Here is a 226408-nt window from a genome sequence, read left to right on the forward strand (position 1 = left end):
ATAAGAATTGACCTCCTCTTTTTACTAGTCTGACCTTACAGCTTAAAATCATGACAACGAATTCACAGGCGTAAGTCTTCCAGTTTAACCGTTTACATTTGCCCTTTTACACAACAAAAAAGGCATGAGCAAAATTGGGTGCGCAAAAGAACGAGAATGACCTTCCCGTTTTTTCCCCTCAATCACTCATGCCTGATCGGATCAGTAACACGTTTTTAAAGGATAAACTGAATTTATGAAATTTTATTGGTTAATCGGTACAGATGAAGCGTGAGATAAACCGCTTCCGCCTCATGAACTGGTTTCTTCAATGTTTGCTGCAAGATTTTAATCAATTTCCAAGCTGTATTGTAGCATAGCGGATATTCATTTTTCAATAACAACATTAATTTTTCTGGTTCTTTAGTCGGTTCTTCTTTTTTAATTCTTTCTATCGTAAATCTGATGTGCCGGATAAGCCGTAAATAGTTGACGCTTTCCTTATTTACTTTCATTTGAAACGAGTCTTCAATCACCTCTACAAGCTGCGCCATCAGCTGAGAGTGCTTATTGACTTCGGACAGCGGGCGATTCGTCAGGGCTGAATGAATATGCAGGGCGATAAAACCGATCTCCCCTTCCGGAAGGCAGATGCCCGCTTTTTCATTAATCATATCAATAACTTCTTTGGCAATCTGATATTCATCCGGATAAAGTGACTGCGTCTCCATTAAAAAAGGATTTTTCATATCAAAGCCCTGCTGCTGCCTTTTGATGGCAAATGCAATATGGTCAGTCAGTGCAATATGAATATGTTCATTTAGTGAACGGTTTGTCCGATTGCTGATGTGGTATATGACATCGTTTGAAATATCAACATGCTTTTCATCAACATAGTCGAGGAGCTTTTTATACTGCTTCTGTTCCTTTTCGTCCTTTAAAATGAACATTTTATCGTACCCTTTATCTTCAATCACATCATCTTGTTTTTTTCCGAAACCAATTCCTTTTCCGATCAAAACTACTTCACTGTATTTATGATGAGAAGCAATTAATACGTTATTATTCAGTACCTTTTTCACTGTAAAGGACCCATTCACGATCCTCAGCTCCTTTGTCATTCAATACCTCATATCGTACATAACGAACAGAATGCGCGTCAAACCTTTTTTCACGCTTTCACTAAACAGTCGATCTTTCAATGAGACGGTAATCAAGAACCCTGCTTTCAATCGGCTGACCTTGAATTCTTTTTTCCAGCATGGCAAACGCCTGCTTGCCCATTTCCTTCGCTGGGACATCGATGGTTGATATCCCAAGCAATTGGCTGATTTCATGGTTATCAAAGCTTAAGATCGCAAGTTCATCCGGAACAGAGACTTGCTGAGCTTTCGCTTCGAGTAAAAGCCCTGCCGATACCTGGTCATTGGCGACAAAAATAGCTGTCGGCCTTTCTCTCCAGTTGTTCCATTTATGAAAAAGCGCTTTTCCATCGTTCATTGTAATCGCTTTCTCAATCACCCATTCTTCATTGAATGTTTCTCCGATCTCTTCCAATGCTTCTTTATATGCTTTGATGCGAAAATGACTGTTCATGCCTTTTTTTCTCGCTAAGCAAATCGCTATTTTTTGGTGCCCTTTGGCGATTAAATAGTCGAGTCCGTCCCGGAATGCGGCTTGATGAGGAATGCTGATTGTGGGAAACCCGCCCTTATTTGAATTCTGACAAAGCAATATCGGCCCTTCCCACTCCTTGAGCTTGTCATCAGATAGCGCCTTCGAGCAAAAAATCAAACCGTCAACCTGGCGCTGTTTTAATTGGGACAGCGCAAAGATTTCTTTCTTCACGTCATAATTTGTCTGGAATAAAGAGAGGTGAATGCCTGACTCTGCGGCAGCGTCTGAAATTCCCGCCATCAGTTCCGCAAAATAAGGAAGGCCGATCGTCGGCATCACAACACCGATCATGTTTGAAAACCCCTTCGACAAATGTACAGCGTGGACATTTCTTGTGTACTCCAACACTTCCATTGCTTCAAGCACTCTTTTTCTTTTCTCTTCACTGACATAAGGATGATTGTTTATGACTCTGGAAACCGTCGTAACGGAGACACCGGCTTTGTCTGCAATATCTTTAATATTAGCCATAAATTCCCTTCTTTCTGATTTCCCTTGATCTGGAATGCGTTTCATACAATACGATAAGAACGTACCGACAGATTAGATGGTTTTTTGCTGAAAGGAGAAGATATAAATGGGTTTCTTCATTTTAATTGGATTATGTCTGGCCGTTCTGGGCGGAAGCTGCCTGGCTGTAAGACCGCTCAATCAAAAACATGAAGTGAAACCATTTCGGACGTTTGATGATTTTTTTATTTAAAACAGATAAAAAGGACGATGTCGTGAACAAAGTCCTTTTTTATCTCTGCCTGTTACGGCAATATCGTTAATTCCTTCGGATATTGAGTAAGCGCAACCGCCCCGTCTTTTGTTACGTGAACGTCATCTTCGATGCGTACGCCGCCAACATCCGGCACATAAATGCCCGGTTCGATTGTATAAACCATTCCTTCCTGCAGCAGCGTGTCATTGGCTTTGCTCATCGACGGGTACTCATGCACTGAAATGCCGAGACCATGCCCCAGCCGGTGAGGGAAATATTCTCCGTATCCGGCTTTTTCAATGATTCCGCGGGCAGTTAAGTCCAGATCTCCGATTCTCACGCCTGGTTTGCTTGCTTCTATCGCGGCTTTTTCCGCTTGGAGCACCGTCTCGTAAATTTCTTCCTGCTTCGGATTGATTGTTTTGTAAGCAAAGGTTCGCGTGATATCAGAGCAATAACCGTCCATAATAACACCCAGGTCAAACAAGACAAAATCGCCTTTCTTTAATGTGGCTGTCCCCGGATTTCCGTGAGGCTGACCTGACTTTTTCCCGAATAACACCATTGTCGAGAAAGACATGCCCTGAATTCCTTTTTTCTTCAACTCATACTCAATCTGAGCGAGAACTTCTACCTCACTGATGCCTTCACGCAAAGCAGCTGTCCCGACTTCAACACCAAAATCGGCAAGCTTCGCCGCCTCTTTCAGCAATTTAATTTCATGCTCGTCTTTCATCAGACGAAACTGGTTAAGTGTTTCTTCTGCTGATACAAATTGAGCACCTCCAGCTGAATGCTTCAGTTGTTCGGCACGCGAAAGCGAGATTGAATCCTTTTCTACGGCAAGCGTATGTATGCTGACATTTCGTTTTTTGAGTGCTTTTTCAATGAGCTCCCATGGATTTTCGTGATCGGCATAGCCAATAATTTCGTGATTCCATCCGGCATTTCTGGCCTGGTCTGCCTCCATTCCCGGACAAACGAAAAATGGCTCCTCCTCTTGAAAGATGAACAAACCCATTACACGTTCATGCGGCTCTGTATAAAAACCGGTTAAGTAAAATACATTTTCTTTCGTATGAATAAATGCGGCAGTATGCCCCGCTTCCTTCAGCCATGAAGAGACGCGTTGTATTCTATTCATTTCTTGTTCCTCCCTGCCTTTTGCCATGCATTGTTCTTTATATATTGTAACAGGTTTTACGGGTGTTTGCCTTTCGCGGCGACTTTCCGTTTTCCATCATTTTATTTCCTGCCGGTCATCTTGTATACTGAGAGGAGAGTTAAATCGCAGGGAGTTGTTCCGTTTGCTGATGAATTTTTTCAGACGTAAGGCAGTTGTTCTATTAACAGTTTCGGGAATTTCCTCTCCTTTTGTCGGTATGAAGCTGGTGGATTTTTATTATTACAGCTCTATCATAGGCTGTGCAGCCGGCTTCCTTTGCTGCATCCTGGCTCTCATCATTGTGATGAAAAGGCCGGATCAAGAGAAAAAGCAAAGGAAGATAAAACTTGATCCATAAAAAAACAGCAGCCCATTTGGACCGCTGTTTTTTATTTTAAAAGCCTTAAACCGTTTAGAATCACCAAGATCGTACTTCCTTCATGGCCTATAACGCCAAACGGCAATTCCATCACCTGTAAAAAGTTTGCGCAAATAAGCAGGCAAATGACCGCAAGAGAAAATACGATATTCTGCTTTACAATCCTGTTCATTTTCCGTGATAAACGGCACATTTTTACGAGTTTTTTCAAATCGTTTTGCATGAGCACCATATCAGCAGTTTCAAGGGCCACGTCTGTTCCGCCGCCCATTGCAATGCCGACATCCGCCGCTTTTAGTGCCGGCGCATCGTTGATTCCGTCTCCGACCATTGCAATCGTCCCGAATTCTTCTTTTAATCGTTTCACTTCATTTACTTTTTGGTCAGGCAGACATTCTGCTGCAACTGTTGTCATTCCCGCTTCCTTCGCTATCGCTTGAGCCGTGTCCTCGTGATCTCCCGTCAGCATGGCCGTTTTAATCCCCAGACGGCTCAGTTCTTCCATGACTTCTTTTGCTTCAGGTCTGATTTGATCTTTCAAAGCGATACAGCCGGCAATTTGATCGTCCTTTTTCACAAACACTACGGTTTGGCCGTTTAGAGTAATATCTGATGCAGATTGTTTCAAAAATTGCGCTGACAATTCTTCCCCAATAAATCCTGCCTTTCCGACTTTCCATTTGGCACCCGCCACTTCAGCCATTACACCAAAGCCTGACGTTTCTTCGATTGATATGTAGCCGGACTTGTTGATGCCGCGGCTTTCAGCGTAGCCGGCAATGGCTTGCGCGAGCGGATGGCTGGACTGCTTCTCAATCGCATAGACAGCCTCAAGCACTTCCGTTTCTTCGTACCCTTCCGCCAGTCTAACCGTCTCAACCGCGGGCTGGCCTTTTGTTACAGTCCCCGTTTTGTCAAAAGCGATCATTTGCACAGATCCCAGCTGTTCAAGAAACACACTTCCTTTCACTAGCATGCCGTTGCGGGCGCCATTTGAAATCAAGGACAGCGCTGCCGGCATGATGGACGCTACAAGTGCGCAAGGTGACGCCACCACCATAAATACCATCGCGCGATAAAAGGTTTCACTCCAGCTCCAGCCAAGTGCAAAGTGCGGAACAAACAACAGCAGCCCCACCACGATCAGAACGCCTTTTACATATCCATTTTCAAATCGTTCGATAAAAGCTTGCGCAGGTGACACACTGTTTTGCGCAGATTCCACCAATTTGATAATCTTTCGGAACAAAGAATCTTCACTTGCTTTTGTAACACGGACGGTCAAGGAGCCGTTTCGATTAACAGTTCCCGTATACACAGCGTCGCCGGCGTTTTTTTCTACGGGCATCGATTCGCCCGTTAACGCTGACTCGTCAAGACTTGTAGAACCAGATTCAATGATTCCGTCAGCTGCCACCCGTTCTCCAGGTTTGATAACAATCGTATCCCCGGCCTTAATATCTGCAACGGATACTCTTTTGGTTTCACCGTTTACAATCAGCGTTGCTTCTTCAGGCTCAAGTTTCATTAAAGAAGTTAAATCCCTGCTGCTTTTATTCATCGTGTATGTTTCTAAAGCTCCGCTTAAGGAAAAAATAAAGATTAAAACGGCACCCTCTGCCCAGTACCCAATCAATGCGGAACCTACGGCAGCGAAAATCATTAAAAGCTCAACATTCAGTGTTTTAGATTCGAGCGTTTCTTCGATTCCTTCTTTCGCTTTAGCAAATCCGCCGATGACAAAGGCCAGCAAATATAGCGTTACCGATAACAACTGATGTGAGGAAAGGAGCCAGCCTGCTAAAATAAGAGCACCTGACACAAGGGCTGCGATAAGTTCCGCATGCTGGGTCCAGCTTTTTTCTGGCTGTTCTGTCTTTAATGGCTGATGCTGATCTTGTTGAAGCATCACTTGTTCATTCATATCGAATTCTCCTCCCTAATTGAGAACGCAAATCATCTTCATTTCTCTTATAAAAAACAAAATCGCCGCCCAGAAGGCAGCTTCATCGTTGATTATTCCATGATGTCTTTCTTAATTATAGCATGCAGAAAAAGAATTTCAATTATAATTATTTTAATTTCTTTTTGATAATAATTATCATTAACATCTGTTCACCTTTCATTATATGACAAAAAAGCTGAAAGGCTACGCTCTCAGCTTATTCTTTCGTCCATTCTTTCAATTGTTCAGCCGTTATCGGCCCCACTTTTGTTTCTTCAATTTCACCCTTTTCATTCAGCAAAAACGAGGTGGGAATCGTTATAATATGATATTCCTTCATTAAATCCCCTTTTGTGTCGAGAACAATCGGAAAGGTCAGATGGTTTGCTTTGATAAAGTCTTCAACGACTTGCTGATTTTGTTCTGAGTTCACTAAATTGACCGTTACCAGCTTCACACTGTCAGATCGATGAGCCTCGTAAAATGATTGGAACTGAGGAAGTTCCTTTTTGCAGGGCGGACACCATGAAGTCCAAAAATGCAGGATCGTTTTCTGTCCTTTATTTGGGATGGAGATATCCTCCCCTTCTATCGTTTTCATGAGAAAAACCGCAGGAACAGCAGGCTGTTTAGTGGCAGCCTGTGCCGATAGAGGCAGCCATGAAATCATAGCAAATAAGATCAGGCAAATAGTGAGGGGCAAGCGTTTTGTCAACATGGAATCTTCCTTTCATGCTTTTCAAATAGCTTGCCCCGCTAGAGATTTATCATCCTTCAATCCGCGGCGTTCGGTTTCCTCCGGTCAGAAAAACAGATACACGCAACGCTTTGCAAATCGTTGTATAGTGTAGGCTCGTCAGTAAAATCATGCCTGTATTCATCCCAAGGATAATCCCGAGCATTTGCAGGTTTTCCATTGAACCCAGCACATACATCATACTCAGCGCAACGAGATGGCTCCACACGTTGTGATAAAAAGCTTCTTTGACAAAGCCCATCCCGATTAAACATGCCTGAAGGGGCATCACAAATAAATGAAAGAGAAAGTACGGCCACAAAAGCTGCAAATAATACTGTGCTTCAGGAGAGTGAAAAAACAGATGGGTCAGGGGCTCCGCAAACTGAAACATGATCCAGACAGCCGGTATACCGTATCCCAACGTGATAAAGATCGACTGCTTCAGCCTTTTTAATACGATGTCATATTGTGAGAGAGAATAAGCTTCAGAAATACTGGGAATCATGACGACCATTAACGAATGGGCGATAAAAGCAGGAAACGACCCTATCGTCACAGCCACTCCGGCAAGCATGCCGTATTGATCGATGGCAGTTGTCCCGGCAACGCCCGCTGCCAAAAGCGCTCCTTTTACTAAAAAGGGCTCAATGGCGTTGACTACGGCGTGGAAAATGCGCAGTCCGGTTGTCGGAATCGATACGGCAAGCAGTCTTTTTCTAACATCTTTCCCGCGCAAATGGATATGCTGCTGAACCGATACCGCGCGTCTTGCCAGGATAAACTGTGAATACAAGTAAACAAGCACGATCACATCGCTCACGACAAGGACAAACAGCGAAATCAGCACAGCCATGTCCAGCTCGAAGGAGTACCATTGAAAGAAGATGAACAAGCACAACAGCTGAATGATTTTTTTCAGTACATTAGCGATTGCGATCTTCCCCATTTTTTGCACACCCATAAAGTAGCCTCTGGCAATTGACGTAAAGGCGACAATAGGAATCAAGCCGATGACAATTCCTTTGATAAACGGGTGATATGTATCAAACACCGGAATAAAAGGAAGCGCAATACTGGCGGCGGCGGTGGAACAGGCTGTGAAAACAGCTGTCATTCGAAAGGCGTGCCTCAGCATGCTTTCATGGAGCTTTGGATTGGATTCAGCGATAAATTTAGAAATTGATATTGGCAGCTCCAAGCTTGCGATGACAATAATTAAAAAGATGGTAGGCAAAATACTCATGTAAAGCCCCATCCCGTGCTCGCCAAGCTCGCGCGCCAAAATCATATTCACGACAAATTCAAGGCATTCGGCGAAAAAGGCGGCAATGGATAAAAGAATAATCCCTTTTACAAATCGATTCATGATGTCTCTCCTTGTCTCTTGTACTACCAACATCATATGAGACAAGTTCAAAAATTATTTTATTTTTACTCTTTCTATAAAAAAAAGCACAGCTGAGACGAATGGTCTCTTCTATGCTTATATGGCAAAGACATGCCTGCCGATTTTTTCAATGATTTTCCTTGAGCGAATCCAGTCATCTGACGCCGTTTTCGGGTTATAAAAGAAAAGGGCTTCTGTTTCTCTGTCCTTAGATGACATCGCTTCTTCAACAGCCTCAATTGATTCTTTGTCAGGCTCTTGATTAATGCTTCCGTTTGCGACAGGTTCAAAGGCATTTTTCTGATAAATAACCCCTCTGATTGTATCGGGAAAGCCCTTCTTATCCGTCCTGTTCAGCACAACGCTTGCAACAGCGACCTTGCCTTCATAGGATTCGCCCTTCGCCTCTGCGTGAACGAGTCGGGAAAGCAATTCTTTTTCAGACTCAGAATAAGTTTCTTTCTTCTCATTCGTTTTCTCTGATTGTTCTTTTTCTTTTTTTTCAGTGTTCGCTGATAGCTTAATCGGCTTTATTTTTTTCTTGTCCTCATCAGCAGACAGTGAAGAGAAAGATGTGTCTGTGTCATGATTTATATAGGTAAGCAGCTTAGCTTCTTCATGTTTTGTCTTCTTTGTGTTCAGTAGTGAAGCTTGTGTATGTTCAATTTTCGAAGCAGGCATGAAACAAAGAAGAAAAACAGCTAGCGCAGTAAATTTTGTCGTCATACAGTTTCCTCCTTAAAGTGCTCAAAAAACACTTCATAACCTTAACAAGAGATCAAATCAATTTCACGGAAAAAGATTTTCCAACTCTCCCAAACAGGTATCAGGATGGAATATACCGGGTGACGCACTGATTAATGGCAAAAAAACAGCCTGATTTTCTATAAATCTTGTCATTTCAAAGCATATTTATCCATTTTTGTAATTTTACATTTCATTTACGTCTGTTACATCATTTGTAATAAAATGCTGGCGTTCTGTCATATATGATAAAAAGGCTTCTCACTTATGAGAAACCTTTTAGCTTCTTGGCTGTTCTAAATATTGAAACACTACATCTCCGCCTTGCTGGGCAATGCCTCGGAAATGCTTAAAATCGTCCTGTTTCGATAAAACGGCCCTGAAATCAAGAAAGTGTTCTTTTTGGACTCTCAATTCTTTTATTTCACCAGTACGAAGCTGTTCAATCTGTTCTGTTATGTCTTCGGGACGCAATCAAAACTCCCCCTTTTCAATCTTTGAACGAAAATCAATATATCATTTTTCCTGCGCCAGGACAATTCCTTAGGACGATAAAACTCCTTATCGCTTTACTTCTCAATAAAAATACTGTTTAATACTTTCAAAAGGAATTATTATGTTTAAAGGAGAGGAAGCTTGTGAAAATCGCTAAGGTCGGAAATGTCATTGAATTTAAAAACGGATTAACCGGTGTTGTTGAAAAAGTTAATGAGAATTCTGTTATCGTAGATGTTACCATTATGGATAACTATCGGGATCTTGAGCTAGATTCACTGACTGTTGTTAATCATAAAAATTACAAGATCATCAAAGACTCCTATTAAATCCTCCTTCATCCACACGCATTCGCAAAAACTGCAAGACGAACAATTAAACACCTTACATATCAAATTAGCTTTCTCAAAAGCTGCCGGCCGGCAGCTTTTTTACATAAAAAATACCGATTATGAATCGGCGTTCGCGTCTGTTTCCGTTATTTCGATATAAAATTCACTCACGGCTCCCGCTTCGTATAGGTTGGTCAATGACGTTGAATAATTTGTGATTTCACCGCGGAAGACAAGATTTCGTTCCGGAACTTCGACGTTAAATGTCTTTTCATATAACAGCACAGCGATATCATGATAAGTCTCACTGGTAACGTGTAAGGTAAAGGCAATTTTCCGCTTCGGCTCACTCTCTTCTTGATATGTTGACATTTCTAACGTGACATCGTTTAAACGCAATGTTTTCACTTTGTATCACTCCTTATCAGTTCATGCATCTTACCATAACGCCGTTAACGTTTACAATGAATCTGTTCTGAGCATTATTTTACCATTTCTTTAAAAAAGACGCCTTTACAAACGTACGTTCGATATTTTATAATAAAACAGACGAGCTGCCATCCAGCATCCCGTCTTTTCATTAGAAGGTGACGAGTGGCATCCCCCCCCCCGGATTCACTCGTCTTTTTTTGTATTAATAAATTCTAGAACAAGGCAGATTTGCAATGTTGATTGGTGGAAGCTGTGATTCATTTGCCGCTAATGCCCCCCCTCTGACGGTCATTTCTTTTCGCGTAAAAACTATAAGTTCAACTTTATAGTGTACACCTACAAATATTTGTACGAACTTAATATACATTTGTGAATTTCTATACGGGTCGGGCTCTTTTATTAATTTCTAAATTGCATTTTGTGTAATGAATAAGTCAATTTAATATGTTTAATCGAAGGATAAGGAGAAAAGCAGGATTGGGGCTGCTCTTTAGAGAAAGGGATTTATCTGTTAGAGTATTCCTAACCAATAACACATACGAAGCATACGAAATAATAACAGCTAAAGTTACGCATGTTGCTCGCAGACTAGCATTTCCTTTGATATCCGAGGAAATATACGGAGTCATACAAAATTAGACGCCATCTAGGCGTCTTAAGATTTTTCTTCCGCATCCACAGAGGAGCTTCCTATTTTGTCACTAACAGGATCATATAGGCCATCAAACTCTTTTGTTTTATCGCCATTAAGATATCCCTCAACGGTAATTCCACCAGTTGGATCAATAAAATATTCCTCGGAATAAGAAATTTTCTCTATCCCCTTATATTCACTATGAAGGTATTCAGTCATTTTACTTTTAGCTTTTTCAAAAAGAGCACTTTCTTCCTTTTTCACATCATATTGATGCTTCATAATCAGTCCCCCAACAGTTATAATTAACAATAGTGGAATAATAAGGTATTTTTTCAAAAAAGATCATCCCTTTCCCTTCATTATTTTACATGACATGAAAGGTGTTGTATATCTTGAGCAAGAAAATTAGGACTTCAAGCCTTACGGATGAAACATATTATAGGATGAGTCAGCGTGCTTATAACTATGATTATCTCAAAAAGAAATTAAAGAGCAACGATTATATACGTATTAATTCTTCCATTTCAAATCCCACTTATTGGTACGTCGACAAAATAAAATCAGACGATGACACAGGGCTTGACGCGGTAGTATTAGTGCAAGCGGAACAGAAAAACGGCAAATGGGTGAAATCAAAAAATCCAGAAAATGTTGTTGTATCTTTTGCAGGAACGGATCTCGGAAAAGACCCGATCAGTGATGGTGTAAAAGCTGACGGCGGCAACATTGTTTTTGGAAGCGACCCCAAAAAAGAAGCTCATTATATCGTTGAAAAGGACGCGAAGGATACGTCTAAAACACTCGGAAAATATAACGGCACACCTTCTCAAGACTCGATGCTTACAACCGGAAACTATAAACTCATTACGAAAACATCGCAAATTGACCAAGCAGACCAGATCGTTAAAGAAGTTAAAAGAAAGTATAACGGAACATCGACGATTGTTTCAACAACAGGTCATTCACTCGGAGGTGCAGAGGCCGAATACAGTGCGGTAAACAATGATATTTATGGGGTCGCGTTTAACAGTCCTTCTGTCGTGAAACTACATACTGATCATAAGCAAGAAGAAATAAACGATGGCTTGTACGATCCTTACGTGAGGTCTATTATTAACCCGGATGATATGGTCGGAGCTGGTTATTGGAACGAATATGACCGCCACAACGGGACCACAATTTACACAAAAAACCCTGCACTTTCCCAGATCAATCGCAAACAAAGACTGAGTGGAAGATGGGGTGACCAAATCGAAAAGAACCTCGTCTACTTTATAGATACTGTTATTCTTCGAAATCCTGATACGCACGGTCTAAATGAAGCCAACTTTACGTTTGATGAAAACGGAAATATCACGAACGTAAACGGCGATGAGCTTGTGTACGATAAAAACCTAAACGCAATGCTGCCGGCCGGCGCGATCGGCGGCGGGGATGCCATTAAAGTAACTCCCAAAAGTGCGAAAAAACTTGCCGAAAAAGTTGACGCGATGGTCGAGGATCTGAGAACGATGAAAAAAGAAGCGCAAAATGCTTATCAAGAGCACGATGAAAAAATTGCTGAACTAAAAACTGAATTTTACGGTCAAGTTGGGCATGGGTTCTACGATCAACTAAACGCGCAGGATGTAAAAAATACGTTAGAGGATATAGCCCAATCTTACGATAAAGGACCGTTATTTTACGACACACAGGCTGAACAATCATTCATAGATTCACTACAGGCAGCCATTACAGACCTGGAGGAAATAGGCGGCTTCTTGAATAAAATCGCCGACGACTTTGAGGAAAAAGATCAAATGCTTGCCAATTGGCTAAGATTATAGGAGTGACAAAGCAATGCCAACGTTAGATAACCTTTTAGAACATAAAGATGATCCAATGCGCAAACAGATGCAGCGTCAAATGTTAAAAGCAGGTATGATGCAAGTAGCAAATACTAAGCTTGAAACGGTTCGAAAAAACCTTAAACCAAAGTTTGAAATGAATTCGTTGCAGGAAGAATTAAACGATGTTTATTCAGCCCTTTTATACAGTTTCGAGGGAAAAGCGCAAAAAGCAATTGCTCAGCGTATCAGTGAAAGTGCCAAGCTTATTGTTAATGCGGAGAACGACGGAGAAACTTTTGTTACTAGCTTTAAAACGAGATAAAAAGCCATTTTAATCATCAATTCTGTTACTCTAAAACCATCCTTTCATGAGAAAGGATGAGCAGTCAAACATCACTTTTACAAAGTCACGAAAATTTCATTGATATAACTAAAGAAAAATTTCTTTTTATATCTAAAACACAAACATAAAACAGCAGAATAATACTAATTTTAACGAGACTATCGCTAACAACACGACGAACTAACGCCCGAAGACGCTACCGAGGCGTTAACGAATCAAATTGTTCAGTAAGTATCGATTCTGACCTACACAATAATTAAACATCTCCTCATATAATTTTATTGAAAACTAAATCGAAACCGATAAAAAATCCCCGCCAAAAAGGCGAGGATCGTGGCACACATTTATATATTTTCGGTCACGGTGTGGTCACAAGAGGGCCGCCAAATTGTGAGCGGGTCACATTTCCGCTTAAAACTGACGCTGAATGTTCGGAGTTTGCTGTGACTCCACTTCATTATCAATCGTCGCAATTGGCTGTATAAAAGGTGTTTTGATCCCTGTCTCAAAAACGGGGGTCAGTCCCCAATTTGTGAAGGGGTTATTTTAACTATTTAGTTTTAATACTTCTCAGAAAAGCACTTCTGTTCTCAGTGGCATTTGTCAGCATAGTCGCATTTTCATTAAGCCTTTGCACTAATGCTTCTTTAGCTTTCCCTTCAAATGAAGAGAGTAAAGCAACATACACTTCAGCTATAACCTGTTGTGCTGAAGAAAAATCTGATGCGTTTTTTGTGTCTTCTTTTAGGTTCTGACAATGAGTTTTTAAACTTGTACCCACCAGTTTTTTCAATTCTTCATTTTGTTGCAACCGTCTGTAAAACTCATCTGCATCCATATTAACTCCATATGGCAATTTAAATCCCCCCTTACAACCGTAACCAGCTTGCTAATTCATTATCCTTATCTTTTAAATCCTCCGCCAATTTAACAATAAACTCACTAATATCCTCTAAATCTCTAATCAAATAATGAAGAGAAGCCTCAGTTTGATACTGTTCTTCTGAGTCATAAAATGCTGCCCCATCTTTCACATAAGGTGCGTGAAACAATACAGCTTTATCAACATCGCTTGGATCTAGATCCTTGAATTCTCCTAATCTCTTCCCACAAATAGATTTTACGTCATAAACCATTTTGCTGTGATCATGAGGGAATCATTCAATTGCTTGTTTCTTTGTTTTTAAATCTTCAATAGCTGCCTGTAATCGTTTAGCCAGTTCTTTTGCATACTTAGCATCTACTTTAATTGTCTGGCCATTCATACCTGAATAAGCTGAGAACGATTCGATATTCTGGTTATAAACACCGTTGCTGCCATCAACACTCTTGATGTTACCATTCTTATCAAACGTAAAGTTCGAATCATTTAAACTATGAGTATCAGGATTTTTTGCAAATGCTTGGCCATAAAAGGAAGTAATAAGACTCCCTAAAACACCAGGAATGCCCAAAGATGTATTAAGTCGGTTTGCACGATCTTGACGTGCGATGCTTGGGTCTTTCGTGTATATCGTTGTTCCGTTGTGTCTGTCGTATTCTAAAAACCAACCTGAACCCACCATATCATCAGGATTAATGATTGCTTTATGATACAAATCAAATTCGCCATTTCTGATTTTCTTCTGTGTTTCTTCATCATGCAGTTTAACAATGGAAGGGTTGTTAAAAACGACACTATAAATGTTATTGTTTACTCCAGCGTATTCCGCATCTGCTCCCCCAAGTGAGTGACCAGTAGTAGAAATCACTGTGTTAGTGCCAGCATACTTTTTCACTTCATTGGCAACGATCTTATCACCTTGATCAAATTGAGATGTCTTAGTGACAATTTTGTATTCTCCACTCTTAATCATGATTGCTTGTTCCATACTGCCGTTATACTTGGCAATAGCTTTAGAGTTTTCAGAGGCATCTTTTTTCATTATGTATTGGACTTTCTTTTTCGGGTCTTTACCCATGACTACGTTGCCGCCATCTGCACTTATAACATCAGCTTTAATTTGTTCCTGATTTGTTCCTTGAAAACCTACAACGACATTTTCTGGTTCTTTTGGTTTTACCCATTTACCTTCTTTTTTCTTGGCTTGGACAAATACGTAAACATCTAGCCCTGTGTCTGGATCTTTTTTTATTTTCTCCACGTAAAAAGCTTTATTAGATGTGGTTTCAATAGGATCTTTATTTATATAACTCTCTTTTAGACTTTTATCATCATACGTATATTGACTCAGGAAATAGTATTCCTTATCTGTTAAATTAGGTATGTCAGTCTTTATATTCATGTACAATAACCCCTTCCCTCATGTAAAATGCAAGAAAGAAAGGATGGTTTTATGAAAAAATACATAATTATCCTTATATCTCTGGTTATTATAACACTTGGAGGGGTCTTTATGAAGGAACAACACGAGAAAAAAATGGAAGCCGAAGAAACTCAGCAAAAGGAAGAGTTGTACTCTTTGGCTAAAAAAAGAATGAATGATTTTATTGAAACAAACTATAAAGATATCCAGTCAATTGACTACACCAATGATTATGAAATAAATCCAATGGGTGGTATTTCAATAAATGGCTATTTAAACGGAAACAAAGACAAAAAAATTTGGGGGATATACGATAAGGCAAATGATGAAGTTGGAGTATTCAAAGTAAATGCTACCCGAAAACCGGAATGCGAAGATAAATTATGTGAGTACTAAATAAAAAAATGCTCTATCCAGTTAAGGATAGAGCTTATTTAATCCTGAATTGCTGTTAGTTCACCATCATTCAAAGGACTTCTATTAGAATCCTTTTCAATATAAAAATAAAATTTTATTGTTTGAATTCTATATCTCCAACTAATCCCATCTGACAGATTAGGAATGTCATATGTTCCACTCATATACATATATTCCATCCTATTGTAAAATAAAAGGCAGAAAGGATGGTTTTATGAAGAAACCCATTGTTATTTTAACACTTGGGGGGCTATTTATGAAACATAAATATGATGAAAATCAGGAAGCAGAAGCAAAAGCCCAAGAAGTTAAGTTATTTGAGAAAGCTAAAAAAAAAATGACTGATTATCTTGAAGCTAACTATAGTAATGTTAATCCAATTAACTTCTCAAAGGATTACGAAATAGATCCAATGGGTGGAATTTCAGTGGAAGGTACATACGGAGAAAAGAAAGAACATTTCTGGGGGCTATATGATAACAGCAATAACAAAATAGGCTTGACTAGAATCGTTGCTGAACCAAAACCTGGATGCGAAAATAAAGCATGCGAGTATTAAATATACAACTCTCCCCTTAATGTCGAGGGGTCTTTTTTACGCCTTCCCCTTACCTCATCCAGAATAAGTGCAACAAGAATCAAAACAATTGAAAGAAAAATTCTCTCCACAGTTAATTTAATGTTAAACAAAATATATGAATCCACTCTTATTTCACGGCCAAAAGGATGATTTAATGAAGAAAGCCATAATTATACTTACTACTCTGGCTCTTATAACACTTGCAGGACTTTTCATGAAGGAACAACACGACAAAAAAATCGAAGCTCAAGAAGCAAAAAAAGAAGAATTGTATACCTTGGCTAAAAAAAGAATGACTGACTTTATTAAAACAAACTATAAAGATATTGAACGAATTGATTACACTGATGATTATGAGGTAAACCCAATGGGCGGTATTGAAATCAATGGTTATCTCAATGGAAATAAGAAAAAAGAAATCTGGGGAACCTATGATAAAACTAATGACGAAATAGGATCATTTACTGTAGATGCAACCGAGAAGCCTGAGTGCGAAGATAAAGTATGTGAGTATTAAATAGAGGATAAATCAACAAAATACTCAAAAGTGTCCCCTCGAAGAATTTCAAGGGGACTATTTATTTACTTAAACCATTTTGCCATACTGACCAGACACATATCGGCGTTTACCGTTATGAATGATCTCCCAGTATTCTTTAGAATTGTTTGAACCTCTAACAGACGCAGCGATATCTATTGTCTTACCAAGTCCAATTGTACCTACGTTCTTAGCTTTAAGACGGTCAGGTTTGTCCATGATAATCAAATTGTACGCCTTAAACTGCTTCTGTACTATCCATTTTTAGCTGCATCAAAGTCACACTTTTTGATGCAATTCCCATGAGTAGAGCCATTTTTGCAGGTGTGACTTTTCCCACTTTTACTGTGACTCCACTTCGTTTCACACTTCGGAAAAATCAACGATTATCAATCGTCTCCGGATACAAGTCATGATTCATCATGCGGTACTCGGCCATTTTCTCATACTTCGTGCCAGGTTTTCCGTAGTTTGTGTACGGATCAATGGAAATTCCGCCTCTTGGCGTGAATTTGCCCCATACTTCAATGTAGCGCGGGTCCATTAATTCAATCAAGTCATTCATGATGATGTTCATGCAGTCTTCGTGGAAGTCTCCATGGTTTCTGAAGCTGAACAAGTACAGTTTGAGTGATTTGCTCTCCACCATTTTTTCATCAGGAATATAGCTGATGTAAATTGTTGCAAAGTCAGGCTGTCCTGTTTTCGGACATAAAGATGTAAATTCAGGGCAGTTGAATTTTACAAAGTAATCACGGTTTACATGTTTATTCGGGAAGGATTCGAGCACGTCCGGCGCATATTCGAATAAATAGTTTGTTCCTTGGTTGCCAAGCAGTGTTACACCTTCTAATTCTGATTCTTTTCTTGTCGTCATGTTTATCTTCCTTTCTATTAAACTCCTCGTTTGTTGCCCCATAACAGGGTATGCAGCTGCGGAAGCACTCTGACGAGATTCAGATCCGCATCGGCAGCTACCTGATCAACAAGCGCTTCATACTTTCCAAGCAAATGTGCAATCAGTGACTGGTCGTCTGTCGTATGCACGTCATCATTACCGACTTGTAAATAAAACGGAATTCCCGGGTAACGCTTGTGCACCGCTTTGGCAAACTCCAAATCCTCATCATTAAAAATGACTACCTTCAAGCTGACAGCATGCTGTCTGTTATTCTCTTTAAGTGAAGTCAAAATGTGATCAAGCTTTTGAAAGTTCGTCACCATTTTTGAGCTTGGCGGTTTTGGAGAAATTGTCAAATCATCGATCAGCGTAAACCAATCCTGATAAACGGTCCCTTGAGTTTCAAGCGCTGCACGGATGTTATTTTCCTTCAGCAGTTCAATAAAAGCATCAAGCTGTTTTAACAGAGCCGGGTTACCGCCTGAGATTGTTACGTGGGAAAACGCGTCTCCCCCAATCTCCTTAAGCTCTGCAAAAATCTCTTCTGCCGTCATCCAGCGAATATCTTTTTTAGCAGATCCGTCCCAAGTGAAGGCGGAGTCACACCAGCTGCAGGAGTAATCACAGCCGGCTGTGCGGACAAACATTGTCTTCTGTCCGATCACCATGCCTTCTCCTTGAATCGTCGGGCCGAAAATTTCTAATACAGGAATTCCTTTAGCCATTCAAACCACCCTTTTTCGGACGGTATACACAATAACTGGTCGGTGTTTCACGGACAAACACCTGCACACAGCTTGGTTTATTCTCCAGTGTGTTTAAATAAGCCTGCACTTTGTCATAGATCGTTTTCGCCACGACTTCAGTTGTCGGCAGTGAATACCGGTCTTCCTTAGAAAATTCTTCATGATCATTTAAAAGCGTATGGTCATAGGAGCCGTGAACCAGCTTTTTGAGCACACTGAAATTCACGAGAAAGCCGGAATTGTCAAGCTCATCACCGGCAACGGTAATATTTACGGTATACGTATGCCCGTGAACCCTGCTGCACGCTCCCGCACTTTCCCTCGGAATAAAATGAGCAGCAGAAATTTGCATGTCCTTATTCAATTCAAATGAATAAGGATGCTGGACCTGTGGATATATTTGAGATAACAATTTATGCCCGCTCTCCTTTCATCGCCATATATTCTTCATAGCCTCTGGAGCGAAGATGACATGCCGGACATTCGCCGCATCCGTCTGCGATGATGCCGTTATAGCATGTAAGCGTGTTGTTTTTCACAAAATCAAGCGCGCCAAGCTCATCTGCAAGCTTCCACGTTTCCGCCTTATTCAGCCACATGAGCGGTGTATGAATCACAAATGGCTTCTCCATGGCCAGGTTAACCGTCACATTGCAAGATTTAACGAATTCATCACGGCAGTCAGGATAGCCGCTGAAATCCGTTTCGCAAACGCCCGTGATAATATGGCGGGCGCCAATTTGGTACGCCAGGATAGACGCAAAAGATAAGAACACTAAGTTACGGCCTGGAACAAATGTTGATGGCAGCTCGCCGTCTTTTGCTTCAATTTCTATATCATTTCTCGTCAGGGCATTAGGCGCAAGCTGGTTCAAAAGTGACATATCAAGCAAATGATTTTTCACACCAAGCTTATCCGCAATCCCCTTCGCCACTTCAACTTCCTGCGAATGACGCTGATTATAATGAAATGTTACAGTTTCCACTTCCTCAAATTCCTTTAACGCCCACAGTAAACATGTAGTACTGTCTTGGCCGCCGCTGAATACGACAATTGCTTTTTCCTTTTTCATGATTCCTCTCCTTCTCCGCTATAAAAATCTCGGCGAGAGACATCGCTACAACTGTTACATATAAAAAAACACCTTTTTGGAAAGGTGCTCTAGAAAAACATAAAAAAGGCCGTATCCAAGGATACAGCACGTCCTTAGTTTTTTATAGAGGGTGTAGCTAGAACCTCTCCCGCATATCGAACGGATTTTCTTCAATTTTTCACTTCTGCTATCTTACCATAATGTTGTTTTTCTTGACAATAAAAAAGATAGCCGAAAAGCCTGTCTCATTTTTTCCGCCTTGATCCTTTTACACAGCGAAAATACCTAATTAAGACCCGTTTCGGACTGGCGCAGGGTCTAACATAAACATTTGCTTCATTATTATATATGTATCAATATTGTGATTACAAACTGCGCCGGGGGAGCTTTTTACAGACCAAAGCGCCGATGAAAGCCAAACTCACATATCCAAACAGTGGGTAAATGGTTGAAATGAGCTTGCCGTAGCCGATTTGACTCGTGATATAAGCTGTAATCATGATTGCCGCAAAAATATATTTACTTTTTATAGGAAGAAAGCTCTTCACTTGTTTTTCCAGCCCATAAAGGTTTCCGATCACCGATGTGAACACTTCGCCGAATATAATCAACAAATAAATCAAATGTACAGATCGCGCGAAGAGGTAAACCACTTGAGCCATCGGAATATCGTACAAAAATACATCCGGGAGCATCGACAAAGACAAAAAACTTGCGGAAAGCACAATTGTCAGCATTGTACCGCCGATGAAAGCGCCTTTTTTTATCACCTGTTCTGAAGACATTTCATTCGCCAGCGGCACCAAAACAGCCTGGGCAAGCGATAAATTCAAGGCTCCGTACGACACTGCTGATAATAGCCAGTCCCATCGATGCGGCCACACCCACTGAGCTGTATTCCGCGTCTCACTGAAAATAAATGAATCGGCCAACACAATCATAGAAAAGATAATCAAAAGCGGTACAACAAACACATTTACACCGAAAATGCCTTTTACTCCTCTTGTCATGACAATCAAACTTAATCCAATTGTGATCAGCATTCCAACCTGAGCGGACATCCCAAGCTGTTCCTCAAAAAGCGCCCCTGCCCCCGACAGCATGACAGATGTGACACCGAGGAGAACGAACAGCATAAAGACATTGATAATCCGTCCGGCAGCCGCCCCGAACAAGTATATATTCATTTCCTGATAAGACTTGGCATTGATTCGCTTTGAAATGATCATCAGCTTTGCGCCTAAAAACGTGAACATCCCGCCGCTTATAATAATACCAAGCAATCCGAACCAGCCGAACTTCAGAAAAAACTCAACAATTTCTCTGCCAGTTGCAAATCCCGCTCCGACGACTGTGCCTATATACACAAAAGCGAGCTGATGTGCAGACCCTTTTGATTGTTCCATTTCTCCCCTCCGAACCAACCGCAGTATTGTCCTTTTAGCCTTTTTATAGCCTATGAGACAAGTTCCTTGAAAAGACGAACAAAACATGTTTTACTGTGTAAACAATTCAAAAATATTTTTGAGCAAAAGCCTTGAAAGTCAAAAAAGGTCAGAGTATACTATTAATCAAAGAAGGTCAAACCAGCCGTCTTTTTATATTATTTCATTGGTCAAAGTTAGTCAAAAACAAGACTGCTTTGAGCAAATGGTTTTGAAAGCCAGTGAATCTGGCGTATACTAATAGTCAAAGAAGGTCAAAGAAGTCGGCCTTTTTTTCTAAACCAATTGGTCAAAGATAATCAAATTTTATAAGGAGGTTTTGGCAAATGCGTTGTCAACACTGTCATCAAAACGAGGCGACGATTCGCCTTAACATGCAAATAAATTCCGTTCATAAACAAATGGTTTTATGTGAAACTTGCTATCACGAACTGACCCGTAAACCTTCAATGAGCATGGGTCCTCAATCTTTCGGTTTTCCGTTTGAACAAGCATTCCAGCCGAAAGAACAAAGCGCAGCTAAGCAAAGCGAGAAAAAAGGATTGCTTGATGAACTGGCGCAAAATATTACAAACGGCGCAAAAGCCGGTCTGATTGATCCCGTCATCGGCCGTGATGAAGAAGTTGCGCGTGTGATTGAGATTCTTAACCGCCGCAACAAAAACAATCCGGTTCTGATTGGAGAGCCTGGTGTAGGGAAAACAGCAATTGCAGAGGGGCTCGCTTTAAAAATCGCTGAAGGCGATGTTCCAAATAAATTGAAAAACAAAGAGCTTTACTTGCTTGATGTCGCATCCCTTGTTGCAAACACTGGCATCAGAGGTCAATTTGAAGAAAGAATGAAACAGCTGATCACTGAGCTGAAAGAGCGCAAAAATGTCATTCTTTTCATTGATGAAATTCACCTTCTCGTTGGGGCAGGCTCTGCTGAAGGCTCAATGGATGCAGGTAACATTCTCAAACCCGCTCTTGCCAGAGGCGAGCTGCAGGTTATCGGAGCGACAACACTGAAAGAATACCGCCAAATTGAAAAAGATGCAGCGCTGGAAAGACGTTTTCAGCCTGTCATGGTGCAGGAGCCTACAATTGAACAAGCGATCAGCATTCTGCAAGGAATTAAAGACAAATACGAAGCATACCATGGCGTGACATTCAGCGATGAAGCGCTGAAAGCATGTGTCACTTTATCATCACGCTACATTCAGGACAGACATCTGCCGGACAAAGCGATTGATTTATTAGACGAAGCTGGATCTAAAGCCAACCTGTTAATCGATGATTTGAATGATGAAGATGCAGCTGAACGGCTGACTGCAATTGAAGCAGAAAAAACAAAAGCGCTGGAAGAAGAGAATTACGAATTGGCAGCAAAACTCCGTGATGAAGAAATCGCATGGGAGAAAAAACTGAACAGCTCTTCTTCACATTCCGCCGTCACAGTTGAAGCTGAGCACATTCAGGGTATCGTCGAACAAAAAACAGGCATTCCTGTAGGGAAACTGCAGGCAGATGAGCAAACAAAAATGAAAGAGCTTGAAGCAAAGCTTCATGAACGCGTCATCGGACAAGAAGCGGCTGTTCAAAAAGTGGCAAAAGCGGTCAGACGCAGCCGCGCCGGCTTAAAATCAAAAAACAGACCAGTCGGCTCCTTCCTCTTTGTCGGACCAACCGGCGTAGGGAAAACAGAGCTTTCTAAAACCCTGGCGAATGAATTATTCGGCACGAAAGATGCCATTATCCGCCTCGATATGAGTGAATACATGGAGAAACATGCCGTATCGAAAATCATTGGTTCGCCGCCTGGGTACGTCGGCCATGAGGAAGCCGGTCAATTAACGGAAAAAGTGCGCCGCAATCCATACAGCATCGTGCTGCTTGATGAGATTGAAAAAGCACACCCAGATGTTCAGCATATGTTCCTGCAAATTATGGAGGACGGCCGCTTAACGGACAGCCAAGGCAGAACCGTAAGCTTTAAAGACACAGTCATCATAATGACAAGCAATGCAGGCACTGGTGAAAAACAAACGAAAGTCGGTTTTCAATCAGAAGACAGTGTGATTGAAGAACAAACATTAATTGATTCACTCAGCATGTTCTTTAAACCTGAGTTTCTCAACCGATTTGACAGCATCATCGAATTCCGTTCCCTTGAAAAAGAGCATCTGGTCAAAATCGTCAGCCTTCTTCTTGGAGAATTGGAAGAAACATTGGCAGAACGCGGCATCAGCTTGAGTGTTTCAGATGAAGCGAAAGAAAAAATCGCTGAGCTGGGTTACCATCCTTCATTCGGTGCGCGCCCGCTCAGAAGAACGATCCAGGAATGGGTTGAGGACGAAATGACTGATCTGCTGCTCGACAATAAAGAGATTGCAAGTTTTCACGTCACAGTAGAAAATGATAACATCAAAGTTCATGCAAAATAAAAATCAGCGGCTTCCTTTTCAGGGAAGCCGCTTTTTATGTGAAATCCTTCTCTCGTCCGAGAACATGTCATTCCATCCCCTGAAGCGCTCATCTCCTTCTTTCTTTACACTTTTCTTAAAGAGGGATGGAGCATGACGAATATTTATTTCTATTGTTATACGAAAGCACTTTAGAGAATCAGATACGCACGTTAAAACCCGCGGCCTTTTCCATGCTGAAAAGCCCGTGTTTGTTTATTTCTCCCTTCTATGTATCTTCCTTGAATATTTCATGAACAATTTCACAATGTCCCTAAAGTTCCAGACACTGATACCGATATTAACCATAGACAAGCTAGTAAAAAAGGATTTGGTGAAAATTATGGATAAAACTTCGATTATCGGTATTATTCTTGCTTTTGTTGCATTGAGTGTGGGAATGGTTCTGAAAGGCGTCAGTTTCGCTGCTCTTGCAAATCCCGCTGCCATTTTAATTATCATCGCCGGAACGATATCAGCGGTAGTCATTGCGTTCCCAACGAAAGAAATCAAAAAAGTGCCTGTGCTGTTCCGTGTGCTATTTAAAGAAAACAAACAGCTGACAATAGAAGAACTCATTCCTATGTTCTCTGAATGGGCTCAGCTTGCACGCCGTGAAGGTCTTCTGGCTTTGGAGGCAAGTATTGAAAATGTAGATGACGCGTTTCTGAAAAACGGTCTCAGCATGGCTGTTGACGGGCAAAGCGCAGAATTTATCAGAGATATCATGACTGAAGAAGTTGAAGCAATGGAGGAAAGACACCAGGCCGGAGCCGCTATTTTTACACAGGCGGGAACTTACGCGCCGACACTTGGGGTGCTCGGTGCTGTTATCGGACTGATCGCCGCGCTTTCTCATATGGACAATACAGATGAGCTTGGTCACGCCATCAGTGCAGCCTTTGTAGCCACCCTTCTCGGTATCTTTACGGGATATGTTTTATGGCATCCTTTTGCAAACAAATTAAAACGCAAGTCAAAACAGGAAGTCAAGCTCCGTGAAATTATGATTGAAGGCGTCTTGTCCGTTTTAGAAGGACAGGCACCGAAAGTGATCGAGCAGAAACTTTTAATGTACCTTCCTGCGAAGGACCGTTTGAAATTTGCAGAACGAGAAGGAGAGGCGCAAAATGGCGAGAAAAAAGAAGAAGAAGCATGAGGACGAGCACGTTGATGAATCATGGCTGGTTCCTTACGCCGATATCCTTACCCTTCTCCTAGCATTGTTTATTGTGCTGTACGCGAGCAGCTCGATTGACGCAGCTAAATTTCAAATGCTTTCAAAATCATTTAATGAAGTCTTTACAGGCGGGACCGGCGTATTGGATTATTCCAGCGTCACCCCTCCTAAAAATGAGTCAGACGGAATCGACGAAGCGAAAAAGGAAAAAGAAGAGAAAAAGGAAAACAAGAAAGAAAAGGAAAAAGCAGCTGATCAAGAAGAACTTAAAAATGTGCAGAGCCAGGTGGAAAAGTTCATTAAAAATAAAAAGCTGGAGCATCAGCTGGAAACAAAGATGACTAAGGAAGGCCTGCTGATCACGATCAAAGACAGCATCTTCTTTGATTCAGGAAAAGCGACCATCCGCCAGGAAGACATTCCGCTTGCAAAAGAGATTTCAAACCTTCTTGTGATTAATCCGCCGAGAAACATCATTATCAGCGGACATACAGACAATATGCCGATTAGAAATTCAGAATTTCAGTCTAACTGGCATTTAAGTGTGATGAGAGCCGTAAACTTCATGGGGCTTCTGATTGAGAACCCTAGGCTTGATGCCAAAGTGTTCAGTGCCAAAGGCTATGGTGAGTATAAACCTGTAGCTTCAAACAAAACTGCGGAAGGCCGAAGCAAAAACAGGCGGGTTGAAGTTCTCATTTTGCCAAGAGGCGCAGCGGAAACAAATGAAAAATAGTAAAAAAGGAAGCCTGATCTATCACAAGGCTTCCTTTTTTTACTTATTATGAAACTGTTTTGCGTTTAACCCTACTCTTTTTAACATTTCAGTGCACATCTCAACTTCTTCTTCGCTTAATACGCTGATCATTTCATCAATTTCAGCTGCATGATCAGGGAAAATATCATCCAAAAGACTGATGCCTTTTTCGGTAATTTGTGCAAATGTTACTCGTCTGTCTGTAGGCGACGCTTTCCGAATAAGGAGCTCTTTTTGCTCAAGCTTATCTACGACGTAGGTGATGCTACCGCTGGCCAAGAGTATTTTATCCCCTATCTGCTGCAGCGGCTGATCACCTTTATGATATAACAGCTCCAGCACAGCAAATTCAGTAGGATTCAGTCCATGCTTATGAATATGCTTATTCATATGATCATTAATAGACCGATACGCGCGTGACAGCACGATAAATAACTTCAGTGATTTTTCTGTCATGTCTCAATCATCCTTTTAGAAACCGTTACAGAGAAACATTAATAAACAAATACCGAAATGTCAATAAAAATCTTTCCAATATTTCTCTTCTTTTTTATTATTCATGTGAACAACATATTTTTCTTAATTATTTTGGTTATTTTTTCTTATTAAACAAGAAGAAACAATGATATAATACCTCTAATCAGGTGTATGTTGGAGCGATGCAAATTGAAAATACTAAAAGGCGCCTGCGGGAGAATTAAACTTTATATTGCACTAGTAGTGATTCCGGCACTCGTCATAAGCTTTTTCGTCTATGAAAAGGAAAAAGAAACAATAGCTGCAGAACATAAGCAAGAAGCCAGTGTTATGCTGAACCTTCACCGCAACAAAATAAATTACTTAATCGGGGAAACAAAAGCGAGAATGACGTCCTTGTCTATCGCTATCGACAGACCGATAGATATGAATAAAATGAAAACTGTTTTGGAAAAAACGTTTGATTCCGAACCAAGGTTTTCCGGGCTTTATTTTCTCAATGCCAAAGGGGATGTCACTGCCAGCGCAACAGAATTAAAAACTAAAGTCAATCTGGCCGACAGATCCTTTTTTACAAAAGTGAAAAAAACAAAAAAGACTGTCATTACAGACAGCTATTCAAGCAGGATCACAGGCCAGCCGATTTTTACAATTTGTGTTCCCGTGCTGGATGAAAAGAAAAATGTCACAGATTATCTTGTGGCAGCTATACAAATTGACTATCTGCAAAACCTGATTAACTTGCTGAGCCCTGATGTCTATATTGAGGTTGTGAACGAAAATAACAAAATGATTTTCTCAAGCGGACAGGCTTCTCACGCAAGAGATCAAAAACCTGTCAGCGGTTATCTTGATGATATCAGCTGGAATATGAAAGTATATCCGAATCCTGTGACAATAGAGGAGCTGAGTAAAAGCCTTGTGCTTCCTCTTTCCTGTATTATAGTCTTGCTGAATATTCTTTTTATTCTTGTACTTTATTATTTGCTGAAGCGGCGGACCCAGCTGGAGCGCACGGAAAATGAGCAGCAAAAATTAGAGCTGATCGGAACACTTGCTGCCAGCACGGCTCACGAAATCCGCAATCCGCTCACCGGCATAAGCGGTTTTATTCAGCTGCTGCAAAAGAAATATAAAGGTGAAGAAGACCAGCTTTATTTTTCAATTATCGATCAGGAGATTAAACGTATCAACCAAATTGTAAGTGAGTTTTTAGTTCTCGGAAAACCGACAGCTGAAAAATGGGAGCTTAACTCGCTTCAGGATATTATCGGAGAAATTATGCCGATCATCTATTCTGAAGGAAATTTATACAATGTGGAGGTAGAGTTAAAATTTTTAACTGATAAACCTCTAAAAGTAAAATGTACAAAAGATCATATTAAACAAGTCATTTTGAATGTTGCGAAAAATGGCCTTGAGTCTATGCCGGAAGGCGGCAAACTCACAATTTCCTTAGGAGCAGTTGATAAAAAGGCCATTATTAAAGTGACGGATAACGGTGAAGGGATATCACAGGAAATGCTGGATCATATCTTTCTTCCATTTGTCACTTCTAAAGAAAAAGGAACCGGCCTCGGGCTTGTCGTATGTAAACGGATCGTGCTGATGTACGGAGGTTCCATTCATATAGAAAGTGAAGTACGAAGAGGAACCGAGGTTACCATTACCCTCCCCGTCTCCTCTTTTTAGCCCCCTGACAGTCTCAGGAGGGCTTATTTATTTTCGTGAACGGGAATTTTTATTCTCCTTGCTTACAGCTCCTCCTGAAAAGAAGAATCGGATCAAACGCAAAAGCATTTTCAAAAGCAAAAAGATGAAAAAGAACACCAAAAAGCCTTTTAACCCTTCCGTTGCATCTAAAAATTCCATATTTCCCCGTCCGGTCACTTTTTGCTGAATCTCAATTGCAAATACGATAACAATGATGATCGTTACGGTATAGATAAAGGACAAAGCCGTCAAGCTCCATTTAGAAAGCCATGTAAATACAGCGTGAGTGACAGCGAAAAAGAAGATGCCAAATATTCCAATTACCCAAAAATGCATTTCTTTGTCGGTTAATTGAATGCCAAGCATCCCGCATATTGAAATAAAAGCATCGTGAAATTGGTTTATCATTTCAGTAATGACTACCGCTAGTTCTTTCATCAGTTCCCTCTTTCTTATGAAATTTCCCCAGAAAAAAAGAGCGCTTCTGAAAAGCTCTCTCTTTATATATGCATCAGATAGCGCCGCTATTTATGTGCATCATATGCAGGCATAACGTCTCTTCGGGGCCACAAGCCTAATTTCTTCACAAGGCCTTGAATTCCTTTGGAATGTTCGTTTTCTTGCATAAGCTGGTGGTATTCGTTCATTAAAGAATCCAGCTCCTGACTGTGCCTGATTGTGTCATGCCCTGTAAATCCCTGCTTACTAGCGGCGTCTATCATTAACTTTCTTTTTTCATCAATAGACACCAGCAATCTTTCTTGTTCAGAAGAACAGCCCATTCAATTCACCCCTCGCCGCTAAGAAATAGGAAACAAGTTTGATTGGGTTATTGTGCATTATTACAGATTATACTTTATTTGTAAACATATTTTTATTAAATAACTTAATTTTTCATTTATAATAGATATATTGATAGGATTAGAAGAACAATACCCAGACGAAGACCACCTTAAACACACCGGCAGGCAGGAGGAATGCGAAATGAAGAAAAAAAAAGCGATAATGCTCGGTGCGGCAGGCGGAAAAGCTATTCTGAAAAGGAAAACCCGCAAAAAATTAATCAATCATATCACGATCTTTTGTCAAATGCTTCGCGATTGGCGAAACGGTGACTATCCCCGTTCACAGATTAAAACACTGTTGCTTCTGACAGCTGCTGTCTTTTATCTCATCATGCCGATTGATATGATTCCGGACTTCGTGCTCGGTTTAGGAATTCTTGACGATGCTGCCGTTCTCGGTATGATTTGGACGCTGATCAAAAAAGAAATGTCCCAATACGAAGAATGGCGTTTACGATAAGCAAAGAAAGCCCCGCCTTTATGGGACTGACCCCATAAGATGAGACAAATAAAAAACACCTTCAAGTTTGAAAACGGATGATTGTTAGCCGAAATTAGACTTGGAGGTGTTTTTTCTATGGGGAGAAGAGTGAGTTATCCGGTTGAAGTGAAACAGAAGGCTGTAGAAATGAGATTGGCAGGCGTGCCTATGAAAGAGATCATGGAGAAATTAAAAATTAAGAATAAGACACAGATTAAGACGTGGGTTAGATGGCATAAGGCTGGGGATACACATAGATTCGAACAGCCTGTTGGAAAGCAATACACTTACGGAAAAGGGCCGGAGTATGCTTCCGATTTAGAGAAACTGCAGGCAGAGAATCGTTATCTGAGACAACAAAATGAAGTTCTAAAAAAGTACAACGAATTGGAAAGGAAGTTGATAGCGAAACGTCAGTCGAACTTGTAGAAGGATTGCGCAGCACAATGACCGTGCAGGATATCTGTATTCATTTAGGTATCTCTCGAGCGTCTTATTATCGTTGGAAGAAGAATCAGACGAAAGATCATCCCAAGCGCTATTTTGAAAAACAAATCGGCACGTTGTGCCGAGAGCACAAGTATCGATATGGATATCGGAAAATCACAGCCATACTAAAAAAGACAATGCGTATCAACCATAAAACGCTTCAGCGTATTATGCAGAAAAATCAATGGCAGTGCCGGGTTAAGGTGAAAAAGCGCAAGAAGAATGGGCAGCCATATGCCGTGGTCGATAATATGTTGGATCGGAATTTTCAGTCTGATCGCCCTCTTGAAAAACTAGTAACGGACATCACATATTTGCCTTATGGACAGAAACAATTGTATCTTTCCAGTATATTAGATTTATACAATGGAGAAGTGATTGCTTTTACGATTGGCGATAAGCAGGACACAGACTTTGTCTTAAACACACTTGATCAGCTGCCAACGCTGCCTGAGAACTGCGTGTTACATAGTGACCAAGGATCTGTGTATACATCTTACGAGTATCAAAAAGCTGTTAACACAAAAGGCATTACCATGAGCATGTCCCGCAAAGGGACGCCCGCTGATAATGCCTCCATCGAATCGTTTCATTCCTCACTAAAGTCTGAAACGTTCTATCTTAACAGCATTGATCGAACCACGACCGCCATCGTAGAACGCACTGTCAAAGAATACATTTATTATTATAACAACATTCGTATTCAAACGAAACTAAACAGCCAATCACCGATAAGCTATCGGCAATTGGCTGTATAAAAGGTGTTTTGATCCCTGTCTCAAAAACGGGGGTCAGTCCCTTATGGACGGGGCTTTTTCTTCTTATTGGTTCACGCTATCTTTTTCATAAATCGGAACCCAGCCCTCAGATGTAACAAAGATCCGCACCGCCACAACTTTTCGATCCTCTTGAAGCGTGAAATAATGGCGGATATTTTCAGGTACCGAGATTAAATCTCCAGGGTTTAAACGGACATCAAAAAATGTGCCGTCCTTGCCTTGAATGACGAAAATTCCGTGTCCGCTTACAATAAAACGGACTTCATCGTCTGTATGGTGATGTTCTCTTTTAAAGTTTTCTAGCAGTTCATCCAGTTTCGGATTAGCGTCAGACAGAGAAATAACATCTTGGGCTTTGTAGCCGCGGCGGGCTGAGATATCTTTAATTTCAGCATCGAAGGTGTCAAGAATTTGCTGTTTTTCTTCTTCAGACAGGTCATATTTTTCTGAAAGCCGTTCAGGGAGCTTGGCGATATCCCATTGCTCATAGATCACCTCTTGGCTGTCCAGAAAGCTTGCCACTTCCTCTTGATTTTCAATCGTTGTATTTGCTTCATCATGAATTCGAATTGTTGCCATTTGCGGTTCCCCCTTTTATTTAACCAGCTGATGCCGGAGTGTTTTCAGCTTCAAATGATAGCTGAATAAAAATTCATATGCTTCAAGCACTCTTTTCGCTTCAAGTGCTGTTCTTCCCCAAGCAGTAATGCCATGGTTCCTGATCAGGACAGCTCCTGAATCTCCAGTAACTTGATCCGCGAAAAGCGTTGCGAGAGTCGGAATATGAGCCGGATTTTCTATAATTGGGATGGACACTTCTGCATTCTCTTCCCACAGGCCGAGCGCTTTTATAATTTCTTGGCCTTTAAAAGTAATTTGGTTTTGATCGCCATACAGCTCTGAGATGACGTTATTGTTGACCGTATGAACATGAAGACAGCATCCGGCATTTGTTTTATTGTACAGATGCGTATGCAAAAGCGTTTCCGCTGACGGTTTCAGATGATGCCCCTTTTCGGCAGGCTCTCCGTTCTGATCCACCAACAGGAAGTCTTCATCCGTTTCTTTTCGTTTATCTTTTCCGCTCGCCGTTACGAGAAATTGCAATGGCTCATCAGAAACCTTGATGGACAGGTTGCCGCTTGTCGCTGGAAACCAATCTCTTTCTGCCAATTCCCGTTTTACTTCGGCAAGCTCGAGCCACCGCTCTTGTTTTGCAGCCATTTCTTTACCTCCGTTACGTCTTCAATCGCTTTCTTTATTTCGTGAAAATCACGGTATGGGATATGATTCAGATGATGCTCCTTGCATTCATTTAATAAATAATCCCTTGCAAAGCAAAGATCAGACAGCTTTGCCGCCTCTACATCGGTAACGGAGTCACCGATCATGATGATATATTGATCAGGCTCAGAAAGCTCGTTCATAACAGTCGGCTTGCAGCACCCGCATTGATTTGTGCATGTGCCTTTGCAAGAATGAGGCCAATCAATATGAATGAATTCGTTCTCGAATGACGCACGGTTGCAATAAATATGATCTTTCTCAACAATTCCTTCAAGCAGCGGATAGACAAAAAAGTCCATTCCCCCGCTTACGACATAAAACGGGAGTTCATGCTTGTTAACAAATGCGACAAATTCCCGAAAGCCGTCCCGGATTTTTGCGTCTTCCAATACGAATCTCGTAATCTCCTCTTTTAAGCTGCTCGGCAGAAGGCCGAACATTCGTCCGACGCCTTCTTGGATCGACATCGTTTTGGAGAGCACGCCGTCTTTTAACGCCGTCCACTCCGGCGGAGCGAATGTTTTCATAATGTTTATAATGTTGTCGTTCATCGTGATGGTTCCATCAAAATCACATATAATGAACGGTTTTTGAGTCGTCATACGGCTTCAGCCTTTCCCCATTTATCAAGCGCAAGCTTCAAATCTTCGCATTGACCGGCTTTTTCTTCAATCGGCTGCGCTTCCAAAACCGCATCAATAATAGCTCTGAACGCTTTGCCCCCGCCTTGGGCGCCGTTTGGATGTCCGTGTATGCCTCCTCCGGCGTTAATAATATGATCAATGCCAAAATCACGCATGAGAAGCGGAACCATACCAGGGTGAATACCGGCGGACGGAACGGCAAATGTCTGGTTAAATACATCTTCTCTTACGCATTCTTCATGAATCGCCAGCGCGTCTTCTTTCGGAAGCGCAACTGAGCCATATGGAGAAGGAAACAGACTGAAGTCAGCGCCGCAATATCGGTTTAATTTTCCGAGCAAAAGGGCATGGGAAAACCCGTACAATGGTGAGGATGTAAATGCCCCGCTGACTGCCGGATGCGCCATAATGGGGATTGATACGTCCGGATCTTCCGCAAGGCTTTGCATGACGTCCAAACCGTAAGCGAAGACATTCAATAAAAGCGCATCCGCTCCCAACTCAGCGGCGCGTCTTGCTTTATCTTTAAGCTCAGCCGTTCTTCCAGTCAAATTCACTGCATACAGCGTTTTATGGCCGGTCTGCTCGTATGTTTCTTTCAAAATTTGTTTTCCCTCTGTAATTCTTGTTTCAAAAGGTGCTAAACCCGTCTCAAAGAAAATTTCATCGTCTTTGATTACGTCAACCCCGCCGAGCGCCTGCTGCCTGAGCTGTTCTTTAATATCACTCAGGTCCCTTCCGATGACCCCTTTAAAAATGCTCATTAACAGCGGTCTTTCAAACTCTCCAAGCATCTTCCGGATGCCGTATACGCCAAACTTCGGACCCGGAAGTGTTCGCTTAAACGCTTCAGAAAATTCGAGATCTATCAACTTGATTTTTCCGTCCAACGACAGCTTGCCAAACACAGTTGTCAGCAATGCCGGAATATCCTGTGAGAAATTTACCTCGGGATAGGCAATTGTGATAACCGCTTGTTTCCCTGATGCAAGATGTCCCTCTCTCTCCTCGACCTTTACAACCCGTCCCTTATGCTTTTGCATCTGCTCCTGCTTCACCAGAGGCAGATCAGTCCAAGAGCCCACCGTCAATCCTGTTGCGATTTGTTCTGCTTTTTTCTCCGTGTCGGCTCCCGGCTCGGTCAGGAGATATGTTGCTAATAATTCACTCATGCCAGAGCTCCTTTCATTTTTTAACCATATAAAAAACCTCTTCAAACAGCTATGCGTCTAAAGAGGTTTCGTTTCTCGTCCGAATCTTATCTCTCAGCCGCCAGCTGCAAGAATTAGCACCGTGCTTTACAAGTCGGTTGCCGGGCTTCATCGGGCTCGTCCCTCTGCCTGCTCTTGATAAGAAAATATAGATTTTATAAATTATTTTGAATTATCCCACCGTTAAAGAATCTTGTCAATGCTTTTTTGGGTAAACAGGTTTAGTTTGCCAATTCGATGAGCTGCTTCTTTAAGCCTAGCTTCACTCGTTAAGAGCCCCACTCTGACATACCCCTCGCCATATTCACCAAACCCGTTTCCTGCTGCAACCGCGACATTCGCTTTTTCAAGCAAGAGATCTGAGAATTGCTCAGAGCTATAGCCTTCAGGCACCGGCAGCCACGCAAAAAATGAACCCGCAGGCGCTGTTACATCCCAGCCGATTTCCCGGCATGCTGCTATCCAAGCGTTGCGCCTGCTTTCATATCGGGCATTTTGCTCCGCTACGCATGTCTGCTCAGATAAAAGTGCCGCCTCGGCAGCCTGCTGGGTTGCTTTGAAAAGACTGACAAACATATGGTCTTGATAAAGATTGATCGCTTCTATGACCGAGGCGTTACCAACTGCAAAACCGACCCGCCAGCCCGCCATATTATATGTTTTGGACAGCGTGTAAATTTCTATTCCGATATCCTTAGCGCCTTCAGTCTGCAAAAAGCTCAAAGGCTTGTGTCCGTCAAAGCCGACTGCACCGTAAGCAAAATCATGGACCACACAGATTTCGTTTTCTTTCGCAAAACTCACCGTTTCTCCAAAAAATTCTGCGGTAGCGACGGCTCCAGTCGGATTATTCGGATAATTCAAGTACATCAATTTCGCTTGTTCTCTTACGTCAGGCGAAATGCTTGCGTATTCAGGAAGAAACGCCTTTTCCTTAGTGAGCGGCATCATTTCCATTTTCGCTTTCGCAAGCGTGACACCGGACCAATAATCTGGATAGCCGGGGTCAGGAACCAAAATCGCATCCCCCGGATTTAACAGGCATTGCGGTAGCTCGACAAGACCGGCTTTCCCGCCGAATAATACGGCTACTTCAGTTTCCGGATCAAGCTGAACGCCGTATTCTCTTTTATAAAATGCCGCCGCTGCTGATTTCAGACTGTGCGAACCTCGAAATGAGGAGTATTTATGATTTTCAGGCTGAGCAACGGCTCGCTTCATTTCCTCCACAATATGCTCGGGCGTCGGCTGATCCGGATTCCCCTGCCCCAAATTGATGACATCATGTCCTTCCTTCAGCTTTCGGTTCACTTTCTGCACAAGAGAAGCAAAGAATTGTTTAGGCAGTTCCTGCAGCACTTGAGAATGTTCAAATTTCATCTGTTTTCACCTTCTAAAAAATCTTGAAATGATAGTCCAGTATCATATATGGTTAAAGGAAAAAAGTAAAGAAAAATATGGGGTGTTAAAAAATGAAATGGACCATATCTTGTCTTCAATTTGATATTTCATACGGAAAACCTTCTGAAAATATAAAAAAGGCTGAATCTTTAATCGAAAAAGAGAGTAAAAATGCTGACGTTCTTGTTCTCCCTGAATTATGGACGACTGGTTACGACCTTGCCAATCTTGATCAGCTTGCTGATGAAGACGGGCACACTGCTCAAAGCTGGCTGCAAAAAACCGCAAAAAAACACGGAGTTCATATTGTCGCAGGATCTGTTGCTGTCAGAAAGGGTTCTGATGTTTATAATACAATGTTCATCGCGGATAAGGAAGGACGAATCATTAAAGAGTACAGCAAAGCCCATCTATTTCAGCTGATGGATGAGCATGAGTATTTATCAGCCGGTTCCGAGGACGGGTACTTCGAGCTTGAAGGCGTCAAAAGCTCAGGACTGATCTGTTATGATATCCGTTTTCCGGAATGGATCAGAAAACATACGACAAAAGGCGCTAACGTGCTGTTCATTTCTGCGGAATGGCCTCTTCCCCGTCTTGATCATTGGAAAAGCCTGCTTATTGCGAGGGCCATTGAGAACCAATGCTTTGTCGCCGCCTGCAATTGCACAGGATCTAATCCCGATAATGAATTCGCCGGGCACAGCATGATTATTGACCCTTGGGGACGCATATTGGCCGAGGGCGGCCGTGAAGAAGGCAGTGTCAGAGCGGAAATTGACCTTCAAGAAAGCGTTGAGGTGCGGGGAAAAATTCCTGTTTTCGATGATATCAGAAAAGATTTATATTAAAAAATATATTGACAATTCAATCACACACCTGTTACTATGTTCATCAACTGATAAATTAGAATTGTTTAACAAGTGAATATATTCTCTTATCGAGAGTTGGGCGAGGGATTGGCCTTTTGACCCCAACAGCAACCGACCGTAATTCCATTGTGAAATGGGGCGCATCTTCTTGGCGCCGAGACTGAAGTCTCGTAAGGCACGGTGCTAATTCCATCAGATTTGATCTGAGAGATAAGAGAGGCGGGACATGATTGTTAAGCCTCCTTCTCTCTGAGAAGGAGGCTTTTTTACGGCCATTCGCGGCACACATAACAAGATAGTACATAATTGGAGGTAATGACGATGGCAGTCACAAAAACACCTTTATACGAAACGTTAAATGAAAGCTCCGCTGTCGCACTCGCGGTGAAACTCGGCTTATTTCAAAGCAAAAGCACACTGACATGCCAGGAGATCGGCGACGGAAATTTAAACTACGTCTTTCATATTTATGACCAAGAAAATGACAGGGCTTTGATCATTAAACAGGCGGTTCCTTATGCAAAAGTTGTCGGGGAAAGCTGGCCGCTGACAATCGATCGGGCAAGAATCGAAAGCAGTGCACTGATCCGCCAGGGTGAACACGTCCCTCACCTCGTACCGAGAGTTTACTATTCAGATACTGAATTGGCGGTTACGGTCATGGAGGATCTTTCACATCTGAAGATCGCTAGAAAAGGACTTCTTGAAGGTGAAAATTATCCAAATCTGTCACGAGACATTGGCGAATTTTTAGGGAAAACGCTATTTTACTCTTCTGATTACGCACTTGAACCTAAGGTGAAAAAACAGCTTGTTAAACAATTTACAAATCCTGAGCTCTGCGATATTACCGAAAGACTCGTATTTACAGATCCTTTCTTTGATCATGATACAAATGAATTTGAGGAAGAGCTTCGTCCATATGTTGAAAAGCTTTGGAAAAATGACAAGGTCAAAGTTGAAGCGGCTAAGCTGAAAAAGTCATTTTTAACATCTGCCGAAACGCTGATTCATGGCGATCTGCATACAGGAAGCATTTTTGCCAGCGAGCTTGAGACAAAGGTGATCGATCCTGAATTCGCTTTTTACGGGCCAATCGGTTTTGATGTTGGCCAATTTATCGCCAACTTATTGTTAAATGCACTCAGCCGTGACGGTGCTGATCGAGAGCCATTATATGAACATGTAAAACAAGTTTGGGACACGTTTCAAACAACATTCAGTGAAGCCTGGGAGAAAAACAGTCTCGATGTGTATGCCAAAATCGACGGTTATCTCGCTGATACGCTCAGCCATATTTTTGAAGAGACAATTGGGTTTGCCGGCTGCGAACTGATACGCCGCACCGTTGGTCTTGCTCATGTGGCAGATCTGGATACAATCGTACCGTTTGATAAACGAATCGAAAGAAAACGGCTGGCGCTGGAAACCGGTACTGCATTCATCGAAAAACGTTCACAATTAAAAACCATAACGGATGTTATTGAATGTTTTAAGTTACTTGTAAAGGAATGATTCACCCATGACCAATTCATTTGCTGTTCCGCGTTCTGTTGAATGGAAAGAAACAGCCATTAAGATTTTAAATCAGCAAAAGCTTCCTGATGTTACGGAATATTTGGAGCTGACAACGAAAGAAGAAGTATTTGACGCAATTGTCTCACTTAAAGTTAGAGGAGCCCCGGCGATCGGGATTACGGCAGCATTTGGGCTCGCGCTGGCGGCAAAAAACATCGAAACTGATAAGGTAGCGGAATTCCGCTGCGAATTGGATAACATCAAAAATTATTTGAACAGCTCAAGGCCGACAGCAATCAATTTATCATGGGCGCTCGAAAGACTGAGCCATTCAATTCAAAACGCCATTTCTGTAAATGAAGCAAAAACCAATCTTGTCCATGAAGCGATTCAGATTCAAGTCGAGGATGAAGAAACGTGCCGTATGATCGGCCAAAACGCGCTTCAACTTTTCAAAAAAGGCGACCGGATTATGACAATCTGCAATGCCGGTTCTATCGCGACAAGCCGCTATGGAACCGCGCTTGCCCCGTTTTATTTGGCGAAACAAAAGGATTTGGGGCTTCATATTTATGCTTGTGAAACCAGACCGGTTCTTCAAGGTTCACGGCTTACTGCTTGGGAACTGATGCAGGGCGGTATTGACGTCACGCTGATTACGGACAGCATGGCAGCCCATACGATGAAAGAAAAACAAATTTCTGCCGTCATCGTCGGCGCGGACCGAATTGCAAAGAACGGAGATACCGCGAATAAAATTGGCACTTACGGACTTGCTATTTTAGCAAACGCCTTCGATATTCCGTTTTTTGTAGCAGCACCTTTATCTACTTTTGACACAAAAGTAGAAAGCGGGGCTGATATCCCGATAGAGGAACGGGACCCCGAAGAAGTCAGGAACATTTCCGGCGTCCGAACCGCTCCGGCTGAAGTGCCTGTCTTTAATCCTGCTTTTGATATTACACCACACCATCTGATTTCTGGGATCATCACTGAAAAAGGGATTATGACCGGTTCCTATGAAGAAGAAATTGAACAGCTGTTTACAGGCGAAAAGGTTCATTAAAAAACCGCTGAAGACTTTGCTCATATCGGGCCGAGTCAGCGGTTTTTTTGTTTGCTCATATTCATATCGATTATTTCATCTTTTTGAGCGCTGGATAAGATATGCAGTTTTACAAGCAGCTCGGCAAAAACGGCAATTTTCTCAGAGCGGCTCGGCTTCAATTGCTTTGTCCTCCTCTTTCATCAGACCAACTTTTTTAACTTAGTAAAATCATATGTCGGCGGCGAAAAAAGGGAACGTGCCATATGTTTTATTTTCTTTATAGGAGATTTGCTCGATGCCAAGCAAATAAGCTTTGATGTCAGTTTTGCTTCCGGCATACCCTGTTAACGTGCTGTTTTTGCCGATCACTCTGTGGCACGGGACAAATATCGGCAGGTCATTTCGTTTATTTGCCTGTCCGACAGCGCGCACCGCTTTCGGACTTCCGACCGCTACGGCAATGTCAGCATAGCTTCGTGATTCGCCATACGGAATCATGGCAAGCGCCTCCCATACTTTTTGCTGAAAAGGCGTGCCCTTTTGGCTCAATGGCAGTGAGAATATCTTTCTTTCTCCCGCAAAATATTCGTGAAGCTGCTTTTTCGCTTCTGCCAAAAAAGCCGTCTCCAACTGCTCCGTATTCTCAACGGATTCTTTCCACTGCATCAAATCTTCCTTACTGAGGAAGAGACGGGTGATGCTGCCTTCTTCCTCGGCAATCGCGAGCTCCCCGAGCGGCGTTTCCGCTGTCGTATAGTAATTCATTCGTCTAACCTTCTTTCTTCAAAATTCTGCCTGACGGGAAGCGTAAGATGGAAAACAGTCCCCTTTCCTTCTTCACTTTCCACTATTATTTTGCCTTGATGTTCTTCAATAATTTTATAGCTTACCATAAGCCCGAGTCCAGTTCCCCGTTCCTTTGTTGTATAAAATGGTTCTCCGAGACGCTTTAATTTATCCTCTGTGATTCCGACTCCTTCGTCTTTCAAAGATATAAGAATATGATCTTGATCAGCTTTTTTGATCGTCACATAAATATTGCCGCCATCAGGCATGACTTCGATGGCGTTCTTTAATATATTGATAAAAACCTGTTTCAGCTGATTCGGTTCACAGTATATCGGCGGAATGTCGCCGACTAAATCCAGATGCATTTGTACGTTGCTGAGATTGGCTTGCGCGTTAAGAAGGTCTAATGTGTCTTTCATAATTTGTGTCACATGTTTTTCCTCATACATGATAGCCTGGGGCTTGGCTAAAATTAAAAACTCTGTGATGATGGATTCGATGCGCTTTAATTCTGAGGTGATGACGTTGAAGTAAAGAGAATAGTCTCCCTCCACACTCCCTTTCAGGAGCTGAATGAAGCCTTTAAGAGCTGTCATTGGATTTCTGATTTCGTGAGCGATGCCGGCAGCGAGTTCTCCAACGACATGGAGAGTATCAGATTTGCGAAGACGCTCTTCCAGTTCTTTTCGCTCTGTGACATCTTTAAAGATAGCCAGGTTCATATTTTGAATAATATTTCGTTTAAACGAAAATTCTAGTTTTCGATTATCATTGCTGCTCAGCAAAAATGGAATCTCATTGTCCATTTCATCGAAATTAATCTGCCTTGCCGGCGATGCCAGATTTTCTATTTCATAGGAAGAAATGATATCAAGCAGGCTGTGTTTTTTCAGTTCTTCATGCGGCAGGCCCAAAATATTGCTCGCTAGCGGGTTGGCGTCGATGATTCGGTACTGATTGTCGAATAATACGTTGCCGTCCATTGAGCCGTTGAACACTTTTCTGAATTTGAGCTCGCTTTCCCGAAGCTCCTTTTCCATCCGCTTTCGGTCACTGACATTTCTTAAAATTGTTAAGTGCTGGTTTTCAAGTATTGTCCGCTTTGACGTAAATTCAAGCTCTTTGAACTGCCCGTTGCCCATTTGAAACAGCATCTCTTCTCTGATCTCACCGTATTTTGCATATTTTCTCTTCGTCAAGCTGTATTTCTCCTGAGAGTCTACGAGAAAATCACACAGCTTTCTTTTTAACAGCAGATTCATCGGCAGCTCAAAAATTTTACAGGCTGACTGATTGGCTTTAACGATTCTTCCGTCATTCGACCAGATGATAATGGCGTCCATGGCGTTTTCAAAAATTTCTCTGAAGCGCTCCTCACTTTTAAATAGCTGGAGCTCCATGGACCTCTTCTCTGTGATATCCCGCATAATCGACATATAAAAACCGCTGATGATGTTAGACGTAATCGTAAATTCAAACAGCTTCTGATCTCCTGAACGAAGCCTGACAGGCAGCTCGCCTTTTGCTTTTCCCTTTCGATAAAGCGTGTGCCAAATGTTATCGAAATCTTTTCGCGATCCGCTGTCTATGAATTGATACAGCGACAAATGTGACAGCTCATTCTGGTCGATTTCAAAGCTTTTGCAAAAGGACAGATTGGCATCAATAAAGCCGCCGTCTTTATCAAATAAAACAATTCCGTCGACAGCTCTGTCAAACAAGTCCTTAAAAAGCTGTTCATTCATGGAAAATTCCCGCTCCAAAATTTTCTTTGAAGAAATGTCTCTCATAACGACAAAAAAGAAATCCTCACCAATCCCTCTTTTTGCAAGAAACTCAATATATTTTGTCGCTCCGCTGTCCAGCCTGATCGGAACCTCCTTCCACAGAAAACCTTTCTTAAAAAACTTCTTTACGGAAAGGTCCAGCTCATCCTTTGGAATAGAAAACAAAAAGTCAAAAACGGAACGCTTTTTCAAACCTTCCGCATCTACTTGAAGCATCCTCGCTGTTGCTTCATTTGCCTGCACGATTTTCATTTCATTATCGCATATAAAAATAGCATCGAGCGTATTGTTCACAATCACTTGATGCTGATGTAATTCCTTTTTCAGCCGATCATTTTCTTGTTTGAGGCGCTTCAGTTCCTCTTTCAGATCTGAATTTGTCTCGACATCGAGAGTTTCCATGCGTAAACACTCCTTCTTCAAAACCTATCCCTCAATATTTCTACATATTGCATGAACTTCCTTCATTCGCCCTATACATTTCAGAAAATTTCAGCGTTATTACATAGAGAAGACATTTTCAACGATCCTTACCGTCACTTTACATCGTCCTAACAATCAGACGTTTTTTCAAATCCTTTTTGATCTTTTATTTTAAAATAAATACCAACAGGGAATAATCTTTTAGTGACTGATTTAAAGAGAAGGTGATGCTATGAGTAAATCGCGAGACAGTTATTTTGACAATGCAAAATTCTTATTGATATTCCTTGTTGTATTCGGTCATATTCTTCGATCTTTTATTCATGATAACAATTTTATGCTCTACCTCTACAAGTTCATTTACACGTTTCACATGCCTGCCTTTATTCTTGTATCCGGTTATTTCGCCAAAGGTTTTAAACGCGCCGGATATGTGAAAAAGCTGGCGGTCAAGCTGATTATTCCATATTTGATTTTCCAAAGCATCTATTCCGTCTTTTATTACATTATTCAAGACGAAAGCATGACAAATGTGAATCCGATTGATCCGCAATGGTCGTTATGGTTTCTGGTAAGCTTATTTTTCTGGAATATCCTGCTCTATCCATTTTCAAAGCTTTCTAAGCATTGGGCGCTGTTTGTCAGCTGCGGCATCGCCGTGCTGATCGGCTATCTCGACTTTGTCAGCAGCACACTGAGCCTGTCCCGGACATTTGTATTCTTGCCGATGTTCCTTGTCGGATTTTACTCGAATAAACATCACTTTGATTTACTGAAATCAAAACGAGGCAAACAGATTGCGCTCGGTGTGCTCGCCGCCGTATTTGTCATCTGCTGGGGCATCGATTTTGACTATTCATGGCTGTTCGGCTCTAAGCCGTACTCATCATTTGGCGATGTCACCTTGGCAAGCGGCCTCTCCCGAATCGGCTGGTATGTACTTGCCTTTGCGGCAACCTTTAGCTTTTTAGCGCTTGTTCCGCAAAAACGCTATTTCTTTACGAAGTGGGGAACAAGGACATTTTACGTTTACCTGCTTCACGGATTTATCATTAAAACACTCAGGCAGGTCGGGCTTGAGGATGGACTCACTGACTATCAAAACTTAGTCATCCTGCTGCTCTTAACTGCAGCCCTTACCTCCATTCTCTCAAGCAATTTCGTCAAAACAGTTGCACAGCCGTTCATTGAACTGAGAATGACAGGCTTGCTGCAGCTAGTCAGAGGAAGCAGCAAAAATGCCTATTTAAAATAGCAAAACACCTCTTAAGCGCCATGCCGCCTAAGAGGTGTTTTTTATTTTTGTTTTTTATTTTTGTTTTTTCTCTTTTTTCTTTTTCGGCTTTGTTACTTCAAGGGTTTCAATGATTTTCCCGGCGTTGTAATCCCCAAGCTCACTTGAGAATTCTTCCTCAAGCACCTTCTTATTCATCGGCTTTTTATGATTTTGCATGTCTTTGCTGTGCTGGTTCTTTTTCATGATCACGCGCCTCCTTGCTGACCTTGTTTGGAATTGCGATTGGCCCCTCGGAAATTCGGGTCGTCGTGATATTGAGTCTTATATGCATTTCTGTCCATACTCTCAGTCGGTGTATTGTTATTTTTTATGGCTTCATTTACCTCAGCCTTACGTTTCATACAAATCCTCCTCGCCAGTATTTCTAATTTTTATTTGCAGGCCAGCTGATTAACTGCAGCTGATTATGTTAGGTTCTCCAACTGGTGCCGGGTCACACATCTTTTTTTTGACAATAAAAAAACACCGCAGATGCGGTGTTTCATTATCCGATAATCACTCTTTCCTTCGGATAATGGTAATTTGCTTCAATTTCTTTTCTGCCGATCAGATAAAGGAAGGTCAATATTCCGATCCGCCCGATAAACATGACGATCATAATGACACATTTTCCTACGTTGCTCAAATCAGCGGTAATGCCAAGGGACAGACCAGTCGTTCCAAAGGCCGAACATACCTCAAACAAAAGCTGCAGCAGAGAATGCTTTTCTGTCACTGTAAGGATCAGTGTCGCTCCAAAAACGAGCAAAATCGCCATCATTGTGACCACAAGAGACTTCATCAGATCTGCTGGGTGCAGCTCCCGTTTGAATACTTTTACCGCTTTATTGCCGCGGGCAAAATGAAACAGCGCAAGCAAATTCAAGGCAAAAGTTGTTGTCCTTATGCCTCCTCCGACTGAGCTTGGTGACGCACCGATAAACATCAGCGCGCACATAAAAAACAACGTGGGCTCCGACAGCTGGCTGATATCAATTGTTGCAAGCCCGCCGCTTCGGGTAGCTGTTGATTGAAACAAGGATAGAAACAAAATATCATGCCATGCCTTTCCTGCAAACGAGTGGCTTGCTTCCAGCGCATAGATGCCGATGGCGCCAAACACTACGAGTGAGCCAAACATAATGGTCGTGATTTTTGTAAAAAGCGTAAACGGATATCTCCGATGCTTTGAAAACAAGAAGTCCTTTACTTCGACAAGCACCGGAAAGCCGATCGCTCCGAAAATGATCAAAAGCATCGTAATAAACTGCACAAAATAATCATGGCGGAATGGAACCATGGAATTTCCTGTTATATCAAACCCGCCATTTGTGGTTGCGCTGACACTTGCAAAAAACCCGTGTAAATAAGCTTCCTGAAAGGAATCATAGTAGGTTAAAAAATAAGTGCCAAGTATGATTCCTCCAAAAAATTCAATCCATAATATAAGAAAAAGAACCTGCTTCATTAAATTGACAATACCCGAAAACTGGGATTGGTTTTGGTCTACCATAATCAATTTCCGTTCTTTAAGGCCGATTCTTTTTCCCATGATCAGCCAAATAAACGTTCCGAGCGTCATAATCCCGATTCCGCCAAATTGCAGAACAAATGCCAAAATAAAAATGCCTGTAGTGCTGAATGTATCAGCTGTATCCACAACCGTAAGCCCCGTGACGCTGACTGAACTGACAGCCGTAAAAAGCGCGTCAATAAAAGTCCAATCCGCTCCCTGCTTATGGGCAGCCGGCAGGCTCAGCAATATCAGGGCCACAGTTACTGCGAGAAAGTAATATAATGCAATCAGCTGGGCCGGAGATAATGCCTGTATCAATTTTCCAAGCTTTAATCTCATGTGAAATCCTTCTGCCTCTCTTTTAAAGTACGGTAATTATTCTAAAGATATTAGATCCATTTTTAAAGGCTTTTGCGAAACATTTTCTTAACTTGTATATTTTTTTATTATTTTAGTCAAAGTGAAACAGAAAAAAAACCTCTGAGGGTTCTCAGAGGAAGGATGTTTTTATTTTATTTAGCTTCTAATCGTCTGATTCTTTCATCTAAATCAGGGTGAGTAGAGAAAAGCGATGACCGCTTCTTGCCATTAATCTTTAGTGTTTGGACAGCTGTCTGATCTTCTTCCATGATGCGGGAAGAATAGCTCTTAAGCGTTCGAAGAGCATGAATCATCTTATCCTTGCCGGCAAGATCCGCACCTCCCCGGTCAGCATGGAATTCACGGTGGCGTGAATACGCAAAAACAACGAGGCTTCCGAGAATTGAAAAGACAATCTGAAACACAATCATTGCGATAAAATGAACAATCGGAGCAAGATCTTCTTTAACAAAGCGGCTCGCAATCCATGCAGCGATCCGTGATAAAAAGACGACAAAGGTATTCACAATACCTTGTAAAAGCGTCATTGTCACCATATCACCATTTGCAATATGAGCGACCTCATGGGCAAGCACGCCTTCAACCGCAGCATCATCCATTTGATCAAGCAGGCCTGACGACACAGCGACAAGAGAGCGCCGTTTGGAAGGGCCGGTCGCAAACGCGTTTACTTCGGATGAGCGGTAAATCCCGACCTCCGGCATCTTCGTTAAGCCGGCAGAGCGGCTTAATCTATAAACACGATCAACCAATTGCTGCTCTTCATAGCTAAGTGTATGTTTCTCCGGATTCAGCACTCTGACGCCCATCATTGTCTTTGCCATCCATCTGGACATCGCAAGAGACGTAAAGGAACCGACAAAACCGACGACTAAACTGAATACAAGAAGCGCAATAAGATTTATATCGCCATCAGCTGTAAAGTACGTCCCAACTCCAGTGACAGAGCTTATGACAGATAAAACAATTCCGATCGTTGTAAGCACCAAAATATTCGTTAAGATAAATAGAAAAATTCTTTTCGCCATAATAACCTCCGTTATTTTTAAGATCAAATGAACCTGTATATTTAAATTATAAAACATCTGTTTGAAAATGCAAGGATTTAGACGTATGATGTTAATGTATTGCGGACGCTTTAATAATGCATTTATACATAGAGATTATATCCGCGTCAAATTGTCTTGAAGAGGTGAACAATGAATATTTTTAAACTCACTCGAATGGAGATGGTACGGCTGCTCTATTCCCTTAAAGGCCTGGGAGACATGAGCCCGCTCAACATCCTCGTTAAATCGGCGAATATGTCAGCGGAAGAAGCTGCAAGCCATCTTCAAATTCCAGAATTTCTTACAAGATATGAACGAAAAAAACAGAAAAAAGAATACGGCCTGTCAACCAACGAAATCGTTGAGCTTGGCAATTTATGCGAGCTGACTTCGTTAAAGTCAACCGCGATTCAAAATTGGGTGAAACGCGATATCAAAGATCTCATTGGCCATCCTGAGCTGGGTAAAAAGTATTCAGTTGAACAGGCAGTGATTCTTTTAATTGTACGTGACCTAAAATCCATTTATGACTTTGAACACATACGAGCTATCTTAAAAGTTGCTTTTAACACCATCTCAGACAGATCTGATGATGTCATCAGCCCGTTAGCGTACTATGAAAGCTGCGCGCATGTGCTGCATGCCATTTATCACCAAGATACTCCTTCCATGAAGGAATCAAATCTCCAGCAGATTGCCGAACAGGAAACAGACCTTCTTCGTCACCATTTTGAAGAGCTGAGTGACGCCCAATGGGTCAAAATCAGGCAGATTATTGCCATTACAGTTCTCTCCATTTTGACGTTCCATATTCAGGCGACCGCGAACAAAATGATCGCTGACATACTGTGATCAGGATGTACTCCGGCAAATTGCCGGGGTTTTCTTATTCTCCCACAACAATTGCCAGCATAAATAACCCCCGTACATTTCAAACTAAATACGCGTTAAGAATTTCTTAATAGAAAAAGGAGATGAAAAAAGATGGCGAGCAGAAATAAACTCGTTGTTCCTGGGGTGGAGCAGGCACTAGACCAATTTAAACTTGAAGTGGCTCAAGAATTCGGTGTGAGCCTTGGTTCTGATACAGTTTCACGCGCTAACGGCTCTGTAGGCGGGGAAATGACAAAGCGTCTGGTTCAGCAGGCACAATCACAGCTAAATGGCACAAATAAATAAACTCAGGACTCTATTCGCCGGGGGCACTCGGCGAATCTTCTGATTGAGCTGATTCATTATTGCTGCTGTAGCCATTTGGGTTACGGTGGTAAGAAGCATTATCCCGATTAGATGAGGAATGATCCTTTCCTTTTTCACCGTTATTCCAATTTTTACGATTTTTGCTATTCTTGCTATTCTGTTCACCATTGTCTTCTTCTTCATTTCCGTTATCTTGAGGAACTTGTGTAGGGGTTTGCTCAGTATCCCCATCTTTTTCAACTTTCGTGTTTTCATCCGATTCCTTTACATCTTTATTCTGTTCACTATCATCATTCTGAGTGTCAGTTGTATCTTCTTTCTGTGAATCCGTATCATCCAGCTGTTCATTTTCTCCTTGTTTGCTGTCCTGATCGTCTGTCTGATCCGTGTTTTCTTCCTCGCTGCCGGTATTTTTTTGATCCTCTTCCCCGGATTTTTGAGAATCTTCGTTTGGATCTTTCATGTTATTCTTTTCATTCGATTTTATGTAGCTGCCTGTTGATACGCCTTCCTTTTTTGCTTTTTCTCTCGTTTTCATATCTGTTTCGAGAGATTCCATGCGGTATGTCGTTTTATATTTTTCCGTTACATCATTCAGCTGTTTTTTTACTCCTGATTTATATGTATCGTCATCTGTATTTTCATAAACAGTGGAAATCAATATTTCTTTCGATTCCTTTACATATCCTTGCTCGCTGCAATCCGTAATAATATCGTCTATCACCTTTTTAAAATCAGTCTCCTCCCAATCATCGATGTCACTGATAACCTTCTTGCCGTCATCATTTAAGGGCGTCAGTTCGATCACTTCGTAATCACTGTTTAACGCCATTTCGAAGCTTGGATTGATATCTATTGTCATATACGCATAGGCCTTGTTATTAGAGAAAACGGGGAGGATAATAAAAATAAAAAGCATAATAGCAGTCATCGAAAAAATCCCCATTTTGAAAGGGCGCAGTCTTAAAACATCAAAAAAGCTGGCCCTTCTGCCCATGCGTGTCTCACTCGGAAGCATGATTTCTTCTCCGATTTCATATGTTTGGCGATCATTTTTTGCTTTTAAAAATTGTCCGTCAGGGGTCAGCAACGTGACGAATTTTTTATTTTTCTCTACTATGATCCCTCTTCTCATGAGTGCAGCACCCCTTTTAGATAATCTTTTAAATAAATATAATCACCGGTAATGATAATGCACATTGCAATGATATATTTTCTGTTTCGCTCAATCGTTTTTCTGCTTACTGAAACGAGCTGTTCGAGCTGTTTAACAGGAAGCTGTTTCTTCGTATAAAGAATCGCAGCTAATTCTTCATGCTCGACAAGGGTGAGCGCCACCTTTATGGCGTTTTGCCTTGCGTCCGCATGCTTTGGAGAATGTTCAAGCAGCTCTTGAAATGAAAGACCGTAGTCTCTGAGCTGCTTTTGAAAATACAGAATTTCCTCCCGCCTCTGTTCCTGTTCTATCTGGCGACGGTATTCATCAATAGAAAGCTCGGCTTCAATCAGGCTTTGTGAGGATTCCTGATCGTCACCCTCCTGTAAATCCATATTAATATTTTGAGCGGTTCTTGCTTCTTTTCTAATGTAATCAATGACTTTTCTTTTTATAATAAGCTCTGCGAATGCGAGCAGCGAATTTCCTTTTTCAGGTGAATACTTTTCAATAGCTTCGTTAAATGCAATCAGTCCGATGCTGAATTCATCGTCTTTTTCATCTATATATCGTTTACAAACGGATGAAACCGTCTTTGCGATAAATGGCTTATATTGCTGTATCAACTCGTTTTGCAGATCTTTATTGCCTTTTTGTATGCTTTCAACAGATTTTTCAAGCGTTTGCTTCTTTTTTCCCAATTTAAACAAAAGGCTAAGCACTGGTTTCACCTCAGTTCCTCCCTATAACTACTCATTAATGATAGCTAATTTGATAGGGAATCGCAAAGGAGAAAAAGAAATATTGATTTCCAATGTCTCAATTATGACAATCCATTCTCATGTACTATACAGGATTTCGTGCCTTTAAAGAGAATTTTGGGGGTTTTAAAAGAGGTTTTTGTAACAAAGCTGTTATAAAAATGTTATTTTATTTCGTCTGTGAAAACGCTTCAAATATGAAAAGACTCTGCTTTTCAGCAGAGTCTTTATGATTAAGCCCTTTCTTGGCTTCTGTTATTTTGTTCGTTTTGTGCGTCTTCCGCCTGTTTTTTTGAGCCTGACATAAACCAGCCGCAAACTGCGATCGCCGCTAAGACACCCCAGAATATCAGCTTCCATGTCCCTGAGTGGATAAAGTGCGAGGACACTATGGCGATGTCATCGTGTGCGAGTGTATATAAAGCAAGCTTTACCCCGACCCAACCGACAATAACAAAAGCTGCTGTTTCTAGGCTTGGACGTTCCTTTAAAAGCTTAACAAACATCGATGCCGCAAACCGCATAATCACCAATCCGATAATGCCTCCGGCCAAAATAACGAAGAATTGTCCTCCATCAAGCCCGCCGATCTTTGGAAGTGAAGTTCCCGGCAGCGTAACGGCCAGAGCGACTGCCGCTAAGATGGAGTCAACAGCAAAAGCGATATCTGCCAGCTCAACCTTTAATACAGTCGGCCAAAATCCGCTTTGCTTCGTCACCTTATGATTGTCTTCTTTCTTAAATACATATCTTTTGAGCAAGTGGCTTGCTGCAATATACAGCAAGTAGATCGCGCCAATGGCTTGAACCTGCCATACGTTCACCAAAAAGGAAATAGCGAATAAAGAGCCAAATCGCAGAACAAAGGCGCCTGCCAGCCCGTAAAACAATGCCTTCTTTCTTTGCTCCTCCGGCAAATGTTTTACCATAACCGCCATCACTAAAGCGTTATCGGCGGCTAAAATACCTTCCAGCCCGATCAAGACGAGAAGAACCCAACCATACTCCAATAATAATGCTGCATCCATAAATGATACCCTCCCAAAAAAGTTGTTTTCTTTCTCTTCATCCGATCTTATGCCGGCCGGACATGCAAAAAAGACCTTTGCCGACATAAGGCAAAGGTCTTGCTAGACATGAATTCAGGCATGCCAACAAAGCCGATGGATATCACTATCCATGAAATGACGACTTTGTTTCCGGAACATTCCGGACGCTACTCCCCTTTGGGATTTCAAGAAATATCATATTATATGTCAATGATATGCGGAGGGAGCTTATTTGTCAACGTTTATTTTTTAAAAAAACTGAAAAATGTTCAGACTGAATTCGTTTTTTCCTCTTCTTTATCAGTAAATAAAGAACAAACAAGATCAAAATGGCGATCCCGATCGGAAGCATATATTGGTCTAGAATAGAGCCAACGTCTTTCCAATTTTCTCCGAGCTTCACACCGAGATATACATAAACAAATGTGATCGGAAGCATGGCGATAAACGTGTAAAGAGAAAACACCCAGACATTCATTTTTGCGATGCCGCATGGTATGGAAATCAGTGTGCGGATCCCCGGCAGGAAGCGGCCGCTGAAAGCGACAAAACCGCCATGTTTTTTAAAAAATTCATCCGATTTGTCAAGAGCCTCAGGCTTTATAAAGAGGTACTTTCCGAAACGTTCAAGAAACGGCCTGCCTCCATAACGCCCGATCCAATACAGGGTGAGCGGACCGGCGACTCCTCCTAATGATCCTGCCAGAACAGCGCCGGCAAGCGTCATGTCACCTTTCGATACCCAATACCCAGCAAGCGGAAGGACAATTTCGGCTGGAATAAATTCAATACAGAGCGCCAGAAAAATTCCGAAATAAGATAAGCTTTTAAATGCTTCTATCCAGGACATAACCAATTCTTCGATCATCTTCACTTCCCTTTTCCCTGATCTATGTATACACATTTTTGTTTTTCACTCAAAACATCAAAATGATTTTAACATATTTTTGACGGTCAGCAGAACTAAAAACAGAGAATCTTCATTTCAAGCGTTTTTCTGACAATTTCTCCAGGCATATAGACTGAAATTCTTTAGCTGACAGCCGATATTAAGGAGAGTCAACAAGACTGGAACACACGGGGGAATCTCCATATGGAATTACACGCAACGTATAATACAACACTCATATGTTTATCTATTCTTATTGCTTGCGCAGCATCGTTCACCACCCTTGAACTTTCAAGAAAAGTCACCATTCATACAGGATTAAAAAGCAAGGTGTGGCTGATTGCAGGCTCTATCATTATGGGCTTTGGGATTTGGTCCATGCATTTTATCGGCATGATGGCTGTTCATACGGAGATGCCGATGCATTATGAACTGGCGCCTTTAGTTTCCTCGATTGCAGCTGCTGTTTCTGGATCATTTGTTTCTTTATATATCGTCAGCCGTTATATCCTAACCTTTTACAGACTGCTTACAGGATCGGTGGTGCTGGGTGGATCGATTTCATCTATGCATTATATCGGAATGTCTTCCATTTCCCGGGTAATGATGATGTATGAACCGCTGCTTTTTACATTATCCATTGTCATTGCCATTGGAGCGTCTTTCGTCTCACTAAAGATTTTCTTTGACTTGTCCATGAAAAAACCTGCAGACCATTTGCTGATTTATAAAATAATCAGTGCCTTAATAATGGGAATTGGCATAGCGGGAATGCATTATACAGGAATGATGGCCGCTACATTTTATGAGGATGTTGCACCTCCCGACCATCATATGGAAGTCCATACATTCGATTGGTCTATTCTGATTGCCTTAATCGTCTTCTGTATTCAAACGTTATTATTATTCAGTTCTCATGCTGATCGAAAATTCATGAAACAAAATGAACGCATGAAGGATAACGAACAGCGGTTTCAATCTTTAATCATTCATAATATTGATGCAATCTTTATCCTGTCATTAAAAGGAGATATTATTTCTTCTAATCATGCCGGTGAGGATATGATGAATAACTTCGGCCTACACCATCAAAATTGGAATCATTATATGCCGCCAAAAATCAATGCGCTTTTTAAGCAGGTCAAAAGCGAAAAACAAGCCATTAATAGCGACACAAATTTTATGACGGACAAAGGCCAGTTTCATTTGAATATTACGTTTATTCCTGTTGAGGTGAACCAAGAACTGGACAGCATATATGTCATCTGTAAAGATGTGACAAAACAGTACAGGACCGAAAAAAAAATCCATAGAATGGCTCATTACGACTCACTTACAGATTTGCCCAACAGAAGACATGCGATCTCCCACCTAACAAAGGTCTTAAATCGCGAGCATGCCTTGGATTATAACACCGTGGTATTTTTCTTAGATTTGAACCGGTTTAAAGTGATAAATGACGCATTAGGCCATAATGTCGGCGATCAGCTGCTCCAGCTCGCGGCTAAACGGCTTTCATCCGTTATACCAGATAATGGATTTATCGCACGGCTTGGGGGTGACGAATTCATTATTATTTTGACTGACGCCAATACCGGAACGGGAGAAGCCGATGTTTTGGCTAAAAAAATCATTCAGCAATTCAAAAAGCCATTTAAAATTCAGGAACACACCCTTATTACATCCGTCAGCATCGGAATTGCGATTTCTCCTAAAGACGGAACTGACGGCCCTGAATTGATGAAAAAAGCAGATATGGCCATGTATGCGGCCAAAGAACGAAACAAAAGCAAATACAGATACTACTCTTTTTCAATCGGCAATAATGAAACCGTCAAGCTTAATCAAGAAATGGAGCTGAGGGAAGCGATTGATAACAAAAGATTTGTCTTGCACTATCAGCCGCAATTCAGTACAAGAGATCAAAAAATGACAGGTGCTGAAGCGCTCATACGCCTTGTCACTCCCGACGGCAATCTGCGTCCGCCTGGAGAATTCATCGGTGTTGCCGAAGAAACCGGCCTTATTATTGATATTGGAAAGTGGATTATTGATGAGGCGTGCAGGCAGGCAAAAGTGTGGCACGACAAAGGATTTGATCTTTCTGTCGCCATTAATATTTCCGCCAGACAGTTTCAATCGGAGGAACTGATTCCGCTCATCAAGAATACACTTTCTAAATACATGCTTCCCCCTCACCTTCTTGAAGTTGAAGTAACAGAAAGCATGACCATGGATAATCTTGACCACTCCAAAAAGGTTCTATCTTCTTTAACCAAATTAGGCATCCGGATCAGCATTGACGATTTTGGCACGGGGCATAGTTCTCTAAGCTATTTAAAGGACTTTCCGATCCACAGGCTGAAAATCGATAAATCATTCATCGATGATATTCAGACACACCCGAAATCAGAACAAATTACCGGCGCCATTATTGCCATGGGCCATCAGCTGTCTTTACAAGTCATTGCCGAAGGCGTGGAAAACTCCGGCCAAAAACAGCTGCTTGACGAAAAAGGCTGTGACCATTTACAGGGCTTCTTTTTCAGCAGGCCGATACCGCCCGAACAGCTTGAACACTTGATATTGAACCAGCCGCCGCGTTAACAGCGCAGGCTGTTTTTTTATACCCATAAGTTACTACACATGAATCACCCCTCTCATCTCCACAATAATGAAAAAAAGGGGTTCATCGATATGCATACAATGTGGAAGGGATCCATCAGCTTCGGTTTGGTGAATATCCCCATCAAGCTTTATGCCGCCACAGAAGACAAAGACATCAAACTGCGAAGCCTTCATAAAGAAGATCATGCGCCAATTAAATATGAAAAAATGTGCACCAACTGCGAAAAAACGCTCAGCCCTGATGAAATTGTGAAGGGATATGAATACGTAAAAGGAAAATATGTCGTGCTGACTGATGAAGATTTAAAAAGCTTAAAGCAGGAGCATGAAGAGAAAGCGGTTGAAATTGTCGATTTTGTTCAGCTGCAGGAAATTGACCCGATATATTTTAACCGCTCCTACTTTGTCGGACCCGGAGATAACGGCACGAAAGCCTATACTCTTCTTCGCGAGGCGCTTCGATCCACCGGAAAGATCGGGATCGCCAATATGACGATCAGGTCGAAACAGCAGCTTGCCATTCTCCGCGTATATGAAAATTGCATCGTAATGGAATCCATCCATTATCCCGATGAGGTCCGTAGTGCTGCCCATGTACCCGGAGTGCCTGATCAATCAAGTGTAAATGATAAAGAATTGCAGACCGCCATTACACTGATAGATGAGCTGACAACTGAATTTCAGCCGGAACAATATGAGGACACGTATCGAAAAGCCTTGCTGCAAAGAGTCAATGATAAGCTGGAAAATAAAGAAACAGCCGTCACTCCTGACAAAGCGCCTCCTCGTGAGGATGTGATCGACCTGGTCAGCGCACTTCAAGCCAGCATCGATCGAACCAAAAGGCCGAACCGGGAAAAACCAGCGGCAGCACCAGCCGAAGGCGGAGAACCGAAAGGAGCCGGAGAAAAAAAGCAGAAAACCACTAGAAAAAAAGTCTCCGGCACATCATAACCAATGGCGTTTACCATGCAGCCCGTGCTTACTGCGTCACCTCCAAAAGGAGCGGAATGGCGTTACGAAGTAAAATATGACGGGTTTCGCTGTATTCTCCGCATTCATCCGTCAGGCGTGACATTAACGAGCAGAAATGGCTTAGAGCTAAACAGCACCTTCCCTGAAATTGCCAACTTTGCCGAAACTGCTTTTCAGCATATAGAAAAGGAACTTCCGTTAACACTCGACGGAGAAATCGTGTTTTTGGCGAATTCATTCCGTTCAGATTTTGAACATATTCAAGTGCGGGGACGTTTGAAAAGGCCGGAGAAGATACAGGAATCCGCAAACTCTCGGCCTTGCTGCTTTCTCGCATTTGACCTTTTGGAACGAAGCGGACAAGATGTATCGACTTATTCCTATATTGACCGAAAAACATCGCTGCATGAGCTGATGTCTGCTGCAAAGCTCCCGGCTGAGCCAAATCCTTATGCAAAGGAAACCATTCAGTATATCCCCTCCTACCAGCACTTCGATCCGATTTGGGAGAAGATAATAAAGTATGACGGAGAAGGAATTGTAGCGAAAAAAATCAACAGCAAATGGCTCGAAAAAAAACGGTCATCTGATTGGCTGAAATATAAAAACTTTAAACATGCCGATGTTTGTATCACTGGATTTAATCCTCACAATGGATTTCTGACGGTTTCTGCGTTAAAAAACGGTGTAATGACGCCTGTCGCCTCTGTATCACATGGGATGAGCGAGGAAGAAAAAAATGCAATACGCGCGATTATGGAACAGCACGGACATAAAACAGCATCAGGTGAATATACGCTTGAACCATCGATCTGCGCTACTGTCCAGTACTTAACGATTTTACAAGGCACGCTACGAGAGGTTTCGTTTGTCACATTTCAATTTCAAATGGATTGGACCGACTGCACCTTTGCACAGCTTGTGCGCCGCTCAAAGCCGGTTCATCCAAAACTGCAGTTTACAAGCCTGGATAAAATCATATTTGAAAAGCATAAAAAAACAAAAGAAGATTTCATCCAGTATATGATTGAAATCAGCGACTACCTGTTCCCGTTTCTCAAAGACCGTGCTGTCACGGTTATTCGCTATCCGCACGGATCAAGGGGCGAATCCTTTTTCCAAAAAAATAAGCCGGATTATACACCGGACTTTGTCCAATCCTTTTTTGACGGTAGCCATGAACATGTTGTCTGTAAGGACCTGTCCACCTTATTGTGGCTTGCCAATCAGCTCGCTTTGGAGTTTCATGTTCCTTTTCAAACGATTACAAGCAGAAGGCCCGCAGAGATTGTCATTGATTTAGATCCCCCGTCCCGAGATGACTTTCTGATGGCTGTTCAGGCAGCAAATGAACTCAAACGGCTCTTTGAATCCTTCGGCATCACATCGTATCCGAAGCTTTCCGGCAACAAGGGGATTCAGCTTTACATTCCCTTGTCACCAGAAGCATTTACGTACGAGGACACACGCCAATTTACACAGCTGATTGCCGAATATTGTACCAATGCATTTCCGGATCTATTTACAACCGAACGCCTGATCAAAAACAGGCATGGAAAATTGTATCTCGATTATTTGCAGCATGCTGAAGGAAAAACGATTATCTGCCCCTATTCCACCAGGGGAAACGAGCTTGGCACCATAGCGGCGCCGCTGTATTGGCACGAGGTGCAGCCATCTTTGACACCGGCGATGTATACAATCGATACCGTCGTTGACCGGATTAAGAAACACGGATGCCCGTTTTATGAATTTTACCGCAATCCGCAGGATGAACCTCTTGCCGCTATTTTGAATCAGCTGCAGAAAAAGAGCTGACTTATATCCGGTCAGCTCTTTGTGTTGTTTCAACTGTATTTTTTCCCCAAACGCTCACTTTCCTGGCGCTGCAGCGGGCTCAAGGGTTCATTATACAAATCGATATCAACCGCATACTTTGGCCGTCTTTTCACTTCAGAGAAAATCGTTCCGATATATTCGCCGATAATCCCGATTCCCATGAGCTGCAATCCGCCCAGAAACCAAATGGAGATGATGAGAGACGCCCAGCCCGCATTTGTGTGGCCGAGCATTTTTTGAATGACTGCGCCAATCCCCGCCATGGCGCTTACCAAAAATAATAGAAAACCCAAAAGTGTAAAAAAGCGAATCGGGGCCACACTGAAGGATGTAATTCCGTTAAATGCGAATGAAAGCATTTTTTTCAGCGGATATTTCGTTTTTCCGGCAAAACGTTCTTTACGGTCATACAAGACTTCGGCTGACCTGAAGCCGATCATAGGAACGATGCCCCTTAAAAACAAATTGGCTTCCGGATAGCGCGCGAGTTCTTCAAGCGCCCTTTTATTCATTAAGCGAAAATCGGCATGATTGTAAATTAACTTAATCCCAAGCTTATTCATGAGCCGGTAAAACGCTATAGCGGTCGTGCGTTTAAAAAAGGTATCGGTTTTCCGGCTGCGGCGCACGCCGTACACGATTTCAAAACCATCGTGATATTTCAGCATAAATTCTCTGATAACAGAGATATCATCCTGCAGATCGGCATCAATCGAAATCACGCAGTCTGATTTTTGCTTTGCTTTATGCAGACCTGCTAAAAGCGCTTTTTGATGTCCGACATTGCAGGCTAATTTTAAACCTGTTACCTTCTTGTTTTTCACACTTTCCATGGCAATCAAAGACCAGGTGCGGTCTTTGCTGCCGTCATCAACAAATAAAATTTTACTGTCTTCGGATATCATTTTTTCTTCCATTAAGCTGTTTACAACCTCCGTCAGCTGACGGCTTGTCTCTTTAAATACTTCCTCTTCATTGAAACACGGAACGACGATGGTTAACACTGGCTGTGGCTGTTTCAATCGATATCCTCCTTATTTTGTTTCGTATAAATAAATGCGCCAGGCGGAATCTTTATGGTCAAATGTTTTCACGAGCGCCAGGTGGTTTTGGTCAGCGTTCATGATGGGAACCGAAGAAAAAATATATTGTCCGCCCATTTGTTGAAACACATCTGTATTTAATTCAAGATGATTGATTGTTTTCTTCGAATTCTTTTTAAAGTCATATCGTTTGCCAAGCTCATCGACGAACAGATAGCAGCGGCTCCCCCATTCATCAAAGTACCGTTTCAATTGGGCGTTTTTTTCCAGCTCTTTTTCAATGATTTTTCTAAATTCATATTTATATGAGAGCGGGTACAGGTTGTTATATGTATCTAAGGTGTAAAAACCGTTGTATTGGGCGATAGACGGATGCAGACCGATACTCGCCACCCTGTACGAATCTTGCGGGCGCCCGATATACTCCTTAATCTCTTTAAATTGGTCAGACGCGTAAAATTCACGAAACGTCGGCGCGTTGTAGTGAACGCCATACGTATACTCCTCATTAAAAGGCGCCAGGACCATCAGCTGCGCAGTAACTGCCGCATACACAAGCCATCGCCACTTTTTCCCCATCCGCCAGATGAGATACAAAGCGAGCGCAAAACTCATGTAGATCACCAGCGGGCGCAAAAAATGAAAACGGGCAAAATTAAATTCGGCTAAAAATGCAAATTTCTGCTTTGGAACAGCCCATATTTTGTTGAACCAAAACGCATACCACAGTGACAGCGCATAATTTAGCACGCAGAGAAAAAGATAAACGTTTTCTTCCCTTGTCCGATTTCGTTTGAACAGCACAGCAAAAAAGACGAGTAATAAAATTGGAAGAATCACAACGGTATGAACTGTCATGACATGGTTATGTCCGTAGACAAAGTTTTTGACGGACAAACGCAGAGAGTGCCAAACATCATGCCTTGATGAAATAAATTCAATCCGGTGCATCGGCGCGTGTGAAATCAACATCGAATAGACAAGCCGGTACTCGACAAATAGATAAATACTTGTCATAAAAGCGATGCTGCCTAAGAAAATGAAATTCCATTTTCTTTTTGTGATGACATCATACAGCCAGAAGCATGCCATCCCAGCCAAGAAAAAGAAGAAGCCTAATACAAAGCTTGAATACAACGGCAGCAAACCGAGCGTCAGCCATTCTCTCCATGAGATATCCCCTTTTCGGATATTCAAAAAAGCCCACAGCGCCAAGGGGTATCCAAGCGTGCTCAGCATTCCAGAAGGCCAAAAAGGCGTTAAGGCAAATGCGAGCGATACGCCAATTCGGATCAATGCCGCTTTCTGATCCGGAATCACATGTTTCTTCAGCAGCACATACATTCCGAAGAAAGCGACAACTCTCGTAATGGTCTGGCTTACCGCATAGGCGGTCATAGAAGAAAACAACGCGTGCAGCCAAACAATTCCGCTCCACTCAGTGCCAAACGCATCCCGTGGCAGTCCGTTAATGATTTGCGGAATGGCCGCATCAACTTTGCCGATGATTTCTCCGCTGTCGGCCAGCACCTTGTACCAAGCGATATTAGAATCCAAATTATCGTGTACGCGAATATGGGCGTCTTCCTTCAAAATAAAAAGCGGGGATACATACAGCAAAAGGAGAAATAAAGCCATCAAAAGATAATATGTTTCTTTTTTGTGTTGTCTTAATCGTAACATCCCTAACACATCCATCTGTTATTCTGACTTCTATTGGGCACGATCTGCCTCACCTGTCAAAATTTATTATCCCTTTTCCCTTCTAAAACATTCATCAAATGACAATCCTTTCTGCATTTTTCAAACTGGTCTTCTACCCATTAATTCCCGCTATCCATAAGGCTGCATCACTTACTATACTGGTAGAAGGGAGGGGATACATGTGTTCATCTTACTTTCATTGGTCATACTGGCTGTTATGCCATTTATATATAAAGCAAACCGCAACACAAAAGATGTGAAGGTCAACACGATTTCAATTGATCAGCAAGACGGCCTTCCAGCAAGAAAAAAACTGAATATCCTTCATTTATCGGATCTTCATTTAGAAAACATATCTGTTTCGCCTGATGAGCTCTATCGTTTAACAAATAATCAACCTGTAGACCTCATTGCGCTGACCGGAGATTTTCTTGACCGGAAACGAAATATTCCAAAGCTTGCCGGCTACTTGCAGGCACTGCAACAACTGAAGCCTGCTTATGGCATGTACGCGGTGTTTGGCAATCATGATTATGTATTAAAAGAAAAGGACTTTCAAAGATTAAAGCGAGTGCTGGAGGAAAACGGCTGCATTACGCTGCAAAATGAACATGTTCACATCAATACTGACGCAGGGCCTGTTAATATTATCGGAATTGACGATTACAGTACGAATCGCAGTAAAATCACAAACTCTTATAAAGGTCTTCAGAATGGCTATCACCTTGTACTGACACATGATCCGAATATTATTTTAGAGATGCAGGATATTCATTTTGACTACCTGTTATCAGGCCATTTTCACGGAGGGCAAATCCACTGGCCAAAGCCGTATCATTTGGTGAAAATGGGCAAGCTTGTACGTATGAATATGATTAAAGGCCTTCATTATCACCACGATAAACCGTTTTATATCAGTGAAGGTTTAGGACAAACTGGCGTTAATATCCGTGTAGGAAGCCGTCCCGAAGTGACTTTCCATCAAATTTAAAAAGACTGTGCTGACCATGGCATCAGTCTTTTTTTTGATAGGTGTGCTGAAGCTTTTCTTTCGAGATAAACAAATAGGATGAATTCGGCAGATTTCGCAAGCTCACTGGCTTTGACGTTAAATATAAAATCGGCATATGGGTGATTTTTTTAAAGGATCTGTAAATAGGATTGACCGGGGTTACGACGTCAAAGCCGAGCCTTTCTACCCCTTTATCAAGCATTGTAATGCCAATGATCCCTTTGATTTTTTCGCTTTTTTTATGATTGTTGATATACTCCAGCAGCATCGGCATGGATTGATATACTTTTTGGTAAATAATGATTCCTTTTCTGACCGCGCTTTCAATGCTTTGCAGCTCCCTGATCAGCTTGATGTTGTGCAGATGGATTTTAACGAGCACATCGTTTTTTCTTATATGCGTTCCGTCACTCAGCACGACATGATGCCCTTTGTATTTCGTCAGTCTGACTCGAAAGACGCATTTTCGCTCATCTTCAATCAAAGTCAGCCTCGAAAAAAAGAAATAAATCGGGTCAATCACTCTCCAAATGGAAAGGAAACAGGTTTTCATCTCTTCACCTTCCTTATCATCAAAAAAACACCCTTATATTTTGTGATGATTCTCCCCAAAATATAGTTGCCATATTTTTAAGGAGGACAGACATGACAAACATTCTTATTTTTCCTTTTTTAAGCATTTCCACCGGGCATCATCATGTCGCTGATGCCCTAAAGGCTGATCTGGAATCTAAAGGGCTGCATTCAGAAAAAATTGATATCTTTTCACATACGTATAAACGCTTAGAACAACTGTCCTCCTCAGCTTATTTAAAATGGATTCAATATTTCCCGAAAACGTACAGCGGAATATACAAGCTTCTCGCTTGCGGAGAGTGTAAAAATGTCAAACGCTATGCCATGTATGAATGGCTGTTTATGCAAAGCATGAGACAGATTCTCAAAGAAAAACAGCCTGATATCGCCTTCTGCACACACGCCCTGCCTTCTTATCTGCTAAACCGGCTGAAACCGGAATATCCAAACATGGCCATTGTAAATGTCTACACGGATTTTTTTGTAAATCAGGTATGGGGGCGGAAGAACATTGACTACCACTTTGTCCCGATCATGGATATCAAGAAGCAGCTCATGACCGAAGGAATCAGCCAGGAAAAAATATTTTTGACCGGCATTCCCGTTCACCGGGCCTATGAAGCAGGAACCGCAGACCCCTGCCAGCATCGTCCGCCTTATACCGTCATGATCACAGGCGGCAGTATGGGAGTCGGCGGTATTTTTAAGCTGGTCCAGGAGCTGTCGCCAAGCGGAAACATCTTATACAAAATATTATGCGGCAGAAACGAAAAGCTCTACCGCTATGTCAAAAGTTTACAACATCCTTTTATCGAAGCGATCCCATACCTTCACAGCAAAGCAGAAATGAACCGTCTGTACGCACAAGCCTCAGGCGTCATGACAAAGCCAGGAGGCGTAACCATCAGTGAATGCTTAAAGAAAAGGCTTCCGGTATTTATCTATCATGCGCTGCCGGGACAGGAGGAAATGAATGTGAGCCTGTTAAAAGAACGGCAGCTTGTCACAGATATAAGAAACTGGGATATGAAGCGGGCAGAAGAGCGCATTTCCGCATTTTTTCAATCGAATGAACGGGCAGCAGCAGAGAAGCAAGTCAGGGAGTATCTTGGCCAAATGTGCGACCGGGAGATTGGGGAGGTTTTAAAAAGGATATTAGATGAATGTGAACATAAAAAAACACCCTCCTGAAAAGAGAGGGTGGCATGACTAACGAAACAGTAAATGCTGGCTGTGAATACCTGCTTTCTTCAGCAGGAGGATCAGCTGGTCCTGCTCATCAGACGAAAGGCCTGAAAACGCTCTCGCTATACGGAGCGCATGGATTGGATAAATTTTATCCAAATACTCATTCCCTTTATCCGTGAGATGCGCGTAAACGGAGCGTTTATCTTTCGGGTCCTGCTCCCTGACTAAAAACCCGTTTCTTTCTAACTTGTCAATGACATATGTGACGTTTCCGCTTACAAGCAGAAGCCGCGACCCAATTTGCTGTAATTTTTGCGGGCCTCTCGTATACAAAAGTTCCAGTACGGCAAATTCTGTGGGATTAAAGCCGTGCTCTTTGCTGTCACGGATGCTGTGTTCAGACACACTTTTGAAAGCCCTTGCAAAAACTCTGTACAAATTCATCGCACGCTCAACTTCTTCTTCGTTAAACGATAATCTCATCATATCTACCCCGTATATAGAATTTTTATAAAAAAATAATGAAAACCCTTACATATAATAAGAGTTTAATGCCCTTATTATTTTTATTCGCTACAATTCGAGAAATTCCTTTTCAGGAAACAAAAAAATCCTTATCCACATTATTTTGTATAAGGATTTTTTTGGTGATATGGGATGCTGCGAAAGAAATATGCGTATTCCTTCCGCAGTTCAGAAAGTGTCATTTTGTTCATTACTTCTTTATTATAAACTCCGATTTGAAAGAGTTTTTCTGAATAATGGCTTCGTTCTTTTTCTAATGCTGTTTTCAATAAATTACTCATAGCGTCCTCCTTCATTTTAAGGTATCCTCTAAATAAGATACTCTCTTTAAATGAATGTGGTGTGAATCTAATGTAAAGAATTTATGTTTACGAAGATTTTCGGTAAAGTCCGTTTTGAACTGATCTTAAAAGCTGAAAAGCATGTTCTCCGGCAAGCTGCATAAACGTTTCAAGCATTTCATCCCGTTTCATATCCAACTCGATTATTTCCTTTGCCAGCGAGACCGCTTTTTCTTCCTCCATGATTATCCTTCCTCCTCATTTAATCGTTACATAAAGGATAAAACGCGCTTATAGGTTACGCATCATTCTTGTTAATTTTTCTGCCGTATTTTTTCAAAAATCTGCTATTTCATGTTAGAAAATATAACAAGCGTCAGGTTTTTTCTCTATGTTTTTTATATACTATTATCAAAAGACATCCAGGGGTGGAAAAATGACCACAGAAGATCATTCTTATAAAGACAAAAAAGTGATTTCAATCGGGATTGTCAGTGAATTGACAGGATTGTCCGTAAGACAGATCAGGTATTATGAAGAGCGTAAGCTGATTTATCCGCAGCGTTCTTCAAGGGGAACGAGAAAATATTCTTTTGCCGACGTCGAGCGGCTGATGGATATCGCCAACAAACGCGAAGACGGCGTGCAGACAGCTGAAATTTTAAAAGATATGCGCAAAAAAGAACAAATGGTAAAAAACGATCCGCAAGTCCGAAAAAAAATGCTGGAGGGGCAGCTTAATGCTCACTTTAGGTACAAAAACCGTTAAACGATAAAAGTCCGCCTCGCAATCTGAGACGGACTTTTATCGTTTATAATGAGTGAATGAATGCAGTGGCAATACCAAAGTAAATTAATAATGACAAAATATCATTTAACGTCGTAATGAGCGGGCCTGACGCAATGGCCGGGTCTACATTCAGTCTATGCAGAATAATGGGGATGATTGTTCCGGACATCGTACCGATAATTAAGGTCAGCAGCAGTGAAGAACCCACAACAAATCCTAAAAGCACATTCCCCTGCCATATGATGGCGATCACCGTAATTAAGACAGAACAGACGGCACCGATATAAATACTTGTTCTGAGCTCCCGAAAAATCAGTTTCACAATCGTTGTTTTATTCATTTCTTCTTTAGATAAACCTCTGATGACAACCGCGAGAGACTGTGTTCCTGTATTCCCTGTCATCCCTGACACCATCGGCATAAAGAATGCCAGCGCAACGACCTGCTTCAGCGTATCTTCAAAATAGCTCATGATGCTGCCTGAAATCAGCCCGATGAACAAAAGCAGGATCAGCCATGGAAGGCGGCGGTATGCTGCAACATATGCTTTTGTATCGAAGGTAATGGCTTTACCTGATGCGGCGAATTTTTCGTAGTCCTCATCGGCTTCCCGAATAACGACGTCAATGATATCATCGACCGTCACGATCCCGACAAGCACATTGTTTTCTTCCACAATCGGAATCGCTAAGAAATCGTAACGTTCAATCAGCCGCGCCACTTCTTCCTGATCTTGAAGCGCGTCTGCTGCAATGACACGGGTAAACATCAAGTCTTGTACCTTTTCTTCCGGTTCCCCGAGAATCAAATCGCGATATGACAGAACGCCGACTAGCTGCTTACTGTCATTTATAACATATAAGTAGTTGATAGACTCTGCGATTTCCGCGAAACTTTTCAGTTTGACGACCGCGTCTTTTACCGTATAATGCTGAGGAATCCACACATAACGGTTGGTCATCATGCGCCCCGCTGAATCAGCCGGGTAATTCATAAGGAGCTGAACTGCTTTTGACTCTGAGGCTTCCATGCTGGATAAAAGCTGTTCCTTCAGTTCTTCATCCATTTCCTCCAGCAATTGAGCGAGGTCATCGTTGTCCATTTTGTTCATGGCGAGTGTTGCTTTTGTTTTTCCGACTTTATTTAAGACGGCTAGCTGAAATTCCCGTTCCAGTTCGCCGATCATATCAGTAATATCATCAACAGTTAAATAAGATAAATAGCGGGCGCGGTGTTTTTCCGGCATTTCTTTAAAAATAAACGCCATATCATAGGGCTGAAGCTCATCAATAACACTTCTGAAATCCCTGATTTTTCCGTCTCGCAATAAGATAATGATGCGTAAAATGAGTTCGTCATAGGTCATGTTTTGAACCATCGGGACTCGTACCTCCTCTACGGAGACGTGCCGGCCTCGCCAGAAGGTGCGGCAGATCGTCTCCTCATCGTGTAATCAATTGTCTTGCTGTCATAGTATATGGGTACTTCTTCAGATTGACTCGAATGGGGAGAATCCATACTCCGCACCTCCTTTTTGTTCAACATTTCGTTTTCAAGGCATAAAAAAAGCCTTCTGGATTGAAGGTGAAAGAAGCACGGCAAAAAAAGCGTGCGGGCGCCTTCAATCGTAGAGCTTTAGCACTGTATGGCATAGGAGCAATCATCCAGCTGCATTAAAAATCACCTTATGTCGATGATTTCTGTTGACCCATTGGCGTCTTTGGACATTTTTGGGCAGCAGCGTATCTCCATACAGGAGCCTCACCTAACGAAGTTCGTAATTGAATTGACACACTGAGATTACAGAAAAAAACAAGCTATGTCAACTTAAAAAAGTTATTTATGCGTTTACATCTTATCAGATGAAATAAAATAAGGGCCTTAGCCCTTATTCTGTTGTTTGCGTCTCATCATCTTCTGAAAGCAAATGATAGGTTTCATGAAGAAATAAGGCGTATTCCCCTTCCTTCGTCGGATGTGGAACATACTCAGCCTGATTGATGTATTGTTCTTCTTTCTTTTCCAAGCGCTTCGCCTCCTTTTCTTATTAGATTGTCCAAAAAGCGGCTCTTTATCATGAAAAAAACCCCGCGGGTGCGGGGTTAGTCATCTAATTCCTGCTTCATAATACGTCCGTCCTTTGCAGAGATGTCAAATTCCGCTTCAGTCCCTTGTTTCGTTTGGACCTCAATTTCGTAGATATAAGCACCGTCGTCTTCATCCAGCTTGCTTTCTGTGACGGTTCCAGCTGTTTGCTTTAGAGCAATCTGTTCTGCTTCTTCTTTTGTCAAAACAACTTGCTCTTTTTTCTCTTTTAACGGGTCATTGAGCGCTTGTTTGGTCTTGATATCCACATAAACATCATAGTCTTCACCGTCTTTTTCGATTTCAACTTCATAAACTTCTTTGCCGTTATAGATGTCTCTGTCGATGTCATCCACTGTTCCGTCAACAACTGTTTTGGCAATGGACTCCGCTTCTTGTTCAGTAAGTCCGCCAGTCTCAGAAACAGACTGTGTTTGTTCATTATTTTCTTTCGCAAACGCGTTGTAGCTGAATCCTCCGGCCGCTAAACACCCTGCTAATAAGCCAATCATCCATCTTTTCTTCAGCATATGTGATTCCTCCCTTGTTCGTTATGAGTTCAGTTTACACACTCAACATGAAAGGAAAACGAGAAAAAGATGAGAATTTGATGAGAAACCATTAGTCTTCATAGATAATATTAGAAACTTTGCCGGTATAGGCGTTTATTTTCACCGTAGCTTCCTTGTCATTCGGGAGATCAACATCTACTTCAAACAGGAGAGTGCCTTCGCTTTCTTCCAAATCGGCGTCATCCGCTTTTCCTCCAGCCTCACGCTCCGCAATGGCTTTTGCCTCTTTTTCCGAAATTGTGGTCTTTTGTTTGTCTTTGCTGCTGATTTTATCAGCGGACACAACCGTTTTTGTCTTCATATCTACCTTCACTTCGTATGTTTCCCCATTATTTTTTTGAATGGTATACGACGCAACTCCGTGTTTTCGCGTGTGTTTTTTGACGGTGCCCGGCACCCGCACCAGAGCAAGCTGCTTAGCTTCTTTTTCTGTCATCTCAGATGTGTTCGTCTTTTTCACTCTGTTCATTGACAATATGTCGCCCGATTTAGCATCAGCTTTTAGAAAATAAATTCCTTTTGGATTTTCCAGAGTCATATCATACGTTTTTTTATCATTGGATTGCGTCACTTTTGTGATGTCGCCTTCATAGGAGGTTTCTACTTTTTTTATGACTGCATCCTTTGACAGCACGTCCTCATGGGTTTGCTGAATGATAAGAACCGCGCAGATGACAATGGCTAAAACGGCTGCCGCCGCAGCAGCTCCTGTTTTCATTCGTTTTGTCATAGCGCTCCCCCATCCTGTTCTCTAAATTGCACCGTGACATTTGTTCCCTGTCCCGGTTGGCTTTTTACAGACAGGTCAATACCATGCTCATCGGCAATATGTTTGGCAATGGATAGGCCTAAACCCGTTCCGCCTGTTTTGCGGTTACGCGCCTCATCCGCCCGGTAAAAACGTTCAAACAGGCGCGGGATATGCTCTTCAGGTATGCCGATTCCTTCATCCCTTACGGACAAAAACGGACGTCTGTTATTGGTTCCTGCGGAAATCACAATGGCCTTGTCACTATATTTTATGGCATTATCAAGCAAAATCGTCAGCAGCTGCTTTATGCGTTCTTCATCTGCGGTTACAAGCAAATTCTCCTTGTCCGTCTCGAGAAAGATGTCGCGTTTATAAACCGGCTGGAGTGTTTGTATGACGGCGCGCGACACTTCGATCAGGTCAACCGTTTTCAGATCAAGCTCCAATTCTTTATGGGTCTTGGCCAGCGTAAGCAGCTGATTGGTCAGTTTTTTCATATGGACCGCTTCTGAATGAATAGCTTCAATGGATTCCTCAAGCACTTCAGGCTTTTTTGCCCCCCAGCGTTTCATCAGATTGCTGTAGCTTTCAATAATGGTGAGCGGGGTTTTCAGCTCGTGTGAAGCGTCTTGGACGAATTGCTGCTGTTTGTCGTAGTGCTCTTTCAGCATGCTCGCCATCTCATTAAAGGTCAGCCCCATTTGATACAGTTCGTCATGCGACTGTCCTTCCAAAGAAATTGTTTTGAATGCTTTTTCTCTCTGTATGTCTTTCATCGTTGTCACCAATTGTCTGATTGGATTGGTGATATGGCGGGCGAGTAAGCTGCCGGCAAAGAAGGAAGCGATACAGACAGCCACGCTGGCCGCAATTAAGATGATTCTTAGCAGAAGAAGACTCTCTCCTGTATGCTCCAGCCTTTCCACGAGCTGAAGAGATACGACTTGTCCGTCTGTCCAAATGACCGGGACAGATGCTGCTGCAAACAGTTTGCCTTCATGCTTTGTCACGTCTGTCGTTTCCCCGCTGTGAAAAGAAAGAGGGAAGTCTTTATATACTTTTTCCTTTGTGATGGTCATGACGGCTTTCCGATCCGCATTCACTACCCGCACCATTCCGTTTGCCGGAAGATAGGCCTGCAGCATATCCTGCAAAGCCACTCCTTGTGTTTCGGCGGTATGCAGAGCTTCGGCGATATTGTCCGTTTCATCGGCAAGACGGGCCGCATCCTTTGAGGTGAGTGCCGATGAAAAAATGAGATAGACCGCAGTATGGACCAACACTAATAAAATCAACAGCCAAATGGATGTATAAAGATGAATCTTTGTCTTCAGCTTCATCATTTACCCCTTAATGGTATAGCCGACCCCGCGTACGGTGTGAATCAGCTGTTTTTCGTAAGGATAGTCCAATTTTTTTCTGATATATCTTATGTACACGTCGACGACATTTGTATCTCCGAGGTAATCAAACCCCCATACAGAGCTGAGAATTTGCTCTCTCGTCAGCACTTGCTGCGGATGCTTCAGCATATAGACGAGCAAATCAAATTCCCGGGGCGTTAATTCAACCTCTTTGTCTCCCCGTCTGACTTCACGTGTTTTCTCGTTCACCTGCAAATCGTCATATGTCAAAAATGTGCCGATATCCTCTGTTTTGCTTCCGGTTTGGCGTAGTGCCGCTCTGATTCTGGCAAGCAATTCTTCTATTTCAAACGGCTTGGTAACATAGTCATTCGCACCGATGTCAAGCCCCGTTACCTTATCTGGAACGCTGTCGCGGGCTGTTAATAAAATAACCGGTGTCTCTTGATCCGTTTTCCTCAACCGGCGCAGCACTTCAAGCCCGCTCAACCCTGGCAGCATGACATCGAGCAGCAATAGGGAATACGAACCTTCCGTGGCCGCGTTAAGTCCTTCAGAGCCATTATGTTTGATGGTGACGCTGTATCCTTCATATTCCAATTCAAGCTGAAGGACCCTCGCGATTTTTTCTTCATCTTCTACAATTAAGATGTGCCCTTTTTCCAATTCCGATCATCCTCTCATGTTCCTATATGAAAAAAATGATTTCATTGTTTACAAAATGATTCTTATCATCTATTATGATGTCAAAATAAAAAATTGTATACGGAAAGCACTAGGGGTGCTGTTATGGCTGAGATAAAGCGCGCAAAATCGCGCTTTGATCCCTTATGACCCGATCTGGATAATACCAGCGTGGGGAAGTGCAGGTTGACCGAAAGGTGTATTTTTTTGTGCGCTTACTCGATCTATGACTGCATATTCCCTAAGGATATGCAGTTTTTTATTTCACCAAAAAAACAGGAGGTCAGAGAAATGGACAACTTATGCGGCACAAGCAGAATCGCCGGATTTCGGTTCTCTTTATACCCGATGACAGATGATTTTATCAGTGTGATCAAGTCCGCGCTAAAAAAAACGGATACGTCAAAGGTTTGGACAAAGACCGATCATATCAGCACAGTTTTGCGCGGATCGATCGCTCATGTATTCGACGCCGCTAAAGCCATCTACCTGTATGCAGCAAATAGCGAAAAGCACATTGTCATGAACGGGACGTTTTCCATCGGCTGCCCGGGCGATACCCAAGGAGATACATATCTGAAAGCAGATGAAAAGCGAGTCAATGAAGAATCTGTTCACGACCTGAAAGCAGAGGCTCCATGCCAATTTGCACTGTATCCGATGAATGAGCCGAATTATATGGACATCATCATAAAAGCTGTTGAAATCGCTAAGGCTGACGGCACCTTTGTACAGGGTGTTCATTACGCAAGTGAGCTAGACGGAGATGCACACGACGTGTTCCAGACACTGGAAGACGCTTTCCGCATGGCAAATCAGCAAACAGCCCATGTCACCATGACCGTGAACTTCTCGGCAAACAGTCCATCAAGAAAACAGAAAGCAGGGATAAAATGAAAAGCTGGAAAGTAAAAGAAATTGTTATCATGTCTGTTATCAGTATTGTTTTTGGCATTGTTTATTTAGTATTCACCCATTTCGGAAACGTACTTGCAGGGATGTTCGGGCCCATCGCTTATGAACCGATTTACGGCATTTGGTTTATCGTGTCGGTGATTGCCGCGTACATCATTCGTAAACCGGGCGCGGCCCTTGTTTCAGAAATCATCGCAGCTCTCGTTGAATGTTTGCTGGGAAATCCTTCAGGCCCGATGGTTATCGTGATCGGCATTGTTCAAGGTCTCGGAGCAGAAGCTGTATTTCTTGTGACACGCTGGAAAGCATATTCCCTTCCTGTGCTGCTTCTGGCGGGTATGGGGTCTTCGGTGTCCAGCTTTATTTATGATTTCTTTGTTTCCGGTTATGCGGCGTACTCACCAGGCTATCTGCTCATTATGCTTGTGATCCGTCTCGTTTCAGGTGCGGTCCTGGCCGGCCTTCTCGGAAAAGCTGTCAGCGATTCTCTCGCATATACGGGTGTCTTAAACGGAATGGCACTCGGAAAGGAACTGAAAAAGAAACGGAAACGGGTATCAAATCATGCAAGCCTATAACAAGTTGCTTTCGGTTGACCGGCTTAGCTTTTCATATGAAGAAAACGAGAAACCGATTTTTCAGGATATAACGTTTGAGCTCCAAAAAGGAGAATGCGCTTTATTGTTAGGGCCGAGCGGGTGCGGAAAAAGCTCGCTTGCCCTCTGTTTAAACGGGCTTTACCCTGAAGCTTGCGACGGGATGCTGTCTGGGCATGTATTCTTATTTCAAAAACCGATCACTGACGCTGAAACCTCTGAAACAATCGCTCAGCATGTCGGAGTCGTCTTTCAGGACCCTGATCAGCAGTTTTGTATGCTGACAGTAGAGGATGAAATCGCCTTTGGATTGGAAAATCTGCAAGTCCCCCAAGAAGAAATGGTGAAGAAAATTGATGACGTTCTGGAAAAATTACATATCACTCATGTAAAGGAAAAAACGATTTCCACTCTGTCAGGGGGACTGAAGCAAAAAGTCGCGCTCGCCTGTATTTTGGCGATGCAGCCTGAGACGATTATTCTGGATGAACCGACTTCCCTTTTAGACCCTTATTCAGCACGGGAGTTCGTTCAAATGATCAAAGAGCTTCAGCAGGAAAAAGGCTTCGGCCTTCTCGTGATCGAACATCAGCTTGATGAGTGGGCGCCTTGGGTTGAAAGAACAATCGTACTGGATGGAGCAGGCAAGAAAGCCTTAGACGGGCCGACTAAGGAAATGTTTCAGCATCACTCAAACATGTTAAGAACAATGGGAATCGCTGTGCCAAAAATTTGTGGCTTACAAGAAAATGTGAGCATACCGTTCACATTGTCAAAAGAAACGCTGTTCAAGGAACCCTTCCCTGCTGGGCCTGCTGAAGAAGCGGCGGTTCTTTCTGCTGAACACGCGGTGCAGGTCCAGAACTTATCGTTTTCAAGAGGACAGCAGACCATTTTCAAAGACATCAGTTTTTCATTGCGTGCAGGCTCTTTGACGGCTCTTGTCGGGCCAAACGGCACAGGAAAATCTACGCTGTTGTCTGTTCTCGCCCGTTTGCTCAAACCGAAAAGCGGCAAGATTCTTCTGCATGATAAGCCGCTGGAGTCTTACAAAGAAAAAGAGCTTCGCAAACAAATGGGATTGGTTTTCCAAAATCCAGAGCACCAGTTTGTGACTGACACAGTATATGATGAGCTGCTGTTCGGCCATGCGGCAAATGCCGAAACCGAGAAAAAAGCGCAGAATCTGCTGCAGCGTTTGGGCCTTGCACATTTGGCGGACCACCATCCGTTTGCGATCAGCCAAGGGCAAAAACGGCGGCTGAGTGTCGCCACCATGCTGATGCACGATGTAGAGGTTTTGCTTTTAGACGAACCGACCTTTGGCCAAGACGCCAAAACAGCCGCTGAATGCATGGAGATGATTCAGCATATCCAGACAGAAGGCACCGCTGTCCTCATGATCACACACGATATGGAGCTTGTATCTTCATATGCTGACAGCGTGCTTGTGCTTCACGGCACACATTTGGCCTTTGACGGAATACCGGAACAGTTATTTTCCAGGGAAGCCGAGCTCGTCCAAAAAGCAAAGCTCACCCTCCCCCTTCGATATGAATGGATGACATACCAGCAGGAGGTGCGTGATGAAGCAGCCGTTACATCTCATTAACCCGGCAGTAAAAGCAGCGGCGGTTTTTTGCTGTGTCGTCATGCTGTCGTTTATTTACAATCCTTACACACCGGCGTGTTTTTATATCATGATTGTTGCGGGTGTCCTGTTGGCGGCCAGAATACCGCTGAAAAAATGGCTTTTGTTCACGATTCCGTTTTTGATTTTAGCATTTGGCTGCGTATGGACAGCCGCTGTTTTCGGCAAGATTCCGACGACCGCAGATAATTTTCTGTTCCAAGCCGGCCCTTTTTCGATCAACAGTGAAAATGTGGCTGTCGGCATCTCACTCGGGTTTCGGATTTTGTGCTTTTCTGCCTTATCGATGATGTTTGTTTTTACAACCGATCCGATTTTATTTATGCTGAGTCTTGTGCAGCAGTGCAAACTGTCCCCGAAGCTTGCATACGGCGTCATTGCCGGATTTCGTTTTCTCCCTCTGTTAAAAGAGGAGGTCCAGCTGATCCAGCAGGCACATAAAATCCGAGGCGGAGCGGCGGAAAATGGATTAAAAGAAAAAATAAGCGGGTTAAAGCGCTATACCATCCCGCTATTAGCAAGCGCGATCAGAAAAGCGGAACGAACAGCTCTTGCGATGGAATCAAAAGGATTTACAGGCAGCCGAAACCGGACGTATTACCGATCGCTTACCGTCAGCCCGCGCGACTGGCTGTTCTTTTTCCTCATTCTCTTGTTATTCGCAGGATCTTTTCTTTTGTCTTTATGTTTTACCTCATAAAAAAAGCCGCTATGTTTGGGTCTCACCCCTGTTTTTGAGACAGGGGCCAGTCCCGTTGAATAGCGGCTTTTTTATTATTGATGATAGTTCAATGCTTGGGCAAGATTGGTTTTAATATTAATGTTCGTAAAATCAATTCCAAGCTGTACAGCGGTTTGCGCAATTTCTGGTCTGATTCCAGACAATGTGGATCTGACACCGATTAAAGTAAGCGCCTCTATCAATTTAAAGATTTGATGCGCCACCATTGTATCAACAACTACGACACCTGAAAGATCGATCAACAGATGCTCAACGCGTCTTTTCGCACATGCATTAAGCGTGTTCTCAAGAATAAACTTTGCCCGTTCAGTATCAATATCACCGACAAGCGGCAGCAGAGCTGTCGTTTTGCTCAGAGTAATGACAGGCGAGCTTAATTCCAATATCATTTCTCTCTGGGCATTTAATTGCTGTTTTGCATTCGATTCAGCGTGATCGACGAATGTATAAATGGTAAAATCAAAAACTTTCACAATCAAATCGGCCCATTTTTGTTTTTCTCCCGGTCCAAATGCCGACTCGTTTTCTTCTGCGAACTTCTCATAATACTTCGTATATAATCTTCGGTTTCTCATAAACTCACGGATGACGTATTGCACCGGGGTATCGAGATGTTTTTGATCATTCGTCAGCTCAATGACCCATTGTTGAAATTCATCGAGAAATTGTTTTTCCGGTAAAACATACATGTAATTCAGATGCCGGTAGAACTCTCTGTCCTGCTCTTTCAGCTCCTCGGTTACAGCTGCATTATGTAAGGCATAAATCGAATTCGGATCGCTTTCCTCCATTGTGTCAATCCATTCCTCGGCCATTTGTTCTACATGCTCAGAAAAAAACGCAAATATTTTTTCATTCAGTTTCATCACACTGCTCCTTTCCCAACTTCTATTATAACTTGACTGACAGCTGAATCCCAGCCATACACGCTAGAGACATCCATTATTTTGAAAATTACTAATCCATTGGATTGTATCCTATTTTTTCAAAATGCTTCAAACGACTCTGTCCGAGCGGCTGCTTTTTTCATATAATGTGAGATAACACCCTTGTATCCACTTGCAAGCATAAAAAAGGAGGGCTTTTTTATGAATGGTGAAATCCGCTTGATCCCGTATGTGACGAATGAGCAGATCATGGATGTGAACGAGCTTCCTGAGGGTATTAAAGTGATTAAGGCGCCAGAAATGTGGGCAAAAGGGGTTAAAGGCAAAGACGTAAAAATTGCTGTATTGGACACCGGCTGCGATACGAGCCATCCCGATTTGAAAAACCAAATCATCGGCGGAAAGAATTTCACAGATGATGACGGCGGCAAGGAAGATGCCATTTCCGACTACAACGGACACGGCACACATGTTGCCGGAACGATTGCGGCTAACGATTCAAACGGCGGCATCGCCGGGGTTGCGCCTGAGGCAAGCCTCTTAATTGTAAAGGTGCTTGGCGGTGAAAACGGCAGCGGAAAGTACGAATGGATTATTAACGGCATTAACTATGCCGTTGAGCAAAAGGCTGATATCATCTCAATGTCCCTTGGCGGACCGAGCGATGTGCCTGAACTGGAGGAAGCGGTCAAAAACGCCGTCAAAAACGGAGTGCTAGTCGTTTGTGCCGCGGGAAATGAAGGTGACGGCGACGAACGCACAGAGGAGCTTTCCTATCCTGCTGCTTATAATGATGTAATTGCGGTTGGATCTGTTTCAGTAGCGCGTGAATCGTCAGAATTTTCAAACGCAAACAAAGAGATTGATCTTGTTGCACCTGGTGAAAACATTTTATCCACTCTTCCCAACAAGAAATACGGGAAGCTTACCGGCACTTCCATGGCTGCCCCTCATGTCAGCGGAGCGCTTGCTTTAATTAAAAGCTTTGAAGAAGAATCTTTTCAAAGAGAGCTTTCTGAATCTGAGCTTTATGCGCAGCTGATCCGCAGGACACTTCCGCTCGATATCGCAAAAACATTGGCGGGGAATGGATTCCTGTATTTAACCGCTCCTGATGAGCTGTCAGAGAAAGCAGAGCAATCACATTTGATGACCCTATAAAATTATTTTTCTCATATAATATATACCGTCATTTGTAAATAAAATTTCAAATTCTATGTTGACAACGAATTTGAATTACTGTTAAGATTACCAACAAATGATTCAATTTTTCAAAAAATTAATAACATTTTCTCTTATCGAGAGTTGGGCGAGGGATTGGCCTTTTGACCCCAACAGCAACCGACCGTAATTCCATTGTGAAATGGGGCGCACTGCTTTTCGCGCCGAGACTGATGTCTCATAAGGCACGGTGCTAATTCCATCAGATTGTGTCTGAGAGATGAGAGAGGCAGTGTTTTACGCAGAAAAGCCTCTTTCTCTCATGGGAAAGAGGCTTTTTATTGTGAGAAAACCTCTTAGCAGCCTGTATCCGCGGGTTAACGAGAGTGTTTTACATATAAAGGAGGAGAAACAATGACAACCATCAAAACATCAAATTTAGGATTTCCAAGAATCGGACTGAACAGAGAATGGAAAAAAGCACTTGAAGCGTATTGGAAAGGCAGCACTGATAAAGATACGTTTTTAAAGCAAATCGACGAACTATTTTTATCCGCAGTAAAAACACAAATTGACCAGCAGATTGATGTTGTGCCTGTTTCTGATTTCACACAGTATGACCATGTACTCGACACAGCAGTCAGCTTCAACTGGATTCCGAAACGCTTCAGACATTTGACTGACGCTACCGATACATACTTCGCGATCGCCCGCGGAATTAAAGATGCTGTATCTAGTGAAATGACAAAATGGTTTAATACAAATTACCATTATATCGTTCCGGAATATGACGAGAGCATTGAGTTCCGCCTGACAAGAAACAAACAGCTTGAAGATTACCGCCGAATCAAACAGGAGTACGGCGTTGAAACAAAACCTGTGATTGTCGGCCCTTATACGTTCGTCACGCTTGCAAAAGGCTACGAGCCATCTGAAGCAAAAGCAATTCAAAAGCGCCTCGTGCCGTTATATGTACAGCTTTTAAAAGAGCTTGAAGAAGAAGGCGTAAAATGGGTTCAAATTGATGAACCTGCGCTTGTCACCGCTTCAGCTGAGGATGTACGCGGCGTAAAAGAATTATTCGAGAGCATCACAAATGAGCTTTCTTCCTTGAATGTGCTTTTGCAAACGTATTTCGATTCTGTTGATGCTTATGAGGAGCTCATTTCTTATCCTGTACAGGGCATCGGGCTTGATTTCGTTCATGATAAAGGCAGAAACCTGGAGCAGCTTAAGACACACGGCTTTCCGAAAGATAAAGTGCTGGCAGCCGGTGTCATAGACGGACGCAACATTTGGAAAGCGGATCTTGAAGAACGCCTGGATGCCGTGCTTCATATCCTCAGCATTGCACAGGTTGATGAATTGTGGATTCAGCCTTCCAGCAGCCTGCTTCATGTTCCGGTAGCGAAACACCCAGACGAGCATTTGGAACAGGATCTGCTGAACGGATTGTCCTACGCGAAAGAAAAACTGGCAGAGCTGACAGCTTTAAAAGAAGGCTTAGTATCAGGCAAAGCCGCTATCAGTGAACAAATCCAGCAAGCGAAAGCGGACATCAAAGCGCTCAAACAATTTGCAACAGGAGCCAATTCTGAACAAAAGAAAGAGCTTGAACAATTAAGCGATAAAGATTTCAAGCGCCCGATTCCATTTGAAGAACGCTTAGCCCTGCAAAATGAATCTCTCGGGCTCCCGCTTTTGCCGACAACAACAATCGGAAGCTTCCCGCAGTCTGCTGAAGTGCGCAGCGCACGCCAAAAATGGCGGAAAAACGAGTGGTCTGATGAACAATACCAAAACTTTATCAATGCGGAGACGAAAAGATGGATTGATATTCAGGAGGAATTGGATCTTGATGTTCTTGTTCACGGTGAATTCGAACGGACAGACATGGTTGAATACTTTGGTGAAAAGCTGGCCGGCTTCGCCTTTACGAAGTACGCCTGGGTTCAATCATACGGTTCACGCTGTGTACGCCCGCCGGTCATTTATGGAGATGTAGAGTTTATTGAACCGATGACAGTGAAAGATACTTTATACGCTCAATCGTTAACATCCAAGCACGTAAAAGGAATGCTGACAGGTCCTGTTACGATTTTAAATTGGTCTTTCCCTCGGAACGATATCTCGAGAAAAGAAATCGCGTTCCAAATCGGACTCGCCCTCCGCAAAGAAGTAAAAGCGCTTGAAGACGCGGGCATTCAAATCATTCAAGTCGATGAGCCAGCCCTGCGTGAAGGCCTTCCGTTAAAAAACCGTGATTGGGATGAGTATTTGACTTGGGCTGCCGAGGCATTCAGATTAACAACATCTTCCGTGAAAAATGAAACACAAATTCATACACATATGTGCTACAGCAACTTCGAAGACATCGTCGATACGATCAATGACCTTGACGCTGATGTCATTACGATCGAACACAGCAGAAGCCACGGAGGATTTTTGGATTACTTAAAAGAGCATCCGTATTTGAAAGGGCTTGGGCTTGGTGTTTATGACATTCACAGTCCACGTGTCCCGTCAACTGAAGAAATGTACAACATTATCGTTGATGCGCTTGCTGTATGTCCGACTGACCGTTTCTGGGTAAACCCTGACTGCGGTTTAAAAACAAGACAGCAGGAAGAAACAGTCGCAGCCTTAAAAAATATGGTTGAAGCGGCGAAACAGGCAAGAGCTAAGCAGACACAGCTTGTATAATACGAAAACCATCTGCAAATGCAGATGGTTTTTCTTTTAGGAAATCGGTTTTCGATGCTCCCCATCCCCTTCTTTTCGTATTTTGGCTGTACCGTTTTTATCAAATGCCACAAGGCTCAAAGACGTATCATGTATGTAAGCAGAATTCCATATGTCATGAATGCCTCTTCCCTTTATGATATTTAACAGCATTAATATAAAGACAGAATGGGTAACCAGAAGAATATTCCCGGAAGAATGTCTGTCTAAAATCGATTGGAGAGCCAGCCTTGCCCGGCTTTCAAGGTCAAAAAATGTTTCACATCCCGGCTGGTGATATGCTTCAGGATGATGAAAATAAGCATGAAAAAGATCAGGTTCGTCTCTTTCAATATCCTCTTGTTTTTTCCCTTCCCATGGCCCCAGCGACATTTCTCTGAAAATACGATCTTTCACCAGCGGCAGGCGGCGCGATCCCAATATAGCTTTTGCCGTCACTTCTGTCCGCTTGCTCGGGCTGATGTAAACCTGATTGAATTCAATGTCCTTCAGCCGTTCTCCAAGAGCGCGGGCATTGTACAGTCCAAGTTCTGTTACACCAGAATCCAGCCAGCCCTGCATCCTTTTTTCTACGTTCCAATGTGTCTGTCCATGCCTGGCAATATACAAATGCAGCATATGCTCCCCTCCCTTTTTTTCATCTTAGCAAATCCCCCAAATATTTTGTTTATTTTTCATTTTTTTGAGAATGTTTTTTGCACTTCTTTTCGGCTATACTTATATCATTCGATCGACTGGGAGGGTATGGGATGAATCATGAAGCGTTTTTAAAGCGGGCTGTCGAGCTTGCTCGTGAAGGAGTGAATGCTGGAATCGGCGGGCCTTTCGGAGCTGTTATCGTGAAGGACGGAGCCATTATAGCCGAAGGACAGAACAACGTTACTACAAGCAATGATCCGACTGCCCACGCGGAAGTAACTGCTATTCGAAACGCCTGTAAAGCGCTTGGGACATACCAGCTGGATGACTGCATGTTGTATACGAGCTGCGAGCCATGCCCAATGTGCTTAGGCGCCATCTACTGGGCCCGGCCGAAAGCCGTTTACTATGCTGCTGAGCATACAGATGCTGCTGAAGCCGGTTTTGATGATTCATTCATTTATGAAGAAATTGATAAACCTGCTGAAGAAAGAACGATCCCCTTTTATCACGTAACTCTCGCGGAGCATTTATCTCCGTTTCAAGCTTGGCGGGATGTTGACTATAAACAAGAATATTAAAGGATCAGGCATGTGCGGCCTGATCCTTTGTTCATTCACTGAGCAGTTGCTGCGCCTGAGTACACCTCGGGTTTGCTTTAAGCGCTTTTTGCAAATATAAAACTGCTGTCATATGTTGAGGCAATTCAGCGTGACAGACGCCCAGCCAGCAAAGGGATCGAAAATCAGCGGCTCCTTTAACCTGTATGTACTGATGGTTTTCACCTTGCGTTTGCAGACAGGATTCAAATGCTGTAATCGCTTCTCTGACTTTTTTAAGCTGATACATCATTATCCCTTTGTAGTAGTAAAGGGTGCTGTAATCCGGATAATGCCGCAGTGCTTCATCAATATCCCGCTCAGCTTCTTCATACCGTTCAGAATCAATGAAGAGTTTAAACTTGATATAATATAAAACAGCTGGAGGAATTTGCTTTTTGCTGTTGCATTCATTTATGCCCTTCATTGCCAGGCGGATGGCTTTGCTCTGTTCGCCGCCTCTGTATTCAATATGCTTAAATTACGTTTATGCTTACACTTTGCCACCTGCTCCAGATAGCCGTAATGGTGAATAACACAAGGGAGAGAGAAAGCGCCGCTTGCCTCCTCACCCACGGGCTTTTCGCAAATTCTTCCCTTAAACGTTATCTTCCGCTGATTCCGTATCAGCCTGATCTGCATTTGTTCAAATGCTTCGTTTTCATCCCATTGCTTTCCCGTATAGTTTATAACCTTTACGTAACCAAGGGACTGCCTGCAGTCATTCAGCAGTGAATGCAGCAAGCTTCCCGTATCCACGTCTAACTCTTCATCTGCATCCAAAATCAAAATCCACTCACCCTTGGCATGCTGTAAACTGATGTTTCTTGCCTGCGAATAATCCTGTGTCCATTGATGATGATAGACCTGAGCATGAAAACTTCTGCAAATTTCTACTGTTTGATCGTTTGATCCGGTATCAACGACAATGATTTCATCAGCAATATGCTGCACGCTTTCTAAACAGCGGACAATATGACGTTCTTCATTTTTGACAATCATACAAACTGACAGCTTCGGTCTTTTCATTCGCTCACCTTTTTTCTAGTCTAAATCCACCTATACTACATGTATTCACACTTCGAAAAGATCATAACCAATCCGTTCATATCAAAAAAACATCCTGAGAACTCTCAGGATGCTGCAAATTATTTCAATTCCAATTTTACATCAACATTTCCTCTTGTCGCTTTAGAATAAGGACAAAATTCATGAGCAGCCTCGACAAGCTCTTGGGCTTTATCCCGATCCAATCCCTTTGTATTGACGACAAGTGTGACTCCGATTTTAAAGCCGCCGTCACTTTCATCCTTCATGAGGCTGACCTGTCCTTCAATTTCTGAATCAATGTCAATATTTTGTTCTTTGGCCACGTGTTCAAGCGCGCCGCCAAAGCATGCTGCATAGCCTGCGGCAAAGAGCTGTTCCGGGTTTGTTCCGGTTTGTCCTTCTTTTTTTGCATTAGGCATGACAATGTCAAAATCGAGTACCCCGTCATCTGATTGAATATGTCCTGCACGTCCGCCGCGAGCGGTGGCTTTTGCTGTAAATAGTGCCATTTGTTTTCAGCCTCCTTATTTGTCTTTAGTTGTTATATTTCCCATACAAATCTTTTTAAACATGTTTTGTTTGCCGAGAATAGGAAAAGTGATGTTTTTCAGCTACAATAGTATGTAATGTCAGAAAGAGTTGGTGAACACAGATGGAAAATGAATTTGACCATATGAAATTGGAGAATCAGCTTTGTTTTTTGCTTTATGCGAGTTCGCGGGAGATGACAAAGCAGTACAAGCCGCTGCTTGAAAAGCTGAATGTGACATACCCTCAATATTTGGCTTTGCTTTTATTGTGGGAACACGAAACACTTTCCGTCAAAACAATGGGTGAGCTTCTGTATTTGGATTCCGGAACGCTGACACCAATGCTGAAACGGATGGAGCAGCAGGAATTGATTATAAGAAAAAGATCTGAAGAGGATGAGCGGTTGGTGATGATCAGCCTGACAGAGAGCGGAAAGCTCTTAAAAGAAAAAGCGGCTGATATTCCGGGAACAATTCTGGCACTCTCAGGCCAGTCCGGCGAAGAATTGAAACACTTAAAATCGGCTCTATATACATTGCTTGAAACGCTGCACCAAAAAAAATGAGGATGCCCTATGTGAGGCATCCTCATTTTTTATTCAACGATTTCCAATGTGACATCGATATTTCCGGAGGTTGCTTTTGAATAAGGGCAGACACCGTGCGCTTTTTGCACAAGTGCCTGTAATTCTGATGCACTGACCCCTTTTCCTTTCACCTGCAGCGTCACACCCAGTTTGTAGCCTTGATCTGCTTCATCCTTTAGCAGGCTGACATGCGCTGTAACCTCGGTCTCCACTTTCACTCGTTCTGTTCTTGCTACAAGCTGAAGTGCGCTGTCAAAGCAAGCTGCGTAACCTGCGGCAAACAGCTGCTCCGGATTTGTCGCTTTTTCTAATTTCTTAGCTCTCGGTGTTCCCGGCATTGCGACATCGAGCTCGAGAACGCGGTCTGAGGAAATAATTTTACCTTCTCTTCCTCCTATCGCTGAAACGGATGCTGTAAATAATGGCTGACTCATATTGTATTCCCCCTATTTTGTTTTACACAATTAAATTGTACACAATTAAATTTACCGTGTCAATTTTTTATTCATAAAAAAGCTTACCTCCTTTTAGAGATAAGCTTTTTAGAGAATACATCGTGCTATTCGCGAATTTGTCCTGTTCCTTTAATGATATATTTTGTAGAAGTTAATGCAGGAAGCCCCATCGGTCCTCTTGCATGAAGCTTTTGTGTACTGATGCCGATTTCTGCTCCGTAGCCAAATTCAAAGCCATCGGTAAAACGGGTCGACGCGTTATGATAGACCGCGGCGGCGTCTACAGCCGTTTGAAAGTAAGCCGCATGCTGATCGTTTTCAGTTAAAATGGCTTCAGAATGATTAGTGCCGTATTTCTGGATATGCCGCACAGCTTCCTGTACACTTTCAACCGTCTTTACACTGATGACAGGCCCTAAGTATTCCGTTCCCCAATCTTCCTCTGACGCCTGTTTGCTTGAAGAATGAAGCCCGCATACGAATTCATCGCCGCGGATTTCGACTCCCGCTTTTTCCAGCTGCGTCAGCAATTCTTTTCCGTGCCGCTCTGCCCACGCTTTGTGGATCAGCAGTGATTCAATCGCGTTGCACACGGAAGGGCGCTGCGTTTTGGCGTTTATGACAACCTTTTCAGCCATTTGCTGATTTGCCGTTTCATCTATGAAAATGTGACAGTTGCCGGCTCCGGTTTCTAATACCGGGACTGTTGATTCTCTTACAACGAGATCGATCAGTTTTTTTCCTCCGCGCGGAATCAATACATCCAATCCGTCATTTAACGTAAAGAGTTCTTTTGCTGTCTCTCTGCTCGTATCCTCAATCAGCTGCACAGCGTTGATTGGAAGCGCTGATTGCTCAAGCGCTCTGTGAATAACACTGACGAGTGCTTTGTTGCTGTGAATGGCTGAGGAGCTCCCCCGCAAGACAACCGCATTTCCTGTTTTCAGGCAAAGGGTAGCCGCATCAACTGTGACGTTTGGCCTCGCCTCGTAAATCATTCCGGCAACACCGAGCGGCACACGGATTTTTTCAATAAACAGGCCGTTCTCTTTTTCAATTGTTTCAAGAGATTCGCCGACTGGGTCAGCCAGATCAATCAATAGCTCTACCGCGTCCGCGATGTCGCGTATGCGTTTCTCATCCAGCGTGAGACGGTCAATGACATCGGGTGTTAACCCATTTGCTTTTCCGTTCTCAATGTCTTTTGCATTTTCTGATAAGAGAAAATCCAATTCTTTACGGAGTCCATTTGCAATGAGACTGAGCGCCTCATTCTTTTCAGCGGTTGTTTTCATCATCATTTCAGCTGCTGCTTCTTTCGCCAGCTTCGCTTTTACAGAAACTTCACTCATTTTTCCGCCCCCTAGTCTTTTAAGTTGACCCAGTCATTCCTGTGAATGACCTCAAACGTTTTGTCAAAATCAAGCTCATTGCTTCGTTTGCCTTTTGCCTCCATAATTTCCTCAGATGAATAATGGGTCTGGCCTTTGCCAATCACACCGCCCGGTCCCCGGACTTCCACGACAGCCCCTTTTGGAAAGCTCCCGTTCACGCCCACTACGCCAGCCGGTAAAAGACTGCTTCCGTTATGAACCATCGCCTCTTCGGCACCCGCGTCAATGACAATTTCCCCTGATATCGGCGAGTGGAATTGAATCCATTGTCTCGTATTGTTAACTGAGGATAGCTCCTTGTCGCCGATATAAGTCCCATCTCCCCTGCCGTCTAAAATATCCGCCAGCTTTTGTTCGCCGCTGCCTGTTCCGATGAACACTTTGACCCCAAGAGACAGTGCGGTTTGTGCAGCTAACAGCTTTGATTTCATACCGCCCGTGCCGACCTTTGATCCGGCTGAACCCGCGTATCCCAGCAATTCAGGGGTGATCTCCGGCAAATAATCAAATCGTTTCGCATCAGGATTTTCATTTGGATTGGCATCATACAGCCCGTTAATGTCAGTCAGGATCATGAGCTGGTCCGCATGAATTAATCCGCTGACCAAAGCAGAGAGCATATCATTGTCGCCAAAAGTCAATTCTTCAACAGACGTAGAATCATTTTCATTAATAACGGGGATAACACCGCGCTCCAGCAATTCCATAATCGTTGCATACGCATTTCGATACCGCTCTCTCTTCGAAAAATCATTTCTCGTCAAAAGGATTTGCCCCGGGGTAAGTGAGTATTGTTTAAATTGATTCATGTATTGCTGCATTAACAGTGTTTGTCCGACCGCGGCTGCCGCCTGCTTTCCCTTAAGGGTAACAGGACGGGACGGATAACCGAGACTGGAAAACCCCGCCGCTACCGCTCCCGAGGTAATCAAAATCATTTCATGCCCCGCTTTTTTCAAAAGAGAAATTGCCTGAACGTGTTCTCTGATTTTTACCTCATCAATGCTTCCTTTGCTATTTGTAAGCGAACTGCTTCCTATCTTCACTACTATTCTTTGTTTTTTCATTTATTCTCCTCCGCGGCTCTTCGCCAGCCAACTTACAATAAAAAAACCCATTTCATCCTCATAGATAAGGACGAAATGGGTTTCCGTGGTACCACCTTGTTTGAACGCACTTCAGCACGTTCCGCTTCCCTGTAACGCCAGGTTATGCGCCTAGGTTTTCCCCCTAAGACTCCAAGGCAGGTTCGGCAGGTTTCATGCGGCAAAATGTTTCAGCCACTCATTTTGCTCTCTGTCACAGAAAGGTCTGCTTACTAATCCTCTTCAACGCTCAATGATTTTTTTATATTATGCAAAGAAAAAAGCCTCTTGTCAAGGTTTTTTCCACATCAAAAAAGCCCGCATTGCGCGGGCGTCTGGCAGTCTAGTTAAAGACAATGGTTTTATTTTCGTGAACGATGACGCGGTCTTCCAGGTGCCATTTCACAGCGCGGGCAAGAACGCTGCGTTCAATCGTTCTGCCGATATTTTTCAGCGCGTCGGCATTGTCGCGGTGGTCAACACGCTCAATGTCCTGTTCAATGATCGGCCCTTCATCAAGGTCATTTGTGACATAGTGAGAAGTTGCGCCAATCAATTTGACCCCCCGCTCATAAGCCCGTTTATACGGATTGGCACCGATAAAAGCAGGCAGGAAGGAATGGTGGATATTGATGATTCGATTCGGATGAGCCGACACAAAATCAGGCGTTAAGATCTGCATGTAGCGAGCAAGAACGATCACATCAATATCATATTGCTCCAGCAGTTCAAGCTGCTGTTTCTCAACTTCCGCTCTGATATCTTTGTTCGCTTTTAAATAGTGGAATGGAATGTTCAGCGGTTCAACAAGGTCTCTCGCATCTTCATGGTTGCTGATGACAACCGCGATTTCCGCCATGAGATTGCCTGTTTGCCATTCCCAAATGAGCTCATGCAGACAGTGAAGCTCCTTTGATACAAAAATAGCGACACGCTTCAGCTCGCTGGCCATCGTTAAGCTCCACGTCATGTCGAATGTATCCGCAATAGACGAAAACGCGTCCTGAAGTTTTTCTTTTTTCTCCTGAATGCCCTCACAGTCGAAGTCAATTCTCAGGAAAAAACGCCCGCCTTCAGGATCTGTCGTATATTGATTGGATTCAATAATATTGGCGCCATGTTCTAATAAAAACGCAGAAACCGCAGCAACAATTCCCGGCTGATCGGGACAGCTGACCAAGAGGCGCCCTTTATCTTCATTTCCGTCACGGTATTCATTTAACCGCTGGGTCATATATGATTTCATGAATAATCCCTCTTATCTTTGTAAGTCTAAACTAATTATCCATTATACTGAAGATTTGATAAAAATCAATTTATGACAGAATTTTTAAACCGACGGCTGAGCACAAGATTAATGCGATAAAGAAGATCCGTTTGGCGTCTTTCGGCTCATTGTAAAAGAGAATGCCGATAAGCGCCCCGCCCGCGGTGCCGATTCCTGTCCAAACGGCGTAAGCGGTGCCCATCGGAATGGTTTCCATAGCAAAAGATAATAAGGAAAATGAGGCGGCAAAACCGATAATGATCAGCACCACCCATTTGGGGCTTTTTTCTTTCGCAAATTGATTCATAAGTGCGACGCCTGCCATTTCCAAAAATCCCGCGCCTAATAAACTGATCCAATGAAGCATTATGCCTCGCCTCCTTTTTCATCAGCCTCATCCTGTGTCACAAGCTTCAATCCGATCACACCGATTAAGAGCACGCCGATTAACAAAAGCTTCGGCAATCCGACCGGTTCGTGAAACAGAAACATTTCACTCATCACCGTTCCTGCTGTGCCAAGACCTGTAAAGACGGCGTATACGGTACCGACCGGCAGGCTGGCTGTCGCCTTCATTAACAAATAAAAGCTAACTATGATACCGACGGCAGTGCCGCTCCATGTTAAGGCTGAGTCAGCATGTTTTAAGCCCACAACCCAAACAACCTCAAACACGGCGGCTAACACAACCAATCCCCATTTCATATCACATCATTCCTTTCTACCTAGCAATAAAATTCTCCGAAAACAAAAAAACCCCGGACAGTCGACTCATAATGAGCTTGACTCTCCCGGGCTTTTTTCCCTCCGTGTGCATATGCGCTGATATGATGCGCATATGTGTTTTCTCTCGGACCAGTCCATGTCAATGAACATGCGGAACCCTAGAAAACTTTATCTGGTCTTATGATACTACACCTCGACGCTGTCTTCAATTGTAAGATTTTCTTTCATACACAGCGATCGGTTTATTCCATTTTCTGATCGTTCGGCTGTAAAGCATGCCGATTTTCTCTGCCACCCGTAAAGACGCTTTGTTATCCGGGTCAATCAAAGCCGCAATTTTGCCGTACTGCCGCTCCTTGAAACCATAATCCAGGCAGGCTTTGGCCGCTTCTTGCGCATAGCCGTTTCCCCAGTGCCGGCGGGCAAACATATAGCCGATTTCCATTGCCGTTTCATTTTCGGTTTGCTGAGGCACGATTCCGCATTGGCCTAAAAAATCCCCCGTCTGTATGTCTTCGGCGATCCAGAGACTGACCCGGTACCCTTTTTCTTTTCTTTTGTTCCAAGCGATCCACTCGCGGGTTTGCCGTTTATCTTTTAAACCGGAATAATATTTCATCACTTCAGGGTCGCTGAAAAGCTCAAGTAAAGATTCTTGATCCCGGTCCTCCATACAGCGCAAACGAATCCGTTCGGTCACAAGCTTCGTTTCAGCGCCCATTTTTGATCATATCCTGCTTCCATTCTTTTTTAAGGGCTTCAATATGGGCTTGATGATAGCGATTATGATCCGCCATATGCCATATCCCCCATCTTACTGTTGCCTTGTCACCCTCGTAAGAAAGCGTCTGATGCAAATCATTCTCGGTCAAGGTCTTACATACCGATTTCAGCTCGTTTACGACATGTTGATGCCTTGTCAAAAGTTCTTCTAAACCCGGCTGATTCTTTGGTTCAGGCAATCGTCCGCTTTCATCTGTCATCGGGCCGTAAATGTCTTCAATATGTTCAGGGACCCGATTCTCCTTTATGCGCCACACCCATCTGATATCAACATTTGCGATATGCTGCAGCAGCTGTGCCGTGCTGTTTTTTGTTTGGCAGCACCCCTTATAATATAGCTCTCTGTGAGTCATGCGACTAACAATGGATGCCAGACGGAGGCTGTTTTCTTCCACTGCGGAATACAGCAGACTGACTGTCGGCGCCATGTCTTTTCTAATGAATAAGTCCCTCATGTTCCATTCCCTCCTTACCTATGTGTATATTTTGACGTAAGGGGGAACATTTCCTTTGCAGATGGTACAATCTAATCTATAAAAAAAGCGCCAAAGAATGTCGGCAGCACATTTAATTGTTATTTCCAGGCTTGTACAAATATGGATCATTGTGCGTGTCGTTGGATGTATTCAAATCGAGCGAGATGTCACCGCGGTCATTTAACGTGCCGAGCGTGACCAAAGACAGCTGTTTTGGGCTGTGTCCTTTTTCCTTAAGTTTTTCAAACAGCCAGCTTCGGTTTTTTTGCAGGTACTTCAAATTGTGATCAAGGATCTCACCGTCCAATATGAGGGGAATCGGGATAAAGTTCCGTTCAGCCTCTATATTCAAATCCCGCACCTGCACTGCTCTCGCTTCTTCTGTCGGGATCACGCTTACTTCTCCCGTTTCTTCAATGATGGCAAGGTCAATATCAGCCGGATCTGCATAGCCCTTTTCTCTCAGTTTTCCGAGCAGCTCATTGACGGTCAGCCTCTCTTTTTTGAGTCCACGCTCATCGATATCCCCGTTCCGGATTAACACTGTCGGACTGACCACCAGCAGCCATCTCCACTTATTAGAAAGAGCAAGCTTGCTCATCAGAAGATAAAGCAATAAAAAGGCGCCTGCGTAATAAATAGACATCGGCAGCTTGGATGTGAGGATTGGCTCACTGATGATGGTTCCGATTGCGAAGGTCAAAAGCAAATCAAAATTGTTCATTTGTGACACGGCTTTTTTTCCGGCAAGCCGAAACAAAATATAAGCAATCGAAAACACGATAACAGGCTTGAATAAAAATGCCCATACCATCCATAACACTGATCATTGCCCTCCATCCGCTAGTCATAATGAATATATTGTTCCCTGTAACTGAAACGCTATGCATATCTTACCTCTTCATCCACATCCAAATAGGCGAACGTGCAGAATGCAGGCACATAACATAGTAGAAAGTCATGTTATTGGAGGGACAGCATGAAACATCAGCATAAGAGTGCCAATTGGCAATATGAAAGTATACAGTCAAAATCCGCAGCCTATCAGCCATACCATACAGCTGACAGGCTGGCCGGTTTAGAGCTTAAAATGGAGCATTTGATCAGAGCCATCGAGGTGAACAATGAATTGCTAAGAACGATTCAAGAGCAGCAAAATCGCGTATGCACAAATGGAGGCGGATCAGTCATTGTGCGGATGTAGAAGAAGGCGCGTCCGCCTTCTTCTATTTACCTAAAAAAACCCTTCTCATATAAGAGAAGAGCTGTGTGTATTAAGAAATGGACTGTGCAATGCTTAATTGAGGACCGAACAGTTCGTAATGAATAGACTCTGGCGCTGATCCGAGTTCCGATACAAGCTTATGCATTTGAGTGATAAATGACGGTGAACCGCAAATATAATAATCCGCATCTGTATTGGCGATCAGGCTTTTGAGGAACTGCTGGTCAATTTGGCCTTCATGAAATTGAATGTCACCCGCGCGGTCCTCTTCTGTCGGCTCGCGATACACAAATGCCGTTTTAACAGAAGAATGCTCTGCCGCCTCTTCTGCTTCATCGCGCAGCGCGTGGTATTCACTATTTTTCGCGGCATGGATAAAGAGAATCTGCCGCTCAGGCTGTTTGGAAACAGACGTTTTCAGCATGCTGATCATCGGTGTGATGCCAACTCCGGCACTAAGCAGAACGAGATCTTTGCGGGATGAAGAATCTAAAACAAAATCTCCTGCCGGCGCGCTGATTTCTAATGAACCCCCCTCGTGCAGACCTTCGTGTAAATAAGAAGACACAGCACCGTCTTTCTTAACTGAAATTCGATAATAGTCTTTTCCCGGCATATCAGACAAGCTGTATTGACGGATATGCGTATATTCAGAATCAGGAATCCGGACTTTGATGCTGATATATTGCCCTGCTTGAAATTCAGGTAACGGCTTGCCGTCTTCCGGTTTCAAATAGAAGGATGTTATTTCTTTGCTTTCACGCACTTTTTTCGCAACGATGAAAGGCTTATACTCCTTCCATCCGCCAGTTTGGTGTTCCGCCTGTTCATACATTTCTTCTTCAATTCCGATAAAAGCGTCAGCTATAACTCCATACGCTTTCTCCCACGCCTGCATAATGTCAGGGGTCGCTGCATCTCCCAAAACATCTTTAATCGCAATCAGCAAATATTTGCCGACAATCGGATAATGTTCAGGCTTAATACCGATACTGCGGTGTTTATGGCCGATTTGTTTGACGACCGGAATGATATTGCCAAGCTGGTCAATATTAGCTGCAGCTGCAATAACGGCATTCGCCAGGGCGGTACGCTGTGTTTTTTTCTTTTGGTTTGTTTGATTAAAAATGTTTAAAAGCTCAGGATGATCTTGGAACATGAGGTCGTAAAAACGTCCTGTAATGGATTCTCCGTGCTGCTGTAATACTGGTACAGTGCTTTTTATGATTTCGATTGTTTTGTTATCTAACATCGTTTAACAACCCTTCCGAAAAGATGTATTTAAAATATACCTTTAAAATACATGATCCCGCCTTTAAAAGATATATTTAAAATGAATCTTTAATAAAATTGTCACAAAATTATCAATTTAACGTGACAATTGTTGCTTTTTTATAGAATCCCCTAGCAAAAATGGACTAACCTCTGTAATGATCACCATTAACAGCGAAATAAAGGAAGGCACAAAAAAACCCAAAACAACGTATGTTTTGGGTTTCATGTTTTACCAAGGCTTGTCTGTTCCAAGCGCATTTGCCAGCGCCTGACTGTGTTTTTTTCGGTTTTTCCGTTCACTGGCGCGCTGAACCGCTGTGTTATGCAGCATGATTTCCTCTTCTGTTTCCGGTACAACTCTCGGCACAGGCACCGGCTTGCCGTTTGAGTCTAATGCGACAAAGGTCAAAAAGGATGTCGCGGCGAGCTCCCGTTCACCAGTCATCAGATGCTCTTTGATGACTTTCACAAACACCTCCATGGAAGATGTGCCGACCCAAGTCACATATGATTCCAAGCAGACAGACTCCCTTTGCCCGATCGGTTTCAGAAAATCGACAGAGTCCATCGAAGCCGTTACCGTATCACGTCTACAATGGCGCGCTGCGGAAATAGAGGCAATATCATCGATATAACTCATCAGTTTTCCGCCAAACAGCGTATTATGATTGTTCGTATCGAGAGGGAATACCCTGCTGGTTTTCACAACTTTTGACTCTTTACAAAATTTTGTTTCCTGTGCTTCCATACCTTTCTCCCCTTTGATGTCTGATCGATTAGTAAATGCACTCATATTCTCCTATTAAACAATATTCTCATCCATTTGTCTAAAATGTAAAATGATTTGTCTGTCAGGTTTTCTTTCTTAAATGTTTAATGATTTGGCTGACGAGGGAATAATATACGTATTCTTCACACGGTCAGGAGGAGAAACAAATGGATGTATCCGTTCCAAAACATCAACACAAAACGGTATGCCAAACAGAGTATGACACCATGAAGAAAGTTATTTTATGCAAACCCGAGCATATGACAATTAAGGACGTTATTAATGAAACCCAAAAACATTTTGAGGATGACAATATTCGGGTCAAAACCGCCAAAGAGCAGCACGAACGCTTAGTAGAAGAGCTCAGGTCACACAGCATTGAGGTCATCCTTTTGCCTGTTCAGCACGGACTGCCTGAGCAGGTATTTACCCGGGATATCGGTTTTGTCATCGGGGAAAAAGCCTTTCTTTCCAGCATGACTGAGCCCATTCGCCAAGGGGAAGAAGCTGTGATAAAAGAATTTTTCCACAATCAAGGGATTCCATATACCCGGATGCTGGATACTAGCATTGAAGGCGGGGACGTCGTCATAGATGGCGATACCGTTTATGTCGGAATCAGCCAGCGCACGGACATCTCAGCGGTCGGCCAGCTGCAAGAAGAGCTTCCTGAATATACCACCATCCCAGTTCCGCTCCATGAAAAATTTCTGCATCTGGACTGCGTATTTAATATCATTTCTGAAAGCGAAGCATTAATCTACCCTGAAGCCCTTCCGCAGCAGGAAGTCGATATGCTGGCAGAGCGTTACAATCTCATTGAGGTACCCAAAAACGAACAATTTACACTTGGCACAAACGTCCTGTCTATCGGCAGAAAGACCATCATCAGCCTGCCGGGCAATCGTCATGTGAATCGTGAATTATCCAAAAGAGGCTATCGCATCATCGAAATTGACTTGTCAGAAATTATCAAATCAGGCGGTTCCTTCAGATGCTGTACGATGCCGCTCATTCGAGGCGAATGAAGAATATTCCCCTTTTTCATGTTTTGAACAGCGTATTTCTTTAAGATACGTTAATATAGAGATGACATCATTTTTAAGGGGGAAATCGCATGACAAAGTACATAGGATATGTCGGAACATATACAAAAGGCGGAAGTGAAGGCATTTATTCATTCGAGCTGGATACTGAGAAAAAAACACTCAGCGAGCCAAAGCTTGCCGCAAAGCTGGGAAACCCCACATATGTGACGCCGAATAAAGACAACACGATTCTTTATTCAATTGAAAAAGCAGACGGTAAAGGCGGTATTGCTGCCTATAAAATCGATAAAAACAGCGGCGAATTAACATTTCTGAATCATCAGTTAATCGATGGCCCATCGCCATGCCACGTGAGTGTCGATGATCATCAGCAATTCGTATTGACAGCCAACTATCACAGCGGGAAGGTGCACGCTTTTCCGGTTCAACAAGACGGAAGTTTGCAATCTCCCGCTTCAGAAGCCGCCCATACAGGAAAGGGTCCGCACGAAAGACAGGAAAAGCCGCATACACACTATGCGGGCTTTACACCTGAACATAATTATGTCGTAGCGGTTGACTTAGGGACAGACAAGATGTACACCTATAAGCTGAAAGACGGTGAATTAACTGAATCCGGAAGCCATTCCTTCGCTCCCGGTGCAGGCCCTCGTCATATCGCTTTTCACCCGAAAGAAAAATACGCATATGTCATGACAGAATTAAGCAATGAAGTGATTGCGCTTGAATACAATCCGACAGCCGGCGAATTCAGAGAACTTCAAGTCGTCTCTGCCATCCCTGATGATTTTACAGATAACAGCCAGGGAAGCGCCATTCACGTCACTCAGGATGGGCGTTTTGTTTACGTTGCAAACCGCGGCCATGACAGCATCGCTGTGTTTGAAGTGAATCAATATTCAGGCGAGCTGGCATTTGTGGAAAGAGTATCGACTGAAGGAAACTGGCCTCGTGACTTTGTGCTGGATCCAACGGAGACCTTCCTCGTTGCTTCAAATGAAGAAACAGGCAATCTCATATTGTTTGAAAGAGACACAGAGACAGGCCGGCTGACGCTGCTTCCTTCAAGCGTTTCTGTCCCTTATCCGGTGTGCGTGAAATTTTTACAGCAATCATAAAAGAAAGCTGGCTCCCAACAACGGAGCCAGCTTTTTGTTTATCTCACCTTTTCTTTCGTTTCAGTATTTCGATATAAATGGCAGGCAACGAAACGGCCGGCTTCGATTTCTTGAAGCAAAGGGCGTGATTCTCCGCATTCAGGCATTGCCTCCGGGCAGCGCGTCCGAAACACACAGCCGCTCGGCGGATGGACCGGACTCGGCAGCTCCCCTTTTAAAATGATGCGCTCACGCTTGTCCTCTAATTCAGGGTCCGGAATCGGAATCGAGGACAGCAGCGCCTTCGTATACGGGTGCAGCGGTTCACGATACAATGTGCCGCTATCTGTAATTTCCATCATGTGGCCTAAGTACATAACGCCGATCCTGTCGCTGATATGCTTTACCATCGATAAATCATGGGCAATAAACAGAAATGTGAGCCCTTTTTCTTTTTGAAGCCGCTTCAGCAGGTTAACCACTTGCGCCTGAACCGACACATCAAGCGCAGAAATCGGCTCGTCCGCTATGATAAACTCCGGATTCAATGAAAGCGCTCTGGCAATCCCAATTCTCTGCCTTTGACCGCCGCTGAATTCATGCGGGTAACGGCTGCCGAAATCCGGGTGAAGCCCCACTGCCTCAAGCAGCTCGTCCACAACGAGAAGCCTTGCTTTATGAGTATTGTAAAGATTGTGAATTTCCATCGGCTCTAGAATGATTTCTCGAACGGTCATCCGCGGATTGAGCGATGCATAAGGGTCCTGAAAAATCATCTGCAGTTTGCGGTTATAGGCAAACTGCTCTTTCTCACTGAGGGCGTGAAGATTTGTTCCGCGGTATTTGACGCTTCCTTCTGTGGGATGGTAAAGACGCATCAGCACTCTTCCCAAGGTTGATTTCCCGCAGCCGGATTCTCCGACAAGTCCGAACGTCTCCCCCTCATGAATCTGGAAGGTTACCCCGTCGACCGCTTTGACTGTTCGCTTTTTCCCTGCGTCAAAATGCATTTTCAGCTGACTGACCTCTAGCAGTGGTGTCATGTGTCTCCCTCCTCATTCTGAAAAACAGCGGCGTGCCGCACAAAGCTCTTTTTCATATCCTGTATCTTTCAGCGTGATGATTTCGATCGATTTCCCAGTCTTAGGAGAATGGAGCATTTTTCCGTCTCCTATGGACAGACCAACGTGATGAATTGCTCCTTTTCCTTCCTCATATGCAAAAAACAGCAGATCACCGGCACCAATGTCGTGAAGCGGCACTTCCTTCCCTGTTTTCGCCTGGTCTCCCGCATCACGGGGAATCCTGTATCCATTTGCTTTAAATACGCTGTACATAAAACCAGAGCAGTCAAATCCAAACCCGCTTATACCTCCCCATAAATAAGGAAGCCCGAGAAAACTTGCCCCTGTCTGAATGATGTCTTCCGCCGTTCCTTTCTTATTCTGAACAAGCACCGCATCAGTTTGTCGCAGGAGCCTTTCTCCAAAAGGAGTCGCTACCTTGAAAAATCCATTCTCTTCTTCAATCAGCGGCAGAGCAGTTAAGAAGCTCAGTTCAATTTCCTTATCTCCGGTATCCCCATACAAAAAAGCTGTTGGTTTGCTGATCGCCACGGTGTGATTCGATTGTGTGAGATTTGTGTTTTTCAGCTGGCTCTTTTTCATCCAGCCCGGATAACCGCGTTTATCCTTGCGGGATGACTGGCCGGGCACAACGACAGACACCCATTCATCCTGTTCTGCCGTGACCAGCACCTCCTCGCCAAAGAGAACCTGCGTCTGGATCACATTATCTGTACATAACCCAAGCCGCTGATCATAGGTCATGCTCTTCAGCCATTCTCTGATCGACACGGTCGGATCAAGCACGGTGTGATCAAATGGACGAGGTGTATCAGGTGATGTCCATACGTTGGCAACTGCTGATATAACAGTATGGTTCATGTCTCCATCCCTCCTTTCTGATGCACGACTCCGGTAATGCCAAGACCAGGTTTGTCAGGCATCGTAATCGTGCTGCCGCTGTAAATAATCCCGCCCTTGATCAAATCCGTTTTCAGCATGAGCGGGGCGTCGAAATCAAAGCGGGTAATGTTTTTTTTGCTTGCCGCGAAATGCGCCGCAGCTGTTATGCCGAGCTTGGTTTCGATCATGCTGCCGACCATGCACTCCACCCCGCAAATCTCAGCCATGGCATTGATTTTCTCTGCACCGCTGATTCCTCCTGCCTTCATCAATTTAATATTGATCAGATCGGCGCTGCGGGTTTGAAGGACTTCGAACGCCTGTCGCGGAGTAAATACACTTTCATCAGCCATAATTGGGGTGTCCGTTGCATCCGTAACTTTCTTGAGCCCGGCAAGATCATCCTTATGGACAGGCTGCTCGACAAGCTCAATGTCCAGGCCGGCATCCTCCATTTTCCGAATGGCCGTTACCGCTTCTTTCGGCACCCATCCCTGATTGGCATCCAAACGCAGCTTTACCCCGGACCCGACACGCTTTCTGATTTCTTGAATACGGGCGATATCTGTCTCAATGTCATCTCTGCCAACCTTTATTTTTAGCGTTTGAAAGCCTTGTTTAAGAAAGCTCTCTGCATCGGCCGCCATCTCTTCAGGCGAGTTCACACTGACGGTGTAATCCGTTTCAAGTGTGCTTCGATATCCGCCGAGCATTTGGTAAAGCGGCTGTCCGCTCATCTGCGCCCAGCCGTCGTATACAGCCATTTCTACAGCTGCTTTTGCGCTTTGATTCCCTTGCAGAAGATGCTGGATGTCATGCAGAATGGCCTCGCAGCCGGACAGTCTTCTTCCAAGCAGTGCCGGCGTTAAGACGTTGTGAATCGCACTTTCAATACTGTCCATGCTGTCTCCGGTAATCACAATCGTCGGAGGCGCTTCTCCCCATCCGATTGCGCCATTATCATAAGTGATCGTTACGATAACAGATTCGGCCGTATACACTGTGCGAAGCGCCGTTTTAAACGGCTTTGTCAGCGGCACGACGACCCGTTTCGTGTCTATTTTTGTGATCTTCATACTGAAAGCGCCCCTTCAGAAACGCCCGCCTCAATGACGACCGTTTTTTCGGCTGTATCCATGGCAGCGTGCGCACCGATCGGAACGGCAATACTCGGCGAACAGTGGCCGATCTTAAACCCTCTAAGAGCAGGCCTTCCGGCGGACACAATATAGTCTTCGAGCACCTGCTCAAGTGTCAAAGATTTCTCCCGCTTCACCGGGATGCAGTTATGAAAATCACAAACAAGAATACCGGCTGCGTCCGCCAGCTTCCCTGCCATTTTCAGCTGATTCAGCATCCGGTCAATTTGATACGGCTCTTCATCAATATCTTCAATAAACAGGAGCTTTCCCCTCGTATCAATTTCAAACGGCGTGCCGAGTGTCGATGACAGCAAGGAAAGATTGCCGCCGACAAGCTCTCCCTCCGCTTTTCCCGGAACAAGCACCGTCAGCGGAGAAAGCTTTTCTGTATAGGTGAATACTGTCTCTTGAAAGAGCTGCTCATACGACGCTTTTGTCAGCGGATGAACGTCTTCCAGGCCAATATCTGAGCTGAGCATCGGCCCGTGAAAAGTGACAAGGCCAGTGTTTTGATGGATGGCGGTATGTAAAAACGTAATATCACTGTACCCCCAAAAGATTTTAGGATGTTTGCGGAGCAAGCTGTAATCAATGCCTGAAGCGATCCGTCCCGTGCCAAAGCCTCCGCATGCGCACAGCACCGCTTTCACCTCCTGGTCTTTGAACATCTCGTGCAGATCAGCCAGCCGCTCATCATCCTGTCCCGCTAAATAGCCGTGCTGGTTTTTCAGCGCCTTGCCCAGCTTTACCTGAAGACCGAGTTCCTCTAAAAACAAAAGCGCCGTTTCAAGCTTTTTCGGATCAGGCGGGCTTGCAGGTGCGATGACACCGACTGTATCGCCTTTTTTCAGCGCGTTCGGCTTGTGATTCAACTCCGATCAGCTCCCTTCATTTGCTCTGCACCCTACGTATACGTGAAAATAAGAGAAAAAATACCGCTCCTTTACATAAAAGAGAGCAGTATTTTCTCAATCCAGCGTTAGTTTTTATCGGCCCATTTTAAATCGATGTAGCCGACAGGGTGCCGGACGATGTCCTTTACATGTTCGTTTTGCAGATTGACCTGATTATAGAAATAAACCGGAATGATCGGCGCTTCATTGATGAGAAGCTTTTCCGCCTTATGCATGAGTGAAAAACGCGTTTTTTCATCCGCTTCATTTTTCGCCTGCTTCATCAGCTGATCATATTCTTTGTTGGTCCAGCCTGTACGGTTCATCGAATTTCCTGTTTGGAAGGCTTCCAGAAAACTGATAGGGTCCGCATAGTCAGGCAGAAATGAGCTTTGTGAGAATTGGAACTTAAGCGCTTTTTGCTCTTCTAAAAACACGTTCCACTCCATATTGGCCAGCTTCACATCGACGCCAAGGGTGTTTTTCAATTTTTGCTGGATGGCTTCAGCAATCTTTTTATGCTCCGGTTTCGTACTGTAAGTAAGCGTGACCGCAGGCAGCTTGTCATACTTCTCTTCCTTCATTCCTTTTTCCAGCAGCTGCTTCGCTTTGTTTTCATTTGGTGTGATCAGGTCTCCGCCCGCTTCCCGGAAGTCCTTGCCGTTAGGCTGTGTAAACCCGGGCGAAACAAAAGCGTGTGCCGGTTTTTCATTGTTTTTCGTGACGTATTTTACGATTTCCTTCTGATCAACAGCCATTGCGAAAGCTTTTCTGATGTTTTCATTTTGGAACGGCTCCATATTGACATTAAAGCGGTAAAAGTATAAACCCGCCTGATCAACGATGTGCACGTTGTCTTGATCCAGCAGCTGGTCACTGAGCTCAGCCGGTACGTATGCGGTGTCCAATTCACCGGACTGGAACATTTGGTAATCTGTATTTCTGTCACTCACCATTGCCCATTTCACTTTGTCAAGCTTCACGGTTTCTTTATCCCAGTACGTATCGCTTTTTTCCATTGTGATGCTGTCATCATGCTTCCATTCCGTCAGTTTAAACGGGCCGTTGCCGACAAATGTATGGGCTTCAGCAAACCACTTTGGATTTTCTTTGTCGACTTTTTCGTTAACCGGAAAATACGCCGGGTTTGACACCACGCTAAGGAAATATTTTTGCGGTGCGGCAAGCGTCACTTCAAGGGTGTGATCATCCTTTGCCGCCACCTTCACATCTTCTCTTTTCCCTTTTCCGCTGTTATAGGCTTCGCCGCCTTCAATAAAATAGCCGAGAAACGCGGAAGAAGCTCCTGTTTTCGGGTCAAGCATCCGTTTCCAAGCGTATTCAAAATCTCCGGCTGTCACAGGATCTCCGTTCGTCCATTTCGCATTTTCCCGAATCGTAAATGTGTACGTTTTCTTGTCTTTCGACACAGACCACTTCTCTGCCATCGCCGGCTCCGGTTCATTGTCTTTGCCGAGGCGCGTTAACCCTTCCATGATGTTATTTAACGGCTGCCAAGACACGTTATTAAAACCGATCGGCGGATCAAACGAGGTCGGTTCATTTTCATTATTTAAGTACAGTACCTTTTCTCCGCTTGTCTTTGCCTTATCTTCTCCGCTTTCTTTTCCAGCCTGCTCATTTGCTGTACATCCCATCAGCGCAAATGAAAGCCCCAGTGCAAGGCCCATTCCCCATAGCTTCTTCACTCTCTTCATCCTCTTCCCCCTTTTTTGTTATTCATCCTTCGCTCCCGGCAGCACAGCATGCTCAGCCCGTTTATCCTGAAGCCAGCAGTGTACAGTGTGCGTGCCGGATCGAACAGTTTGATCAGGGTATACCCTGTCACACACGATCATTCTGCTCGGACAGCGGGCGGCAAATGGGCAGCCCGGCGGCGGTGAAAATAAATCCGGCGGCGTGCCGTCAATCGGAATCAGCTCAGCGCCATCAAGATCCAGCCGCGGGACAGAATTCAGCAGCCCTTTTGTATAAGGGTGCTGCGGCTTGTAAAATATATCTTTTCTTGTGCCAATTTCCGCTATTTTTCCGGCATACATAACAGCAACCCTGTCAGCAACCTGGGCAACCACGCCTAAATCGTGTGTGATCAAAATGACAGAAACCTTTGTTTTCCGCTGAATCTCTTTAAACAGTTCCAGTATTTGCGCCTGTATGGTGACGTCAAGGGCAGTTGTCGGTTCATCCGCTATTAAAATATCAGGCTCGCAGATCAGCGCCATCGCAATGACAATCCGCTGTCTCATGCCGCCGCTGAATTGATGGGGGTACTGCTTCAGGCGTGCTTCAGGATCCGGAATGCCAACCAGTGCAAGCATGGAAAGAACCTCTTTCTCAGCCGCCTTTTTCGTCATCCTTTTGTGACGAAGAAGCGCTTCCGCCAACTGGTCGCCGACAGTCAGCGTCGGGTTTAGCGCCGTCATCGGGTCTTGAAAAATCATTGAAATGTCCGCGCCCCTTATGCTCCTCATTTCTCTGTCAGAGAGACGGCAAAGGTCTTTGTTTTTAAATAAAATGCTGCCGTCTGTCACCTTCGCTGAATAGGGCGGGAGCAGTCCCATAATACTTTGAGAGGTGACGCTCTTGCCGCAGCCCGATTCACCGACAATGGCAAATGTTTCGCCTTTGTACAAATCGAAGCTTACGCCTCTGACAGCCTGAACCGTCCCGCCGTAAGTCGTAAAAGAAACGTGCAGATCATTGACTGACAGAACTTTCTCCATACAGCTACCTCCTTAGCTTAGGGTCCAGTGCATCCTGCAATCCGTCCCCCAGCACATTAAACGCGTACATCGTTAACGAGATGAAAAAGGCAGGAAAGAACAGGCGCCACCAATGCCCGGACAAAATGGTCGGCAGGCCGTCATTCGCCATCACACCCCAGCTGGCAAACGGCGCTTGAATGCCGAGACCGAGAAAGCTCAAAAATGATTCTGCGAATATGGCGGTAGGTACAGTTAAAGTCATTTGTACGATGATCGCGCCCATTGTATTCGGCAGCAAATTTTTGCGGATGATGCGAAAGGTTTTCGCACCAAAGGTTTTCGAGGCGAGCACATACTCGTAATTTTTTATTTGCAGCACTTGGCCTCTTACAATTCTCGCCATGCCGACCCATCCCGTAACAGTCAGCGCTACGATAATGGTGCCGAGCCCCGGACCCATCAAGACCATCAGCAAAATGACAACAAGAAGATACGGCAGCCCGTACAGCACTTCAATAATCCGCATCATGACACTGTCTGTTCTGCCGCCTTTATAGCCTGCAATGCCTCCGTAAATGACACCGATCAAAAAATCAATCAGTGCGGCCATCACTCCGACAAATAACGAAATCCTCGCTCCGTACCATGTTCGTGTGAACACGTCCCGGCCAAGCTCATCGGTACCGAACCAATGATCGGCAGAAGGCGGGAGATTTTGTTCTGTCAGCGATTGGCGCTCGACACTATGAGGAGATAAAAAAGGGCCGATTGCTGCCATCACAAATAGAAATAAAAGAATAAAAAGCCCGGCCATCGCTAGTTTATTTTTCTTCAGCCTCCTCCAGGCATCCTGCGCATAGGACAAACTCGGCCGTTTGACTGAATCGGTCTCTTGGGTCTTTTTCTGATTCGAAACAAACCATTCGTCCGGCACCTGAGCGTGCTGCTGCGGCTGGCGTTCATCTGTTTGTACAGGGAGATTCATACGCTTCACCCTTTCTTATGCAGTTTAATGCGCGGGTCCAGCAGACCGTAGGCCAAGTCGACCAAAAACAGCATTACGATCAAAATGACGCTGTAAAAAACGGTCGTTCCCATAATCACGGGATAGTCCCGCTGATTAATGCTTTCAACAAAATATTTACCCATTCCGGGAATGGCAAAGATTTTTTCAATCACAAAACTTCCTGTTAAAATGCTGGCAACGAGAGTTCCCAGTACGGTAATGACGGGCATGAGCGCGTTTCTGAGTGCGTGTTTTACGATAATTTTGAGCGGAGACAGCCCTTTTGCTTTCGCTGTGCGGATATAATCCTGTGTCAGGACTTCGACCATGCTTGATCTTGTCAGCCTGGCGATAATCGCCATCGGTCCAACTGCAAGCGCTGCGGTCGGAAGCACCATATGGATCGGGCTCGTCCACGTAGCGGCGGGAAATAGTTTAAAATTGACGGCAAACTGCTGAATAAGCAACGTCGCCATAATGAAATTCGGGATGGAAATGCCGAGTACCGCGAGGCTCATCGCAGCGTAGTCCAAAAAGCCATTGCGGCGCAGCGCGGCAGTTACGCCAAGTATCAGCCCTGAGATCACAGCAATGACAATCGCTGCCATCCCAAGTTCGAAGGAAACGGGAAATCCGCGTTCCAGCATATCATTTACGCTGTCTGACGGTTTTTTAATAGAAGGGCCAAAATCGAATGTAATGATGGATTTTAGATAGATGATGTATTGGATAATGAGAGGATCGTCTAAGTGATAGTAGGCTTCGAGATTTCTTTGAACCGCTTCATTTGTGCCCCTCTCCTCATTAAAAGGAGATCCGGGAATGACCTTCATCAGAACGAAAGTCAGGGTGGTAATGACCAAAATCGTAGCTGCCATTGCCCAAAAACGCTTCATTATATATCTTGCCAAAGCCTTAACACCCCTTTAGCAGAATGATGTTCGCATTGCCAGTTCAGTCATGACAAGCATAGCCTGATAGGCTTCAAGCATATCCTTCGCCTGAAATTGAACGGTTGTGGTTCCCGGTTTGATTTCTGTACCCGGCATTAGATGAGCCCACTCAGCTTGGCCGTAATTGGCAAATTCAATGCTTAATACAGGCCTGTCAGGCGGTGTAAGCGGTTTAACTTTATCTTTGTTCTGCAGGGCATATGCGGTTTTTTCTGTCAGCAGCCGGCCGGCTTTAGCAGGCGACAGACATTTGACTGCAGACCTTGAAATCGTTTGTTTAACAGCAGCTGTCGTGACATTCGGGATGAGCTCTTCAGCTTCTTTGGCCGCCCGGTCATCACCGGCTACCATTAATACCGGGACATCGTAATAACCGGCCACGTAAGCATTTAATCCAAGCTCACCGACAGGATGATCATTTATGTAAAAATGACGGACACCGAAAATCATGCTATGGGACATGACACCGGGAGTTGAGGCTCTTGCGTGATAACCGAGAAACAACGCACCCGTGAAAGTATCATCCAGCCCCTGCACCATCGAAAATGGTTTAACATCGCCGGAGATCAAATCCGCCTCCGGATGAAGCTTTTCAACCAGCAGATTATTCATTTTCGAATGGCTGTCATTTACCAGCACCTCCGTACACCCGCTGTTAAACGCTTCGGTAATACAGTAGTTTGCTTCTTCGGTCATGATCAGCCGTCCGCGTTCATAATTACGCTTGCCGGAATCAACAAAGGTATCATCCGGAAGACCTGAAATACCCTCCATATCTACTGACATGTACAGTTTCATAACGCTCCTCCTTTTTTACTAAATTATGAATATTCTAACAGATTATATTAAAAAAAGAGGAAAAATGCAATATAGCTGGGAAAAATCACTAATGTTCAGAGATAAAAAAGAACCCTCTTTCAAGGATTCATGTTTCTTTTGCTGCCTGTTCTGTCAGCTGCTCATATTTTTCGAGCGTTTTTTCAAATACTTGATCAAAAACATGCGGCACAGAGGCACGTATCACCGCCGCTCCCTCTCCTGTAATTCCGCCTTTCGTTGCAACACGGTTCAGCGTCTCCTCAAAGGACATCTTCTTTTCAATCAGCAGCTTGCCTGTCCCATACAGTGAGTGTATCAGGAAATCAAAGGATTCTTCTTTTGTCAGGCCGCTGTTTCTCACAGCCGACAGCGCTAATTCTTCAAACACTGCGGCGATGAAGCCCGGAGCAGAGCTCGTCAGATTACTGGCGGCATCTAAATTGGATTCTTTTATTTCTCGCACACTGCTGAAAGCCGATAACAGTGCATCCAAACGTTCTTTCTTCTGTGCCGCCAGTGCTTCACTGTGAACAACCAGTGAGATACCGGCTTCCGCTTCAGATGTAATGGCCGGAATCACCCGTGATATTCCAGCTGCCGTTTCAGCCTCTAAAAGCCGCAGAGCCACACCTGCCGCAATGGACACAATATGAGTGTTCCGGTTCACATACGGGTGAAGCCGGCGCACTGTCTCAATGACATGGAGCGGCGGGACGCATATAAAGATCAAGGCGCACTTTTCCGCCCATATCTCAAGCGGTTTTGCCGAAACGTCTGGATAATCAGCGAGCAAAGCCTGAAGCCGCCCCCCCTTAGTTCTTGTCTCAACAAACAGCTCATTTTCCTCTATTTGTTTATGCTTCAGCAGCTGCCTGGCGATCATATCCGCCATGCTGCCATATCCGATCAATCCGATTGACTCCATCGTTTCAGCCCTTTCATGTACAATATTCCTTATAAAGTGTACCGTTTTTCGCACTTTTTCACAATTTCCCATAATGTTTTCATTTTTATCCCACAGTTTTTGTTTATGATAAACTCAAGTCATAAAACGACCATAAGTAAAATGTAATTTGTTGAAAATAGAGAGAAACGGAGTGAACATGATGGATAACTATCGTGACGAAAATAGAACAGAAGGACAAGAGAATGAGGTTTTTTTAACGAAAGAGAATGATCAAAACCCGTCTTACTCAGCCCGCAATGTGATTCATGATCAAGAGAAGAAAAAACGCGGATTCGGATGGTTCAGGCCGCTGCTCGGCGGAGTCATCGGCGGAAGTCTCGCCCTTGGCATTTATACGTTCACACCGCTTGGCGACCACGATTCTCAGGACGCAGCGAAACAGACGTCCAGCCAGCAGCAAACTCAATCTGTTACAGCTAAAAGCACATCCTCTGAATCAAGCAAAAGCTCGACAAGCTCATCTGCATTTAAGAGTGAGGATTCTTCTAAAATCTCAGATATGGTGGAAGACCTTTCACCGGCGATTGTCGGCATCACAAACCTTCAGGCTCAGTCAAACAACTCTTTGTTTGGCTCTGGCTCTTCCGGTTCCAGCTCTGATTCAAGCGAAGATACAGAAAGCGGCTCAGGATCGGGTGTCATTTTCAAAAAAGAGAACGGCAAGGCTTATATCATTACGAATAACCACGTTGTAGAAGGCGCAACTTCACTTAAGGTGTCTTTATACGACGGCACTGATGTGACAGCTAAGCTCGTAGGCAGTGACTCTTTAACAGATTTAGCCGTTCTTCAAATCAGTGATGACCACGTAACAAAGGTAGCAAACTTCGGTGATTCATCAGATCTCAGAACAGGCGAAACCGTCATTGCGATTGGAGACCCGCTCGGAAAAGACCTGTCTCGCACAGTAACACAAGGAATTGTAAGCGGCGTGGATAGAACAGTTTCAATGTCAACCTCAGCCGGTCAAACAAGCATTAACGTGATTCAAACTGATGCCGCGATTAACCCGGGTAACAGCGGCGGTCCATTGTTAAATACAGACGGCAAAATTGTCGGCATTAACAGTATGAAAATCAGTGAAGACGATGTTGAGGGCATCGGTTTTGCCATTCCAAGCAATGACGTAAAACCGATAGCTGAAGAATTGTTGTCTAAAGGGCAAATTGAACGTCCGTATATCGGTGTCAGCATGCTCGATTTGGAACAGGTGCCGCAAAACTATCAAGAAGGCACACTTGGCTTATTCGGCAGCCAGCTGAATAAAGGCGTATACATCCGTGAAGTCGCTTCAGGCTCCCCTGCTGCAAAGGGCGGGCTAAAAGCTGAAGATATTATCATCAGCTTAAAAGGAAAAGAAATCAATACAGGCAGCGAATTGCGAAATATCCTATATAAAGACGCAAATATCGGCGACACCGTCGAAGTGAAAATTCTCAGAAACGGAAAAGAAATGACGAAAAAAATCAAACTCGATCAAAAAGAAGAAACACCTTCTTAAGAAAAGCCCCTCAGGCCGCAAAAGCGGTCTGAGGCTTTTTAATAGACAAAAGACCTGTATACTCTATGAAACTTTCTGCCGAGCACCCTATATGATACAGGCTGACATCATTCTAATCAGATGCTTGAAGCATTGTTTAAAAAGGACGAATGACATGAAAACCGTGGGATTGAGCATAATTTGCGCAGGATTGGCTTTTCTGATGCTGAGCTTTCTCCTTCCTGCATCAACATTGGCATGGGGAGTTACACTGGGGGCCAGTATTCTATTAAACATAACAGGCACTGCTGTGATTATGCGTTTCTTAAAAACCCCTCAATCTAACAGCTGATTTCAGCTCGCCTGAACCGCACTGAAAAGTTCACAGTTCCTTCTTCTCTCCTTCTTTCTTCTATATCAGCATCTTTTACTTTGATCATCATGCAGAACATATAAAAACCCCTGTCCGTAGGGACTGACCCCCGTTTTTGAGACAGGGATCAAAACACCTTTTATACAGCCAATTGCCGATAGCTTATCGGTGATTGGCTGTTTAGTTTCGTTTGAATACGAATGTTGTTATAATAATAAATGTATTCTTTGACAGTGCGTTCTACGATGGCGGTCGTGGTTCGATCAATGCTGTTAAGATAGAACGTTTCAGACTTTAGTGAGGAATGAAACGATTCGATGGAGGCATTATCAGCGGGCGTCCCTTTGCGGGACATGCTCATGGTAATGCCTTTTGTGTTAACAGCTTTTTGATACTCGTAAGATGTATACACAGATCCTTGGTCACTATGTAACACGCAGTTCTCAGGCAGCGTTGGCAGCTGATCAAGTGTGTTTAAGACAAAGTCTGTGTCCTGCTTATCGCCAATCGTAAAAGCAATCACTTCTCCATTGTATAAATCTAATATACTGGAAAGATACAATTGTTTCTGTCCATAAGGCAAATATGTGATGTCCGTTACTAGTTTTTCAAGAGGGCGATCAGACTGAAAATTCCGATCCAACATATTATCGACCACGGCATATGGCTGCCCATTCTTCTTGCGCTTTTTCACCTTAACCCGGCACTGCCATTGATTTTTCTGCATAATACGCTGAACCGTTTTATGGTTGATACGCATTGTCTTTTTTAGTATGGCTGTGATTTTCCGATATCCATATCGATACTTGTGCTCTCGGCACAACGTGCCGATTTGTTTTTCAAAATAGCGCTTGGGATGATCTTTCGTCTGATTCTTCTTCCAACGATAATAAGACGCTCGAGAGATACCTAAATGAATACAGATATCCTGCACGGTCATTGTGCTGCGCAATCCTTCTACAAGTTCGACTGACGTTTCGCTATCAACTTCCTTTCCAATTCGTTGTACTTTTTTAGAACTTCATTTTGTTGTCTCAGATAACGATTCTCTGCCTGCAGTTTCTCTAAATCGGAAGCATACTCCGGCCCTTTTCCGTAAGTGTATTGCTTTCCAACAGGCTGTTCGAATCTATGTGTATCCCCAGCCTTATGCCATCTAACCCACGTCTTAATCTGTGTCTTATTCTTAATTTTTAATTTCTCCATGATCTCTTTCATAGGCACGCCTGCCAATCTCATTTCTACAGCCTTCTGTTTCACTTCAACCGGATAACTCACTCTTCTCCCCATAGAAAAAACACCTCCAAGTCTAATTTCGGCTAACAATCATCCGTTTTCAAACTTGAAGGTGTTTTTTATTTGTCTCATCTTATGGGGTCAGTCCCGTAATGGACAGGGGTTTCAGGTTAGGACATATGCTGGTCTCTATAGAGTCTTTTATTTTCAATCCCGTACGATTTCTGTACGATGTAAAGCGGCCGGTCTTTGGCTTCATCATAGATTCTGCCGATATATTCACCAATCATGCCCAGTATCAGAAGCACAATGCCGCTGAACAGGAGCTGGATGACGATAAGAGATGACCAGCCGGTAATGGTGCTGTCGGTGAACAGCTTCAAATACAGTACGATAATCATGTACAGAAATCCTGCGCCTGACATTAAGACCCCGACATAGCTTGCCAGCTTCAGCGGTTTATGTGAAAATGTCGTAATGCCGTCCATTGAAAGCTTCAGCATTTTCTTAAGCGGGTATTTCGTTTCTCCGGCAAGCCTTTCATCACGTACATACTCAACTGCCGTTTGTTTGAAGCCTACCCAGCTGACGAGTCCTCGGACAAAAGGGTTTTTTTCCTTTAATTTTTTCATTTCATCACAGACTTTTCTGTCCATGAGACGGAAATCCCCGGTATCAATCGGGATATCAATATCTGTCATGCTGCTGAGAAGCCGGTAAAACATGGCCGCTGTCTGTTTTTTGAAAAAGGTTTCCCCTTTTCGTTTTGTCCGTACGGCGTATACGACCTCATAGCCTTCCTTCCACTTTTCAATCATATCTAAAATCAGTTCAGGAGGGTCCTGCAGATCGGCGTCAATGACGGCGATTGCATTCCCCTGTGCATAATCCATTCCCGCTGTAATCGCGATCTGGTGCCCAAAATTCCTTGAAAAGTCTATAATCTTCACTCTCGGATCGATCAGGCTGTGTTCTCTTAAAATCTCAACACTGCGATCTTTGCTGCCATCATTGACGAAAAGCAGCTCGTAGTTTTCCTTCGTTTGATCCATGACCTCTTTTAAGCGCTGATAGGTTTCATGAATGACAAGCTCTTCGTTATACACAGGTACAACAATTGAATATTGAATATGTCTGCTCATGTTTTTTCCTCCTATTCATCAGCATTTAGTTCGTATAATGTTGCTGACTGGTTCATTCCGCCAGGTCCGCCGCCCATTTTGCCGGTTTGGCCTGAAGCCTTGCTGTTGCTTGATGTATCAGCTGAATCAGTATCTTCTGTTTTTTGATCAGAACTTGATTGCCATTTGTCTGATGCCACTTCTTTTCCATTTTTCTCAACCCATTCAACAATGTCATTGTTTCCGCCTCCTCTTCCAGAAGCCAAGAAGTATTTCACTTTTCCTTCTTTTACAAGTTTTTTGAATTGAGTCAGTGTGATCGCCGGGTCAGAACCGCTGTATCCGCCAATAGCCATGACAGCTTTTTTCGTTTTAATGATATATGGCGCCGCTGTGTTCGAATCGGTTGTGGCGAATAGGTATTCAGCCCCAGAGTTATTCTCCTCTAGATATTTGATCAGTTTTTCATTTACAGTCGCATCAGACATTCCCATGCCTTTTCCGCTCATTGATGCGAGCTGAGGGCCTGTTTCAGGCAGTGAACTGTTGCCACCGTACAATAGCGGTGTGCTTGCCCAATACATCGGCATCACCAGCAATGCGAGAAGAGCTGCAAGCGAAGTATAATAACTGATCGGTTTTTGGCGCTGTTTGAACAGCAGCAAAGCAATCGCTGACAACACGCCGATAACCCCTACGCCGATACTCCATCCAACACCGATTTGATCGTTGTAGTTTCTGAGAATAAACAATTCAAATCCAGTTGTCGCAATGATTGCTCCCGGCAGAAGCCATGATTTCCAGCCTGTCTGATTGCGGTACAGATGAACAAGGGCAACCCACCCCGCACCGACAAGAGCCGCAATCGGCGGTGCCAGCATGATGAGATAATAATGATGGAAAAATTCTGCGACACTGAAGAATCCGGCAATCGGTACAAGCCACGCAACCCAGAATACCGTTTCCTTCTGCTCTATAGATAATCTTCTTCTTTCTCTCGCGCCAGCGATCAGTAAGCCTGCGATTCCAAAAATCGCAAATGGCAGAAGCCAGCTGATTTGATCAGATAACTCTGTTTGGAAAAGCCGCAGTGGACCAGGTGTTCCCGTTCCAAACATTCCTGAACCTGATTGCATTTTTGAGCCGGTTCCTGTTCCGCCTTTCCCTCCGTCTCCGCCAGGTCCCCCTTGGCCGCCATCTCCGCCGCTTGGAGGGCCTCCTTGACCGCCGCTTGGCATTTCTCCATTGGATGGCGGTGCCGTCATAGTGCCATTTGCAGATTTGCCATCGTTTGATGAGCTGCTGCTTGATGACTGATTAGGCGGTGCCTGAGCGTCAGATGAACTGTTCTCCGCAGAAGGCATTTCTTTTGGTGCGTCTCCGCTTGACCCGCCCTGACCGCCGCCGGAATTTTGGCCTGTCAGCCGCTGAATCCCGTTATATCCGAAAGCCAATTCCAAAACAGAGTTGGTCTGGCTGCTTCCGATATAAGGCCGCTTGCTTGCAGGGATATTGTCAACAATGAGCGGCCACGATAACGAAACGGCTGCTAATACGGCTAACGCACTTACCAATGAAACGATTTTTTTCTTGATTGTGGCGTTTGCCGCAATCAGGTAGAACAATAAGAAAGCCGGCAAAATCATATAAGCTTGAAGCATTTTTGTGTTGAAACCTGCACCAACAACGAAAAATGCTGCTAACAGCCAGATCAGCTTTCCTTTTCTGATGGCTTTAAAGAGAAGCCATGTAGCCAGCAATAAGAAAAATACCAGTAATGCATCAACGTTGTTTGTCCGGGCCACAGCCACCGCAATAGGTGTACATGCCATGATGAAGGAGGCAATTCTTGCTGCCGTCTTACCGAATGTCGGTTTTATTAACAGATACATTAAAAGGACAGAACCTACACCAGCAAGTGCCTGAGGCAGGATGACGCTCCAGCCGTGCATACCGAATATAAGTGCGCTGATGGTTTGTATCTGGAACGTAATAGGCGGTTTATCAACCGTTATAAACCCCGCGGCGTCGAATGAGGCATAGAAAAAATTATGAAAGCTTTGCATCATACTTGTGACTGCAGCGGTGTAATAAGGATTCACCGTATCATCATTCCAGATGTTATAGATATTTAAAAATGCAGATGCGAGCAAAATGAGAATCAGGAAGATGTCCAGCTCGCGTTTTTTCTTTTCCACGTGTGTCTTCACTCCTTTTCGTCTAACTTTGAAATAGTGTAACAAGCAAATGTGAAAAAACTATTAATAAACAAAGGCAATATTTTTGCCATAATCAATTCATACGATCAGTCCATAAAAGGAAAAGTTTTTGGGTCTTTATACTGATCTAATTCTGATATTTTTTACCTAATCAACCACGCTATTTATGTAAGCCGTTTTTGAACAAAAAAGCCTTCCGGTGACGCCGGAAGGCAAAGAATCACAATATATCGTTATTGAATCGGCTTCAGCTTTGCTTCAATTTCCTCTCTTCTATGCTCAAGATATGGCGGAAGAGCGATGGTTTGGCCAAGCTCATCAATTTCTTCATCAACCATAAAGCCCGGACCGTCTGTAGATAATTCAAACAGAATGCCGTTCGGTTCTCTGAAATACAGCGCCTTGAAATAGTAGCGCTCAACGATGCCTGAGTTGCTAAAGCCTTCCCGGCTGATGATGCGGTGCCATCCGGCAAGCTCTTCTTCGTCTCTCACGCGAAATGCGACATGATGGACACTTCCTTTTCCTTGACGTTCGCGCGGAAGATCATTTCTTTCAATTAAATGGATTTCTGTGGCCGCACCGCCTTCTCCAGATTCTAAAATGACCGCTGTCCCCTGTCCTTCAACCGGCTCTCGGCTGATCTCTGTAAACCCAAGAATATTGGTTAATACATGTAATGTTGGTTCAGCGTACGGCACTGTCAGTTCAACAGGCCCTAACCCGCGAAATGAAAATTCTTCCGGAATGCCGCTTTGTTTAACAGGCAGACCATAGCCTTTGCCTTTCTCATCAGCAGTCAGCACAAGGCGCTGTCCTTCATGGTCTTCGAACGCCAATATGTCACGTCCGGCTCTTTGGGCGATGCCGCTATGCGCCACCTGATGCTCTTCAAAACGTTCTTTCCAGTAATGCAGCGCTTCTGTGCTTGGAACACGCAATCCAATAGAAGAAATACTGTTTGTTCCCGCATGAAACGGCGCAATGCGGGGAATCTCAAAAAACGTCAGTTCCGTTCCCGGATTTGCCACTTCATCTCCGTAGAATAGATGGTACATCGTCGGTTCATCTTGGTTTACGGATTTTTTGACGAGTTTTAATCCTAAAACTTTACTATAGAAATCTAAGTTTTTTTGCGCGTCAGCTGTTAATGCGGACACGTGGTGAATGCCGTTGACTTTCATATGCTGTCCCTCCAGGGTAATTTATCTCGATTTCAAGATATTATATTAAAGATGTATATTTATTTTCCTAATTACAAGGTATTTTATTCACATACGAAAGTCAACATATCAGCTTCATCTAGATCCGGCACCTTGCTAAGTCCCGCTGTCAGCCGTTTAATGTGTTCATTCAGCTTGAACACCTTTCACAAAACACGAACTTTATATAAGATTACACACAATTTTATTCGTTTCAAGAGATAGAAAATAGACGATTTCATAGATTTTACGAATGTAAATAAAGCAAATATCGAAAATCAGAAAATTTATTTTATTTCACTTTTCTAAAATAGGGTTTACAATATGAAAAATAGATTCTTCATCACGAAGCTTCATCATAGGAGGTTAAGGACATGCATACTGAAGAAAACGGTTTAAAAAAAGAGATAGGCCTCTTGTTTGCCCTTACTCTTGTTATTGGAACCATTATCGGTTCCGGCGTTTTTATGAAGCCCGGTGCTGTGCTCGCTTATTCAGGAGACTCAAAAACTGCGCTATTTGCGTGGCTGTTAGGCGGTATATTAACGCTGGCAGGCGGACTGACGATTGCAGAAATCGGTACGCAGATTCCGAAAACAGGCGGACTTTATACGTACCTTGAAGAAGTATACGGCGAGTTTTGGGGATTTTTATGCGGCTGGGTGCAGATCATTATTTACGGCCCGGCGATTATCGGGGCACTCGGTTTATATTTTGGATCTTTAATGGCGAATCTTTTCGGCTGGGGTTCAGGACTATCAAAGGTAATCGGTATTATCGCAGTTATCTTTTTATGTGTCATTAATATTATCGGTACAAAATACGGCGGTTTTGTTCAAACGCTGACTACGGTCGGAAAGCTGATTCCGATTGCTTGTATCATTATTTTCGGCCTTTGGAAAGGCGATCAGCATATCTTTACAGCAGTAAACGAAAGCATTTCTGATATGAATTTCGGAGCAGCCATTTTGGCCACATTGTTTGCTTATGACGGATGGATCCTGCTTGCGGCTCTCGGCGGAGAAATGAAAAATCCTGAAAAGCTTCTGCCTCGCGCAATGACTGGCGGACTGTTAATCGTAACAGCCATTTATATCTTCATTAATTTTGCGCTGCTTCACATCCTGTCCGCAAACGAAATTGTGACACTTGGAGAAAATGCGACAAGCACTGCTGCCAGTATGCTGTTCGGTTCAATCGGCGGAAAGCTGGTCAGTATCGGAATTATTGTCAGCATCTTCGGCTGTTTAAACGGAAAGGTTCTTTCTTTCCCGCGTGTGACCTTTGCGATGGCAGAACGAAAACAACTGCCTTTTGCTGAGAAATTGTCCCGCGTGCACCCGACATTCCGCACACCGTGGATTGCGATTTCTTTCCAAATCGCTGTGGCGATCATCCTGATGCTCATCAGTAATCCTGATAAGCTCTCTGAAATCTCTATTTTTATGATCTATATCTTTTATGTAATGGCCTTTTTTGCAGTATTTATTCTTCGCAAACAAACAAAGGGAAAAACGCGCGCTTACAGTGTTCCGCTTTACCCGTTCATGCCGATATTGGCGATCGCAGGTTCATTCTTTGTATTGGGAAGCACACTCATTACAGACACATTAAGCTGCGGATTATCAATTCTTATCGGTCTGGCCGGACTCCCTGTGTATTATTGGATGCAAAAACGAAAAGCCAGCTAAAAAACGGTTCCCTTGTTTAGGGAACCGTTTTTTGGTGAATCAGAAGATAAATGTTGACAAAAAAAACACAACTTTTGATATACTTTTTACGTTAACCAGAAAGATTTTGCAAACTTGGTTCGTTTTTTTGAGGTGAAGTAGGCCAAAATAAGGAGACACGTTTTATCGAAAAAGTCAAGCCGCGTTTTTTTCGACTTTTCCTGTTTTTTTTCGACAAAAGGCTATATAATAATTTGATGTGTGCATTGTCTCATTCAAACAATGGAGGGTTTTTTAATGATAAGAAGAAAAAAAGATAAGTTTTCACTCCTTTTAACAGAAATTGCAAAAAATATAGACGAAACTGCAGAATATTTTGTAAACTTTAAAGTCACAAACCAAACGACGCTTAAGGAGTTTGCAGATACGTTAAAGGAATTTGAAACAAAAGGTGACAATCATGTTCATGTCATGATCAAAGAGCTTAACAAAGCTTTTATCACTCCTATTGAGCGCGAAGATATTCTTCAGCTGACAAACAGCCTGGATGATGTGCTGGACGGAATCGAACATTTTTCTGCCATGATGGAGATTTTCTCAATCACTTCTTCAGACGAACATATCGATAAATTCAGCGGGTATATCCGAGAATGCGCGAAAGAAATTTTGATTACAATTGAGCTGCTGGCAGAAAACCGCTTAAAGGATATTCAGCCTCACGCGATCAAAATTAAAGAGTATGAGCACAGCTGTGACAACCTGCACAGAAAATCATTAAAAAATCTTTTCGGAACAGAAAAAGATCCGATTAAAGTGATTCAATATCGTGAAATTTACGAAACGCTTGAGGAAATTGCTGACTCTTGCCAAAGTGTTGCCAATAATCTTGAAACCATCATTATGAAAAACGCGTAACGAGGGGTTATAATGGATATTCTCTTAATATTAACGATACTAATTGTGATTTTTGCTTTGGCGTTTGATTTCATCAACGGGTTTCATGATACAGCGAACGCAATTGCGACCTCAGTATCGACAAAAGCGCTGAAACCGCGCCATGCTATTATAATGGCGGCTGTGATGAACTTTATCGGAGCGATGACCTTTACAGGCGTTGCCAAAACCATTACAAAAGATATTGTTGACCCTTATACTTTGGAAAATGGCTCTGTTGTTATTTTAGCTGCTTTAGTCGCAGCAATAATCTGGAACCTGCTCACTTGGTATTACGGCATTCCAAGCAGCTCATCCCATGCGATCATCGGGGCGATTGCCGGTGCTGCAATTGCGGCAGCTGGATTTGGAGCTTTAAATTATAAGGGATTCATTAAAATCATTGAAGCGCTGATCTTATCACCGATCATTGCCTTTGTTCTTGGTTTTATCCTTTACAGCATCGTCAAGCTGATTTTCAAAGACAGCAATTTGGCGAAAACGAACAAACAATTCCGCAGAGTGCAGATTATAACAGCTGCCCTGCAATCCTATACACACGGAACAAATGATGCGCAAAAAGCAATGGGAATTATCACAATGGCGCTGATCACGGCGAATTTACATACTTCTGCTAATGACATTCCGACCTGGGTGCAATTCGCCTGTGCGACAGCCATGGGTCTCGGTACATCAATAGGCGGCTGGAAAATCATCAAAACCGTCGGCGGAAAGATCATGAAAATCCGTCCGGTAAACGGGGTATCCGCTGACTTAACCGGAGCAGCCATTATTTTCGGTGCCACATTTATTCATTTGCCGGTCAGTACAACGCACGTCATTTCTTCATCAATCCTTGGCGTCGGTGCATCACACCGGGTAAAAGGCGTAAACTGGGGCACGGCAAAACGCATGCTGATTACATGGGTCATCACGCTTCCGATTTCAGGAACACTTGGTGCTATCGCCTACTTTATTTTAAATATGATTTTTTAATGTGGAACCGCTTCTGAACAGAAGCGGTTTTTTTGATGGAACAGGAAAACCAGCCGCATCTCTAGAATACAATAATCAGAACCTATTTCAGATGCGAGGGATTGATGTATGCTTTTATTCTTTCAAATCATGGTCTGGTGCACTATGGCCGCTTTAGGCTTATACGTATACGCCACATGGCGGTTCGAAGCGAAGGTCAAAGAAAAAATGTCCGCCATCCGAAAAACATGGTATTTGCTGTTTGTTTTGGGCGCCATGATATACTGGACATATGATCCCTCTTCTCTGTTCACAAACTGGGAACGGTATGTCATTGTCGCTGTCAGCTTTGCTTTAATTGACGCTTTTATCTTTTTGAGCGCTTATGTGAAAAAACTGGCCGGCAGTGAACTGGAAACAGACACAAGAGAAATTCTCGAAGAAAACAACGAAATGCTCCACATGTATCTCGATCGGCTGAAAACATATCAATATCTATTGAAAAACGAACCGATTCATGTTTATTATGGAAGTATAGAAGCATATGCTGAAGGAATTGATAAACTGCTGAAAACCTATGCTGATAAAATGAATCTGTCGGCCAGCCTTTGTCACTATTCGACACAGCCTGATAAAGACCGGTTAACCGAGCACATGGAGGATCCCGCTGACGTGCAAACGAGGCTGGATCGAAAGGATGTCTATTACGACCAGTATGGAAAAGTAGTGCTCATTCCCTTTACAATCGAGACACAGAGCTATGTCATCAAACTGACGTCTGACAGTATTGTAACAGAATTTGATTATTTGCTTTTCACATCATTAACGAGCATATATGATTTGGTGCTGCCAATTGAGGAGGAAGGTGAAGGATAATGGAAAACGCGTTTCAAAACGGATGCCATCCGCGGGCAAAGAAACCGTTCAAAATCCTGAAAAAACGTTCAACCACCAGTGTCGCAAGCTATCAAGTCAGTCCGCACACAGCAAGAATCTTCAAAGAAAACGAACGGCTGATTGATGAGTATAAACGAAAAAAAGCATGATCACACTAAAAGGACAAGAGAAACAGCTCTTGTCCTTATTCCTTTTCTTAAGGGGCTACATATAATAAAACAAACAGAGGATAATGTCAGGTGATACAGTGAAAAAATTGGTGCGGCGTGTGAAGGTTATTGATTACGGGAGGTTTGGCTTTTCCGGGTATTCCCTTCGGGTGAGGGAGCGGAGTGCAGGAATTTTAAAAAAATTGAAGAAGAAAAAATAAATCCCGGAGCAACTCCGGGATTTTTTGTTCTATCATCAGCTAACTTGAGCTGAGATCTTCGCTTTTGTCGCAGGTCCGTAGATACCGTCGGCGGGTAGACCGTTAACAGACTGAAAACGCGCAACCGCGTCCGCTGTTTTCGGCCCGTAAACGCCGTCGATTCCGTTGTTCACAGCTCCTTTATCAGGATAAAAGTAGAGAGCCGCCAGCGCTCGTTGCACCTGAAAGACGTGTTCGCCTGAGGTATATGGTGTTGTCAGCTGAATGATACCGTCAGGGAGCGGATAGAGTTCTGGCTCTGCAGCGGACGATGGAGCACTTACAATTAACACTTGACCAACCTGAATAAGATTCGGATCTTCGATATTGTTCCACTCTTGCAGCTGAGCAACAGTAACACCGAACGCTCTCGCTATGGATGTAAGTGTGTCACCTTTTTTCACGACGTAAGTTTGGCTCCCGCCGCCGCCAATTCCCGCTTTAAACGAGTCCCACGTATCCAACAGTTTGCGAGGGCATTCCTTCCCTGACCAATATTTGTGAGGCACGACGTTAGCGAGGCTGATACCGTGTTCAGCCATCAATGTTTTGATCAGCCACTGGGCATTAGCTGTTGCTTGTGCAAAGTCGCCATCCGCATTTTCACAAATTTCAATCCCAATAGAAGCCCGGTTGCCGCTTCCGTTCCCGTCTCCTGCATGCCAGCCGTTTTCATTTAACGGCAGATGCTGATAAATCTCTGTATCATCAACTGTAAAATGCCAGCTTGTCGTCGTATCAGGGTTTTTCAAATATCGGGCATGCGCTTGGGCATCGGCGCCTGCTGCCGTGTTCGCTGTATTGTGTACGGTAATATAAAGAGGTGTCATCGCGTAGCCTGGGCGGTTATTTGCACCGACCGGAATAAAATCTTGAATAATGTTAACCATTTTCATCTCTCCTTATTTCGTCAGATTATTTTCCTTTAACAAGTCGCGTTGCTTTTTCCCTTTTTCTGTTACATAGTTGTTTTTAAACCAAGCTGCTAGTGTTGTCCCAATTGTGAAGATCATTGATCCTGCTGAATACAGAGCATCTGCAAGCTGATTCACCTGCTCTTCCTGTATGTCCAATGGTGATTTGCCAAACATCAGCATGCTCTGGTTGATGAGCGCAAGCAAAAGAAGCACCGTCCTAGTGACCGTGCCTTTATCATACGTTTTCATGAAAATCCCCCTTAATGCTGCAGCAGGTTGTACATAATAGCGATCGCTCCGCCGATGATCCCTGTGCACACTGCTGTAATGATGGCACCAGTGATGGTGCGCTTAATCCATGTTGTATTTTCTTCAATTTTGTTTAATTTTTCGTTCAGCGTCATGATTTGCTGGTCTTGCCGGTCAGACACGCGTTCTAATGCGGAAACTCTCTGTTCGAGCGCTTTTTGCTCACCTTTTATGTCTGCTAAATCCTGCTGAAAGACATTAACATCAGGTACCTCCGTCGGTTGTGACACCGGTACGCCCTCCTTTTATTTCATCTTGTTCACCTCCTTTGAGGCAAAATAAAAAAACGCCTATTAAGCGTTTATCCTTCCTTATTAAGTCCCTTTAAGTTCGCTAGTCTCCTCGGGATTACTGGGAATTAGTAATCCTTTCCGGTAATTTCTTTATATTGATCTTTTGTGATCCATTCAATCCTAACGTATTCTTGAACTTTTTCATCCGTATAGCATTTCCACATATAAAATTGCTTTATGTCAGCTACTTCTGGATACCGAGCCATTTAATTTGCTCCCTTCAATTCTTGTATTTGTTTTTGCATCTGGGCAATGACAAAAGCCTGCTCTGCTTCCCTCATACGTCTTTCTTCATTTTCCTTCTCTGTCTTAGCAATCTGCAAAGAAAGCGCCGCATTTTGCTGCTTCAAAAGGTCAACTACAGAGACTTCTTCTCCCGCTGAACTTAAAACCGCTTCAATCTCTTCCTGTGTGGCTGCCTCAGTCCATTCCTGTTTATCTGCATCAAACTTTGGTTTGAACAGAGAAGGAGAATCCGGCAACGCAACGGTAGTGCAATCAGCAGGAATGATATAATTGCCTTTCTCGTCAACTTCGATCACCAAGACAGGCTCAACGAACATAAAATCTTCATCATATCTAAAGACTTGTATCAAGTTTTTAACCTCCTTAATTTAATGCAATTACATTATCCATGTAGTAACCAGTTACATTACTGTTATTATTCGAGTGAATACCTGACAATTTCATATCTCCACTTGCATGGATAAATAACTTAGAATAACCAGTCGTACCGGAAACAGGAACCATTACAACTGCACCTTTTTCTGGCAATCTGTCAGACGGAATTGTTCCACATACAACTTCACGAGTCGCTGTGATATGGCCACGTAATAGAAGCAAATTCCCCCACTTTGCGTATTGAAACGGTCTGTCTCCAGTAGCAGCGCCATTTTTTAGTGTGACGTTTTGCCATGTTACCGATTCAAAATCTTCGTTAGTAATAAGACGCTTCCATCCTAAAAAATTACCTTCTTTATGAAAAATTCCAATCCATGTTTGATTATCATAGGATCTTGTAGCGACAATTTTCCTTAACCCTTGAGGAGGAGCTAGATCCGCTGGAACATCTGTAATATCATAATAGTACCAAGCTGCTTCATCATCACCTGGACGATTCACAACCCCTGCACCGAAATATAAGCCAGTTGGGTAATCAAAAAGATTCTTTCCATTATCAATCCTAATTCGTTGACCATTCTCTGTTGTTAATGGATATAGTTGTGCATTATTCCATTTATCTTTATCGGATTTTATTACGTGGATATCTGTTTGATTTGCATGTGCATCTATCCTAGATTGCACCCCTGCCGTAGATTCGATAGGATACCAATTGATTGCAGTGTGGTTAGCATTATAGTAAAACCACCATGCATTACCTTCTACGTCTACAGCGTACCCAATGCCTATTCCCGGCTGTCCTACTAACTGCATACCGCGCAAGCTTGTCTTTGAAGGGTTATCAGTTACAGCATTTGTTCCATAGAAAGAAACGGAACCAACGTCTTTTAGAGACTCATAAAATGAGCCAGAAGTTAAATTAATTTTCTGCGTGCCATTATCGGCGGTTATTTTGAAAAGTTGACTGGCATTCCATTTTTCTTTTTCAGTCTTAGTTACATGTATATCAGTAAGCTTGGCGTGAGCATCGACTTTCCTTTGAGCTCCCTCTGTAGTTTCTATATCAATCCAAGATGTCCATGTGATAGAATCATTTTTTCGGATTCGATAGAAAGTTTTCAAACCATTTGAAGCGTCGTACGCAGTTTGAACGAGCGTATTCCCATAGCTCATTACTAGAAGAAAGCATTGCATCAAGCCTGGTCCATTCAATCCAGCATTGTATATCAGATACATTCCAGTAGCAGTTAGTTCATTATAATCCGTTGTCTCACTGCTGCTTTTATAAAATACCTTGCCGTTGTCTTGCGTTATTTTATAGAGCTGTCCTGCATCCCATTTGTCTTTATCGCCTTTTGTTACATGTATATCTTTATTATCAGAATGAGCATCCACTCTTTTTATTGAGTCTTCTTCTGTTTCATATTTTATCCATTCAGACCAGATTCCGTTAACTAAAGACTTTCTCCAAAAGCCACCATCTTCGGCCATGGCCATTGCTTCTCCATTCGTCGAAGAGGAATGCAAGTAAATACCGTGAACCGATTGAGAAGGCGCATTTTTAGCATCACTCGAAATATAAAAAGTAAAAGTTTTGTTTTGCCCTAAGACAACACTATGAAAGTCGTAACTTTTATTGATATTAATAAGGATTGATCCTTCGTCTGTCGTAATTTTCGAAAGCTGCGCACCATTCCATTTAACCCGTTCTTCATTCATAACATGCCGTACCTGATCTTGCTCATGCTTGTCAAAATCCTTCTTAGCCGCCTGCTGCACATTATCAACATTCCCCAGTCCAATTTGCGCCTTTGTTGTGTTGTGGGGGTTGTTCATGTCATTTTTGTGGGCTACCAGGTCGGTGTGAGCGTCTTTTATGCCTTTTTCCCAGCGGTTGACGTCATCTTCGTTGATGGGGTCGTCCGGAAGCCAGTCTGTTTTTTCTTCGTATGCCATGTTTACACCACCTCAAAAGTAAATCTGAAATCGAGTGTTCTGTTTTCACTGACGTCCAGGTCTGTTTTTCTTTCTGTAATGACATTGCCCAGTTCGTCAAAAATTTGTACCGTTTCGATATGTTTAATATCTTCTTCACGTTTTGTCAGAACGGTCACTGTTGCTCCTTCAATGGCGAGCTCCACTATTTCTGTTTTTTGTCCGTTAAGCAGCACGTGATGAATCCTGCTTTTCAGATCGGCAGCTGTACGTTCTCTGTATATGGTTGAAATCAAGTTAAGACCACCTCATTATTGTTAAGGGTGACAGAATAACCGACCTTCAGCTCACTGGCTGTTCGGTATCTTCGGTGATTCAGGATGACTGTGTCCTTTATTTGGAGCGTCTCATTTAATCCGCCTCTGAGCGTATACGCCAAATGAGCGGGCTTCATGTTTTCTATGGCTTCAATCAGCTCATTCATGTGTTGAAGGTCATCAACAATGATATCCACGTTAAAGCGGTATTCGCCGGTAAGCAGGCGGACTTGTGCAGACGGGTTTTTCAAGAAACGGTTCACCGCCTGCTCAATGGCCCTGTAGGTAATTGGCGGGATGTTCGACATTTTGGAAATGAGCCGCAATCGTCTGATTTCATCGGTGTCTCCCGATTCCCGCGGCACGTTTAAAATCTTTTCCCAGCGGCTGAGCCCCCATGTTGCTGTTGGTACAAATAACTGGTCTGTCAGATCAAATATGCTGTTATTTTGCTGATCAAACTCAGGTGCTTCCGCTTTCAGCAGCTCCGACATTTCTTTTAAGCTGGTGAGAAACGGCGGCAGATATGAAATCATGTCATCTTGTTTGCTCAATGATCTTCACCTGCCCAAGCTTAGGGATTTCTACGTCGCTCAGCACTAAATTTTCGGAAGTGCCGTTGATTTTAATATTTGAATAATCACTGACAGACGGCGAATTATAAACGATGTTATTAATTTGAGAAAGGCGGATAGTGTTATCTTCGAATGCCATTTTCTTAAAGAGATTTAAAACGCCTTCTTGAATTTCTGTCTTTACTTCATCAATCGAGTGATTGACTTCTGGAAGCACCTCGGCAGAAATCTCAACTTCCTTCCAGACCGCGCTTTCTACTGTGACAACGGCTCCGATTGGCGCCTGCCCCTCGCCCTGACCGGGCTCAGGGTCAATATAGTCTTTCACTTTTTGAATTAAGATTTCAGAAGCCGGTTCAAGGTTGGCATTCGTGACGACAATTTTAACCGTCCCTTCTCCGTTCCAAAGCGGAAAGATCTTTGCTTTTCCAACCCCGTCCACTTCTTCAGCCCACTCTTTATAATGCATTTTATTGGCGCTGACAGCCTCACGCCGAACCCTCGTAAAATACCGTTCTCTTAAGCTATCGTCTCCTTCTTCTTCACGCCCCGGAATCAGGATTTCTTTGACAATGGCTTTTTCCAATCCCGGGATGGTATCCAGTGACAACAGATTACGTCCGGTCAGATTGGCGTTTCCTGCTTCTCCCGGCGTTTCACAGACAAGCGTCCCGTCTCTTGTATATTGAAAATAAAGATTGTCCACATAGAAGCGGGAGCCTTCAGGAATTCTGACGCCAGCTGTGAACTCCCCTGCTCTCACGGCCTTTGTGGCAGCTGTCCGTTCAATCCCCGCTTCCGCAGCGCGCCGGTCCAAAAATTCTCCTTGCGCAGTATCAGAAAACACAAGCTCAAGCACGGTATCAAGCCATATATACGACTTCGCAAGCTCAGCTGCCGCCGGGGCTAATGCGTTATAAATAACACTGCCTTCTCTCGTGTCAATATCTGCGGAGAGGCTGTTCAGCATACGCTCCATAATCTCTTCAAAGGTCTGATCCTCAAACATCTTCGCCAACCACCTCCTCAATCTCAAGCGATCCTTCATCTGTCTCGACTACAAAGGAAACATGAAACGCATCGCCTTGTTTTTCTATCTCAAAGTCTGTTACAGCGGAAATCCGGTCATCATAAACAAGTGCCTCTTCTATGAGCCTTGGAATCTCCATTTTTTTGTAGGCATCAGTCGTCTCATGATCTGTAAGCACGTCCTGAAGCTCATTTCCGACATTATGGCTGTAAACTGAATACGCATATCGTTCAGTTTGTAAGGCGATATACACAAACTGTCTGATTGCTTCAAGCCCGGTAATCAGCTCATTTGTAATTCTTCCGTTTTCAAAATCTATTTTGTAGGTTTGCGAGGTTTCAATGACTTCGCCGTCATCTTCAATATCCTCAAACTCCACTTCTGGTGTCAGGGCCATGATGCCCACTCCTTTATACATGCTAAATAAAAAACCACTTCGTCCGAAGCGGTTTTGTTTACAGTTTATCTAAAATATAAAACAATTGCCCGCCTGTCAGAGCCGCGGTCATGACGCGATCCCCCAGCTCGAGTGCATCATCTCCTCCGAACTGCATCCGTTTTGGGATGATGAGGGCGTCAGCCGGTATCATCAGTTTGCTGTTTTCTTTTAATTTGATTTCAACAGGAGAAACCGAAACCACCTCAGCTGGGAGCAGCTCCACCGGAGATTCAGCATCAACCGCACCGACGGCCAAATGTTTGATGGCTTCACTCAGTCTCATCAGGAAACCCCTTCCGGCATCGTATTCTTTTCGACAACATCAATGGTCATCGTATGTTTCGTTCCTTTAAACTCATGCCGGTCTGTATCTACCCAGTAGATTTTCTTAATCCCGGCCTCAGGAATGGATATATAGACAGGCAAGCCGCTCTGCACTTCTGGAATGCCGATGGCCTGAATATTTTTCAGTTCTTTTTTTACGCCCTTTTTTTCAGCAAGGCGTACGTCAGCCCTCTGCTGAAGCTGCGCCTGGTTAATTTCGTCTGTTACGGTCTCCGTATATTGAAGCACGCCGTATTTGTTTAAGCCTGAACTGTCCTTCGCAGACGCTTTATACGTCTTATTATCCTTCTGGCGGCGCAGCACGACTCGTGTAGCGGTATCATTTATAGACGTGCTGTATTGGTAGCCCGTAATATTGACTCCGGTTTCCAGCACCCATACCTCTGATGGATCTGGCCAAGCGCGCAGACCGAGCTTTCCTTTTTCTGAATACAGCTGATAATTCCGTCCCGTCTGGCTCTTTGTCTGTTTTAAAGCCTTCAATATGATGTCGTACAGGCTCGTATCATTTTTAATCACAAGGCTTTTGATCGTATGACTTGTGTTCGCAATAGAGGTTGTCGGAATTTGAAAATCATTGGCGATCCTCCTGATCATCTGGTCAGCACGCTGATTGGAAAACACGTACACATCCTGATTTTTGACCAGATATTGCAGCATATCGTACGCACTAAAGGCAAGCGTATGTTCATCAGGCGTTCGGGCGAAGACGATCCCGCGGAAAAGCTCTTTTCCCTTCCACTTAAACAAGACGGTGTCTCCTTCTGTGACGCTGTAATATTTCTGGTCGCCCTGTTTAATGACGATGGTCGCTTCTATGGAGCGCGGCGCTTGATATCGGTGCCCCTCCAGCGACACGCTTTCCGCTACCAGCTCAAGCCATTCTGTATCTTTAATGACGAACAATTCTATCATCATACATCACCTGTTTCATTGCGGTATCTTTAATTTTTGACCGGGAAAAATCCAGTGGCCCGGCTGCCTGATATTTCGTTTACTTCGTTTAATCATTGCTGTTTTATTGGCGTTCCAAATTTTGCGCCATTGCGTACTGTTCCCGTAAAATCTGCCGGCAATGTCCCAAAGCGTGTCTCCCTTTTTCACTGTATAGGTTTTCGGAGAGGCCTTTGACGGACGTTTTGCCTTTGTTTTTTTCTTTTGCTTGATTTTTCGGGGGGAAGCGGTTTTGTATTCTTTTAGTACAATATCAAAATCCCTATCTCCTATCTCTTTGTCTCCCTCACTATATTTAAGGCTTTCAATGCTGCATGTCATATTGATTTTTGTTCCCGTAATTAAAAATTGAACAGGCTTTTTAGCCTTCATCCATTTTTCAATTTTCGCAATGGCATTTTCCGGAGACGGGAGATTTTGATATTCAGCTATCGGCGTATATCTTTTTGGAAAAAAAGAAGAAAATGAAATTTCTTTCGCTCCGGGTTCTTCAATAAACGTTAGTTCACCCAGTCCTGTTATCTTTACTGAGTCATTTTGTACACTATTCGCAATGTCAATCGCTTCAGGAAGAACAGGGAATCGCAGCTTTTCCTTCCCTTGTGATATCCAAAATTCATAGACAGACTTAGTCAAAAGCCACGACCCCCTTTGTTCCAGTGTTAATGTCTTTTTGTAATTCATCAAGTAATGCCTGCTTGATTTTTGCTACCAAGCTATCAGCGTCCTGACCATTATGAAAATGCTGATCGCCGTTAAACTCAATCTTAATTTCTTTCGTTCCGGCTGTTTGTATCGTTTGCCGTGTACCGGATGTAACAGCTGAAACTTGTCCTGATGAAAGCTCAGACTGCTGGGATTGAGACGGATCTGTCACTTCCATACCAAGAGCCTGTGCCGCTCTCTGAAGGAGGTAGCGGCCGCGTATGCCCCGCTCCTCCGGAATGATCCATTCCCGCTTGTTTCCTTCACCGACACGGGCGATTTGTTCTTTTGTAATCAGTCCGCCGTTGGCATAACCGACATAGGGACCGCCATGATTCATGCTTTTTATGCCTGGCACGTTATTGATTGAACCATATCTGCTTTTAATGTAGCCGATCGCCGCAGCTGCGTTGTGAATCGGGTTTTTAATGTTACCCATGCCCGGTGCTTTATGATCATTAAAGGTGCTTGGAATTGTCTGCATGAGCCCTTGTGATGGATGCCCTGCTTTTGCGTTGCTGTCCCACAGGTTGATTGCGTTCGGATTGCCTCCGGATTCATGCTGCGCAATTGTCATCAGTCCCGGAAGCCAGCTCATCGGTGTCTTTGTGGCCATGAGAGCGGCCATAATCCACTGTTTCACATTTCCGCTCATACCGCCCATTCCTGAATAAGCAGCAGCTAATGATCCAGCTTGTTTTTCAGCATATTTCTTTACATCTACTGATCCAAGACCTTTGACAACACCGATTGAAGCAAAACGCCCCAAACTCATCATGACACGGGAAGGTGAATGGATATCTAATTCCTCACGGAAAGCCTGCTCTACCCTCTTCGCCATATCCTTTGCAGCTTGTTTCACTTCACTGGATTTAGAATTCATGCCTGTTACAAAGTTACCGATCATGCCTGAACCCCAGCTGTTGGATGTGTCTTTTGAACGCAGGAACGGTTTGTCAACATGTGAGCTTACATACTGCGCTGTCCCTGTTTGGGTTGAGTTCTGTCCTTGCGCAAAGCCTTTGACCGTACCTGTGCCCCATGATGACGATTTGTTTACAGTGGCTTGGAACGGCGTTTTAACTTTTGATTGCAAAAAGCCGTCTGTTCCGGTTGCGGTGCCGTTTTGCCCCTTGGCATAGCCGCTCACCATTTGTTTTCCATAATTTGGTGAGACCGATATTATTTGCGTAAATGGCGTATTGATGTTTTTCTTCTTCCAGTCTTCCATTTTAACCGGCTGATTGCTGATGCCTTTACCAAAGCCTTCTGAAAATTGCTGTCCGAGTGTGGACGCTTGGCCTGTAAGATTTGCAGTGTCCATTGCCGGGGAGGCTGATCCTGATAACGGACTGGCAGCCGCTCCTCCTGAAACAGATACCGGACTTCCAGCTGTAGATGAAGCGGCACCCATGTCGTCTACGACTTGCATGCCTAGCTTAGACGCCGCTTGTGAAAGAAGCATCTTCCCCCGGCCTCGGTTGTTATCGACTGGGATAACGAATTCCTTGCCGGCTTCACCGATCCACGAGATGGTTGGCTTGGTGATATAGCCGCCTGTGGCCTTTTTATCCGGATCCTTACCTTTATTCGGATCTCCGCCGCCGGTTACAAAATTAATCACTTTACTAGCTACGCCGCCAGCTTTATCCCAGATTTTTTTCACCCAGCCGAACGCTTTAGAAAAAGCATCTGAAATGGCTTCTCCAACCTTTGTAAGAGGTTCTTGAATATTCTTTTTAAACCAGCCGCTCAGACCCTTCCAAATGTTCTTGACGGTGTCTATAGCTTTTTTGAAAGCATCAGAAATTCCCTTGCCTACATCTGAGACTGTATTTTTGACCGGGTTCCAAACTGTATCCATGAACCATCCCGATACCGTACTGAAAACACTCTTAATCTTATTCCAAGCACCGGTCATTTTATCCCAGATCGTGGTTGCCGCTCCGATAACAGCGGATTTGACTGGTCCCCACACATTGCTCATAAACCATGAAGCAACTGCACTGAACACATTTTTAATCGTCGTCCATGCGTTTACAATTTTAGACCATATAGCTGTAGCCACACCCACAACCGCTGATGATACCGGTGTCCAAACATTGTCCATAAACCAGGTTGATACGGTACTGAAAATGGTTTGTATCGTTGTCCATGCATTTACGATGTTTGACCATATACTTGTAGCCACACCCACAACCGCTGATGATACCGGTGTCCAAACATTGTCCATAAACCACGTCGATACAGTTCCCCAAGTTTCCTGAATGGCTGACCAAGCATTTTGCGCACCCTCTGTAATGCTGTTCCATGTATCATTTAGAGCACCGGCATCAAATGCCTTACCTAAACTTTCACCACCGAAAGTGCCGGCAATTCCTCCTACAACTCCGCCAATAGCGGTTCCGACTCCAGGCACAACGCTTCCAATAGCCGCTCCTGCAGCGGCTCCGGCTAAACCTCCGCCGGCTGAGCCTACCTTTTCACCGGCATTATCCTTATTGATTCCGGCTAAGTCAGTAAGAGACAATATTTCGCCTAATCCTGGTATTCCTTTTGCGGCTCCTTTTAAGCCTTTCAGTCCGCCCTTCAAACCTTTTGATTCTCCCAAGGTTTTCAAAAGGCCTGAAAAACCTTTGCCTGATCCGCCTTTAGCTGCTTTTGCAGATTTAGGCGTACTCACAGGATTTGATTTATTGCCTTTGTTTGATGAACCGTTTCTGTTTTTAACTTTTTTGCTTTTGCCTGTACTGATTCCGGCACAGCAGCATCCGCAAGCCCCGCCCCATTTGCCGCCTGACTTCTTCGATTTAGAACCTGACGCTTTTTGGTTCATAGAAGGTTTTTTAGTGCGGTTTGAGTTGCTTGAAGTTGAGTTATTTGTATTGGCTTTTGAGGCTTTTTGTTTGCCTTTGCTTCCGCTGGATTTGCCGCCAAGCAGTCCCCCAAAATCCAGATTCCCCAGTTTTTCAGCAATGCCTTTTATAATCTTTTCAAAAAACTCTCCCACTTTTTCAATAATTTTATCAGGGCTGAATTTCTCAAACTTTTTTGCGATTTTCGAGACAATATTATCAAAAAACTTCTCTGCTTTATTGGCGATTTTATCCGGATTCAGAAAATTAAATTTTTCTGAGATTTTGTCAACAATATTTGTTACAAAGTCTTCTGCTTTAGTGATAATCGCGTCTGGACTAAATTTGCTCACGATATCATCCACTTTTTTCATAAAGGAGTCTGTAAACTTGTCCAGTTCGTTAAAAATGGTTTCCGGGCTGAATTTACTTACGACATCGTCCACTTTTTTCATAAAGGAATCTGTAAACTTATCGAGTTCGTTAAAAATAGTTTCCGGGCTGAATTTGCTTACAATATCATCTACTTTTTTCATGAAGGACTCTGTAAATTTGTCCAGCTGCTTAAATATGGCTTCAGGACTAAATTTACTTGCGATTTCGTCTACTTTTTTCATAAATGAGTCTGTAAACTTATCCAACTGTTTAAAAATGGCTTCAGGACTGAATTTACTTGCGATTTCGTCTGCTTTTTTCATAAATGAGCCTGTAAACTTATCCAACTGTTTAAAAATGGCTTCAGGACTGAATTTACTTGCGATTTCATCTACTTTCTTCATAAAAGAGCCTGTAAACTTATCCAGCTGTTTTAGAAGCGTATCCGGACTGAACTTTGTCGCAATCGCATCCACCTTACTTACAAATGATGTTGTGAACTTATCCAGCTGAGCCAGAAGCGTTTCCGGGCTGAACTTTGTCGCGATTGCATCCACCTTACTCATGAACGATGTTGTGAACTTATCCAGTTGTGCCAAAATTGTCTCCGGACTGAACTTCGTTGCAATCGCATCCACCTTACTCATGAACGATGTTGTGAACTTATCCAGCTGAGCCAGAATTGTTTCCGGGCTGAACTTTGTCGCAATCGCATCCACCTTACTCATAAATGATGTTGTGAACTTATCCAGCTGTGACAAAATTGTCTCCGGACTGAACTTTGTCGCGATCGCATCCACCTTACTCATAAATGATGTTGTGAACTTATCCAGCTCTGTTAGGATTGTTTCTGGGCTGAATTTTGTGGCGATTTCATCCACCTTATTCATGAACGATGTTGTAAATTTATCCAGCTCTGTTAGGATTGTTTCCGGGCTGAATTTTGTGGCGATTTCATCCACTTTTTCCATGAATGATGCAGCAAATTTGTCCAGTGCTGTCAAAATCGTTTCTGGATCAAACATGCTTGCAATACCACCGGCATTTCCTCCGGCTGAAGGAGCTGCTTTATCCGGTGAACCTGAGCTTCCCATGCTGTCAATTCTTTTCTGCAAGGAATCCAGCTTATCTGTCACCTTGTCATTAATAGACAGCTCCAATTTGTTGTCTTTTCCTGTTAAGGCATCAATACCGGCTGAAATGCGACCGACTGTTTTCATGACGTGATCAATCACGCGTATCGTAACAGAGTAGCCATTTTGAAGCGCGCTTTCCATATAACGCTGTATTTTTTGAACAGCCGGCGAAATTTGGTCTTCTGCACTCAGCATTATTGTAAATCCTTTAAATCCCGCAATGAGCTCTCTTAATCGTTCAAATTTTTCTGTTGCTTGGTCGCTGGCGCCAATTTTAATAGATACCGATGCCGGCAATCCCTGCAATTGAGTTTGAACCTTCTGAATGACAGTGCTGGCGTTATCCTCAGCTGAAATGGAAATCATTTGGGCGCCAAGCTTTTTCTTTAATGATTTTTGTATGCGGTCAATTGTCCTTAACACAGTTTTGCTTTCTTTTCGTATATCGATAGCCCTATTTCGCTGCGTCATTTTTCTATACTTTTCAAGCGCTCTAAATCCATTTTGTATCTTTCTTAACTTTTTGCTTACACGGTCTTCCATTTCAAATCTTGCTGTCAGCTTTGCCAATTACGATGCCCCTCCTTTCTTTGCTTGTTTTTCAAGGATATCCAGCTTATACCCAATCAACCCATACAACAGCGCCTTAAAATGTCTGGGCGCTTCATACAGTTCTAATAAATCTGATGGAGAATAATGAAGCTCGTGCATCGCATAATAGAGGTACACGGCTTCTTTATGCCCATCTTTTATTAGTTTTTTGCTTCTTCTTCCAGGTCTTCTAATTCATCTTCAAATCCATTAATCTCAATCGCTTTGTTTAACCAGTTTGCGTATTCGCCTCCTACAGACAGGACACGTTTCGCTACTTCTACCGGATCGGCCGTTTTGTATGCTTCTCGAAGCTCTTTTGAACGGAAGTCCGGATAAACGGTTGATTCAACTGCGATTCGGGCATAAAAGCGCTGGCTGTCTAAATCTTTTACACGGCCTCTGCCTTTAACGTTTTTATACGTTGTTGTTTCTTTCTCTAATTCATCAATACGCTCCGTCGTGATCGCTTTAAAAATAAATGGCACGATGTTTCCTTTTTTATCAACAAAACGTTTAGAGATCGGCACTTTGATTTCTTCGGCTTCGATTGTTTTTCCCGGCATAAAAAAGGAAAGATCATATACGTTTTCGTTCTTCTCGCTCATGTAAAAAACTCCCTTGTCTTTTGATTGATTTCATCGTGTAAAAAACAGACCTTTCTGAGAAAGGTCTGGGTATGGCTTGTTCAGCTTTGATTAAAACGTGTCAGAAAGCTTTTCGGGCACGTCGAAGTCTTCGAATGTAAATGGAACTTCTTCCTCTAACGCTTCTGAATCGACATCCAGGCTTGCGATTTTGGCAGAGTCAAAGTTGACGTCGTACAGCGTGACTCGCTCTGTGCCTCGGCCGGAGGATTGATCATCCAGAACAGCTTGGAGTGTGAAGTATGGGTCGCTGCCTTTTTTGACATAGTCCATCATCAGGATCACGAATTTTGATGTGACTTTATAAAACGTTGCTGTTCCAGTTCCGTTTGCGCCTGTTGTTTTATGGCCTGTCATGCGGCGGCCCATAATATTTACTTCAGACTTGTTTTTCTCCACATTTGCTTCAAATGTTTTGATATGCGCCATTTCTTCTCCATCGAGAAATAAGCGTCCTTCTTTACCTGAAATCGTGTTTTGTGCTTTTAATGCCATATTAGTTTACCTCCACATTAAAGTAGAATTTTTCAGCTGCGTCGACAGGCTGTACAGCGAGGTCAATCAAGAAGCCGTCACGGTCTTCATTCATTGAAATGGTGATATCTTGATCAGAATCAAAACCGGTAATGCCGCCCGCATCCTGAAGCGTTGTCATGTATTGCGTAATCATCGTTTTCACATACTGAAGCCCGTCTTCAGAGGCCGGGATGTCGCTTCCACTGCCTTTTCTTGATTTAATTAAGGCTTTCAGCTCGCGTGTTAAATCATTATTCACAGCGTCCAAGACACGGACGATTTTGTTTTTCGCAAACTTCTTGTTTTTCTCAGCCGTAAACGTGACAAGTGAGTTAATGTCTTTTTCTACGCTTACCGATTTATCGCGGGCGTCAAATGTGAATAAAAATTCGCCTTTGCCCAGACGTTCAACAATCGTATCGTGGTCAAGGCGGTTTAAGACATCAACGGCGCCTTCATACTCCACAAATGTGAGAGATTGGTTAAAGGTTGCTCCCGCACTTGCGCCGGCAACCCACGCCGTCGCTTTGTCCGGTGTCACTTCTGTTCCGTCTTCCAGCAGCACGCCTTCTGTCACGTTGATGATGCCTTCATAGTCACCGCTGTAATTGGCTGTTACCCCTTGGACTTTTTGCCCTTGCCCGTCACGCAGACGCTTAATGAATGCGGCAAAGGTCGCCTTCAGCTGATCTCCTTCTGCAACCGGCAAAGCGATGACATCAAAGCTCTCCGTTTCAGCCGCAGCCAAGAAATCGGTATAGTCTGAGTTGACCGGCGCTTTATCCGTACCGCCGGATAAACGGATTCCCGCAGATGCGTTCAGCGTCTCGGCAGCCGCGTCTCCCTCTGATCCAGTCAGCGGAATTGAAGAGGAAAGATCTCCTGTTCCGGTAAATGTCACATAGCCGTTTGCTGTTAATTCTTCAGCTTTTTTGACAGTCTGTTTATCCACTTCTGATTCATCCATATACGTTGTGACATCAAATGACGTTGCATCCAGTACATTTTCATTAATGCGGATGATGATGTCATTCCCTTTTGATCCGCCGTATAAAGCAGTCGCTTTAACGCCTTCGGCAATATCGGCAGATGCTCTGACACCTTCAGTGAGGCGGTACATCAATACCGTTTTCGCGTTTTTCTTCGCTTCACGCAACAGTAACAAAGATGGATCATCGATGCTGAGACCCACTTTTTTGTTTAAATCCTCCACGCTTGAAATGGAGACAAATGTTTTCGCTTCGCCCCAGCTTGATGCGACCGGAAGTGCGACCGTCCCCCGTTCACCAAGTGACACCCGTTCCTGTGCCGTCGTTTTAAAATTGAAATAAATGCCTGCACGGTCCTTTTCTTTTCCTGCTGTAAATGTTCCGCCATTCATTATTGCATGACCTCCTTAGTTAAAAATGTTTGGATTAATTGACTTGCCTCTGATTTCGTCAGGCGTGTGTTGTCCACGCCAAATAAAGCCCCCTGAAGGATCTCCGGCTTAACGCCGAACAGTTCCTTTGCGTGCTTGATCAAATCCGCTGTATCAAAAAGAGCTTCCCGGCTCTCTGTATGTACAGCCTTCGCTTGTTTCTGCTTTGCCACCGCTATTTCACCCCGCTGTTCATATCGATATCCTGTAAGACAGGCTGTTCTGTTTTGTGATAATAATATCGGCTGCTCCACCTGATCACCATGACCGCCTCGCCCCTGTCTCCCACCCTTGTCTCAATTCGGGTGATGCGAAGCATATCCCCTGTCTTCTCACCGGATTCACTGAGCAGCGGTATCATATTTCTCGCTTCTCTGATGGCATCCGCGAGCCTGTCCGCTTCATCCAGCGCCTGCACGGAGTCAAGATGAAACAGCTTCACATTGAGACTGTAGGTTTTTTTAAACGTGGAGACTGTATCTGTTTCTTCAAAAACAGATGGCGCAGGGACATATAAAGACGGCACTTGAAAATGATCAGGCAGCTCGCTTTCATAAATGGGAACAGACCACTGGCTGTACAAAAAAGCCATGATCGATCCTGTTTCGCTGTTCATCCCGCTCCTCCTTTACATCTTTTTCAGCCACTGGCGCAATTTATGTTCCATTGATTTTGCAAACAGCTGTTCATATAGAAGCAGTGCATGCTCCCAATAGCTCGTACCGGGTATCCATTTTTTCTTAAGTGCCATGCCTGTGGAAGAAACCGGATCATAGATAAACCGTGAGCCTTGAAAATGCCCCGGCACCCATCTCACATCGTCCGCTTTCGACGTCCAGTGGCCGTCATTGAGAAAAGAAGCATATTCAAGCTGGGTCCCGACCTCAAGTGAGAGTCCGCCGCTTTGTACCTTCCAGAGGTTGTCCTCTGAGCCTTTCTGAAAGGAGCTGAGCAGTTTTTCTGTATCTATCGTTTGCGTGCTGATGAGTTCAGATTGTACGATCTCCAGAAAATCTTGCCCGCACTCTTCAATCCACCGGGACGCCTCATGGGAAAAACCGCCGGATGCCGCTTCTTTTAACGATGCGTTCAGCTGTTTAAGTCCCGCTATCTTCATAGACTTTCATCTCTGACAGCGATGACTTCCCAATGATGGTGTCTGATCTTTTTTGGCAGCTTCAGAATATAGCTGTTGTGTTGCCAAATAATTTTGTCGTTCATCCGGATATCCGCAGAGAATGGAAAATGGACAAGAAAACTGTGATACACGGTTTGATCAGGCTCCTCCTGAATCAGCTGCTGCGTTTTTTCTGTAAAGTAGCAAGGGACATTTTCTTCATCAGGTGTATTCGGATATGAAAATACCGGCTGAAGCTTGTCCGCCGGAATTCCGAATCGTCCCGCCGGCGGTGGCTGCGCTGTTTCATGATAAATATCACAGCGATGGATCAGCATCTGCTGATAACTCATAACGACCGCACCTTCAATCTGGCAGACTCCGGAACATAGTCCGGTGCGATAAACTCTTCCAGCAAATGATATACATCGGGCTTTTGAATGCCGGCTTCACCGGAAACCGTGTAGGAGTAATCCCCCATTTTCTCAGACTGATAGCTTGATGCGGCTGATTCGTCGCTGTTTACTAGCGCAAAGTATTGGGCGAGCTTCAGCAAAGCTAATCTCGCCTTTTCAGGGAGCGGGTCGTAGATGCTGTCTGTAAAGCTGTGCCCTGTAATGAGGGCCGCTTCCGATTCCGCCTCGATGATATCCTGCGCCAGCAGTTCTTCCGGCCTGTTTTTCACCTGGTCATAGACCGAATAGGCGGCAACGTCCGTCGGTTCGATGAGCATATAAGCTGGCCACCCCATTTCGATTATTCTTTTACGTTAATTAATTTAGCGCAGGCATCCTCTTCCTCGAACTTGCTGTCCAGCTTGGCCGTTAAGACAATGATGAACTTACGGGAGCGGATATCCTTGTCGACTTCAATTCGAATATTACGTGAGAAGCCAAGAATGATATTTTTCGGATGTGTGAGAATGATATCGGAAGCGTCATATTGCGCGTCTCCCTCTCCGACTGCGTACGGCTGGATATTGGATACCCCTTTTACCGGTACGCCGAACGCTGTGGACAAGCCGCCCTGAACAGCCTGGTCCCCAAGGTTTGTCTGACGGTCTGCCACGCGGTCCTTCCATTCAACTTCTAAGCCGTGCGACGTATAGAATCTGAATTCCTGAGGAATGCGCAAATATTTCGGCGGAACAGCCTTTAAGCCTTTTTTAAATGTCGCTCTGGACAGTTCTTCACCGTTCATGTCAACGATGTGGGACACCGCTTGTTTGCGGATGCCGTCCAGCTGCGCCAGGTATGGATCTGCTGATGCAGTATCTCCGTTTACGATCAGCTCTTCAATATCAACTGCCGCCCGCTCTGCTAAAATTTGCATGATCGTTTGCTGCAGTCCGCCTTTTTCAATATTGTTTTCGAGCGTGTCGTACGTAATGTTAATTTCCGCAATGACTTCCTTTGTGTTCAGCTGGACAGTACTTGTCGTCGGAACCGTCAGTTCGTCTGTTGTCAGCGCCTTTCCTTCTTGAGCCGCGCGTAAAATACGCTGGCCGAAGCCGATTTTCTCAAATTTTTGCGAATCGTTTTCCATTTGAATCACGCGGGATTCACTGAAAATCGTCGGCGTGTTTTGCACCATGCGGATAAAAGCTGATGCTTGTGCAGGGTTCATGAGCCCGCCGCTTTTTAAAGCAGAAAGCGACATTTCCGCTTTCCGAATGATCTCTTGATTTCTCAATTGATTTCCTCCTCTTTGACTGGTTTACAGCAGTCCGCTCCAGATTGATTTTTTGACTTGCTCTGTATTGCCGGCCGCATCGTCCGCCGTCTGTTTAGAGGCTCCCCGAGCTTTTTCCAGGGCTTCAATGCGTTCGATCAGCGGGGCAATCATGTCCTCAACGAGCTTCTTCAGGTGCTCGTCATCTCCCGTCTGCTCCGGTTTTTCCTCTGTTTCTGTGTTTTTTTCAATTGTCTCCAGCCGTTTGAGCAACGGATACAGCGCATGCTCGATTGATTCCCTCATGTCTTCTTTCCTCATTTCTTCAGTCTCCTTTCCTGTTTTGTCGGCCAGCAGCTGCTTAAACACGCTTAGAAATCCGGCTTTTTCAACCGGTTCTTCTTCATATACATCAGCAGTGCCCGCCATGCTGTAGCCGGTGATGATGCCGGCTTTGATTTGTTCCCACACCTCATCTGACGCTCTTGTCACAAGCACCCACGAGCCCTTTGTAATCCGTTTTGCCCCGATGATAAAATCATCGGGCGCCACATAGGATTCAACGACTACGCCTGTGCCGCCTTCAAAGCTGTGATTGATATCGATCTCCCGCGCGTCTGCAAGAAAGCCATGCGCCGCTTTTTCAATTTCTTCTGCGGTCATATAGTCGCCGTGGGCATCTGGAACATCAGGCTCATACACAATTCCGTATACGAGCTTTTGTTCATCCTGCTCGCTTTTCGTAAACAGCCGAACCTTTTTTTCAAATGACGGAGGTTCGGCTGACTTCGTAAAGAAAAATTCTGTCTGGTTTGCCGCCTTGTCCACATAGCTGACAAAGCTGATTTTGGCATTTTTCAATTCCCGCGCCACCTGCTTGATTCACCTCCCTTCAGGACGTTTTGATATCTTCGATGCTGTCCTTCAGCTCCTGCAGAAGCGCTGTCAGATTCGTCTTTTCAGCATCCTGTCCGGCAGGGCGTTTGTAAATGTCCTCCGGCCACTCCTCAAGCGTTTTGCCGAGCACCCGTCCGGCAAGGTCTCGTAAATCATTTGGAGAAACGGCTCCAGCTGTAATAAAAGGACCGAGCACTTTCGCAATCTCAAGCGGATCACGAAAGTCCGGTCCTTTTAATGTCAGCCTCACATCATGAAGATTCAGCTCCGGCAAAAGCAGTGTGTTCAATTTGTTGACAAGCGTTTTCCGCTCTGGCTGAAACACCTGCTCCTCCGTAATTTTTCTCGCTGTATCAGCCGTAGCCCGGTTGTATTCCTGAGCTTCTCCCGTATAAAGCGGCGGCAGACGGAAAGCAGAGCGCAGCTTATTTCTGCTTTTTTCATCATATTCAAGAAACAAGGCGTCGTTTTGCAGGATTTCCGCAAGGGATTTGATTTCCACAGAAACCGGCGTGATATCTTCACCGCCGTGAAGATCCTTCTCCTTCGCGATGCCTTCCGCCTCAATCAGAAGAAATTTATGGGCGTTTTCCACACCTTCAAGGTCATTCATATACTCCTGCAGTTCCCGATAAGAAGCTTCAGACAGCATCCCGTTTTCCACTGTAATCGCAGCGGGTACGTGACGCCCCTGCTTAAAATACATAAAATTGAGCTCTTCCGCTTTCCGGGCGCCGTATAAATTGACGATATTGCCTACCCAGCGGGGCACGCCGTATACGCCGCTTCCGATTTTAAGATGGATCACTTCGTTTGCTTGGTGCTTTTCAGCCAGTGTGCTGACATATTCGCCCGTGCGCATGTCCAGTTTTCGAGGATCGCCGTATTCTTTGAAAAATACTTTTTTTCCATTGATCATCTGCACAAATTTCCGAAACCGTTTTTGCCTTTTGATTCTCTTCACTTTTCCGTTTTCTTCATACATAAAAGATACTTCGACAGGCTCACCGGCTCCGCATACGCGCATATATTTCACATCCAAATATTCAATGCCGGCCGGTTTTCCCATCCCGTCGCGAAGCACTTCCATAAAGCCGTTTCCGGTTTTTTCCCTGTCTTCAATGGCATAGCCTAAAATCATTTCAGCAGATTCATCAAAGTGAAGGCATTTGTAAAAGGCTTCAAGTCTGGCCCAGTCTTTTTCCGCTTTTTTCTTTTTCGCCTGGTCGACATCAGTGGCGTTGACATCAAACGTGTACTCCACATCAAAACCAAAACCAGTAATATTCACTCTGTACGCATCAATGCATTGCTGAAGAATGGTTGAGTATTCAGCAATTGTTTTGAGCTCGGTGATATTGTAGGGCGGAGCGATGATATCCTCTCCGTACAAATCAGAAAAGTCGTCTTCATAAATTTGCTTTGTCTGAGGAGCAGATGCATTGGCTTTTAAAACCGTTGCTCTGACTGTTTGATTGTGCGGCATTCATGACCTCCTCCTTTCTCGGTTCGGACGGATTCGTTTTTGCGCTGTTTCCTTCACATCTGCGACCTCATAATCATCAAGCGCATACCAAATAGCAGAAAGCGTATGCGGATCGATCATGAATTCATCCTCTATCAGCGCACCGTTTTTATCTTTGGCATACGTCAGTGTCTTGAGCTCATAGATGACATTTTCACAGCGGTCCGAACAGAAAATTTTTTTGAAGCGTTTGACCTTTTTGGTGTATTGAAGCCTGGAGCCGGGAAACTTCCTGGCGCCGACCATCCGAAAACCCTGCTGGCGGAAATATTGAATGCTTTTCGGCTCAGCGGAGTCGGCTTTGATCATTTCCTGTGTTTTAGCCAATTCCTGCAGCTCCTCAGCCGTCTTGTCATCTGTCATTTTGTTTTTATAATACTCCCAATAAATGTAGAGATATTTCTTATCAGGATCGACGGCGAGACGGACGACAGCATTGTAGGATTCTTCAAAACCAAAATCCATGCCTGTGCGAAGGATCGGCTGGCTGATGGCGGCAATACGTTCTTCGATACGGTCGTGCGGGAGCACCTCAAACTGCGGCAGCACCCTGATTCCATTGACGCCGAATCTGCCTTTACGGGCAATTCGGTATAAGTCAGGATCATATTCCTTCAGTCCGTCAAGCTGCTTGATATAGCTTTCGGGGAGGAAGAGGTTGTCGTTTGCCGTGGAATGATGGTAATACGTATCTCTCCTGACAAGTGTCCGCTTTTCGTAAAGCTCGCTGTCATCCAGCACAAACCGCTGATTGCGTTCATCCTGAAAAAAATGCCGGTACGTCCAATTGGAGGTGCCGACGGGATTGGTGGTGCAAATCATGTGCAGCTTCAGCTCAGGGTGGCGAAGACGGCCGATTAATTCCTTAAAGCCTTCATACTTCACCTCAGAGCACTCTTCAATCCATATTAAAGAAATGTTGTGAACAGATTTCAGCTTCGCCGGGTTGTCCATTCCTTTGAACATGATCCGGCTGCCGTTTTGAAACCGCAGCTGAAGCGGGGAAGAAAGTGCTGCGGCTGCCTTCGTGAGACCAAGCTCTTCAATCACCTCTTCGAATAAAGCGAAGGTCGAATCCCGGTGGGTATCGAACACCTCTCGTATGACGAGCGCCGTCCGCTTTTCCTTCAACAGCTTTAATACGATTTTCAGCGCCGTATGATAGCTTTTTGATGAGCCGTAGCCGCCGACGAGGAACTGGTACGTCTGCTCCCAATTGAACACGTAATCTTCAAAATGAGGATTGATTTCTTTTACGATCATTCCTTGTCCTCTTTTCGTTTGATCATGATTTCAATTGGCTCGCGGCCGTCATCAGTTTTTTCCGCTTTTTGTTTCGCGAGCTTTAACTTCTCATTTTCTATTTTTTGTTTAAATTGATCCGGAAACAAATCAAAGTATAATGACAGCTTTTCAAGTGCTTTCATCTTATCGGCAAGCTTAATGGCGATGCCTTCCTTGCCGAGCTTTGCCTCCGTGACAATGGTGCCGTCAACGAGACCGGAGTCTTTGACGTCGACAAAGCTGATTTCCTTCATGATCGGGTTATCATCTTCATCAAACAGCGGTCCCGACTTTCCGACGGCCTGCACCTCTTTTTTGCCAAAGGTCACATAATCCGTGATATCGGCGAACGCGATTTTGACATATACCTGCAAAACGTCCATCGCTTCAATAAACACTTCATTCACCATTTCTTTTTTTATCCGCCTGATTTCAGCGGCAACCTTTTCATGCTTTAACAGCCTGCAGCCCGTCACATGGGCGCTGTCCGGAGAATAGCCCGCCTTGATCGCTGACTGTGTCGCATTGAAGCTTTTTACGTAGTACAGGCAGAACAGCCGCTGCCGTTCATTTAATTCATCGTTTTCTATGCGGCGCTGCTTATGTCCGTTTTCAGAAAACAAGGCTTCTTTCCATCCGTCCTGTTTTTTCCAGATGCCGATTGTTTTCGCAGAAACGCCGATTGTGTCTGCAATGGCCCGGTTTGTGATATTTCCCTGATGGTGCTGATAGATTGCTAATGCTTGTTCTCTCTGTTGTGTTTTCATGCTACGGCATCACCGCCACCTCCAGCATGGATTTCTATTCATAAAAGCGGCCGGTTATGCCGGCCGCTTATGTGTCATGCTCTTTTCACTTATAGGTGGCAAACGTATGACAAGCATTCAGGCAAGCGATCGGTTCATTTCCTCCTGCTGTCTTTGCATCTTTAATAAAGCCCGTTTGATTGTTGTCTGCACAGTTGATTTTTTGACGCCAAGAAGATCGGCAATGCGTTCATAAGAAAAGCATTCCACCTTGTGCAGCAAAAACATTTCTTTCTCCCTGTCCGTTAAAAGGGATAAAGCTTCTCGGATTCTCTCCCTGTCTTCCTCAGATACCTGTCCGTCCGGCTCAAACATCATATCGCAAGAAAATGATTCTATGATTCTTGGATCTTTGATCATCAGCCGCTGATACGCATCACGCCGGTCAATCGCCCGTCTGATGCCGGGCTGTCTTCCTTTTTCAAGCCATTCTGTTACATATTCAAGGTCTGTGATGATGTTTCTGATAATCTTTTTATCCTTCATGTCCTCAGCTGAGAGCACTGATTCATCTGCTTCAGCTAGCGGTTTATATTGTGTTCTTGTTTGTTTTAATGTGCGTTTATATTCAAATAATAAGTCTTGCATTCTATGATTCCTCCTCATTTGTGCAATAAAAAAGCGGACACCAATCAACGCACAAATGCTGTGCATGTTGATCAGTGTCCGCAGGCTTTCCGTCTTGGACGTATTCTTTTTTCGCTTTAGTTTAATTTGTAGCCGATTTCAAATTCTACTCGGGCAAGGTCTCCCTTTCTCGTTTCAACAAGCGTTTTTCCGTGCTCCGGAGCTTCTGTGATCCAGGCTTCATGCTTTATGCCGTCGACTATAATAACGCGGATTTTCCCATCCTCAAGCTGGCTGTCGAGCGTGATGGAATCAATATTTACGAGCTTTTTGGGATTGATCATATGTCATTTCCTTCCTTTCGGGTTCAGCGCTTTTGTTGGCTTCTTCTAATACCTTTATGATGTGCTCCTTTGAATGAGCGGAATTCCCGTTCAGGAAATCCAGCGCCGCTTTAGCCGCTTCCTTCAGCTCAGGTGCGGCTGCCATCAAGTTGGCATTGCTTATTTGCGAAAAAGCGCTGAGGTTAAATACAGCGGCGATCAGCCGGCCGTTTGAATAAGGGAATCTCTCTTTTTCTTCTTCACTGTAAGCAGAATAGATATAAATTGGCTTCTCATCCCCGCATGCGACAGCACGCCACGGCGCAGGACTCATTTCAAATTGTTTTGTTTCCGGCATCTGCTTCACTTCCCGTCATCCTTGTACCATTGTTCGATGTTTTTTTCTGTCCGCTTCGCCCGAAACAGCAACGCGAACAGAGCAGTCAGCTGTTTAATCACGGGCATTCAGCCCCGCTTTTCCGGCTGTCAGCATTTCTTCCAGCTTTTGAATAACCGGCGCTAAATCATTGCCGGACCGGCAGTTTGGACATGGATGAAAAACCGCTCCGATCCCGGTATGTTCAACAATTACTTTCTTTGTCTTACAGAGCTTGCACATTATCTGATGCCCTCCAATCTATGATTCAGGTCATACGCTGTTCCTTTGATAATCACTAAATAATCACTGCACATTTCATAGATTCTCGTGCCGATCGCTTCATCAACCCGGACGAGCGTTTCAATCGTAAGCTCGCTTGAAAGCAGAATCGGTTTATGATTTAAGTAGCGGTAGTTCAAAACGGAATACATTTGTTCCAGCTGCCAATCAGTGGCGCGCGGTTTGCCGTTTACCGGTTTAAAGAGATCATCAATGAACAGCACGTCTGCCTGCTTTATTCGGTTCAGCTTGGCTTCCAAAAGATCAAAATCATTTTTTAAATCAGTAAAGCCTTCAACGAACGGAAAATAAATGACCGGCACATGGCGCTTTCTCATCAGGTCATTGGCCGCAGCGGTAAGAAGATGTGTTTTCCCGGAACCGGGCTGACCCAAAAGGGCGATGCTGTTTTTCCGGCTGTCCTTGATTTGTTCATAATCCGCCACAAACTCTTTGGCGCATTCAAACGCGTCCTTGACAGCCTGTGGCTTCCCTTGGGTGCGGAATTCATGAAAGCCAAGCTGTCTGAAAGCAGGTGTAATTTCACTTGCGCCAAGCAGCCGTTTCACTTTTCGTTCTGCCATACAGCTGCACATTGTCCACACTTCCAGACCGTCTTGCCGGCTGAGATATCCTCCCTGATCCTTGCATCGCTGGCAATCATACCGGCTTGCGTCTGATTCGGCCGGTTTGTCCGCCAGTAATGGACGTCTCCCTTTTCTCAACTCGTCTAAAATCTGCTCGATTGTATGTTTTGTCATTACTTTCATTCCTCTCATGTTGTATTGCGGCTGTCTTTTTGACTTGCTGCGCGAAAAATCGGTCTTCGATGAATTTCGAACAGTAGCGAAAGGCCTTTATCGTTTCTGAAGCAGCGGTTCGCCGGTTTTCAAAAGCTTGAAAACATTCCTCAAGCCATTTGATTGTTTGCGTTACAGGAACGCCGATGGCGACAATACGGGCGATGGCTTGATAATCTCTGGAGGAAGGATACACGGTGCGTCCTTCTTGAGCCGACCGTAATTGTGTAAACCGCTTCGCAATTTGATCCACTGCATCATCTGCAGCAGTATATGTTTTTGTTTTATCTATATTAGAGCGGTCTTCTTTGTCCTGTGCCAGCGGCGAAAATGACCGCTCATTATCGCTGCGGTTTGCAGTTTTGTCCGATCTGAAGCTGAATTTTTTAGAGTGCTTCACAGAAATCATGAGTCCGTATGGCGCGCGGGCAGCCTTTATGTATCCATGGCTTTCAAGAAGCTCCAGCCATCTTCTGACTGTTTTTTCACTTACACCGAATACGGCCGCCATCTCTCTTGCTTTTAATGGCTTATGGCCGAGCACAATTCCCCAGCTCACGCCGTCCTTTTCAATTTCTTTTGTCGTTGAGCTGATAAACCAGAGAAACAGCCACAGGGCCGAGCCTATTTTGTCATAATGTTCTGAATTCAACAGCCCTGAATACATGGGAAAAGGATAGCTTTTATCCATTCTCATTATGTTTCACCTCTTCTTTTAACAGCAAGTACGCTTGAAATTGTTCTCGATTTTTAAAATGGAATACCGGAAGGCCGCATGCCGTAAAAGAAATGGAGCCGCCGGATTGCCCGAGATGGCGCTGATCTATCGGATTTTGACTAAAAACGATTTGAATCGGATGCATGTGATCACTCCCCCGATTTGTTTTTGATACGATTCGTATCAACTGTTTCCAAGTATAAACGATACATTCTGTATCATCAAGTTATTTTTGATACTTTTTTTATCATAACTTTATTTTGATACAGATTGTATCTATAATCATAAGTAACTTAGGGAGTTTAAAAAAGAGAGGTCATAGTATGATAGGCGGCAGATTGAAGAGTCTCAGAGGGAAAAGGACACAGGAAGAAATCGCATCTCACATCGGTGTATCGCGCGCACGATATTCTCATTATGAAAACGGGCGAAGCGAACCTGATTACGACACGCTGCAAAAGCTGGCTGATTACTTCCAAGTGACAACGGATTACTTATTAACAGGAAAAGAAAAAAAATCTGATGATGATATGTTTTCTGATCCGGACTTGCAGCTCGCATACCGGGATATGCAGGATTTTTCCCCGGAAAGCAAGCAGCAGGCCATCGAATTTATCAACTATTTAAAAGAAAAAGAGAAAAACCGGAAACCGAAAAACAAATAAATCTTTCTCTGTTCTCTAAAACATATAAAAAATAGACCGATATAAAGAAAAAAGTGTTTATTTTTTAAAGAAAAGGGAAAGATTTCAACACACTTTTTAGTCCTTAACGGGCTTTTCTTTCTCGCTATAAACAGAACATATGTTCGAAAGGGAGTATTCAATTGGGCGATTACTTATCACATCTGGAGGAATACGTAAAAAATTTATACAGCCGGCTGGGCATCACCTCTCCTCATCACATTGACATGCTGAAAATCGCAAACGATCTTGATATATGGGTTCATTTCGAGGATATGGGAAGCATGATGGTGAAATACGACGGCATGTACAGTATCATATTGAACCAAAAAAAGTCCCAGGAAGAACAATGGGAGGATTTTGGCCATGAATTGTGCCACGTGTTAAAGCATGCAGGCAATCATTTTCAGATGAACAAGCTCTTCAGGGAGCTGCAGGAATTTCAGGCGAACCAATTTATGTACCACTTCTGTGTGCCAACCTTTATGCTGTTGCAGATGGAACTGCCGCAATGGAGAAGTCAGGCTCTTGCAACCATTGCGGCGGTATTCCGGGTGACAAAGGACTTTGCTGAGAAAAGACTTGAAATGTTTGAACGGCGTAAAGCAGGTATTCAATTTCAGAAGCGGCTTGCTTATTTATTATCTGATAAGCGGCCAAAAGCGGAATATGAGGAAGATCAGCTCCCATTACAGGTAGCGGAAACAAAAGCATTGTACAATATCAGAAGGCGCGGCTGACATGAAAACGGGCTGAGGCGATTTGCCCTCAGCCCGGCATAGGTATTAATATTTCGACATCGGAGGCATGGTATTCTGCAGCCACATTGGCGCCGGTTTAAGATGAGGCGCAGTTGCGAACGCAATCGGAGCCGGGATATACCTGAACTCGCCCCGGCCGTCAAAGGCTTCGCCATGAGCCCACCTTCCCTCTGAGCTTTCATCTCCTCTGGAAAAGTTAAACAGGTCATAGGATACTTCCTGCTTTTCTAGCTCACGCGGAAATGTCGTGGGAACGACAATATCCCGTTCTCTTTCTTCCAGCTCTTTAATCGCTGCATACCACATATTTTGATGATAAGTATCCCTTGCAATCAAAAATGACAGCATATCTTTTACACCGGGATCATCAGTCATGGCGTAAAGCCGTGTCACCTGAAGGCGCCCCTGGGCTTCCGCATTTAAGTTGGCACGGAAATCCGCCAGCAGATTTCCGCTTGAGATAATGTATTTTGCATTCCACGGATAACCCTCACTATCTGATGCCATCGCACCCAATCCGGACACAATAGCGTGCTGAGGATTCATCCCTGACATCACTGCTGCAATAGCGGGGTTGCTTTTATAAGCATTTTCCTGTACATCGGCGGGAGCATCATCCAGAAGCCTGGAAATCATCGTAGCCAACATTTCCACATGTCCGATCTCTTCCGTCCCCACATCACATAGCAAATCCTTATACTTGGCATCAGCCCTGCAGTTAAACCCCTGAAACAAATATTGCATCATCACACTAATTTCACCAAATTGGCCGCCCAGCACCTCTTGGAGCTTTTTCGCATAAACAGGATCCGGACGGGAAGGCTTTGCCTGATATTGAAGCTCTTTAATATGATAAAACATCGTTCATTCCTCCCTGCGCATTCAAACAATCACAGCATATGAAGGAATAGGCAGTTATTGCAGGTCCTACTTGCTTCTTCCATAAAAACCAAGCTTAACGGCATTCACATATCGAAAAAAAAGATTGTTTTCTATGTATTGTCCCTTACGGCAGCCAAAATTGTGAAACAGCGCGCTCCGCTGCGCCGTGCTCAGTTCCAGCTGCAGCCCCATCTCCCTTTTCGTCCGATTGACGATATTTTGCGGATGAACACCTGCCAGCCGGTCTTTTTCACTGACCAGTTCCGCACTGAATCCTGCCTCATTCAGCAACTCGCAAATGGCTGCTGCTTTTATCCGATCCGCGCCCCCGACCAATGTATGCGGCTTTTTCAGATCATGATAGCCGTGAAATGCCAGCGCGAATCGGTGGGCGTTTACTTTTTCTATGGCAAGCGGTTCATCAAAACGAGTGCTTGTCAGGTGGAGCGAACGGTTGTTGCGCTGCTTCAATCCTTCAAAGATATAAATGGAACTTTGATCAGCAAATGCCCGCACCAGTTCGCTGACGCCGGGCTCAATTCTTCCGCCGTGAGGGCCGAGAACAATATGCTCGCTCCCGCTGTTCTCTTCATAAATAATCCGGTACTCCGATTCAGACGCAGAAAGAGATAAAAAACTGTCATACATATCTTTCATGTTAAGCGCTCTCCTTTATCAGTCAGCACCAGTTTACTCTACTCATCTATGAATGAAAACCTTTTTATCGTATTTCCATATCAGGAGATACATGAAGGGTTTTATCGATAGATTGCTGGAATGTGTCAACTCTTTCAACAGCTGAGGCGATAGATAAGTAAGCACTTATTTTACTAGAAAGAAAAACTGCGGCGTTTATATGGGAGCCCGGTCGATTTACAGGTGGATGAAGTATAAATGTTATAAATCATTCTTTTAAAGTAAGCTGGCACGCTATCCATTTTTATCAGTTTGTTTTTGAAAACAGCCTTTTTTTTGATGACGAATACATTTGACCATACCATCTCTTTTTTAATCCATATGATAAAACTGATCAAACATTAAAGGAGGAGTTAGTATGGGTTATTATAAAAAATATAAAGAAGAGTATTACACTTACAAAAAGAAGTACTACAAGAAGTATTACGACCACGATAAAAAGTATTATGATGATCATGAGAAAGATTATGATTGCGACAAAAAGTATTATGACCATGACAAAAAATATTATGACCACGGCAAAAAGTGTTATGATCATGACAAGCATGACTATGATTACAAAGTAGAATATAAAAAGTATTACTAAACCTGTAACTTTCTATTTCTTTTCCCCGGTGATCACCGGGTCTTTTTATTTTCTATTTTATTGCTCGAAGGTTTTTGCTTTTCTAGATTTCTTGTCAACGTGGTGCCTAGCAAATTGTTCATAACTCTTAACATCCTATTGTGGCACGGCGCTCTCCTGCTGTGCCACATCAGTCAAAAGGTTCTCGTTGCCGTTTGTTTGTAAGGTAAAAAAGGAAGCTCCATTCAAGTGAAGCTTCCTTTTTTTCATTATAATTTTTGTTCCATTTTAGCTTTCGTTTTCGGCCCGTAAATGCCGTCTGCAATTAATCCGCTGACAGATTGAAAGCGTTTGACAGCATTTGCTGTTTTTGGCCCATATACACCGTCCACCCCATGATTCTTCGCCCCTTTATCAGGATAAAAATAAAGAGCTGCCAGCGCAGTCTGAACCTGCTTTACTTTTGTGCCTTTTGTCAGCGGGCTCGTTACTTTGATTACCCCCGATGGCAGCGGATAAGAGGATGCGGCATGGCTTTTAGAGGAAGAGACAGTCCCGGAAAGCTTGATCTCCTGTCCGACTTTAATGTAATTTGGATCAGTGATGTGATTTAAGCTTTGCAGCGTTTTCACACTGACACCGTGTGATGCTGCGATGCCGGACAGCGTGTCTCCTTTTTTCACATGATACACTTGCGCAGAAGGAGAAGCCTTTTTCGCTGAAACGCTGCCGTTTAATTCCGCTTCAATTGCCGCCTTGACTTGCTCCCAGCGCCCCTCTGATAATATGCGGTGCGGGCAGTATTTTCCGTTCCAGTCTTGGTGCTTTCTGACTCGATCAATTCCCCAGCCCCGCTCCTTCAAAAGCTGTGCCACAAAAGAGACAGCCAATGCCTCGGCTGCCTCGTACTTTGGGCCTCCCGATTTGCTGTAGCAAATTTCAACGCCAATCGACTTGCGGTTGCCTGTACCGTTTGTGCCGTCACCAGTATGCCAGGCGTTACGGTTTAGCGGCAATCCTTGAACCACCTCTTTATCGTCAACCGCGAAATGAAAGCTTGTCGAGCTGGTGTTCCCGATCATGTAGCTGATTTCGTTGGCAGCGGACGCGTCGTTTGCCGTGTTGTGAATGGTAATATATTCAGCGGACATCGCATTCGGGCATTTCAGCGCGTACTTTGCCTCAGAAACCAAATTTTTCTTCACTTGAATGCTCACCTATCATCTCTCCTTTTTCTTTTTTCATCAATAGGTGGCATTCGTAGGACGAAAAGCACCGCTATATGGATAATTGTGCTAAGCTAAAGTTCAAAAGGAGGAGACATTCTTGAATACGTACTTAATGCTGACTACGAGAACAGATCAATTCAATCAGAAGCACGCAGCCGGTCACTATGAATTTTTGGATCGTCTGCAGGCAGAAAAACGCTTAAAAATGTTCGGGCCTTTCAGCGACGCCACAGGCGGAGCATACGTCATCAAAGCGGGTTCACTGGAAGAGGCGCGCGAAATCGGACAAGCTGATCCATTGGTGTTCAGCGGGTCCTCTGAGCTGACCATTAAGGAATGGAAGCTGAAATAAAAAAGACCCCTGAGGGTCTTTTTTCGTTATCATCATGTTTGATTGCGTGCCGCAATATGAAATGTTTTTCCCTCTGCATCTGCTGTTTCTCCTGCATGGACCATCACCTGAGTAAAGCTGAACCCGACCGCAACGAGCAACAAACCTGTCATCCATTTAGATTTCATATAAACAATCTCCTCTCTGGATTTGTTTTTGTGCGTGCACCATTTTCTCATAAAAAGAAAGTGCTTTTTCAGGCTGTCCGTTTTCTATATAGAATTGGGCAGCATCATGCGCCAGCTCTTCAATGTAAGGATACAGCATATGTTCTTCAAGAAATTGAAAGGTGTGTGAGACTGATTCTGTGTCAATGTTTTTTCCGTATAACGCATGTAAAAATTGAAAAAGCTCCACGAATAATTCATCACTATACTGACGGGCGATTTCCAATCCTTGACGATATTGCTTTTGCGCTTCGGCATCATTTTTTTGTTTATACAGAACTTGTGTTAATGAGTAGATAGAATGCGGAAGATTATCGAACTTTTCCGACTTGCAAATAGAAACAGATTTCTCAAAGTATTCGGCTGCCTTTTGCAGTTCACCCATTTTCTCGTAACAGTTCCCGAGATTGTAAAGGGCCGAACTGATCAGGCGGGGATTGCCTTCTTTCTTTGCAAGATCTAAAGCCAGTTCTAAATGGGGCAATGCTCTTTCTGGATACTGCATATCATCATAATTACCTGCAATAACGAATTCACATTGGATTCTGCGGACAGTGTACGTTTCATACATCTGATACGTTTCTAACGCCTGAACGGCATAGCTCATAGAGACATAAGTCTGCTTTAAATTGTAAAAGATCTCAGCCATTTTAAAAGCAAATTCAGCTTTTTCAATGTCGTCTGACACAAGGGCAAGGTTCTTTTCTGCCCTCTTATAGTACATCATGGCACTGACAAACATTTTCTGCTTAAATTCATACATCCCGCGAAAAAAGTTAAAGTAGTATTCGAGCAGTCCTGTCAGCTTGTACTGATTTCCTTCAATGTCTTCTAATAATTCTGAAAACTCCAGCTGCGAGGTGTCCTCTCCCAAAGGCTTAATGTAATCCAGCATAACACGGTGCCTAAATTCCATTAAAGAATAATACAGCAGCAAATCTTGATCTTCTTCCATATCCTCGATTTCTCTTTCTACTTCGAGCTTGACCCGTTCGGCTTCAGCTATGTGAAACTGCCGGATATGGGTATACCATTCATTAATTTTAAGCCCGACATAAGAGGACGGAATAGTCTGCTTCATCCTCAATTAATCCCCCCTTTTATATACCCGAGATATGTCATATTTTATCATATTTACAAGAAAAAGAAGAACGCAAAAAGACCGCAATTGTCGAATTTCGGCTAACCGCAAAAAATACAATCACTTCTCAGCATATTGCTTGTTAATTTATGCCCATTGATATAGGATTTCATTACACCATTTATTTTTACATATGGAGGAGATTCTATTGAGCCAACCCACTCAAATTGTGAGTCACTTTTTGTCACATCGTAATGTGACGATTGAGCTGACAGAAAAAATCAGCAAAAATCATTACAGCTACAAACCGACGGAAACATCTATGTCAGCAGAGGAGCTTGTCAAGCACATCCTGACGTCTTTCCACCTGTTCGCAAATGTCATTAAAGAAGGCAATGCCTCACCTTTTCAAAACCAGCAGGAAGAAACAGAAACAGATCTCAATGTTTTGGCTAAAACGTATACAGAAAAAACGGCTGCCATCCTTGAGCAGCTGACTGAGGAACACCTTGACAGAGAAATTGACCTGACAGCCTCTTTCGGAAGAAAAGTCACTGGCAGCGCATTGCTTCAGCTTGCGATGGAGCATGAAATTCACCATAAAGGCAACCTGTTTGTTTATGTAAGAGAAATGGGCCACACGGAGCTGCCGTTTTATCAGCAGCGTATGTAACCTAAAAAAAGATACCTAATCTAAAGGTATCTTTTTTTATTGCCTTCAGTTCACTACCATATCCAATACACTGCGATTCCCAGTGACAGCCGGTATTTGCATATAGCTGACTGGTTGACCTCATTCAGCCAAATACCGCCCCGAATGACCTGTTTTTTACCGGTCAAACTCAATCCCATCTCGTCCTGACACTCATTATAGGGCAAATGAATAAAGATATTGAGCATACAAAAATCAAAGAAACATCCGTACAAATATTCAAAACATTTAATTGATTAAAGCGACCTAATCATATATAATCTGATAAAAATAGTCGGGTTTTCAGGAGGCCTTTATCATGAGTGTTAGCATCATTTTGATGGGTTTGTTAGTCGGTGTCTTAGTCGGATTGACAGGTGTAGGCGGAGCTGCGCTTTTAACTCCTCTTTTAATAGTGCTTGGAATCAATCCTTCCATTGCGGTCGGTACGGACCTTGTCTATAACTCGATCACCAAGCTGTTTGGTGTTGCGTCCCATTGGCGGCAGAAAACAATCAATTTTAAATTGGTAAAATACTTAGCCATCGGCAGTATTCCGAGTGCTTCTATAGCCATTGGCATACTTCATTTGTTCCCCGCCTTCCACCAGCATCAGGAAGAGATTATTAAACACGCTCTTGGTTATGTGTTGACCCTAGTTGCCATTTCGATTATCGTCCGCCTGTTTCTGGACAAAAAACTTCGCCCGAACCGCTGGCAGCTGATGCCGCTAGAAGATAAGCGGATGCTTACGATTCTTATCGGTGTCGTGTTTGGATTTATCGTCGGCTTAACGTCGATCGGTTCCGGCTCGTTGTTTGCGATTGCTATGCTGTACTTATTTAAAATGAAAACATCCGACATTGTCGGAACAGATATTGCGCATGCTTTTCTGCTCGTTACTGCGGCAGGTATTTTAAATGCAAGCTTCGGGAGCGTTGATTATTTGTTAGCGGCCAATTTGCTTATCGGGTCCATACCGGGGGTGCTGGTTGGCAGTCATCTCTCACCTAGATTTTCACCCCGTCCGCTGCAATTTATTATGGCATCCATTATCTTAATCAGCGGCTTGAAGCTGATTTAATCAAGAAGGCTATCCTGTACAGGATAGCCTTTCTTGGTTTATAGCGTCACACCCGATTTAAAAATGGCAAGCTCTCTGAAGTCATTTTTTTCGTGATTCACAAGCTCTCCGCTTGCAACCTTCGTGATATAATCGATAAACTCACGAAGCACAAATTCCTCATGAACATCATCCTCTGCTAAGAGACCTGCGTTAAAATCAATCCAGTGCGGCTTCGTCTCGTACAGCTGTGTATTCGTCGCCACCTTTACAGTTGGAACAAAGGTGCCGAACGGCGTGCCTCGCCCCGTTGTAAACAAAACAATGTGGCAGCCGGCCGCAGCCAATGCGGAGGAGGCGATTAAATCATTGCCGGGCGCGCTCAATAGTGTCAGTCCGTTTGTCTGAAGCACTTCTCCGTATTTTAATACATCCGAGACAGGAGAAATCCCCGCCTTTTGCGTGCAGCCCAGCGATTTATCCTCAAGGGTAGAAATGCCGCCTGCTTTGTTGCCTGGCGAAGGGTTTTCGTACACCGGCTGATCATGCTGTATAAAATATTGTTTAAAATCATTGATTAAATCGACAATCTTATGGAATACCTCTTCATTGGCAGCCCGCTGCATCAGCAGCGTTTCCGCACCGAACATCTCCGGCACCTCCGTCAGCACCGTGCTGCCTCCCTGCGCAATGATATAATCAGAAAATCGTCCGAGCAATGGGTTCGCTGTGATGCCGGAAAAACCGTCAGACCCCCCGCATTTCAACCCTATTTTCAGTTCAGAAAGCGGGATGTCTTCCCGTTTATCCCCTTTGGCCGCTTCATGGATGTCCTTCAGCAATGCGACACCTGCCTCCATTTCGTCTGTCACCGACTGGGATTCGAGAAACTTCACCCGATCCTTGTTGACATCCTGAAGCGCTTTTTTCATTGCTGCCAGCTCGTTATTTTCACAGCCGAGCCCCAGCACCAAGACACCGCCGGCATTTGGATGGCGAATGGCGTTCAGCAGGATTTGCCTAGTATTTTCGTGATCATCGCCAAGCTGTGAGCATCCGTATTGATGTTTTAGCACTAATACGTTGTCAAATGGGGCAATATCCCCCGTTTCTCTGACAAACCGCTGAAGCATTTTTTCGGCTATTCCATTGACACAGCCGACGGTTGGCACGATCCACAATTCATTGCGAACACCGGCATTACCGTTTTCTCTTCTATATCCTTTAAATGTCCGATCCTCATGTGTGTATGGATTTTGTTCAAATCTCGGTGTATAACTGTACGTTTGGATATCAGATAAATTTGTTTTTGCATTATGAACATGAATATGCTCCCCAATAAAAATATCTTTTAACGCATGCCCGATCGGAAACCCGTATTTGATGATGCTGCCGTTTTCCTTTATATGCTGCAATGCAATTTTATGGCCTCTTTTCATATCATCTTTTACTTCAATCGATATGCCGTCCGCGTTCAGCAGCTCCCCCTTCTGAATATCACGCAGAGCAAGCAAGACATTATCCTGTCTATGAATTTTTATAAATGATTTCACAGCACTTTCCCCCTTTGCAGACAGCATTGTTCAAGAGCCCGCTCCATTCCCAGTTCTTGAATATGATTCAAGTAATCAGCGACTCTCTCAGTCAGCTTCGGAATTTCATTCAGATTTGCTCCCCACAGCCATTGTTCTCCTAATAAGGCTGAAGCGATACGGAGCATATCTCCGGTCTCCTGATTCCAAACCTCTTGGAAAAATTGAAGAACAGCCGGGTCATCCTGTATTTCCTTCTTTCGATAAACATACAGAAGCGCGCTGAATGAAAACACTAAACGTGCAGGAAGCTGTCCCTTTTGTTCAACATATTCCTGGAGGGTCGGCAGGTTTCTCGTTTTGAATTTTGACACTGAATTTAGTGCAATGCTTTCCACATAATGTTTGATGTACGGGTTTTTAAAACGATTCAGCACATCCTCCGCATATTGAGTAAGCCCTTCCATTTTCAAAACAGGAAGTATTTCATCATGAATCAGCTCCTCAACAAAGCGTCCCACTGCCGGATGTTCAACTGAATCACGCACCGTTTTCAAACCGTATAAAGAAGCCACCGGCGTCATTGCCGTATGCGCGCCATTTAAAATTCTCACTTTTTTCGTCCGGTATGGGGTCAGATCGCTGACAATCTTTGTATGAAGACCGGCTGCCGCAAAGGGCAATTCTTCTCCAATCCAATTCGGCCCTTCAATCACCCATAAATAATACTGTTCTCCCACAACAATCAGTTCATCTTGATAGCCTAATTCCGCAGTGATCTCATTCATGCTGTCTACAGGAAAACCGGGAACAATACGGTCTACTAAACTATTACAAAACGTGTTGGCGTTCTGAATCCATTGCGTAAACCCCTCTTCCAGCTCCCATAGATCAGCATAATGCAGAATCGATTCCTTCAGCTTTTGCCCGTTATTCTCAATCAGCTCACACGGAATCAAGACACACCCTTTTGTCTCGTCTCCGGCAAAAGCCTGGTAGCGAAAGTACAGAAAAGCTGTTAATTTCCCTGGAAATGTTTTTTGCGGACTATCCTCTAAGCGGTCTTCTTTCTCACAAACAATACCAGCTTCGGTCGTATTAGAAATGATAAAACGCAGTGCTTCGCTTGAAGCCAACTTTTTGAACTCGTCATAGTCGGAAAACAGATCAATCCCGCGGCTGATTGAATTGATAATCATCTTTTCGTTTACCGCTTCTCCACCCTTCATTCCCTGTAAAAAAAGAGTAAACAAGCCATCCTGGTCATTTAATCTTTTGATTTTCTCTGAACCTCTCGGCTGTACAACGGCGACACTTCCATTGAAATCAGTATGCCGATTCAATTGCTCAATTTGCCAATCGACAAACGCCCGCAGAAAATTCCCTTCCCCAAATTGGAGAATCTTTTCCGGATACTGTGTATAGCTTTCGTACAATTTTTTATTCAGCTTTTGCACCGTCAATGCCTCCCTTTCAGATGTATGCACACGTTAACATTTTTCTGTATAAAGAATGCCCACTGGAAAAACGGGGCATCATGTCGTGACATCTTTTACTGAATCACGCACCATAAACTCGGTGTTTTCAAAGATTTTTTCTGCTTTCGTATCAGGTGTACTGATCAGCGCCAATAATTTTTTTGCACCGAGCACGCTGATTTTTTCAACAGGACGTTTCACTGTAGAAAGCCTTGGCGTGATATATTGCGAAAAACCAATATCATCAAATCCGATGACAGATATATCATCAGGCACGCGCATCTCCTTGGCAAATATGGCATTCATTGCGCCGATCGCCATGTCATCATTCGAACAAAAGACAGCGGTTGGAGTGTTCGGAAGCGCCAGCAGGCGTTCCATTGCCTGAAAGCCGCTCTCCATATCGTATTGCCCTTTTACACTGTATTCATGCTTGATCGGTATATGATGGCGAATCAGCGCCGCTAAGTAGCCTTCCTTTCGCTGCTGAGAGGATTTAAATTCTTCGATTCCCTCAATGATGGCGATGTCTTGATGTCCGTTTTTAATCAAGTATTCTACAGCTTCCTGAGAACCTTCCTTGTCATTGGACAATATGTTGGTGATGGCCCTGTCATCGATATCCCGGTTCAGCACGACGAGCGGGATCTTTTTTTCCCGAATATGATAAATAAAAGAATTATCAATATCGCTTTGACTCATTAAAATAATGCCGTCATATCTCATTGGTGTTACAGAGTCATAGCTTTTCAGATCATCAATGCCGCGCACATACAGATTGTACTCCTCGCTGATTGCCTGGTTTACGCCTTTTATGGTATCAGCGAAAAAACTGTGTGAGGTTCCGTTTGTGATGCTTGTAAAGAAAAGCCCGATCGTATGGGATTTTTGCATTGCAAGGCTTTTTGCATTCACATTCGGTGTATAGTTGAGCTGTGAGGCGAGCTCCAATATTTTTTTCTTCGTGTGTTCTTTAATATAAGGGCTGTTATTGAGTGCTCTGGATACGGTTGTGTGGGATACGTTTGCAAGTTTTGCGATATCTTTAATGGTTACCATCTATTTCCCTTCCTTATCATACCGGCTGCGATTCGTTATTACATATTGTATCATCAAACACACCGCCTCTCCCACCATATTTCCAGATTAATAAGAAACCGTATCATCAGCATGCGTTCCTGCTGCGCTGCCGATGATCGGCCGCACAAAACGGATGACAGCCAGTGAAGCGAAGACGGCCAGCCCTCCGGCAAGTAAAAATGCGCCAGAAAAAGTACCTGTCCGGTCAACAATAAAGCCGGTTAAAGCGGGACCGATGATGCCTGCGGTGTTGGCGAGAAAATGCATGAATCCGCCAACCGAACCGACATTCTTTTGGTCGACTACATCCTGAATAACAGCCCAGTAGATCGCGCCCGTCAAATATAAAAAGAAGACAGACAAAGCCACGAGTGTAACAGCGCTGACAGTTGTGGTGACAAGTCCAGCCAAACCAATCAATACCGCGGAAGAAAACAAACACGTGACGAGCACGACTTTACGCGAAAACAGCACGCCTTTCCGGACTGTTTTTTTGTATACATAGTCCGAAACAAATCCCCCGGCTGCCAGGCCGATAAATCCTAAAATCCACGGAATGACTGTGATGACACTCATTGACCCAACACTTAATCCCCGCTCCTCGACAAGATAGCTCGGAAACCATGTCAAAAAGAAGAAGAGGATGTAGTTGTAAGCGAAAAAAGCAAACGCCGTGAACAAGACTGTTTTTTGTTTCAGATAAAAGGTCAGCGGAATTTTCTCCTCGGGAGCGGCTTCAACTTTCATCGCAGGTGCATTGCCCATTGGCTCAGCCGGCTTTTCTTTTACGCATTTTAACCAGAGAAATGCCCAAATCAATCCGATGATCATGATGAGAACGAAGGAAACCTTCCAGCTGAATGCAACGGCGATCATGCCGACAATTGGGCCGGAAATGGCTCCGCCAAGGGGCGTTCCGCTATTTGTGACTCCGACAGCTGACGCCCGCTGAGTCGGCGGAAACCAGTTATTGACCATTTTATTGATGGTCGCCGAAAGCGGCCCTTCCCCCATTCCAAACAAAATTCGTATGATCAGCAGGCTGACAAAGCCAAAAGCCAATGCAACTGCTCCGCTGAACAGCGACCAAACGACCATGGCCACAAATAAGGTCAGTTTTGCTCCATAGCGGTCGGATGCCACACCGCCAAGAAAATTGAAAACGGCATATCCAATCGAAAAACTGCTGAAAATCAAGCCCATTTGTGTAGCGGACAGTGTGAGATCATCCTGAATGAATGGAGCTGCAATGGACAATGCCGAACGGTCCAGATAGTTAATCACACCAGCCAGGAACAAAAAAAGGATGACTGGAAGCTTATCTTTTGAAAACATCTCAACCTCACCCCTATGTTGGTTCAGTATCTGTATCTGCTTTCGTCACACTCCTGAATAAGCCATAAAACCTCCATCGACAGGAACGGTGATGCCGGTGACAAAGCCTGAATAGGAATCATCCGCCAGCCAAAGAAGCGTGCCAAGCAGGTCCTCCGGTTTTCCAAATCGCTTCATCGGTGTTCCCGCAATAATCTTTTTAGAGCGGTCTGTAAAGCTTCCATCCTGATTGATCAGCAGATCGTGGTTTTGTTTTGTCAGAAAAAAGCCTGGTGCGATTGCGTTAACCCTCAGTCCGGTTTCCGCAAAATGCACAGCCAGCCACATTGTAAAATTATTGATTGATGCTTTGGCCGCACTGTACGCCGGAACCTTCGTCATAGGTGAATAAGCGCTCATTGATGAGATATTCACAATGGCTGGTGAGTCTGCCTTCAGCAGTTCCTTTCCAAACACTTGGGTAGCCAGAAATGCCCCAGTGAAGTTGGTTGAAAAAACAGTTGAAAATCCGTTTTCATCCATGTCAAAGAATGATTGCCCTTCTCCTTCTTCATATGTTTCCACATCAGTAATCGCAGCGGGATGATTTCCTCCTGCTCCATTGATTAAAAGATGAACAGCGCCAAATCGGTCAAGGATATCAGTCTTCGCCTTCTCTAGGGACGTCCTGTCCAGCACATCAGCAGAAACGGAACATGCCGTGCCGCCAGCTTTCGTAATTTCCCTCACAACCTCTTGTCCTGTTTCAGCTGACCGGTTCAGTATCGCCACCTTCATGCCATGGCGGGCAAGCTCCCGGGCCATGGCCGAGCAGAGCACACCGCTGCCGCCCGTGATAACAGCAACTTTACCTGCCAGTCGATGATGAAGAGGAATCATCATTCCACCTCTTTTTTCGCCATTGATTCGTACGCGTCCCACAGTCCGCTCAAATACATGATGCCTAAAGCGCGATCGTATAAGCCGTAGCCCGGACGGCATTTCTCTCCCCAAATATGGCGGCCGTGATCCGGCCTGACATATCCGTTGTAATCCTGCTTGTGCAGTTCTGCCATGACCCCTTGAATATTAATCGAACCGTCCTTTGTCAGATGAGATGTTTCAATAAAATCCCCATTTTCAAAAATCTTCACATTGCGGATGTGTGAAAATGGAGCAAGCCCGGCATATGTTTTAGCAATTTCCACCATGTCATTGGCGGGATTGGACCCCATGGAACCGGTACATAAGGTGATGCAGTTAGAAGGTGAGTCTGATATGGCCCGCAGCTTCTCATAGCTTGCCTCTCCAGTGATAATACGCGGCAATCCAAAAATCGGCCAAGGCGGGTCATCCGGATGAATGGCCATTTGAATGCCATGCGCTTCCGCAACAGGCAGAATTTCCTTCAAAAAAAATGATAAATTGTTCCACAGCTGTTCTTCATCGACCGTCCTGTAGGCCTCAAACAGTTCTTTGATCCGAGCCAATTTTTCAGGCTCCCACCCTGGGAGTGTCAGGTCAGACGCTTCTTCCACCGTCCGGATCAGCTCTTGAGGCTCCAGGCTCTCCACTTTGGCTTTTTCAAAAAACAGAGCGGTTGAGCCGTCTTCCAGCGAACGGAACATGTCGGTGCGTGTCCAGTCGAAAATCGGCATAAAATTGTAGCAAATCACTTTCACGCCAAAAGCAGACAGATTGTGGATGGTCTGCTTATAATTCTCAATGTACCGGCCGCGTTCTTCGCTGCCCAGTTTAATCGCTTCATGAACGTTTACGCTTTCGACAACCTCCGCATGAAAACCATAGGATTGTATATATTCCGTCTCGTCTTTGATTTCCTCTATTTCCCACACTTCCCCGGCAGGTTTGTGATGGAGAGCCCAGACAATGCCTTTCACCCCGGGAATTTGTTTCACGTGTTCAAGTGTGACTGTATCGTTGCCTCGTCCATACCATCGAAATGTAATATTCATCCTGCACCTCCGGATTGAGCCTTTTAATCAAATGTGATCACTGCCTTCCGCACCTGATCGGGATGCTCCTTGATAAATTGAAACGCGTGATGGACATCATCAACTGAAAACGTATGGGTGACGAGCCCGTTATGCGCTAACCGTCCTTCATTCAGCAGCTTTACAACTTTCGGAAACTGATTTGTCTGGAGTCTTGAGCCGGTAATCGTGACTTCTTTTTTTGTAATGGGGAGCTGAGGAATTTGTGACGCTCTCTCATCAAATCCAAGCACCACCACACGCCCTGCCGGAGAAACAACATCAACGGAAAGCTCAAAAGTCGCTGGGAGACAGACAGCATCAATGACTACATTGGCTCCTTCATTGCCCGTCCATTCCCGAACCCGCTCAGCCGCATGTTCTGTTTGAACATTCACCACAGCGTCGGCACCGTTTTCTGCAGCAAATGCCAGCCGCTCATGATTTAAGTCGGTTATCATGACGGAAGCACCCGCAAGCTTTGCCATTTTTAACACACAGATGCCGATAGGCCCCGCTCCCTGAATCAGAACGCGATCACCCTTTTCCACCTGTCCCCGCCAAACAGCCTGGGCACCTATTGTATAAGGCTCGGCTATAACTGCCTCCTCCCAAGGCAGCTCTTTTGAAACCGCGTGAAGCTGCTTTTCAGGAAGCACAACATATTCCCGCATCCCGCCGTCTTCATGAACGCCAAACACAGAAAGCTTCGCACAAACATTATGCCGGCCTTTACGGCAGGCATAACAGTTTCCGCAATAAGAAATCGGTTCAATCACAACATGGTCTCCGGCTTTCAGGCCTTTAACATTCGCACCAACCTCCTCCACTTCTCCCGTTACCTCGTGTCCGATTACTCTCGGAAGGGTCGCAAGCGGATTCGTGCCATGAAAAATATGCATATCAGAACCGCAAATTCCGACTCGTTTTACTTTGACGAGCACCTCATCAGCCTTTGAAAGAACAGGCTTTTCCATGTCTGCTGTCACCAAATCATACGCTTTTCGCACTTGAACCGCTTTCATTTTCTCACCTGCTTTTTAAAAATTCATACACGCTCCGAGCAATTGAAATTCCGTGTTTCCTGTTTCTTTCCTCATGCAGCTGCTCCAATTCGCCAGGCACATACACTCGCTCGACTCCTCTAGCCGGAGGTGATTGCTGCAGTTCATCAAGCATGGCGTCCATCTGCTCTAAAAACATATCTTGTCCGGTAAAATTGGACGGTTGGATCGCGCAAACATAATGTCCAAGCTTCCTATTTTGATCAAGATCGCCGTACATTTTAGCGATATGCGGCCCAAAAGCCGCCCCAGCCAGCAAACCTGAAAACACATCCGCCACAACAGATAGCCCGTAACCTTTAGGACCCCCGAACGCTGAAAGTGAGACGACCTTGTGAGGGTCTGTTACCGTCTCCCCGTTTTCATCGACTCCCCATCCTTCTGGTATTTCTGTGGCCTCTTCACGCGCCTGCAGAATCTTTCCAAATGCCACTTTTGACGTCGCCATATCTAGGATAAACGGTTTTTTATGCTTTGCCGGCACACCGTAAGCAATTGGATTTGTGCCTAAAAAAGGAGACCTCCCGCCAAACGGGACTACAATACTGTCAGTATGAGACATAGCGATTCCGATCAGTTTTTCCTCAGCCGCTTTTTGCACAAAATAACTTAACGCTCCGCAATGGCTGCTGTTTGTCGCGGCGACCATGCCAACACCATTTTTCTTTGCCATTTCAATGGCGTGATCCATCGCCTTATCGGCAATCACATGGCCGAACCCGTCATCACCGTCCAGCACTCCTGTCACCGGCCCCGTTTCTTTAAAAATGGGACACGCTTTTGGATTGATGCCTCCAGCCCTCAGCCTGTTCACATAATGTTCTGTTCGCAAAACACCATGAGAATTCACATTGCGTAAATCGGCGTGTATAAGCACGTCTGCTACTTTTTCGGCATCTCGTTCATTCAAATTGGCGCCGATCAGCTTTTGCTGAACCAGTTCCTTCGCTTCTTCAGCGGAAATCGTTACCGTATTCAATTCAATAAAGAGCCTCCTTTCTTTCAGTTTCATCACTTAGCGAAAACCCTTACAAATTATTATTACTTGCGAACTATTCAAAATATTCTTTATATGATTGTTTGATCAGTTTCTATGCTGAAGCTCTTCGACAATCTGTGCATGCTGCTGATCTGTCAGTTTATAAAGAAAACCGATAATGATCATAGCCAATGCCAAAGCAATAGCGGGATACAGAAGAAGAAGCGCTTTAATGCCGAGCAGCGCCTGTGCCGTCTGGGCTACGTTCGGCATATATCCGACAAGCCCCAATCCGATCCCCGAGAGAAATCCAGACAATGACTGAGCAAGCTTCCGCGAGAAGTTAAAGAGGGAATATGTCGTTGCTTCTTTCCGCTCACCGGATTTCCACTCGCCGTAGTCAATGATATCTGAGACAAGCGCCCACGTAATGCCATTGGGAATACTGATCCCAATAAACGCGATGCTTGCAAGGATGGTAAACACATATACATTTGAAGGAAGCATAAAGTTGATCAGATCCGCGGCAACGCTGATGCCGAAACCGATCATCGCGGTTTGTTTCTTTCCAAACATCTTGACGAGCTTTGGCAGAAACACGACGCCCAAAAAGGAAGATCCAATAATGATAAAGTTCATATAAGCCATCAGTTCGACATTGCCTAGGTTATATTGTGCGAAGTATACGAGCATTGCGGATTTAATGTTGTATGCGGAAATCGAAAAAATGGTCATCAGGACAAGGGTTAACAGCGGTTTGTTCGTTATAAACGTTTTGACGACAGATGAAAATGTTAATTTCTCTTTTGGCGCTTCCGCAATAACAATACGTTCCTTGCAGTTGCGATAGCAAATATAAAACCAAAGCACACCGAGAACAGCAAACAATCCCATGACCACCGGATAGCCTACCTTCGGGTTATCAAACTTGACGAGCAGCGGCATGACGGCCACGCTCGTGATAAACAAAGCCCCGAGTGAGCCGATTTGGCGAAAAGTAGAGATAGAAGTCCGGTCTTCGGTATTTTGAGTCATCGCCGCTCCCAATGAACCGTACGGAATGTTTACAAATGAATAGCCCACGCCCCACAGCATATAGGAAGCATACGCATAAATCAGCTTGCCTGTCGTTGATACATTCGGGGACAGAAAAATAAGAACAGTAAGCACCGCAAGAACAATGCTGCCGATTAATAAATAAGGCCTGAATTTCCCCCGCCTGCCGATGTTTTTGCGATAATCGATTGATGAACCGACAATGGGGTCTGTTACAGCCGCAAAGAGCTTGCTGACTAAAAAAATACTTCCCGCCATTGCAGCCGGAATTCCCGCCACATCAGTAAAATACTTTAATAAATAGATTTGGCCTAAATCAAACATAAAACCGTTCCCAAAATCACCAAAACCATAGGACATTTTCTCCTTCAGTGAAAGCCTCTTCTCCGTTTCAATCGACACAACCTTATTTTCCAGTTCTGCTCGCATCTTCCACCTCTGTGTCTTAAGAATTTTCGATGAGATGTCCGCTCAGTATGACGTATCTGAGCGGAACTTATTTTATACGTTTGCCTTTTCTTCTTGAAATTGAAAATATTGTTTCGCATTGTGATAGCAAATACCTTGTACGATGCCGCCAAGAAGCTTCATATCTTTCGGCACTTCACCGTTTTCAGCCCATTCGCCGATCAGATTGCAGACAATCCGTCTGAAATATTCATGGCGTGTATACGACAAAAAGCTTCTGGAATCAGTCAGCATGCCGATAAAACGGCTGAAAAGCCCGACGTTTGACAACGCTTTCATTTGGTCAATCATTCCATCCTTGGAATCGTTAAACCACCACGCTGTTCCAAATTGTATTTTCCCAGGCGTGATGCCGTCTTGAAAGCTATTTATCATGCTGGCAATGACATAGTTATCATTTGGGTTGAGCGAATATAAAATCGTTTTCGGCAGCTGGTTTTTCATTTCTACTGAATTCAGCAGCCTGTACAAAGGCTTCGCAATTTCTTCGTCATTCATAGAATCATAGCCTGTATCCGGCCCCAATTTCTTCATCATTTTCGTATTCGTATTTCTGAGTGCATTGATATGAAACTGCATCGCCCAGTCAAGCTCAGCATACAATCCGCAAAGAAATTGAAGCGTATATGTCTTGAATTTCTTCTCGTCCTCGTAAGAAACCTGTTCCCCGTTTAATCTTGCGGTAAAAATGAGGCCCGCTTCCTCTTTGTCCGTTTCGGCAAACACCATTGAATCAATCGCATGATCAGATACTCTGCCGCCGACTGAATGGAAGAAACGCACTCGTTCTTCAAGAGCCTTCAAAAACTCATCATAGGTTGTAATCGAAAGTGACACAGCCTTTTCAAGCGCCTGCACCCAATCCGGGAAGCCTTCGCGATTGATTTCCAGCCCTTTATCCGGCCGAAATCCCGGCAGCACACTGACAGGAAAATCTTTGTCCTCTTTTAATAATAGGTGGTACTCGAGGGAATCGACAGGGTCATCGGTTGTGCATACTACTTTTACATTTGATTTCACAATGAAATCCCTTGCCCCGAAGCCTTCTCCTTGCAGCAGTTCATTCGTCCGTTTCCAAATATTTGGCGCCGATTGCTCATTTAATATCTCGTAAATTCCAAAAAATCGCTGCAGCTCCAAATGGGCCCAATTGTAGAGCGGATTGCCAATCGCCATCGGCACTGTTCTCGCCCATGCCATGAACTTCTCCTCATCAGCTGCATCGCCTGTAATGTATGTTTCTTCAATTCCATTGGCTCTCATGATGCGCCATTTGTAATGGTCTCCATACAGCCAGGCTTCTGTCATGTTTTGAAACCTCTTATTTTCATAGATTTCTTTCGGACTCAAATGGCAGTGATAATCAATAATCGGCATGTCTTTCGCATAATGGTGATAGAGGTTGACAGCGGTTTCATTTTTCAGCAAAAAGTTTTCTCCCATAAAGGGTTCCATGTCCTCACCGTCTTTCATTCTATTTCAAAATGTTAACGTTAACATTTTGATTTGTTTTTATTTTACCTTTATATTCCTCTGTGATCAATCTCTTTTTAAAATTTAAATGTTAACGGTAGCAAATAAGCGCAAAAAAGACATTGCCGTAAAGCTGCCTGAAAAGACCTCTTTTTGGCAATGTCCGATTTTACAAGAAAGGATTAGTAAGCCAGGCTGAATAGTCCTTTAATGTGTGTTAAGTAGCGTACGTTACTTGCTTCTTTCATCAAGGAAGCAGGTAGACCTTTAAGCGGTGTAGAATTAGCACCAATGATGGCTACCGCATCTTTGCGTCCAAGGCTTGCAAGTGTACCAGAGTTTACTGGCTGGAATGTTTCAAGTGTTTTTCCTTCTAAGTAAGCGAATAGGTTGTAACCAATCAGCTCACCCATTTGCCATGCGATTTGTGCAGTCGGCGGGTATGGACGGCCGTCTGCCGCAAAGTAAACTGCGCTGTCACCGGCAACAAATACATCTTCATGAGATGTAGATTGAAGGAAATCGTTAACTGTCGCACGGCCGCGGTTCACTTCAAGACCTGATTCGCCGACTAAAGGATTTCCTTGTACGCCGCCAGTCCAAACAAAAGTGTTGGCAACAACTTTTGATCCGTCTTTCAGATCAATCACGTTTCCTTCTACATTTGTAACAGGAAGGCCTGTTAAGAACTCAACGCCGCGTTTTTCAAGGCTTTTAGTCGCGCGTTCGATAAGATCATCCGGAAGAACAGGAAGGATTTTCGGACCTGCTTCAACCAATTTCAATTTGATTTCTTTATGGTCTACGCCGTATTTTTTCGCAAGGTTCGGCATGATGTCAGCAAGCTCACCGACAAGCTCAACGCCTGTTAAGCCGCCTCCGCCGATAAGGATTGTTGCATCCGCTTCGTTTTTCGTTTTAGAGTACTCGCGCACACGGTCTTCAACGTGGCTGAAAACTTTGTTAGCATCAGCAGCAGATTTAAGAACCATACTGTTTTCTTCAAGTCCTGGGATCCCGAAGTAAGCAGTGACAGAACCAAGGCCTACTACTAGCGCATCGTAAGTTAATGCAGAACCGTCAGCAAGCGCAATCTCTTTTTTATCAACAGAGAAAGAGCTGACTTCCGCGATTTTAAGATCAATGTCTTTGCCTTTGAAAAGTTTTTCTAACGGCATTGCAACCGCTTTTTCAGACACGTTGCCTGCTGCAAGACGGTGTAATTCCGTAATGATTTGGTGAGTTGGGTATTTGTTTACCACTGTCACGCGTGCTTGTTCTTTTGTGTAATGTTTGCGAACTGTTAAAGCAGAAAGAACACCGCCATAACCAGCGCCTAAAATGACAATATGTTTTGACATCGTATATCCTCCGTCCTTTATATCAATTTGAATCTGAGATTATTTTTGTTTTTCGTTCATGATTTCAAGGTAGCTGTTAGCAAAACGGAACAGCTTTTGAGCTTGAGGATCTTTCAGCATGCGCAACAGGCCGAAAAGTCCAATCGTTTCGTTGCTAGCATCCGCGCGGTCTTTCGCTTCGATTGCAGTCGCAGCCACTTCTTTTGCTGTTTCTTTTACAGGCTCAAGAATTTCAGTGATTGCACCGACTGTATCGCTTTTCAATACTTCGTCAGTCGCAACAGACTGAGCGAAATCATAAGACTTCGTTAAAATATTCACTAACTCAGTCAGCTTTGGAAGCTGGTCAACTAAAACAGTCAGTGATTCTTGAACTTCTGGCTTTAACAGCTGATCAATAAGATCTTGCTGGCTTTGGCTGACAGACGCATTTGTTTGATCGATTGTTTCTGGCATATCCAATTCTCCTTTACTATAAGCAGTATGCTGATTTTTTGGAAAGGGTAGTGCCTCTCCCTGATCTCATGTTTGAAAGCATGAGAAGAAGGATTGTGAATTCGTGCACAATCATCCGCAAAAATAAATGTTTACTACCCAGTTTTTCATCTTGCCATATTCAGTATTATTTTTATCTCAAAAATAAACCATTGAATAAGTCAAAATCCTTTACTCTCTCTGAAAATAGCAAACATAAAAAACTCCAATTTGATTACCTTCTATATGATAACACTTTTTGAACAAAATTTGAACGTGAATTGCTTCGATTATGAAATTAATTTATATGGTGCCCGTGTCATAACATTTCTTCAGCACTAGTTATTGACAATCCATCAATTTTCTCCCCTACGCGTTACCCATATGTCCAATAGAGGTTCTCTTTTTCCTGTAACTGGATCCAATGCCGGAAGTACTGCTTGCTCTATATTCTCTAGCGCAGCCGCTCTTTCATCCGGCTTTCCCGTCTTCATATCATACCGAGAACCATCTGGATAAGCGCCAATCACGGTAAAATCGGGGCTCGCGCTTAGCTTTTTATGGCCGACACCGGCTGGAATGACCGCTGCGTCGCCCGTTTTGATAGGAACAGCAGCTCCTTTTTCTCCCCAAATTGAATAACAGCCTCCCCTCGGACTGCGATTAGGACTTCATGCGTGTTGCTGTGATAATGATGGTACGGAAAAACACTGCCCGACCAGCTGTTTAGCCAGCCATGCCGGTTGACGATCCGCTCTGCCTGTTCAGCACGTCCCATAAAAACATTTTTATAGATAACGAGCGGAAAATCAGGGTGATTTGGAATCCTGCCGTCATCCTGAAAAAAGTACGTTTCTGTTTCCATCATTTTCACCTCCCTATTTCTGTCTTCCACATATATTGATCCGTAAAACATCATTATTTTCTCACAATTCCGTTGATCTGTATCATCCTGGGTAGTATAGTATAAAAAAATAATGCCAGAATGAGGGATTTGATGAAAGCGATTGTAATCGGAATATTGGCTTCTCTCTTTTTCGCCGTTACCTTTATTTTAAACAGGGCGATGGAATTATCCGGAGGCAGCTGGCTTTGGAGCGCCTCGTTACGCTTTATTTTTATGGTTCCGTTTTTATGTCTGATTGTCATAATGAAAGGGAAGTTCGTTCCTCTTTTACAAGAGATGCGGAAAAAGCCGTTTTTTTGGATAAAGTGGAGCTTCGTCGGTTTTGTTCTTTTTTATGCGCCGATCACGTTTGCCGCCGCATTCGGGCCGGGCTGGCTCGTAGCCGGAACATGGCAAATTACCATTGTAGCCGGTGTGCTGCTGTCTCCATTTTTCTATGAGAAAAAAGACACGCTTGGAGGCACTTTGCTCGTTCGGCAAAAGATTCCCCTTGTTTCGCTGGGCACTTCCGTCGTCATTCTGATTGGGGCAGCGCTGATTCAGCTCCAGCATGCAGAATCGCTTTCCGGAAAAATGCTGCTCTTCAGCGTGCTGCCGGTTGTCATTGCGGCTTTCGCCTATCCGCTGGGAAACCGGAGGATGCTTGAGCAATACGGAGGCAGGCTTGATACGTTCCAGCGTGTGCTGGGAATGACCCTTGCAAGCCTTCCATTCTGGCTTGTATTGGCAGCTTACGGCTGGTGGTCAGATGGCCTTCCGACCGCGGGACAAACCGTTCAATCCTTTATCGTTGCCGTCAGCTCAGGCATCATTGCGACCGTTTTATTTTTCTGGGCAACGGATATGGTAAGAGATAATCCGCAAAAGCTTGCTGCTGTTGAAGCAACACAATCCGGGGAAGTGATATTCGCTTTGCTTGGTGAAATAATCCTGCTGTCAGGTGTTTTCCCTTCCATTTTATCGTTTGCCGGCTTAATGATTATTATTGCCGGAATGGTGTTACATACCTTCGCTTCCCAACAAAAACCCAAAGAGAAAACTCAGTCAAATCTCACTGCTTAGCAGCTTCTGGAGAATGGGCGAAAGCCCGTTCTCCTTTCTTTTTAACGCCTTCCAAAAGAGACCTGTTTCACGTTATATTTATGTATAGTCTAAGCCCACTTAACTGAAAGGTGATATTTTAATGGAAGCAAACAATCAAAAAGACGATATACCAGCGATCTCCTTCACATCTGTGCGAAAAAGCTATGAACAAGAGGGACAAACCTATGATGTATTAAAGGATGTCACCGGAGACATTAAACAGGGTGCAATCGCGGCCGTTTTGGGTCCTTCCGGTTCAGGAAAAAGCACACTGCTGTCAATGTGTAATTTGATGAAAACACCGGATCACGGTGAAGTGAAGATTTACGGAAAGGAAGTCAGAGACTGGAATGTGAATGAACTGAGGCGGACGGCTGCCCTTGCCTTTCAATCCGCTCCCGTCCTTGACGGAACGGTGCGTGACAATCTGAATCTGGTACAAAAGCTCCACCAAACCCAGCTTTACTCTCCTGAAGAGCTCGCTTCACTGACAGGCCTGTCTCCAGAGCTGTTAGACAGAAGCGCCAAGGATTTATCCGGCGGACAGCGGCAAAGGCTTTCACTTGCGAGAACACTCGCAAACCCTTCCTCCATCCTATTATTGGACGAAATCACATCTGCCCTGGACCCTGTTTCTGCTCTGGAGATTGAAGAGCTGATCAAAAGGCAGCATAAAGAGAAAAAACTGACGGTGATGTGGGTGACCCATAACATGGAGCAGGCGAAACGAGTAGCCGATACCATTTGGTTTATGGCGGATGGCCGGCTGTTGGAAATCGCAGAAACTGAAACATTTTTCTCTAATCCGCAGCATGAAGCAGCCAAGGAGTTTTTTAAGGGAGGCACTCAATAATGGATTATCTTTCCCTCTCTTTAACGATGATCTTTGTTTTGATCGCCTTGTTTTTATCAAAATCCTTTAAAGCCGGCGTAGAAAAAGACATGATCATTGCCACCATCCGGGCCGCGGTACAGCTGCTTGTGATCGGTTATGTGCTGTCGCTGATATTTCATGGGGATCACCCTGTGTTTATCCTGCTGATGGTGCTGTTAATGCTGGCGGTGGCGGCGCAAAACGTCGTCAAACGAAAGAAAATGAAAATCGGTTCTTTTTGGAGGGTGTTTGTGGCGTTAGCGATTGTAGAAATCGTCACCCAAGGCATTCTTCTGGCGCTTCACATCATCCCGCTTACCGCACGGTATGTCATCCCGATCAGCGGAATGGTCATCGGAAATTCAATGGTGCTCGCGAGCCTGTTTTTAAACCGGCTCAGCTCCGAGGTCGGGGTGCGCAAGGAAGAAATTCAATTGATTTTGTCGCTTGGCGGCACACCAAAACAATCCATACAGCATATCCTGACTTCCGCCATGAAAATGAGTATGATCCCAACGCTCGAAAGCCAGAAAACATTAGGGCTCGTCCAGCTTCCCGGCATGATGACCGGCCAGATCTTAGCGGGCGCCGATCCGATTCAGGCGGTTCGCATTCAGCTTTTGATTGTTTTTACAACGATGGCGTCCGCCGCACTGACTTGTGTCATACTCAGCGTGCTGACATACCCGTCATTATTTACTGCGCATCAGCAGCTGAAGCAAAATGGTTAACATGATGACAGCGATTTCGGGATTTGCAGATTACACAAAAGCCGCTTCTCAACAGAAAAGCGGCTTTTGTGCTGGTTATTCCCCAGCCATTTCTTCATAATACCGTGAAAGTTCAATAATCATCGCGCCCATCCGCTCAATCTCCGGAGCAAGCAGCCTTGTGATGCCTTCTTCCCGCAGCGCTTCAGCAGTCACTTTTCCGACAGCCGCTGCGATGGCACGCTCTTCGAATACAGCCTTCACTTCATTGATAACGCCGCGATCCTTGGCAAAATGAAACAGAGAACGAACCTGAATCGCCGTGGTAAAACAAACAGCATCCAATTCACCATTCAGCAGTTCCCGGCATAACTGTTCCACCGTTTCCTCCTCTGGCGGGATATGCTGATAAGGGAGAATCGGCAACACTGAAGCTCCTTTTTCCTCCAAAAATGCTATGAGGGCAGGTGCATTTTCTCCGTGAAGCTGCACCATTACTTTTTTTCCTGAAAAGTCGTAAGGCTCCAAGGACCGGATCAATCCGCTGGTTGTCCCATCTTCATCAGAAGCCTCTGCGGTGATGCCAAGCTTTTTTAACGCAGACAATGTTTTGTACCCTCGGCACGCCGCTTTAGCCTGGCGAATCGCCAGCAGAAACTCGTCCTTTACTCCGATTTTCTCTGCCATCTTCACAAGCGTCTCCGTACCGATGCCTGTCGTAAAGATCACCCAGTCGGCTTTTTCTTCCGCAAATTTGCGCAGCTCCGGCTCCACCTGCTCCTCTGCCAAGTACACCGTTCCTTGGAGAGGCCGAACGACAGGAATTCCGCCCTGTTTTTCAATGATTGTGCTGATTTCTTCCGTTTTCCGAGAACCGCCGATCGCGACACGTTTTCCATGTAAACCTTTACCCATATCCGTTCCTCTCCTCTTTGCCAGCTTAGGCTTTATATGTATATAACCTTTAATAAAGCTATTGTGTCGCAAACCAAGGGAGAAATCAAGATGAACCAAATGCCTCTCATTACCCGTTGAATACACCGGATGCATGCTGTAATATAAACAACAGACACGCTTTAACGGAGGATCGACCATGGAAACAAAAGAAGAATACGAAACAAAAGGCTACGATACATCGGTTATTTATGAATTTAACGAATATCCCGACGTCCGTAGCGGACGCTGTGATAATTGTGACTATACGCTTTTTAAAAGCTCCGTAAAAGGCGGAAAGTTTTTGAGAGAATGCCGGAGATGCGGGATGAAAAAGAATATTTAATAGAAGATGTTCGCGGGGCGGGGGCTGGCCTCTGCACCCGCGAACAAGCTGGAGAAAGCGGGATTCATTATTTTATTTTCGCTGCGGTCTCCAGCCTTTTGTATATCATTCCCACCGTCTCTTCCGGTGTCATCTCTGACGAATCCAGCCACAGGCCTAGACGCGGTGTTTCTAACTGCAAGACGGCATCGAGAGATTCAATGCTGATATCTCCATATCCTTTTTTCTTGCGTGCTGATTCTCTTGCGGCTATTATGTCAGCTCGGGGTGCCAACACGATCACATACAATGGACGATAACTGATCAACTTCACCATTTCTTCTAACATAGGTCCGATGATCACATCCTGCACCACCGTATGAAACCCCGCTTCAGCATACATATCCGATACGTTAGCCGCCAGCCGGTAGCGCAGACGCAACTGTTCCAGCGCCTCAGCTGAAGGAGTGTCTCACATTTGCATTTCGCCGTTTACGATCATTTTTCTAAATACATCTCCCCTGACATGAACGCCCTTGTCTAAACGCTCAGAAAGAAGCTGGGCAACTGTGGACTTCCCCGCTGCCATCACCCCTGTAATCAAATAGACGGCGTTTTCTTTACTCATTGCATCCCATCCTTTTTAAAAGAAGAAAAACCGAAATCTCAGCAGATTTCGGGTGCAAATGTGTTATTGCGGAACGACAGACTTTTTTATGAAGGCTTCAATTTCCGCGGCTGCCTTCTCAGCTCCGCCTGCTTCTTTTACGTCTTTCTGCATGTCTTTTACGTGGTTGAGCATTTCTTTATCTCCGGATACGTCCTGAACTGCCTTCTGCAAACGGGAGACGCTGACCTCTTCTTTCGGCAAATAGACGCCGAGGCCTAATTCATCAACACGCCTGGCAGTGAGCTCCTGCTCATACATTTGCGGAATCACAACAAGCGGTACCCCCGCATTCATTGCCTCCATCGTACTGTTCATTCCCCCGTGAGAAACAAACAGATCGGCTTTCGCTAAGATATCCAACTGCGGAACGCGCTGGCGAACTGTAAAGTTGTCAGGAATGTCACCTAGACTGTCAGGTTCAATCGATATCCCTGTTGACATCACAACATGCCAGTCGGAATTCCAAAATGCATCTATACACATACGATAAAATTCCGGCCATGCGTTAAAAGCGGTTCCCAATGAAATCAGCATGAGCGGACGATTGCCTGTTTCCGGCAGCAGGCTCTCTTGTTCACCTCGTTTTCCAAGTGAAGGACCGACAAAGCAGAATCGCTCATCAAAGGTTTCGTTTTTAATCTGAAAAGAACGCGGCATAAAGACAATATTTAACGCTTCCGGTATAGCTAAGTGTTCAAATGAGACAGCCGGTAAGTTTTCTTTCTCAAGGTAAGCCTGGAAATCGGCCTCCGCTTGTTTGAGTTGCTTGAGCATCTCCTCACTTCCAAGCTGGAAGGATTCATTTTGCGCATAGGAAGAACAAAGCCTGATGGCCGGCGCATTCAGCTTATCAGCAAACAATTTTCCCGCAAATGCGATAAAATCATAAACGATAAGATCAGGCTTGTCATTTTGATATAATTCTTCAAGCTGAGGCAAGATTTCGAGCGATTCTTTTAAAATGCAAATCGGTGTTTCATTATTCTCTATCATTTCCTTGATGCGTTCCGGTTCCACGTTAATCGTAGTTTGATATAAAAGCGGGCTTGCCCCGGCTTGCTTCACCGCAGGCGCGAATTCCTCAGTCGTCGCATAAGTGACACGGTGCCCTTTTTCACAAAGCTTCTCCACTAACGCAAGAGTGGGATTCACATGTCCGTATGCCGGGATATTAATAATTGAGATATGATGCTGTCTCATCATTTCAGCCTCCAATTTTTATATTATATGTTGACACGAAAACTCTTTAGTCCGTATATCACGCTATTTTCAATCGGAGTGATACTGACCGGCTCCATATGAGAAAACGTTTGAGTCAATGCTGTTAACGCGATGGCTGCTTCAAGCCGTGCAAGCGGAGCCCCTAGACAAAAATGAATGCCGTGGCCAAACGCAATATGCGGATTGGGGTGGCGGTGAATATCAAACTTGTGCGCCCTGTCAAACTTCGCTTCATCACGATTTGCTGACGCCACAAACGCCAACACCATGTCGCCTTCTTTCATCTGATGGCCACCAATCTCTGTATCCCGTTTGGCAATTCGCCGCAAAACAGGCGCAGGCGCCCTGAAACGCAGAGCTTCCTCCACCGCCTGAGGCACCAGCGCAGGATGCCGCCGCAATTCGTCATAAACGCCCGGCGTGTCTAAAATGCTGTACATCGCGTTTGAAATCAAGTTCGTTGTCGTTTCGTTTCCCGCCACCAGCAGCAATGTACAAAACGGAATCAGCTCTTCTCCGGAAAGCTTCTCACCGATTTCTTCCGCTTTAATTAAAATGGAGATGATGTCCTGTTCCGGTTTCTTCCGTTTTTCTTCTATGATGCCGGCAAAAAACGCGGCTAGCTCTTCCTCGCACTTGTTCCGCTCTTCCAGAAAGGCTTTCTCCGCTTCCTCACTTCCATCTCTTGGTGTGCTCACCAAAATATCAGACCATGTCTTAAACGCATCCATATGCTCTGAAGGAACGCCTAAAAGCTCAGATATCACAATGACAGGAAGCGGATATGAGAACTCCTTGACCAAATCAAACTCGCTTCGTCCATGAAAACGATGTATCAGATCATCTGCGATGTCTTGAATTCTTGGTTCCCACTGCTTCATGACACGCGGTGTAAACGCTCTATTGACAACAGAACGGATTTGCGTGTGTCTTGGCGGGTCCATATTAATGATCGAATTCCCGATAGAACTTGTCTGCTCCGGCATATAACTGGAGAAAAGCTCTTTATCCCCAATCACTTTTTTGACATCATCATAAAGAAAAACACTCCATACTTGATTGTCTTCATCATAGGTAACAGGAGCTTCCTTTCTCATCGATTCGTACCACGGAAACGGATGATAAGCATCCTGTTTATTTTTTCCGTTCATCAGTGCACGCTGCAAAGCTTGTAGCCGATTTACCACATTCATGCTTTTCCCCTCCCCATGAAAGAAAAGATTCAGCAATTGACGAACTTCACCACCTCCTGCTATCGAAAAAGAGAGGGACATCCATTTTGTCGTCTGAAACAGCAGGCAGGTCTTCAAGATGCCGGTGCAGGCATCATATAATCCCCCTCGAATGTTGTTCATCTTACCATAATCTTTCAATTTTTTTCTATTACGCACACCCGATTTGGTTCACAACGTGACCTTAGGCATGCTCATCGATCTTAGAAGCGCAATCAATAGCTTATGAAAATCTCACACATCGCCCTCATCCGCAACGTAAGCACTACTCTAAAAGATGACTTTTCCATTATGTAAAGCAAGCTGAAGATATGATTAAATAGAAAGTAAAATGGTGAAGGAGAGAACAAATGACAGCACAGATCAACCGTAAAAAACTAGTTGTCGGCATCGTACTTTCACTTGCATTTGTATTGTTTGTGTTCTCTTTTTCTGAGAGACATTCAAAACCGCTCGTTGAGGGAAAAAAACAGGAAAACTGGCATACTGTCGTCGACAAAGCCTCTGTCGACATATATGGAAGCCGTTTAGTGGAAGAAAGCAAACTAAAACAAAAGCTCGGCCATAAACAAGCCGATTCGGTACTAACCCTTTTGAAGCTTGCCAGCGAAAAACATATTGCCCTGTAAAAACAAAAAAGAGCCCTCGGCTCTTTTTTGTTTAATCAAATACAGTTTTTTTATCCGGATGACGCTGAAAGTCAAAAAGCATGCTGAGCTGTGACTGTGTGTTTCGTTTTGGAGAAAGCGGAGGGAGCCTGTCTTCCGGAAAAAAAGCGGCATGGTTCGTCTCAATCCCGGTTTTCTGCTGCCCGCCCGTTATGCTGCATTCAATAAAGATCTTATAGTAATGATAAGGCTGAGGGGGGTGAGGATGCTTATGGCTGTCCAGCACGGCCAGTAATCGAGAAGACACTGTATCGTAACCCGACTCTTCTTTGATTTCCTTGATCACATTTTCAGCGGGCGATAAACCAATTTCACAAAACCCGCCTGGGAGTGACCACAGCTCGTCATGCTTCTCCCGGACAAGCAATATGCGATTCTCTCGAAATACCGCGCCGCGAACATCCGCCTTCGGTGTCGGATAGCCTTTCTCGCCTTTCCATAAATCAGTGATGACTTCAATGTCCTTCTCCGAGTAATTCGCTATCATCTCTGCGCTCAGCTTCATCAGCTCTTCGTACCTTTCCCTGTCATACACATCCTTGGAAAAAGCAAGCCCCGCCTGTGCGATCGCCTGAATCCGCTGGGCCCGTTCCAGCCATTGGGTTTGCATTTTTATCACTCGTCCCTTCATGTTATTTGTCACTATAAAAAATGCACGTTTCCCGGAGGGAAAAACGTGCTATTTATAGAGGAATTAATCTAATTTTATCAAATAATCTATATCGTATTTTGCGTTTTTTTCCATTCTCTCACTTGTACTATCAGTTAAGAAGGGATTATACACTAATGTGTAATTCTTCTGTTCACCTTTAGGAATTACATAACTGACTACCCCTGTCACTTTTTTTCCTGACGCCAGGGTTCCCCCTAAAAATATTTTCCCTTTCTCTTCCATGGAGATAACAGGACGTACTGATTTATTTTTTTTGTCTTTCAGATCTAATCCTAATGGAGTGTATATCATTGAGCCTTCCCCAAGGTATTCCAGAGTCACCTCTATAATTAACCGTTCTTCATCATCTTTTACTTTTTTTATTTTATTATCTTCATCTCCGCCCAAATAATCATATTGGCCTTCCTGTACACTATCCACTTTATTCACCGTAAAGTGAATATCATTTACCTTAATTGTTTCCCCTATTTTATGTATCTTATCATCTTTTTTAGCCTTTGATACATCGCCTTCCTTCAGTTCCTTTTCAAGCTCTTCTTGCGTTTTTTCTTTCGGTTTTTCCTTCTCTGACGCATCACTCGATTGACTGCACGCGGAGAGCGCAAGCCCGATTGTCAGTACAAATAATAGTAATAAGACTTTTTTCACGACTGTTCCCCCATCTAAAGTAATCGTTTTCTATTATAATCCGATTTTCCCTTTTCTTAACAGGTAAGAAAGTAGTGAATTTTTCTGCCTCATTCATTGCAAACTTACTTCTTTCTAGTATTTGAACATTTTTTACTAGTCCATTAGACCTTTTCATCAAAAAACCCGAGCTGGCATTAGCCGGCTCGGGCGGGTGTCAATCTCGCTTATCCATTCCCCTTTTCTCTCGGGGTTCCTGATGATGTTTTTGATGTTCCGGAGGCTGAGTTGTGCGTTCCAGCTCCTTTGTATCTTGTCCCATTCCTTTTAAAAAGGAGAACAGCAGCGTAACCGCTTTGTTGATTTCCGGGTCTTTAAGCGAACGTATGATATCAAAATAACCTGTTTTCTCTTCGCTGTTCTTCTGTTCTACCGCGTTCGCCACACCGGCATTCACTTTCAAAATGAGCGGCTCCAGCTGTTTGACATCCAGCATGCCGAGCGTTCCAAACAGGAGAAGCAGGTTTTTAAGCATATTGGCCGTTTCCTCTGTATCTGCCTTTTTCACTAGGATGTCAAGGACTTTATCACCTTGGCCAAAAAGACCGCGGAGCAAAGGCAGTACGCCCCGATCGTTCATGTGTCCAAGCATTTGCAGCGTCTCCAGAATGGCTTTTTTGTTGTCGACTAAGGCATCTTCGATTTCTTCTAAATCACGTTTGCGCTGATCTTCTTCGGTCACCTGTACTTTCTGAATGCGTTTAATCGCTTTAGCCATTGTGCCCAATCCCCCTTTTCACAGCATCGCCAGGGAAGATGTAATCCTTCCGCGCCCATTTTTTATGAACCTGCACACCGATTTGCGGCTGCGGATTTCCGTTGCGGTGATTGATTTTAGGCAGCGGATTGATTCCATCCTGCTTCAAGATTTCCATCTTCGCTGATGTTTCTTTGTACGCAGGCGTGTCGGTATCCTTATCGGCATGGCTGCCTGTTAACAGGTTGATCGCCGCTTCCCCAGAATCGTTCATTGGCAGATACACTTCCTTCCCTTTGACACGATCAGTGATCAGGCATTTCACCTTCACGTTTCCAAAAGGCGACGTGAGTCTGACAAGGGTCCCGTCCTGGATCCCCCGTTCTGCCGCAAGCTCTGGAGAAATTTCTAAGAATACATGCGGCGTTTTTTCAGAAATGCCTTTTGATTTATACGTCAGGTTTCCTTCATGGAAATGCTCCAAGAGTCTGCCGTTATTTACATGGATATCATATTCCTCACCGAACTCCTCAGGCTCAGTCCATTGAACCGGATAAAGAATCGCTTTGCCGTCCGGGAAAGGAAAACGTACTGTAAAGAGTAAAGGTGAATCCTTCCCATCAGCACTTACAGGCCATTGCAGGGAGTTGTAGCCCTCAAGACGTTCATAGGTTACTCCTGCATAAATTGGTGACAGCATTGCAGCTTCTTCCATAATGTCGGAAGGATGCTCATAATTCCAATTGGCCCCAAGCTTATTCGCTACCTCCATAATAATCTGCCAGTCCGGCTTTGATTCACCCATAGGTTCAAATACCTGGTATAAACGCTGAATACGGCGTTCAGTGTTTGTAAAGGTTCCTTCTTTTTCAAGGCTCGGGCTCGCAGGAAGAACAACATCTGCAAATTCTGCCGTCCGAGATAGGAAAATGTCCTGCACAACAAAGAAATCAAGTTTTTCATATGCGGCGTGTACATGATTGATATTAGAATCGACAAGGCCCATTTCTTCCCCTTTTACATACATTGCTTTCAGCTGGCCGGAATGGGTTTTTTCAATCATTTCATGGTTGGTCATGCCCGGCTCCTTCGGCAGCTGTACACCCCAGGCTTGTTCGTATTTCTTGCGGACTTGTTCATCCTTCACTTTTTCATAGCCCGGCAGGCTGTCTGGCATGCTTCCGAAGTCACTTGCTCCCTGCACGTTGTTATGGCCGCGTAATGGATAAGAACCCGCACCCGGTTTTCCGTAGTTTCCTGTGACAAGCAGCAAATTTGAAATCGCAGTGCTTGTATCGCTGCCTCCAATGTGCTGTGTCACGCCCATGGCCCACAACGCGCACACACTGTCAGCCTCATGAATCATTTCAGCCATTTGAATCAGGGTTTGTTTATCAATTCCGGTTTTCTCCTCTGCATATTCAAGTGTGTACGGCGCAAGGCTTTTCACGTATTCATCCCGGCCGTTGACCCTTTCCTGCAAAAAGCGTTCATCGGCCTTGCCGTTTTCAATCAGATATTTGGCGATGGCATTCAGCCAGACGATATCTGATCCTGCACGCGGCTGAACAAATAGATCAGAACGCTCAGCCATTTCGTGTTTTCTGATATCGGCCACGATGACCTTCTGCCCTCTCAGCTTGTGAGCCCGTTTAATGCGGGTAGACAATACCGGATGCGACTCTGATGTGTTCGAACCGATAATTAAAACAAGATCTGCCTGGGCGATATCTGTAATCGATCCTGAGTCACCGCCGTATCCGACTGTCCGGAACAGGCCGGCAGTAGCCGGAGACTGGCAATAGCGCGAGCAGTTATCCACATTATTTGTGCCGATAACCCCCCTGGCCAGCTTTTGCATCAGGTAGGATTCTTCATTCGTACATTTAGACGACGTGATAAAAGCAAGTGAGTCAGGGCCACATTCTTCTTTCAATTCAGTGAACTTGCTTGCGATCAGTGTTAAGGCTTCCTCCCACTCTGCTTCCCGGAAATGGTCGCCTTCGCGGATGAGCGGTTTTGTCAGACGCTCCTCGCTGTTTACAAAATCCCAGCCGAACTTGCCTTTTACACAAGTGGAAATGCCATTGGCAGGCGCCTCCTCCTGCGGCTCCACTTTCAGAATATCTCTGCCCTTAGTCCAAACATTAAAACTGCAGCCGACACCGCAATAGGTGCAGACGGTTTTGGTTTTTTTGATTCGTTCATCACGCATGGCAGATTCCATGTCAGAAATGGCGAGAATCGAGCCGTATCCAGTCTCTACGCCTTTCGTAATCTCGATCATCGGACGCAGTGATTCGTTATTGATGCCTGTTAAATATCCGGCTTCCCCTTCCATTCCTTTTTCCATCATCGCGTTGCACGGACATACGGTTGAGCAATGGCCGCACGACACACATGACGACTCGTTAATCGGCACGTCATTATCCCAAATGACGCGCGGGCGTTCCCGCTCCCAGTCAATTGTCAGTGTTTCTGTCACCTGTACGTCTTGGCATGCTTCGACACAGCGGCCGCACAAAATACATTGATCAGGATCATACCGGTAAAACGGATGGGATTCATCCTTATGATAAGGCTTTTGATCAAACGGGATGCTTTGGTGATTGATTTTCATTTCCTTCACCGTATTATGTATTTCGCATCCCCCATTGTTGTAATCGCAAACTGTACAGTAAAGCTCATGATTATATAAGATTTTATCCATCCCGATGACCTGTGCCTTTTTCACGTCAGACGCAAGCGTATCAATGACATCGCCATCCTTTATTTCAGCTGAGCACGATCTCTTCAGCTCACCATTGATGCTGACGATACACGTATCACATGTTTCTATCGGCCCAAGGCTCGGATGATAGCATACTTGCGGCACTTCGATTGAACTGTTATTCAAAAGCTGCAGCACCGTGTGGTCTCCGGCTGTCTCCATCTCAACGCCGTTTATGGTTACTTTTTTTGTGTCCGCCATCTCCATTCCCCTTTCTTGCGTTTATATACCGAATTACCCATTTCAGTTCCCTTACACGTGCTGATTAAAACATACAGAGCGCATACAAATGTTTTAATGCACGAACACCGGGAAACGTCATGATAGACAAAAAGGGAGGGATAACCATGAAGAAAACCATTTCCGCATTCACAGCGGCGGCAGCACTGTCAGGCACTGTTTTTGGCTTTGGGACAGCAATTCCGGCAAAAGCTGCCGCTCAGGCAAATCCGCCTGCTGAAGAAACAACCTCATCATCCGCTGAGCTTGTAAAAAATCTTTATAACACCGCTTTTACAGGTGAAATGCCGCAGCAGGTACAAGGTCTTACGATTAACAAAAGCACAAAAGGGGATGTCCATGCCAAGATGGGAGAACCGGAAAGACCGGCTGGAGGAAACAATATGTTTGATCTATACAGCTGGAATATGGGAAATCCCGGCTACGGCTTTTCCTATAACAAAGACATGACCATTTCAGAAATCCGTTATTTTGGAACCGGAGTAGAACGCCGTCTGAATCTTGGAGGGGTTACACCGGGTGTGCTGAGCGATCAAATTGGCCCCGCCGACCGAATTTTAACCGTCCCATTCACGGATGAAATCGACTATATCTATGATACAGGCCGTTATGAGCTCCATTTCATCATTGGAAAAGACCAGACAGCCGACCATGTCAATCTAAGAGCAAGATAAAAGCACTTGCGGCTCCAGCCGCTTTTTTTATGGACAAAGTGAGGATGGATTCCTTACAATACATGGGAGGGAAAATGCGGGAAGAGGTATCAATCACTCATGAGAAGGAACCGGTTCATATATGCGGCCTTTACAATCCTCATCATTGGGTTGGGACTGGGGTCAAGAGCATTCTCCAGTTTTCTCCCGGATATCGTCAATGCCTATCTCGGAGATGCACTGTGGGCCGCAATGATTTTTACGGGCTGCGGCTTTCTGTTTCAGACGATGAAAACCATCACAACAGGCATTATCAGCCTTTCATTTTGCGTTATTATCGAATGCAGCCAGCTGTACCATGCTGAGTGGATCGACCGGATCAGGGACACTTCGCTCGGCGGCCTCGTGCTGGGGTACGGATTTTTATGGAGCGATATCATAGCTTATACGATGGGAATTGTCACCTGCACACTCATAGAGCTGATCCATCAAAACATCAAAAAGCGCCGCTGACGTGACGCTTTTTCTTATGTCGAGAACAGCCCGCACTGAGACAGAATCGTCTCTGCATCCAAGAGTGTGGCCTCCTTTATATCGACCCGGTGTTTATTCATAAAAGACTGAACAGCGTGATATCCAACCGCATATCCGGCAAAAGCAGATAATCCCGCCGGCTCGAAGCCTTGCGCTTTCGCTATTTGATCTCCAAACATGTAACGGCTCACCTCCGAAAAGCCTTTTTCGTCAATCACCTCTTTTATGACTTCAATGGAATATTGCAAATCGTCCCGATCAAAGCGAGTAACCCAAGGGCCTAATTGTTCTTCGCCAAAGAGCTCCCGCGCAAATGACTCAGCCAGCCCTTCAATGACAAGATAATCCCCGACTGACACAGAACCTCGGTGAAAATCAAAATACGAAAACCGCAGATTATGGTGAAATTCATGGGCAATCATCGATGAAATCCTAAGAAGGTTATAGCTGTTCGGATACATCCAAACGTGAATAAAGCCTGGAATTCCCCCAAACCCGCAATACCCTTTTTGCAGCTTCAGCTTGTTTGGATCAGCAATGTAAAGCCCGAACCTCATTTCTTCCGCATTTACTCGCAGCTTTTCACGCTCGGCAAAATGTATACACTGCTGCAGCGCAGATTCAGCAGTCTCCGCAATATGCAATTGCTGCAGTTTTCTTAATGCTTTCTGTCCGGTTTCAGCATTACACACATCCAAATAACCAAGCATCTTTACAGCCATGATTACATCATATCCATTCGGTGTCTTCGCTTTTAGGGGAACCTGTATGACGCTCCACATTTTTTCAAACGGTCCCATCATCGTATACCGAAATTCGTCCGCTCTTTCGTGTTCTTCCATCGAAAACAGCTTTTCATATTGCTGAAAGGTCTGTTCTATTACGATATTCATCCTAATCCCTCCTTACAAAAAATATACTGTATGCCGCAGCGTAAGGGTCAACAGAAAAAATTAAGCCTTTCTGCCCTATAAAATCAAAGCCGCCCGCCGATAGGTAAGGCATAGGAGGTGTAGCAATGGATATTCCTGCATTATCAGTTGCCATGCATCAAGCAAATCTGGCCCAAAATGTTGATATCGCTTTAACGAAAAAGATGCTGGACACTGCCCAGCAAAATGCTGATCAAACCCTTAAGCTGATTCAGCATCCGACGCTCGGACAAAAAATTGACCTGAAAGCTTAGCTTCACACCCCAGGCGGCCAAGAACTCCATCCTCCCGGCCGCCTTTATTTTTCACAAAAAAGCATGCATGTTTTGGCCTTTCCTCCGTATGATTTATTGTTTGTCATTTTAAGGAGGTCAGGAAGAAATGAAAAAAATGGTTAAAAAGGTGTCTTTGGTGTTGTTCGCATCCGTATTTATTTTTGCCATCAAGGGAGCACCCGCTCATGCGGAAACACATGCCTACGATGGAAAAAGCCCTTATTACAATGATTGTGCGTCCAGCGCCACCACAAAAAAATCTTCTAACTTAGTAAACGCAAACAATCAAGTCATCGGAGTCGTCGAGCTCAAGTTCAGCAGTACATGCAAAACGGCATGGGCAAAAATCACGATGAACAACACCTTGACAACAGGCTATGAAGCAAACGCAGAAATAACCCGGAACACAGACAAAAAGAGATATAACTGTGACTCTGCAGGCGGCAATGGCAAAGCGGTGGCAGGCCAAAAATCTTGTTATACGCCTATGGTCTATGACTTAGACCCAAGAACCTCCTACGCTTTCGGTAAATATTCAGGCCCCAACCTGAATGTATGGGCAACCACAGGCTCTTATTAAAAAGAAAAAAGGCTGTCCAACGGGCATTTCCCGCGACAGCCTTTCCACATTTATTTAGCTTCCCTTTGTTTTTTTACCTCTTCAAGCTGAGTGACCGTCACCAATTGATAGCCTTGATCGGTCAGTCTTTTGATAATCTCATCGGCCGCATCAGCAGAAGTGCCGTAAATATCATGAATTAAAATCGTCTTTCCGTCAGCCGCTTGGCTCATGACTCGGTTGACAATTGTATTTTTATTTCGGTCTTTCCAATCTTCCGGATCAATGTCCCATAACGCGACATCCATTTTCAGCTTGCTGCGCAGTTCATCATTAATGCCGCCATATGGAGGACGCACAAGCGTCGGACGATACCCGCTTATTTTTTCAATCATGTCCTGCGTGTCATTGATCTGCTTTACAGCCTCTTTCACTGAAAGCCTTGTGAGAAGCGGATGGCTCCATGAGTGGTTCCCCACTTCATTTCCTTCTTTCAGCATTCTTTTTAACGTTTCCGGATAATATTGAACCCTGCTGCCCAGCACAAAAAACGTTGCATGCCCTTCATATTTCTTCAAGGAGTCCAGAATCTGATTTGTTGTCGCAGGATTCGGGCCGTCGTCGAAAGTAAGCGCAATGACTTTTTTATTCGGATCAACTGTTTCTTCTTTGGGTAATGAAATGACTTCGTGCTTCGGTTTTTGTTCTTTGATTTTATTTTTGTTTTTCACTTTATCAATATATTGTTCTTTCAATATATCTTTTAAAAGATGTTTCTTAATCGCAATCGACTGCTCTCCAAGATAGCCCGCAGCGACTTGATATGTATCAAAATAAAACTCGATATAATCTTCCTTGACGGCAAAACGGCTGAAATTTTCCTTTACAGGTGCAGTTCCTTCTTTTAACAGTTCGTCGTCCGCTGCAATGTCCTTATTCTTTTTAAGCTCATGATAAGCGATCAGCGAAAGCTTTCGTAAATAATCAGAGTCCTTTTTGAAAATATCATCAATGGAAAGAAAGGCTTCCTTGCTAAAATCAAAGTTAAATGTTTTTTTTACGGTTTGTCCATGCGCGCCGCCTATGTATTTATATTCATTAAAGACCACTGCCGCTGTCTGCTTGGCATAATGAACAATTTCATAATCGATGTTGAGTTCATTGCGCTTTTTTGTATGCTCCCGGTCAGCATCTTTCGTTTCCTTCTGAAATTGGCGAACCTCTTTCTCTGCGAAACTCTTTAATGCCGCATCCATTTTTTTATTTTTAAAAACAGGGTAGTTGACCGCGTAATTGAAGGTTTTCCCGTCATTCACAAGCGTTGCGATCTCCACATCTCCATACTGAGAATCGGTTTTCACCTGATTCATGACCGTTTCTTTTTTTGATGTATTATGGCAAAAACCAATAAGCCCTGCCGCACAAACAACTGCTAATAATACTTGAAACCATTTGATTCTTCTCGCCGACAACACAAACTCCTTCTTTCGTAATCACTTCGATTTATATTCCATCAAAAGATTCAGGTGATGTACTTTATGCTCATTCGTACTCAATTAGAACTATTTTTGTAACATTAAAGTAACATTTATTTCACTTTTGTAATAATAGGAGATTTAGAAGTTCTTGTCAATCCCTTTCTGAGGATTTACTTAATTAAAAAAAACAATTTGGTCGATGGACATACACCCATTTCTCATATCAGGAATAAGGTAAACAGAATAAAAAATGCTAGGGAGGTAACCCCCTTGGAATTTCCAGTTAATTACGATCAATTTGAGCAAGTTTCACCTTTTGATGAAAGACAGCCATATTACTACCCGCGTCCGCGCCCTAGACCGCCATTTTATCCGCCTTATTATTACCCAAGACCGTTTTATCCGTTTTATCCGCGTCCGCCTTACTATTACCCGCGCCCTCCTTACTACCCTTGGTACGGATACGGCGGCGGATACGGCGGCGGATATGGAGGATACAACAGATAGCAGGCGGTGTTTACCGAAAATGGGGGCAGTCCAGCTCCCCTTTTTTTGTATAAAAATTTGACAACATCATGACAAATACAGGAAATCATTGTGATCTGGCTGGCCTCTTGGTACGATAACAAAAGCATGCAGTTTTAGGGGAGGCGTCTATTTTTGGAGAATTCAAGAGTTTCTGCTCCGATTTCTGAAACAAAATACATAAAAGCCTCGAACCGGGTTTCCGTTTACGATTTTATAAAGCTTGCAAAACCTGGCATTATCATATCAAACTCGATAGCAGCCTTCGGCGGATTTTGGATCGCATTTGTGAGCTCAGAAAAACCATTAACAGGACTCGCTTTTTTTATGACAATGATAACGGCAATGATTGGAACCGCGTTCGTCATGGCCTCCGGCACTGTCTACAACAACTATTTTGATCGGCATATGGATGCAAAAATGGAGCGCACCCGCAGCCGGGCCTCAGTCACAGGAAAAATGCCGCCGGCTTTGATCTTAACGTATGGCTCTGTTTTAGGAATAGCAGGTCTTGCCATGCTGTATTCCCTCAACCCTTTAACTGCAATTCTCGGACTGGCCGCCTTTATTTTTTATGCCATCATCTATACAGTATGGGTGAAACGGGCCTCGGTTTGGAGCACATTTGTCGGGAGCTTTCCGGGAGCTGCGCCGCCATTGATGGGGTATTGTGCCGTAACCCGAGACATCAGTATAACTGCAGTGCTATTGTATGCGATTATGTTTCTGTGGCAGCCCCCGCATTTTTGGGCGATTGGGATAAGACGCAAAGAGGAATATCGGGCGGCTGGTGTCCCGCTCTTGCCTGTTGTAAAAGGAAATCATGTAACGAAAGTAAAAATGATTCAATATATTGCGGTCCTGGTGCCGATTACGCTATTATTTCCTTTTTCTCTCGGCACCGGCCATATAAGCCCATTTTATTCTTTTACTGCCTTGGTTCTCGGAGGTATATGGATCAAAAAAAGCATGCAAGGATTCAAAACAGACGATGACGTAAAGTGGGCAAAGGATATGTTTGTCTACTCACTCATTTATTTTTGCTTGCTGTTTTTTGTCATGATGATTGATTCATTTGTAATGTTATTAATCTGATAATTTTATGCAAAAAGAGCCACACATTAATGTGACTCTTTTTTGTTTGGAAAAACAGTCTCTAATAGAAATGTCAGGATAATAAACACAGCCGCGCAAATCAAAAATCGGACGATTTCAGTCAAAATCCAGCTATGAGCAATACTCATATCATCGGTTTCCTGGAGGACTGCACATATTGAAAAAATAGTGAATATGTATTTTAGGATTTCTTTGTTCATGAATATCATCACTTTCTGGATATGATCACCAATATCCAAAATAACACATAGCTGAGAGCGGCAAAAGCCGAAAGAGCAAAAAAGTACAGGCCCAGGCTGAACTAACACTCCAATGAAATACATACTGGCTCTCCATTCTAAAATATGAATATATCCGAAAATATAGAAAATATTGTCCAACCGTCTACATTATGGTAATATATGATTTACTTTTCTCATGTTCATTGATTTGGAGGCGTACGATGAAAGGGATTGTTTTAGTTGTTCAGCTGGGATTTTCATTCATGGTTTTTCTGTTTTTAACCGCTGTCAATTTGTATCAAGGAAACGAGTTTGTTTCAGATCAATTCGATTGGAATTACACAGCCACATTTTCAAAGCTCCTTAACGGCATTGACACCATCACCAGCCCCAAACAAATTTCACAGCTGGACTTTTTCATATACTCTGCGAAACACTATCCGGCATGAGTATACTAATGATCTGTTCATTTTTATATGTGTTATTATTACTTTTGCTGATTCGCGATTGCCACACGGCTCGGTAAAGAATATGTCATTTCCACATGCCCCATTGAAATACCATAAAAGGAGCACTGTTATGATTCCCCCTCTTTTTTCTTTAATCGCCAGTTCATCTAGAGGATATGACAAGACGTAGCTCGCTCCGCGTACTTGATTTCTAAGCATTCCACGATTAAGTGCGCGATTTACATCTTCTCTATATTCGTATGGTCAATCAGAACTGCGTTTATATGATCCGAACTTGAATGTCCTTGCCTCATTGGTTATTTTCGGTTTCGCCTTTTGTTTTTCCATCTTTCGGAACTTTTCTCTCGCTCTTTCGTATAACCTTACAGGAGGTATCACATGATGAAAGAGTATGAATTCGTTAGAGTCGAACTTAGTACCATGAGAAGAAGACCCAAAGAAGACTACCAACAAATCATTCGTGACTATGCTCAAAGAGGATGGAAGTTTATTCAGATTTTCGCCCCTAGTATAGACGGGTATGGAGCAGCTGCTTATTTTGAAATGATATTTGAAAGAGATGTGGAAGATGCTTAGTCTTTATGGCTAAGCATTTTTACCATTGAGTAACTTATATTTATAAATGACAAATCATAAAAAGCTTACAATTAGTAAGCTTTTTTGGCCCTTCATGACAAAGAAAGACTCTAGTTTTTTCAATCGTGTTTCAAACTTCGCTTTCGTTTTCGCTCCATAAAGTCCATGCATATGCTTAATCATTAACTTTCCCGGTATACACATAGATCACCTGTCTTAGAAATTCAGCTAATCCCTCACCATGTTGATCGTAATATCGTTTAAAGCGCTCATCTGATACATACATCTCCCCTAGACCTGCGTGAGCTTCTTTGCTGTAGTCGCTCCAATGATAAAGAAGCCATTTTTTGTGCAATTCCGCCGCTTTCAAGGCATCTTCACTTTTTGGATCTCCTTCTTCAAATGCTTTTTTAAGTTTTTCAAACATTTCTTTTTCTGTAGCGGTCAGCTCTTCATATTGCTCCTTTGTCATATTCAACACTTTTTGGTTAGTTTCTTCCACCGCTTTTTCTCCATACTTTTGACGTATTTCCGCTCCGTATTTCCTCTCGTTTTCTTCCACAAGCTCTTTTTTAAATCCTATAAATTTCTCTTCATCTCTCATCTTTTCGTTTCTCTCCTCTGCATGAATTGTTTTCTCTACATTTTGTATAAGGCTATCAATCCGGGCTCTTTCTTCTAGAAGCTCTGCATGATGATCCTTTAATGCTTTATGACGATTAAAAGATGGGGAAAAGATTAATTTTTTTATCTCCTCTAATTGGAAACCTAACTCTCGATAAAATAAAATGTGCTGTAATTCGTTGATTTCTTTTTCCCCATAAATTCGGTATCCTGATGAATTAATCCGTGCTGGCTTTAAAAGGTTAATCTCATCATAATACCTAAGCGTTCTTGTGCTGACTCCCGCTAATTTGGCTAACTTCTGAACGGTATATTCCATTTCTTCTCCCTCCTTATACATTAACCGTACACTTTGACGTAACGTGAATGTCAAAGCTTTTTTAAAAAAAGATCTCCTTGAATGTTTCAAGGAGATGATTTATCTGCAACTTGTCATATACCGAAACTTATTTGATATCTCTATTAAGAAGTTCTTTTAAAAGTTGATTGAACTCCTCCTGCTGTTTTATATTTTTGCGAAGGAAGTCTGCTACTTCTTTGTTCTCACCGCCAACCTTATGCATATTCCTGTTAGCCGCAAATATCTTTTCATAATAAAGAGCATGCACCACTTCTGCTCCCCCTTTACTCCTTATCATCCGTTTATTTAGACCCAGACAGTTATTCTTACCATTTGAAATCATACTGATTTCTTTATCGTTTTTTTCTGTTATCAAGTTCCTGAATTTTTCTGATACGTTATAGAGAGAGAAAATAATGAATATGCATTGTGACAAACTTGTTATAGAGGAAACAATTAATTCTCGATTCATGGTAAATGAACATAAAAAGAATCACATGTATGGATATCAAATAGAAGAGAGGCTAAAGAGATGGTTCTCCTTGAAACAGATCGGTTACTATTAAAAACGATTGATGTTAACCTTCTAGACGCTGCATCTAAACTGGATCATCAGGCTATTATAGACCTGGGTTATAAAACAAATGGCGAATGGCCAAACTCCGATTTTTTTGAAGCAATTCCTTATTTCCGCGAGATTTTAATCAAAAATAAAGGAACAAGAGGATTTGATTCATGGATCATTTTAAAGAAGGATGATTATGAAATTGTCGGAGGAACTGGGTTTTTAGGCGACCCTGATACGGATGGCATGGTTGAAATCGGTTTTGCAACAAATAAAAGTCACCGCCGTAAAGGTTATTGTTTTGAGGCTGCTCAAAAGTTAATAAACTGGGCATTAAGCAAAGAGAATGTTAACTGTATTGCGGCAAGATGTGAACATGGCAATATGGGATCACAACATATTTTGAAGAAGTTAGGGTTTAAACTGGACCGTGAAGAAAAAGGCTTTATCCATTGGAGATACGCTAAAGTGTAAAAACATATACTTTACTTATAAGAAAGCAGGCTCTATGCCTGCTTTTTCAAGCTATTTTCCTCTATGCTTTTTTTTAGCTTTTTGCTTTCTGATGACATACTTTTGTTCTTTTATTTTTTCTCTTTGTTCTTTCGTTATTTGTTTTTTCTTTTGCTTCTTCGCTTCCAACTCTTGTTTCATCGCATCCTGTGCCTTTAAGGATGCTCCGGCACGTTTCAATTCCTTCGAAACCTGACGTTGCAATCTTTTCGGATTTATCTTTTTCTGATCTTGGGCTTTTACACTAACTCCTTCCTGCTCAGACTGGGACAGAGTCTTTAAGAGTTGTCTATTAACAAAATCTAATACTTCAGAATCTTCGGCTCTTTTCCAAACAAATGCTGAGAGGCCTTTAGTTTTCCGTTTTTCACAACCTCAATAACTCCTACCCAAAACTGACCATTGTAGTAAATCGTTAATTTCATAACGATTCCCCCCTCTTTTAAATGATGAAAGAATGATGGACATCCCGAGGAGGGGAAGGTTACTGACATAATAAAAATGCATTCGGACTACCAACCGAATTGTGTTTTTTCATTCTCCCGCATAAATTTTATCAATTTTTCCCTTTAGAGAAAAGATATTGAGAGCATACTTCAAGAATAAGTCATGCATCAGCTTGAACCTTTTTTTCTCTATTCAAAATCAAAATCAAGGAATCCAAAGAAGACTGAAAAAATTAAATAGAATTGCATTCTCTTCTTTCAATAGAATAATTTCCTTTTGTTTCGCAAAAACCGGCAGCTGTCAGGCGTTCACATAAACCATGGATGCTATTATTTGCATGCCCCTTTATGAAAGCAACCTCTGCCGAACCAGTTTCATCTTTGTACTGAAAACGGAACTAACTCATGTTCATTCGAGTCAGCTCCGCTTGATTATCAGTCCAAGTTTTGGTCGATGGTTCCCTCAAAATAGTCATCACTGACTTGTTCATGCGTTTCAGCTAAACCCTGTTCCAATTGTGTGGTTCCTTTGTAATCTGACGGTTCAAAATATCTTCCTGCGACATCCATATTTTCATTTGCTTCTTCTTTGTTATTGGTTTGTTCGTTCTTGCCTAATGTCTCTGACTTAGGATCGCCATTTTGATTAAAATCAAAGTCCTTGTCGATTTCAGAAAATCTTTTATAATCATCAGGTCTGTCTGCTCCATTTTTTTGAGTCACATCATCCACTCCCATTCCTTATCAATCAATATGACAGGCCAAAAACAATTGGCCCAGATCTTGATATTAGGCTTTCATTGAAACAAAACTTATTTGGTCCTCTTTGAACCTGTGCCATGTTTTTTAGGGTCATCTGCTTTGAATGCTGTTTCAGACTCATGATCATTTCTTATTTGTTCAATACTTGAATTTTGAATCCCTTTTTTAGTCATGCTTTCACCTCTTTTCTGAAAACATTGGAATATCAACTTCACCCTTATTCTGTCTTTTGTGCAGGCATTCATTCACCCCTTTTGACCAATAACAAAAAAACTCTTAAGAGGGACCATTCGTCATGAGTACTAGTTCTGTATCTGCCAAAGCATAATTTATAATTTCAGTCAACACAATAAGTTTAAAGAATGTAATATGACAGAAACTGTTCCGTTTACTGTAAGAAAAACACTCTTATTTAGAGGATCAGCCAGCATGAAAACAAGTCTAGAATGATGTATTAAGCCTAATTGCTGATGTGACTGCCGTTGGATCGGATACATTCATGTCTAGTGAATCTGGTTTTTTTCATTGAATCGGAAAAGCAGATTAGATTGAAATAAGCCCTTCTCTCTGAGAAGGGCTTATTAATGGTAATAACATTTACACAATCGGTTCATACCTTAAACCGCGCCATATTAATGAAAGCGGCGGGTGTATACGCAAAGGGTGCAGCCGGTTTCTTTACACTCGCTGCTTATTTGATTACGAAATCACCGTATTCTGCTGAATGGATATTGATCGGTCCGTTCAGATTGTAGTTGTCCGACTTGGCGACAGAGCGAAGCACGTCCACACGGGCAACCGATTCTCTCCACTCATCACCGGTGTCCGGATCTACTGGATTCATCAGGTCGTCATAGCGCACGTCCAGAAATTTATGTAACCATTTCTTCTCATCTATTCCGTCTTTAGGTGAGCCGCCTGCCTTTTTGTTCGTGCGTTTGATCAAGGCATAAAAAGAGTCAGGGTCATCACCATCGCCATGCTGAATAACTGTATCGTACATCACAGCTCTTGCCAATGCCGTTTTCAATCCGGCATTCTCTGATCGTTTCATGGCAGGCTGATAATACAAGCGGTCATTTACCGCATCTTGAGCGGCGCGGAAATCTTTATCATTTCCAAGCGAACGCCAGGCAGAAGCAAATCCCTTGAGGTTGCTTATGTCATCGCTTTCTTCTTCGGCCAGACGGCGCAATTCAGGCAGATACTTTTTCAGTTTGTTATTCGGTACTGCCTTTGTGTATACTTCAACTACTTCCAATGCATCCCCGGTAGCCGTTGTAAAGCCTGCCCGTCCGCATGTATAGCCTCTTCCATCACCCAAGGGTTCCACATATCCGTATTGGATTTCCGTCGTGCCGTTTTCAAAGATACTGGTCAGCTGTTCCGCCCGGCGCTTCTGATCCTTGTTCAGTCCGGCCGCAAAAACCGTATCACTCATCATCAGGGTAAAAAACATGGTGAAAATAAATGATGAAATCGCTGCCTTCTTCCAGAAACCTGCTTTTTTCTCCAAACTGATTTTCATTCTATTACCCCTTTCTACATATTGTAATTACGGACTCAGTATACATGAAGGGGCTGCCCTTTTCTTGAAAAGACATTGATTTGTCAATATTTTGAATCTTAATTACTATTCTTAATAGATTGCGGCTTGAACCTCTTCTTATCCTCTCTTTTAAAAGACAGACATCATTTCATCCCAGAGAGATTCTTGAGAAAAGGCTTTCCGACAAGGACTTCTCTTATTATCATTCGTTCGATTTTTAAAAGTAATCATTGCCAATCAGCTCTCGTAGAAACTGTAACTACTAGGAATTCATGTAAATCAAAAAAAGAATCCTTCTTTGTAAGGACTCTTCCCAATACCAAGATGTTTTTATTTAAACCATGCTTTCTTTAAATTGCTGGTAAAGTTATTATCATTAACAGGAACATTTGCTTTACCGAAATCTGTTGTATGTAATGCATTCCTTGCGGCAGGAGTTAAATCATCCCATCCGATTAACGGTTGAGCTCCGCCTACTACATTATCGCTCATAAGCAATTCATGGTTCAGGGGCCAAGTGCTGTCATATGCAATCAAAGGATGATGATCTCTCATGTTGCTTCCACTTGGTGCTGCATTTGTGAATTTTCCGTGTCCGGAATATGCAATGGACAAAACTGCAAATAATATTGATTTCAAAAACGTTTCACAAACACACAATAAGCCCCATCCACTAAGGACAGAGCTTTTTGTCATTAGAGCCTTTCAAGCACATTTTTCGTCTGTAGCACCGCCAGCAGAAAGCATGGAAAAGAGTTATAAAACTTCTCTGCACGAAGAGTCGGTTCTTCTGCAAACAATGATGATGTGCTGTTTCCTTACTCATCTTTTTTATCTTTATCGGCATCTTCATTATCCTCAACCGGATCTTCGGGATCAGTCTCATTATCTTTTTCATCATCTTTATTGATCGTATCGTCCTCATCAACACCCGGCGCATTGTTACCGTTATTATCCTGTTCGTTCTCCTCAACATCTGGAGTATCGTTATCTTGATCATTATTATTTTGATCATTATTACAGCCCATTAATATAAAAGTGGATAGACATAACGCAGTTATTATTTGCAACCATTTTTTACTCATTTCCACCCTCCTCTCTTCTTTTTAATCCATATAAGTTTGTCCATTAAGTTCACTTTGATTCGTTCCATTCTAAATGTCTTCTTGATCAGCATATTAATTCAATCCTTTGCGAAAACTATAAACAAAGGTGGTTAAGAAGAAAGAAAGAAAGAAAGAAAGAAAAATAAATAACTATTCAAAATGCAGTTAAACAATTAATGTAAGATCATTCATGCCGATATCCTGCAGCACAAAATTGTCTAAGGTTGAGTTATTCCTCCCTCTTTGGTGAAGTGAAGTTGTGCTCTATCTTGAATATGTAGTTACCTTATGAGTTCTTCAGGCTATAAAAAACACCCCAATCGCTAAACTCATTGTCTAACAATTGGGGCGCAATTTACGATTCATTTATAATCTTAGGATTTGCTCCATATTGATTCTCTATTGTTTCACTATCTTGGCAGTTAAAGATCAGCATCATAATAGGACCGACCACCGGAATAAAGCCTATAAATATCCACCAGCCACTTTTGCCGATATCATGCAATCTGCGGATACTGAGAGCAAGCGACGGAAGAAAAACAGCTAACTGATAAAGAAAGATCAGAATATATGCCAGTAATCCCCCGCCATATCCAATTACATATCCTACTTGAGAACTGGCATATCCTTCTGCCGCCAATGGTCCTGATGTAAATAATCCAACTAGTATTAATGATAGCAGTAATAACATAAAACAAATGATGCCATTAAAGAGATGAAACATCCAATATTCCTTTCGCCGAGCTCTCCCTTCAAAATTAACATAGTTCTTTAAGCCATTCCAATACCATTTCATACAGTTTCCTCCGTTACCAACAATGTAAATTACTGAAAAACATATCCATTATATCATAAAAATGATTAAAAATAGGGAGGGCTATAAAACTAGTCAATGGCAAAAAGACCTCAATATCAAAGAACTTGCTATACAAAAAATAAATGCAGTTGTAAAACAAAAATGGACAAGCTGATTGTCCTCGCTCCTTTAGTTCCATTCTTAGTCAACTGACAACAAAACAGGAATTAACGAAATACGCCAACATACACTTTGTATGAATGTAAACGAAGGAGTGGTTACGTTGTATCATTACTTTTATGTTCCTGTGTTAATTCCTCACTTAACACCTGCTCATCACACGCAAAGAAATCAAGACTTATCAGAAAGACAGCGAAGAAGAGAAATCACATTGAATGTAGATGGCTTTATACCGCCATCTTCCACCGAGGATCTCGGAGACGGCTTTTATTCTTACGCATGGACTAACCAACAGGTCATAGATCCCGGCGAATACCTTGTTTGTTATCTTGAAGGAAGAGGTATTAAGGTAATCAATGGCGGGTTTACTCCACGTGATTATGCTCCAATGTATGCAATAGGCAGTTTTCCTAGGCGAAGAAACCAGTGGGTGATTACGATTCATAATCCTCTTCAAACCCAAAGAGCCATATCACTTTATCTCATTGCGAAAAGGTAACACAAAACAAAAACGGCAGGAACGGCTTTATCAGCGTTTCCTGCCGTTTTTTCGTGTATGATTCCGCCTGGGTTCGAACCAGCGGCCTCTACCTTGTCAAGGTAGGGACTAAATGCCGATACGAACTGACGTTTTATTTTAAAAACCTTTTTTTATAGGGTTTTCTGACAAGAATTTCTGATAAAAAAACCTTTTGTTTTGACTAAAAAGTTTGTCCCCTATTCGTCCCCATCTGTTCCCAAATGGCATTACAACATACTTCGTCTATTCACTGTGACCGACTCCTTTCACCTAACTTATATTTGGTTATCAGAAACAGCCCTATTAATAAATTATTAGTGAATGTGGCCATACCATATCATATAAACTTCATATATTAATATTGATTAAAATAATAGGAGGGCTTAAATTGGGTTATTATAAAAAATATAAAGAAGAGTATTACACTTGGAAAAAAACTTATTACAAAAAGTATTACGACCACGATAAGAAGCATTATGATTGTGACAAAAAGTATCATGACTGCGATAAAAAGCATTATGATTGCGACAAAAAGTATTATGATTTTGATCATGACAAGAAGTATTATGATGATGATCACGATTATCATTACGATAAAAAGTATTATGATGACGATGATCATTATTATGATTATGTCAAATCGTACAAAAAACATCACTAAATCTCTTAAACATTTATAAAAGTTTCTGCTTTATATCAAGTGATGAGAAAATAGAAAAGCTCCCTATTGTGTGGGAGCTTTTCTTAGAAAATTGAGATTTTATGTTCCAAATTAAACACCGCTGAACTTCTCAATGATTTTGACCCTAAAAAGAGACAGGCTCAATGAATTTCTAAGCCAAAAAATCAAGTTTGCCCTTTTATTTCAAAGCCTATTGAATTGTACATCTGATGACTTCTGAATGAAAATGATGATTGTTGGCAGAATTGGACAACATTCCGCCAACACTTTACTACTTAATTACAGGTGGTTGATTCTTAGCCATTGAATGTCTCTTTTTTAAGGAACCTATTACTCATTCACATTGCTTTTCATTAACCATTCTACTTCCGTTAATTCTTGTTTTTGAACGTCTTTTGTGTGTTTTTTCGTGAAATGTTCTTTAACAGCTTCTTCGTTTTCCCAAATCTCCCAAAGCATTATTTTGCGTTCCGATGGTTCAAGCGGATAAGCATGGAATTGAATACACCCTTCTTCATTGTTTGTTTCTTCCTCAAGTTTTTTGAATTCCTTCATTATTTCATTAAGGTCTTTATCACTGATGATTTTTAAGCATGCCGTTATGTAATGCACCGAAATTCCTCCTCACATCATTTTATGACTTTTCATTATAACATTTTCTTGAAAAATGCAGATGTCATTTATAAATCATTAAACGACATCGATAGCCTTTTAGACCCTTTTCCTATAAATTCTAAAGCAAGCTAAAGGGTCCATATCAGAAGATATGGTCCTTATTTATGTTTATTCTGACCTTTTTGCAATCTAAATAGATGTAATTTTCAAAAAATAATTCTATTAGAGGGTGTCTATAGTGGTATAATATTAAATATATGTAAAGAAAAGGAGGTATTCGATTGTCTGTTTCGGATTTAATCCCCTATCATTATGTAACTACAGACATTAATCATTGGTATGTTGTCATAAAGCAGGGTCGAGTTGAGAAAGCAAAAGAAATGAAAAGAAAAGTTGAAAAAGAATTCGATATGATGGAGAAAAATGAAAAGGTTGCAGTCTTCAGCTATTAAAGCTGCGGCATGAAATAATGCTGTCGTATCTTGAACCTGACTCTGTTAAAAATATAGATGGTATTTATTCTGATCTTAAAAAGACAAGGGAGAATATGGCTCCTGAATCCCTTACGAATACAATAGAGTTCTATTATCATTTTTTTACCGGTATGTATCATTTCAGAACAAGAGACTTAGTTATTGCCTTAACATATTATCGCGAAGCCGAAAAATATCTTGATTTATTAGATAAAAACGCAAATACAGATAAGGCCGAGTTCTATTTTAAAGTATCAGAGGTCTATTACTATATGAAAGAGACTCATTTCTCAATGAATTATGCTCAGCGAGCATATTCTATATTTAAAGAGCAAAAAGATGCTCAGGGTAACCTTACATATGGCAAAGAAATGGTCCAATGTCAGTTTGTTATCTTTGGGAACTGGCTGGATAAAATGTGTTATGAGGATGCTTTAGAAACAGCTGAAAAAGCCTTACATGATGCTAAAAAAATAGGGGAGCAACATTTAATTGGTTCAGCTCATTTTAACGTGGGATTATGTTATAATAACCTTGAAGAACTTGACAATGCTGAAAAACATTTTCAAATTGCCTATGAAATTCATAAGGATCGAAAACACATGTATGAGTCCAAAGCGATTTTTAATCTGGCATATGTCAAAGCAAAGAAAAATGATTTAGAGACTGCATTAGAATTATACCAGGAAGGTCAGAAGGTTGCTGCCCGACACAACAACCAGGAAGTAACCGAGAAATTAAAACTGGTTAAAGGTCTTTATTTATCATTCGACTTACAAACACTTAGAGAAGTGTTCAAGTTCTTCGAAGAGAAAAACCTTTACGGTGATATGGAAGAATACGCTGTTGCTGTTGCTGATTTTTTGACCAACAAAGAAGACAGACATGATGCGGTCGATTTTTATCAAATGGCAATTGAAGCACGCAAACAAATTCAAAGGGGGAAGCATTTAAATGAAAAAATGTAAAATTGCAATTTGTTTAGCGCTCTTGCTTGGCGTTGTTGGAGTATCTAGCGCTTCATACGCTCTTTCTGAGCAGTCCACTTATAAGGTCGCAGATAGAGCAGCAACTTAATATGAAATTAAGAAATAACCCCATTTTGGACTTTACAAATGGGGTTTTTATTTTATCTTCTCAACTCAACTTTTATTCTTGGGTTTTCATTTAAATCATATACTGCATTAATAATACCGACAACCCCTATAAAAAGTAAAAAACCCTTGCTGCGCAAGGGTTTAAGCTATGATTCCGACTGGGCTCGAACCAGCGACCTCTATCCTGTCAAGGACGAGACACGTATTCTGACTAATCTTTAACAATCCTAAATAATTGCCTAAACCCTTACCACATAAAGCTTTATACAATTTAGTTTCCTGATTGATATTTGTTGTTACTAAGTGATTTTTAAATTTTTTGTGACTCCGATGTGACTCCATGGTGACACTAAAACATAGAGACTGCTTATATATTATTGATACCTTCATTGAACGAATCATTCACTTTGATAGCAATAATATCACATTTAGATGTCTCGAAAATGAAAGTCAATTTATGACTGCTCCCGTAATGAAAACAATGCGTTTAAGGCTTTATAATCTTTTTCTTCAAAAGAAACCGTAACTCTGTCTACTATCTCAGTGTCCGATAACATAAAGGTTGTTTGGCGAAATTTAATTTCTCTGGGCCCAATTATGTTAAATATACAGGCAAGGACTTTAAAACAGTCTATATCTAACCCATTTTCCGAATGGTTTTTGACACTTACAATTATAAAACCATCGCTTTGAGTAAATCTGGCTTTTTGAGGTGACATATTATGTCGCTTACAGAATGACTTAATAGCTGCTTTGAAGTAATCTTCCGAATCCATTGGTGCCCTCCTTCTCTCCGCTTGCGATAACAAGAATACTCATCCATTTTTTAACACACTGCAACATGTCAATATGTTAGGTTAGTCCTCAAATTGAGGATTTGCTCTAAGGGTGTAAACGTTACTTACTCCCTTAGCGTCTATATACAATATATAGAGCGCCTAAGGATCGTATTTAGTTAAGAGTGTATACACTATGTATATACTCCTGTTGCAAACTAAACCAAAAAAAGGATAGACAATTTGTCCATCCCTCAGAGCTAATATCCTATGCACATGCAGCAATCATTGCTAAATCACAAACAACTCCACAAGTTACACCAGCTGGAGCATTAATCAAACCAATAACCCCACAATAGTTGATACAAGCCAATAAACCTAGCGCTCCACAGGCAAAGTTCTTTCCCCAAACACTAAAGCCATTTGTGTGGAAGTCACCCTCCTGAAAACCATCTAAATTTTTTCCGTAAATTTTAAAAGAGTTATCATTATCTTGGATCAAAACATCAAGTTCCTCAGAATCGCCGCTAAAATCTTTAGGTATTCCCAATAAGTTAAAATTAAAAAATTCTTTAGTCTTTTTGCTATAACCCAAAGTATAAATTATGGAGTCGCCTTCTTCATTTTTATAAGCCCCATAAACAAATTCTAAATCAGATTTTGTACCTTCTTTGTCAATTTGAGTGCCTTTGAATAAAAGACTCTTATCCTTTAAATCTATATCTAGAGCTATTTGCTCTACATTTTTCACCTCTTGCTCACTAAGTACTACAGTTTCTAGATTGTAAAAATTTTCAATTTCCTCGATAATTTGATCTTTGCCTCTCTCTTTCGAACAAGTTGTACATTCTGTTTTGGCAGGCGAAAGCTGCCATTAAGTACTGACGAAGGATGGGTGTATCGTTTCTGACGATGCAGGACAAGCCATAAGTAGGAGAACCCAAAGTTGGGTTTTGATCCGAACCTGTTGGGACACTTGACACAGTAGACTTGTTTGGGGAATAACCAACGGCAAATAGAGTGAACACACGGATACCACAAGTTGATATACAATCAAGTTCATCAGTCGCCTGCCTGAGTTTGTTTATTTTTTTTACAAGCAAATTCAGGCAGACAACTTGTCAGCCGTTGTCCACAGTATCAAACCAATCAAGCAAAAAATCAAAAGAAAAGTCAAGTCTAATAACAGAGAAGTTTGTGAACCTGGCAAGGTGTAACATACTAATATAAAACTATAAATATTGGGTCAGTAAAGAAGATACATAAAAAAACCCCCCTTCACATTATTGTGAGGGGGGTTATTTCGTTCTGGTTAATCTTCCCAGTTTTCATCTTCTTCCCAGTTTTCTTTCATTCTTTGGAGCTTATCAAAGAAAAATTCAATGAAATTATCCGCAACAACTTCTTGGTAACCCATTACTCTATCCCACGTAAATACAGGACATTCTTTATTTTTCATCTTATTGGTATCTAGACAATATGCAAAGTAATCAACATCCTCTATTACAACAAGTCCTTCGGTTAAGTTATAGTGTTCTTGATACTCGTTTGTATATTCAACAACTGATGGGCCTCCAAAATCATAGCCTAGAATATCAATTCCATAAACTCCACCAGAACCATAGTTCCGCAGAAACCATTTATAGCTCTCTGGAAGTTTCACTTTAAGATTTTGTTCTATTTTAGATATTTTGTCTTCTCCAATTCCTCCTGTGAAATCTCTTTCTTTTGCATTATCATTTAAAAACTGTTCCACTTGCTTGTATATTTCCATTTTTCCCAACCTCTCTTACTCTGTATATTGAGTGGCTCTCCATTTCCAATATCTCGCTCTAAAATATTCATATTGAACTTTCAATTCTGGATTATTTCTAAAACTCTCTCCATCAGTTTTAAGTTTATGTATGATCTCACTATATTTTGTGTGTAAACTGTTTGGAATTTCAACCATGTTTCCAGGTTCTTCCTGAATCAAATGGTGCAAATTGATTTTTGTACCGTCTTTGGCTAGAGGTGCCTTACCGTCTTTCATTAATTCAAGATTTGTTCGACCTTTACGATCTTTTTGATTAATATCGATATCTTTCATTGTATAAACTCTTCGGCTTACATCTTTGATATTTCCTTTTACTTTCACCTTGCCCTTAACCTCATAAGCACCATACCTTTCTTTATTTAACCAAGGGACATTTACTTTCTGACCAGTAAATGGCTTTCTGCTTTCATCTAATTTTTTAGCAAGCTGTAGTAGCCTGTCTTTTGCGCTCACATCATTGATGACATTATAAGGTATGCCACCTGCTACAACTACATCTTCTCGCATGGCAAACGGTTTAATAACTGTTAGTGGATCAGGAGTTTCATCAAGTTTTTTAGACACTTTTTTGACTGCAGCTTTTCCGGCTGTTTTCACTCCTATTTTAGCAACTGAACCAGCACCTTTTAAGCCAAAGATGTTTACTGCTGCATATGTAAACCAATGAGCCTTTGATTCTGTGTCTCCGTTCTTTACGTCTCTTACATAGGAGGTTATAATCGCATCTTTAATTGAGTTAAATGTGGAATCATAGTGATAAACTGCAACTGCAGAATTAATAAGCATGTCGACAGGATGATTGTGTGCCATATAGTCTAATGTTTCAGCTGTCATATCATAAAGAGCCGTAACAGTACCTTTGGCTCCAGCCATTAGCTCACGTGTGTTTTCAATCTGTGTGAAATAACTTTGTTGTTCTGCTGTCAGATTTTCATACCCAATTGTTTTGGCCATTGAATAGAATTCATCGGCATCTGCATAATCATAATTCTTTAATCTTTCTTTCAGTTTTTCAATCTCTCGCTCTTTTTCTTCCTTCTTCTTAATCGTCAAATAAGCTTCAGTACGTTTTTCAATATCGCCTTTTTTCTTATGTATATCACTTTCTCTATACGCTTTGGCGTTGTAGTGAATTGGTGTGGCATTCTTCCCTTTACCTGTTGATTCCTGTAACTTTTTAAAATCTTGCTGAATGAATTGTTCGTTTGGCTCTGTTAGTGCATATTCAGTTGTTAAATCATCATCTACTTCCCCAATTTTATCAATTGTTTTTTCACGTTTCTTATCTGCACTGGCAAGTTCATCTTTAAAGTTTTCTGTTGAAAACAGATCAAGTGGCAGGATATCGTCAATATCGTTCAGAATGTCTTTCATTGCTTTCTTCTGTTCGGACATAATAGCCTTTGATTTTTTATATGCATTTGCAAGTTCATGCTCTAAAAAAGACTCCTCGACGTATGCATCTGATAAGCTGGCTTCCTCTACAACACCAGAGATACTTGTAAGGAAAGCAATTTTCATATCGATAAGATCAATCCATTGATCTGTAACACCGACATGATCATGATAAAATGCTTTAATGTTGTCTGCACCCTTACCTGAAAACTCGCTGTCATCTAAGTCAGCTACGTCTTTAAACGCTTTTTTCAGCTTCACCATTTGTGACCTTAGTTCCTTATACTCTTTTGCACGTTTATCCGCTTCAGAAAGTAATGACTTTGCTTCAAATACCTTCATACCATTCTCCTTTTTTCTGACACTCAATACTCAAAATTTTACCATAGTTTAGGAGAGTTAAGGAACTCCACCTGACAGGCATTATTCGAAAAAAAGAAAACACCAGCTCAACGAACTGGTGCAATCCTGTCACAAATATGTTTTTAACATTTTAATTTGGAAAGCTCTAAGGTTATCAGAGTAATATTTATAGTTTGCTATTGCAGATAAAAATATTGCTATTTGAATGATTACTCCAGCCCAGTAAAAAAAGTTCATTGCTGAACCATGTGTGATGGCGATTATAGCTGTTCCTAACAAAGACACAATCAAGCTTACACACAAAGAGCCAAGCCCGTGAACCGTACTTAGCAAATATCTGTATCGTTCCTCAAGGTATTTCCTTGTTTCTTCATTTTGATTCAAGAGCATTGAATGCCACACATATTCAAGCTGATAATAATCTTCGTTATTATTTTGTCCCCATTCATCATGTTTAGGGAACTGGTCACCAATCTTAGTGGCTATTTCTTCAAAGTTCCTGTTGTTATTGAATACCCATGCGATACCAAAATAAAGCTGATGTAACAAATAACCGATTGGCACACCGATTGCTGTTAATGATAATAATAGCGTTAATCCTGTTTTAATATCAGCCATTTTAGAATCAAAAGGGTTAATGCCTTTTAGGAACAAAAATTCATATAACAGCCAGAAAATTAGTATCCAGCCAGGAATCCCCCAGCGAATTAAATATTTTGTTTCAAACTTCATTTTTGAAACTCACTCCTTTCTTTATACTGTTTTTTTAACAAATTCATTAAATCCTTTTTTAAATTAAAAAAACACCCTTGAGGGTGCCTTTTATGAAAAAATTAATGCAGCCACTAATAAATTCAAGCCATTGTTTTCAACATTGAACTTACGTCTGTAATCACTGCCATTGTAAGTGTTAAACCATTCTTCAAGGTATTCTTCAGTTTCTGGCTTCTTTGCAAAATCAGCTAAGTCAGGTATGTCGTACTTTTCACCTAAATAAGTGAATAAAGTTTTGTTTAAGCTTTTCTCTTCAATCAAACTGATTTCTTCTTTAGCTCCATTGTCGATTAAATGATTAATCAATAATGTTGGAAATTGTAAGCCTCTGCTACTCATATTTTCACCTCCAATTTACTTATTCGACAAATGGTTACATTTTCCTGCAAAGTAATAGTAACTATTGCAAAATAAATTAAAACGCACAGCTTTGACCGCTGGTGCGTTTAGTGGTGTTCCTCCATATATTCAATTTGTAACTGTTTAATTGCCTTTGCTCGTTTTTCAGCTTGTTGTTAATTATTGGTATTTTGGCTTCCATCACTGGATATTTGGGAAACGCTACTCGTAAAAATTGAATCATCATTACAGTTATTAATAACATCATTGCTACGGTCAAGGCAATGTACGTGGTTACGGTTTTAATGTTGTTCATTGTAAGAACTTTCAATGTATGATTGACCGTTAAGCTCGGCAATATCCTGACGTAATTTCGGTGTGTCAACAGACAAAGAATTAATAGAAAGAATGAGAACCGATCCTAACCCACATATTACAGCTTCATCTACTTTTAAAGATAGGGCTACTGCTGAGAGAATTGCTAATTCAGTTTTAAACGATCCAAAAAATATAAAGAAAATCAAAAATTGGATTGATGATCCTAAAAAACCTAAATTAATGTTAAGATACAAGGGCGATGGAGAAATAATTGGCAGAAGTGTATCAAGAAATTCAGAACTAGTAGAAAACGTTACAAACGCAAAAATTATACTCAAAAAAGATAACAACGGTAACTTTATTCTTACAGGATATCCAACCAAATAGAAAGAGAGGAAGTATCATGGATGAAAGTTATGATTTCTTAGACGAATTAGAAAATTTTTTAGGTGCAACATTTCATCAAGATATCCGATCCCCTGAACACGCATTAGACGAATTTATTGAGGAAATTAGTAAAGAAGGTTTGCTATTTACAGTAAAGTATTGCGAAGAGTTTCTAAATAGCGATCTAACTAAAGAAGAAAAGGAAGACATTATAAAGTGTAATGCCGAAATATATTTCCCGACAATTGGATTACCTCCTATAGAATGGTTGAAAAATGTAATAGAACAACTAAAAGAAGCTATTTAAAAGTGACACTGAAAGGCCCCCGTTTTATGAGAGGGCCTTTTTATATTACTTCAATTTTCGTTTACGTAGCTGGTCCATAATAGCCATCGATACTGAAGTTTTTGGCTTTCTTATTTGGATAGAAATGCAATGCCGCCAGCGCTGTTTGGATCTGCTCAACAGTAACACTGTGCATCAATGGGCTTTTCACTTTGAAAATGCTGCAGATTAAAAACCGTGAAGTTTTTTTCACTTGATGTTTTGACGCCAAGCGCTTTTAATTTAGCAAAAAGATCAGGCTCCAATCAATATTGGTTTCCCGAAAGTTGGACAGAGTCTGGTATTGCAGCAGCCGGTGCAAAGATTGCCGAATTATCCGAATTCACTAGTGCAGCAAATGGTGTGACTATATTCGGGTGTTAGGGTTGGAGTTATTAAAACAAATGGAGAAATAGGAACCACTTTCCCCGATGGAACTAAACAACCATAGACAAAGTATGGAGGATCAATATGAATTCAGAGAAAAAAATGGAAGCTATATTAATTAAAAGAAAAAAACTTAATCATAATGATGACTATGGAATTCAAAAAAGTTGGGATGAATTAATTGAAGTGCTCTCAGAAAATGAAGAAAATACAATTAGCTATATAGAAAATTGTAATAAAGAAGATTTATATTGGATCAGTGAGGTATTTGAAGATTTAGCTGAAAGTTTGCAAAGTAAAGAACTTATTAATTGCTTAAGAAAATTAGATGAAAAGTACCCTGACTTAGAAATGACAAACGCTATTGATATAGCAGAAAGCTATATAGAATAAGATACGCACCATTTCTCAGATTTGAAGTTAACATTTCTTGGTGGTGATAAGTAATGATTGAAATCGAAGTTTCTGATCCTGTGTTTAGATTCCTTGGTGGGTATTTCCATCAAGATATAGAAACTCCAGAATCAGCACTTGACGAATACTTAGGAGAGATTCCAAAAGAAGAGCAAGAAACTGATATAGTAGCATTAAAAGATTTTATTAACAGTGATTATTCGGAGGAAGAAAAGAACGATTTTATCGATGAAGCTGCTGACGGAGTGGACATTCTTAGTTACGGCGTATCTCCAATCATATGGCTCGAACAAGTTATTCACAAAATCGAAAAGAAAATTGAAACTTTATAATCCATTAAACCTAGCATAGAAACAGAGCTGATTTTGACTTCACTTCTTAATCAGCCCCAAAATAATTTCGTCCTCAAAACGTCCCCATGTAGAAACAAAGCTAACAAATATAACTAAATACAAAATAAAAAACCCTTGCTACGCAAGGGTTTAAGCTATGATTCCGACTGGGCTCGAACCAGCGACCTCTACCCTGTCACAAGATAGCGATTATATTCTAGCATTAAGCTTATAAGCTGGCTTACACATGCCCGCTTAACCCCGAGTAACTCTGCTACCACTATACACTTATGGTATGCTGGATAAGGGAAACATCATTTCATATACCATTAGACATATTACGGATTGCTCAATTTTTATATAACTGTTGGAAACGGTTGTTCCGTCTGCGATAATTAAATAAGAGGTGAAATCAATGAATGGTATAGAGTTTTTAGAGTCCGTGTCTCAATTGGGACAAATAATTTTATTGTTCTCCGGCTACGCCCTTTACTGGAAATTAGGTAAAATAAAAAAAGACCGAAAGCTTACAAAATATGAAACTTTTCTTAGGTTCTTTGTAATGTTCGGCATATTTGCATGGGCACTTTCGTTTCTTGCTTTGCATTTGTGGTAACAATCTTCTATTGATATTTAACTAATTATGTCCAATTTGTTAATCATTAATCAAAATCCCTTTTTATTGAAAAAATGTATATTACCATTAAATTGCTTTACCATTTCAAAAAAGGGAGAGTTCACACATGTTGAAAAGATTGTTTTTTCTGGCGTCGATTTTCTTTCTTGCTATTGCCACAATAGCACCAGCAGCTTCAGCAACACAATTGAATCCGGAGGACGGTTTAGATGGCTTAACTGAAGAACAAATTGAAAAATCTGTTGCAGAAGTTGAGTACATCTTTACTAAAATTTTAGTTTTTGACAAAGAGACGGGATATACAGTCAATGAGGACGAGCTTGAAAAAGCTCCTTATCCTCCAGCTCAAAAAGAGGGCATGATTGCTTTCGCTAATTATATGAATAAGGAGAGTAAAAATTCTACCTAGCATTACTTTTGCTTAATCGTCCCAGTCTTCATCTTCTTCCCAGTTTTCTTTTGCTTCTTCAAGCTCTTCCATAAAAAACCGCAAAAAATTATCTGCAACTGTGTCTCCATAACCAGCTTCGTTTGCCCAAACAATTACTGGACATTCGCCGTTTTCCATCTTATTTGTATCAAGGCAATAAGAAAATTCATCTACATACTCTATTACAACAATACCGTCACTTAAATCATAATGAGTTCTATATTCCTCAGTAACTGTCACAACTCGTGCAGAAACTTTCCCATGACCGAGTATATTTACACCAAAAATGCCACCAGAACCGTATTTATTTAAAAACCATTTATAACTCTCGGGAAGTTTTACATTTAAACTGTTTTGTATCTCTTTTATTTTATCTTCACTTATCCCGCCTGTGAAATCATCATCTTCAGCGTTTTCTTTAATAAATTCTTCAATTTCATGATAAGTCATTGTTACATCTCTCCTTTCTCAAATTGGCTCGCTCTCCATTTCCAATATCTTCGTTGGAAGCTTTTATACTGATTTCGCAACTCTTTGTCATTTCTAAAACTTTCTCCACCTTTTTTCAATCCATGAAGAACTTTTTTATTATTTTGATGCACTGAAGCCGGAATTTCCACCATCGTTCCTGGCTCTTCTTGAATTAAGTGATGCAAGTTGATCTTTGTGCCGTCATTAGCAAAAGGAGCGTCACCTTTTTTCATGAGTTGTAAATTTGTTTTTCCACTTTCAGTATCAACTTTGTTTATATCAATATCTTTCAATGTGTATACTCTACGACTCACATCTTTGGTTTTACCTGAAGCTTTTACCTTCCCTTTAACCTCAAAGGCACCATACTTTTCTTTATTTAACCAAGGGAGATTTATTTCCTTACCTGTAAATGGCTTTCTTGTTTCATCTAATTTTTTAGCAAGCTGGAGCAGCCTGTCTTTTGCGCTCACATCATTGATGACATTATAAGGCATGCCGCCTGCTGCAACAACATCTTCTCGCATGACAAACGGTTTAATTGCTGTTAGTGGATCAGGAGTTTCATCCAGTTTTTTAGACACTTTTTTGACTGCAGCTTTTCCAGCTGTTTTCACTCCTATTTTAGCAACTGAACCAGCACCTTTTAAAGCAAAGATGTTTACTGCTGCACATGTAATCCAATTTTGTATTAGATAAGAACTTGGACTACTAAGTGGGGAGGTGAAAAAGATGAGTAAAGAAATAAATACAAAAGAGCTTGATGAGGAACTAAAAAGAGTTCTTAAAATGTTTGATGATGTGTTAGAGATTTATGAACAGCATGATGGTGAACCAGATATTAAGCCTGGTGTAACTTGCCCTACATGTCAAAAAAAATCAACTAATTATGTCTGTAATTGGCATGGCAATAAACATGTACATTTTATTTGCGAGTGTGGCTATCGAATTCATCAATAAAAGCTCTTAATCCAAAAAAATGCTACTCCTTCATAGGGAGTAGCAATTATATATAATCCATAGTTAGATAACTTTTATGTAGGAAAACTTATTCAAATTCAATCTCGGTTAAACCTTTTTTTACGGCTTCTTTAGTTTTTTCAAAAAATTTTAATGAATCTGCGCCTCTAACGATTTCTTCATCGCATTCTGAGCACTTGTAGACCGGCACATTCTTCACCGTCACAAAAGAATCACCAAAACGGCCAATTTTATTAAAGTAGCTAAGAGATGCTTTTTCACCACATTCACATAACATTTTAGCAGGTCTAATACTACCACCAACTTTACTTGCAGATACAGTTAGTGTCGCCATATTTTCCCCTCCCTATTCGGGTCTTTACATAATAGTACCATCATAAAATGGTTACTACAAGAACAGAGTCCTCTGAATCCTTTATAACCACAACAGATAATTTACCTTTATCCTTATTTCGTTTATACCCTAGAATTGTAAAAGTAAACGTTGGCTTGGTTTTCTTAGTTTTGGGATTAAATTTTAATTTAGCTTTCTCTACATCAAATGCTTCTTTAACAGCACTTACTATTTCTTTCCTAATTTCATCATTGTCCTCATGATACCAACCTCTATCTTTTAATAAACTTGGGTTGTTCATGTGATCAAATTGTACATGACCAGAAAGATTTATTAATCCGTCAGCAAAAGGGTTTTCAGAATTTCCTACTATATTCAAAATCTCGTCTAAAATAGCCTCTACCTGTTCATGAGTTAATGTTTTAATATCTACACCATTTTTTTCAACAGAGGAAGATGTTCTTTTTAACACTTCACACTTCACTTGGTTGAATTGTTCTTCGGTAAGACTAATTATGTCTTCTGTTTCAATAACATAGCTAAACCCATCTTTAGTTTGAACAATTTGGGGTACAAAGACTTCATCAATCGTTACAAAATCAAACTCATCAGTTCTTTCAGTTGGCAAGTAACTCCCCCCCAGAGGACATTAATTGCCTATAATTCTACATTATTCCTTATTAATTTACAATAAAAACAAGTTTTGTAGTCAAATTGAATTTGCATCATTAGGTGGCAAACGTATTACATGTACAGATTTTGAACAAAAAATGATCGGAGAAAACGATTCGCAACGTTCTCTCCAAAATGTATTAATTCATATTAAAATTAAGTCCAGAATTTCTAAGCCCATTTGCTAATTGTTTATAAACTAAGCTTGCTGTTTCTTTTGCATTGTTGGCTTCAGTGATTGTAAATTGGAGTTTTACATCATTATTAACCGTTGAGTTTTCAGTGTTGTTGTTCACTATGGAATTTGGAACATTCGTCTTTACATTTGCATTTAGGTTTGGCAATCCAAGTTTCCCAGCTGCAAACGATACAGAACTTAGAATATCTTTGTACTTGCTTAGGTCGGGTTTAACTTGCTTTTCAGCTTCTAAATCACTATTAGATAGTTTACGCACTTCTTTTACAGCTTGAAGCATGTTCTCAGTATCTGTCTTATTTAAGATCAGTTCTTTGTCATGCAGGAATGCAAGCTTGCCAGCACCTAAGCCTGTTCCTGTGTATCCACCTGTATCAAATGACGATACTTTTTTACCGGTTGTGTTCCCCTTAACTACTGCAGAGAGTGCATTTGAAGCCTCTTTTAGCTTATCAATAAGGTTGTTTGAAATACTCTTACCAATGGACTCCATATTGTTGTTAATAAACTTTGAAAACTCGTTCAATTGCTTGGTGATATCAGTTATCTTTCCATTCATGAGTTTGTCTTCAATCTTCTTAAATGATCTTTCGTCATTCGTTAAATTGTCGTACTTATCATTTATGGCGTCCTGATCTTTTTCAAGCTGATCTTGTAGAGCTTCTTTCCGTTTTGTGTTGCTACGATCTTTAATGTACTCATCCAAAGCTTCCTGTTGTTCTTGAAGCTGTTTCTCTAGGTCTCTGACTTGCGATTTAGCCTCAGAGGAGTCGTCCATTGAAAGCTTATTAATTTTATCTTTGGTTTCCTGGATGGCTTGATTCTTCTCTTTTAATTCCTTCTGATACTTAGCTTCGTCATCTTCTTTGTCGATTTCATCAATCTTATCTTGTGTCGCTTTCCAGTAATCAAACTACATTCGATAGATATGGCCATGCAACAATAAAATTAGCTGATAAGACAGCTGAATTTCCCAACAATTTTGATGCTATACAGGTTAATGAATTCGAAGCCAAAAATCAAGTTTGCCAACAACTCCGAATTTGATAAACCGCCTTTATTAAAACAAAGTAAAAAAACCCTTGCTACGCAAGGGTTTAGATGCAGAAAAAGCGCTCCCACATGCCTAGCCCTGCTTGGCTAGGTATGTGGCAATCTTCTTCATGTTCTGGCATGCGGCTGTGAGGAGAACTTGTTCACTCACATTTCGTTTTCCCCTCAACCTGCAATAGCGAAGCCCATGCAGCTGTTTTGAATCTGCAAAGCTTCGCTCTATTTTTTCTTTTCTTTTTTTATAGAGAGTTTTTCCTGAAACAGACAATCGGTTTTGTCTGACCTTTTCTTTATGGTCTTCCCACACATGCCGTGTGATGACCTTTTGGCGGTTCTTTGACTTCGTGCATTGTTCAAGCAATGGGCATGCGGAACAGATTTCAGAATTTGATTTATATGACCGGTAGCCTTTTCGGTCAGTTGTTGAGTATGTAAGTGTTTGCTGGTTCGGGCAAATATATCTGTCTTGTTCACTGTCGCAATGAAATTTCCATTTTGGAAACAAGCCCCGCGTAGGGTGATAACGTCTATGTGCGATGACACCAAAGATTTGGCGGTCAGATAATCCTTTACAGATCGGAGTCGTTAAATATCCGGAATCAAGAGCGACGGCTTCTACTTGAAACCCAAATCGTGCGATTTGGTGGTCTGATCGGTCAAGATAAGGCACAGAATCATGGACATTTCCAGGTGTGACATAGGTATCTGTGATAATGTTGTATTTCATATCCGTTGTGCGGTGATCTAAATAAAAGAAACCCTCCGGTTTATTTTCACGATACAGATATCTACTTTCCGGATCGGTTGTACTGTGGCGGATCTCTTTTTCAGCTTTCACCTCCTCTTTGATTGTTAATGGCTTTTTTCCGTGTTCTTCCCGATCTTCTTGAATGGCTTCATTTAAATCCTTGATATAGTTTTGGGTATCCTGAGCAATTGTTTTTCTTGTGTATTTATGCTTATTGGCATTGGCTTTCAGATGAGTTGAATCGGTGAATAGGACACGTCCGCCCACCATGTCATGATTGATGGCCTGAAGAACGATCTCATCAAAAATGTCTTGAAAAATGGTTGTATTTTTAAAGCGTGTACGTCTGTTCCAGCTGATAGTGGAGTGGTGCGGAACTGGATCGTTTATGTTCAATCCGAGAAACCATCTGTATGCCATATTGTAGTAAATTTCTTTTTCGAGCTGTCTTTCTGAACGGATACCATAGAGGTATCCGATAAACATCATTTTGAATAAAATCAGCGGATCAAGTGAGGGGCGGCCTTTGTTTTCACTGTAGTAAGGTTTCACCTTTTCAATGATAAAAGAGAAGTCTATGTATTTATCAATTTTTCGAAGCAGATGATCTTCTTCGACGAGTTGGTCAAGCAGAACAAATTCGGCTGCATTTTGAGAAGAATTTCTTGTGTGGAACATGAGAAAGACACCGTCCTTTTTAATCTTTCTTTTATTTTATTACAGGAGAATGGATATTTTAAGGAAAAATAAAGGCTGTCGAGATTTTCTCGACAGCCTGAAGGGTTCTATGAACCCCTATTTTCATCAGTCAGTTTGACCTTTGTTTTTATACTTTTTTATTGTAAACGTTGCAATCCCTACTACAATTAAAGCTGGTACACCATAAGCAAATACTTGATACACAATATCTCCTGCTGGCATTCGATAACCCCCAAGTAATCTTAGTAGTAAGTGTTGCCCTGTGCTTTAGCTTTATCTTTACCTACGATGAGGGAAACACTTCGTGTTATACTGCCTATTCCTCCACCGATGTTCAATGTAGCTGAAAGCCTAGCTTCTGCTTTTTTGAAATCAGTTTCTTTCTTTCTAATGATTCTCATCTTCGGGTTAGTGTAACTGCCTGTAACCGTCCAAATGTTCCACTTTCCAGCACTAGAGATTGAATCAAACCCACCCTGGACGAGTGAATAGCTGGCTTTAAAACTCAATGAAAATGTACCATTATTGTTGTAATAAACTTTCCTGCCCGAGCAGTTTGTGTAACCTGACCCACCTTGGCACTTTCCATCTTTAATGCCTACACCTGCCACAGAGAAATCGGGTTCATCCACAGCCGCTTGAGTATAGGAACCATCGGCAAAAATGTAAGTTATTTCATAACCATTATCCGTTTCTTTTTTAATCGTGTCAACAGCTTTTTCTTCCGGTAAAACAAAAGAATCCAAGGCTTCTCCTTTAGCAAGCTTGTTCAATAGCTTATCCTGAGTCTCCGAAGATACTACTCCTTCAATCTCCATGTTTTGCTTCACTTTGTCTAGTTGCTCCTTAGTAAAACCGAGCTGGTCTTTAGGACTATTGCTTTGAGTTTCTTGGGCAGATACTTGTTGCGGTAAAGATAATCCAATTGTCGCAAAAGCAATCACAAACAAAAGAACCAATTTCTTCATTTTCCCCTCTCCCTTAACAATTCTTTTTGTCCAAGAGTTTATCCCTACATCTCAACCAACACTCTAAGCATAATTCAATAATCCTATAAGCACCCCTCCCTACGACAAACACTAACACATTAAATACCCAAAAATAAACATTTTTCTCTCTAAATGGTTACATGTTACTACACAATTTGGAAGAGATCAATCACAAAGACCCATTACTTGCGACACTTCACACAATGCCTGTCATATTATGTTTTTTAACTATTTTAAAATTTGCGACATTATGTGCTTATTTTCTCTTTACATTTATTTCCTTCAATGTAACTATATAAATAAATAGGACAAGAAAGGGGTTTGCGACTTGGATACTGAGAAAGTAATCCCTTATGACTTAGTGGCAACTAAAATGAATCACTGGTATCTCGCGTTAAAGAATAACTGGGTTGCCAAGGCTGAGCAGATGAGGGATGAAGTTAAGGAAGAAATCGAGCTAATGGAGGAAAACCAAGACGCCGTCGTTTACTACCAACTATTAAAATTTCGCCATGAATTAATGTTGGACTATCTACAGCCTGACAATGTCAGAGATATAGAGAAACAGTACGAAAAGCTAAGAGAACTGAAAAATAATAATCAGAACCTGACAGGGATTCTAGAATACTACTTCTACTTCTTTATGGGGATGTACTATTTCAGGCAGCATGAATTGGTATTCTCATTAAACTGTTACAGGCAAGCTGAAAAATGTCTTGAAACAATTGAAGGAGAAGAGGTTGAAAAAGCTGAGGCATATTTTAAACTAGCCGAAGTTTATTACCACATGAAGCAGACATACTTCTCCATGAACTACGCTAAACGTGCTTATGACATATACTGCAAGTACCCTACATACGGTGTACGGCGGGTACATTGTCAATTTGTCATATCAGGGAACTGGTTAGATAACATGCGACATGAAGAAGCACTAAAACACGCCGAACAGGCCCTTGAAGACGCTGAAAAACTTGGCAAAAATTATTTGATACGTAAGGCTCTTTTTAACATTGGAATATGTTATGATAAACTTGAAGAACTTTCAAAAGCTTCCCTTTATTACACTAAATCCCTTAAAATTGAAGAACCTGAGAATCTTAATTACGAAGCTAGAGCATATTTTATGCTGGCGTTTAACGAAGGGAAGCAGGAAAACCCTAAAAAAGCTAGGGTGTTTTATGATAAGTCTAAACAAAAAGCCTTAAAGTGCAATGAAAAAATAGTATTGGCGAAGCTGAAAATGGTTGAGGGTTTATACTTATCAAATTCCTTGGACCTTGTAAGGGAAACTTTCCAGTTCTTCGAAGAAACAAGCATGTACCCGGACATGGAGTGGTACGGGGTATACGTCGGTGACTACTTGTCCACCAAGAATGAACTCAAAGGTGCGAATGAGTTTTACCGAAAAGCTATTGACGCACGTATAAAAATCCAACGAGGTGAGCTGTTACATGAAATCCAAAATTTTACTTAGTGCAGTCCTGCTATTGGGTATCGCAGGGGTAGTTGGAACATCCTATCTCCAACAGGAAAATGCAACTTATAAAGTTGCCGAAAGAATGGAGACTTGAACAAATTTAATATCAAATACACATACCAAAAATAAGAGGGCTTCCCTCTTATTTTTTTTGTCTAATTATTGATTCCTTAAAGCCCCCTACCTTTTCATCTCTCCCCAAACAAATCTTCTTCTCTATCCAACCATATCGCAACTCCCTTCACACTTGGATCGATCACTACGGTGCGAAGGGGGTTGTCATTATTTGAATAAAATCAGAGTCTTAAGTTTATTTTCAGGTCTTGGTGCATTTGAGAAGGCCCTCAGAAGAGTTCAGGTCAATTTCAATATAGTTAGGTTTTGCGAGAAAGAAGCTGCAATTACTAAAGCTTATTCGACCTTGCACAACGTACCTGAGTCAAAGAATTTAGGGGATATTAAATCGGTTGTCCCTTCTTCACTCCCTGAGTTTGATCCCATGACTTACGGGTTCCCTTGCACAGATGTATCTGTTGCAAAGGTTCATGGAGAAGGACTCAAAGGAGATGAGTCCAGTCTTCTATTTGAGGCATTGCGTATCGCTGAGTACAGTCGACCTAAGTATATGATTGCCGAGAATGTAAAGAACCTTATCGGTAAACATAGCGAAGGTTTTGAGGACATGCTTAGGCGCTTAGAGAAGATGGGTTACAACAATTACTGGAGCGTTTTAGACGCAAAGGATTTTAACATTCCTCAGGAAAGGCTCAGCTTTTAAAACATGTCCTGAGAGGGGGAGATTTAGAAGTGGGTCTACTTCCTAGAAACATGAAATTCCAAAAGCCTACCGCCAAAGAAGAACAAACAGCTTCTTCAACAGCAGCGGAGGGAGAAAATGCATAGAGTTCAAGAAGAAAACGCAATGTCCCTGTAGGAGACAAGAAGAACCATTGGGGGTTAATGGCGGTATCCAATTGGGGCGTAGAACAGTTTAAAGAATATTATTATGACAAGTATTTAGATAAGACCGGCCATGCCCACCCACGCAATATAAAGAAACACACTGGGATGATGAGAAACGTTATCCGAAACACTAAAACCCAGAGGAAAATCGGCGGCAGGGGAAAAACACAAGGATTTCGGCTTAATACTGCCAAGTTCTAAAGGTACGCCCCTACTCCATAGAAACACAAACCGCTCAGTTTGATCGCCTAGTGAAAGAGTACAATGAGTTAGCGGACAAGATGAAAGAAGTAAATAATATTGAGGTCCTAAATTAGAGAAGATCAGGTTCCATGATATGAGGCATACCCACGCCACCTTACTTCTGTTGGCAGGAGAAAATTCTAAAATAGTAGCTGAACGTCTAGGCCACTCAAAGGTAAGTGTTACATTAGATACTTACTCTCACGTTCTACCTAACATGCAAAAAGATGTAGCTAACCAACTAGCAGAAGTTCTAAATGGATGATTAGGTTTTATGTTCCCACCAAAGGAGGTGATGTACAACCTCCTTTAAGCGCCGCCCTATTGGCTGTCACCGATAGGGTTGGCATGGGATGTGATCACCATATTTCAGATTTTTGGTCGCCAATCCGTCGCCAAAACTGATTTATTTAGGTGGGGTACCAAAAAAAGAGAAAAACAAAAAGACACTTTGCTCTGTCAAACAAAGTGCCTTCAACCCATGAGGCGTACTGGGTTCGAACCAGTGACCTCTTGCCTGTCAAGCAAGCGTTCTCCCACTGAACTAACGCCTCGCGATATGATGTCACAATCCTGTCAAGGTAGCGCTCTCCCAGCTGAGCTACGGAATCATGATATGTATGTGTTGCTGGGTATATTGTTGTCTTTCTGACAAGTTCTATTATATTACCTTCCCTTCTATTCGTCAACTGCTTTTTCAGAAAAACTTTTTTCGGACTTGCTGTTCTGTTCATCGGCTATTATAATATGTCTTAATTTTCTAACAATAGGGGTGATGGGGTTTTGCATTCTTTGATTTCTTCTGATGATGTATGGGTATTATGGGGGTTTATTGCGGTGTGGGCGACAGTGAGCATCGGGCTGGAGCAGCGGTTTAAGTGGGCTTCCGCTGTGTCAGGCGCTATACTGGCGCTCGCTGGTGCAATGGTGTTTACGAATATTGGAGTGCTACCTGTTGAATCTCCTGTGTATGATACTGTATGGTCATATGTGGTGCCGCTTGCGATTCCTCTTTTGCTGTTTCAGATCAATGTGCGGCAGATTTTTAAGGAAAGCAGGCGTTTGCTGTTTATTTTTCTGATAAGCTCCTTAGGGACTGTGGTTGGCAGCATCATCGCTTTTTTTCTATTAAAACAGCATATTCCCTATCTAGATAAGATCGGCGGGATGATCAGTGCCTCCTATATTGGCGGCGGAATTAATTTTGCGGCGATGGCTGCGAAATTTGAGACACCGGGCGAATATGTGTCGGCAACGGTTGTGGCAGATAACTTCATGATGGCGCTGTTGTTTTTTATTTTAATCAGTATTCCCGCACTCAAATGGTTTCGCCGGCATTATGCGATGCCGTTTGAAGATCAGGCAAAAGCGGAAGGAAACAGTGGTAACAGCGCGGAAAGCTATTGGAAGCGGAAAGACATTTCATTAAAGGACATTGCCTTTAACGCTGGAGCTGCTTTTGCCCTTGTTGCGGTAAGCGGTAAGATTTCCGGCTATTTTAAAATTACGTTTTCTCATCCCCTTTTGACCGGGACGCTTGGCGATCAGTACCTTGTGCTTACGTCTTTAACCGTTCTTATCATCTTTCTGTTCCCTCGTTTTTTTGAAAGGCTCAATGGATCTCAGGAGCTTGGCACCTACTTGATTTATTTGTTTTTTGTGGTGATTGGCATTCCTGCAGATCTCCGGTTAATCATCACAAATGCGCCTCTTATCCTCTTATTTGTCTTTATCATCGCCATCAGCAATTTAGCGATTTCGTTAGCTGTCGGTAAATTGTTCCGCGTGCGCCTTGAGGAAATTCTGCTTGCCGTAAACGCCACAGTCGGCGGCCCTACGACAGCAGCTGCAATGGCGATTGCCAAAGGGTGGCGGGAGCTTGTTGCACCGATTATGCTGGTCGGCACACTCGGCTACTTGATCGGCAATTATGTTGGCACCTTTATGGGGAATTGGTTTTCTTCCTTATTATAAAAAGGATTTTCACACTTTCCTCAGAATACTATGTTAAGAGAAATGCTGACGAGAGAACGGAGAGATCACTGTATGTTAAAAGGACATACCATTTATATAAGACCTTTAGAAACAGAAGACGCTGAAGAGAATCTTCGGCTGCAAAGCGAAAACCGGGCATTTTTTGAACAGTTCTCCATGATTCGCGCAGACGATTACTATACGATTGAAGGGCAGAGAAAAAGGATCGTACAATATCAGCAAAGGCTGGAGAATGATCAAGAGTATCACTTCGGCATCTTCACAAATAAAGACCATACATTAATCGGGACGGTTTCCCTTTTCCAAATCATCCGCGGAGCGCTGCAATGCGCGTTTATTGGATACTTTTTAGATAAAGCCCATAACGGAAAGGGCCTTATGACAGAGGCGGTCAGACTGATTGTTGGTTATGCGTTTCACGATTTGAAGCTGCATCGCATTGAAGCCGGTATCATGCCTCGCAATCTGGGGTCCATGCGCGTATTAGAAAAAGCGGGATTTCATAAAGAGGGCATTGCCCGAAAAAACGTGAAAATCAACGGAAAATGGGAGGATCATCAAGTACTGGCGATTCTGAATCCTGATGATGAAAAATAAAAAGAAGCCGGGATATCGCCCGGCTTCTTTTTTAACGCGCAGCTACAGGCGCAATTTCTTTCAGCGCTTGTTCGAAATCACGTTCTAAATCATCTGCATGTTCGACTCCCACACTAAGACGGAGCAGGCCGTCTGTGATGCCGCGTTTTTCACGCTCTTCCTTAGGCATTGCCGCGTGAGACATCGTTGCCGGATAGGACAAAATCGATTCCACGGCGCCAAGGCTGACAGCGAAGACCGGAAGTGAGACATTCTCGACTAATTTCTTAACGGCCTTTTTGCTTTCAAGCTCAAAAGAAAGCACAGCACCTGCTCCCGTTGACTGGCCTTTATGGATTTCAGCCCCCGGATGATCAGACAGCCCCGGATAGTACACGCGTTTCACCGCCGGATGCTTCTGGAAAAATTCCGCAAGCCGCTGCGCTGTTTGGCTCGCTTTTTCTAAACGGACCTGCAATGTCTTTAAGCCGCGCAACACGAGCCAGCAATCTTGCACGCCAAGGACGGCGCCGAACGAGTTTTGCAGCTTATACAGCTCCTTCCCTAGCTCTTCATCCTTAACAGCTGCCAGACCTGACAGCACATCGCTGTGTCCGCTCAGGAATTTTGTTGCGCTGTGAAGCACAATATCCACGCCGAGATCAAGCGGACGCTGCAGTGCCGGTGTCATGAATGTATTATCCAGAAAGGTCAGACAGCCGTGTTCTTTTGCAAGCTGGACAACCGCTTTAATATCAGTAATTCCAAGTGTCGGATTTGACGGTGTCTCCATATAAATGGCCTTTGTGTTTGGCTGGATATTCCGCGCCACTTCGTTGATATCCGTCATATCAACAAACGTGTGCTCAATGCCAAAACGGGTCAAAACCTCTGTCACCATGCGGAAGGTTCCGCCGTATACATCTTCTGGCACAAGAACGTGATCACCCTGTGAGAGAAGTAAAAATGCTGTTGAGATCGCAGCCATGCCTGAACTGAAAGCAAACCCTCTCGTTCCGCCTTCCAGTGCGGCAATTGTTTCTTCGAGAGCTGTTCTTGTCGGTGTGCCAGAGCGGCTGTAATCAAATGCGCCGAATTCTTCAAATGAAGATTGGTGAAAAGTCGAGGCGTGCTGGATCGGTACACTAACCGCACCTGTTGCGCCGTCTGTTTTAAATGGATTGTGCACGAGCTGGGTTTCCAGCGTCCAATTATGATTACTCAAATGAAACAGCTCCCTCTTTGACCTGACATAACGCCTGTTTTAGGTCCTCTTCTAAATCTTCCGCATGTTCAATTCCGACTGAAAAACGCAGAAGACGGTTGCAGACCCCGTTCGCGATGCGGATTTCTTCAGGAATATCCATGTGCGTCTGTGTGGCAGGGTATGTAATAAAACTCTCCACCCCGCCGAGGCTTTCAGCAAAACAAATGGTCTTCAGTGCTTTTAAAAATGGATTCACCCACTCTTCTTTTTGCAGACGGAAGGAGAGCATGCCTCCTTTTCCCGGGTAAAGCACATCCTTGATTTCTTCTTGCTTCTCTAAAAAGGCCGCAAGCTCTTGCGCGTTCGCCTGATGCTGGCGCATTCTGAGACTGAGCGTCTTCATTCCTCTCATCAAAAGCCATGAGTCAAACGGAGGCAGGACCGCGCCAATGGCGTTTTGATGCTGAAACATTTCTTCTCCAAGCTGTTCATCCTTTACAACAACAAGGCCTGCGAGCAAATCATTATGGCCGCCTAAATATTTGGTTGCGCTGTGAATGACAATGTCGGCTCCGAGCTCAAGCGGACGCTGCAAAACCGGTGTATAAAATGTATTATCAACAATCACCAGAAGACCATGCTCTTTTGAAATCCGGGCGATCTTTTCAATGTCCGCCTCCTGCATCAGCGGATTTGTCGGCGTTTCCACAAACACCGCTTTTGTATTCGGCGTAATCTTAGAGCGTAAACAGTCCTCATCGCTAAAATCATCATAATGAAAGGTCAATCCGTATTTTTTCCATTCATTTTCAAACAGACGGTACGTGCCGCCATACAAATCCGATGAAACGATCAGTTCATCTCCGCTTTTAAACAGCGCCATAATCGTTTGGATGGCTGCCATTCCCGAACTGAAGGCAAGCCCTCTCGCTCCGTTTTCTAAGCTGGCGATCGCGTCCTCGACAAGCTGGCGCGTCGGGTTTTTCGTCCGGACATAATCAAATCCTGTAGATTCCCCGATTCCTCTGTGGCGGTACGCTGTTGATAAATAAATAGGGGGACTTACTGTTCCCGTTACTTCGTCGCTTCGGTTCCCGATTTGGGCTAATTTCGTTTCAACGTGCTGTGACATATAGCTGACACCTTCCCTTTTCAAAATAAAAACCCCTTCTTCATAAGAAGAAGGGGTTTAACGCTTCTTCTTATCTTCCAAGCATAAAAAACGCTTGCTGGATTTAGCACCTTGGCGTTCTGCACATAGCAAAACAAGCCGGTTGCTGAGGTTTCTAAGGGCCAGTCCCTCCACCTCTCACGATAAGAAATATCGATTTCAATTTTCTGATTGTTTTATATTAGCGCAATTTGCAGTTTATTTCAACACTTTTTTCTTCGGGCACCGAACTGTTTAAAGAGAGAAATTTCTAATAATTCATGGTACAATAATTTCAAACGCAAGAAAGTCTAGTGATGTCCTGGAGGAATGTATTATGGCACCGAAAAACGGCACAGTTCAAGAAAAGAAGCTCTTTTCAAAGGAGCTTAACGAGGAAATGACAGTACTCGTTTATCTGCCGTCAAACTACTCCCCTCTTTATAAATATCATCTTATTATCGCGCAGGACGGCCACGATTATTTCAGGCTGGGGAGAATCGGCAGACAAGTGGAGGAATTGCTGTCCAAAAGAGAAATAGACCGATGCATTATTATCGGTGTTCCTTACAAGGATGTAAAAGAACGCAGAAAAACCTATCATCCGGAAGGTTCTAAGTTTTCGGCATATAAAAGATTTATTGCCCACGAGCTAGTTCCTTTTGCGGACCATGAATTTCCGACGTACCAAGTCGGCTACGGGCGGACACTGATCGGTGATTCTCTCGGAGCGACCGTTTCTCTTATGACAGCGCTTGATTATCCGAATATGTTTGGTAACATCATCATGCAGTCTCCCTATGTAGATCAACATGTATTAGAAGCCGTGAAACAGTCAGACGACATCAAACACCTCTCTCTTTATCACCAAATCGGAACAAAAGAAACAGACGTCCATACGACAGACGGCAATATTTTGGACTTCACAGAACCGAATCAGGAGCTGAAAAAGCTCTTGGAGGAAAAGCTTTCCGATTATTATTTTGAGCCGTTTGACGGAGACCACAAGTGGACATACTGGCAGCCGCTCATTACGCCGGCTCTGAAAAAAATGCTCTAACATACTATATTTTCAGGAGGGACATACTATGAAATACGGAATTGTTTTATTTCCATCAAAAAAACTGCAAGATCTCGCGAACTCTTACAGAAAGCGCTATGATCCGAGCTATTCCCTGATCCCGCCTCATTTGACGCTGAGATCTTCATTTGAATTTACGGAAGAGGAAGCCGGTGAATTGGTATCACAATTGAGAGAAACCGCTAAAGAATCTCATCCGATTGTTCTCAAAATGACCAAATACAGTTCTTTTGCGCCTGTCAATAATGTCATTTACATTAAAGCAGAACCGACGGAAGAATTAAAAACACTGAATGAAAAACTTTACACCGGTGTATTAGCCGGTAATCAGGAATACAATTTTGTTCCGCATGTGACGGTCGGCCAAAACCTTTCCGACGATGAGCATTCGGATGTTTTAGGGCAGTTAAAAATGCAGGAAGTATCACATGAAGAAATTGTTGACCGTTTTCATCTGCTATATCAATTGGAAAACGGTTCGTGGACGGTATATGAAACGTTCCTGTTAGGCGGAGGAGAATAAACGATTGGAAGCAGTTATCGCAAAAAATGAAGAACAAATGAAAGATGCATTCTATGTAAGAGAAGAAGTCTTTGTCAAAGAACAAAACGTGCCTGCTGAAGAAGAAATTGACGAACTTGAAAATGAGTCAGAGCATATCGTCGTGTATGACGGTGAAAATCCTGTCGGCGCCGGAAGATGGCGCATGAAGGACGGCTACGGCAAGTTAGAGCGAATTTGTGTATTGAAAAGCCACCGCGCAGCCGGTGTCGGCGGCATCATTATGAAAGCGCTGGAAAAAGCCGCGGCAGACGGCGGTGCTTCAGGGTTTATGTTAAATGCGCAAACACAAGCGGTGCCATTTTACAAAAAACATGGATATCGGGTGCTGTCTGAGGAGGAATTTCTTGATGCCGGCATTCCCCATTTGCAAATGATTAAGGATTAAACACCATCCGGGTCTTCTGAGATCCGGATTTTTTCGCATTTAAAAAACCGCTCTCTCATGTGAACGGTTTTTTATACATATCGATTAATAGATGTTCCTATCCCTTTTTCTCGCAATCTTTTATAAAGAGAGCGCTTACGTTTTGCCTCGTTTACTTTTCTTTCAGCAGCCGTTAGATTCTCCTGCTGCTTTTCAAGTTCCTTGTATACCCGCTGAAACGGGACATAGCTGATCTTCTCTGTTCCGGCGTAATCCTGTTTATGGCCTATTGTGCGATTGGCATATTGAGCGTATTGCTGGTTCTGAATTTGACCTGCATATATCATACGATCCCCACCCTTCTGCTGTTCTTTTCCCTTAAACTTACTTTTTGAAACACGTTTCTTTTGATATGATAGTCTTTGTCTGTAATGAACACCTTTTTATTGGGAGGACCCCTTTTTGAAATGCGCCCGACTGAATGATCGAACAATACATTTACATACATATTCGAGAGAACATTATCAATTCCTCTATGAAGAAGGAATAAAAGGGAATTTATTTTGTTCTCATTGCGGAAAGCCTGTTTTGTTAAGGCTCAACATCGCTGAACCGCCTGCATTTATTCACCGGCAGCCTGGTGATTTCCCGGCGTGTGAGGAAGCCTGCGAACCGAAACCGGTGAAAGAAGAGAGAAAAGAAGACTTTCAGGAATCCGGCGTCTTTCGTTTGCCTAAAGGAAAAGCAATATCAGCTGATCCGGCACCCGGTGTCACGGATTGGCAGACTCCAAGACATATTAAACCCGGTACACCTTTTATAAAAAGACCGGAAACACCTGATATGAGCCTTTTTCCGACTGTCGGCTTAAACACAGATCAGCTGAAAGCTGTCACGGAAACGGAAGGCCCTTTATTGGTGCTTGCCGGTGCAGGAAGCGGAAAAACACGTGTGCTGACCGCGCGCGCTGCCCACATGATCGAACACTTAGACATACCGCCGGAACATATGCTGCTTGTCACCTTTACAACAAAAGCCGTCGCGGAAATGAAAGATCGCATGGCGAAGCAGTACGGATTACAGCCGTCAAAAGTCAGAAGACTTGTCACCGGAACATTTCACAGCTTGTTTTATAAAATCCTGTATCACTATGATTCTGCCAAATGGAATGGCGAGCATTTGCTGAAAATGGAGTGGCAAAAGGAACAATATATAAAAAAAGCACTCTATGAAGAAGGCGTAGATGAGAAAGAGTTCCCCGTCGATCAGGCTTTGCAGCAAATCGGCTTCTGGAAAAACACTTATTTGCCGAATGAACGTATTCCTTTAAAGGATGAGTGGGAAAAACAAGTCTACCGCCTATACGAATATTATGAGCGCCAGAAAAAAGAACACCGCCAATTTGATTTTGATGATATGGCGTCAGCCTGCTATGAACTGTTTATAGAACGGCCTGACCTTCTGGAGCAATATCAATCTAGGTTTACGTATATTTTAATCGATGAGTTTCAGGACATTAATCCGGTTCAATATAAAATCATGCAAATGCTGGCGAGTCCGGAACAAAACCTGTGCTGTGTCGGTGACGATGATCAGTCTATCTATGCGTTTCGCGGCAGCAGCCCTTCTTTTATTCTGGATTTTCAAAAGGATTATCCCGGTGCCAAAACAATCTATTTAACAGCGAACTACCGTTCAACACATCCGATCGTTTCCAGTGCTGATATTGTCGTGAAAAAGAACAAAAACAGGTATGCCAAGATGCTGGAAGCCGCTCGTGACGACACGCAGGTCCCTGTGCTGTTTTATCCTTATGACGAAGAAGAAGAAGCGACAATGGTGGTTTCCGATATGAAAGAAAAAATTCAAAACGGCGCAAAACCTGAAGATTTTGCCGTTCTCTACCGGACAAACAGCGCCGGCCGCGCCATTTATGAAAGGCTTCATCAATCATCCATTCCGTATACCGCAGATCGCGGCGTCCAGTCCTTTTACAGCAAAAGGATCGTCCGCCAGATACTCGCATACTTGTACGCGAGCCAAAACGAGGATGATGCTGAAGCAATTAAACACTTGCTGCCTGCCTTATTTCTAAAGCAGTCTGCTTTAAACACGCTGAAGGCGCTCTCGATTACCGAGGACTGCTCCATGATCAAGGCGCTGGCCAAACTGCCAGAGCTGAAGCCGTTCCAGCTGGATAAAATCAAAAAAATCGTGCCTTTTTTCGCAAGTATCCGCACCATGAAGCCGGTGGAAGCCATTACCTTTGCCGAAGGAAAAATGGGCTTCTCCGAATACTTAAAAAAACGGGGCAACGAAGGAAATAAGCTGGAAAAAGGCTCTGATGACCTGCGTGACGTTAAGGTTGTCGCCAAAAAATTCAAAACCATCCCTGACTTTCTCGCCCATGTCGATCACATGCGGGCTGCTGAAAAAAACAAAACGGATGAAAACGGCGTGCAGCTGATGACCATTCACCGGTCAAAGGGTCTCGAATTCAAAACCGTCTATGTATTAGGCACGGTAGACGGCTCCATCCCGCATGATTTCTCACTAGAAACAGCGAGAAAGGGAGACGAAGCTCCGCTTGAGGAGGAAAGACGCCTTCTGTATGTTGCAATGACACGGGCCAAACAGCATTTATATTTATCTTGTCCCGCAAACAGGCGCGGCAAAACCGCCCACCGTTCAAGGTTTTTGTATCCTCTTTTGCAGCAAACGAAACAGCCTTTGCCCAAATAAACAGCCCGGCAGTGATACTGCCGGGTTTTTCACTGTAAAAAAGGCCCGCTGCCCAGGCCATCCGCTTATTTATTATCCAACATTTTAGAAATCGTTCCAAAATCAAGCTTTTCTTTTCCGCTTGTAATGGACTGGACAATCTTATCTTCCATTTCTTTCGGCACGCGTCTGTTTGCCAGCTGCGCCACGCGTTTAATGACGCTGCGGACTGTGTTTTCATCTTTAAAATTGGCGTTTTGAAGTGATCCTGCAAGATTCATGACATCCTGCATGTTCACGCCTGTTTTCTTTTCAATGTTCTTAAAAAATTGATTATCCATGATACGCCTCCTTTTGGCGGAGTAATACAGTATTGTATGAACGCTTTACGCATAATGTGATGATTCACAATCAAAAAATAAGTTTCTGATTTAAAAAGCAGTAAAGGGTACACAATGTAATGAAGAAGCACGGAAATCATCCGCACTTCCTCCTTCATTCATTTCTTAGTAGTTAAAAAAAGATGCACCTACGATGATGAGAAGAATGAACAGTACGACCACAAGAACGAATGTTGAACCATAACCGCCGCCTGAATATCCTCCAGCATAACCGCCGCCGTAGCAGCAGCCTCCGTAACCAAATCCCATAACTAAGCACCTCCTTTACTCTCTATACACTATGTGAGACATCATGATCGGCTTGGATATCCGCATAGGGCGTTTGCGGATTTATGATGGATCATGCTGAGCCTGCCGTTTTTTCAGTAAGTCTTCCGTCTTTTCAGCCAATTCTTCAATTTCTTGTTCAAAAGACAGGCCGGCTTCATCAAATAAAGCCAATTCCTTTTCAATATGTTTGATCGTCTTGTCATGTTTGTTTTGCTTTTGATCGTGCGGTCCATACCTGCCCTCTATGAATTTTTCAAACTCGTTCATGAGATCCCCCCCCCTCTCATGACATATGCTGAGCGAATCAGCATTGTTAAAAAAACAAAAAACCGGGCATCTCCGGTCTCTTGTCAGTGTGGCAGGCTATTGAGGTTTTTTCTTTTTACTGCCGCATCCGCAGCCTTTCTTTTTGATCTTTTTTGTTTGATACGATGAATCTGTATATGGAGTTTTTTGGGAAGGTTTGTTAAATTGGTTCACTTTGATCCCTTCCTTTCCTTATGTCATATATGCTACTTTATGCGGATACTGACGGAAAGTTGCTGGTGGGAATGCCTCATTCCTGCAGCCATTTTGATACAAGCGTTTCTATGATGCCGGCAAGGCCCGCGATCGCCAAAAGTAAAATCAGCCACTCCGCCGCTTGCGGGATCAACGCCTGGCATAAAATCAAAAAGCCGGCGCACCACACGCCTGTGCACCAATAGCAGCTCAGCAATTCACCGATAAACGCTCTCACACCCGTTCCCTTTATGACAATATACGTTTCAATGTTCCCGTCCGCATCCTTTTCCTGCTTCTCTTCATGAAACAAGCTGCGAAGCGGCGCCATAATCGTATCAAACACGAAAAGACGCGCGAGCCGGAAGACCGCAAGCGAAAGAAGGAAAAGAGACAGCCAATTGATAACCACTTGTTCACTCCTTTCATACCGTTTACATATATGCCGAGTCCCTGTAATTTATGAATTGCATCTTGTCCCCATAAAATATGGTTATTTTTCTTATTACACTTTTCACCTGAATTGCATTATATACAGTATGGATAAGAAAGGAGTGAAGGTTATGTCGATTGAAGAAAAAGTTGAATCCCTGCATCCTGCAATATTAGAGCAATTGACAAATGAATTTATTCAGCAGATTGAAATCATTGATTGCGAAAATATAATTATTGACACGACGCATATCACATCCTCACTCTCTATACAAGCGACACTCTCAGCCATGCTCTTTTTAGCCGTACAACTTGTTATAACAGATGAAGATTTGGCTGATATCATCGCAAGTGAACTCCTCTTTCTTGACAAAAGTCAAACCAAAAAAAGAACCACCATAAAAGTCATAAACAGCCGAAATATCAGAGTCACTCTTCATTCAGACCAAACAATAACCTTTATTCAAATGTTAACTCAGGTAATTGACACTTTTCTCATTACATCTGGCATCCTTTAACTCTTTCTTTTTCACAAACTACAAATCGAGGTGAAAACAAATGTCAGAAAATGAAAAACTGAAAGAAGAACTTTCAAAACTTCCAGCGATGGATCCAATGACTAAAATGCTTGTAGACAATGTTCTAAAAAAACATGGTGTTACAAAAGATAAAATGAAGAAATTATCAGATGAAGAAAAAGAAATGTTCTTGAAAATGCTCAACGATGTCAAAGAAAAAGCACAGGCTCTAGCAGATAATCAAAATAAAAATAGAACTGTTACAGAAAAAACGAACCTAAGAACCGAAAAACAAAATACCCGCAGAGAACAATTAATTCAGCAACTAAAGCAGAAACGCCAAGATAAAAAAGAACAATAAAAATAGTGATATGAACCAAGATGAATGCCCCAATCAAAATGAATCTATCTTTCATTTAATAAAAGTAAAAGAAAAGGAGGAATAAAAATGGAAAGCAGACCTTATTCATGGGTAGCATTAGATCCAGACTGTGATCACCCAAGAGAAATAAAAGAAGAGAAAAAATGCGATGGTTGCTGTAACTTAAAAGGCTTCGGTTTTAATGACGCCTTTGTAGATCAAGATGTTATTCAAGCTCACCTCAACAGACAAATCTCTGAAGAAATGATTGTGATTAGAGACTCTTGCGATGTTAATGTTCAATCAGTTGATCAACAAGCATTAACTTCAGTATTTGTTTCTATCAATGCCTTAGTTGTCATCGTTACATTGGCAGTTATTACAGATGAGACGCTTGCTGAACTGGTTGCTCAAGATTTATTACAGCTTACAGAAAGTAAACAATTGAACCGTCAAAAGATTCTTATCGACAACTCACGCTGCGTAAACGTTACTACACTCGATCAAGATGCTGCGACCCTCGTTACAGTCTTAATCAATGCCCTTGTAGCAATTTTCGGAGTTTTGATTCTCCTTTAACTTCTAAAAGCAGAGCGAAAAACGCTCTGCTTTTTCTTATTTTCCCCGCATATGATGATTATATAGACGTTCACCCACACCAAGTGAGGCACGAGTACATATGTTGTTAAGGACTAAAGTCAAATACCCTATAAAGAAGGAGCTGAAATCAATGAGCTGCGGAAAAACCCATGGCCGGCATGAGAACTGTGTATGCGATGCAGTGGAAAAGATTTTAGCAGAGCAGGAGGCAGTTGAAGAACAGTGTCCGACTGGCTGCTATACCAACCTTTTAAACCCGACGATTGCTGGAAAAGACACAATTCCGTTTCTCGTTTTTGATAAAAAAGGCGGATTGTTCTCCACATTCGGAAACGTGGGGGGATTTGTGGATGATATGCAATGCTTTGAGTCCATTTTCTTCCGCGTTGAAAAATTATGCGATTGCTGTGCAACACTTTCTATTTTACGCCCGGTCGATGTCAAAGGCGATACCTTAAGTGTTTGCCACCCTTGTGACCCAGATTTCTTCGGGCTCGAAAAAACAGATTTTTGCATTGAAGTGGATCTCGGATGCTTCTGTGCGATTCAATGTCTGTCACCGGAATTAGTTGACAGAACTTCGCCTCATAAGGATAAAAAGCATCATCACAATGGATAAACACTTGTAAAGAGGAATCCCCTTCCAAGCTTCTATTACAGGTGCAAATCATTCAGCTGCTTCGAAAGTGAGGCAGCTGACTCTCCATCATTTCGCCAGTCTCAAAATTACAAGGCAGGAGGGATAATATGAGCCAGAAAACATCAAGCTGCGTGCGTGAAGCGGTAGAACAAATTGAAGATCTGCAAAACGCGGTTGAAGAGGATTGCCCGGCCGGCTGCCACTCCAAGCTTTTGTCTGTAAGCCATTCATTAGGCGATACAGTGCCTTTTGCAATATTTACATCAAAATCAAAGCCTTTAGTCGCCTTCGGTAATGTCGGCGAGCTGGATAACGGACCTTGCTTTAATACAGTATTTTTTAGAGTGGAAAAAGTTCATGGCAGCTGCGCAACGCTATCCTTATTAATCGCTTTTGACGAACACAAACACATTTTGGACTTCACCGATAAAGATACGAT

At 43.0% G+C, this 226408-nt stretch carries 255 protein-coding genes, 1 tRNA gene, 10 pseudogenes and 8 riboswitches (2 of these 274 only partly in view); of the genes and pseudogenes, 89 read left to right on the forward strand and 177 right to left on the reverse strand.

The window, feature by feature from the left end; translation table 11 throughout:
* From ptsG to M1D69_RS13490, 3 genes are all read right to left on the reverse strand, one after another.
* On the reverse strand, nucleotides 1–2 hold a 2-nt sliver of the coding sequence (gene ptsG, locus M1D69_RS13480) for a PTS glucose transporter subunit IIABC (protein WP_458105819.1). The gene continues 2098 nt to the left of window position 1, outside the view; a 2-nt sliver of its 2100-nt coding sequence is all that appears in the window; its start codon straddles the left edge of the window (only 2 of its three bases are visible, at nucleotides 1–2); the stop codon falls past the left edge of the window.
* Nucleotides 3–233: 231 nt separating this feature from the next.
* Entirely contained in the window at nucleotides 234–1100 is an 867-nt protein-coding gene (gene glcT, locus M1D69_RS13485; protein ID WP_458105818.1) for a glucose PTS transporter transcription antiterminator GlcT, read from the reverse strand.
* 61 nt (nucleotides 1101–1161) lie between these two features.
* The gene (locus M1D69_RS13490) at nucleotides 1162–2127 is read right to left on the reverse strand and encodes a LacI family DNA-binding transcriptional regulator (protein WP_458105817.1); all 966 of its coding nucleotides are present in this window, start codon (nucleotides 2125–2127) and stop codon (nucleotides 1162–1164) included.
* Nucleotides 2128–2233: 106 nt separating this feature from the next.
* Here M1D69_RS13490 and M1D69_RS13495 point away from each other — a divergent pair, with 106 nt between their 5' ends.
* Nucleotides 2234–2359: a hypothetical protein gene (locus tag M1D69_RS13495; protein WP_010334030.1), complete on the forward strand. Its 126-nt coding sequence runs from the start codon at nucleotides 2234–2236 to the stop codon at nucleotides 2357–2359.
* Nucleotides 2360–2411: 52 nt separating this feature from the next.
* Here M1D69_RS13495 and papB read toward each other — a convergent pair whose 3' ends face one another.
* Entirely contained in the window at nucleotides 2412–3506 is a 1095-nt protein-coding gene (gene papB, locus M1D69_RS13500; protein WP_458105816.1) for a di/tri-peptidase, read from the reverse strand.
* A 163-nt stretch (nucleotides 3507–3669) separates the two neighbouring features.
* On the opposite strand from papB, the gene M1D69_RS13505 reads away from it, so the two are divergent.
* Entirely contained in the window at nucleotides 3670–3885 is a 216-nt protein-coding gene (locus M1D69_RS13505; protein WP_458105815.1) for a hypothetical protein, read from the forward strand.
* Between the two features lie 31 nt (nucleotides 3886–3916).
* On the opposite strand, the gene M1D69_RS13510 is transcribed toward M1D69_RS13505, so the two are convergent.
* From M1D69_RS13510 to M1D69_RS13530, 5 genes are all read right to left on the reverse strand, one after another.
* Nucleotides 3917–5830, reverse strand: coding sequence for a heavy metal translocating P-type ATPase (locus M1D69_RS13510; RefSeq protein WP_458105814.1), 1914 nt, complete (start codon nucleotides 5828–5830; stop codon nucleotides 3917–3919).
* 238 nt (nucleotides 5831–6068) lie between these two features.
* On the reverse strand, nucleotides 6069–6569 hold the full coding sequence (stoA, locus tag M1D69_RS13515; protein WP_458105813.1) for an endospore biogenesis thiol-disulfide oxidoreductase StoA: 501 nt from the start codon (nucleotides 6567–6569) through the stop codon (nucleotides 6069–6071).
* Between the two features lie 49 nt (nucleotides 6570–6618).
* Complete coding sequence (gene ykvU / locus M1D69_RS13520; protein ID WP_458105812.1) at nucleotides 6619–7956, reverse strand: sporulation protein YkvU; 1338 nt, start codon at nucleotides 7954–7956, stop codon at nucleotides 6619–6621.
* A 117-nt stretch (nucleotides 7957–8073) separates the two neighbouring features.
* Nucleotides 8074–8703: a cell wall hydrolase gene (locus tag M1D69_RS13525; protein WP_458105811.1), complete on the reverse strand. Its 630-nt coding sequence runs from the start codon at nucleotides 8701–8703 to the stop codon at nucleotides 8074–8076.
* Between the two features lie 297 nt (nucleotides 8704–9000).
* On the reverse strand, nucleotides 9001–9195 hold the full coding sequence (locus M1D69_RS13530; protein WP_010334023.1) for a hypothetical protein: 195 nt from the start codon (nucleotides 9193–9195) through the stop codon (nucleotides 9001–9003).
* Nucleotides 9196–9359: 164 nt separating this feature from the next.
* Here M1D69_RS13530 and M1D69_RS13535 point away from each other — a divergent pair, with 164 nt between their 5' ends.
* On the forward strand, nucleotides 9360–9545 hold the full coding sequence (locus tag M1D69_RS13535; RefSeq protein WP_003218620.1) for a YkvS family protein: 186 nt from the start codon (nucleotides 9360–9362) through the stop codon (nucleotides 9543–9545).
* 120 nt (nucleotides 9546–9665) lie between these two features.
* Here M1D69_RS13535 and M1D69_RS13540 read toward each other — a convergent pair whose 3' ends face one another.
* Together M1D69_RS13540 and M1D69_RS13545 are read right to left on the reverse strand one after the other, a co-directional pair.
* A complete protein-coding gene (locus M1D69_RS13540; protein WP_458105810.1) occupies nucleotides 9666–9956 on the reverse strand; it encodes a DUF3219 family protein in 291 nt (96 codons plus the stop codon).
* 679 nt (nucleotides 9957–10635) lie between these two features.
* Complete coding sequence (locus M1D69_RS13545; RefSeq protein ID WP_458105809.1) at nucleotides 10636–10953, reverse strand: DUF1433 domain-containing protein; 318 nt, start codon at nucleotides 10951–10953, stop codon at nucleotides 10636–10638.
* 56 nt (nucleotides 10954–11009) lie between these two features.
* On the opposite strand from M1D69_RS13545, the gene M1D69_RS13550 reads away from it, so the two are divergent.
* Both M1D69_RS13550 and M1D69_RS13555 read left to right on the forward strand, forming a co-directional pair.
* Nucleotides 11010–12443, forward strand: coding sequence for a lipase (locus tag M1D69_RS13550; RefSeq protein ID WP_458105808.1), 1434 nt, complete (start codon nucleotides 11010–11012; stop codon nucleotides 12441–12443).
* A 13-nt stretch (nucleotides 12444–12456) separates the two neighbouring features.
* A complete protein-coding gene (locus M1D69_RS13555) occupies nucleotides 12457–12768 on the forward strand; it encodes a hypothetical protein (protein ID WP_458105807.1) in 312 nt (103 codons plus the stop codon).
* Between the two features lie 571 nt (nucleotides 12769–13339).
* On the opposite strand, the gene M1D69_RS13560 is transcribed toward M1D69_RS13555, so the two are convergent.
* Both M1D69_RS13560 and M1D69_RS13565 read right to left on the reverse strand, forming a co-directional pair.
* A complete protein-coding gene (locus M1D69_RS13560; protein WP_458105806.1) occupies nucleotides 13340–13645 on the reverse strand; it encodes a hypothetical protein in 306 nt (101 codons plus the stop codon).
* 13 nt (nucleotides 13646–13658) lie between these two features.
* Nucleotides 13659–15074: pseudogene (locus tag M1D69_RS13565) on the reverse strand (lipase).
* A 51-nt stretch (nucleotides 15075–15125) separates the two neighbouring features.
* Between M1D69_RS13565 and M1D69_RS13570 the strand changes: the two are divergent.
* The 3 genes from M1D69_RS13570 (at nucleotide 15126) to M1D69_RS13580 (ending at nucleotide 16609) form a co-directional block, all read left to right on the forward strand.
* Complete coding sequence (locus M1D69_RS13570; protein WP_458105805.1) at nucleotides 15126–15491, forward strand: DUF1433 domain-containing protein; 366 nt, start codon at nucleotides 15126–15128, stop codon at nucleotides 15489–15491.
* Between the two features lie 235 nt (nucleotides 15492–15726).
* Complete coding sequence (locus M1D69_RS13575; RefSeq protein ID WP_458105804.1) at nucleotides 15727–16071, forward strand: DUF1433 domain-containing protein; 345 nt, start codon at nucleotides 15727–15729, stop codon at nucleotides 16069–16071.
* Between the two features lie 175 nt (nucleotides 16072–16246).
* Nucleotides 16247–16609: a DUF1433 domain-containing protein gene (locus tag M1D69_RS13580; RefSeq protein WP_458105803.1), complete on the forward strand. Its 363-nt coding sequence runs from the start codon at nucleotides 16247–16249 to the stop codon at nucleotides 16607–16609.
* 69 nt (nucleotides 16610–16678) lie between these two features.
* Here the strand turns inward: M1D69_RS13580 and M1D69_RS13585 are convergent.
* From M1D69_RS13585 to M1D69_RS13610, 6 genes and pseudogenes are all read right to left on the reverse strand, one after another.
* Nucleotides 16679–16855: pseudogene (locus tag M1D69_RS13585) on the reverse strand (M15 family peptidase); the annotation flags it as partial.
* Between the two features lie 154 nt (nucleotides 16856–17009).
* Entirely contained in the window at nucleotides 17010–17507 is a 498-nt protein-coding gene (queF, locus tag M1D69_RS13590; protein WP_003218613.1) for a preQ(1) synthase, read from the reverse strand.
* A 17-nt stretch (nucleotides 17508–17524) separates the two neighbouring features.
* Complete coding sequence (gene queE / locus M1D69_RS13595) at nucleotides 17525–18256, reverse strand: 7-carboxy-7-deazaguanine synthase QueE (RefSeq protein ID WP_458105802.1); 732 nt, start codon at nucleotides 18254–18256, stop codon at nucleotides 17525–17527.
* Nucleotides 18249–18689, reverse strand: a complete 441-nt coding sequence (gene queD / locus M1D69_RS13600) for a 6-carboxytetrahydropterin synthase QueD (RefSeq protein WP_101860649.1) — start codon at nucleotides 18687–18689, stop codon at nucleotides 18249–18251. The genes queE and queD overlap by 8 nt, the downstream gene beginning before the upstream one ends.
* Before the next feature lies 1 nt (nucleotide 18690).
* Nucleotides 18691–19350, reverse strand: a complete 660-nt coding sequence (gene queC / locus M1D69_RS13605) for a 7-cyano-7-deazaguanine synthase QueC (RefSeq protein WP_024121180.1) — start codon at nucleotides 19348–19350, stop codon at nucleotides 18691–18693.
* A 128-nt stretch (nucleotides 19351–19478) separates the two neighbouring features.
* A riboswitch (PreQ1 riboswitch) is annotated at nucleotides 19479–19523 on the reverse strand.
* A gap of 213 nt (nucleotides 19524–19736) precedes the next feature.
* A complete protein-coding gene (locus M1D69_RS13610) occupies nucleotides 19737–20777 on the reverse strand; it encodes a YkvI family membrane protein (protein ID WP_458105801.1) in 1041 nt (346 codons plus the stop codon).
* A 365-nt stretch (nucleotides 20778–21142) separates the two neighbouring features.
* Between M1D69_RS13610 and clpE the strand changes: the two genes are divergently transcribed.
* The 3 genes from clpE (at nucleotide 21143) to motB (ending at nucleotide 25176) form a co-directional block, all read left to right on the forward strand.
* Nucleotides 21143–23242 carry an ATP-dependent protease ATP-binding subunit ClpE gene (clpE, locus tag M1D69_RS13615; protein WP_458105800.1) on the forward strand — a complete coding sequence of 700 codons (2100 nt, stop codon included), beginning with the start codon at nucleotides 21143–21145 and terminating at the stop codon, nucleotides 23240–23242.
* Between the two features lie 361 nt (nucleotides 23243–23603).
* Nucleotides 23604–24419 (forward strand): flagellar motor stator protein MotA, encoded by an 816-nt coding sequence (motA, locus tag M1D69_RS13620; RefSeq protein ID WP_024121174.1) that lies wholly within the window; start codon nucleotides 23604–23606, stop codon nucleotides 24417–24419.
* A complete protein-coding gene (motB, locus tag M1D69_RS13625; protein ID WP_458105799.1) occupies nucleotides 24391–25176 on the forward strand; it encodes a flagellar motor protein MotB in 786 nt (261 codons plus the stop codon). The genes motA and motB overlap by 29 nt, the downstream gene beginning before the upstream one ends.
* Nucleotides 25177–25215: 39 nt before the next feature.
* On the opposite strand, the gene mhqR is transcribed toward motB, so the two are convergent.
* Nucleotides 25216–25653, reverse strand: coding sequence for a MarR family transcriptional regulator MhqR (mhqR, locus tag M1D69_RS13630; RefSeq protein WP_024121172.1), 438 nt, complete (start codon nucleotides 25651–25653; stop codon nucleotides 25216–25218).
* 192 nt (nucleotides 25654–25845) lie between these two features.
* On the opposite strand from mhqR, the gene M1D69_RS13635 reads away from it, so the two are divergent.
* Nucleotides 25846–27366, forward strand: a complete 1521-nt coding sequence (locus M1D69_RS13635; protein WP_458105798.1) for an ATP-binding protein — start codon at nucleotides 25846–25848, stop codon at nucleotides 27364–27366.
* Nucleotides 27367–27393: 27 nt separating this feature from the next.
* On the opposite strand, the gene M1D69_RS13640 is transcribed toward M1D69_RS13635, so the two are convergent.
* Nucleotides 27394–27825: a hypothetical protein gene (locus M1D69_RS13640; protein ID WP_458105797.1), complete on the reverse strand. Its 432-nt coding sequence runs from the start codon at nucleotides 27823–27825 to the stop codon at nucleotides 27394–27396.
* An 86-nt stretch (nucleotides 27826–27911) separates the two neighbouring features.
* Nucleotides 27912–28169 carry an aspartyl-phosphate phosphatase Spo0E family protein gene (locus M1D69_RS13645; RefSeq protein WP_024121169.1) on the reverse strand — a complete coding sequence of 86 codons (258 nt, stop codon included), beginning with the start codon at nucleotides 28167–28169 and terminating at the stop codon, nucleotides 27912–27914.
* A 202-nt stretch (nucleotides 28170–28371) separates the two neighbouring features.
* On the opposite strand from M1D69_RS13645, the gene M1D69_RS13650 reads away from it, so the two are divergent.
* Nucleotides 28372–28692 carry a YkvA family protein gene (locus M1D69_RS13650; protein WP_458105796.1) on the forward strand — a complete coding sequence of 107 codons (321 nt, stop codon included), beginning with the start codon at nucleotides 28372–28374 and terminating at the stop codon, nucleotides 28690–28692.
* A gap of 117 nt (nucleotides 28693–28809) precedes the next feature.
* A protein-coding gene (locus tag M1D69_RS13655; protein ID WP_458105795.1) for an IS3 family transposase occupies nucleotides 28810–29960 on the forward strand; the annotation gives its coding sequence in 2 pieces (ribosomal slippage) (nucleotides 28810–29083 and nucleotides 29083–29960; 1152 coding nt in all).
* A gap of 63 nt (nucleotides 29961–30023) precedes the next feature.
* Here M1D69_RS13655 and mtnD read toward each other — a convergent pair.
* The 5 genes from mtnD to M1D69_RS13680 all read right to left on the reverse strand — a co-directional run bounded on the left by mtnD (nucleotide 30024) and on the right by M1D69_RS13680 (nucleotide 34503).
* Entirely contained in the window at nucleotides 30024–30560 is a 537-nt protein-coding gene (mtnD, locus tag M1D69_RS13660) for an acireductone dioxygenase (protein ID WP_059292889.1), read from the reverse strand.
* Nucleotides 30561–30575: 15 nt separating this feature from the next.
* A complete protein-coding gene (locus tag M1D69_RS13665; protein ID WP_101865226.1) occupies nucleotides 30576–31205 on the reverse strand; it encodes a methylthioribulose 1-phosphate dehydratase in 630 nt (209 codons plus the stop codon).
* Complete coding sequence (gene mtnX / locus M1D69_RS13670; protein WP_458105794.1) at nucleotides 31163–31870, reverse strand: 2-hydroxy-3-keto-5-methylthiopentenyl-1-phosphate phosphatase; 708 nt, start codon at nucleotides 31868–31870, stop codon at nucleotides 31163–31165. Before mtnX ends, M1D69_RS13665 begins: the two co-directional genes overlap by 43 nt.
* Nucleotides 31867–33084 (reverse strand): 2,3-diketo-5-methylthiopentyl-1-phosphate enolase, encoded by a 1218-nt coding sequence (gene mtnW, locus M1D69_RS13675; RefSeq protein WP_458105793.1) that lies wholly within the window; start codon nucleotides 33082–33084, stop codon nucleotides 31867–31869. Before mtnW ends, mtnX begins: the two co-directional genes overlap by 4 nt.
* A gap of 83 nt (nucleotides 33085–33167) precedes the next feature.
* A riboswitch (SAM riboswitch) is annotated at nucleotides 33168–33268 on the reverse strand.
* A gap of 38 nt (nucleotides 33269–33306) precedes the next feature.
* Entirely contained in the window at nucleotides 33307–34503 is a 1197-nt protein-coding gene (locus M1D69_RS13680) for an aminotransferase class I/II-fold pyridoxal phosphate-dependent enzyme (protein WP_458105792.1), read from the reverse strand.
* A gap of 92 nt (nucleotides 34504–34595) precedes the next feature.
* Between M1D69_RS13680 and M1D69_RS13685 the strand changes: the two genes are divergently transcribed.
* From M1D69_RS13685 to mtnA, 3 genes are all read left to right on the forward strand, one after another.
* Complete coding sequence (locus M1D69_RS13685; protein WP_227598189.1) at nucleotides 34596–35375, forward strand: carbon-nitrogen family hydrolase; 780 nt, start codon at nucleotides 34596–34598, stop codon at nucleotides 35373–35375.
* A gap of 83 nt (nucleotides 35376–35458) precedes the next feature.
* Nucleotides 35459–35613: riboswitch (SAM riboswitch) on the forward strand.
* Nucleotides 35614–35717: 104 nt separating this feature from the next.
* A complete protein-coding gene (gene mtnK, locus M1D69_RS13690) occupies nucleotides 35718–36911 on the forward strand; it encodes an S-methyl-5-thioribose kinase (protein ID WP_458105791.1) in 1194 nt (397 codons plus the stop codon).
* Nucleotides 36912–36918: 7 nt separating this feature from the next.
* Nucleotides 36919–37980 carry an S-methyl-5-thioribose-1-phosphate isomerase gene (gene mtnA / locus M1D69_RS13695; RefSeq protein ID WP_458105790.1) on the forward strand — a complete coding sequence of 354 codons (1062 nt, stop codon included), beginning with the start codon at nucleotides 36919–36921 and terminating at the stop codon, nucleotides 37978–37980.
* A 35-nt stretch (nucleotides 37981–38015) separates the two neighbouring features.
* Here the strand turns inward: mtnA and M1D69_RS13700 are convergent, their stop codons facing one another.
* Genes M1D69_RS13700 through M1D69_RS13710 form a run of 3 tightly spaced genes read right to left on the reverse strand, consistent with a single transcriptional unit; the run spans nucleotide 38016 to nucleotide 40940 of the window.
* The gene (locus M1D69_RS13700) at nucleotides 38016–38141 is read right to left on the reverse strand and encodes a hypothetical protein (protein ID WP_024121158.1); all 126 of its coding nucleotides are present in this window, start codon (nucleotides 38139–38141) and stop codon (nucleotides 38016–38018) included.
* Nucleotides 38142–38190: 49 nt separating this feature from the next.
* Nucleotides 38191–38727: a methylated-DNA--[protein]-cysteine S-methyltransferase gene (locus M1D69_RS13705; protein WP_458105789.1), complete on the reverse strand. Its 537-nt coding sequence runs from the start codon at nucleotides 38725–38727 to the stop codon at nucleotides 38191–38193.
* Nucleotides 38724–40940, reverse strand: a complete 2217-nt coding sequence (locus tag M1D69_RS13710; protein WP_458105788.1) for a PAS domain S-box protein — start codon at nucleotides 40938–40940, stop codon at nucleotides 38724–38726. Before M1D69_RS13710 ends, M1D69_RS13705 begins: the two co-directional genes overlap by 4 nt.
* 253 nt (nucleotides 40941–41193) lie before the next feature.
* Here M1D69_RS13710 and M1D69_RS13715 point away from each other — a divergent pair, with 253 nt between their 5' ends.
* On the forward strand, nucleotides 41194–42216 hold the full coding sequence (locus tag M1D69_RS13715) for an acyltransferase family protein (protein ID WP_458105787.1): 1023 nt from the start codon (nucleotides 41194–41196) through the stop codon (nucleotides 42214–42216).
* 54 nt (nucleotides 42217–42270) lie between these two features.
* Here the strand turns inward: M1D69_RS13715 and M1D69_RS13720 are convergent, their stop codons facing one another.
* The 4 genes from M1D69_RS13720 to htpX form a co-directional block, all read right to left on the reverse strand.
* Nucleotides 42271–42441, reverse strand: coding sequence for a hypothetical protein (locus M1D69_RS13720; protein WP_024121154.1), 171 nt, complete (start codon nucleotides 42439–42441; stop codon nucleotides 42271–42273).
* A 2-nt stretch (nucleotides 42442–42443) separates the two neighbouring features.
* Nucleotides 42444–42599 carry a hypothetical protein gene (locus M1D69_RS13725; protein WP_010333992.1) on the reverse strand — a complete coding sequence of 52 codons (156 nt, stop codon included), beginning with the start codon at nucleotides 42597–42599 and terminating at the stop codon, nucleotides 42444–42446.
* 143 nt (nucleotides 42600–42742) lie between these two features.
* Nucleotides 42743–44092, reverse strand: coding sequence for a Ktr system potassium transporter KtrD (ktrD, locus tag M1D69_RS13730; protein ID WP_458105786.1), 1350 nt, complete (start codon nucleotides 44090–44092; stop codon nucleotides 42743–42745).
* Nucleotides 44093–44265: 173 nt separating this feature from the next.
* Nucleotides 44266–45162 (reverse strand): protease HtpX, encoded by an 897-nt coding sequence (gene htpX / locus M1D69_RS13735; protein ID WP_458105785.1) that lies wholly within the window; start codon nucleotides 45160–45162, stop codon nucleotides 44266–44268.
* Nucleotides 45163–45333: 171 nt separating this feature from the next.
* On the opposite strand from htpX, the gene M1D69_RS13740 reads away from it, so the two are divergent.
* Nucleotides 45334–46035 carry a DUF1836 domain-containing protein gene (locus M1D69_RS13740; protein ID WP_458105784.1) on the forward strand — a complete coding sequence of 234 codons (702 nt, stop codon included), beginning with the start codon at nucleotides 45334–45336 and terminating at the stop codon, nucleotides 46033–46035.
* 132 nt (nucleotides 46036–46167) lie between these two features.
* Entirely contained in the window at nucleotides 46168–46362 is a 195-nt protein-coding gene (gene sspD, locus M1D69_RS13745) for an acid-soluble spore protein SspD (protein WP_458105783.1), read from the forward strand.
* A 10-nt stretch (nucleotides 46363–46372) separates the two neighbouring features.
* Here the strand turns inward: sspD and M1D69_RS13750 are convergent, their stop codons facing one another.
* The 4 genes from M1D69_RS13750 to M1D69_RS13765 all read right to left on the reverse strand — a co-directional run bounded on the left by M1D69_RS13750 (nucleotide 46373) and on the right by M1D69_RS13765 (nucleotide 50253).
* Entirely contained in the window at nucleotides 46373–47518 is a 1146-nt protein-coding gene (locus M1D69_RS13750; protein WP_458105782.1) for an anti-sigma-I factor RsgI family protein, read from the reverse strand.
* Nucleotides 47515–48270: an RNA polymerase sigma factor SigI gene (gene sigI, locus M1D69_RS13755; protein ID WP_024121148.1), complete on the reverse strand. Its 756-nt coding sequence runs from the start codon at nucleotides 48268–48270 to the stop codon at nucleotides 47515–47517. The genes M1D69_RS13750 and sigI overlap by 4 nt, the downstream gene beginning before the upstream one ends.
* A 263-nt stretch (nucleotides 48271–48533) precedes the next feature.
* A complete protein-coding gene (locus M1D69_RS13760) occupies nucleotides 48534–49328 on the reverse strand; it encodes a TerC family protein (RefSeq protein WP_095713447.1) in 795 nt (264 codons plus the stop codon).
* Between the two features lie 256 nt (nucleotides 49329–49584).
* Nucleotides 49585–50253 carry a DedA family protein gene (locus tag M1D69_RS13765; protein ID WP_059335905.1) on the reverse strand — a complete coding sequence of 223 codons (669 nt, stop codon included), beginning with the start codon at nucleotides 50251–50253 and terminating at the stop codon, nucleotides 49585–49587.
* Nucleotides 50254–50442: 189 nt separating this feature from the next.
* Here M1D69_RS13765 and M1D69_RS13770 point away from each other — a divergent pair, with 189 nt between their 5' ends.
* From M1D69_RS13770 to M1D69_RS13780, 3 genes are all read left to right on the forward strand, one after another.
* On the forward strand, nucleotides 50443–52845 hold the full coding sequence (locus M1D69_RS13770) for a bifunctional diguanylate cyclase/phosphodiesterase (RefSeq protein WP_458105781.1): 2403 nt from the start codon (nucleotides 50443–50445) through the stop codon (nucleotides 52843–52845).
* A gap of 90 nt (nucleotides 52846–52935) precedes the next feature.
* On the forward strand, nucleotides 52936–53820 hold the full coding sequence (ku, locus tag M1D69_RS13775; protein ID WP_059292904.1) for a non-homologous end joining protein Ku: 885 nt from the start codon (nucleotides 52936–52938) through the stop codon (nucleotides 53818–53820).
* Nucleotides 53821–53823: 3 nt separating this feature from the next.
* The gene (locus tag M1D69_RS13780; RefSeq protein ID WP_458105780.1) at nucleotides 53824–55659 is read left to right on the forward strand and encodes a DNA ligase D; all 1836 of its coding nucleotides are present in this window, start codon (nucleotides 53824–53826) and stop codon (nucleotides 55657–55659) included.
* A 29-nt stretch (nucleotides 55660–55688) separates the two neighbouring features.
* Here the strand turns inward: M1D69_RS13780 and M1D69_RS13785 are convergent, their stop codons facing one another.
* The gene (locus tag M1D69_RS13785; protein ID WP_458105779.1) at nucleotides 55689–56702 is read right to left on the reverse strand and encodes a glycosyltransferase family 2 protein; all 1014 of its coding nucleotides are present in this window, start codon (nucleotides 56700–56702) and stop codon (nucleotides 55689–55691) included.
* Nucleotides 56703–56714: 12 nt separating this feature from the next.
* Entirely contained in the window at nucleotides 56715–58406 is a 1692-nt protein-coding gene (locus M1D69_RS13790; protein WP_458105778.1) for a DUF6044 family protein, read from the reverse strand.
* A 238-nt stretch (nucleotides 58407–58644) separates the two neighbouring features.
* Here M1D69_RS13790 and M1D69_RS13795 point away from each other — a divergent pair, with 238 nt between their 5' ends.
* Complete coding sequence (locus M1D69_RS13795; protein WP_285849888.1) at nucleotides 58645–59418, forward strand: metallophosphoesterase; 774 nt, start codon at nucleotides 58645–58647, stop codon at nucleotides 59416–59418.
* 22 nt (nucleotides 59419–59440) lie between these two features.
* Here the strand turns inward: M1D69_RS13795 and M1D69_RS13800 are convergent, their stop codons facing one another.
* Complete coding sequence (locus M1D69_RS13800) at nucleotides 59441–59992, reverse strand: YkoP family protein (protein WP_458105777.1); 552 nt, start codon at nucleotides 59990–59992, stop codon at nucleotides 59441–59443.
* A 92-nt stretch (nucleotides 59993–60084) separates the two neighbouring features.
* On the opposite strand from M1D69_RS13800, the gene M1D69_RS13805 reads away from it, so the two are divergent.
* Nucleotides 60085–61206 (forward strand): MGDG synthase family glycosyltransferase, encoded by a 1122-nt coding sequence (locus tag M1D69_RS13805; protein ID WP_458105776.1) that lies wholly within the window; start codon nucleotides 60085–60087, stop codon nucleotides 61204–61206.
* 18 nt (nucleotides 61207–61224) lie between these two features.
* Here M1D69_RS13805 and M1D69_RS13810 read toward each other — a convergent pair whose 3' ends face one another.
* The 3 genes from M1D69_RS13810 to M1D69_RS13820 all read right to left on the reverse strand — a co-directional run bounded on the left by M1D69_RS13810 (nucleotide 61225) and on the right by M1D69_RS13820 (nucleotide 62252).
* Nucleotides 61225–61689, reverse strand: coding sequence for a MarR family winged helix-turn-helix transcriptional regulator (locus M1D69_RS13810; protein ID WP_081638289.1), 465 nt, complete (start codon nucleotides 61687–61689; stop codon nucleotides 61225–61227).
* A 137-nt stretch (nucleotides 61690–61826) separates the two neighbouring features.
* Entirely contained in the window at nucleotides 61827–62009 is a 183-nt protein-coding gene (locus tag M1D69_RS13815; protein WP_024121137.1) for a hypothetical protein, read from the reverse strand.
* A gap of 87 nt (nucleotides 62010–62096) precedes the next feature.
* Nucleotides 62097–62252, reverse strand: a complete 156-nt coding sequence (locus tag M1D69_RS13820) for a hypothetical protein (RefSeq protein ID WP_010333974.1) — start codon at nucleotides 62250–62252, stop codon at nucleotides 62097–62099.
* 193 nt (nucleotides 62253–62445) lie between these two features.
* Here M1D69_RS13820 and tnrA point away from each other — a divergent pair, with 193 nt between their 5' ends.
* Nucleotides 62446–62778: a MerR family transcriptional regulator TnrA gene (tnrA, locus tag M1D69_RS13825; protein ID WP_003239028.1), complete on the forward strand. Its 333-nt coding sequence runs from the start codon at nucleotides 62446–62448 to the stop codon at nucleotides 62776–62778.
* Between the two features lie 43 nt (nucleotides 62779–62821).
* On the opposite strand, the gene mgtE is transcribed toward tnrA, so the two are convergent.
* The 7 genes from mgtE to M1D69_RS13860 form a co-directional block, all read right to left on the reverse strand.
* Nucleotides 62822–64177 (reverse strand): magnesium transporter, encoded by a 1356-nt coding sequence (gene mgtE, locus M1D69_RS13830; RefSeq protein ID WP_024121136.1) that lies wholly within the window; start codon nucleotides 64175–64177, stop codon nucleotides 62822–62824.
* A gap of 17 nt (nucleotides 64178–64194) precedes the next feature.
* Nucleotides 64195–64317, reverse strand: a complete 123-nt coding sequence (locus tag M1D69_RS13835; RefSeq protein WP_010330178.1) for a hypothetical protein — start codon at nucleotides 64315–64317, stop codon at nucleotides 64195–64197.
* 95 nt (nucleotides 64318–64412) lie between these two features.
* Nucleotides 64413–64579, reverse strand: a riboswitch (M-box (ykoK) riboswitch).
* Nucleotides 64580–64687: 108 nt separating this feature from the next.
* Nucleotides 64688–64825 carry a transcriptional regulator SplA domain-containing protein gene (locus M1D69_RS13840; protein WP_003218541.1) on the reverse strand — a complete coding sequence of 46 codons (138 nt, stop codon included), beginning with the start codon at nucleotides 64823–64825 and terminating at the stop codon, nucleotides 64688–64690.
* Nucleotides 64826–64901: 76 nt separating this feature from the next.
* Entirely contained in the window at nucleotides 64902–65414 is a 513-nt protein-coding gene (locus M1D69_RS13845; RefSeq protein WP_044156166.1) for a PepSY domain-containing protein, read from the reverse strand.
* Nucleotides 65415–65505: 91 nt separating this feature from the next.
* The gene (locus M1D69_RS13850; protein ID WP_458105775.1) at nucleotides 65506–66186 is read right to left on the reverse strand and encodes a PepSY domain-containing protein; all 681 of its coding nucleotides are present in this window, start codon (nucleotides 66184–66186) and stop codon (nucleotides 65506–65508) included.
* Nucleotides 66183–67547 carry an ATP-binding protein gene (locus tag M1D69_RS13855; protein WP_458106150.1) on the reverse strand — a complete coding sequence of 455 codons (1365 nt, stop codon included), beginning with the start codon at nucleotides 67545–67547 and terminating at the stop codon, nucleotides 66183–66185. The genes M1D69_RS13850 and M1D69_RS13855 overlap by 4 nt, the downstream gene beginning before the upstream one ends.
* Nucleotides 67548–67550: 3 nt before the next feature.
* A complete protein-coding gene (locus tag M1D69_RS13860) occupies nucleotides 67551–68237 on the reverse strand; it encodes a response regulator transcription factor (RefSeq protein WP_458105774.1) in 687 nt (228 codons plus the stop codon).
* A gap of 101 nt (nucleotides 68238–68338) precedes the next feature.
* Nucleotides 68339–68450: riboswitch (TPP riboswitch) on the forward strand.
* A 96-nt stretch (nucleotides 68451–68546) separates the two neighbouring features.
* Here M1D69_RS13860 and M1D69_RS13865 point away from each other — a divergent pair.
* From M1D69_RS13865 to M1D69_RS13880, 4 genes are read left to right on the forward strand one after another with little or no spacing between them, the layout of a single operon-like run.
* On the forward strand, nucleotides 68547–69152 hold the full coding sequence (locus M1D69_RS13865) for a YkoF family thiamine/hydroxymethylpyrimidine-binding protein (RefSeq protein WP_458105773.1): 606 nt from the start codon (nucleotides 68547–68549) through the stop codon (nucleotides 69150–69152).
* Nucleotides 69149–69748, forward strand: a complete 600-nt coding sequence (locus M1D69_RS13870) for an ECF transporter S component (RefSeq protein WP_458105772.1) — start codon at nucleotides 69149–69151, stop codon at nucleotides 69746–69748. Before M1D69_RS13865 ends, M1D69_RS13870 begins: the two co-directional genes overlap by 4 nt.
* Nucleotides 69735–71378, forward strand: coding sequence for an ABC transporter ATP-binding protein (locus M1D69_RS13875; protein ID WP_458105771.1), 1644 nt, complete (start codon nucleotides 69735–69737; stop codon nucleotides 71376–71378). The genes M1D69_RS13870 and M1D69_RS13875 overlap by 14 nt, the downstream gene beginning before the upstream one ends.
* Nucleotides 71353–72117, forward strand: coding sequence for a CbiQ family ECF transporter T component (locus M1D69_RS13880; RefSeq protein ID WP_458105770.1), 765 nt, complete (start codon nucleotides 71353–71355; stop codon nucleotides 72115–72117). The genes M1D69_RS13875 and M1D69_RS13880 overlap by 26 nt, the downstream gene beginning before the upstream one ends.
* A 74-nt stretch (nucleotides 72118–72191) precedes the next feature.
* Here M1D69_RS13880 and rsbRB read toward each other — a convergent pair whose 3' ends face one another.
* Nucleotides 72192–73025 carry an RsbT co-antagonist RsbRB gene (gene rsbRB / locus M1D69_RS13885; protein ID WP_458105769.1) on the reverse strand — a complete coding sequence of 278 codons (834 nt, stop codon included), beginning with the start codon at nucleotides 73023–73025 and terminating at the stop codon, nucleotides 72192–72194.
* A 222-nt stretch (nucleotides 73026–73247) separates the two neighbouring features.
* On the opposite strand from rsbRB, the gene isp reads away from it, so the two are divergent.
* Together isp and metE are read left to right on the forward strand one after the other, a co-directional pair.
* Nucleotides 73248–74207 (forward strand): serine protease Isp, encoded by a 960-nt coding sequence (gene isp / locus M1D69_RS13890; RefSeq protein WP_458105768.1) that lies wholly within the window; start codon nucleotides 73248–73250, stop codon nucleotides 74205–74207.
* Between the two features lie 131 nt (nucleotides 74208–74338).
* A riboswitch (SAM riboswitch) is annotated at nucleotides 74339–74494 on the forward strand.
* A 127-nt stretch (nucleotides 74495–74621) separates the two neighbouring features.
* Nucleotides 74622–76910, forward strand: a complete 2289-nt coding sequence (gene metE / locus M1D69_RS13895; protein WP_458105767.1) for a 5-methyltetrahydropteroyltriglutamate--homocysteine S-methyltransferase — start codon at nucleotides 74622–74624, stop codon at nucleotides 76908–76910.
* 36 nt (nucleotides 76911–76946) lie between these two features.
* Here the strand turns inward: metE and M1D69_RS13900 are convergent, their stop codons facing one another.
* Nucleotides 76947–77567: a histidine phosphatase family protein gene (locus tag M1D69_RS13900; RefSeq protein WP_458105766.1), complete on the reverse strand. Its 621-nt coding sequence runs from the start codon at nucleotides 77565–77567 to the stop codon at nucleotides 76947–76949.
* Nucleotides 77568–77698: 131 nt separating this feature from the next.
* On the opposite strand from M1D69_RS13900, the gene M1D69_RS13905 reads away from it, so the two are divergent.
* The gene (locus M1D69_RS13905) at nucleotides 77699–78169 is read left to right on the forward strand and encodes a nucleoside deaminase (RefSeq protein WP_458105765.1); all 471 of its coding nucleotides are present in this window, start codon (nucleotides 77699–77701) and stop codon (nucleotides 78167–78169) included.
* A 31-nt stretch (nucleotides 78170–78200) separates the two neighbouring features.
* Here M1D69_RS13905 and M1D69_RS13910 read toward each other — a convergent pair.
* Both M1D69_RS13910 and M1D69_RS13915 read right to left on the reverse strand, forming a co-directional pair.
* Nucleotides 78201–79216, reverse strand: a pseudogene (locus M1D69_RS13910) (glycosyltransferase).
* A gap of 119 nt (nucleotides 79217–79335) precedes the next feature.
* Complete coding sequence (locus M1D69_RS13915; protein WP_024121122.1) at nucleotides 79336–79746, reverse strand: organic hydroperoxide resistance protein; 411 nt, start codon at nucleotides 79744–79746, stop codon at nucleotides 79336–79338.
* 143 nt (nucleotides 79747–79889) lie between these two features.
* On the opposite strand from M1D69_RS13915, the gene M1D69_RS13920 reads away from it, so the two are divergent.
* Nucleotides 79890–80333: a MarR family winged helix-turn-helix transcriptional regulator gene (locus tag M1D69_RS13920; RefSeq protein WP_458105764.1), complete on the forward strand. Its 444-nt coding sequence runs from the start codon at nucleotides 79890–79892 to the stop codon at nucleotides 80331–80333.
* 29 nt (nucleotides 80334–80362) lie between these two features.
* On the opposite strand, the gene M1D69_RS13925 is transcribed toward M1D69_RS13920, so the two are convergent.
* The 9 genes from M1D69_RS13925 to M1D69_RS13965 all read right to left on the reverse strand — a co-directional run bounded on the left by M1D69_RS13925 (nucleotide 80363) and on the right by M1D69_RS13965 (nucleotide 87363).
* Nucleotides 80363–80788, reverse strand: a complete 426-nt coding sequence (locus M1D69_RS13925) for an organic hydroperoxide resistance protein (protein WP_458105763.1) — start codon at nucleotides 80786–80788, stop codon at nucleotides 80363–80365.
* Between the two features lie 125 nt (nucleotides 80789–80913).
* Nucleotides 80914–82161, reverse strand: coding sequence for a glutamate-5-semialdehyde dehydrogenase (gene proA / locus M1D69_RS13930; protein ID WP_458105762.1), 1248 nt, complete (start codon nucleotides 82159–82161; stop codon nucleotides 80914–80916).
* An 11-nt stretch (nucleotides 82162–82172) separates the two neighbouring features.
* On the reverse strand, nucleotides 82173–83270 hold the full coding sequence (proB, locus tag M1D69_RS13935; RefSeq protein WP_044156184.1) for a glutamate 5-kinase: 1098 nt from the start codon (nucleotides 83268–83270) through the stop codon (nucleotides 82173–82175).
* Between the two features lie 361 nt (nucleotides 83271–83631).
* Nucleotides 83632–84534, reverse strand: coding sequence for a formyltetrahydrofolate deformylase (gene purU, locus M1D69_RS13940; RefSeq protein WP_024121117.1), 903 nt, complete (start codon nucleotides 84532–84534; stop codon nucleotides 83632–83634).
* 70 nt (nucleotides 84535–84604) lie between these two features.
* Nucleotides 84605–84922: a DMT family transporter gene (locus M1D69_RS13945; protein WP_024121116.1), complete on the reverse strand. Its 318-nt coding sequence runs from the start codon at nucleotides 84920–84922 to the stop codon at nucleotides 84605–84607.
* The gene (locus M1D69_RS13950; protein ID WP_458105761.1) at nucleotides 84922–85260 is read right to left on the reverse strand and encodes a DMT family transporter; all 339 of its coding nucleotides are present in this window, start codon (nucleotides 85258–85260) and stop codon (nucleotides 84922–84924) included. The genes M1D69_RS13945 and M1D69_RS13950 overlap by 1 nt, the downstream gene beginning before the upstream one ends.
* An 81-nt stretch (nucleotides 85261–85341) precedes the next feature.
* Nucleotides 85342–85454, reverse strand: a riboswitch (guanidine-I (ykkC/yxkD leader).
* 32 nt (nucleotides 85455–85486) lie between these two features.
* Nucleotides 85487–86002, reverse strand: a complete 516-nt coding sequence (locus M1D69_RS13955; protein WP_458105760.1) for a GNAT family N-acetyltransferase — start codon at nucleotides 86000–86002, stop codon at nucleotides 85487–85489.
* Nucleotides 85992–86519 carry a DinB family protein gene (locus M1D69_RS13960; protein ID WP_336183607.1) on the reverse strand — a complete coding sequence of 176 codons (528 nt, stop codon included), beginning with the start codon at nucleotides 86517–86519 and terminating at the stop codon, nucleotides 85992–85994. The genes M1D69_RS13955 and M1D69_RS13960 overlap by 11 nt, the downstream gene beginning before the upstream one ends.
* A gap of 112 nt (nucleotides 86520–86631) precedes the next feature.
* Nucleotides 86632–87363: a DUF421 domain-containing protein gene (locus M1D69_RS13965; RefSeq protein ID WP_458105759.1), complete on the reverse strand. Its 732-nt coding sequence runs from the start codon at nucleotides 87361–87363 to the stop codon at nucleotides 86632–86634.
* Between the two features lie 156 nt (nucleotides 87364–87519).
* Between M1D69_RS13965 and M1D69_RS13970 the strand changes: the two genes are divergently transcribed.
* Nucleotides 87520–87744 carry a hypothetical protein gene (locus M1D69_RS13970; RefSeq protein ID WP_059352800.1) on the forward strand — a complete coding sequence of 75 codons (225 nt, stop codon included), beginning with the start codon at nucleotides 87520–87522 and terminating at the stop codon, nucleotides 87742–87744.
* A 70-nt stretch (nucleotides 87745–87814) separates the two neighbouring features.
* Here the strand turns inward: M1D69_RS13970 and hmpA are convergent, their stop codons facing one another.
* Both hmpA and M1D69_RS13980 read right to left on the reverse strand, forming a co-directional pair.
* Nucleotides 87815–89017: an NO-inducible flavohemoprotein gene (hmpA, locus tag M1D69_RS13975; protein WP_458105758.1), complete on the reverse strand. Its 1203-nt coding sequence runs from the start codon at nucleotides 89015–89017 to the stop codon at nucleotides 87815–87817.
* Between the two features lie 252 nt (nucleotides 89018–89269).
* Nucleotides 89270–89788 carry an acyl-CoA thioesterase gene (locus tag M1D69_RS13980; RefSeq protein WP_010333945.1) on the reverse strand — a complete coding sequence of 173 codons (519 nt, stop codon included), beginning with the start codon at nucleotides 89786–89788 and terminating at the stop codon, nucleotides 89270–89272.
* Between the two features lie 188 nt (nucleotides 89789–89976).
* Here M1D69_RS13980 and M1D69_RS13985 point away from each other — a divergent pair, with 188 nt between their 5' ends.
* Together M1D69_RS13985 and M1D69_RS13990 are read left to right on the forward strand one after the other, a co-directional pair.
* Entirely contained in the window at nucleotides 89977–90837 is an 861-nt protein-coding gene (locus M1D69_RS13985) for a dimethylarginine dimethylaminohydrolase family protein (RefSeq protein WP_458105757.1), read from the forward strand.
* An 89-nt stretch (nucleotides 90838–90926) separates the two neighbouring features.
* Nucleotides 90927–91976: a lactonase family protein gene (locus tag M1D69_RS13990; protein ID WP_458105756.1), complete on the forward strand. Its 1050-nt coding sequence runs from the start codon at nucleotides 90927–90929 to the stop codon at nucleotides 91974–91976.
* 38 nt (nucleotides 91977–92014) lie between these two features.
* On the opposite strand, the gene M1D69_RS13995 is transcribed toward M1D69_RS13990, so the two are convergent.
* The 10 genes from M1D69_RS13995 to proG form a co-directional block, all read right to left on the reverse strand.
* Complete coding sequence (locus tag M1D69_RS13995; RefSeq protein ID WP_458105755.1) at nucleotides 92015–92998, reverse strand: ABC transporter ATP-binding protein; 984 nt, start codon at nucleotides 92996–92998, stop codon at nucleotides 92015–92017.
* A gap of 12 nt (nucleotides 92999–93010) precedes the next feature.
* Nucleotides 93011–93901: a C40 family peptidase gene (locus M1D69_RS14000; protein ID WP_458105754.1), complete on the reverse strand. Its 891-nt coding sequence runs from the start codon at nucleotides 93899–93901 to the stop codon at nucleotides 93011–93013.
* Nucleotides 93898–94998 (reverse strand): L-Ala-D/L-Glu epimerase, encoded by a 1101-nt coding sequence (gene ykfB, locus M1D69_RS14005; protein WP_458110414.1) that lies wholly within the window; start codon nucleotides 94996–94998, stop codon nucleotides 93898–93900. Before ykfB ends, M1D69_RS14000 begins: the two co-directional genes overlap by 4 nt.
* The gene (locus M1D69_RS14010) at nucleotides 94995–95936 is read right to left on the reverse strand and encodes a S66 peptidase family protein (RefSeq protein ID WP_429659269.1); all 942 of its coding nucleotides are present in this window, start codon (nucleotides 95934–95936) and stop codon (nucleotides 94995–94997) included. The genes ykfB and M1D69_RS14010 overlap by 4 nt, the downstream gene beginning before the upstream one ends.
* A 107-nt stretch (nucleotides 95937–96043) precedes the next feature.
* Nucleotides 96044–97675 (reverse strand): peptide ABC transporter substrate-binding protein, encoded by a 1632-nt coding sequence (locus M1D69_RS14015; protein WP_458105753.1) that lies wholly within the window; start codon nucleotides 97673–97675, stop codon nucleotides 96044–96046.
* Between the two features lie 18 nt (nucleotides 97676–97693).
* Nucleotides 97694–98701: an ABC transporter ATP-binding protein gene (locus M1D69_RS14020; protein ID WP_458105752.1), complete on the reverse strand. Its 1008-nt coding sequence runs from the start codon at nucleotides 98699–98701 to the stop codon at nucleotides 97694–97696.
* Nucleotides 98702–98705: 4 nt separating this feature from the next.
* The gene (gene dppC, locus M1D69_RS14025) at nucleotides 98706–99668 is read right to left on the reverse strand and encodes a dipeptide ABC transporter permease DppC (protein ID WP_458105751.1); all 963 of its coding nucleotides are present in this window, start codon (nucleotides 99666–99668) and stop codon (nucleotides 98706–98708) included.
* A gap of 5 nt (nucleotides 99669–99673) precedes the next feature.
* Nucleotides 99674–100600: a dipeptide ABC transporter permease DppB gene (dppB, locus tag M1D69_RS14030; protein ID WP_044156207.1), complete on the reverse strand. Its 927-nt coding sequence runs from the start codon at nucleotides 100598–100600 to the stop codon at nucleotides 99674–99676.
* Between the two features lie 15 nt (nucleotides 100601–100615).
* Entirely contained in the window at nucleotides 100616–101440 is an 825-nt protein-coding gene (gene dppA / locus M1D69_RS14035; RefSeq protein ID WP_458105750.1) for a D-aminopeptidase DppA, read from the reverse strand.
* A gap of 127 nt (nucleotides 101441–101567) precedes the next feature.
* Nucleotides 101568–102386: a pyrroline-5-carboxylate reductase ProG gene (gene proG, locus M1D69_RS14040; RefSeq protein WP_458105749.1), complete on the reverse strand. Its 819-nt coding sequence runs from the start codon at nucleotides 102384–102386 to the stop codon at nucleotides 101568–101570.
* Between the two features lie 181 nt (nucleotides 102387–102567).
* On the opposite strand from proG, the gene htrA reads away from it, so the two are divergent.
* Nucleotides 102568–103929, forward strand: coding sequence for a serine protease HtrA (gene htrA / locus M1D69_RS14045; protein ID WP_458105748.1), 1362 nt, complete (start codon nucleotides 102568–102570; stop codon nucleotides 103927–103929).
* A 491-nt stretch (nucleotides 103930–104420) separates the two neighbouring features.
* On the opposite strand, the gene M1D69_RS14050 is transcribed toward htrA, so the two are convergent.
* The 4 genes from M1D69_RS14050 to M1D69_RS14065 all read right to left on the reverse strand — a co-directional run bounded on the left by M1D69_RS14050 (nucleotide 104421) and on the right by M1D69_RS14065 (nucleotide 110041).
* Nucleotides 104421–105571 (reverse strand): IS3 family transposase gene (locus tag M1D69_RS14050; protein ID WP_439024324.1). Its coding sequence is split into 2 segments (ribosomal slippage): nucleotides 104421–105298 and nucleotides 105298–105571, totalling 1152 coding nucleotides; the frame shifts between segments, so codons are not numbered across the junction.
* Nucleotides 105572–105687: 116 nt separating this feature from the next.
* Nucleotides 105688–106659 carry a glycosyltransferase family 2 protein gene (locus M1D69_RS14055; RefSeq protein WP_458105747.1) on the reverse strand — a complete coding sequence of 324 codons (972 nt, stop codon included), beginning with the start codon at nucleotides 106657–106659 and terminating at the stop codon, nucleotides 105688–105690.
* Between the two features lie 11 nt (nucleotides 106660–106670).
* Nucleotides 106671–108836, reverse strand: a complete 2166-nt coding sequence (locus M1D69_RS14060) for a glycosyltransferase family 39 protein (RefSeq protein WP_458105746.1) — start codon at nucleotides 108834–108836, stop codon at nucleotides 106671–106673.
* Between the two features lie 254 nt (nucleotides 108837–109090).
* Entirely contained in the window at nucleotides 109091–110041 is a 951-nt protein-coding gene (locus tag M1D69_RS14065) for a ring-cleaving dioxygenase (RefSeq protein ID WP_458105745.1), read from the reverse strand.
* 392 nt (nucleotides 110042–110433) lie between these two features.
* Here M1D69_RS14065 and steT point away from each other — a divergent pair, with 392 nt between their 5' ends.
* The 6 genes from steT to spoIISC all read left to right on the forward strand — a co-directional run bounded on the left by steT (nucleotide 110434) and on the right by spoIISC (nucleotide 114904).
* The gene (steT, locus tag M1D69_RS14070) at nucleotides 110434–111750 is read left to right on the forward strand and encodes a serine/threonine exchanger (RefSeq protein WP_099042852.1); all 1317 of its coding nucleotides are present in this window, start codon (nucleotides 110434–110436) and stop codon (nucleotides 111748–111750) included.
* A 276-nt stretch (nucleotides 111751–112026) separates the two neighbouring features.
* Nucleotides 112027–112644, forward strand: coding sequence for a DUF47 domain-containing protein (locus tag M1D69_RS14075; RefSeq protein ID WP_044156219.1), 618 nt, complete (start codon nucleotides 112027–112029; stop codon nucleotides 112642–112644).
* A gap of 12 nt (nucleotides 112645–112656) precedes the next feature.
* Nucleotides 112657–113658: an inorganic phosphate transporter gene (locus M1D69_RS14080; protein WP_044156221.1), complete on the forward strand. Its 1002-nt coding sequence runs from the start codon at nucleotides 112657–112659 to the stop codon at nucleotides 113656–113658.
* A gap of 108 nt (nucleotides 113659–113766) precedes the next feature.
* Nucleotides 113767–114513 carry a type II toxin-antitoxin system SpoIISA family toxin gene (locus M1D69_RS14085; protein WP_268508727.1) on the forward strand — a complete coding sequence of 249 codons (747 nt, stop codon included), beginning with the start codon at nucleotides 113767–113769 and terminating at the stop codon, nucleotides 114511–114513.
* A complete protein-coding gene (locus tag M1D69_RS14090; RefSeq protein ID WP_024121090.1) occupies nucleotides 114513–114683 on the forward strand; it encodes a type II toxin-antitoxin system SpoIISB family antitoxin in 171 nt (56 codons plus the stop codon). The genes M1D69_RS14085 and M1D69_RS14090 overlap by 1 nt, the downstream gene beginning before the upstream one ends.
* Nucleotides 114684–114766: 83 nt before the next feature.
* A complete protein-coding gene (gene spoIISC, locus M1D69_RS14095; RefSeq protein ID WP_125825426.1) occupies nucleotides 114767–114904 on the forward strand; it encodes a three component toxin-antitoxin-antitoxin system antitoxin SpoIISC in 138 nt (45 codons plus the stop codon).
* A gap of 35 nt (nucleotides 114905–114939) precedes the next feature.
* Here the strand turns inward: spoIISC and M1D69_RS14100 are convergent, their stop codons facing one another.
* The 35 genes from M1D69_RS14100 to M1D69_RS14270 form a co-directional block, all read right to left on the reverse strand.
* The gene (locus tag M1D69_RS14100; RefSeq protein ID WP_458105744.1) at nucleotides 114940–115833 is read right to left on the reverse strand and encodes an N-acetylmuramoyl-L-alanine amidase; all 894 of its coding nucleotides are present in this window, start codon (nucleotides 115831–115833) and stop codon (nucleotides 114940–114942) included.
* A 12-nt stretch (nucleotides 115834–115845) separates the two neighbouring features.
* Nucleotides 115846–116109 (reverse strand): phage holin, encoded by a 264-nt coding sequence (locus tag M1D69_RS14105; protein WP_458105743.1) that lies wholly within the window; start codon nucleotides 116107–116109, stop codon nucleotides 115846–115848.
* An 11-nt stretch (nucleotides 116110–116120) separates the two neighbouring features.
* Nucleotides 116121–116399, reverse strand: coding sequence for a hemolysin XhlA family protein (locus M1D69_RS14110; protein ID WP_059336102.1), 279 nt, complete (start codon nucleotides 116397–116399; stop codon nucleotides 116121–116123).
* A gap of 128 nt (nucleotides 116400–116527) precedes the next feature.
* Nucleotides 116528–116668, reverse strand: a complete 141-nt coding sequence (locus tag M1D69_RS14115) for an XkdX family protein (protein ID WP_099042851.1) — start codon at nucleotides 116666–116668, stop codon at nucleotides 116528–116530.
* Nucleotides 116669–117058, reverse strand: a complete 390-nt coding sequence (locus M1D69_RS14120; protein ID WP_099042850.1) for a hypothetical protein — start codon at nucleotides 117056–117058, stop codon at nucleotides 116669–116671.
* A 13-nt stretch (nucleotides 117059–117071) separates the two neighbouring features.
* Complete coding sequence (locus M1D69_RS14125) at nucleotides 117072–119039, reverse strand: pyocin knob domain-containing protein (RefSeq protein ID WP_458105742.1); 1968 nt, start codon at nucleotides 119037–119039, stop codon at nucleotides 117072–117074.
* 2 nt (nucleotides 119040–119041) lie between these two features.
* Entirely contained in the window at nucleotides 119042–119314 is a 273-nt protein-coding gene (locus tag M1D69_RS14130; protein ID WP_458105741.1) for a hypothetical protein, read from the reverse strand.
* Nucleotides 119311–119889, reverse strand: coding sequence for a YmfQ family protein (locus M1D69_RS14135; protein WP_458105740.1), 579 nt, complete (start codon nucleotides 119887–119889; stop codon nucleotides 119311–119313). The genes M1D69_RS14130 and M1D69_RS14135 overlap by 4 nt, the downstream gene beginning before the upstream one ends.
* Nucleotides 119873–120919 (reverse strand): baseplate J/gp47 family protein, encoded by a 1047-nt coding sequence (locus M1D69_RS14140; RefSeq protein WP_458105739.1) that lies wholly within the window; start codon nucleotides 120917–120919, stop codon nucleotides 119873–119875. Before M1D69_RS14140 ends, M1D69_RS14135 begins: the two co-directional genes overlap by 17 nt.
* Nucleotides 120912–121337 carry a DUF2634 domain-containing protein gene (locus M1D69_RS14145; RefSeq protein WP_268508734.1) on the reverse strand — a complete coding sequence of 142 codons (426 nt, stop codon included), beginning with the start codon at nucleotides 121335–121337 and terminating at the stop codon, nucleotides 120912–120914. Before M1D69_RS14145 ends, M1D69_RS14140 begins: the two co-directional genes overlap by 8 nt.
* A gap of 58 nt (nucleotides 121338–121395) precedes the next feature.
* Nucleotides 121396–121662, reverse strand: coding sequence for a DUF2577 family protein (locus M1D69_RS14150; protein WP_458105738.1), 267 nt, complete (start codon nucleotides 121660–121662; stop codon nucleotides 121396–121398).
* A complete protein-coding gene (locus M1D69_RS14155; protein WP_101865276.1) occupies nucleotides 121662–122639 on the reverse strand; it encodes an XkdQ/YqbQ family protein in 978 nt (325 codons plus the stop codon). The genes M1D69_RS14150 and M1D69_RS14155 overlap by 1 nt, the downstream gene beginning before the upstream one ends.
* A 15-nt stretch (nucleotides 122640–122654) precedes the next feature.
* The gene (locus M1D69_RS14160) at nucleotides 122655–123314 is read right to left on the reverse strand and encodes a LysM peptidoglycan-binding domain-containing protein (protein WP_458105737.1); all 660 of its coding nucleotides are present in this window, start codon (nucleotides 123312–123314) and stop codon (nucleotides 122655–122657) included.
* Nucleotides 123307–127584, reverse strand: coding sequence for a transglycosylase SLT domain-containing protein (locus M1D69_RS14165; RefSeq protein ID WP_458110433.1), 4278 nt, complete (start codon nucleotides 127582–127584; stop codon nucleotides 123307–123309). The genes M1D69_RS14160 and M1D69_RS14165 overlap by 8 nt, the downstream gene beginning before the upstream one ends.
* Before the next feature lie 735 nt (nucleotides 127585–128319).
* Complete coding sequence (locus tag M1D69_RS14170) at nucleotides 128320–128460, reverse strand: hypothetical protein (RefSeq protein WP_458106148.1); 141 nt, start codon at nucleotides 128458–128460, stop codon at nucleotides 128320–128322.
* 41 nt (nucleotides 128461–128501) lie between these two features.
* On the reverse strand, nucleotides 128502–128948 hold the full coding sequence (locus M1D69_RS14175; protein ID WP_015715734.1) for a phage tail assembly chaperone: 447 nt from the start codon (nucleotides 128946–128948) through the stop codon (nucleotides 128502–128504).
* A gap of 90 nt (nucleotides 128949–129038) precedes the next feature.
* Entirely contained in the window at nucleotides 129039–129482 is a 444-nt protein-coding gene (locus tag M1D69_RS14180; protein ID WP_003239114.1) for a phage tail tube protein, read from the reverse strand.
* 1 nt (nucleotide 129483) lies between these two features.
* Complete coding sequence (locus M1D69_RS14185; protein ID WP_458105736.1) at nucleotides 129484–130884, reverse strand: phage tail sheath family protein; 1401 nt, start codon at nucleotides 130882–130884, stop codon at nucleotides 129484–129486.
* The gene (locus M1D69_RS14190) at nucleotides 130884–131096 is read right to left on the reverse strand and encodes a hypothetical protein (RefSeq protein ID WP_458105735.1); all 213 of its coding nucleotides are present in this window, start codon (nucleotides 131094–131096) and stop codon (nucleotides 130884–130886) included. The genes M1D69_RS14185 and M1D69_RS14190 overlap by 1 nt, the downstream gene beginning before the upstream one ends.
* 2 nt (nucleotides 131097–131098) lie before the next feature.
* Nucleotides 131099–131539, reverse strand: coding sequence for a phage tail terminator family protein (locus M1D69_RS14195; RefSeq protein ID WP_458105734.1), 441 nt, complete (start codon nucleotides 131537–131539; stop codon nucleotides 131099–131101).
* Between the two features lie 12 nt (nucleotides 131540–131551).
* Nucleotides 131552–132040 carry an HK97 gp10 family phage protein gene (locus M1D69_RS14200; RefSeq protein ID WP_458105733.1) on the reverse strand — a complete coding sequence of 163 codons (489 nt, stop codon included), beginning with the start codon at nucleotides 132038–132040 and terminating at the stop codon, nucleotides 131552–131554.
* Nucleotides 132037–132393: a YqbH/XkdH family protein gene (locus M1D69_RS14205; protein WP_101860760.1), complete on the reverse strand. Its 357-nt coding sequence runs from the start codon at nucleotides 132391–132393 to the stop codon at nucleotides 132037–132039. Before M1D69_RS14205 ends, M1D69_RS14200 begins: the two co-directional genes overlap by 4 nt.
* A complete protein-coding gene (yqbG, locus tag M1D69_RS14210) occupies nucleotides 132390–132773 on the reverse strand; it encodes a protein YqbG (RefSeq protein WP_059336112.1) in 384 nt (127 codons plus the stop codon). The genes M1D69_RS14205 and yqbG overlap by 4 nt, the downstream gene beginning before the upstream one ends.
* A gap of 23 nt (nucleotides 132774–132796) precedes the next feature.
* Nucleotides 132797–133732, reverse strand: a complete 936-nt coding sequence (locus M1D69_RS14215) for a phage major capsid protein (protein WP_044156249.1) — start codon at nucleotides 133730–133732, stop codon at nucleotides 132797–132799.
* Between the two features lie 24 nt (nucleotides 133733–133756).
* Complete coding sequence (locus tag M1D69_RS14220; RefSeq protein WP_458105732.1) at nucleotides 133757–134584, reverse strand: XkdF-like putative serine protease domain-containing protein; 828 nt, start codon at nucleotides 134582–134584, stop codon at nucleotides 133757–133759.
* A gap of 19 nt (nucleotides 134585–134603) precedes the next feature.
* Nucleotides 134604–136094 (reverse strand): phage portal protein, encoded by a 1491-nt coding sequence (locus M1D69_RS14225; RefSeq protein WP_059352779.1) that lies wholly within the window; start codon nucleotides 136092–136094, stop codon nucleotides 134604–134606.
* On the reverse strand, nucleotides 136095–137396 hold the full coding sequence (locus M1D69_RS14230; protein ID WP_458105731.1) for a PBSX family phage terminase large subunit: 1302 nt from the start codon (nucleotides 137394–137396) through the stop codon (nucleotides 136095–136097).
* On the reverse strand, nucleotides 137393–138184 hold the full coding sequence (locus M1D69_RS14235; protein WP_458105730.1) for a terminase small subunit: 792 nt from the start codon (nucleotides 138182–138184) through the stop codon (nucleotides 137393–137395). The genes M1D69_RS14230 and M1D69_RS14235 overlap by 4 nt, the downstream gene beginning before the upstream one ends.
* A 117-nt stretch (nucleotides 138185–138301) precedes the next feature.
* Nucleotides 138302–138811 carry a sigma-70 family RNA polymerase sigma factor gene (locus tag M1D69_RS14240; RefSeq protein ID WP_151174954.1) on the reverse strand — a complete coding sequence of 170 codons (510 nt, stop codon included), beginning with the start codon at nucleotides 138809–138811 and terminating at the stop codon, nucleotides 138302–138304.
* 116 nt (nucleotides 138812–138927) lie between these two features.
* A complete protein-coding gene (locus M1D69_RS14245; RefSeq protein WP_010333893.1) occupies nucleotides 138928–139134 on the reverse strand; it encodes an XtrA/YqaO family protein in 207 nt (68 codons plus the stop codon).
* A complete protein-coding gene (locus M1D69_RS14250) occupies nucleotides 139103–139471 on the reverse strand; it encodes a phage portal protein (RefSeq protein ID WP_458106147.1) in 369 nt (122 codons plus the stop codon). Before M1D69_RS14250 ends, M1D69_RS14245 begins: the two co-directional genes overlap by 32 nt.
* A gap of 93 nt (nucleotides 139472–139564) precedes the next feature.
* Nucleotides 139565–139732: a hypothetical protein gene (locus M1D69_RS14255; RefSeq protein WP_458105729.1), complete on the reverse strand. Its 168-nt coding sequence runs from the start codon at nucleotides 139730–139732 to the stop codon at nucleotides 139565–139567.
* Nucleotides 139732–140532 carry an ATP-binding protein gene (locus M1D69_RS14260; protein WP_193660416.1) on the reverse strand — a complete coding sequence of 267 codons (801 nt, stop codon included), beginning with the start codon at nucleotides 140530–140532 and terminating at the stop codon, nucleotides 139732–139734. The genes M1D69_RS14255 and M1D69_RS14260 overlap by 1 nt, the downstream gene beginning before the upstream one ends.
* On the reverse strand, nucleotides 140432–141268 hold the full coding sequence (locus M1D69_RS14265) for a phage portal protein (protein ID WP_458105728.1): 837 nt from the start codon (nucleotides 141266–141268) through the stop codon (nucleotides 140432–140434). The genes M1D69_RS14260 and M1D69_RS14265 overlap by 101 nt, the downstream gene beginning before the upstream one ends.
* Nucleotides 141255–141434 carry a hypothetical protein gene (locus M1D69_RS14270; protein WP_458105727.1) on the reverse strand — a complete coding sequence of 60 codons (180 nt, stop codon included), beginning with the start codon at nucleotides 141432–141434 and terminating at the stop codon, nucleotides 141255–141257. The genes M1D69_RS14265 and M1D69_RS14270 overlap by 14 nt, the downstream gene beginning before the upstream one ends.
* Nucleotides 141435–141612: 178 nt before the next feature.
* Here M1D69_RS14270 and xre point away from each other — a divergent pair, with 178 nt between their 5' ends.
* Nucleotides 141613–141954 (forward strand): HTH-type transcriptional regulator Xre, encoded by a 342-nt coding sequence (gene xre, locus M1D69_RS14275; protein ID WP_024121054.1) that lies wholly within the window; start codon nucleotides 141613–141615, stop codon nucleotides 141952–141954.
* Nucleotides 141955–142115: 161 nt separating this feature from the next.
* Nucleotides 142116–142712, forward strand: a complete 597-nt coding sequence (locus M1D69_RS14280) for an ImmA/IrrE family metallo-endopeptidase (RefSeq protein WP_458105726.1) — start codon at nucleotides 142116–142118, stop codon at nucleotides 142710–142712.
* A gap of 45 nt (nucleotides 142713–142757) precedes the next feature.
* On the opposite strand, the gene M1D69_RS14285 is transcribed toward M1D69_RS14280, so the two are convergent.
* Both M1D69_RS14285 and M1D69_RS14290 read right to left on the reverse strand, forming a co-directional pair.
* Nucleotides 142758–143594 (reverse strand): manganese catalase family protein, encoded by an 837-nt coding sequence (locus tag M1D69_RS14285; RefSeq protein ID WP_458105725.1) that lies wholly within the window; start codon nucleotides 143592–143594, stop codon nucleotides 142758–142760.
* Between the two features lie 66 nt (nucleotides 143595–143660).
* Nucleotides 143661–144272: a poly-gamma-glutamate hydrolase family protein gene (locus M1D69_RS14290; protein ID WP_458105724.1), complete on the reverse strand. Its 612-nt coding sequence runs from the start codon at nucleotides 144270–144272 to the stop codon at nucleotides 143661–143663.
* Between the two features lie 397 nt (nucleotides 144273–144669).
* On the opposite strand from M1D69_RS14290, the gene M1D69_RS14295 reads away from it, so the two are divergent.
* A complete protein-coding gene (locus tag M1D69_RS14295; RefSeq protein WP_024121050.1) occupies nucleotides 144670–144897 on the forward strand; it encodes a hypothetical protein in 228 nt (75 codons plus the stop codon).
* Between the two features lie 248 nt (nucleotides 144898–145145).
* Here the strand turns inward: M1D69_RS14295 and M1D69_RS14300 are convergent, their stop codons facing one another.
* A complete protein-coding gene (locus M1D69_RS14300; RefSeq protein ID WP_458105723.1) occupies nucleotides 145146–146093 on the reverse strand; it encodes an N-acetylmuramoyl-L-alanine amidase in 948 nt (315 codons plus the stop codon).
* Nucleotides 146094–146202: 109 nt separating this feature from the next.
* Between M1D69_RS14300 and M1D69_RS14305 the strand changes: the two genes are divergently transcribed.
* The gene (locus M1D69_RS14305; protein ID WP_044156268.1) at nucleotides 146203–146457 is read left to right on the forward strand and encodes a YciI family protein; all 255 of its coding nucleotides are present in this window, start codon (nucleotides 146203–146205) and stop codon (nucleotides 146455–146457) included.
* 32 nt (nucleotides 146458–146489) lie between these two features.
* Here M1D69_RS14305 and phrA read toward each other — a convergent pair whose 3' ends face one another.
* Both phrA and rapA read right to left on the reverse strand, forming a co-directional pair.
* Nucleotides 146490–146624 (reverse strand): phosphatase RapA inhibitor PhrA, encoded by a 135-nt coding sequence (gene phrA, locus M1D69_RS14310; protein ID WP_044156269.1) that lies wholly within the window; start codon nucleotides 146622–146624, stop codon nucleotides 146490–146492.
* Nucleotides 146614–147750, reverse strand: coding sequence for a response regulator aspartate phosphatase RapA (gene rapA / locus M1D69_RS14315; RefSeq protein ID WP_322010148.1), 1137 nt, complete (start codon nucleotides 147748–147750; stop codon nucleotides 146614–146616). The genes phrA and rapA overlap by 11 nt, the downstream gene beginning before the upstream one ends.
* Nucleotides 147751–147952: 202 nt before the next feature.
* Between rapA and M1D69_RS14320 the strand changes: the two genes are divergently transcribed.
* On the forward strand, nucleotides 147953–148417 hold the full coding sequence (locus tag M1D69_RS14320) for a DinB family protein (protein ID WP_458105722.1): 465 nt from the start codon (nucleotides 147953–147955) through the stop codon (nucleotides 148415–148417).
* A 337-nt stretch (nucleotides 148418–148754) separates the two neighbouring features.
* Nucleotides 148755–149519, forward strand: a complete 765-nt coding sequence (locus M1D69_RS14325; RefSeq protein WP_044156273.1) for a sulfite exporter TauE/SafE family protein — start codon at nucleotides 148755–148757, stop codon at nucleotides 149517–149519.
* 38 nt (nucleotides 149520–149557) lie between these two features.
* On the opposite strand, the gene M1D69_RS14330 is transcribed toward M1D69_RS14325, so the two are convergent.
* From M1D69_RS14330 to M1D69_RS14390, 13 genes and pseudogenes are all read right to left on the reverse strand, one after another.
* Nucleotides 149558–151051 carry a UxaA family hydrolase gene (locus M1D69_RS14330; protein ID WP_458105721.1) on the reverse strand — a complete coding sequence of 498 codons (1494 nt, stop codon included), beginning with the start codon at nucleotides 151049–151051 and terminating at the stop codon, nucleotides 149558–149560.
* Nucleotides 151048–152487: a tagaturonate reductase gene (locus M1D69_RS14335; protein WP_458105720.1), complete on the reverse strand. Its 1440-nt coding sequence runs from the start codon at nucleotides 152485–152487 to the stop codon at nucleotides 151048–151050. The genes M1D69_RS14330 and M1D69_RS14335 overlap by 4 nt, the downstream gene beginning before the upstream one ends.
* Nucleotides 152488–152565: 78 nt before the next feature.
* A complete protein-coding gene (locus tag M1D69_RS14340; RefSeq protein ID WP_458105719.1) occupies nucleotides 152566–153567 on the reverse strand; it encodes a LacI family DNA-binding transcriptional regulator in 1002 nt (333 codons plus the stop codon).
* 87 nt (nucleotides 153568–153654) lie between these two features.
* The gene (locus tag M1D69_RS14345; protein WP_059292967.1) at nucleotides 153655–154923 is read right to left on the reverse strand and encodes an MFS transporter; all 1269 of its coding nucleotides are present in this window, start codon (nucleotides 154921–154923) and stop codon (nucleotides 153655–153657) included.
* 45 nt (nucleotides 154924–154968) lie between these two features.
* Complete coding sequence (locus M1D69_RS14350) at nucleotides 154969–155802, reverse strand: SDR family oxidoreductase (protein WP_458106146.1); 834 nt, start codon at nucleotides 155800–155802, stop codon at nucleotides 154969–154971.
* On the reverse strand, nucleotides 155802–156878 hold the full coding sequence (uxuA, locus tag M1D69_RS14355; RefSeq protein ID WP_458105718.1) for a mannonate dehydratase: 1077 nt from the start codon (nucleotides 156876–156878) through the stop codon (nucleotides 155802–155804). Before uxuA ends, M1D69_RS14350 begins: the two co-directional genes overlap by 1 nt.
* A 23-nt stretch (nucleotides 156879–156901) precedes the next feature.
* Nucleotides 156902–157921, reverse strand: a complete 1020-nt coding sequence (locus M1D69_RS14360; RefSeq protein WP_458105717.1) for a zinc-binding alcohol dehydrogenase family protein — start codon at nucleotides 157919–157921, stop codon at nucleotides 156902–156904.
* Nucleotides 157922–157925: 4 nt separating this feature from the next.
* A complete protein-coding gene (gene allD, locus M1D69_RS14365) occupies nucleotides 157926–158939 on the reverse strand; it encodes an ureidoglycolate dehydrogenase (protein WP_458106145.1) in 1014 nt (337 codons plus the stop codon).
* Between the two features lie 105 nt (nucleotides 158940–159044).
* The gene (locus M1D69_RS14370; protein WP_458105716.1) at nucleotides 159045–160424 is read right to left on the reverse strand and encodes an MFS transporter; all 1380 of its coding nucleotides are present in this window, start codon (nucleotides 160422–160424) and stop codon (nucleotides 159045–159047) included.
* Nucleotides 160425–160496: 72 nt separating this feature from the next.
* A complete protein-coding gene (gene uxaC / locus M1D69_RS14375) occupies nucleotides 160497–161918 on the reverse strand; it encodes a glucuronate isomerase (RefSeq protein ID WP_458105715.1) in 1422 nt (473 codons plus the stop codon).
* 200 nt (nucleotides 161919–162118) lie between these two features.
* Nucleotides 162119–163297 (reverse strand): NAD(P)/FAD-dependent oxidoreductase, encoded by a 1179-nt coding sequence (locus tag M1D69_RS14380; protein WP_044156288.1) that lies wholly within the window; start codon nucleotides 163295–163297, stop codon nucleotides 162119–162121.
* Between the two features lie 39 nt (nucleotides 163298–163336).
* On the reverse strand, nucleotides 163337–163753 hold the full coding sequence (locus M1D69_RS14385; protein ID WP_010333866.1) for a helical membrane plugin domain-containing protein: 417 nt from the start codon (nucleotides 163751–163753) through the stop codon (nucleotides 163337–163339).
* Between the two features lie 374 nt (nucleotides 163754–164127).
* A pseudogene (locus M1D69_RS14390) lies at nucleotides 164128–164639 on the reverse strand (cupin domain-containing protein).
* 129 nt (nucleotides 164640–164768) lie between these two features.
* On the opposite strand from M1D69_RS14390, the gene M1D69_RS14395 reads away from it, so the two are divergent.
* From M1D69_RS14395 to M1D69_RS14405, 3 genes are all read left to right on the forward strand, one after another.
* Entirely contained in the window at nucleotides 164769–165740 is a 972-nt protein-coding gene (locus M1D69_RS14395; protein ID WP_458105714.1) for a DMT family transporter, read from the forward strand.
* A gap of 121 nt (nucleotides 165741–165861) precedes the next feature.
* The gene (locus M1D69_RS14400; protein WP_458105713.1) at nucleotides 165862–166614 is read left to right on the forward strand and encodes an ABC transporter ATP-binding protein; all 753 of its coding nucleotides are present in this window, start codon (nucleotides 165862–165864) and stop codon (nucleotides 166612–166614) included.
* On the forward strand, nucleotides 166614–167366 hold the full coding sequence (locus M1D69_RS14405) for an ABC transporter permease (protein ID WP_458105712.1): 753 nt from the start codon (nucleotides 166614–166616) through the stop codon (nucleotides 167364–167366). The genes M1D69_RS14400 and M1D69_RS14405 overlap by 1 nt, the downstream gene beginning before the upstream one ends.
* A 75-nt stretch (nucleotides 167367–167441) precedes the next feature.
* Here M1D69_RS14405 and M1D69_RS14410 read toward each other — a convergent pair whose 3' ends face one another.
* Nucleotides 167442–168260, reverse strand: a complete 819-nt coding sequence (locus tag M1D69_RS14410) for a uroporphyrinogen-III synthase (RefSeq protein WP_458105711.1) — start codon at nucleotides 168258–168260, stop codon at nucleotides 167442–167444.
* A gap of 178 nt (nucleotides 168261–168438) precedes the next feature.
* On the opposite strand from M1D69_RS14410, the gene M1D69_RS14415 reads away from it, so the two are divergent.
* Complete coding sequence (locus M1D69_RS14415) at nucleotides 168439–168624, forward strand: hypothetical protein (RefSeq protein WP_429659250.1); 186 nt, start codon at nucleotides 168439–168441, stop codon at nucleotides 168622–168624.
* Between the two features lie 67 nt (nucleotides 168625–168691).
* Here the strand turns inward: M1D69_RS14415 and M1D69_RS14420 are convergent, their stop codons facing one another.
* The 4 genes from M1D69_RS14420 to M1D69_RS14435 form a co-directional block, all read right to left on the reverse strand.
* Nucleotides 168692–169045, reverse strand: coding sequence for a hypothetical protein (locus M1D69_RS14420; RefSeq protein WP_458105710.1), 354 nt, complete (start codon nucleotides 169043–169045; stop codon nucleotides 168692–168694).
* A 30-nt stretch (nucleotides 169046–169075) separates the two neighbouring features.
* On the reverse strand, nucleotides 169076–169231 hold the full coding sequence (locus M1D69_RS14425; protein WP_458105709.1) for a zeta toxin family protein: 156 nt from the start codon (nucleotides 169229–169231) through the stop codon (nucleotides 169076–169078).
* Between the two features lie 63 nt (nucleotides 169232–169294).
* Complete coding sequence (locus tag M1D69_RS14430) at nucleotides 169295–170473, reverse strand: macrolide family glycosyltransferase (RefSeq protein ID WP_458106144.1); 1179 nt, start codon at nucleotides 170471–170473, stop codon at nucleotides 169295–169297.
* 23 nt (nucleotides 170474–170496) lie between these two features.
* Nucleotides 170497–171687, reverse strand: a complete 1191-nt coding sequence (locus tag M1D69_RS14435) for a cytochrome P450 (protein ID WP_458105708.1) — start codon at nucleotides 171685–171687, stop codon at nucleotides 170497–170499.
* Nucleotides 171688–172076: 389 nt separating this feature from the next.
* Between M1D69_RS14435 and M1D69_RS14440 the strand changes: the two genes are divergently transcribed.
* On the forward strand, nucleotides 172077–172355 hold the full coding sequence (locus M1D69_RS14440) for a hypothetical protein (protein ID WP_024121023.1): 279 nt from the start codon (nucleotides 172077–172079) through the stop codon (nucleotides 172353–172355).
* Between the two features lie 31 nt (nucleotides 172356–172386).
* Here M1D69_RS14440 and M1D69_RS14445 read toward each other — a convergent pair whose 3' ends face one another.
* The 4 genes from M1D69_RS14445 to fdhF form a co-directional block, all read right to left on the reverse strand.
* On the reverse strand, nucleotides 172387–173013 hold the full coding sequence (locus M1D69_RS14445) for an NUDIX hydrolase (RefSeq protein ID WP_458105707.1): 627 nt from the start codon (nucleotides 173011–173013) through the stop codon (nucleotides 172387–172389).
* Between the two features lie 75 nt (nucleotides 173014–173088).
* Nucleotides 173089–173715: a DUF4352 domain-containing protein gene (locus M1D69_RS14450; protein ID WP_458105706.1), complete on the reverse strand. Its 627-nt coding sequence runs from the start codon at nucleotides 173713–173715 to the stop codon at nucleotides 173089–173091.
* A 196-nt stretch (nucleotides 173716–173911) separates the two neighbouring features.
* Complete coding sequence (locus tag M1D69_RS14455; RefSeq protein WP_458105705.1) at nucleotides 173912–174472, reverse strand: DUF1641 domain-containing protein; 561 nt, start codon at nucleotides 174470–174472, stop codon at nucleotides 173912–173914.
* Nucleotides 174465–177422: a formate dehydrogenase subunit alpha gene (fdhF, locus tag M1D69_RS14460; protein ID WP_458105704.1), complete on the reverse strand. Its 2958-nt coding sequence runs from the start codon at nucleotides 177420–177422 to the stop codon at nucleotides 174465–174467. The genes M1D69_RS14455 and fdhF overlap by 8 nt, the downstream gene beginning before the upstream one ends.
* A gap of 146 nt (nucleotides 177423–177568) precedes the next feature.
* Between fdhF and M1D69_RS14465 the strand changes: the two genes are divergently transcribed.
* Nucleotides 177569–178135: a YjgB family protein gene (locus M1D69_RS14465; protein WP_458105703.1), complete on the forward strand. Its 567-nt coding sequence runs from the start codon at nucleotides 177569–177571 to the stop codon at nucleotides 178133–178135.
* A gap of 99 nt (nucleotides 178136–178234) precedes the next feature.
* Nucleotides 178235–178627 carry a ribosomal maturation YjgA family protein gene (locus tag M1D69_RS14470; protein ID WP_059352756.1) on the forward strand — a complete coding sequence of 131 codons (393 nt, stop codon included), beginning with the start codon at nucleotides 178235–178237 and terminating at the stop codon, nucleotides 178625–178627.
* Between the two features lie 14 nt (nucleotides 178628–178641).
* On the opposite strand, the gene M1D69_RS14475 is transcribed toward M1D69_RS14470, so the two are convergent.
* Nucleotides 178642–179541: a DUF2268 domain-containing protein gene (locus M1D69_RS14475; RefSeq protein WP_458105702.1), complete on the reverse strand. Its 900-nt coding sequence runs from the start codon at nucleotides 179539–179541 to the stop codon at nucleotides 178642–178644.
* Nucleotides 179542–179666: 125 nt separating this feature from the next.
* Here M1D69_RS14475 and M1D69_RS14480 point away from each other — a divergent pair, with 125 nt between their 5' ends.
* Together M1D69_RS14480 and M1D69_RS14485 are read left to right on the forward strand one after the other, a co-directional pair.
* Nucleotides 179667–179834: a YjfB family protein gene (locus M1D69_RS14480; RefSeq protein ID WP_010333849.1), complete on the forward strand. Its 168-nt coding sequence runs from the start codon at nucleotides 179667–179669 to the stop codon at nucleotides 179832–179834.
* 127 nt (nucleotides 179835–179961) lie between these two features.
* Entirely contained in the window at nucleotides 179962–180435 is a 474-nt protein-coding gene (locus M1D69_RS14485) for a YjfA family protein (protein WP_458105701.1), read from the forward strand.
* Between the two features lie 50 nt (nucleotides 180436–180485).
* On the opposite strand, the gene M1D69_RS14490 is transcribed toward M1D69_RS14485, so the two are convergent.
* The gene (locus M1D69_RS14490) at nucleotides 180486–181886 is read right to left on the reverse strand and encodes a polysaccharide deacetylase family protein (RefSeq protein WP_458105700.1); all 1401 of its coding nucleotides are present in this window, start codon (nucleotides 181884–181886) and stop codon (nucleotides 180486–180488) included.
* 276 nt (nucleotides 181887–182162) lie between these two features.
* On the opposite strand from M1D69_RS14490, the gene M1D69_RS14495 reads away from it, so the two are divergent.
* Nucleotides 182163–182399, forward strand: a complete 237-nt coding sequence (locus M1D69_RS14495) for a hypothetical protein (protein WP_024121014.1) — start codon at nucleotides 182163–182165, stop codon at nucleotides 182397–182399.
* Between the two features lie 153 nt (nucleotides 182400–182552).
* Nucleotides 182553–183512 carry a heme o synthase gene (gene cyoE, locus M1D69_RS14500; RefSeq protein WP_458105699.1) on the forward strand — a complete coding sequence of 320 codons (960 nt, stop codon included), beginning with the start codon at nucleotides 182553–182555 and terminating at the stop codon, nucleotides 183510–183512.
* Nucleotides 183513–183538: 26 nt separating this feature from the next.
* Here the strand turns inward: cyoE and M1D69_RS14505 are convergent, their stop codons facing one another.
* A complete protein-coding gene (locus tag M1D69_RS14505) occupies nucleotides 183539–183661 on the reverse strand; it encodes a hypothetical protein (protein ID WP_255238331.1) in 123 nt (40 codons plus the stop codon).
* A gap of 314 nt (nucleotides 183662–183975) precedes the next feature.
* On the opposite strand from M1D69_RS14505, the pseudogene M1D69_RS14510 reads away from it, so the two are divergent.
* Together M1D69_RS14510 and M1D69_RS14515 are read left to right on the forward strand one after the other, a co-directional pair.
* Nucleotides 183976–184280, forward strand: a pseudogene (locus tag M1D69_RS14510) (YjdJ family protein).
* A 325-nt stretch (nucleotides 184281–184605) separates the two neighbouring features.
* Complete coding sequence (locus tag M1D69_RS14515; RefSeq protein ID WP_024121010.1) at nucleotides 184606–184800, forward strand: DUF4177 domain-containing protein; 195 nt, start codon at nucleotides 184606–184608, stop codon at nucleotides 184798–184800.
* 175 nt (nucleotides 184801–184975) lie between these two features.
* Here the strand turns inward: M1D69_RS14515 and M1D69_RS14520 are convergent, their stop codons facing one another.
* Both M1D69_RS14520 and M1D69_RS14525 read right to left on the reverse strand, forming a co-directional pair.
* On the reverse strand, nucleotides 184976–185743 hold the full coding sequence (locus M1D69_RS14520) for a MerR family transcriptional regulator (RefSeq protein WP_458105698.1): 768 nt from the start codon (nucleotides 185741–185743) through the stop codon (nucleotides 184976–184978).
* Nucleotides 185744–185870: 127 nt separating this feature from the next.
* Nucleotides 185871–186140, reverse strand: coding sequence for a hypothetical protein (locus tag M1D69_RS14525; protein ID WP_458105697.1), 270 nt, complete (start codon nucleotides 186138–186140; stop codon nucleotides 185871–185873).
* 156 nt (nucleotides 186141–186296) lie between these two features.
* On the opposite strand from M1D69_RS14525, the gene M1D69_RS14530 reads away from it, so the two are divergent.
* Nucleotides 186297–186803, forward strand: a complete 507-nt coding sequence (locus M1D69_RS14530) for a GNAT family N-acetyltransferase (RefSeq protein ID WP_458105696.1) — start codon at nucleotides 186297–186299, stop codon at nucleotides 186801–186803.
* Nucleotides 186804–186854: 51 nt separating this feature from the next.
* Here the strand turns inward: M1D69_RS14530 and M1D69_RS14535 are convergent.
* From M1D69_RS14535 to M1D69_RS14565, 7 genes and pseudogenes are all read right to left on the reverse strand, one after another.
* A pseudogene (locus tag M1D69_RS14535) lies at nucleotides 186855–187267 on the reverse strand (YjdF family protein).
* Nucleotides 187268–187723: 456 nt separating this feature from the next.
* Entirely contained in the window at nucleotides 187724–188011 is a 288-nt protein-coding gene (locus M1D69_RS14540; protein ID WP_024121001.1) for a YozQ family protein, read from the reverse strand.
* Between the two features lie 89 nt (nucleotides 188012–188100).
* Complete coding sequence (locus M1D69_RS14545; protein WP_458105695.1) at nucleotides 188101–188223, reverse strand: biofilm-forming protein; 123 nt, start codon at nucleotides 188221–188223, stop codon at nucleotides 188101–188103.
* Between the two features lie 518 nt (nucleotides 188224–188741).
* Complete coding sequence (csn, locus tag M1D69_RS14550; RefSeq protein WP_458105694.1) at nucleotides 188742–189578, reverse strand: chitosanase; 837 nt, start codon at nucleotides 189576–189578, stop codon at nucleotides 188742–188744.
* A gap of 351 nt (nucleotides 189579–189929) precedes the next feature.
* Nucleotides 189930–190217 (reverse strand): annotated as a pseudogene (locus M1D69_RS14555) (NPP1 family protein); the annotation flags it as partial.
* 200 nt (nucleotides 190218–190417) lie between these two features.
* Nucleotides 190418–190684 (reverse strand): hypothetical protein, encoded by a 267-nt coding sequence (locus M1D69_RS14560; RefSeq protein WP_458105693.1) that lies wholly within the window; start codon nucleotides 190682–190684, stop codon nucleotides 190418–190420.
* Between the two features lie 376 nt (nucleotides 190685–191060).
* On the reverse strand, nucleotides 191061–191501 hold the full coding sequence (locus M1D69_RS14565) for a DUF805 domain-containing protein (RefSeq protein ID WP_458105692.1): 441 nt from the start codon (nucleotides 191499–191501) through the stop codon (nucleotides 191061–191063).
* A gap of 283 nt (nucleotides 191502–191784) precedes the next feature.
* Between M1D69_RS14565 and M1D69_RS14570 the strand changes: the two genes are divergently transcribed.
* Nucleotides 191785–192180: a hypothetical protein gene (locus tag M1D69_RS14570; RefSeq protein WP_458105691.1), complete on the forward strand. Its 396-nt coding sequence runs from the start codon at nucleotides 191785–191787 to the stop codon at nucleotides 192178–192180.
* 409 nt (nucleotides 192181–192589) lie between these two features.
* Entirely contained in the window at nucleotides 192590–192862 is a 273-nt protein-coding gene (locus M1D69_RS14575; protein WP_268508780.1) for a hypothetical protein, read from the forward strand.
* Nucleotides 192863–193213: 351 nt separating this feature from the next.
* Here the strand turns inward: M1D69_RS14575 and M1D69_RS14580 are convergent, their stop codons facing one another.
* Nucleotides 193214–193501 carry a putative quinol monooxygenase gene (locus tag M1D69_RS14580; RefSeq protein ID WP_458106143.1) on the reverse strand — a complete coding sequence of 96 codons (288 nt, stop codon included), beginning with the start codon at nucleotides 193499–193501 and terminating at the stop codon, nucleotides 193214–193216.
* A gap of 278 nt (nucleotides 193502–193779) precedes the next feature.
* Between M1D69_RS14580 and M1D69_RS14585 the strand changes: the two genes are divergently transcribed.
* Nucleotides 193780–193950, forward strand: coding sequence for a response regulator aspartate phosphatase (locus M1D69_RS14585; protein WP_458105690.1), 171 nt, complete (start codon nucleotides 193780–193782; stop codon nucleotides 193948–193950).
* Nucleotides 193951–193967: 17 nt separating this feature from the next.
* Nucleotides 193968–194939: a tetratricopeptide repeat protein gene (locus M1D69_RS14590; protein WP_458105689.1), complete on the forward strand. Its 972-nt coding sequence runs from the start codon at nucleotides 193968–193970 to the stop codon at nucleotides 194937–194939.
* A gap of 584 nt (nucleotides 194940–195523) precedes the next feature.
* Here M1D69_RS14590 and M1D69_RS14595 read toward each other — a convergent pair.
* The 6 genes from M1D69_RS14595 to M1D69_RS14620 form a co-directional block, all read right to left on the reverse strand.
* A complete protein-coding gene (locus M1D69_RS14595; RefSeq protein ID WP_199398452.1) occupies nucleotides 195524–195844 on the reverse strand; it encodes a hypothetical protein in 321 nt (106 codons plus the stop codon).
* A gap of 268 nt (nucleotides 195845–196112) precedes the next feature.
* A complete protein-coding gene (locus M1D69_RS14600) occupies nucleotides 196113–196655 on the reverse strand; it encodes a putative immunity/bacteriocin fusion bifunctional protein (RefSeq protein WP_458110434.1) in 543 nt (180 codons plus the stop codon).
* A gap of 501 nt (nucleotides 196656–197156) precedes the next feature.
* Nucleotides 197157–197618 (reverse strand): SMI1/KNR4 family protein, encoded by a 462-nt coding sequence (locus M1D69_RS14605; RefSeq protein ID WP_199398451.1) that lies wholly within the window; start codon nucleotides 197616–197618, stop codon nucleotides 197157–197159.
* Between the two features lie 15 nt (nucleotides 197619–197633).
* Entirely contained in the window at nucleotides 197634–199397 is a 1764-nt protein-coding gene (locus M1D69_RS14610; RefSeq protein ID WP_458105688.1) for a T7SS effector LXG polymorphic toxin, read from the reverse strand.
* A gap of 129 nt (nucleotides 199398–199526) precedes the next feature.
* Nucleotides 199527–200150: a BA5345 family protein gene (locus M1D69_RS14615; protein WP_458105687.1), complete on the reverse strand. Its 624-nt coding sequence runs from the start codon at nucleotides 200148–200150 to the stop codon at nucleotides 199527–199529.
* Nucleotides 200151–200240: 90 nt separating this feature from the next.
* Nucleotides 200241–200531: a hypothetical protein gene (locus M1D69_RS14620; protein ID WP_041351546.1), complete on the reverse strand. Its 291-nt coding sequence runs from the start codon at nucleotides 200529–200531 to the stop codon at nucleotides 200241–200243.
* 378 nt (nucleotides 200532–200909) lie between these two features.
* On the opposite strand from M1D69_RS14620, the gene M1D69_RS14625 reads away from it, so the two are divergent.
* Together M1D69_RS14625 and M1D69_RS14630 are read left to right on the forward strand one after the other, a co-directional pair.
* Nucleotides 200910–201236 carry an RNase A-like domain-containing protein gene (locus tag M1D69_RS14625; RefSeq protein ID WP_458105686.1) on the forward strand — a complete coding sequence of 109 codons (327 nt, stop codon included), beginning with the start codon at nucleotides 200910–200912 and terminating at the stop codon, nucleotides 201234–201236.
* 16 nt (nucleotides 201237–201252) lie between these two features.
* A complete protein-coding gene (locus tag M1D69_RS14630) occupies nucleotides 201253–201543 on the forward strand; it encodes a contact-dependent growth inhibition system immunity protein (protein WP_458105685.1) in 291 nt (96 codons plus the stop codon).
* Nucleotides 201544–201607: 64 nt separating this feature from the next.
* Here M1D69_RS14630 and M1D69_RS14635 read toward each other — a convergent pair.
* A pseudogene (locus M1D69_RS14635) lies at nucleotides 201608–201772 on the reverse strand (peptidoglycan-binding domain-containing protein); the annotation flags it as partial.
* Nucleotides 201773–202032: 260 nt separating this feature from the next.
* On the opposite strand from M1D69_RS14635, the gene M1D69_RS14640 reads away from it, so the two are divergent.
* The 4 genes from M1D69_RS14640 to M1D69_RS14655 all read left to right on the forward strand — a co-directional run bounded on the left by M1D69_RS14640 (nucleotide 202033) and on the right by M1D69_RS14655 (nucleotide 203740).
* Nucleotides 202033–202341, forward strand: coding sequence for a hypothetical protein (locus M1D69_RS14640; protein WP_458105684.1), 309 nt, complete (start codon nucleotides 202033–202035; stop codon nucleotides 202339–202341).
* A 53-nt stretch (nucleotides 202342–202394) separates the two neighbouring features.
* On the forward strand, nucleotides 202395–202694 hold the full coding sequence (locus tag M1D69_RS14645) for a contact-dependent growth inhibition system immunity protein (RefSeq protein WP_458105683.1): 300 nt from the start codon (nucleotides 202395–202397) through the stop codon (nucleotides 202692–202694).
* 415 nt (nucleotides 202695–203109) lie between these two features.
* The gene (locus M1D69_RS14650) at nucleotides 203110–203310 is read left to right on the forward strand and encodes a hypothetical protein (RefSeq protein WP_458105682.1); all 201 of its coding nucleotides are present in this window, start codon (nucleotides 203110–203112) and stop codon (nucleotides 203308–203310) included.
* 127 nt (nucleotides 203311–203437) lie between these two features.
* Nucleotides 203438–203740 (forward strand): hypothetical protein, encoded by a 303-nt coding sequence (locus M1D69_RS14655; RefSeq protein ID WP_458105681.1) that lies wholly within the window; start codon nucleotides 203438–203440, stop codon nucleotides 203738–203740.
* A gap of 12 nt (nucleotides 203741–203752) precedes the next feature.
* On the opposite strand, the gene M1D69_RS14660 is transcribed toward M1D69_RS14655, so the two are convergent.
* Entirely contained in the window at nucleotides 203753–204211 is a 459-nt protein-coding gene (locus tag M1D69_RS14660) for an SMI1/KNR4 family protein (protein ID WP_326245223.1), read from the reverse strand.
* Between the two features lie 2 nt (nucleotides 204212–204213).
* A complete protein-coding gene (locus M1D69_RS14665; protein ID WP_458105680.1) occupies nucleotides 204214–204816 on the reverse strand; it encodes an HNH/ENDO VII family nuclease in 603 nt (200 codons plus the stop codon).
* 148 nt (nucleotides 204817–204964) lie between these two features.
* Here M1D69_RS14665 and M1D69_RS14670 point away from each other — a divergent pair, with 148 nt between their 5' ends.
* On the forward strand, nucleotides 204965–205192 hold the full coding sequence (locus tag M1D69_RS14670) for a hypothetical protein (protein WP_458105679.1): 228 nt from the start codon (nucleotides 204965–204967) through the stop codon (nucleotides 205190–205192).
* Between the two features lie 88 nt (nucleotides 205193–205280).
* On the opposite strand, the gene M1D69_RS14675 is transcribed toward M1D69_RS14670, so the two are convergent.
* The 5 genes and pseudogenes from M1D69_RS14675 to M1D69_RS14695 form a co-directional block, all read right to left on the reverse strand.
* Entirely contained in the window at nucleotides 205281–205547 is a 267-nt protein-coding gene (locus M1D69_RS14675; RefSeq protein WP_326245219.1) for a YgiT-type zinc finger protein, read from the reverse strand.
* A 40-nt stretch (nucleotides 205548–205587) separates the two neighbouring features.
* Nucleotides 205588–206175 carry a hypothetical protein gene (locus tag M1D69_RS14680; RefSeq protein WP_458105678.1) on the reverse strand — a complete coding sequence of 196 codons (588 nt, stop codon included), beginning with the start codon at nucleotides 206173–206175 and terminating at the stop codon, nucleotides 205588–205590.
* 184 nt (nucleotides 206176–206359) lie between these two features.
* Nucleotides 206360–207316: pseudogene (locus M1D69_RS14685) on the reverse strand (phage tail tape measure protein); the annotation flags it as partial.
* A 225-nt stretch (nucleotides 207317–207541) separates the two neighbouring features.
* A complete protein-coding gene (locus M1D69_RS14690; RefSeq protein WP_458105677.1) occupies nucleotides 207542–208894 on the reverse strand; it encodes an IS1182 family transposase in 1353 nt (450 codons plus the stop codon).
* A gap of 263 nt (nucleotides 208895–209157) precedes the next feature.
* Nucleotides 209158–209883: a hypothetical protein gene (locus M1D69_RS14695; protein WP_458105676.1), complete on the reverse strand. Its 726-nt coding sequence runs from the start codon at nucleotides 209881–209883 to the stop codon at nucleotides 209158–209160.
* 349 nt (nucleotides 209884–210232) lie between these two features.
* On the opposite strand from M1D69_RS14695, the gene M1D69_RS14700 reads away from it, so the two are divergent.
* The 3 genes and pseudogenes from M1D69_RS14700 to M1D69_RS14710 form a co-directional block, all read left to right on the forward strand.
* Complete coding sequence (locus M1D69_RS14700) at nucleotides 210233–211378, forward strand: response regulator aspartate phosphatase (protein ID WP_458105675.1); 1146 nt, start codon at nucleotides 210233–210235, stop codon at nucleotides 211376–211378.
* 289 nt (nucleotides 211379–211667) lie between these two features.
* Nucleotides 211668–212159, forward strand: coding sequence for a DNA cytosine methyltransferase (locus tag M1D69_RS14705; RefSeq protein ID WP_458105674.1), 492 nt, complete (start codon nucleotides 211668–211670; stop codon nucleotides 212157–212159).
* A gap of 504 nt (nucleotides 212160–212663) precedes the next feature.
* Nucleotides 212664–212852 (forward strand): annotated as a pseudogene (locus M1D69_RS14710) (tyrosine-type recombinase/integrase); the annotation flags it as partial.
* A gap of 217 nt (nucleotides 212853–213069) precedes the next feature.
* On the opposite strand, the gene M1D69_RS14715 reads toward M1D69_RS14710, so the two are convergent.
* Nucleotides 213070–213141, reverse strand: a tRNA-Val gene (locus M1D69_RS14715).
* A 229-nt stretch (nucleotides 213142–213370) separates the two neighbouring features.
* Between M1D69_RS14715 and M1D69_RS14720 the strand changes: the two genes are divergently transcribed.
* The gene (locus tag M1D69_RS14720) at nucleotides 213371–214561 is read left to right on the forward strand and encodes a DUF819 family protein (protein WP_458105673.1); all 1191 of its coding nucleotides are present in this window, start codon (nucleotides 213371–213373) and stop codon (nucleotides 214559–214561) included.
* 72 nt (nucleotides 214562–214633) lie between these two features.
* Complete coding sequence (locus M1D69_RS14725) at nucleotides 214634–215179, forward strand: GNAT family N-acetyltransferase (protein ID WP_458105672.1); 546 nt, start codon at nucleotides 214634–214636, stop codon at nucleotides 215177–215179.
* 31 nt (nucleotides 215180–215210) lie between these two features.
* On the opposite strand, the gene metC is transcribed toward M1D69_RS14725, so the two are convergent.
* Nucleotides 215211–216383 (reverse strand): cystathionine beta-lyase, encoded by a 1173-nt coding sequence (gene metC / locus M1D69_RS14730; protein ID WP_458105671.1) that lies wholly within the window; start codon nucleotides 216381–216383, stop codon nucleotides 215211–215213.
* A complete protein-coding gene (gene metI / locus M1D69_RS14735; protein WP_458106141.1) occupies nucleotides 216376–217497 on the reverse strand; it encodes a cystathionine gamma-synthase/O-acetylhomoserine thiolyase in 1122 nt (373 codons plus the stop codon). Before metI ends, metC begins: the two co-directional genes overlap by 8 nt.
* A 67-nt stretch (nucleotides 217498–217564) precedes the next feature.
* Nucleotides 217565–217686, reverse strand: a riboswitch (SAM riboswitch).
* Nucleotides 217687–217852: 166 nt separating this feature from the next.
* Here metI and M1D69_RS14740 point away from each other — a divergent pair.
* Genes M1D69_RS14740 through M1D69_RS14750 form a run of 3 tightly spaced genes read left to right on the forward strand, consistent with a single transcriptional unit; the run spans nucleotide 217853 to nucleotide 219546 of the window.
* Nucleotides 217853–218575 (forward strand): esterase family protein, encoded by a 723-nt coding sequence (locus M1D69_RS14740; RefSeq protein ID WP_024120954.1) that lies wholly within the window; start codon nucleotides 217853–217855, stop codon nucleotides 218573–218575.
* A gap of 28 nt (nucleotides 218576–218603) precedes the next feature.
* Nucleotides 218604–219119, forward strand: a complete 516-nt coding sequence (locus tag M1D69_RS14745; RefSeq protein WP_458105670.1) for a YjcG family protein — start codon at nucleotides 218604–218606, stop codon at nucleotides 219117–219119.
* Between the two features lie 4 nt (nucleotides 219120–219123).
* Nucleotides 219124–219546 carry a GNAT family N-acetyltransferase gene (locus M1D69_RS14750; protein ID WP_458105669.1) on the forward strand — a complete coding sequence of 141 codons (423 nt, stop codon included), beginning with the start codon at nucleotides 219124–219126 and terminating at the stop codon, nucleotides 219544–219546.
* Nucleotides 219547–219617: 71 nt separating this feature from the next.
* On the opposite strand, the gene M1D69_RS14755 is transcribed toward M1D69_RS14750, so the two are convergent.
* Nucleotides 219618–219872, reverse strand: coding sequence for a hypothetical protein (locus M1D69_RS14755; RefSeq protein ID WP_024120952.1), 255 nt, complete (start codon nucleotides 219870–219872; stop codon nucleotides 219618–219620).
* Nucleotides 219873–219987: 115 nt separating this feature from the next.
* Here M1D69_RS14755 and M1D69_RS14760 point away from each other — a divergent pair, with 115 nt between their 5' ends.
* Nucleotides 219988–222267 carry an ATP-dependent helicase gene (locus M1D69_RS14760; RefSeq protein ID WP_458105668.1) on the forward strand — a complete coding sequence of 760 codons (2280 nt, stop codon included), beginning with the start codon at nucleotides 219988–219990 and terminating at the stop codon, nucleotides 222265–222267.
* Nucleotides 222268–222332: 65 nt separating this feature from the next.
* On the opposite strand, the gene M1D69_RS14765 is transcribed toward M1D69_RS14760, so the two are convergent.
* The 4 genes from M1D69_RS14765 to M1D69_RS14780 form a co-directional block, all read right to left on the reverse strand.
* Nucleotides 222333–222587: a stage VI sporulation protein F gene (locus M1D69_RS14765; protein ID WP_010333784.1), complete on the reverse strand. Its 255-nt coding sequence runs from the start codon at nucleotides 222585–222587 to the stop codon at nucleotides 222333–222335.
* A gap of 165 nt (nucleotides 222588–222752) precedes the next feature.
* Entirely contained in the window at nucleotides 222753–222896 is a 144-nt protein-coding gene (locus M1D69_RS14770) for a YjcZ family sporulation protein (protein ID WP_106020534.1), read from the reverse strand.
* Between the two features lie 81 nt (nucleotides 222897–222977).
* Nucleotides 222978–223184, reverse strand: a complete 207-nt coding sequence (locus tag M1D69_RS14775; RefSeq protein ID WP_059352740.1) for a hypothetical protein — start codon at nucleotides 223182–223184, stop codon at nucleotides 222978–222980.
* A gap of 289 nt (nucleotides 223185–223473) precedes the next feature.
* The gene (locus M1D69_RS14780; RefSeq protein ID WP_458105667.1) at nucleotides 223474–223830 is read right to left on the reverse strand and encodes a DUF1360 domain-containing protein; all 357 of its coding nucleotides are present in this window, start codon (nucleotides 223828–223830) and stop codon (nucleotides 223474–223476) included.
* A 151-nt stretch (nucleotides 223831–223981) separates the two neighbouring features.
* Here M1D69_RS14780 and M1D69_RS14785 point away from each other — a divergent pair, with 151 nt between their 5' ends.
* The 5 genes from M1D69_RS14785 to cotZ all read left to right on the forward strand — a co-directional run.
* On the forward strand, nucleotides 223982–224368 hold the full coding sequence (locus M1D69_RS14785) for a spore coat protein (protein ID WP_458105666.1): 387 nt from the start codon (nucleotides 223982–223984) through the stop codon (nucleotides 224366–224368).
* Between the two features lie 40 nt (nucleotides 224369–224408).
* Nucleotides 224409–224729 (forward strand): spore coat protein, encoded by a 321-nt coding sequence (locus tag M1D69_RS14790; RefSeq protein WP_458105665.1) that lies wholly within the window; start codon nucleotides 224409–224411, stop codon nucleotides 224727–224729.
* Nucleotides 224730–224816: 87 nt separating this feature from the next.
* On the forward strand, nucleotides 224817–225308 hold the full coding sequence (locus tag M1D69_RS14795; RefSeq protein ID WP_448813001.1) for a spore coat protein: 492 nt from the start codon (nucleotides 224817–224819) through the stop codon (nucleotides 225306–225308).
* Between the two features lie 151 nt (nucleotides 225309–225459).
* A complete protein-coding gene (gene cotY / locus M1D69_RS14800) occupies nucleotides 225460–225948 on the forward strand; it encodes a spore coat protein CotY (RefSeq protein ID WP_003239243.1) in 489 nt (162 codons plus the stop codon).
* 128 nt (nucleotides 225949–226076) lie between these two features.
* On the forward strand, nucleotides 226077–226408 hold the 5' portion of the coding sequence (cotZ, locus tag M1D69_RS14805; protein WP_024120943.1) for a spore coat protein CotZ. It continues 118 nt past the right edge of the window; the window shows 332 of its 450 coding nt (coding positions 1–332); the start codon lies at nucleotides 226077–226079; the stop codon falls past the right edge of the window.

The sequence above is a fragment of the Bacillus sp. PK3-037 genome, from assembly GCF_054161355.1.

Bases quoted from the DNA above. Each gene is read 5' to 3' on its own strand.
- M1D69_RS14185 (WP_458105736.1), bottom strand. From the start codon at position 130,884: ATGAATGGCGGAACATTTACAGCAGGAAAAGAAAAGGACCGTGCAGGC.
- M1D69_RS13715 (WP_458105787.1), top strand. From the start codon at position 41,194: ATGAGTAAATCGCGAGACAGTTATTTTGACAATGCAAAATTCTTATTG.
- proA (WP_458105762.1), bottom strand. From the start codon at position 82,161: ATGAGTGAAGTTTCTGTAAAAGCGAAGCTGGCGAAAGAAGCAGCAGCT.
- M1D69_RS14235 (WP_458105730.1), bottom strand. From the start codon at position 138,184: ATGAAAACACAACAGAGAGAACAAGCATTAGCAATCTATCAGCACCAT.
- M1D69_RS14795 (WP_448813001.1), top strand. From the start codon at position 224,817: ATGGAAAGCAGACCTTATTCATGGGTAGCATTAGATCCAGACTGTGAT.
- M1D69_RS14560 (WP_458105693.1), bottom strand. From the start codon at position 190,684: ATGAGTAAAAAATGGTTGCAAATAATAACTGCGTTATGTCTATCCACT.
- M1D69_RS13905 (WP_458105765.1), top strand. From the start codon at position 77,699: ATGAATCATGAAGCGTTTTTAAAGCGGGCTGTCGAGCTTGCTCGTGAA.
- M1D69_RS14595 (WP_199398452.1), bottom strand. From the start codon at position 195,844: ATGGATTCGGAAGATTACTTCAAAGCAGCTATTAAGTCATTCTGTAAG.
- M1D69_RS14645 (WP_458105683.1), top strand. From the start codon at position 202,395: ATGATTGAAATCGAAGTTTCTGATCCTGTGTTTAGATTCCTTGGTGGG.
- M1D69_RS14225 (WP_059352779.1), bottom strand. From the start codon at position 136,094: ATGCCGCACAATCAAACAGTCAGAGCAACGGTTTTAAAAGCCAATGCA.
- M1D69_RS14640 (WP_458105684.1), top strand. From the start codon at position 202,033: ATGAATTCAGAGAAAAAAATGGAAGCTATATTAATTAAAAGAAAAAAA.
- M1D69_RS14765 (WP_010333784.1), bottom strand. From the start codon at position 222,587: ATGGATAATCAATTTTTTAAGAACATTGAAAAGAAAACAGGCGTGAAC.
- ktrD (WP_458105786.1), bottom strand. From the start codon at position 44,092: ATGAGATTAAAGCTTGGAAAATTGATACAGGCATTATCTCCGGCCCAG.
- M1D69_RS14725 (WP_458105672.1), top strand. From the start codon at position 214,634: ATGTTAAAAGGACATACCATTTATATAAGACCTTTAGAAACAGAAGAC.
- queE (WP_458105802.1), bottom strand. From the start codon at position 18,256: ATGGCTAAAGGAATTCCTGTATTAGAAATTTTCGGCCCGACGATTCAA.
- purU (WP_024121117.1), bottom strand. From the start codon at position 84,534: ATGAAATCATATATGACCCAGCGGTTAAATGAATACCGTGACGGAAAT.
- M1D69_RS13580 (WP_458105803.1), top strand. From the start codon at position 16,247: ATGAAGAAAGCCATAATTATACTTACTACTCTGGCTCTTATAACACTT.
- M1D69_RS13985 (WP_458105757.1), top strand. From the start codon at position 89,977: ATGGATGTATCCGTTCCAAAACATCAACACAAAACGGTATGCCAAACA.
- htpX (WP_458105785.1), bottom strand. From the start codon at position 45,162: ATGGCGAAAAGAATTTTTCTATTTATCTTAACGAATATTTTGGTGCTT.
- M1D69_RS14125 (WP_458105742.1), bottom strand. From the start codon at position 119,039: ATGGCATACGAAGAAAAAACAGACTGGCTTCCGGACGACCCCATCAAC.
- M1D69_RS14690 (WP_458105677.1), bottom strand. From the start codon at position 208,894: ATGTTCCACACAAGAAATTCTTCTCAAAATGCAGCCGAATTTGTTCTG.
- ku (WP_059292904.1), top strand. From the start codon at position 52,936: ATGCATACAATGTGGAAGGGATCCATCAGCTTCGGTTTGGTGAATATC.
- yqbG (WP_059336112.1), bottom strand. From the start codon at position 132,773: ATGCTCATCGAACCGACGGACGTTGCCGCCTATTCGGTCTATGACCAG.
- M1D69_RS14485 (WP_458105701.1), top strand. From the start codon at position 179,962: ATGAAAAAAATGGTTAAAAAGGTGTCTTTGGTGTTGTTCGCATCCGTA.
- mgtE (WP_024121136.1), bottom strand. From the start codon at position 64,177: ATGGTTCAAAACATGACCTATGACGAACTCATTTTACGCATCATTATC.
- M1D69_RS14105 (WP_458105743.1), bottom strand. From the start codon at position 116,109: ATGAAAACGTATGATAAAGGCACGGTCACTAGGACGGTGCTTCTTTTG.
- mtnD (WP_059292889.1), bottom strand. From the start codon at position 30,560: ATGGCAACAATTCGAATTCATGATGAAGCAAATACAACGATTGAAAAT.
- M1D69_RS13865 (WP_458105773.1), top strand. From the start codon at position 68,547: ATGGACAACTTATGCGGCACAAGCAGAATCGCCGGATTTCGGTTCTCT.
- stoA (WP_458105813.1), bottom strand. From the start codon at position 6,569: ATGTTGACAAAACGCTTGCCCCTCACTATTTGCCTGATCTTATTTGCT.
- metE (WP_458105767.1), top strand. From the start codon at position 74,622: ATGACAACCATCAAAACATCAAATTTAGGATTTCCAAGAATCGGACTG.
- M1D69_RS14385 (WP_010333866.1), bottom strand. From the start codon at position 163,753: ATGCCAGAAACAATCGATCAAACAAATGCGTCTGTCAGCCAAAGCCAG.
- M1D69_RS14180 (WP_003239114.1), bottom strand. From the start codon at position 129,482: ATGGCATTAAAAGCACAAAACACGATTTCAGGTAAAGAAGGACGCTTA.
- dppC (WP_458105751.1), bottom strand. From the start codon at position 99,668: ATGAATCTCCCTGTACAAACAGATGAACGCCAGCCGCAGCAGCACGCT.
- queC (WP_024121180.1), bottom strand. From the start codon at position 19,350: ATGAAAAAGGAAAAAGCAATTGTCGTATTCAGCGGCGGCCAAGACAGT.
- M1D69_RS14370 (WP_458105716.1), bottom strand. From the start codon at position 160,424: ATGCGAGCAGAACTGGAAAATAAGGTTGTGTCGATTGAAACGGAGAAG.
- M1D69_RS13685 (WP_227598189.1), top strand. From the start codon at position 34,596: ATGAAATGGACCATATCTTGTCTTCAATTTGATATTTCATACGGAAAA.
- M1D69_RS14175 (WP_015715734.1), bottom strand. From the start codon at position 128,948: ATGAGCGAGAAGAACGAAAACGTATATGATCTTTCCTTTTTTATGCCG.
- M1D69_RS14660 (WP_326245223.1), bottom strand. From the start codon at position 204,211: ATGACTTATCATGAAATTGAAGAATTTATTAAAGAAAACGCTGAAGAT.
- M1D69_RS13995 (WP_458105755.1), bottom strand. From the start codon at position 92,998: ATGACACCACTGCTAGAGGTCAGTCAGCTGAAAATGCATTTTGACGCA.
- M1D69_RS14165 (WP_458110433.1), bottom strand. From the start codon at position 127,584: ATGGAAAAAGTGGATGAAATCGCCACAAAATTCAGCCCGGAAACAATC.
- M1D69_RS14285 (WP_458105725.1), bottom strand. From the start codon at position 143,594: ATGTTTTATCATATTAAAGAGCTTCAATATCAGGCAAAGCCTTCCCGT.
- M1D69_RS14090 (WP_024121090.1), top strand. From the start codon at position 114,513: ATGGAAAACGCGTTTCAAAACGGATGCCATCCGCGGGCAAAGAAACCG.
- M1D69_RS13740 (WP_458105784.1), top strand. From the start codon at position 45,334: ATGAATATTTTTAAACTCACTCGAATGGAGATGGTACGGCTGCTCTAT.
- M1D69_RS14545 (WP_458105695.1), bottom strand. From the start codon at position 188,223: ATGACTAAAAAAGGGATTCAAAATTCAAGTATTGAACAAATAAGAAAT.
- M1D69_RS14150 (WP_458105738.1), bottom strand. From the start codon at position 121,662: ATGAGACTGAGTGAAGCCATCAAACATTTGGCCGTCGGTGCGGTTGAT.
- M1D69_RS13795 (WP_285849888.1), top strand. From the start codon at position 58,645: ATGCCATTTATATATAAAGCAAACCGCAACACAAAAGATGTGAAGGTC.
- phrA (WP_044156269.1), bottom strand. From the start codon at position 146,624: ATGAAATCTAAATGGATGACAGGTTTGTTGCTCGTTGCGGTCGGGTTC.
- M1D69_RS14475 (WP_458105702.1), bottom strand. From the start codon at position 179,541: ATGAATATCGTAATAGAACAGACCTTTCAGCAATATGAAAAGCTGTTT.
- M1D69_RS14395 (WP_458105714.1), top strand. From the start codon at position 164,769: ATGAAAGCGATTGTAATCGGAATATTGGCTTCTCTCTTTTTCGCCGTT.
- mtnA (WP_458105790.1), top strand. From the start codon at position 36,919: ATGACCAATTCATTTGCTGTTCCGCGTTCTGTTGAATGGAAAGAAACA.
- M1D69_RS14140 (WP_458105739.1), bottom strand. From the start codon at position 120,919: ATGTTTGAGGATCAGACCTTTGAAGAGATTATGGAGCGTATGCTGAAC.
- M1D69_RS14415 (WP_429659250.1), top strand. From the start codon at position 168,439: ATGGAAACAAAAGAAGAATACGAAACAAAAGGCTACGATACATCGGTT.
- csn (WP_458105694.1), bottom strand. From the start codon at position 189,578: ATGAAAATCAGTTTGGAGAAAAAAGCAGGTTTCTGGAAGAAGGCAGCG.
- M1D69_RS13705 (WP_458105789.1), bottom strand. From the start codon at position 38,727: ATGAATTACTATACGACAGCGGAAACGCCGCTCGGGGAGCTCGCGATT.
- dppA (WP_458105750.1), bottom strand. From the start codon at position 101,440: ATGAAACTGTACATGTCAGTAGATATGGAGGGTATTTCAGGTCTTCCG.
- M1D69_RS13970 (WP_059352800.1), top strand. From the start codon at position 87,520: ATGAAACATCAGCATAAGAGTGCCAATTGGCAATATGAAAGTATACAG.
- M1D69_RS13990 (WP_458105756.1), top strand. From the start codon at position 90,927: ATGACAAAGTACATAGGATATGTCGGAACATATACAAAAGGCGGAAGT.
- M1D69_RS14020 (WP_458105752.1), bottom strand. From the start codon at position 98,701: ATGGAGAAAGTTCTGTCAGTCAATGATCTGCACGTTTCTTTTACGACT.
- M1D69_RS13525 (WP_458105811.1), bottom strand. From the start codon at position 8,703: ATGACGACAAAATTTACTGCGCTAGCTGTTTTTCTTCTTTGTTTCATG.
- proG (WP_458105749.1), bottom strand. From the start codon at position 102,386: ATGGAGTCAATCGGATTGATCGGATATGGCAGCATGGCGGATATGATC.
- M1D69_RS14340 (WP_458105719.1), bottom strand. From the start codon at position 153,567: ATGGTAACCATTAAAGATATCGCAAAACTTGCAAACGTATCCCACACA.
- M1D69_RS13900 (WP_458105766.1), bottom strand. From the start codon at position 77,567: ATGCTGCATTTGTATATTGCCAGGCATGGACAGACACATTGGAACGTA.
- M1D69_RS13770 (WP_458105781.1), top strand. From the start codon at position 50,443: ATGGAATTACACGCAACGTATAATACAACACTCATATGTTTATCTATT.
- M1D69_RS13920 (WP_458105764.1), top strand. From the start codon at position 79,890: ATGGAAAATGAATTTGACCATATGAAATTGGAGAATCAGCTTTGTTTT.
- M1D69_RS14670 (WP_458105679.1), top strand. From the start codon at position 204,965: ATGAGTAAAGAAATAAATACAAAAGAGCTTGATGAGGAACTAAAAAGA.
- M1D69_RS13875 (WP_458105771.1), top strand. From the start codon at position 69,735: ATGCAAGCCTATAACAAGTTGCTTTCGGTTGACCGGCTTAGCTTTTCA.
- clpE (WP_458105800.1), top strand. From the start codon at position 21,143: ATGCGTTGTCAACACTGTCATCAAAACGAGGCGACGATTCGCCTTAAC.
- M1D69_RS14080 (WP_044156221.1), top strand. From the start codon at position 112,657: ATGGATATTCTCTTAATATTAACGATACTAATTGTGATTTTTGCTTTG.
- M1D69_RS13640 (WP_458105797.1), bottom strand. From the start codon at position 27,825: ATGAAAGAACTAGCGGTAGTCATTACTGAAATGATAAACCAATTTCAC.
- M1D69_RS14435 (WP_458105708.1), bottom strand. From the start codon at position 171,687: ATGAATGTGGTAAATCGGCTACAAGCTTTGCAGCGTGCACTGATGAAC.
- M1D69_RS14380 (WP_044156288.1), bottom strand. From the start codon at position 163,297: ATGTCAAAACATATTGTCATTTTAGGCGCTGGTTATGGCGGTGTTCTT.
- M1D69_RS14155 (WP_101865276.1), bottom strand. From the start codon at position 122,639: ATGATAGAATTGTTCGTCATTAAAGATACAGAATGGCTTGAGCTGGTA.
- M1D69_RS14615 (WP_458105687.1), bottom strand. From the start codon at position 200,150: ATGAAGTTTGAAACAAAATATTTAATTCGCTGGGGGATTCCTGGCTGG.
- M1D69_RS13635 (WP_458105798.1), top strand. From the start codon at position 25,846: ATGTTGGAGCGATGCAAATTGAAAATACTAAAAGGCGCCTGCGGGAGA.
- M1D69_RS14055 (WP_458105747.1), bottom strand. From the start codon at position 106,659: ATGAGCAGACATATTCAATATTCAATTGTTGTACCTGTGTATAACGAA.
- M1D69_RS14255 (WP_458105729.1), bottom strand. From the start codon at position 139,732: ATGTGCAAGCTCTGTAAGACAAAGAAAGTAATTGTTGAACATACCGGG.
- M1D69_RS13810 (WP_081638289.1), bottom strand. From the start codon at position 61,689: ATGATGAGATTATCGTTTAACGAAGAAGAAGTTGAGCGTGCGATGAAT.
- M1D69_RS14565 (WP_458105692.1), bottom strand. From the start codon at position 191,501: ATGAAATGGTATTGGAATGGCTTAAAGAACTATGTTAATTTTGAAGGG.
- M1D69_RS14425 (WP_458105709.1), bottom strand. From the start codon at position 169,231: ATGAGTAAAGAAAACGCCGTCTATTTGATTACAGGGGTGATGGCAGCG.
- M1D69_RS13575 (WP_458105804.1), top strand. From the start codon at position 15,727: ATGAAGAAACCCATTGTTATTTTAACACTTGGGGGGCTATTTATGAAA.
- M1D69_RS13835 (WP_010330178.1), bottom strand. From the start codon at position 64,317: ATGGATTCTCCCCATTCGAGTCAATCTGAAGAAGTACCCATATACTAT.
- M1D69_RS14100 (WP_458105744.1), bottom strand. From the start codon at position 115,833: ATGGTTAACATTATTCAAGATTTTATTCCGGTCGGTGCAAATAACCGC.
- mtnK (WP_458105791.1), top strand. From the start codon at position 35,718: ATGGCAGTCACAAAAACACCTTTATACGAAACGTTAAATGAAAGCTCC.
- M1D69_RS14605 (WP_199398451.1), bottom strand. From the start codon at position 197,618: ATGGAAATATACAAGCAAGTGGAACAGTTTTTAAATGATAATGCAAAA.
- M1D69_RS14440 (WP_024121023.1), top strand. From the start codon at position 172,077: ATGACAGCACAGATCAACCGTAAAAAACTAGTTGTCGGCATCGTACTT.
- M1D69_RS13850 (WP_458105775.1), bottom strand. From the start codon at position 66,186: ATGACAAAACGAATGAAAACAGGAGCTGCTGCGGCGGCAGCCGTTTTA.
- M1D69_RS14455 (WP_458105705.1), bottom strand. From the start codon at position 174,472: ATGGCTAAAGCGATTAAACGCATTCAGAAAGTACAGGTGACCGAAGAA.
- M1D69_RS14530 (WP_458105696.1), top strand. From the start codon at position 186,297: ATGGTTCTCCTTGAAACAGATCGGTTACTATTAAAAACGATTGATGTT.
- M1D69_RS14655 (WP_458105681.1), top strand. From the start codon at position 203,438: ATGTTGAAAAGATTGTTTTTTCTGGCGTCGATTTTCTTTCTTGCTATT.
- M1D69_RS14325 (WP_044156273.1), top strand. From the start codon at position 148,755: ATGAGTGTTAGCATCATTTTGATGGGTTTGTTAGTCGGTGTCTTAGTC.
- M1D69_RS14075 (WP_044156219.1), top strand. From the start codon at position 112,027: ATGATAAGAAGAAAAAAAGATAAGTTTTCACTCCTTTTAACAGAAATT.
- M1D69_RS14245 (WP_010333893.1), bottom strand. From the start codon at position 139,134: ATGATCAATCCCAAAAAGCTCGTAAATATTGATTCCATCACGCTCGAC.
- M1D69_RS14775 (WP_059352740.1), bottom strand. From the start codon at position 223,184: ATGAACGAGTTTGAAAAATTCATAGAGGGCAGGTATGGACCGCACGAT.
- M1D69_RS13495 (WP_010334030.1), top strand. From the start codon at position 2,234: ATGGGTTTCTTCATTTTAATTGGATTATGTCTGGCCGTTCTGGGCGGA.
- M1D69_RS14290 (WP_458105724.1), bottom strand. From the start codon at position 144,272: ATGAAAGATATGTATGACAGTTTTTTATCTCTTTCTGCGTCTGAATCG.
- M1D69_RS14240 (WP_151174954.1), bottom strand. From the start codon at position 138,811: ATGCAAGACTTATTATTTGAATATAAACGCACATTAAAACAAACAAGA.
- M1D69_RS14015 (WP_458105753.1), bottom strand. From the start codon at position 97,675: ATGAAGAGAGTGAAGAAGCTATGGGGAATGGGCCTTGCACTGGGGCTT.
- M1D69_RS13510 (WP_458105814.1), bottom strand. From the start codon at position 5,830: ATGAATGAACAAGTGATGCTTCAACAAGATCAGCATCAGCCATTAAAG.
- M1D69_RS14250 (WP_458106147.1), bottom strand. From the start codon at position 139,471: ATGCCGGAAACAAAACAATTTGAAATGAGTCCTGCGCCGTGGCGTGCT.
- M1D69_RS13765 (WP_059335905.1), bottom strand. From the start codon at position 50,253: ATGTGTATACATAGATCAGGGAAAAGGGAAGTGAAGATGATCGAAGAA.
- cotY (WP_003239243.1), top strand. From the start codon at position 225,460: ATGAGCTGCGGAAAAACCCATGGCCGGCATGAGAACTGTGTATGCGAT.
- M1D69_RS13855 (WP_458106150.1), bottom strand. From the start codon at position 67,547: ATGAAGCTGAAGACAAAGATTCATCTTTATACATCCATTTGGCTGTTG.
- queF (WP_003218613.1), bottom strand. From the start codon at position 17,507: ATGACGACAAGAAAAGAATCAGAATTAGAAGGTGTAACACTGCTTGGC.
- M1D69_RS14295 (WP_024121050.1), top strand. From the start codon at position 144,670: ATGGGTTATTATAAAAAATATAAAGAAGAGTATTACACTTACAAAAAG.
- hmpA (WP_458105758.1), bottom strand. From the start codon at position 89,017: ATGTTAGATAACAAAACAATCGAAATCATAAAAAGCACTGTACCAGTA.
- M1D69_RS14410 (WP_458105711.1), bottom strand. From the start codon at position 168,260: ATGGGTAAAGGTTTACATGGAAAACGTGTCGCGATCGGCGGTTCTCGG.
- M1D69_RS14785 (WP_458105666.1), top strand. From the start codon at position 223,982: ATGTCGATTGAAGAAAAAGTTGAATCCCTGCATCCTGCAATATTAGAG.
- M1D69_RS14430 (WP_458106144.1), bottom strand. From the start codon at position 170,473: ATGAGACAGCATCATATCTCAATTATTAATATCCCGGCATACGGACAT.
- M1D69_RS13665 (WP_101865226.1), bottom strand. From the start codon at position 31,205: ATGGCTGCAAAACAAGAGCGGTGGCTCGAGCTTGCCGAAGTAAAACGG.
- M1D69_RS14590 (WP_458105689.1), top strand. From the start codon at position 193,968: ATGCTGTCGTATCTTGAACCTGACTCTGTTAAAAATATAGATGGTATT.
- M1D69_RS13555 (WP_458105807.1), top strand. From the start codon at position 12,457: ATGCCAACGTTAGATAACCTTTTAGAACATAAAGATGATCCAATGCGC.
- M1D69_RS13915 (WP_024121122.1), bottom strand. From the start codon at position 79,746: ATGGCACTATTTACAGCAAAAGCCACCGCTCGCGGCGGACGTGCAGGA.
- isp (WP_458105768.1), top strand. From the start codon at position 73,248: ATGAATGGTGAAATCCGCTTGATCCCGTATGTGACGAATGAGCAGATC.
- ykfB (WP_458110414.1), bottom strand. From the start codon at position 94,998: ATGAAGATCACAAAAATAGACACGAAACGGGTCGTCGTGCCGCTGACA.
- glcT (WP_458105818.1), bottom strand. From the start codon at position 1,100: ATGACAAAGGAGCTGAGGATCGTGAATGGGTCCTTTACAGTGAAAAAG.
- M1D69_RS14085 (WP_268508727.1), top strand. From the start codon at position 113,767: ATGCTTTTATTCTTTCAAATCATGGTCTGGTGCACTATGGCCGCTTTA.
- mtnW (WP_458105793.1), bottom strand. From the start codon at position 33,084: ATGAGTGAATTATTAGCAACATATCTCCTGACCGAGCCGGGAGCCGAC.
- metI (WP_458106141.1), bottom strand. From the start codon at position 217,497: ATGTCACAGCACGTTGAAACGAAATTAGCCCAAATCGGGAACCGAAGC.
- M1D69_RS14480 (WP_010333849.1), top strand. From the start codon at position 179,667: ATGGATATTCCTGCATTATCAGTTGCCATGCATCAAGCAAATCTGGCC.
- ykvU (WP_458105812.1), bottom strand. From the start codon at position 7,956: ATGAATCGATTTGTAAAAGGGATTATTCTTTTATCCATTGCCGCCTTT.
- motB (WP_458105799.1), top strand. From the start codon at position 24,391: ATGGCGAGAAAAAAGAAGAAGAAGCATGAGGACGAGCACGTTGATGAA.
- M1D69_RS14195 (WP_458105734.1), bottom strand. From the start codon at position 131,539: ATGAACAGCGAAACAGGATCGATCATGGCTTTTTTGTACAGCCAGTGG.
- M1D69_RS14650 (WP_458105682.1), top strand. From the start codon at position 203,110: ATGAATGGTATAGAGTTTTTAGAGTCCGTGTCTCAATTGGGACAAATA.
- mhqR (WP_024121172.1), bottom strand. From the start codon at position 25,653: ATGACAGAAAAATCACTGAAGTTATTTATCGTGCTGTCACGCGCGTAT.
- papB (WP_458105816.1), bottom strand. From the start codon at position 3,506: ATGAATAGAATACAACGCGTCTCTTCATGGCTGAAGGAAGCGGGGCAT.
- M1D69_RS14695 (WP_458105676.1), bottom strand. From the start codon at position 209,883: ATGAAGAAATTGGTTCTTTTGTTTGTGATTGCTTTTGCGACAATTGGA.
- uxaC (WP_458105715.1), bottom strand. From the start codon at position 161,918: ATGGAACCCTTTATGGGAGAAAACTTTTTGCTGAAAAATGAAACCGCT.
- M1D69_RS14205 (WP_101860760.1), bottom strand. From the start codon at position 132,393: ATGAGTTATCAGCAGATGCTGATCCATCGCTGTGATATTTATCATGAA.
- proB (WP_044156184.1), bottom strand. From the start codon at position 83,270: ATGAAAAAACAAAGAATAGTAGTGAAGATAGGAAGCAGTTCGCTTACA.
- M1D69_RS14470 (WP_059352756.1), top strand. From the start codon at position 178,235: ATGAGAAGGAACCGGTTCATATATGCGGCCTTTACAATCCTCATCATT.
- M1D69_RS13570 (WP_458105805.1), top strand. From the start codon at position 15,126: ATGAAAAAATACATAATTATCCTTATATCTCTGGTTATTATAACACTT.
- M1D69_RS13870 (WP_458105772.1), top strand. From the start codon at position 69,149: ATGAAAAGCTGGAAAGTAAAAGAAATTGTTATCATGTCTGTTATCAGT.
- M1D69_RS13645 (WP_024121169.1), bottom strand. From the start codon at position 28,169: ATGGGCTGTTCTTCTGAACAAGAAAGATTGCTGGTGTCTATTGATGAA.
- M1D69_RS13750 (WP_458105782.1), bottom strand. From the start codon at position 47,518: ATGAGAAGAGGGATCATAGTAGAGAAAAATAAAAAATTCGTCACGTTG.
- M1D69_RS13945 (WP_024121116.1), bottom strand. From the start codon at position 84,922: ATGCTTCATTGGATCAGTTTATTAGGCGCGGGATTTTTGGAAATGGCA.
- M1D69_RS14630 (WP_458105685.1), top strand. From the start codon at position 201,253: ATGGATGAAAGTTATGATTTCTTAGACGAATTAGAAAATTTTTTAGGT.
- motA (WP_024121174.1), top strand. From the start codon at position 23,604: ATGGATAAAACTTCGATTATCGGTATTATTCTTGCTTTTGTTGCATTG.
- M1D69_RS13950 (WP_458105761.1), bottom strand. From the start codon at position 85,260: ATGAAATGGGGATTGGTTGTGTTAGCCGCCGTGTTTGAGGTTGTTTGG.
- M1D69_RS13880 (WP_458105770.1), top strand. From the start codon at position 71,353: ATGAAGCAGCCGTTACATCTCATTAACCCGGCAGTAAAAGCAGCGGCG.
- M1D69_RS14145 (WP_268508734.1), bottom strand. From the start codon at position 121,337: ATGGCCCTGACACCAGAAGTGGAGTTTGAGGATATTGAAGATGACGGC.
- M1D69_RS13815 (WP_024121137.1), bottom strand. From the start codon at position 62,009: ATGAGTAATTTATTGAAAACAGCATTAGAAAAAGAACGAAGCCATTAT.
- uxuA (WP_458105718.1), bottom strand. From the start codon at position 156,878: ATGAATATTACATTTCGATGGTATGGACGAGGCAACGATACAGTCACA.
- fdhF (WP_458105704.1), bottom strand. From the start codon at position 177,422: ATGGCGGACACAAAAAAAGTAACCATAAACGGCGTTGAGATGGAGACA.
- M1D69_RS14400 (WP_458105713.1), top strand. From the start codon at position 165,862: ATGGAAGCAAACAATCAAAAAGACGATATACCAGCGATCTCCTTCACA.
- M1D69_RS13790 (WP_458105778.1), bottom strand. From the start codon at position 58,406: ATGTTACGATTAAGACAACACAAAAAAGAAACATATTATCTTTTGATG.
- M1D69_RS13820 (WP_010333974.1), bottom strand. From the start codon at position 62,252: ATGGAGGAAGAAAAAGCGGTCTCGCTGGCAAAGGAAATAATCGAGTTG.
- mtnX (WP_458105794.1), bottom strand. From the start codon at position 31,870: ATGACGACTCAAAAACCGTTCATTATATGTGATTTTGATGGAACCATC.
- M1D69_RS14675 (WP_326245219.1), bottom strand. From the start codon at position 205,547: ATGGCGACACTAACTGTATCTGCAAGTAAAGTTGGTGGTAGTATTAGA.
- M1D69_RS13780 (WP_458105780.1), top strand. From the start codon at position 53,824: ATGGCGTTTACCATGCAGCCCGTGCTTACTGCGTCACCTCCAAAAGGA.
- M1D69_RS13610 (WP_458105801.1), bottom strand. From the start codon at position 20,777: ATGGAACAATCAAAAGGGTCTGCACATCAGCTCGCTTTTGTGTATATA.
- M1D69_RS14740 (WP_024120954.1), top strand. From the start codon at position 217,853: ATGGCACCGAAAAACGGCACAGTTCAAGAAAAGAAGCTCTTTTCAAAG.
- M1D69_RS14360 (WP_458105717.1), bottom strand. From the start codon at position 157,921: ATGAAAGCGGTTCAAGTGCGAAAAGCGTATGATTTGGTGACAGCAGAC.
- M1D69_RS13720 (WP_024121154.1), bottom strand. From the start codon at position 42,441: ATGAAAAAGAACCAGCACAGCAAAGACATGCAAAATCATAAAAAGCCG.
- M1D69_RS13760 (WP_095713447.1), bottom strand. From the start codon at position 49,328: ATGGATGCAGCATTATTATTGGAGTATGGTTGGGTTCTTCTCGTCTTG.
- steT (WP_099042852.1), top strand. From the start codon at position 110,434: ATGCATACTGAAGAAAACGGTTTAAAAAAAGAGATAGGCCTCTTGTTT.
- M1D69_RS14505 (WP_255238331.1), bottom strand. From the start codon at position 183,661: ATGAGTATTGCTCATAGCTGGATTTTGACTGAAATCGTCCGATTTTTG.
- M1D69_RS14200 (WP_458105733.1), bottom strand. From the start codon at position 132,040: ATGAAGATAGCGGGACTTAAACAGCTGAACGCATCGTTAAAAGAAGCG.
- M1D69_RS14745 (WP_458105670.1), top strand. From the start codon at position 218,604: ATGAAATACGGAATTGTTTTATTTCCATCAAAAAAACTGCAAGATCTC.
- rsbRB (WP_458105769.1), bottom strand. From the start codon at position 73,025: ATGAAACTGAATGAAAAAATATTTGCGTTTTTTTCTGAGCATGTAGAA.
- M1D69_RS14465 (WP_458105703.1), top strand. From the start codon at position 177,569: ATGAAGAAAACCATTTCCGCATTCACAGCGGCGGCAGCACTGTCAGGC.
- M1D69_RS14065 (WP_458105745.1), bottom strand. From the start codon at position 110,041: ATGAAAGTCAACGGCATTCACCACGTGTCCGCATTAACAGCTGACGCG.
- M1D69_RS14115 (WP_099042851.1), bottom strand. From the start codon at position 116,668: ATGGCTCGGTATCCAGAAGTAGCTGACATAAAGCAATTTTATATGTGG.
- M1D69_RS13725 (WP_010333992.1), bottom strand. From the start codon at position 42,599: ATGAAACGTAAGGCTGAGGTAAATGAAGCCATAAAAAATAACAATACA.
- M1D69_RS13650 (WP_458105796.1), top strand. From the start codon at position 28,372: ATGAAGAAAAAAAAAGCGATAATGCTCGGTGCGGCAGGCGGAAAAGCT.
- sspD (WP_458105783.1), top strand. From the start codon at position 46,168: ATGGCGAGCAGAAATAAACTCGTTGTTCCTGGGGTGGAGCAGGCACTA.
- tnrA (WP_003239028.1), top strand. From the start codon at position 62,446: ATGACCACAGAAGATCATTCTTATAAAGACAAAAAAGTGATTTCAATC.
- M1D69_RS14755 (WP_024120952.1), bottom strand. From the start codon at position 219,872: ATGATATATGCAGGTCAAATTCAGAACCAGCAATACGCTCAATATGCC.
- M1D69_RS14350 (WP_458106146.1), bottom strand. From the start codon at position 155,802: ATGATTCCTCTTCATCATCGACTGGCAGGTAAAGTTGCTGTTATCACG.
- spoIISC (WP_125825426.1), top strand. From the start codon at position 114,767: ATGTCAGGTGATACAGTGAAAAAATTGGTGCGGCGTGTGAAGGTTATT.
- M1D69_RS14270 (WP_458105727.1), bottom strand. From the start codon at position 141,434: ATGCATCCGATTCAAATCGTTTTTAGTCAAAATCCGATAGATCAGCGC.
- M1D69_RS13805 (WP_458105776.1), top strand. From the start codon at position 60,085: ATGACAAACATTCTTATTTTTCCTTTTTTAAGCATTTCCACCGGGCAT.
- xre (WP_024121054.1), top strand. From the start codon at position 141,613: ATGATAGGCGGCAGATTGAAGAGTCTCAGAGGGAAAAGGACACAGGAA.
- M1D69_RS14230 (WP_458105731.1), bottom strand. From the start codon at position 137,396: ATGATCGTAAAAGAAATCAATCCTCATTTTGAAGATTACGTGTTCAAT.
- M1D69_RS14170 (WP_458106148.1), bottom strand. From the start codon at position 128,460: ATGCACGAGCTTCATTATTCTCCATCAGATTTATTAGAACTGTATGAA.
- M1D69_RS13680 (WP_458105792.1), bottom strand. From the start codon at position 34,503: ATGAAATTTGAACATTCTCAAGTGCTGCAGGAACTGCCTAAACAATTC.
- htrA (WP_458105748.1), top strand. From the start codon at position 102,568: ATGGATAACTATCGTGACGAAAATAGAACAGAAGGACAAGAGAATGAG.
- M1D69_RS13925 (WP_458105763.1), bottom strand. From the start codon at position 80,788: ATGAGTCAGCCATTATTTACAGCATCCGTTTCAGCGATAGGAGGAAGA.
- M1D69_RS13490 (WP_458105817.1), bottom strand. From the start codon at position 2,127: ATGGCTAATATTAAAGATATTGCAGACAAAGCCGGTGTCTCCGTTACG.
- M1D69_RS14515 (WP_024121010.1), top strand. From the start codon at position 184,606: ATGAAAGAGTATGAATTCGTTAGAGTCGAACTTAGTACCATGAGAAGA.
- M1D69_RS14265 (WP_458105728.1), bottom strand. From the start codon at position 141,268: ATGAGAATGGATAAAAGCTATCCTTTTCCCATGTATTCAGGGCTGTTG.
- M1D69_RS14770 (WP_106020534.1), bottom strand. From the start codon at position 222,896: ATGGGATTTGGTTACGGAGGCTGCTGCTACGGCGGCGGTTATGCTGGA.
- M1D69_RS14000 (WP_458105754.1), bottom strand. From the start codon at position 93,901: ATGAACCATACTGTTATATCAGCAGTTGCCAACGTATGGACATCACCT.
- M1D69_RS14260 (WP_193660416.1), bottom strand. From the start codon at position 140,532: ATGACAAAACATACAATCGAGCAGATTTTAGACGAGTTGAGAAAAGGG.
- M1D69_RS13980 (WP_010333945.1), bottom strand. From the start codon at position 89,788: ATGGAAGCACAGGAAACAAAATTTTGTAAAGAGTCAAAAGTTGTGAAA.
- M1D69_RS13960 (WP_336183607.1), bottom strand. From the start codon at position 86,519: ATGAGGGACTTATTCATTAGAAAAGACATGGCGCCGACAGTCAGTCTG.
- M1D69_RS14790 (WP_458105665.1), top strand. From the start codon at position 224,409: ATGTCAGAAAATGAAAAACTGAAAGAAGAACTTTCAAAACTTCCAGCG.
- M1D69_RS14520 (WP_458105698.1), bottom strand. From the start codon at position 185,743: ATGGAATATACCGTTCAGAAGTTAGCCAAATTAGCGGGAGTCAGCACA.
- M1D69_RS13710 (WP_458105788.1), bottom strand. From the start codon at position 40,940: ATGGAAACTCTCGATGTCGAGACAAATTCAGATCTGAAAGAGGAACTG.
- M1D69_RS14610 (WP_458105688.1), bottom strand. From the start codon at position 199,397: ATGAAGGTATTTGAAGCAAAGTCATTACTTTCTGAAGCGGATAAACGT.
- M1D69_RS13955 (WP_458105760.1), bottom strand. From the start codon at position 86,002: ATGGGCGCTGAAACGAAGCTTGTGACCGAACGGATTCGTTTGCGCTGT.
- M1D69_RS13800 (WP_458105777.1), bottom strand. From the start codon at position 59,992: ATGAAAACCTGTTTCCTTTCCATTTGGAGAGTGATTGACCCGATTTAT.
- M1D69_RS14405 (WP_458105712.1), top strand. From the start codon at position 166,614: ATGGATTATCTTTCCCTCTCTTTAACGATGATCTTTGTTTTGATCGCC.
- M1D69_RS13845 (WP_044156166.1), bottom strand. From the start codon at position 65,414: ATGCTGAAGAAAAGATGGATGATTGGCTTATTAGCAGGGTGTTTAGCG.
- M1D69_RS14345 (WP_059292967.1), bottom strand. From the start codon at position 154,923: ATGTTTTCAAAAGATAAGCTTCCAGTCATCCTTTTTTTGTTCCTGGCT.
- M1D69_RS14620 (WP_041351546.1), bottom strand. From the start codon at position 200,531: ATGAGTAGCAGAGGCTTACAATTTCCAACATTATTGATTAATCATTTA.